Annotated in this window: 218 protein-coding genes and 3 pseudogenes (2 of these 221 running past the window's edge); 95 read left to right on the top strand and 126 right to left on the bottom strand. The window is 60.3% G+C overall.

Annotation, left to right across the window (positions count from 1 at the left end; genetic code table 11):
- The 3 genes from FHT84_RS02625 to cydD form a co-directional block, all read right to left on the bottom strand.
- Positions 1–1104, bottom strand: partial view of a cytochrome ubiquinol oxidase subunit I gene (locus FHT84_RS02625; RefSeq protein WP_112344930.1) — the 5' portion only. The gene continues 492 nt to the left of window position 1, outside the view; the window shows 1104 of its 1596 coding nt (coding positions 1–1104); it begins with the start codon at positions 1102–1104; its stop codon lies beyond the left edge, outside the window.
- A 79-nt stretch (positions 1105–1183) separates the two neighbouring features.
- Positions 1184–2872, bottom strand: coding sequence for a thiol reductant ABC exporter subunit CydC (cydC, locus tag FHT84_RS02620; protein ID WP_112344929.1), 1689 nt, complete (start codon positions 2870–2872; stop codon positions 1184–1186).
- Positions 2869–4557 carry a thiol reductant ABC exporter subunit CydD gene (gene cydD, locus FHT84_RS02615; RefSeq protein ID WP_113250407.1) on the bottom strand — a complete coding sequence of 563 codons (1689 nt, stop codon included), beginning with the start codon at positions 4555–4557 and terminating at the stop codon, positions 2869–2871. Before cydD ends, cydC begins: the two co-directional genes overlap by 4 nt.
- Before the next feature lie 662 nt (positions 4558–5219).
- Between cydD and FHT84_RS02610 the strand changes: the two genes are divergently transcribed.
- The 5 genes from FHT84_RS02610 (at position 5220) to FHT84_RS02590 (ending at position 11249) form a co-directional block, all read left to right on the top strand.
- The gene (locus tag FHT84_RS02610; RefSeq protein ID WP_112344927.1) at positions 5220–5675 is read left to right on the top strand and encodes a universal stress protein; all 456 of its coding nucleotides are present in this window, start codon (positions 5220–5222) and stop codon (positions 5673–5675) included.
- A gap of 116 nt (positions 5676–5791) precedes the next feature.
- Entirely contained in the window at positions 5792–7048 is a 1257-nt protein-coding gene (locus FHT84_RS02605; protein WP_112344926.1) for an arsenic transporter, read from the top strand.
- 57 nt (positions 7049–7105) lie between these two features.
- Complete coding sequence (locus FHT84_RS02600) at positions 7106–7708, top strand: TetR/AcrR family transcriptional regulator (protein WP_112344925.1); 603 nt, start codon at positions 7106–7108, stop codon at positions 7706–7708.
- Positions 7709–7749: 41 nt separating this feature from the next.
- The gene (locus FHT84_RS02595; protein WP_112344924.1) at positions 7750–8727 is read left to right on the top strand and encodes a zinc-binding dehydrogenase; all 978 of its coding nucleotides are present in this window, start codon (positions 7750–7752) and stop codon (positions 8725–8727) included.
- 179 nt (positions 8728–8906) lie between these two features.
- Positions 8907–11249, top strand: a complete 2343-nt coding sequence (locus tag FHT84_RS02590) for a heavy metal translocating P-type ATPase (RefSeq protein ID WP_113250408.1) — start codon at positions 8907–8909, stop codon at positions 11247–11249.
- Between the two features lie 71 nt (positions 11250–11320).
- On the opposite strand, the gene FHT84_RS02585 is transcribed toward FHT84_RS02590, so the two are convergent.
- Entirely contained in the window at positions 11321–12115 is a 795-nt protein-coding gene (locus FHT84_RS02585) for a helix-turn-helix transcriptional regulator (RefSeq protein ID WP_112344922.1), read from the bottom strand.
- A 118-nt stretch (positions 12116–12233) separates the two neighbouring features.
- Between FHT84_RS02585 and FHT84_RS02580 the strand changes: the two genes are divergently transcribed.
- Positions 12234–13421 carry an NAD(P)/FAD-dependent oxidoreductase gene (locus FHT84_RS02580; RefSeq protein ID WP_183760867.1) on the top strand — a complete coding sequence of 396 codons (1188 nt, stop codon included), beginning with the start codon at positions 12234–12236 and terminating at the stop codon, positions 13419–13421.
- 10 nt (positions 13422–13431) lie between these two features.
- The gene (locus FHT84_RS02575; protein WP_183760870.1) at positions 13432–13869 is read left to right on the top strand and encodes a hypothetical protein; all 438 of its coding nucleotides are present in this window, start codon (positions 13432–13434) and stop codon (positions 13867–13869) included.
- A 77-nt stretch (positions 13870–13946) separates the two neighbouring features.
- On the opposite strand, the gene FHT84_RS02570 is transcribed toward FHT84_RS02575, so the two are convergent.
- From FHT84_RS02570 to FHT84_RS02530, 9 genes are all read right to left on the bottom strand, one after another.
- Complete coding sequence (locus tag FHT84_RS02570) at positions 13947–14987, bottom strand: LLM class flavin-dependent oxidoreductase (RefSeq protein WP_183760873.1); 1041 nt, start codon at positions 14985–14987, stop codon at positions 13947–13949.
- Positions 14988–14999: 12 nt separating this feature from the next.
- Positions 15000–15896, bottom strand: coding sequence for an ABC transporter substrate-binding protein (locus tag FHT84_RS02565; protein ID WP_245430490.1), 897 nt, complete (start codon positions 15894–15896; stop codon positions 15000–15002).
- 119 nt (positions 15897–16015) lie between these two features.
- On the bottom strand, positions 16016–16960 hold the full coding sequence (locus FHT84_RS02560) for an ABC transporter substrate-binding protein (RefSeq protein WP_112344917.1): 945 nt from the start codon (positions 16958–16960) through the stop codon (positions 16016–16018).
- 89 nt (positions 16961–17049) lie between these two features.
- Positions 17050–18834 carry an amino acid ABC transporter permease/ATP-binding protein gene (locus tag FHT84_RS31655; protein WP_183760876.1) on the bottom strand — a complete coding sequence of 595 codons (1785 nt, stop codon included), beginning with the start codon at positions 18832–18834 and terminating at the stop codon, positions 17050–17052.
- A gap of 40 nt (positions 18835–18874) precedes the next feature.
- A complete protein-coding gene (locus FHT84_RS02550; RefSeq protein WP_112344916.1) occupies positions 18875–19435 on the bottom strand; it encodes a GNAT family N-acetyltransferase in 561 nt (186 codons plus the stop codon).
- On the bottom strand, positions 19432–20628 hold the full coding sequence (locus FHT84_RS02545) for a M20 aminoacylase family protein (RefSeq protein WP_112344915.1): 1197 nt from the start codon (positions 20626–20628) through the stop codon (positions 19432–19434). Before FHT84_RS02545 ends, FHT84_RS02550 begins: the two co-directional genes overlap by 4 nt.
- A gap of 15 nt (positions 20629–20643) precedes the next feature.
- Positions 20644–21993 (bottom strand): LLM class flavin-dependent oxidoreductase, encoded by a 1350-nt coding sequence (locus FHT84_RS02540; RefSeq protein ID WP_112344914.1) that lies wholly within the window; start codon positions 21991–21993, stop codon positions 20644–20646.
- A gap of 23 nt (positions 21994–22016) precedes the next feature.
- Positions 22017–23009, bottom strand: coding sequence for an LLM class flavin-dependent oxidoreductase (locus tag FHT84_RS02535; RefSeq protein ID WP_112344913.1), 993 nt, complete (start codon positions 23007–23009; stop codon positions 22017–22019).
- A gap of 322 nt (positions 23010–23331) precedes the next feature.
- The gene (locus FHT84_RS02530) at positions 23332–24066 is read right to left on the bottom strand and encodes a phosphotransferase (protein ID WP_112344912.1); all 735 of its coding nucleotides are present in this window, start codon (positions 24064–24066) and stop codon (positions 23332–23334) included.
- Positions 24067–24303: 237 nt separating this feature from the next.
- Between FHT84_RS02530 and FHT84_RS02525 the strand changes: the two genes are divergently transcribed.
- The 10 genes from FHT84_RS02525 (at position 24304) to FHT84_RS02480 (ending at position 34208) form a co-directional block, all read left to right on the top strand.
- Positions 24304–24942, top strand: a complete 639-nt coding sequence (locus tag FHT84_RS02525) for an alpha/beta family hydrolase (RefSeq protein ID WP_112344911.1) — start codon at positions 24304–24306, stop codon at positions 24940–24942.
- A 311-nt stretch (positions 24943–25253) separates the two neighbouring features.
- A complete protein-coding gene (tauA, locus tag FHT84_RS02520; protein WP_183760878.1) occupies positions 25254–26267 on the top strand; it encodes a taurine ABC transporter substrate-binding protein in 1014 nt (337 codons plus the stop codon).
- A 54-nt stretch (positions 26268–26321) separates the two neighbouring features.
- The gene (locus FHT84_RS02515) at positions 26322–27110 is read left to right on the top strand and encodes an ABC transporter ATP-binding protein (RefSeq protein WP_112344909.1); all 789 of its coding nucleotides are present in this window, start codon (positions 26322–26324) and stop codon (positions 27108–27110) included.
- A complete protein-coding gene (locus FHT84_RS02510) occupies positions 27107–27961 on the top strand; it encodes an ABC transporter permease subunit (protein ID WP_112344908.1) in 855 nt (284 codons plus the stop codon). The genes FHT84_RS02515 and FHT84_RS02510 overlap by 4 nt, the downstream gene beginning before the upstream one ends.
- A gap of 87 nt (positions 27962–28048) precedes the next feature.
- Entirely contained in the window at positions 28049–29131 is a 1083-nt protein-coding gene (locus tag FHT84_RS02505; RefSeq protein ID WP_112344907.1) for an LLM class flavin-dependent oxidoreductase, read from the top strand.
- Positions 29132–29296: 165 nt separating this feature from the next.
- Complete coding sequence (locus tag FHT84_RS02500; RefSeq protein WP_113250421.1) at positions 29297–29938, top strand: DUF47 family protein; 642 nt, start codon at positions 29297–29299, stop codon at positions 29936–29938.
- Complete coding sequence (locus tag FHT84_RS02495) at positions 29938–30942, top strand: inorganic phosphate transporter (protein ID WP_183760881.1); 1005 nt, start codon at positions 29938–29940, stop codon at positions 30940–30942. The genes FHT84_RS02500 and FHT84_RS02495 overlap by 1 nt, the downstream gene beginning before the upstream one ends.
- Before the next feature lie 169 nt (positions 30943–31111).
- Positions 31112–31558, top strand: a complete 447-nt coding sequence (gene mntR / locus FHT84_RS02490) for a manganese-binding transcriptional regulator MntR (RefSeq protein ID WP_112344904.1) — start codon at positions 31112–31114, stop codon at positions 31556–31558.
- A 223-nt stretch (positions 31559–31781) separates the two neighbouring features.
- On the top strand, positions 31782–33248 hold the full coding sequence (locus FHT84_RS02485; RefSeq protein WP_183761275.1) for a sensor domain-containing diguanylate cyclase: 1467 nt from the start codon (positions 31782–31784) through the stop codon (positions 33246–33248).
- A 120-nt stretch (positions 33249–33368) separates the two neighbouring features.
- On the top strand, positions 33369–34208 hold the full coding sequence (locus tag FHT84_RS02480; RefSeq protein WP_112344902.1) for a mechanosensitive ion channel domain-containing protein: 840 nt from the start codon (positions 33369–33371) through the stop codon (positions 34206–34208).
- Between the two features lie 158 nt (positions 34209–34366).
- On the opposite strand, the gene FHT84_RS02475 is transcribed toward FHT84_RS02480, so the two are convergent.
- A complete protein-coding gene (locus tag FHT84_RS02475) occupies positions 34367–35029 on the bottom strand; it encodes a hypothetical protein (RefSeq protein WP_112345209.1) in 663 nt (220 codons plus the stop codon).
- A gap of 496 nt (positions 35030–35525) precedes the next feature.
- Between FHT84_RS02475 and FHT84_RS02470 the strand changes: the two genes are divergently transcribed.
- Positions 35526–36050, top strand: coding sequence for a 2'-5' RNA ligase family protein (locus tag FHT84_RS02470; RefSeq protein WP_112344901.1), 525 nt, complete (start codon positions 35526–35528; stop codon positions 36048–36050).
- Positions 36051–36071: 21 nt separating this feature from the next.
- Here the strand turns inward: FHT84_RS02470 and FHT84_RS02465 are convergent, their stop codons facing one another.
- Positions 36072–36980 carry a LysR family transcriptional regulator gene (locus tag FHT84_RS02465; RefSeq protein WP_112344900.1) on the bottom strand — a complete coding sequence of 303 codons (909 nt, stop codon included), beginning with the start codon at positions 36978–36980 and terminating at the stop codon, positions 36072–36074.
- A gap of 104 nt (positions 36981–37084) precedes the next feature.
- On the opposite strand from FHT84_RS02465, the gene FHT84_RS02460 reads away from it, so the two are divergent.
- From FHT84_RS02460 to FHT84_RS02445, 4 genes are all read left to right on the top strand, one after another.
- Entirely contained in the window at positions 37085–38476 is a 1392-nt protein-coding gene (locus tag FHT84_RS02460) for a VOC family protein (RefSeq protein ID WP_183760884.1), read from the top strand.
- Positions 38477–38535: 59 nt separating this feature from the next.
- Positions 38536–40068: an aldehyde dehydrogenase family protein gene (locus FHT84_RS02455; RefSeq protein WP_112344898.1), complete on the top strand. Its 1533-nt coding sequence runs from the start codon at positions 38536–38538 to the stop codon at positions 40066–40068.
- Between the two features lie 5 nt (positions 40069–40073).
- Positions 40074–41309, top strand: coding sequence for a pyridoxal phosphate-dependent aminotransferase (locus FHT84_RS02450; protein WP_112344897.1), 1236 nt, complete (start codon positions 40074–40076; stop codon positions 41307–41309).
- Positions 41310–41444: 135 nt separating this feature from the next.
- Entirely contained in the window at positions 41445–44480 is a 3036-nt protein-coding gene (locus FHT84_RS02445) for an FAD-binding and (Fe-S)-binding domain-containing protein (RefSeq protein ID WP_183760887.1), read from the top strand.
- An 82-nt stretch (positions 44481–44562) separates the two neighbouring features.
- On the opposite strand, the gene FHT84_RS02440 is transcribed toward FHT84_RS02445, so the two are convergent.
- Entirely contained in the window at positions 44563–45666 is a 1104-nt protein-coding gene (locus FHT84_RS02440; protein ID WP_112344895.1) for a saccharopine dehydrogenase family protein, read from the bottom strand.
- Between the two features lie 138 nt (positions 45667–45804).
- Here FHT84_RS02440 and FHT84_RS02435 point away from each other — a divergent pair, with 138 nt between their 5' ends.
- Positions 45805–46236, top strand: a complete 432-nt coding sequence (locus FHT84_RS02435) for an Lrp/AsnC family transcriptional regulator (protein ID WP_041678395.1) — start codon at positions 45805–45807, stop codon at positions 46234–46236.
- 10 nt (positions 46237–46246) lie between these two features.
- Here the strand turns inward: FHT84_RS02435 and FHT84_RS02430 are convergent, their stop codons facing one another.
- The 8 genes from FHT84_RS02430 to FHT84_RS02395 all read right to left on the bottom strand — a co-directional run bounded on the left by FHT84_RS02430 (position 46247) and on the right by FHT84_RS02395 (position 55463).
- Positions 46247–47071 carry an ABC transporter ATP-binding protein gene (locus FHT84_RS02430; RefSeq protein ID WP_183760890.1) on the bottom strand — a complete coding sequence of 275 codons (825 nt, stop codon included), beginning with the start codon at positions 47069–47071 and terminating at the stop codon, positions 46247–46249.
- On the bottom strand, positions 47068–48057 hold the full coding sequence (locus tag FHT84_RS02425; protein WP_112344893.1) for an ABC transporter ATP-binding protein: 990 nt from the start codon (positions 48055–48057) through the stop codon (positions 47068–47070). Before FHT84_RS02425 ends, FHT84_RS02430 begins: the two co-directional genes overlap by 4 nt.
- Positions 48058–48059: 2 nt before the next feature.
- Positions 48060–48917: an ABC transporter permease gene (locus FHT84_RS02420; protein WP_112344892.1), complete on the bottom strand. Its 858-nt coding sequence runs from the start codon at positions 48915–48917 to the stop codon at positions 48060–48062.
- 3 nt (positions 48918–48920) lie between these two features.
- Positions 48921–49925 carry an ABC transporter permease gene (locus FHT84_RS02415; RefSeq protein ID WP_112344891.1) on the bottom strand — a complete coding sequence of 335 codons (1005 nt, stop codon included), beginning with the start codon at positions 49923–49925 and terminating at the stop codon, positions 48921–48923.
- A gap of 117 nt (positions 49926–50042) precedes the next feature.
- Positions 50043–51944, bottom strand: coding sequence for an ABC transporter substrate-binding protein (locus FHT84_RS02410; protein ID WP_112344890.1), 1902 nt, complete (start codon positions 51942–51944; stop codon positions 50043–50045).
- A gap of 190 nt (positions 51945–52134) precedes the next feature.
- Positions 52135–53643 carry an alpha-N-arabinofuranosidase gene (locus FHT84_RS02405; protein WP_112344889.1) on the bottom strand — a complete coding sequence of 503 codons (1509 nt, stop codon included), beginning with the start codon at positions 53641–53643 and terminating at the stop codon, positions 52135–52137.
- 221 nt (positions 53644–53864) lie between these two features.
- Complete coding sequence (locus FHT84_RS02400; RefSeq protein ID WP_112345208.1) at positions 53865–54791, bottom strand: ArsR family transcriptional regulator; 927 nt, start codon at positions 54789–54791, stop codon at positions 53865–53867.
- Between the two features lie 171 nt (positions 54792–54962).
- Positions 54963–55463: an invasion associated locus B family protein gene (locus FHT84_RS02395; protein WP_112344888.1), complete on the bottom strand. Its 501-nt coding sequence runs from the start codon at positions 55461–55463 to the stop codon at positions 54963–54965.
- 365 nt (positions 55464–55828) lie between these two features.
- On the opposite strand from FHT84_RS02395, the gene FHT84_RS02390 reads away from it, so the two are divergent.
- Entirely contained in the window at positions 55829–56851 is a 1023-nt protein-coding gene (locus FHT84_RS02390) for an LLM class flavin-dependent oxidoreductase (protein WP_112344887.1), read from the top strand.
- A 102-nt stretch (positions 56852–56953) separates the two neighbouring features.
- Here FHT84_RS02390 and cml read toward each other — a convergent pair whose 3' ends face one another.
- Positions 56954–58150, bottom strand: a complete 1197-nt coding sequence (gene cml, locus FHT84_RS02385) for a CmlA/FloR family chloramphenicol efflux MFS transporter (RefSeq protein ID WP_112344886.1) — start codon at positions 58148–58150, stop codon at positions 56954–56956.
- A gap of 339 nt (positions 58151–58489) precedes the next feature.
- Here cml and FHT84_RS02380 point away from each other — a divergent pair, with 339 nt between their 5' ends.
- Complete coding sequence (locus FHT84_RS02380) at positions 58490–59992, top strand: globin-coupled sensor protein (protein ID WP_112344885.1); 1503 nt, start codon at positions 58490–58492, stop codon at positions 59990–59992.
- Between the two features lie 72 nt (positions 59993–60064).
- Here FHT84_RS02380 and FHT84_RS02375 read toward each other — a convergent pair whose 3' ends face one another.
- Entirely contained in the window at positions 60065–60943 is an 879-nt protein-coding gene (locus FHT84_RS02375; RefSeq protein ID WP_112344884.1) for a LysR family transcriptional regulator, read from the bottom strand.
- A 170-nt stretch (positions 60944–61113) separates the two neighbouring features.
- On the opposite strand from FHT84_RS02375, the gene bla reads away from it, so the two are divergent.
- The 3 genes from bla to FHT84_RS02360 all read left to right on the top strand — a co-directional run bounded on the left by bla (position 61114) and on the right by FHT84_RS02360 (position 64154).
- The gene (gene bla / locus FHT84_RS02370; RefSeq protein ID WP_112344883.1) at positions 61114–62004 is read left to right on the top strand and encodes a class A beta-lactamase; all 891 of its coding nucleotides are present in this window, start codon (positions 61114–61116) and stop codon (positions 62002–62004) included.
- A gap of 35 nt (positions 62005–62039) precedes the next feature.
- Complete coding sequence (gene ampC / locus FHT84_RS02365) at positions 62040–63227, top strand: class C beta-lactamase (RefSeq protein WP_112344882.1); 1188 nt, start codon at positions 62040–62042, stop codon at positions 63225–63227.
- A 528-nt stretch (positions 63228–63755) separates the two neighbouring features.
- Complete coding sequence (locus tag FHT84_RS02360; RefSeq protein WP_112344880.1) at positions 63756–64154, top strand: hypothetical protein; 399 nt, start codon at positions 63756–63758, stop codon at positions 64152–64154.
- A 120-nt stretch (positions 64155–64274) separates the two neighbouring features.
- Here the strand turns inward: FHT84_RS02360 and FHT84_RS02355 are convergent, their stop codons facing one another.
- The 4 genes from FHT84_RS02355 to FHT84_RS02340 are packed head-to-tail and all read right to left on the bottom strand — an operon-like array spanning position 64275 to position 67706.
- Positions 64275–65261 (bottom strand): branched-chain amino acid ABC transporter permease, encoded by a 987-nt coding sequence (locus FHT84_RS02355; RefSeq protein WP_112344879.1) that lies wholly within the window; start codon positions 65259–65261, stop codon positions 64275–64277.
- On the bottom strand, positions 65258–66166 hold the full coding sequence (locus FHT84_RS02350) for a branched-chain amino acid ABC transporter permease (protein WP_112344878.1): 909 nt from the start codon (positions 66164–66166) through the stop codon (positions 65258–65260). Before FHT84_RS02350 ends, FHT84_RS02355 begins: the two co-directional genes overlap by 4 nt.
- Positions 66163–66912 (bottom strand): ABC transporter ATP-binding protein, encoded by a 750-nt coding sequence (locus FHT84_RS02345; RefSeq protein ID WP_112344877.1) that lies wholly within the window; start codon positions 66910–66912, stop codon positions 66163–66165. Before FHT84_RS02345 ends, FHT84_RS02350 begins: the two co-directional genes overlap by 4 nt.
- Positions 66909–67706, bottom strand: a complete 798-nt coding sequence (locus FHT84_RS02340; protein ID WP_112345207.1) for an ABC transporter ATP-binding protein — start codon at positions 67704–67706, stop codon at positions 66909–66911. The genes FHT84_RS02345 and FHT84_RS02340 overlap by 4 nt, the downstream gene beginning before the upstream one ends.
- Positions 67707–67828: 122 nt before the next feature.
- Between FHT84_RS02340 and FHT84_RS02335 the strand changes: the two genes are divergently transcribed.
- The 8 genes from FHT84_RS02335 (at position 67829) to FHT84_RS02300 (ending at position 75025) form a co-directional block, all read left to right on the top strand.
- The gene (locus FHT84_RS02335) at positions 67829–68563 is read left to right on the top strand and encodes a GntR family transcriptional regulator (RefSeq protein ID WP_112345206.1); all 735 of its coding nucleotides are present in this window, start codon (positions 67829–67831) and stop codon (positions 68561–68563) included.
- Positions 68560–69048: a DUF3830 family protein gene (locus tag FHT84_RS02330; protein ID WP_145644286.1), complete on the top strand. Its 489-nt coding sequence runs from the start codon at positions 68560–68562 to the stop codon at positions 69046–69048. Before FHT84_RS02335 ends, FHT84_RS02330 begins: the two co-directional genes overlap by 4 nt.
- Position 69049: 1 nt before the next feature.
- A complete protein-coding gene (locus FHT84_RS02325) occupies positions 69050–69403 on the top strand; it encodes a TIGR04076 family protein (protein ID WP_112344875.1) in 354 nt (117 codons plus the stop codon).
- Between the two features lie 5 nt (positions 69404–69408).
- Entirely contained in the window at positions 69409–70464 is a 1056-nt protein-coding gene (locus FHT84_RS02320; RefSeq protein WP_112345205.1) for an aldo/keto reductase, read from the top strand.
- Positions 70461–70889: a hypothetical protein gene (locus tag FHT84_RS02315; RefSeq protein ID WP_112344874.1), complete on the top strand. Its 429-nt coding sequence runs from the start codon at positions 70461–70463 to the stop codon at positions 70887–70889. Before FHT84_RS02320 ends, FHT84_RS02315 begins: the two co-directional genes overlap by 4 nt.
- Positions 70890–70941: 52 nt before the next feature.
- Positions 70942–72198 (top strand): ABC transporter substrate-binding protein, encoded by a 1257-nt coding sequence (locus FHT84_RS02310; RefSeq protein WP_112344873.1) that lies wholly within the window; start codon positions 70942–70944, stop codon positions 72196–72198.
- Positions 72199–72333: 135 nt separating this feature from the next.
- The gene (locus FHT84_RS02305; protein ID WP_112344872.1) at positions 72334–73632 is read left to right on the top strand and encodes an FAD-dependent oxidoreductase; all 1299 of its coding nucleotides are present in this window, start codon (positions 72334–72336) and stop codon (positions 73630–73632) included.
- 175 nt (positions 73633–73807) lie between these two features.
- Complete coding sequence (locus FHT84_RS02300) at positions 73808–75025, top strand: SfnB family sulfur acquisition oxidoreductase (RefSeq protein WP_112344871.1); 1218 nt, start codon at positions 73808–73810, stop codon at positions 75023–75025.
- Between the two features lie 68 nt (positions 75026–75093).
- Here the strand turns inward: FHT84_RS02300 and FHT84_RS02295 are convergent, their stop codons facing one another.
- On the bottom strand, positions 75094–76299 hold the full coding sequence (locus FHT84_RS02295) for an acyl-CoA dehydrogenase family protein (RefSeq protein WP_112344870.1): 1206 nt from the start codon (positions 76297–76299) through the stop codon (positions 75094–75096).
- Between the two features lie 72 nt (positions 76300–76371).
- Positions 76372–77415 carry a substrate-binding domain-containing protein gene (locus tag FHT84_RS02290; protein WP_112344869.1) on the bottom strand — a complete coding sequence of 348 codons (1044 nt, stop codon included), beginning with the start codon at positions 77413–77415 and terminating at the stop codon, positions 76372–76374.
- 420 nt (positions 77416–77835) lie between these two features.
- Between FHT84_RS02290 and FHT84_RS02285 the strand changes: the two genes are divergently transcribed.
- The 5 genes from FHT84_RS02285 (at position 77836) to FHT84_RS02265 (ending at position 83879) form a co-directional block, all read left to right on the top strand.
- A complete protein-coding gene (locus tag FHT84_RS02285) occupies positions 77836–78843 on the top strand; it encodes a sugar ABC transporter substrate-binding protein (protein WP_112344868.1) in 1008 nt (335 codons plus the stop codon).
- A 61-nt stretch (positions 78844–78904) separates the two neighbouring features.
- Positions 78905–80455 carry a sugar ABC transporter ATP-binding protein gene (locus FHT84_RS02280; protein ID WP_113250449.1) on the top strand — a complete coding sequence of 517 codons (1551 nt, stop codon included), beginning with the start codon at positions 78905–78907 and terminating at the stop codon, positions 80453–80455.
- Complete coding sequence (locus FHT84_RS02275) at positions 80445–81464, top strand: ABC transporter permease (RefSeq protein WP_112344866.1); 1020 nt, start codon at positions 80445–80447, stop codon at positions 81462–81464. The genes FHT84_RS02280 and FHT84_RS02275 overlap by 11 nt, the downstream gene beginning before the upstream one ends.
- 3 nt (positions 81465–81467) lie before the next feature.
- Positions 81468–82445 (top strand): ABC transporter permease, encoded by a 978-nt coding sequence (locus tag FHT84_RS02270; protein ID WP_112344865.1) that lies wholly within the window; start codon positions 81468–81470, stop codon positions 82443–82445.
- A 36-nt stretch (positions 82446–82481) separates the two neighbouring features.
- Positions 82482–83879 carry an LLM class flavin-dependent oxidoreductase gene (locus tag FHT84_RS02265; protein WP_183760893.1) on the top strand — a complete coding sequence of 466 codons (1398 nt, stop codon included), beginning with the start codon at positions 82482–82484 and terminating at the stop codon, positions 83877–83879.
- A gap of 64 nt (positions 83880–83943) precedes the next feature.
- Here FHT84_RS02265 and FHT84_RS02260 read toward each other — a convergent pair whose 3' ends face one another.
- On the bottom strand, positions 83944–84981 hold the full coding sequence (locus FHT84_RS02260; protein ID WP_112344863.1) for a dipeptidase: 1038 nt from the start codon (positions 84979–84981) through the stop codon (positions 83944–83946).
- A 647-nt stretch (positions 84982–85628) separates the two neighbouring features.
- Here FHT84_RS02260 and FHT84_RS02255 point away from each other — a divergent pair.
- From FHT84_RS02255 to FHT84_RS02245, 3 genes are all read left to right on the top strand, one after another.
- Complete coding sequence (locus FHT84_RS02255) at positions 85629–86771, top strand: AraC family transcriptional regulator (RefSeq protein WP_112345204.1); 1143 nt, start codon at positions 85629–85631, stop codon at positions 86769–86771.
- Between the two features lie 276 nt (positions 86772–87047).
- The gene (locus FHT84_RS02250) at positions 87048–87269 is read left to right on the top strand and encodes a hypothetical protein (RefSeq protein ID WP_112344862.1); all 222 of its coding nucleotides are present in this window, start codon (positions 87048–87050) and stop codon (positions 87267–87269) included.
- 191 nt (positions 87270–87460) lie between these two features.
- The gene (locus FHT84_RS02245; RefSeq protein WP_112344861.1) at positions 87461–87901 is read left to right on the top strand and encodes a VOC family protein; all 441 of its coding nucleotides are present in this window, start codon (positions 87461–87463) and stop codon (positions 87899–87901) included.
- A gap of 135 nt (positions 87902–88036) precedes the next feature.
- Here the strand turns inward: FHT84_RS02245 and FHT84_RS02240 are convergent, their stop codons facing one another.
- From FHT84_RS02240 to FHT84_RS02230, 3 genes are all read right to left on the bottom strand, one after another.
- Positions 88037–88408 (bottom strand): hypothetical protein, encoded by a 372-nt coding sequence (locus tag FHT84_RS02240; protein ID WP_112344860.1) that lies wholly within the window; start codon positions 88406–88408, stop codon positions 88037–88039.
- A gap of 265 nt (positions 88409–88673) precedes the next feature.
- The gene (locus tag FHT84_RS02235) at positions 88674–89030 is read right to left on the bottom strand and encodes a hypothetical protein (RefSeq protein ID WP_112344859.1); all 357 of its coding nucleotides are present in this window, start codon (positions 89028–89030) and stop codon (positions 88674–88676) included.
- 311 nt (positions 89031–89341) lie between these two features.
- Positions 89342–90340: a LacI family DNA-binding transcriptional regulator gene (locus FHT84_RS02230; protein ID WP_112345203.1), complete on the bottom strand. Its 999-nt coding sequence runs from the start codon at positions 90338–90340 to the stop codon at positions 89342–89344.
- A 168-nt stretch (positions 90341–90508) separates the two neighbouring features.
- Between FHT84_RS02230 and ltnD the strand changes: the two genes are divergently transcribed.
- The 6 genes from ltnD to FHT84_RS02200 all read left to right on the top strand — a co-directional run bounded on the left by ltnD (position 90509) and on the right by FHT84_RS02200 (position 95963).
- Entirely contained in the window at positions 90509–91417 is a 909-nt protein-coding gene (ltnD, locus tag FHT84_RS02225) for an L-threonate dehydrogenase (protein ID WP_113250451.1), read from the top strand.
- 3 nt (positions 91418–91420) lie between these two features.
- A complete protein-coding gene (gene otnK, locus FHT84_RS02220; protein ID WP_112344857.1) occupies positions 91421–92695 on the top strand; it encodes a 3-oxo-tetronate kinase in 1275 nt (424 codons plus the stop codon).
- Positions 92692–93342: a 3-oxo-tetronate 4-phosphate decarboxylase gene (gene otnC / locus FHT84_RS02215; RefSeq protein ID WP_112344856.1), complete on the top strand. Its 651-nt coding sequence runs from the start codon at positions 92692–92694 to the stop codon at positions 93340–93342. The genes otnK and otnC overlap by 4 nt, the downstream gene beginning before the upstream one ends.
- A 2-nt stretch (positions 93343–93344) precedes the next feature.
- Complete coding sequence (locus FHT84_RS02210; RefSeq protein WP_169643233.1) at positions 93345–94109, top strand: TIM barrel protein; 765 nt, start codon at positions 93345–93347, stop codon at positions 94107–94109.
- Between the two features lie 94 nt (positions 94110–94203).
- The gene (denD, locus tag FHT84_RS02205; RefSeq protein WP_112344854.1) at positions 94204–95190 is read left to right on the top strand and encodes a D-erythronate dehydrogenase; all 987 of its coding nucleotides are present in this window, start codon (positions 94204–94206) and stop codon (positions 95188–95190) included.
- Positions 95187–95963, top strand: coding sequence for an SDR family oxidoreductase (locus FHT84_RS02200; protein WP_113250452.1), 777 nt, complete (start codon positions 95187–95189; stop codon positions 95961–95963). Before denD ends, FHT84_RS02200 begins: the two co-directional genes overlap by 4 nt.
- A gap of 57 nt (positions 95964–96020) precedes the next feature.
- On the opposite strand, the gene FHT84_RS02195 is transcribed toward FHT84_RS02200, so the two are convergent.
- From FHT84_RS02195 to FHT84_RS02185, 3 genes are all read right to left on the bottom strand, one after another.
- On the bottom strand, positions 96021–96983 hold the full coding sequence (locus FHT84_RS02195) for a trypsin-like peptidase domain-containing protein (protein ID WP_112344852.1): 963 nt from the start codon (positions 96981–96983) through the stop codon (positions 96021–96023).
- 160 nt (positions 96984–97143) lie between these two features.
- On the bottom strand, positions 97144–98748 hold the full coding sequence (locus FHT84_RS02190; protein ID WP_245430472.1) for a diguanylate cyclase: 1605 nt from the start codon (positions 98746–98748) through the stop codon (positions 97144–97146).
- Between the two features lie 107 nt (positions 98749–98855).
- The gene (locus FHT84_RS02185) at positions 98856–99338 is read right to left on the bottom strand and encodes a MarR family transcriptional regulator (RefSeq protein WP_245430471.1); all 483 of its coding nucleotides are present in this window, start codon (positions 99336–99338) and stop codon (positions 98856–98858) included.
- A 39-nt stretch (positions 99339–99377) separates the two neighbouring features.
- On the opposite strand from FHT84_RS02185, the gene FHT84_RS02180 reads away from it, so the two are divergent.
- A complete protein-coding gene (locus FHT84_RS02180) occupies positions 99378–100640 on the top strand; it encodes an FAD-dependent monooxygenase (protein ID WP_112344849.1) in 1263 nt (420 codons plus the stop codon).
- Between the two features lie 11 nt (positions 100641–100651).
- Here the strand turns inward: FHT84_RS02180 and FHT84_RS02175 are convergent, their stop codons facing one another.
- Positions 100652–101158: a hypothetical protein gene (locus FHT84_RS02175; protein WP_112344848.1), complete on the bottom strand. Its 507-nt coding sequence runs from the start codon at positions 101156–101158 to the stop codon at positions 100652–100654.
- Positions 101159–101324: 166 nt separating this feature from the next.
- Here FHT84_RS02175 and FHT84_RS02170 point away from each other — a divergent pair, with 166 nt between their 5' ends.
- Complete coding sequence (locus FHT84_RS02170; protein ID WP_113250453.1) at positions 101325–101957, top strand: hypothetical protein; 633 nt, start codon at positions 101325–101327, stop codon at positions 101955–101957.
- A gap of 290 nt (positions 101958–102247) precedes the next feature.
- Complete coding sequence (locus FHT84_RS02165) at positions 102248–103468, top strand: ROK family transcriptional regulator (protein ID WP_112344846.1); 1221 nt, start codon at positions 102248–102250, stop codon at positions 103466–103468.
- An 82-nt stretch (positions 103469–103550) separates the two neighbouring features.
- Here the strand turns inward: FHT84_RS02165 and FHT84_RS02160 are convergent, their stop codons facing one another.
- From FHT84_RS02160 to FHT84_RS02125, 8 genes are all read right to left on the bottom strand, one after another.
- Positions 103551–105572, bottom strand: a complete 2022-nt coding sequence (locus FHT84_RS02160) for a beta-N-acetylhexosaminidase (protein ID WP_112344845.1) — start codon at positions 105570–105572, stop codon at positions 103551–103553.
- Positions 105573–105599: 27 nt separating this feature from the next.
- Positions 105600–106070 carry a GNAT family N-acetyltransferase gene (locus FHT84_RS02155; protein ID WP_112344844.1) on the bottom strand — a complete coding sequence of 157 codons (471 nt, stop codon included), beginning with the start codon at positions 106068–106070 and terminating at the stop codon, positions 105600–105602.
- Between the two features lie 12 nt (positions 106071–106082).
- Positions 106083–107009 carry an ABC transporter ATP-binding protein gene (locus FHT84_RS02150; RefSeq protein WP_112344843.1) on the bottom strand — a complete coding sequence of 309 codons (927 nt, stop codon included), beginning with the start codon at positions 107007–107009 and terminating at the stop codon, positions 106083–106085.
- Complete coding sequence (locus FHT84_RS02145; RefSeq protein WP_112344842.1) at positions 107006–107821, bottom strand: ABC transporter ATP-binding protein; 816 nt, start codon at positions 107819–107821, stop codon at positions 107006–107008. The genes FHT84_RS02150 and FHT84_RS02145 overlap by 4 nt, the downstream gene beginning before the upstream one ends.
- Positions 107818–108720: an ABC transporter permease gene (locus tag FHT84_RS02140; RefSeq protein WP_112344841.1), complete on the bottom strand. Its 903-nt coding sequence runs from the start codon at positions 108718–108720 to the stop codon at positions 107818–107820. The genes FHT84_RS02145 and FHT84_RS02140 overlap by 4 nt, the downstream gene beginning before the upstream one ends.
- Positions 108717–109700, bottom strand: a complete 984-nt coding sequence (locus FHT84_RS02135) for an ABC transporter permease (RefSeq protein ID WP_112344840.1) — start codon at positions 109698–109700, stop codon at positions 108717–108719. The genes FHT84_RS02140 and FHT84_RS02135 overlap by 4 nt, the downstream gene beginning before the upstream one ends.
- A 22-nt stretch (positions 109701–109722) precedes the next feature.
- Complete coding sequence (locus FHT84_RS02130; protein ID WP_112344839.1) at positions 109723–111417, bottom strand: ABC transporter substrate-binding protein; 1695 nt, start codon at positions 111415–111417, stop codon at positions 109723–109725.
- Positions 111418–111801: 384 nt separating this feature from the next.
- Complete coding sequence (locus FHT84_RS02125; protein WP_112344838.1) at positions 111802–112197, bottom strand: RidA family protein; 396 nt, start codon at positions 112195–112197, stop codon at positions 111802–111804.
- Between the two features lie 385 nt (positions 112198–112582).
- On the opposite strand from FHT84_RS02125, the gene FHT84_RS02120 reads away from it, so the two are divergent.
- Together FHT84_RS02120 and ligD are read left to right on the top strand one after the other, a co-directional pair.
- Positions 112583–113377 carry an SDR family oxidoreductase gene (locus FHT84_RS02120; protein WP_112344837.1) on the top strand — a complete coding sequence of 265 codons (795 nt, stop codon included), beginning with the start codon at positions 112583–112585 and terminating at the stop codon, positions 113375–113377.
- 85 nt (positions 113378–113462) lie between these two features.
- Positions 113463–114350: a non-homologous end-joining DNA ligase gene (ligD, locus tag FHT84_RS02115; RefSeq protein ID WP_112344836.1), complete on the top strand. Its 888-nt coding sequence runs from the start codon at positions 113463–113465 to the stop codon at positions 114348–114350.
- Positions 114351–114352: 2 nt separating this feature from the next.
- Here the strand turns inward: ligD and FHT84_RS02110 are convergent, their stop codons facing one another.
- From FHT84_RS02110 to FHT84_RS02090, 5 genes are all read right to left on the bottom strand, one after another.
- Positions 114353–114919 (bottom strand): isoprenylcysteine carboxylmethyltransferase family protein, encoded by a 567-nt coding sequence (locus tag FHT84_RS02110; RefSeq protein WP_112344835.1) that lies wholly within the window; start codon positions 114917–114919, stop codon positions 114353–114355.
- 3 nt (positions 114920–114922) lie between these two features.
- The gene (locus tag FHT84_RS02105) at positions 114923–115660 is read right to left on the bottom strand and encodes a glutathione S-transferase (protein ID WP_112344834.1); all 738 of its coding nucleotides are present in this window, start codon (positions 115658–115660) and stop codon (positions 114923–114925) included.
- A gap of 180 nt (positions 115661–115840) precedes the next feature.
- Positions 115841–116155, bottom strand: a complete 315-nt coding sequence (locus FHT84_RS02100) for a plasmid stabilization protein (protein ID WP_112344833.1) — start codon at positions 116153–116155, stop codon at positions 115841–115843.
- 39 nt (positions 116156–116194) lie between these two features.
- Complete coding sequence (locus FHT84_RS02095; RefSeq protein ID WP_112345202.1) at positions 116195–116389, bottom strand: hypothetical protein; 195 nt, start codon at positions 116387–116389, stop codon at positions 116195–116197.
- Positions 116390–116666: 277 nt separating this feature from the next.
- Positions 116667–116927, bottom strand: coding sequence for a DUF2934 domain-containing protein (locus tag FHT84_RS02090; RefSeq protein WP_112345201.1), 261 nt, complete (start codon positions 116925–116927; stop codon positions 116667–116669).
- Positions 116928–117275: 348 nt separating this feature from the next.
- Here FHT84_RS02090 and FHT84_RS02085 point away from each other — a divergent pair, with 348 nt between their 5' ends.
- The 3 genes from FHT84_RS02085 (at position 117276) to FHT84_RS02075 (ending at position 120603) form a co-directional block, all read left to right on the top strand.
- The gene (locus FHT84_RS02085; RefSeq protein ID WP_112344832.1) at positions 117276–118739 is read left to right on the top strand and encodes a phospholipase D-like domain-containing protein; all 1464 of its coding nucleotides are present in this window, start codon (positions 117276–117278) and stop codon (positions 118737–118739) included.
- A gap of 123 nt (positions 118740–118862) precedes the next feature.
- Complete coding sequence (locus FHT84_RS02080; RefSeq protein ID WP_112344831.1) at positions 118863–119702, top strand: endonuclease/exonuclease/phosphatase family protein; 840 nt, start codon at positions 118863–118865, stop codon at positions 119700–119702.
- 103 nt (positions 119703–119805) lie between these two features.
- Entirely contained in the window at positions 119806–120603 is a 798-nt protein-coding gene (locus tag FHT84_RS02075; protein ID WP_112344830.1) for an NAD(P)-dependent oxidoreductase, read from the top strand.
- A gap of 101 nt (positions 120604–120704) precedes the next feature.
- On the opposite strand, the gene FHT84_RS02070 is transcribed toward FHT84_RS02075, so the two are convergent.
- The 12 genes from FHT84_RS02070 to kdpF all read right to left on the bottom strand — a co-directional run bounded on the left by FHT84_RS02070 (position 120705) and on the right by kdpF (position 133442).
- On the bottom strand, positions 120705–121751 hold the full coding sequence (locus FHT84_RS02070) for a sulfate/molybdate ABC transporter ATP-binding protein (RefSeq protein WP_112344829.1): 1047 nt from the start codon (positions 121749–121751) through the stop codon (positions 120705–120707).
- An 11-nt stretch (positions 121752–121762) separates the two neighbouring features.
- Positions 121763–122635, bottom strand: coding sequence for a sulfate ABC transporter permease subunit CysW (cysW, locus tag FHT84_RS02065; RefSeq protein ID WP_162737012.1), 873 nt, complete (start codon positions 122633–122635; stop codon positions 121763–121765).
- Positions 122625–123482, bottom strand: a complete 858-nt coding sequence (cysT, locus tag FHT84_RS02060) for a sulfate ABC transporter permease subunit CysT (protein ID WP_112344827.1) — start codon at positions 123480–123482, stop codon at positions 122625–122627. The genes cysW and cysT overlap by 11 nt, the downstream gene beginning before the upstream one ends.
- 6 nt (positions 123483–123488) lie before the next feature.
- A complete protein-coding gene (locus tag FHT84_RS02055) occupies positions 123489–124517 on the bottom strand; it encodes a sulfate ABC transporter substrate-binding protein (protein WP_183760896.1) in 1029 nt (342 codons plus the stop codon).
- Positions 124518–124676: 159 nt separating this feature from the next.
- Entirely contained in the window at positions 124677–125132 is a 456-nt protein-coding gene (locus FHT84_RS02050) for a PTS sugar transporter subunit IIA (protein WP_112344825.1), read from the bottom strand.
- Between the two features lie 102 nt (positions 125133–125234).
- A complete protein-coding gene (locus FHT84_RS02045; protein WP_112344824.1) occupies positions 125235–125927 on the bottom strand; it encodes a response regulator transcription factor in 693 nt (230 codons plus the stop codon).
- A complete protein-coding gene (locus tag FHT84_RS02040) occupies positions 125924–128635 on the bottom strand; it encodes a sensor histidine kinase KdpD (protein ID WP_112344823.1) in 2712 nt (903 codons plus the stop codon). The genes FHT84_RS02045 and FHT84_RS02040 overlap by 4 nt, the downstream gene beginning before the upstream one ends.
- A gap of 58 nt (positions 128636–128693) precedes the next feature.
- Entirely contained in the window at positions 128694–129299 is a 606-nt protein-coding gene (locus FHT84_RS02035) for a K(+)-transporting ATPase subunit C (protein WP_112344822.1), read from the bottom strand.
- A gap of 12 nt (positions 129300–129311) precedes the next feature.
- Positions 129312–131399 carry a potassium-transporting ATPase subunit KdpB gene (gene kdpB / locus FHT84_RS02030; RefSeq protein ID WP_112344821.1) on the bottom strand — a complete coding sequence of 696 codons (2088 nt, stop codon included), beginning with the start codon at positions 131397–131399 and terminating at the stop codon, positions 129312–129314.
- 48 nt (positions 131400–131447) lie between these two features.
- Positions 131448–131609 carry a hypothetical protein gene (locus FHT84_RS02025; RefSeq protein ID WP_162737013.1) on the bottom strand — a complete coding sequence of 54 codons (162 nt, stop codon included), beginning with the start codon at positions 131607–131609 and terminating at the stop codon, positions 131448–131450.
- 12 nt (positions 131610–131621) lie between these two features.
- Positions 131622–133325, bottom strand: coding sequence for a potassium-transporting ATPase subunit KdpA (gene kdpA / locus FHT84_RS02020; protein WP_112344820.1), 1704 nt, complete (start codon positions 133323–133325; stop codon positions 131622–131624).
- A 27-nt stretch (positions 133326–133352) separates the two neighbouring features.
- On the bottom strand, positions 133353–133442 hold the full coding sequence (kdpF, locus tag FHT84_RS02015) for a K(+)-transporting ATPase subunit F (protein WP_041678183.1): 90 nt from the start codon (positions 133440–133442) through the stop codon (positions 133353–133355).
- Positions 133443–133944: 502 nt separating this feature from the next.
- On the opposite strand from kdpF, the gene FHT84_RS02010 reads away from it, so the two are divergent.
- On the top strand, positions 133945–134964 hold the full coding sequence (locus FHT84_RS02010) for a LacI family DNA-binding transcriptional regulator (RefSeq protein ID WP_112344819.1): 1020 nt from the start codon (positions 133945–133947) through the stop codon (positions 134962–134964).
- Between the two features lie 24 nt (positions 134965–134988).
- On the opposite strand, the gene FHT84_RS02005 is transcribed toward FHT84_RS02010, so the two are convergent.
- From FHT84_RS02005 to FHT84_RS01975, 7 genes are all read right to left on the bottom strand, one after another.
- Positions 134989–135999 carry a zinc-dependent alcohol dehydrogenase family protein gene (locus FHT84_RS02005; RefSeq protein WP_112344818.1) on the bottom strand — a complete coding sequence of 337 codons (1011 nt, stop codon included), beginning with the start codon at positions 135997–135999 and terminating at the stop codon, positions 134989–134991.
- 103 nt (positions 136000–136102) lie between these two features.
- On the bottom strand, positions 136103–137161 hold the full coding sequence (locus FHT84_RS02000) for a carbohydrate kinase family protein (protein ID WP_112344817.1): 1059 nt from the start codon (positions 137159–137161) through the stop codon (positions 136103–136105).
- Entirely contained in the window at positions 137161–137832 is a 672-nt protein-coding gene (locus FHT84_RS01995) for a D-lyxose/D-mannose family sugar isomerase (RefSeq protein ID WP_112344816.1), read from the bottom strand. Before FHT84_RS01995 ends, FHT84_RS02000 begins: the two co-directional genes overlap by 1 nt.
- Positions 137829–138986, bottom strand: coding sequence for a Gfo/Idh/MocA family oxidoreductase (locus FHT84_RS01990; protein ID WP_112344815.1), 1158 nt, complete (start codon positions 138984–138986; stop codon positions 137829–137831). Before FHT84_RS01990 ends, FHT84_RS01995 begins: the two co-directional genes overlap by 4 nt.
- A gap of 21 nt (positions 138987–139007) precedes the next feature.
- Entirely contained in the window at positions 139008–139832 is an 825-nt protein-coding gene (locus FHT84_RS01985) for an aldolase (RefSeq protein WP_112344814.1), read from the bottom strand.
- A 194-nt stretch (positions 139833–140026) separates the two neighbouring features.
- Complete coding sequence (locus tag FHT84_RS01980; protein ID WP_112344813.1) at positions 140027–141025, bottom strand: Tim44 domain-containing protein; 999 nt, start codon at positions 141023–141025, stop codon at positions 140027–140029.
- A 166-nt stretch (positions 141026–141191) separates the two neighbouring features.
- Positions 141192–141413: a hypothetical protein gene (locus FHT84_RS01975; RefSeq protein ID WP_112344812.1), complete on the bottom strand. Its 222-nt coding sequence runs from the start codon at positions 141411–141413 to the stop codon at positions 141192–141194.
- 355 nt (positions 141414–141768) lie between these two features.
- Between FHT84_RS01975 and FHT84_RS01970 the strand changes: the two genes are divergently transcribed.
- On the top strand, positions 141769–142047 hold the full coding sequence (locus FHT84_RS01970; RefSeq protein ID WP_112344811.1) for an HU family DNA-binding protein: 279 nt from the start codon (positions 141769–141771) through the stop codon (positions 142045–142047).
- A gap of 171 nt (positions 142048–142218) precedes the next feature.
- On the opposite strand, the gene FHT84_RS01965 is transcribed toward FHT84_RS01970, so the two are convergent.
- The 3 genes from FHT84_RS01965 to FHT84_RS01955 form a co-directional block, all read right to left on the bottom strand.
- A complete protein-coding gene (locus FHT84_RS01965; protein ID WP_113250456.1) occupies positions 142219–143316 on the bottom strand; it encodes an FUSC family protein in 1098 nt (365 codons plus the stop codon).
- Between the two features lie 233 nt (positions 143317–143549).
- Positions 143550–144092 carry a DUF1269 domain-containing protein gene (locus tag FHT84_RS01960; protein WP_112344809.1) on the bottom strand — a complete coding sequence of 181 codons (543 nt, stop codon included), beginning with the start codon at positions 144090–144092 and terminating at the stop codon, positions 143550–143552.
- A gap of 52 nt (positions 144093–144144) precedes the next feature.
- Positions 144145–144435 (bottom strand): hypothetical protein, encoded by a 291-nt coding sequence (locus tag FHT84_RS01955; protein WP_112344808.1) that lies wholly within the window; start codon positions 144433–144435, stop codon positions 144145–144147.
- A 315-nt stretch (positions 144436–144750) separates the two neighbouring features.
- On the opposite strand from FHT84_RS01955, the gene FHT84_RS01950 reads away from it, so the two are divergent.
- Both FHT84_RS01950 and FHT84_RS01945 read left to right on the top strand, forming a co-directional pair.
- Positions 144751–145017 (top strand): hypothetical protein, encoded by a 267-nt coding sequence (locus tag FHT84_RS01950; RefSeq protein WP_145644288.1) that lies wholly within the window; start codon positions 144751–144753, stop codon positions 145015–145017.
- Positions 145018–145075: 58 nt separating this feature from the next.
- Positions 145076–145555, top strand: a complete 480-nt coding sequence (locus FHT84_RS01945) for a pyridoxamine 5'-phosphate oxidase family protein (protein WP_112345200.1) — start codon at positions 145076–145078, stop codon at positions 145553–145555.
- A gap of 83 nt (positions 145556–145638) precedes the next feature.
- Here FHT84_RS01945 and FHT84_RS01940 read toward each other — a convergent pair whose 3' ends face one another.
- Positions 145639–145863 (bottom strand): hypothetical protein, encoded by a 225-nt coding sequence (locus FHT84_RS01940; protein WP_112344806.1) that lies wholly within the window; start codon positions 145861–145863, stop codon positions 145639–145641.
- 599 nt (positions 145864–146462) lie between these two features.
- Between FHT84_RS01940 and FHT84_RS01930 the strand changes: the two genes are divergently transcribed.
- Positions 146463–147227, top strand: coding sequence for a putative nucleotide-diphospho-sugar transferase (locus FHT84_RS01930; protein WP_246698444.1), 765 nt, complete (start codon positions 146463–146465; stop codon positions 147225–147227).
- A gap of 61 nt (positions 147228–147288) precedes the next feature.
- Here FHT84_RS01930 and FHT84_RS01925 read toward each other — a convergent pair whose 3' ends face one another.
- Positions 147289–148218: a phytanoyl-CoA dioxygenase family protein gene (locus tag FHT84_RS01925; protein WP_112344805.1), complete on the bottom strand. Its 930-nt coding sequence runs from the start codon at positions 148216–148218 to the stop codon at positions 147289–147291.
- A gap of 97 nt (positions 148219–148315) precedes the next feature.
- Here FHT84_RS01925 and FHT84_RS01920 point away from each other — a divergent pair, with 97 nt between their 5' ends.
- Complete coding sequence (locus FHT84_RS01920) at positions 148316–149140, top strand: AraC family transcriptional regulator (protein ID WP_112344804.1); 825 nt, start codon at positions 148316–148318, stop codon at positions 149138–149140.
- A gap of 265 nt (positions 149141–149405) precedes the next feature.
- Positions 149406–150860 carry an NADP-dependent succinate-semialdehyde dehydrogenase gene (gene gabD / locus FHT84_RS01915; RefSeq protein ID WP_112344803.1) on the top strand — a complete coding sequence of 485 codons (1455 nt, stop codon included), beginning with the start codon at positions 149406–149408 and terminating at the stop codon, positions 150858–150860.
- 27 nt (positions 150861–150887) lie between these two features.
- Here the strand turns inward: gabD and FHT84_RS01910 are convergent, their stop codons facing one another.
- Genes FHT84_RS01910 through FHT84_RS01900 form a run of 3 tightly spaced genes read right to left on the bottom strand, consistent with a single transcriptional unit; the run spans position 150888 to position 152525 of the window.
- The gene (locus FHT84_RS01910) at positions 150888–151595 is read right to left on the bottom strand and encodes a DUF2807 domain-containing protein (RefSeq protein WP_112344802.1); all 708 of its coding nucleotides are present in this window, start codon (positions 151593–151595) and stop codon (positions 150888–150890) included.
- Positions 151596–151629: 34 nt separating this feature from the next.
- On the bottom strand, positions 151630–152202 hold the full coding sequence (locus FHT84_RS01905) for a DUF1700 domain-containing protein (RefSeq protein ID WP_112344801.1): 573 nt from the start codon (positions 152200–152202) through the stop codon (positions 151630–151632).
- Positions 152199–152525, bottom strand: coding sequence for a PadR family transcriptional regulator (locus tag FHT84_RS01900; protein ID WP_112344800.1), 327 nt, complete (start codon positions 152523–152525; stop codon positions 152199–152201). Before FHT84_RS01900 ends, FHT84_RS01905 begins: the two co-directional genes overlap by 4 nt.
- Before the next feature lie 652 nt (positions 152526–153177).
- Here FHT84_RS01900 and FHT84_RS31750 point away from each other — a divergent pair.
- Positions 153178–153390, top strand: coding sequence for an NUDIX domain-containing protein (locus FHT84_RS31750; RefSeq protein WP_348628029.1), 213 nt, complete (start codon positions 153178–153180; stop codon positions 153388–153390).
- 544 nt (positions 153391–153934) lie between these two features.
- Positions 153935–154402 carry a MucR family transcriptional regulator gene (locus tag FHT84_RS01890; protein WP_112344798.1) on the top strand — a complete coding sequence of 156 codons (468 nt, stop codon included), beginning with the start codon at positions 153935–153937 and terminating at the stop codon, positions 154400–154402.
- 182 nt (positions 154403–154584) lie between these two features.
- Here the strand turns inward: FHT84_RS01890 and FHT84_RS01885 are convergent, their stop codons facing one another.
- The 4 genes from FHT84_RS01885 to FHT84_RS01870 all read right to left on the bottom strand — a co-directional run bounded on the left by FHT84_RS01885 (position 154585) and on the right by FHT84_RS01870 (position 158664).
- Complete coding sequence (locus FHT84_RS01885; protein WP_112344797.1) at positions 154585–155856, bottom strand: MFS transporter; 1272 nt, start codon at positions 155854–155856, stop codon at positions 154585–154587.
- Complete coding sequence (locus FHT84_RS01880; RefSeq protein ID WP_112344796.1) at positions 155853–156530, bottom strand: FadR/GntR family transcriptional regulator; 678 nt, start codon at positions 156528–156530, stop codon at positions 155853–155855. The genes FHT84_RS01885 and FHT84_RS01880 overlap by 4 nt, the downstream gene beginning before the upstream one ends.
- 87 nt (positions 156531–156617) lie before the next feature.
- Positions 156618–157820 carry an MFS transporter gene (locus FHT84_RS01875; protein ID WP_112345198.1) on the bottom strand — a complete coding sequence of 401 codons (1203 nt, stop codon included), beginning with the start codon at positions 157818–157820 and terminating at the stop codon, positions 156618–156620.
- Between the two features lie 151 nt (positions 157821–157971).
- Complete coding sequence (locus tag FHT84_RS01870; RefSeq protein WP_181592425.1) at positions 157972–158664, bottom strand: GntR family transcriptional regulator; 693 nt, start codon at positions 158662–158664, stop codon at positions 157972–157974.
- Positions 158665–159090: 426 nt separating this feature from the next.
- Between FHT84_RS01870 and FHT84_RS01865 the strand changes: the two genes are divergently transcribed.
- From FHT84_RS01865 to FHT84_RS01845, 5 genes are all read left to right on the top strand, one after another.
- Positions 159091–160917, top strand: coding sequence for an ABC transporter ATP-binding protein (locus FHT84_RS01865; RefSeq protein WP_112344795.1), 1827 nt, complete (start codon positions 159091–159093; stop codon positions 160915–160917).
- A gap of 44 nt (positions 160918–160961) precedes the next feature.
- On the top strand, positions 160962–162497 hold the full coding sequence (locus FHT84_RS01860; RefSeq protein ID WP_112344794.1) for an ABC transporter substrate-binding protein: 1536 nt from the start codon (positions 160962–160964) through the stop codon (positions 162495–162497).
- Positions 162498–162560: 63 nt separating this feature from the next.
- Positions 162561–163484, top strand: a complete 924-nt coding sequence (locus tag FHT84_RS01855; RefSeq protein ID WP_112344793.1) for an ABC transporter permease — start codon at positions 162561–162563, stop codon at positions 163482–163484.
- A gap of 5 nt (positions 163485–163489) precedes the next feature.
- The gene (locus tag FHT84_RS01850; RefSeq protein ID WP_112344792.1) at positions 163490–164338 is read left to right on the top strand and encodes an ABC transporter permease; all 849 of its coding nucleotides are present in this window, start codon (positions 163490–163492) and stop codon (positions 164336–164338) included.
- 5 nt (positions 164339–164343) lie between these two features.
- On the top strand, positions 164344–166074 hold the full coding sequence (locus tag FHT84_RS01845; protein WP_112344791.1) for a M14 family metallopeptidase: 1731 nt from the start codon (positions 164344–164346) through the stop codon (positions 166072–166074).
- Here the strand turns inward: FHT84_RS01845 and FHT84_RS01840 are convergent.
- Complete coding sequence (locus tag FHT84_RS01840) at positions 166058–166942, bottom strand: LysR family transcriptional regulator (RefSeq protein WP_112344790.1); 885 nt, start codon at positions 166940–166942, stop codon at positions 166058–166060. The two genes, FHT84_RS01845 and FHT84_RS01840, sit on opposite strands and share 17 nt — an antisense overlap.
- A 100-nt stretch (positions 166943–167042) precedes the next feature.
- Between FHT84_RS01840 and FHT84_RS01835 the strand changes: the two genes are divergently transcribed.
- The 3 genes from FHT84_RS01835 (at position 167043) to FHT84_RS01825 (ending at position 170124) form a co-directional block, all read left to right on the top strand.
- The gene (locus FHT84_RS01835) at positions 167043–168281 is read left to right on the top strand and encodes a YbfB/YjiJ family MFS transporter (protein WP_112344789.1); all 1239 of its coding nucleotides are present in this window, start codon (positions 167043–167045) and stop codon (positions 168279–168281) included.
- A gap of 17 nt (positions 168282–168298) precedes the next feature.
- A complete protein-coding gene (locus tag FHT84_RS01830; RefSeq protein ID WP_113250459.1) occupies positions 168299–168781 on the top strand; it encodes a nuclear transport factor 2 family protein in 483 nt (160 codons plus the stop codon).
- A gap of 77 nt (positions 168782–168858) precedes the next feature.
- Positions 168859–170124 carry a glycoside hydrolase family 5 protein gene (locus FHT84_RS01825; RefSeq protein WP_112344787.1) on the top strand — a complete coding sequence of 422 codons (1266 nt, stop codon included), beginning with the start codon at positions 168859–168861 and terminating at the stop codon, positions 170122–170124.
- 33 nt (positions 170125–170157) lie between these two features.
- Here FHT84_RS01825 and FHT84_RS01820 read toward each other — a convergent pair whose 3' ends face one another.
- Together FHT84_RS01820 and FHT84_RS01815 are read right to left on the bottom strand one after the other, a co-directional pair.
- Positions 170158–171222 (bottom strand): glycosyltransferase, encoded by a 1065-nt coding sequence (locus tag FHT84_RS01820; protein ID WP_112344786.1) that lies wholly within the window; start codon positions 171220–171222, stop codon positions 170158–170160.
- A gap of 239 nt (positions 171223–171461) precedes the next feature.
- A complete protein-coding gene (locus tag FHT84_RS01815) occupies positions 171462–172259 on the bottom strand; it encodes an SDR family oxidoreductase (protein ID WP_169643245.1) in 798 nt (265 codons plus the stop codon).
- Between the two features lie 208 nt (positions 172260–172467).
- On the opposite strand from FHT84_RS01815, the gene FHT84_RS01810 reads away from it, so the two are divergent.
- Positions 172468–173406: a GlxA family transcriptional regulator gene (locus FHT84_RS01810; protein WP_112344784.1), complete on the top strand. Its 939-nt coding sequence runs from the start codon at positions 172468–172470 to the stop codon at positions 173404–173406.
- Between the two features lie 313 nt (positions 173407–173719).
- Here FHT84_RS01810 and FHT84_RS01805 read toward each other — a convergent pair whose 3' ends face one another.
- Both FHT84_RS01805 and FHT84_RS01800 read right to left on the bottom strand, forming a co-directional pair.
- A complete protein-coding gene (locus FHT84_RS01805) occupies positions 173720–174298 on the bottom strand; it encodes a hypothetical protein (RefSeq protein WP_112344783.1) in 579 nt (192 codons plus the stop codon).
- Positions 174299–175046: 748 nt separating this feature from the next.
- The gene (locus tag FHT84_RS01800; RefSeq protein ID WP_112345196.1) at positions 175047–176381 is read right to left on the bottom strand and encodes an aspartate aminotransferase family protein; all 1335 of its coding nucleotides are present in this window, start codon (positions 176379–176381) and stop codon (positions 175047–175049) included.
- A 144-nt stretch (positions 176382–176525) separates the two neighbouring features.
- Here FHT84_RS01800 and FHT84_RS01795 point away from each other — a divergent pair, with 144 nt between their 5' ends.
- Both FHT84_RS01795 and FHT84_RS01790 read left to right on the top strand, forming a co-directional pair.
- Positions 176526–177074 (top strand): cupin domain-containing protein, encoded by a 549-nt coding sequence (locus tag FHT84_RS01795; RefSeq protein ID WP_112344781.1) that lies wholly within the window; start codon positions 176526–176528, stop codon positions 177072–177074.
- Between the two features lie 170 nt (positions 177075–177244).
- Positions 177245–177865, top strand: coding sequence for a GNAT family N-acetyltransferase (locus FHT84_RS01790; protein ID WP_348647334.1), 621 nt, complete (start codon positions 177245–177247; stop codon positions 177863–177865).
- A 66-nt stretch (positions 177866–177931) separates the two neighbouring features.
- On the opposite strand, the gene mnhG is transcribed toward FHT84_RS01790, so the two are convergent.
- From mnhG to FHT84_RS01760, 6 genes are read right to left on the bottom strand one after another with little or no spacing between them, the layout of a single operon-like run.
- The gene (mnhG, locus tag FHT84_RS01785; protein WP_112344779.1) at positions 177932–178315 is read right to left on the bottom strand and encodes a monovalent cation/H(+) antiporter subunit G; all 384 of its coding nucleotides are present in this window, start codon (positions 178313–178315) and stop codon (positions 177932–177934) included.
- Positions 178312–178593, bottom strand: a complete 282-nt coding sequence (locus FHT84_RS01780) for a K+/H+ antiporter subunit F (RefSeq protein ID WP_112344778.1) — start codon at positions 178591–178593, stop codon at positions 178312–178314. The genes mnhG and FHT84_RS01780 overlap by 4 nt, the downstream gene beginning before the upstream one ends.
- Positions 178590–179066 (bottom strand): Na+/H+ antiporter subunit E, encoded by a 477-nt coding sequence (locus FHT84_RS01775; protein WP_112344777.1) that lies wholly within the window; start codon positions 179064–179066, stop codon positions 178590–178592. Before FHT84_RS01775 ends, FHT84_RS01780 begins: the two co-directional genes overlap by 4 nt.
- Positions 179066–180697, bottom strand: coding sequence for a monovalent cation/H+ antiporter subunit D (locus tag FHT84_RS01770; RefSeq protein ID WP_112344776.1), 1632 nt, complete (start codon positions 180695–180697; stop codon positions 179066–179068). Before FHT84_RS01770 ends, FHT84_RS01775 begins: the two co-directional genes overlap by 1 nt.
- The gene (locus tag FHT84_RS01765) at positions 180694–181032 is read right to left on the bottom strand and encodes a Na+/H+ antiporter subunit C (RefSeq protein WP_112344775.1); all 339 of its coding nucleotides are present in this window, start codon (positions 181030–181032) and stop codon (positions 180694–180696) included. The genes FHT84_RS01770 and FHT84_RS01765 overlap by 4 nt, the downstream gene beginning before the upstream one ends.
- Entirely contained in the window at positions 181032–183953 is a 2922-nt protein-coding gene (locus FHT84_RS01760) for a monovalent cation/H+ antiporter subunit A (protein WP_348628031.1), read from the bottom strand. The genes FHT84_RS01765 and FHT84_RS01760 overlap by 1 nt, the downstream gene beginning before the upstream one ends.
- A gap of 122 nt (positions 183954–184075) precedes the next feature.
- On the opposite strand from FHT84_RS01760, the pseudogene FHT84_RS01755 reads away from it, so the two are divergent.
- The 4 genes and pseudogenes from FHT84_RS01755 to FHT84_RS01740 all read left to right on the top strand — a co-directional run.
- Positions 184076–184325, top strand: a pseudogene (locus FHT84_RS01755) (helix-turn-helix domain-containing protein); the annotation flags it as partial.
- A gap of 369 nt (positions 184326–184694) precedes the next feature.
- A complete protein-coding gene (locus FHT84_RS01750) occupies positions 184695–185021 on the top strand; it encodes a DUF2568 domain-containing protein (protein WP_162737014.1) in 327 nt (108 codons plus the stop codon).
- Positions 185022–185387: 366 nt separating this feature from the next.
- Entirely contained in the window at positions 185388–186500 is a 1113-nt protein-coding gene (locus FHT84_RS01745; protein WP_246698442.1) for an alpha/beta hydrolase, read from the top strand.
- 184 nt (positions 186501–186684) lie between these two features.
- Complete coding sequence (locus FHT84_RS01740) at positions 186685–187242, top strand: hypothetical protein (RefSeq protein WP_145644292.1); 558 nt, start codon at positions 186685–186687, stop codon at positions 187240–187242.
- Between the two features lie 33 nt (positions 187243–187275).
- Here FHT84_RS01740 and FHT84_RS01735 read toward each other — a convergent pair whose 3' ends face one another.
- A complete protein-coding gene (locus FHT84_RS01735) occupies positions 187276–187515 on the bottom strand; it encodes a hypothetical protein (RefSeq protein ID WP_183761311.1) in 240 nt (79 codons plus the stop codon).
- On the opposite strand from FHT84_RS01735, the gene FHT84_RS01730 reads away from it, so the two are divergent.
- Positions 187415–188335 (top strand): ornithine cyclodeaminase family protein, encoded by a 921-nt coding sequence (locus FHT84_RS01730; RefSeq protein WP_112344770.1) that lies wholly within the window; start codon positions 187415–187417, stop codon positions 188333–188335. The two genes, FHT84_RS01735 and FHT84_RS01730, sit on opposite strands and share 101 nt — an antisense overlap.
- Before the next feature lie 55 nt (positions 188336–188390).
- Here FHT84_RS01730 and FHT84_RS01725 read toward each other — a convergent pair whose 3' ends face one another.
- The gene (locus FHT84_RS01725) at positions 188391–188786 is read right to left on the bottom strand and encodes a VOC family protein (protein WP_112345194.1); all 396 of its coding nucleotides are present in this window, start codon (positions 188784–188786) and stop codon (positions 188391–188393) included.
- Positions 188787–188917: 131 nt separating this feature from the next.
- Between FHT84_RS01725 and FHT84_RS01720 the strand changes: the two genes are divergently transcribed.
- From FHT84_RS01720 to FHT84_RS01705, 4 genes are all read left to right on the top strand, one after another.
- Complete coding sequence (locus FHT84_RS01720; RefSeq protein ID WP_112344769.1) at positions 188918–189421, top strand: NUDIX domain-containing protein; 504 nt, start codon at positions 188918–188920, stop codon at positions 189419–189421.
- A 104-nt stretch (positions 189422–189525) separates the two neighbouring features.
- Positions 189526–190041 carry an adenylate kinase gene (locus tag FHT84_RS01715; RefSeq protein ID WP_113250463.1) on the top strand — a complete coding sequence of 172 codons (516 nt, stop codon included), beginning with the start codon at positions 189526–189528 and terminating at the stop codon, positions 190039–190041.
- A gap of 272 nt (positions 190042–190313) precedes the next feature.
- Positions 190314–191144: a DUF1236 domain-containing protein gene (locus tag FHT84_RS01710; protein ID WP_112344767.1), complete on the top strand. Its 831-nt coding sequence runs from the start codon at positions 190314–190316 to the stop codon at positions 191142–191144.
- Positions 191145–191548: 404 nt separating this feature from the next.
- Positions 191549–192595 carry a 2-oxoglutarate and iron-dependent oxygenase domain-containing protein gene (locus FHT84_RS01705; protein ID WP_112344766.1) on the top strand — a complete coding sequence of 349 codons (1047 nt, stop codon included), beginning with the start codon at positions 191549–191551 and terminating at the stop codon, positions 192593–192595.
- 62 nt (positions 192596–192657) lie between these two features.
- On the opposite strand, the gene FHT84_RS01700 is transcribed toward FHT84_RS01705, so the two are convergent.
- Both FHT84_RS01700 and FHT84_RS01695 read right to left on the bottom strand, forming a co-directional pair.
- Positions 192658–192978, bottom strand: a complete 321-nt coding sequence (locus FHT84_RS01700; RefSeq protein ID WP_112345193.1) for a 2Fe-2S iron-sulfur cluster-binding protein — start codon at positions 192976–192978, stop codon at positions 192658–192660.
- Positions 192979–193007: 29 nt separating this feature from the next.
- Positions 193008–194240, bottom strand: coding sequence for a cytochrome P450 (locus FHT84_RS01695; protein WP_112345192.1), 1233 nt, complete (start codon positions 194238–194240; stop codon positions 193008–193010).
- Between the two features lie 122 nt (positions 194241–194362).
- On the opposite strand from FHT84_RS01695, the gene FHT84_RS01690 reads away from it, so the two are divergent.
- Together FHT84_RS01690 and FHT84_RS01685 are read left to right on the top strand one after the other, a co-directional pair.
- Entirely contained in the window at positions 194363–195244 is an 882-nt protein-coding gene (locus FHT84_RS01690; protein ID WP_246698441.1) for an AraC family transcriptional regulator, read from the top strand.
- A 143-nt stretch (positions 195245–195387) separates the two neighbouring features.
- Entirely contained in the window at positions 195388–196314 is a 927-nt protein-coding gene (locus FHT84_RS01685; protein ID WP_112344765.1) for a cation transporter, read from the top strand.
- Between the two features lie 92 nt (positions 196315–196406).
- On the opposite strand, the gene FHT84_RS01680 is transcribed toward FHT84_RS01685, so the two are convergent.
- The 3 genes from FHT84_RS01680 to phnF all read right to left on the bottom strand — a co-directional run bounded on the left by FHT84_RS01680 (position 196407) and on the right by phnF (position 199381).
- The gene (locus FHT84_RS01680) at positions 196407–197570 is read right to left on the bottom strand and encodes an acyltransferase (RefSeq protein ID WP_285165804.1); all 1164 of its coding nucleotides are present in this window, start codon (positions 197568–197570) and stop codon (positions 196407–196409) included.
- Positions 197571–197707: 137 nt separating this feature from the next.
- Positions 197708–198520, bottom strand: a complete 813-nt coding sequence (locus tag FHT84_RS01675) for a class I SAM-dependent methyltransferase (RefSeq protein WP_112344764.1) — start codon at positions 198518–198520, stop codon at positions 197708–197710.
- Between the two features lie 102 nt (positions 198521–198622).
- Positions 198623–199381, bottom strand: coding sequence for a phosphonate metabolism transcriptional regulator PhnF (gene phnF / locus FHT84_RS01670; protein WP_112344763.1), 759 nt, complete (start codon positions 199379–199381; stop codon positions 198623–198625).
- Between the two features lie 342 nt (positions 199382–199723).
- On the opposite strand from phnF, the gene FHT84_RS01665 reads away from it, so the two are divergent.
- The 3 genes from FHT84_RS01665 (at position 199724) to FHT84_RS01655 (ending at position 202195) form a co-directional block, all read left to right on the top strand.
- Positions 199724–200524, top strand: a complete 801-nt coding sequence (locus tag FHT84_RS01665) for a PfkB family carbohydrate kinase (protein ID WP_169643246.1) — start codon at positions 199724–199726, stop codon at positions 200522–200524.
- A 194-nt stretch (positions 200525–200718) separates the two neighbouring features.
- Positions 200719–201054 (top strand): ATP-binding cassette domain-containing protein, encoded by a 336-nt coding sequence (locus FHT84_RS01660; protein ID WP_245430487.1) that lies wholly within the window; start codon positions 200719–200721, stop codon positions 201052–201054.
- A complete protein-coding gene (locus FHT84_RS01655) occupies positions 201041–202195 on the top strand; it encodes an alpha-D-ribose 1-methylphosphonate 5-triphosphate diphosphatase (protein WP_112344762.1) in 1155 nt (384 codons plus the stop codon). Before FHT84_RS01660 ends, FHT84_RS01655 begins: the two co-directional genes overlap by 14 nt.
- Positions 202196–202298: 103 nt before the next feature.
- Here FHT84_RS01655 and FHT84_RS01650 read toward each other — a convergent pair whose 3' ends face one another.
- A complete protein-coding gene (locus FHT84_RS01650) occupies positions 202299–203099 on the bottom strand; it encodes an SDR family oxidoreductase (RefSeq protein ID WP_183761281.1) in 801 nt (266 codons plus the stop codon).
- Positions 203100–203115: 16 nt separating this feature from the next.
- On the bottom strand, positions 203116–204309 hold the full coding sequence (locus FHT84_RS01645) for a phytanoyl-CoA dioxygenase family protein (protein WP_112344760.1): 1194 nt from the start codon (positions 204307–204309) through the stop codon (positions 203116–203118).
- Between the two features lie 105 nt (positions 204310–204414).
- Between FHT84_RS01645 and FHT84_RS01640 the strand changes: the two genes are divergently transcribed.
- Complete coding sequence (locus FHT84_RS01640) at positions 204415–205434, top strand: LacI family DNA-binding transcriptional regulator (RefSeq protein ID WP_183760899.1); 1020 nt, start codon at positions 204415–204417, stop codon at positions 205432–205434.
- Positions 205435–205489: 55 nt separating this feature from the next.
- On the opposite strand, the gene greA is transcribed toward FHT84_RS01640, so the two are convergent.
- The gene (gene greA / locus FHT84_RS01635) at positions 205490–205972 is read right to left on the bottom strand and encodes a transcription elongation factor GreA (RefSeq protein WP_183760902.1); all 483 of its coding nucleotides are present in this window, start codon (positions 205970–205972) and stop codon (positions 205490–205492) included.
- Positions 205973–206265: 293 nt separating this feature from the next.
- On the opposite strand from greA, the gene FHT84_RS01630 reads away from it, so the two are divergent.
- Complete coding sequence (locus FHT84_RS01630) at positions 206266–206892, top strand: LysE family translocator (protein ID WP_183760905.1); 627 nt, start codon at positions 206266–206268, stop codon at positions 206890–206892.
- Between the two features lie 232 nt (positions 206893–207124).
- Here FHT84_RS01630 and FHT84_RS01625 read toward each other — a convergent pair whose 3' ends face one another.
- The 13 genes and pseudogenes from FHT84_RS01625 to FHT84_RS01565 form a co-directional block, all read right to left on the bottom strand.
- The gene (locus tag FHT84_RS01625; protein WP_112344757.1) at positions 207125–207961 is read right to left on the bottom strand and encodes a bifunctional allantoicase/(S)-ureidoglycine aminohydrolase; all 837 of its coding nucleotides are present in this window, start codon (positions 207959–207961) and stop codon (positions 207125–207127) included.
- A 90-nt stretch (positions 207962–208051) separates the two neighbouring features.
- A complete protein-coding gene (locus FHT84_RS01620) occupies positions 208052–208642 on the bottom strand; it encodes an ankyrin repeat domain-containing protein (protein ID WP_210278792.1) in 591 nt (196 codons plus the stop codon).
- 208 nt (positions 208643–208850) lie between these two features.
- Positions 208851–209117: pseudogene (locus FHT84_RS01615) on the bottom strand (HAMP domain-containing sensor histidine kinase); the annotation flags it as partial.
- Positions 209117–209431: pseudogene (locus FHT84_RS01610) on the bottom strand (response regulator); the annotation flags it as partial. The pseudogenes FHT84_RS01615 and FHT84_RS01610, both read right to left, overlap by 1 nt.
- A 149-nt stretch (positions 209432–209580) precedes the next feature.
- Positions 209581–209925 carry a type II toxin-antitoxin system RelE/ParE family toxin gene (locus tag FHT84_RS01605; protein WP_183760911.1) on the bottom strand — a complete coding sequence of 115 codons (345 nt, stop codon included), beginning with the start codon at positions 209923–209925 and terminating at the stop codon, positions 209581–209583.
- On the bottom strand, positions 209912–210187 hold the full coding sequence (locus FHT84_RS01600) for a type II toxin-antitoxin system ParD family antitoxin (protein WP_183760914.1): 276 nt from the start codon (positions 210185–210187) through the stop codon (positions 209912–209914). The genes FHT84_RS01605 and FHT84_RS01600 overlap by 14 nt, the downstream gene beginning before the upstream one ends.
- 83 nt (positions 210188–210270) lie before the next feature.
- A complete protein-coding gene (locus FHT84_RS01595; RefSeq protein WP_183761284.1) occupies positions 210271–210927 on the bottom strand; it encodes a class II aldolase/adducin family protein in 657 nt (218 codons plus the stop codon).
- A 32-nt stretch (positions 210928–210959) separates the two neighbouring features.
- Positions 210960–212348, bottom strand: a complete 1389-nt coding sequence (locus FHT84_RS01590; protein WP_183760916.1) for an FGGY family carbohydrate kinase — start codon at positions 212346–212348, stop codon at positions 210960–210962.
- On the bottom strand, positions 212345–213403 hold the full coding sequence (locus FHT84_RS01585; RefSeq protein ID WP_183760919.1) for an ABC transporter permease: 1059 nt from the start codon (positions 213401–213403) through the stop codon (positions 212345–212347). The genes FHT84_RS01590 and FHT84_RS01585 overlap by 4 nt, the downstream gene beginning before the upstream one ends.
- Positions 213396–214430 (bottom strand): ABC transporter permease, encoded by a 1035-nt coding sequence (locus FHT84_RS01580; protein ID WP_183760922.1) that lies wholly within the window; start codon positions 214428–214430, stop codon positions 213396–213398. The genes FHT84_RS01585 and FHT84_RS01580 overlap by 8 nt, the downstream gene beginning before the upstream one ends.
- Positions 214423–215916: a sugar ABC transporter ATP-binding protein gene (locus tag FHT84_RS01575; RefSeq protein ID WP_183760925.1), complete on the bottom strand. Its 1494-nt coding sequence runs from the start codon at positions 215914–215916 to the stop codon at positions 214423–214425. Before FHT84_RS01575 ends, FHT84_RS01580 begins: the two co-directional genes overlap by 8 nt.
- Before the next feature lie 175 nt (positions 215917–216091).
- Positions 216092–217099 carry a substrate-binding domain-containing protein gene (locus FHT84_RS01570; protein ID WP_112344747.1) on the bottom strand — a complete coding sequence of 336 codons (1008 nt, stop codon included), beginning with the start codon at positions 217097–217099 and terminating at the stop codon, positions 216092–216094.
- Positions 217063–218133, bottom strand: coding sequence for a LacI family DNA-binding transcriptional regulator (locus FHT84_RS01565; protein WP_285165799.1), 1071 nt, complete (start codon positions 218131–218133; stop codon positions 217063–217065). The genes FHT84_RS01570 and FHT84_RS01565 overlap by 37 nt, the downstream gene beginning before the upstream one ends.
- A 178-nt stretch (positions 218134–218311) precedes the next feature.
- Between FHT84_RS01565 and FHT84_RS01560 the strand changes: the two genes are divergently transcribed.
- Positions 218312–219208: a sugar phosphate isomerase/epimerase family protein gene (locus FHT84_RS01560; protein WP_183760928.1), complete on the top strand. Its 897-nt coding sequence runs from the start codon at positions 218312–218314 to the stop codon at positions 219206–219208.
- Positions 219209–219297: 89 nt separating this feature from the next.
- Here FHT84_RS01560 and FHT84_RS01555 read toward each other — a convergent pair whose 3' ends face one another.
- From FHT84_RS01555 to FHT84_RS01520, 8 genes are all read right to left on the bottom strand, one after another.
- A complete protein-coding gene (locus FHT84_RS01555; RefSeq protein ID WP_183760931.1) occupies positions 219298–220065 on the bottom strand; it encodes a L,D-transpeptidase in 768 nt (255 codons plus the stop codon).
- 270 nt (positions 220066–220335) lie between these two features.
- Positions 220336–221565: a cyclopropane-fatty-acyl-phospholipid synthase family protein gene (locus FHT84_RS01550; RefSeq protein ID WP_348647333.1), complete on the bottom strand. Its 1230-nt coding sequence runs from the start codon at positions 221563–221565 to the stop codon at positions 220336–220338.
- 570 nt (positions 221566–222135) lie between these two features.
- Positions 222136–222909, bottom strand: coding sequence for an SDR family oxidoreductase (locus FHT84_RS01545; protein WP_112344741.1), 774 nt, complete (start codon positions 222907–222909; stop codon positions 222136–222138).
- Between the two features lie 11 nt (positions 222910–222920).
- Positions 222921–223646 (bottom strand): SDR family oxidoreductase, encoded by a 726-nt coding sequence (locus tag FHT84_RS01540; protein ID WP_183760937.1) that lies wholly within the window; start codon positions 223644–223646, stop codon positions 222921–222923.
- A gap of 23 nt (positions 223647–223669) precedes the next feature.
- Complete coding sequence (locus FHT84_RS01535) at positions 223670–224947, bottom strand: D-tagatose-bisphosphate aldolase, class II, non-catalytic subunit (RefSeq protein WP_183760940.1); 1278 nt, start codon at positions 224945–224947, stop codon at positions 223670–223672.
- Entirely contained in the window at positions 224947–225924 is a 978-nt protein-coding gene (locus FHT84_RS01530) for a sugar kinase (RefSeq protein WP_183761290.1), read from the bottom strand. Before FHT84_RS01530 ends, FHT84_RS01535 begins: the two co-directional genes overlap by 1 nt.
- 29 nt (positions 225925–225953) lie before the next feature.
- Complete coding sequence (locus FHT84_RS01525) at positions 225954–227162, bottom strand: ROK family transcriptional regulator (RefSeq protein WP_183760944.1); 1209 nt, start codon at positions 227160–227162, stop codon at positions 225954–225956.
- A gap of 65 nt (positions 227163–227227) precedes the next feature.
- On the bottom strand, positions 227228–227973 hold the 3' portion of the coding sequence (locus FHT84_RS01520; RefSeq protein WP_183760947.1) for a sugar phosphate isomerase/epimerase. It continues 139 nt past the right edge of the window; 746 of the gene's 885 nt are visible here — the last part of the coding sequence; the start codon falls outside the window, past its right edge; the stop codon is at positions 227228–227230.

Here is a 227973-nt window from a genome sequence, read left to right as displayed (position 1 = left end):
CTTCAAAAGCAGCGCGTAGCCGAGTTCATGGCCGATATCCTCGAAGGAAGTGCGCGCAGTGGCGACGTCCTGCGAAGGCTCGCCCGGCGCTGCCGGCTTGGCCGCGCGGATCTTCATCAGTGCATCATAAGCCTTGATGCCCTGACGAATATGGTCCTTGGCCTGTGCTTCGAGCTTGTCGATGCCGGCGATTTCCGTCGTCAGCGATCGTGTGCCGATCAGACCCATGGCCCAGGGGATATGGATGGCATAGTGGGTTTCGCGGGCATCCTGGTCCGGAAAGCCGAAGGCGGTGAAGGCGGCCGGCGCCGGCTCGGTCTTCCACATGGCCTCGATCGCCGCGAGCTTCATCTTCTGATGCTCGGTCGTGAGATAACCGCTCTCGTCGCCCAGCACGACCACAGAAAGTGCCGAGGCAAGGCCGAAAGATGCGGCCACCGTCATCGAGCGCTTCGCAAGCTCGATGTTGCGGCCATTGACGAGATACCAGGCCGAAACGCCGAGCACGAAGACCGAGGCACAGACGTAGCCGGCCGAGACGGTATGAACGAACTTCGCCTGCGCTACGGGGTTGAACAGGACATCGAGGAAGCTGACGATCTCCATGCGCATGGTCTGCGGGTTGAGCGCCGAGCCTGCCGGATTCTGCATCCAGCCATTGGCGATCAGGATCCACAGCGCCGAGAAGTTCGATCCCAGCGCCACCGCCCAGGTGGCGATCAGGTGGCCGACCTTGGACAGCTTGTCCCAGCCGAAGAAGAACAGGCCGACAAAGGTCGCCTCGAGGAAGAAGGCCATCAGCCCTTCGATCGCCAGAGGGGCGCCGAAGATGTCGCCGACATAATAGCTGTAATAGCTCCAGTTCATGCCGAACTGAAATTCCATCACGATGCCGGTTGCAACGCCGAGCACGAAGTTGATGCCGAAGAGCGTCCCCCAGAACTTCGTCATCTGTCGCCAGATTTGGCGGCCGGTCATGACATAGGTCGTCTCCATGATGGCAAGCAGCACGGAAAGACCGAGCGTCAATGGTACAAATAAGAAGTGATACAGCGCCGTCATGGCAAACTGCAGGCGCGACAGCGCCACGATATCGAGTTCCATAGTCTTTCTCCCACCCCCTACGGTGTGTCTGACAGGAATGCGACGCCATTCGACGCGTCGCGGGCATGTTGGGTACCCCTCAATCCGGCCGCAGCCGGTCGAGGAGCATTTCGAATTCCGGTGTGTCGCGCTGCGCGCTGGCGGTTATGCGTCCGCCCTCGAGAAGCACAATGCGGTCTGCCAAGGCGGCCTCTCGACGAATATGCGTGGCGATGACGAGGCTGCGTCCGTCGGCAACCGAGGCCAGTCGCTCAAGCACAGTCCGGGCCGTCGTGGCATCGAGGCCTTCCGTCGGCTCGTCGAGCAGCCAGAGCGGGGCATCGCGCAGCAGAAGTCTTGCGAGCGCCAGCCGGCGAAGCTGGCCGCCGGACAAGCCGCCACCGCCTTCGCCGAGACGGGTCGAAAGGCCGTGCGGCAGTGCTTCGATGTCCTCAAGCAGGCCAGCCGCAGCGAGCGCGCCGCGTAACCGGTTGTCGTCGGCATGAGGGTCCGCGAGTTTTAGATTGTCCCGTACAGTATCCTGAAACAGCTCTGTACGCTGGGTCAGCGTTGCCGCACGCAGGCTCGCCACCGAACCGCCGGCAGCAATGATCTCGCCAGCGAGCAGGGCCAGCAATGTCGATTTGCCAACACCGCTCTGCCCAACGATCGCCAGCCGCTCGCCGACGGAAAGCGACAGAGAGACGTCCTTCAAGACAGGATGAGCTTCATCATGACCGGCTACCACGCCGGCAAGCTGGAATGCATGGCCTGCCTGCTGTTCGGTGGGTTCCAGCCGAACTGCGGCCGGATTCAGCGGCGGCGCGATGCGTCTTGCGGCAAGCAAGGTTCGCCCGAACTCGAGAGCTCCTCGCCTCATTGCCGCAAACGGTTCGGTTGCGGCAAAGGCAATGAGCAACGCAAAGGCTGCCGCGGGCGCACCGATCGTCCCCTGTTTGGCAAGAAGGGCGACAGTCAAAAGCGTGGCGGTTAACAACAGGGTCGCGCCAAGCGAGAAACCGGTTGCGACGGCGCTATCGATGCGGTTCAGATCATTATCGGCCCTGGCCAACCGCGCGTCGGCATCCGCAATCGCGGCTCGCTGCGACTGCAATTGCCCGGCCATTGCGAGATCGGTCTGGCCGGCGACAAGATCGATGGCGCGTGCGCGCAGTGCTTCCATCGCATGGGCGCGACGGCGGCCCGGCTTCAGCGCCAGACGTCCGGCTGCGAGCGATAGACCGAGACAGAGCGTAATGAGCCATGTTCCGGCTATCAGCCCAAGCCACGGATCGATGAAGCTAAGGGCGATCGTGACGGCGATGGCGGCAAGGACGGCGACGACGGCTGGCACCAGTACGCGCAGATATAGGGAATCGAGCGCATCGACATCATTCGTCAACCGGAACAGCAGCTTCGCCGGTCGGCGGATCATCGCCGCTGCGGCAGCCGGCTCGGCCCAGCCGCGGAACAGCCGCTCGCGAAGGGCCGCGAGAACCCTCAGCGTCGCATCATGGGTGACGAGCCGTTCGCCATAGCGGGCGGCCGTGCGGCCGATCGCAAGCATGCGTATGCCGGCCGAAGGCGCAAAGACATCGAAGACCGCGGCAGTTGCAACGGTCAAGCCGGCAAAGGCCGAAGCGGTGATGAACCAGCCGGACAATCCCAGCAATCCGCCGCCGGCAAGCATCGCCAGCACGGAGAGTGCAGCGCCAAGGGCCAGGCTTGCACCACGCTCGCGCCAGAACAGAGCAATAAGCGGAAGCAGAATTTTGAGTGAGCGCATCATGCCGCCACCTTCCCTCCCCGCTCGCCAAGTCGGACGACGCGGTGCATCCGCGCCACCAGCACCGGATCATGCGTCGCCACGATCAGGACCCGCCCCTCAGCGAGTGCGAGCAGCGCATCCGTCACGGCAGCGGCGGTTTGTGCGTCCAGATGCGCGGTCGGTTCGTCGGCGAGAATAATGTCTGCGCCGTCGTCGACCATCATGCGGGCCAATGCCAGTCGCAGCGCCTCGCCGCCGGAAAGGCCAAGCCCTCCCTCGCCGACCGCCGACACCCGTTCCGGCGTAAAGACGCGATCGAGAGCAACGCCTTCCAGAGCCTCGGCGATGGCGGCAGCATCGATGCCCGAGCGTCCGAGGGCGATATTGCGCTTCACGCTGCCGGCAAAAACGTGTGGCTGCTGGCCGATCCAGGCCATGCGGCGACGCAGTGCATCCGCGGTCTCGTCACGCAGCGGAATGCCCCCGATCCGGATGACACCGGCATCCTGCCGGGCGAGACCGGCAATCAGCGACAGGAGCGTGGTCTTGCCTGAGCCGCTTGCGCCCCACAGCGCCACGTGTTCTCCCGGCGCGACCTTCAGATCGAAATGATCGATCGCCACATCGCGTTCCAGTCCATGCCGGAAGACCAGCCCCTCGATCTCGACCGACATATTGCTAATGAAAGCCGACGTCTGCCGATCGCTGCCACCGACGATCGTTTGCTGCGGCGAGGTCAACTCCTTGAGAGCCGAAAGTGCCGCCTCGCCGCCGGCGCGGTCATGCCAGACGGCAGACAATTCGCGCAGCGGCTCGAAAAAGGCCGGCGCAAGCAGCAGAATGAACAGCCCTTGTGTCAGAGTAAGACGGCCGTCCCAAGTGCCGATTCCGATCGAGCCCAGCAGGCTGAAACCGACATAAACGGCCGTTGCGGCAACGCCGAGAGCGGCGAAGAATTCGAGCACCGCCGAAGACAGGAAGGCGATCCTCAACACCGCCATGGTCCGGACCCGCAACGACTCCGCGTCAGCACGCAGGCGCTGCGCCGTCACATCGACGGCGTCGAGCGCACGGATGGTCGCGAGGCCGCGCAGGCGGTCAAGCAGAAAGGCATTGATGCCGCCGGTTTCGGCAAGCTGCTTTTCGCTGGCAGCCTTGGCGCGCCAGCCGATCAGCGCCATGAAAATCGGGATGAGTGGCGCGCAGAGCGTCAGGATCAAGGCGGCGAGCCATGAGATCGGCAAGATGCAGGCGAGCATGACCAGCGGCACGACACTCGCCTTCACCCGGACCGGGCGAAACCGCGCGAGATAGGGAACGATCGCCTCCGCCTGCTCGCCCAGGATGCTCGCCGCCAGGCCTGATGCCGGCCGGCCGCTGTCGAGCGGCGAGCGCAGTGCAAGCGCCTTGGTCGCGGCGGCGCGCCGGAGACTCAACTCGCGGCGCGCGGCCCCAAATGCCAGCCGACCACCGGCCGCATCCAATCCAGCGCGCAGAACGCCAATACCGACAACGACCGCTGCAGGGGCCGCGACATCGGCAGCACCGCCGCCTTGGCCGATCGCACCCACGCCGACGGCGAGCATCGCCGCCTGCCCGATCCAACCGAGCGACGACAGACATTGCAGTGCCGAAGCCAGACCGAGACCGCGACAGTTTTCGGTCGTCCGACCAGCTACGCCGCCTGCAGCGGCTGGGCTCCCCATCGAAGCGGGATTTGCGGCCTTGCCTCTTTCCAATATTCCATCGGTGGCGGAGGAAGCTGTCACGTGAGCCCGTCCTTTCCCATACTGTGCCATCAAGGAGGGTCCGCCGACATGTGATGACCGACGTGTCTGCATCGCAGACACCTTGGTCTTCGTCGAACCCAGAACGCACTTGCCGCAATCGACGATATCGGAGCCCCAATATGACTGGCTTTCTGCCTCTTGTCAGCGACAAGAATAGCAGGAGCCGTCTCGCCGAAGGGTTGAGCCCACAGCAAGTTATTCGCGAAATGGTTCTAAAACGAATTGTGCAGTGCGCAAAAGCGTGCAGGATGTCGCAGGGCACCTATCCGACCATGGCAGATTGACGCAGAAGCCAATGATATTCCTGAGGTCAAGTTACGACAGCATCCAGGTGACAGGCGCCCTGCCATTTTGCAATGCAGCAATCCGAACATGTGCTCCGTTCTGGGAAGAGATGAGATTAAATCTGTGCAAATGCCGAAGCACGCGGCCATTGAACGCACGGACAGCGGCCAAAAGGCTCCACTCGGCTAACGATATCGCCGAATCAACGAGCAAGCGTCATACTGTCGGTGACGGCCGCCGCGATCGCAGACAGAGTTACCGATGGCTTCTGCGTGGACTATAGGGAGAGTGGAATGTACGAGAAAATCATCTGCGCGATAGGGCTGGGATCCCGCGAGCGCGCTGAACGTCTATTGCGCACCTCCCACGCTCTTCTGTCACCGGGCGGGGAACTGATCGTGGTTCATGTGATCGAGCGTTTTCCCTCGGGCAGCGAGAGCCCGGACAGTTGGGCCGTGTCCGTCATCAAGGAAGCGGAAGACAAGCTCGATGCGCTGTGCAAGCGCCTCGGCATTACCGCGTCGATAGAAGTCCGCACCGGCACGGCATCGAGAACCTTGCTGACGGTCGCGCAGGAGCAGAAGGCCGATCTCATCGTGCTTGCAACCCATGCGTCCGATATTCTCGACCGCATCTTCGGCTCGACTGTCGAACATGTCATCCGGCATGCGGAATGCTCGGTCCTCGTCGAGCGCGCCGACAAATCACATGATACTGCTGCGAAAGGGACCGGAACGAAAAAGGCGTAGCCTCGGGCGAAGTCGTCCGTCTCACGGTTTCCCTGAAGGCCGCGCCGAAATTACCGTTTGCGCCCCAGCGCTGCAATGCTACATATCCGCTCCCTTTCGATATCAAGACGAGCTGAATGACTGAATCCGCCATCACCTGGAGTATTGCCGGCCTGACGGCCTTAGGTGTCGTTGCACGCCCGTTCCGCTGGCCCGAAGCGATCTGGGCGGTTCTCGGCGCGGCGGTTCTCCTCGCCTTCCGGCTGATCGGCCCGGCGGACGTTTGGGCGGGCATTTCCAAAGGTTTCGATGTCTATCTGTTTCTGATCGGCATGATGCTTCTGTCGGAGCTGGCACGGCGCGAAGGGCTTTTCGACTGGGTCGCCGCCATCGCCACCTCACATGCCAAGGGTTCACCGCGCAGACTGTTCGTACTTGTCTATGGCGTTGGCATCGTCGTCACGGTCTTTTTGTCGAACGACGCCACCGCCGTGGTGCTCACGCCGGCTGTTTATGCCGCATGCCGCGCGGCGCGGGTGAAGGACCCGATGCCTTACCTGCTGATCTGCGCCTTCATCGCCAATGCCGCCAGCTTCGTGCTGCCGATCTCCAACCCGGCCAATCTCGTTATCTTTGCCGGCGGCGAAATGCCGCCTCTGTCCCGATGGATGCAGACCTTCCTTCTGCCTTCGATCGTCTCGATCATCGCGACCTTCGCCTGCCTCTATTGGACACAAAGACGCGCGCTTGCCGAAGACACGATCGCACGAGATGTCGGGCAGCCTTCGCTTTCACAGACGGCCCGGCTGGCCGGATGGGGACTTGTGGTCACTGCCCTCGTGCTGATCGCTGCATCGGCCATGAATTTCGACCTCGGAATGCCGACATTTGCCGCAGGCGTCATCACGACGGTGATCATTCTCGCACTCACGCGGCAAAGCCCGATGGAGACGGTACGCGGCATAAGCTGGAGCGTATTGCCCCTGGTGGCAGGCCTCTTCGTGATCGTTGAAGCGGTCAATCATACCGGCCTGACCACGCTTCTGTCCGAAAGGCTCGCATCCATTGCCGCACAATCCCAGACGCAGGCGATCGGGGCCGCCGGTTTTTCGGTCGCGATCGTCTCCAACCTCGTCAACAATTTGCCAGCCGGCCTTTTCGCAGGCAGCGCGGTGCAGGCGGCCCATGTTCCCGATTCCATCGCCGGCGCGGTGTTGATCGGCGTCGATCTCGGCCCGAACCTTTCGGTAACCGGCTCGCTTGCCACCATCCTCTGGCTCGCCGCCCTTCGTCGCGAGGGGCTCCATATCGGCGCACTGGCCTTCTTAAGGATCGGTGCCATCGTCATGCTCCCTGCCCTGATCCTCTCGCTTGCAACGCTCGCAGTGATCTGACGGCAAACAGCATCGAGTTTATAGACGACCGGTCGATTATTTGTTATCGGACCGCTCATGGTGACAAAGAAGAAATCAGAGCTCACTCGGAGCCATATTCTCGCGATCGGGCGGGAATTGGTGCTGCGCAAAGGTTTCGGTGGCGTCGGCCTGAAAGAGCTGCTCGAACAGAGCGCCGTGCCGAAAGGGTCGTTCTATTATTATTTCGCATCGAAGGAAGCCTTCGGCTGCGCGCTATTGAAGCAATATTGCTCCGACTATGCGGATCGCCTCGATGCGCTTTTCGGCTGGAAGGGCAACGGGCGCCAGCGTGTGATGCACTATTGGAATGCCTGGCTCTCGGATGGCGGCAACGCAAGCCTTGCCGACCGGTGCCTGGTGGTGAAACTTGCCGCCGAGATCTCCGATCTTTCGGACAATATGCGCGTGATCCTGCTCGGCGGCGTCGAGGATCTCATTCGCCGCCTCACCAAGACGATTACCGAGGGACGTGAGGACGGTTCCATTTCACCATCCTGCATCCCGGAAAAAACAGCCCGTTCACTCTATAGTCTCTGGCTCGGGGCGGCGATCCTGGCGAAGCTCGGCAAGGACAGGACACCGCTCGACCAGGCCATGCTTGCCACTGAACAAGCCCTTACCGCACCCGGCAGCCTTTGATCCACGACAGGACCAGCATGTCAACACGCAAGGAATACAAAATGCGCAGTGCCATCCACGATGTCTTCGGCGACCCTGCAGACGTCCTTTACCTGGCCGACATGCCGCTGCCGGAGCCCGGCGCGGGAGACGTGCGCATTCGCACCATTCTTTCGCCGATCCATAATCATGACCTTTGGACGGTGCGCGGCGCCTACGGCTACAAACCCATACTGCCGGCGATCGGCGGCAGCGAGGCGGTCGGCTTCGTCGATGCCGTCGGAGCGGGCGTCGACAAGACGTTGATCGGCAGGCGCGTCGTTGCCGCCGGTGTGCATGGCACCTGGGCCGAGCAATTCACGGCGCCGGCTGCCAGCCTCGTCCCCGTGCCTGATGTCATTACCGACGAGGCCGCAGCACAGCTGATCGCCATGCCGTTCAGCGCCATCTCGCTTCTGGAATCCCTTAATGTCGAACGCGGCGACTGGATCATCCAGAATGCCGCGAATGGCGCGGTCGGCAAGACGCTCGCCATGCTGGCCCGCAGCCGCGGCATTCACATGATCAATCTTGTGCGGCGCGACGGCGGCATCGACGAGCTGTCGGCATTCGGCATCGGGAACGCCGTTTCGACCGCCGCATCCGAATGGAAGGCGAAAGTGCGCGCCATGATCGGCGATGCGCCGATCCGCGCCGCGGTGGACTCCGTCGGCGGCGTTGCGAGCAACGACCTTGCCGATCTGCTGGGTGAAAACGGCCTGCTGGTGTCCTTTGGCACCGCGGCCGGCAAGCCGATGCAGATCGCCTCGAGGGCCGTCATCTTCAAGCAGCTGACGATCAAGGGTTTCTGGGGCATCAAGGTCAGCGCCGCCATGTCGGCCGACGAGCGCCGGAGGCTCATCAGCGAACTGATCACCCGGGTCGCGTCCGGTGAGGTCAAGCTGCCGGTGGAGGCCTCCTACGATATTACGGAAATCGCCCAGGCGGTGAAATCCTCATTGGCCCCCGGCAAGGCCGGCAAGGTTCTGCTGAAGCTGTAATTTCCTGGGGCAGCGCGCGCCGCCAGTGGGCTTTCGGGCGGCGTGAGCCACGGCGTCGCCCCGTGAGGGCGAGAGCCGGCGGAGTATTCCGATCCCGCGAGAATATGCAAAATGGCTCTTGTTCCTCTAGTAGCTAGAGGATGTAGCAATGGTTCCGACAGCAAAATCGGAACCGGAAGATGACGTCGACAACACAACAGAGCCGCTATCGCGTGGAGGGCATGGACTGCGCCTCCTGCGCTGCAAAAATCGATACAGCCGTTCGCCGCCTGCAGGGCGTGGAGGACGTCTCCGTCTCCGTCACGGCGGGTACGATGACCGTCAGGCATCAAGGTGATCCCGACCTGCTGCCGACTATTGCAAAGCGGGTCTCAGGCCTGGGCTACAAGGTTTTCCCGCTTCCGCAAGGCAACCTTCCCGCGCCGAAGGTGGCAGCGGATGCTCACACCTGCGGCTGCGGCCATGACCATCATGATCGCAAGCCGAACGCTCACGACCACGACCATACGGGGCACGACCATGACCACGGCGATCACGGGCATGGTGCAGCTGACCATCAACACGATCACGCAGGACATAACCACGCCTCGGAGGAGGCGGATGCGCCGACGGCCGGCCTTCACGGTCATGACCACGGCCCAACCTCGGGACCCTGGTGGAAATCTGCCAAGGGCCGGTTGACCATCGCGACCGGCGTGGCCGTGGCCGCTGCCTGGGGTATCGGCAAGCTCGTTCCCGCACTCGACGCCTGGATCTTTACTGCCGCCATGCTTGTGGGCTTGTTGCCGATCGCCAGGCGCGCCTTCGTGGCCGCAAGGATGGGAACGCCGTTCTCGATCGAAATGCTGATGACGATCGCGGCCATCGGCGCCGTCATCATCGGCGCCAGTGAGGAAGCGGCAGCCGTGGTCTTCCTGTTTCTGATCGGCGAGCTGCTGGAAGGCGTTGCAGCCGGCAAGGCGCGCGCCAGCATTCAATCCTTGACGGATCTGGTGCCTACGACCGCTCTCCTTGAAGAGAATGGCATGACCCGCGAAGTGCAGGCCGAAAGCCTCGCCGTCGGCGTCATCATCCTGGTTCGTCCCGGCGACCGCATACCGGCCGACGGCGTGATACTCTCCGGCGAAAGCGCTATCGACGAGGCGCCGGTCACAGGCGAAAGCACGCCGGTGCGCAAGGGGGTGGATGCAACCGTCTTTGCGGGCACAGTCAACGGCGATGCCGCCCTGCGCGTCCGCGTAATTGCGGCAGCATCCGACAACACCATCGCCCGCGTCGTCAAGCTGGTCGAGGAGGCGCAGGAATCGAAGGCTCCGACGGAGCGTTTCATCGATCGCTTCTCTCGCTACTACACGCCTGGGGTCGCCGTTGTCGGTGCGCTCGTCGCGGTGATTCCACCTTTATTCCTGGGCGGCAGCTGGAGCGAGTGGGTCTATAAGGGCTTGGCGATCCTGCTGATCGGTTGCCCCTGCGCCCTCGTCATCTCGACGCCGGCGGCAATCGCAGCGTCACTGTCTTCAGGCGCTCGCCGTGGCCTGTTGCTGAAAGGTGGCGCCGTGCTTGAGAACATCGGCAAGGTCACCGCTATTGCCTTCGACAAGACCGGCACGCTGACCGAAGGCAAACCCAAGGTCACCGATATCGTCGGCCTCGGCATGAGCGATACGGACGTACTGCGGCTGGCAGCCGCGCTCGAAACCGGCTCCAGCCACCCACTCGCCCGCGCCATCCTGGGCCACGCGGCTGAAACCGGAACGGATATTCCGCCGGTCATGGATGCTAAAGCGATCGGCGGCAAGGGCGTCAGCGGCACGGTCGATGGTTTGGAGGTGTTCCTCGGATCGCCGCGGGCAGCCGCCGACCACGTATCGTTAACCTCGGAGCAGTCTGCCCGGATCGCCGCACTCAACGATGAAGGAAAGACGGTTTCCGTCATCGTTGCCAAGGGTGCGGCAGCCGGCTTGCTCGCCATGCGCGACGAGCCGCGCACCGATACCGCCGCCGGTCTCAAAGCGCTTGCCGATGCGGGTATCAAGACGATCATGCTGACGGGCGACAACCAGCGCACGGCTGAGGCGATCGGCAAGACGCTCGGCATCGAGGTTCGCGCGCAATTGCTGCCCGAAGACAAGCAGCGGATCGTCGGCGATCTGCAGCGGCAAGGTTTTCGCGTTGCCAAGGTCGGTGACGGCATCAACGACGCGCCAGCGCTCGCAGCCGCCGATGTCGGGATTGCCATGGGCGGAGGAACGGACGTTGCGCTGGAGACGGCGGATGCCGCCGTGCTGCATGGCCGCGTCGGCGATGTCATCGAGATGATCGATCTTTCCAAACGGACGATGAGCAATATCGGCCAGAACATCACCATCGCGCTCGGCCTGAAGGGTATCTTCCTGGTCACCACCATCGTCGGCATCACCGGACTTTGGCCGGCGATCCTCGCCGATACCGGCGCAACCGTGCTGGTGACCATGAATGCCCTGCGCCTGCTCGCCCTCCGGCCTCGTCGGGTCGCCGCCTAGGCTAGCTATGGGCGCCGATCGACAAGTCGGCGCCCTACTGCTGCGATCGCAACCCTCCGCAACATTTCGCCTCAGGTCTTCCGAACAGAGAGATAGCGGCGCGGCGATAGGCCGAATGCCTTCCTGAACATGGCGATAAAGCTGCTGGCACTGGCATATCCCAGGCTATCCGCCACTTCAGCGATCGGCTTGCCCGTACTCAGATATTCAAGCGCAAGCAGCAAACGCGCCTGTTGCCGCCAATTGGCAAAGGACATGCCCGTTTCGGCGTTGAAAAGACGCCTGGCGGATCGCTCGGATATGCCTGCCTGCTGCGCCAACGCATGAAAAGTTTCCTCGCTGGCCGGATTCTGCAGCACGGCATCCGCGATGCGGAGCACGCGGCGATCTGTCGGCATCGGCAGATGCAGGCTTTCGCGCGGGGCTGCTCGTACCTCATCCAAGAGAACAGCGGCGAGGCGACGCTGTTGTGGAGTAAGTCTTTCCTCCCAGCGCCATGTGGTCGCGCGCCGCACCAGTGCTCGCAACACATCGCTGACGCTGAGAACGCAGGGGGTCGTCGGCAATCCGGCGCTGGCGTCCGGTGTCAGCAGGATACCCCAGCCGCTCGGCACGCCGTTGATCCCTGCCTTGTGCATCACACCTGGCGGAATCCAGCCTGCACGCTGCGGCGGCAGCAGCCATGAGCCCCCAGGCGTATCGACGCGTACCAGGCCGCTCTCGATGCAGAAGAGTTGCCCGCGGCCATGCGCGTGCCAATCATACTCCTGAGTGCCGAGGCGGAAGGCGCTACCCGGTTCATCCGATCCCCAGAAGGCGATGAGCGGTGGCCCGTCGAGACGCTCGCCAATATCTTCGATGCCCATGTTCCGTTTGGCCGTTTCGCAACATTTATAGTCCGAATGTCGTTACCACGTCCCGGTCGTGGCACGCTATTCTTCCCTGACAAAATCGAAGTCGAATAGTGAATGGAATAGAAGGCCCATGCAGGACTTTCATGTCGTCATCATCGGCGCAGGCCTTGGAGGCCTGTGCCTCACCCAGGGATTGAAGCGCGCCAACATCCGTTTTGATGTCTATGAGCGCGATCCTGCAGCCGATAGCCGCTTACAAGGTTATCGCATCCGTATCGATCCGAGCGGGCAGCGGGCGCTGGAAGCTTGCTTGCCACTCGAGCTGTTCGCGCTTTTTCGAGCCACGACCTCCATCAGCCCGAAAGCGGGACGCTTCCTGACACCGCAACTTCTGCCGATCGCACGGCGCGTACCGGCAAGCTGGGATACCGGCGAGGACGAAGACGACGGAGATCTGAGCGTCAATCGCCTCACTCTTCGCGAAATTCTGCTATCGGGAATCGAGGACCATGTTCATTTCGGGCACGCATTCACGCAGTATCGCTGCTTGGAGGATGGGCGCGTGGAGGTGCAGTTCGAAGGTGCCTCCCCGGTCTCCTGCAATCTGCTCATCGGTGCCGATGGCGTGAGCTCGCGGGTACGCCGCCAGCTGGCGCCCTATGCCGAGCCGGCGGATACCGGCTCGATATGCGTCTACGGAAAAAGCGAGCTCCCATTGACCGGCGGCGGCCTGCTTGAGGACGGGACGACTGTGATCTTTGCCGATGGCTGCACGGCGATCTTGGATCTCATGCGATTTGGCGACGATTTTCAAAGTCTTGCCGCCGATTGCGCACCCGATTGCAAGCTGACGCCGGTGACAGACTATCTCTATTGGGCGTTGATCGGGCCACGTAAAAGGCTGGGCCTGGAGACATATGACCACACGCGGGACCTGCCCGTATTGCTCCGGACAGCCATGCGCGGCTGGCATCCGGAACTGAGGCAAATCATCGGCCGGAGCAAGGCCGAAGCGGTGGCAGCGCTTCCGGTCAGAAGCGGGCGTCCCGACGCCCTTTGGCCGTTCGGTGCCATCACGCTCCTGGGCGATGCCATCCACGCGATGAGCCCTGCCGGCGGCCTCGGCGCCAATACGGCCCTCGAAGACGCACGCATGCTTTCACAAATCCTCGCGAAGGCCGGCAAGGAAACAAAGACGATCTGCACCGCCTTGCTGGATTACGAGGCCGACATGCGCGAACGGGCAATCCGCGCCATCGACGCGTCGGAACGCGGGGCCGCAATGCTGTTCGCAGCAATGACCGACAAAATCGCTTGAGGACAATAGCATGACTATCGACGTCTCCACGTTCACCTTTCACGATGTCTCCCTATGGCCGATCGTCCGCCAATCGGCAGGGTCCGTACGGTCGGGCTATGCCGCACAATGGGAGCGGGAGATGGACGCCATGCTCGCCATCTCCATGCCCTTCGTCGTCATCATGGATGGCGACCAGGCAGCCGAAGATCACGAGGACCGCAAAGTTCGCGGCATATGGCTGAAGAAGAATAAGACGGCGCTTGCGGCCATTTGCAGGGCGGTGATCGGGATCGAGGCCAATCCCACCAAGCGCGTCGCCATCCAAGTGCAGATGGCTCTTGCCACAAAGGCGTTCGGCACCAGAATGGAGCTCGTCGCGTCGCAAGAGGAAGCGCTGCGGCTTGCGAAGCGAATCCTCGAAGGCAGCGAAACCACGACATCGCCTATGGGCCGGCAAATTCCCTAGCGCATCGCGGATAGCGCGCCGCCATGCAGACCGGGCGGCCTTTATCCCGCGGGCCCGGTCTTGCCGTTATGCTACCCTCAGGATGCGGTCCGCCGCAGAAGCGTGGTCTCCTTCCAGCCAAGCTCCGGAGCGATCAGCGTCACGAAATCATGGATGATCTGCCGGTATTCCTCATCGTGGAACTCATAGGGCAGCTCCAGTCGGAATTCGCTCACATGGGTAAGGATCGGGTCCTTGCGCAGGCGCTCCAGTATCTCATCCGATGAGCCGAAGACATCGCGGGCGAAGAGGGTTCGCCGCTCGCCCTGCGGCGAAAGCGTGCGCTCGTAGCGGCCGGCGGCATAGTCCGTATAGCGTTTGCGGGTGATCGCGTCGGCGCTGTCGAAAGGCACGATGACCCGGCCGAGCGCCACCCGCCGCGTATCGCCTCCGGACGCGCGATAGGTTTCCAGCTGACGCGATTGCGCAACGAAGAAATCGTCGGTCTGTTCGCCCGTCGTGACGTTGCCGATAAGGAGATTGAAGCCGTTGCGGCCGGCCCATGCGGCGGACCGCAACGAGCCGCCGCCATACCAGATGCGATTGATCAGCCCCTTCGCATAGGGCTGGAGGCGCGGACGCTGCGGGCCGAACGGCGTCTTGATGACCGTATCCTGATTGCCGAGATAAGTGCCCCTCAGATTGTCGGCAAAGCGCAGCACCCTCTGATGGGAGAAATCGTGGCTCTCCCAATCGCCGTCGAAGGCAAGCGGCCCGATCAGATCCGCATGCAGCGGCCGCCCGGCGCTCAAGCCGATATTCAATCGTCCACGTGACAGCACATCCACGGTCGCCAGATCCTCGGCAAGGCGATACGGGCTTTCGTAGCCGATGGGAATGACGGCGGTGCCAAGCTCGATGTGGCGCGTGCGCTGCGTCGCGGCAGCGAGGAAGGCGCTGGCCGAGGAGATGCCGGGCTCCAGATGGCGCTGGCGAACCCAGGCGCTGTTGAAACCCCTCTGCTCTCCGTATTCGAGCAATTGCAGGGTCTGCTCCAGGCCGGCGAGCGGATCCTCATCCGGATAATTTCCCGGCGTCAGAAAGCCGATATGGCTGATCGATGGGGCTTGGCGGCTCATGCGGCTGTCTCCTCAAAATTTCGGCAGGCCCGGCGGATTGGTTTCCGACTTCGGCAAGGCTTCTTCGGCAAGATGCCAATGGTCAAGGATCTTGGAGTAGGTGCCATCTTTGATCAGCCCATTCGTTGCGATGGTGAGCGCTGCCGCGAGACCGTTGCCCTTGCGCGTGGTGATCGCGACGTCCGAGTGATCCGGCCAACCGGCGCTTAGCGTACCCACGCGCTTGATGTTCTTGTCGCGAGCCGCGATGTAGACCAGCTGGGCGTGCGGCTGCACGATGACATCGGCACGGCCCGAGCGGAGGGCCAGAAGGCTCGCGGCCTCGTCATCGTAATATTGCAGCTCGATCGGCTTCAGGCCGGCTTTGACATCCTCATCGCTCCATTTCAGCAGGATGCGCTCCTGATTGGTGCCGGCGCCGACAATGATGCGCAGGCCGGCTGCGTCCTTCGGCTCCTTGATCGAGCCGATCTTGCTGTCGTTCTTGACGAAGAAACCGTGCAGGCCCTGTCGATAGGTGGAGAAATCGAACTTCTCCTTGCGCTGCTCGGTGACGCCGACATTGGAGATCACGGCATCGTATTTGCCCGATGTCAGCCCCAGCGGCCAGTCGATCCAGGCGACTGGCACGAGCTCAAGTTTGAGGCCGAGCGCATCGGCAACGGCATAGGCATAATCGGGATCGGCGCCAACGACCGTCTTGGCATCCGTCGCATAGGTCGCGAGCGGCGGGCCGCCTGGTGCGACCGCCACGGTAAATGTGCCTGGTGTGACGAACTTGAAATCCTTTGGGATAGCGGCAATCGCCGCTTCATTTTTCGCCGCGTGAAGGCGTCCGGGCTGTTCCGGGCTCAGATCGAAATCTTCGGCTGCCATTGCCGGCGCGAGACCGGTGAAGGCAAGTGCCACTGCGGCAGCAAACGCAGTTCTGAAAATAGTGCGGATAGTCACGGAACCTGTATCTCCATTTGAGATGGATGGGAGCAAACCGGCGTGAGCCCCACTGACGCCGGTCCGCCCGACCAACGTTACGAACCGCTCTTCGGCAGGCCCGCAGGGTTGGTCTTGGATTGATCGATCGCTTCGGCAGTGAGGCTCCAGCGCTTCAGCACTTCGCCATACTTGCCGTCCTTGATCAGATCGTTGAGTGCGAGGGTGATGGCATCAGCAAGGCCGGCGCCCTTTTTCGTCGTCACGGCGATTTCGGCCGTTAGCGGCCAGCCGCCGGAGACGGTGCCGACAAGCTTCCTCGTCCCGTTGATGGCGGCCTTATAGGCCTGCGTCGCATTCGGATTGAACTCGACATCGGCACGACCGGACTGCAAGGCAAGATCGGCGGCGGCGCGGTCATCGTAATATTGCACCTCGATAGGCTTCAGGCCGGCTGCCACATTCTGCCGGTCCCATTCGAGAATGATCTTCTCCTGATTGGTGCCGGCGCCGGTGATCACCTTGAGACCTGCGACATCCTTGGGCTCCTTGATCGAGGTGATCTTGCTGTCGGCCTTCACATAGAAGCCGAGCACGTCCCTGCGATAGGTCGAGAAATCGAACTTCAGCTTGCGCTCTTCCGTGACCGTCACGTTGGAGATGACGGCATCATATTTCCCGGAGGAGACGCCGAGCGGCCAGTCCTCCCAGGCGACCGGCACCAGCTCGAGCTGCAGGCCGAGGGAGTCGGCAAGCAGTTGTGCGATATCGGGATCGGTGCCGACGACCGTCTTGGCATCGGTCGCGTAGGTGGCGATCGGCGGATCCCACGGGTTGATCGCGACCGTGAACTTGCCGGGATTGACGAACTTGAAGCCCGGCGCAATCGCCTTGATCGCCGCCTCGTCCTTCTCGGCGCGGACGCGATTGGACGTGTCCGGGCTGAGGTTGAACTTCTCGGCCGCACCCGCTGCCGTGCAGCTCATCGCTACCGCCGTCAGGACGCCGGCAGCGACATATTTCACTCTCTCAATGAATGTCATTTCCCTACTCCTTTTCAATTATAGGTTGTTTATATTGTTGTGGTTACTCGGGCGCCTCTTGCGTCAGAGTGTCCAATACCTGCTTGCTGCTAGAGAACCTTGGCGAGGAAGGCGCGGGTGCGCGGATGTCTCGCATCGTTGAAGATCTGGCTTGGCGAACCCGTTTCGAGGATATGCCCGCCTTCCATGAAGACGACGGTATCCGCCACCTCGCGGGCGAAGCCGATCTCATGGGTGACGATCACAAGGGTCGTGCCGGTACGCGGCAGCTCCTTGATCACATCGAGGACCTCGCCGACGAGTTCCGGATCAAGTGCCGAAGTCGGCTCGTCGAACAGCAGCACCTTCGGCCGCAGCGCCAAGGCACGGGCGATAGCGACGCGCTGCTGCTGGCCGCCGGAGAGCTGGCGGGGATAGGCATCGATCTTGTCGCTGAGCCCGACGCGGGCGAGAAGCTCCTGCGCAAAGACGGTTGCTTCGTCGCGGCTCACCCCACGCACCTGAACCGGCGCCTCGATAATGTTTTCCAAAACAGTAAGATGCGGGAACAAGTTAAAGTTTTGAAAGACCATACCGATGTCGGTCCGGCGCTTCAGAATATCCTTCTCCTTGAGCTCATAGAGCACCTCGCCCTTCTGCGTGTAGCCGACAAGCTCGCCGTCCACTGAGATAAAGCCGCTGTCGACGCGCTCGAGATGATTGATCGCACGCAGCAGCGTCGATTTTCCCGAGCCCGACGGGCCGATAATGGCTGTGACGCTGCCGGCCGGCAGGTTGAGCTCGACATCTTCCAGGACCTTCAGCGTGCCGAAGCTCTTCGAAATGCCATGGATGCGTACGGCACCACCCTTGGCACGAAGATCCGTCGCGCTCCGAAAAGCGGCGAGTGCCTCGGTGTCCGATCTGGTGCCTGCCGCGGCGGCAGGCAGCGGCCGCTCGAAGCGTTTGAAGAATGCCTGGAACGGCAAGGGCGTCGGATTGCGTACCGCACCCTTGGAGAAATAACGCTCGATATAGTGCTGCGCGATCGACAGCACCGTCATGATGACGAGATACCAGACGGTTGCCACCATCAGCAGCGGAATGACTTCCAGATTGCGGCGATAGATGACCTGTACCGTGTAGAACAGTTCCGGCAGAGCGAGCACATAGACCATGGACGTGCTCTTGGCGAGGCCGATGATCTCGTTGAAGCCCGTCGGCAGGATGGAGCGCATCGCCTGCGGCAGGACGATGCGGAACGCCTGGCGGCGGCGAGGCAAGCCGAGGGATGCAGCCGCTTCCAACTGACCTTGATCGACCGACAGAATGCCGCCACGCACGATTTCAGCAAGGAAAGCGGATTGGTTCAGCGTCAGGCCGAGAAAGGCCGCGGCAAACGGCGTCAGCAGCTGCGTGGTCGGATAATTAAACAGCACCTTGTCGCTGAACGGAACACCGACGCTAATAGTTTCATAGAGATAGCCGAGATTGTTGAGAACCAGCAGCAGCACGATCATCGGGATCGAACGCAGCAGCCAGATATAGCCCCAGGAGAGGCTTGCAAGCAGCGGCGACTTCGATACGCGCGCCAGCGCCAAGGCCGTTCCGAGGATGGAGCCTGATACCGCCGCAAGCGCCGTCAGAAGCAGCGTCCTGCCAAGGCCTACCAGCACCGGCTCCGCAAAGAACCATTGGGCAAAGACACCCCAGCCCCAGCGCGGATTGGTGAAAGTGGAATAGAGGACGACCGCTATGACGAGCGCGGCAAAGATCGTGCCGGCCGCGCGTCCGGGGTGCCTTGCGGGCACGATGCGATAACGCGAATAGTCAGTCTTCGTCTCGGCGGCTCCAGTGCCTCGATCGACACCTGCAAAATCCGTCGTCAGCGCCATGATGCTTACCCCTTTATGATTGTGATTGATCCTGTTTCCGCTATCGGCCGGCAGCGGCCAGTCGCCGTGGGGAGCCGGAAGCTTCGGCGACATAGGACAAGGCCAGATGGCTGATATCCTTCTCGAAAGGCAGGCTCTTGTAGATCTCCGGATCCACCGACGTGTCGAAGAGCGCGGTGTAGCCATTGGTGAGATAAAGGCCGACCGCCTCGGGCTGACGGAAGCCTGTGGTCAAATAGATACGGCGATAACCCTGTCGCCCGGCCTGTGCTTCCAATTCCACCAGCAACTTCCGCGCCAATCCCTGCCGCCGCAGATCGTGCCGGGTCCAGATCCGTTTGAATTCGGCGGTCTGGTCGTCATAGTGCTTGAAGGCTCCGCCGCCGATCGTTTCGCCATCGCGCAAGAGGAGCAGGAAATTGCCATCCGGGGGCGCGAAGGCTTCCGGCGGATAGCGATTGAGTTCCGCCGCCGCCCCTTCGGCATTGAAATAGTTGCCGTAGCGGCTGTCATATTCATGGATCAGTTCGTCGATCAGCGGCTTGGCGCGTGGATCGAGCGGGGTCGTATAGAGAAACGTATCGCTCATGTCGGTCGTCACCTGTTGTCCGCGAGGAAAGTCTCGGCGAGCCGCACCCAGTAACGGGCTGCGGGCGCTATGATGGCGTCGTTGAAATCGTATTGGGCGCTGTGCAGAGGCGCGCTGTCGCCATTGCCGACAAAGAGATAGCTCCCTGGCTTCGCCTCCAGCATGAAGGCGAAATCCTCGCTTGCCGTCCGCGGCCGGAAGTCCGTTTCCACGGCGGCGGTCCCAAGCGTCTGCAAAGCAACATTGCGGGCAAAGGCGGTTTCATCGGCATGATTGATCAGTGCCGGGAAACCGAGGCGGTAATTGACCTCGGCAACCGCGCCGAAGCTTTCCGCCTGCGCACGCGCGAGCGCGGGAATCCGCTCCTGCAGCCTTGTGCGCACCTGCTCGCTGAAGGCGCGCATGGTCAGCTTCATCTCGACGCTTTCGGGAATGACGTTCGAAGCCGAGCCCGCGTGAATGGAGCCCACGGTCGCAACCGCCATATCCTGCGGATCGATATTGCGGGAGACCACGCTTTGCAGCGCCGTGATGAAGGAGGCCGAAGCCAGCACGGGATCGACGGCGCGATGCGGCTCGGCGCCATGACCGCCCTTTCCGACGATCCTGATCACAGCCTGATCGACGGAAGCCATTGCCGGGCCGGCAACGAAGCCGAACTGTCCCGTCGGGACGCCGGGCCAATTGTGCAGCCCGAAGATCGCATCGACCGGAAACCGATCGAAAAGTCCTTCCGACAGCATTTTGCGCGCACCTGCGCCGATTTCCTCGGCCGGCTGGAATATCAGCCGCAGCGTGCCGCTGAAATTGCCGCTTTCGGCGAGATAGCGGGCGGCTGCCAACAGGATCGAAGTATGCCCATCGTGGCCGCAGGCATGCATGACCGCTGGATTGCTGCTGGCATAGTCGAGCCCGGTCGCCTCCTCGATGGGCAGCGCGTCCATATCGGCACGGATACCGATGCTACGCTTGCCATCGCCGCGCTTGAGGGTCGCGACGACACCGGTACCGGCGATACCCGTGGCAACGTCGTAGCCCCAGTCCGACAAGAGCGATGCAACCTTCTTGGCGGTTCGGTGCTCCTGGAAGGCGAGCTCGGGATATTGGTGCAGATCATGTCTCAGCGCGACAATCTCATCGAGATAGGCGGCGATCCTCGTCTCGATTTGATCGGTGACTGAAGCGGGCTTGATGATGGCGTTCATGGCGATCGTCCAGGCTCAGGCGCCCATGGCCTTTGCGGGTTCGATGCCATCCTGCCCTGCCGCATAGCGGCTCTCGCGGAATGGCAGGCCAAGGTGGTCGCGCAGCGTCTCGCCTTTGAGCGCGGGATCAAAATAGCCGCGCTCCGTCAGGATCGGCAGGACATGTTTCGAGAAATCATCGAAGCCTTCGCCGATCACCGGGAAGCCGAGGATAAAGCCGTCCGCACCTTCTTTGTCCATCCAGCGGATGATCTCATTGGCAATGTGCTCGGCGGTGCCGATGAAGGAGGTCCGCGGCGTGGCGGCATCGAGCGCCACCTCGCGCAAGGTGAGCCCCTTCTCGCGCGCGGTCTTCTTGATGCGATCGGTCGTGGCACGGAAGTTGTTGCGGCCGATGTCGCCGAGATCGGGGAACGGCTCGTCCAGCGGATAGGCGCTGAAATCGTGATGATCGAAGAAGCGGCCGAGATAGGCGAGTGCCTCCTCGATGGTGACGAGATTGCGGATCGCCTGGTATTTGGCGTCCGCCTCCTCTTGCGTCGCGCCGACGATCGGTCCGATGCCTGGGAAGATGCCGACATCGGCGGCACTGCGGCCATGCGCGATCGCGCTCTGCTTCACCTGTTTGTAGAAGATCTTGGCATCGTCGAGCGGCCCACCATTGGTGAAGACGGCATCGGCATGCTTGCCGGCGAGCCGGATACCGGAATCCGATGCACCGGCCTGGAACACCACCGGCTGCCCCTGCTTTGAGCGGCCGATATTGAGGGGGCCTTCGATGCGGAAGAACCGGCCCTTGTGGTTCAGGCGATGCAGCTTGGACTTGTCGGCGTAGACGCCGCTCTCGCGATCACGAACGAAGGCATCGTCGTCCCAGGAGTCCCACAGGCCCTTGATCGCATCGAGATATTCATCAGCGATCTCGTAGCGCAACTCGTGCTCGGGATGTTCGCGGCTATAGTTGCGGCCGGAGCCTTCGAGCGGCGACGTCACGGCATTCCAGCCGGCACGGCCGCCGCTGATGAGATCCAGCGAGGCGAACTGCCGGGCGATGGTGAAGGGATCGCTATAGGAGGTCGAAACCGTGCCGACCAAGCCAAGCTTCGTCGTAAAGGCGGCGAGCGCGGACAGGATGGTCAGCGGCTCGAAGCGGTTGAGGAAATGCGGGATCGATTGTTCGTTGATATAGAGTCCGTCGGCAACGAAGGCGAAGGCAATCCCCGCCTCCTCCGCCTTTCGGGCCGTCTTGACGAAGAAGTTGAGATTGGTGCTGGCGTCGGCCGGTACGCTCGGATGCTTCCAGGCATTCATGTGGCCGCCCGGGCCTTGCAGCATGATACCGAAGGTGACGTGTTTTTGAGTCATGATGATCCTCCTGGGATAGGCGCTCAGGCAACGAGAGAAAGGCGCTCTTTGGCGAGCAATTCTATGGAGTTCAGCCGTTCGGCAGCGGGCAGCGCCGGCGTGTCGAGCACGAATTCTTCGACGCCGTAGCGGCTGTGGAGCGCGTCGAGTTCGCCGCGGATCTGCGCCGCCGTGCCATGCAGCACGCTTGGCACCTTTTCCTCAGTCCGGAACTCCGAAAAGCCCGCCTGGCGCGCAAATTCCGCCGCTTGTTCCTGGGTGCCGACATTGACGCTCTGGCCGTTGGGCAGGAAAAGCTTGACGATGCGCAGCTGGCCGACGCGCTCACGGGCATGGGCCTCATTTTCGGCGGCGAAGGCGGCGAGCGCCAGGATCGGCACCTTGCCGCCGCTGGCATGGTCATAGGCTTCGAAGGTCTTCCTCAGATTTTCCGGATCGCCATTCAGATGGCCGGCAAACACCAGCCTCCAGCCCTTCTCTGCCGCGAGCTTCGCGCTTTCGACACTCGCGCCTAGCAGGAAACGCTCAGGCGAGCGCGGCGGGAAAGGCGTCGCCAGCGCGCCATCGGAATGAGGATCGGCCGCGAGGTAGGTGTTGATGTCGGAGAGCTGCTCGGCGAAGTCCGGCTTCTTCTCAGGATCGAAGGCGCGCTGCAATGCGCGGGTCGAGAGCGGAAAACCGCCCGGCGCCTTGCCGACGCCGAGATCGATACGGCCGGGCGCCAGCGAAGCCAGGAGATTGAAGGCCTCCGCGACCTTGTAGGCGCTGTAGTGCTGCAGCATCACGCCGCCCGAGCCGATGCGGATCTTCGAGGTTCGGGCGAGAAGATAGGCGATCAGAACCTCCGGCGCTGAACTGGCGAGGTTCGCCATATTGTGGTGCTCGGCGACCCAGAAGCGATGATAGCCAAGCTCTTCGGCCCTGATGGCCAATCGCGTCGTGGCGCCAAGCGCATCGGTGGCGCTGAGCCCCTGTTCTATCGGGCTTTTGTCGAGAAGGCTAAGGAGATAAGACATGCCGTTTCATCCATGTTTGCGTCCAATGCCGACCATCGAGCGCTATAGTCTATAAAAATCATAGATTTTAAGTTATTTAAGAAACAGCTTTCTTTTTCTTTCGCCGGATGCGGAAAAAATCGGCAGTGGCCGACTGGGATGGGCATGGAGGCATAGCAAATGCCACCTGAGCCGGGGTTGGTGGCAGCTTGTGCCTTTCAAAAGGTCACAGACGCGAAATAGCTGCAGGATGGGGGAGTTAGGGATGCGGCGTGATTAAGGCTTGCAGTTTGACCTATTCAGTCGCCGGATGTTCCGGCGCGTATCGATCTGCCGAAACCGCTCAGACCGCTCGAACTTCGGCGAGCCGCCTGACTGCGTACTCGTCCTTCCAGCAGACAGTGGCTTCCCATGCGGCAGACGCTTGCGCGGCGATATCATAAGCGTCGTTGTCGAGATCGGCAGCGTTGTCGGGCAGCACCAGATCAAGATCGGGGACGTCGACGTGAGACTCATCCCAGTCGATCAATGCGACGTGATCCGCAGCCATGCGGATGTTGACAGGATTGCCTGGGTTGCCGTGGACAACGCATGTCTGGCGCCCGACGAGCCGTGCCCACGCCGTTCGACATCGAGCAACGCCCTCGGGCGGCATCGCGGCAAGGTTGACCCTCGTTCCGGTTTCGGCATGCAGGAGGTCGGTCGAGGATTTCCAACCGGGGCGCTGCTGCCATCCCTGCGTCAACCGATGCAGCTTGCGCAGCGTATCGGCGACGCGACGCCAGTCGGATCTCGTCTCCGGCGGTCCGCCTTCGATGTATTTCATCACCACCAGACCGTCCACGAACAGACGGCCGTCGGTCGTCGGGATCGGTACTGGAACGGTCATACCCGCACGATCGAGGTATTGGAGCAGCTCCGTTTCCCATGCGAGATCAGCGTCGGACCTGAAGCCGAGACGACCGACCGCAATCCGCCCATGGACGCGAACGCTCCAGACGTCGTTCGCAATGCCGCCGGTGAGCGGTTCGATGCGAACTGCGTCGTCACCCCATTGTCCAAGTGCTTCCCATCCCATCGGCAACACCCTTGCGTAGTTGGATTTCACTTAATTGGCTGCAAGAGCGGACAACGTCAACTAACGTGAACCTAGCAAGCTCCGCAAGTCAACGTAGTCATTCCGCTTCGGGGATCTCCAGCAGCCTGCCATGCCCCTTCAAAGCTGTGGTCTCTCGCCATCGAATCCGAGCTTTGCTAACAAGGCGCCAGCAGCGCAGCGCTTGACCTGCGACGCTACGAACCGGGAGAATGCTGAATGCCTTACCAACTGCTCGTCACAGGTCCCGAAGACGCCAAGATCACTATCCTTCTCGCGCATGGGGCGGGTGGCGCAATGGACACGAAATGGATGGAAGCCATGTCTGCAGCGCTTTCCGACAAAGGCTTGCGAATTATCCGGTTCGAGTTCGATTACATGTCGGCACGACGCTCTTCGGGGAAGCGGTCTCCGCCGCCTCGGGCAGAGCTCCTGAATCAGGAATTCAAAGCCGTGATCGATGAAGTCGGTTCGCGGGGGACACTCGTCATCGCGGGAAAATCCATGGGCGGACGTGTGGCGAGTATGATCGCGGACGATCTAAGCAATGCGGGACAGATTTCCGGACTGCTTTGTCTTGGCTATCCCTTCCATCCGATAGGAAAACCGGAGAAGCTGCGAACCGCCCATCTCGCAGACATGAAGACGCCTACTCTCATCTGTCAGGGAACTCGCGACCTATTCGGATCACGGGAAGAAGTCTCCACGTACGAACTCTCCCAAATGATCGAGATTCTCTGGCTGGAGGATGGAGACCATGACTTCGCGCCACGAAAGGCCGTATCCGGTCTCACCTCCGCGGAACATATCGCAACCGTTGCCGATCACGTAGCCCGATGGGCCGCCGCGCTGCATTGATCGGTAGAAGGAATAGGCAACCTCAAGCCGAGATGGCAAGCGTTTCAGCGGCGAGATCGCACGCATGATGTAGGGCCGCCTCTTCGATTCAGCCTGATCCGTCCTGGATGCCGGCTCCAGCGTGGCTCTTCGCTTTTCCTCGGCGGAAATATGCCGCCGCTGTGCGTATGATGGATTCAGACAAACAAATCCCATTATAGTCTATAAAAATAGTTTGTTATTCCTGTCGATCCTCCCCCCTTTTTCGCTAGGCTTTACTCATCGCACTCAGGGAACCGCCGGAGAATCCCGATCCGGCCAGGGGGATACACATGAAGTTCAAGAGATTGATTGCTGCCGCTGCCATAAGCCTCACCAGCATCTCCGCGGCAACCATTGCTGCTGCGGCCGACAAGAAGGTCGTCGTCGGTTACCAAACCGATGCCCTGCCCTCCTCGGTCGCGATCGCCAATGGCGATTTCGCGAAGGAGACGGGTTACGAGATCGACTTCCGCAAATTCAACTCGGGAGCCGAGATCTTTGCCGCCATCGCATCCGGCGACGTCCAGATCGGCTACGTCGGCTCGAGCCCATTTGCGGCAGCCGCTTCGCGCGGGCTGGAGGTGAAAGCCTTCTACCTGTCGTCCATCTCGGGCGTCGATGAAGCCCTTGTGGTGCGCAACGGCTCCGGCATCAACACGCTGGCCGATCTAAAGGGCAAGAAGCTCGCGGCAGCACCGGTTTCGACCGATCACTACCAGCTGCTCGCCCTTATCAAGTCCCTCGGTCTGACTGAGAAGGACGTGCAGGTCTTTGCCGTTCCGCAGCCGGAAATCGTCGCAAGTTTCAATCGCGGCGATATCGACGGCGGCTTCGTCTGGGATCCGGCACTGACCGAGCTGAAGAAGAACGGCAAGGTGCTGGTGACGTCCAAAGACGTCGCCGATAAGGGCGCTCCGACATTCTCCGCCTGGGTCGCAACCTCGAAATTTGCGGCCGACAACCCGCAGTTCCTGAAGGCCTATGCGTCGGTGATCAACAAGTACTACGCCTCCTTCGCCGCCGATAAGGCCGCATGGGGACCGGAGAGCGAGAACGCAAAAGCGCTCGCCAAGCTTCTGGGCGGCACGGCTGATCAGCAGGCTGCAGCACTGAAAAACCTCACCCTCTTGACGCCTGACGTGCAGGCATCGGCCGACTGGCTCGGCGGCGGCGACAAGTCCGGGGCAGCCAAGATCCTCAAGGACACGGCGACCTTCCTGAAGAGCCAGGGGAAAGTCTCCGAGGTTCTGCCGAGCTACAGCGCCTTCGTCACCGCTGACGCGCTTATCAGCGCAAGCAACTGATCCTCCCTGACACCGGCGCGCTCGTCGCGTCGGTGTCGAACCTTTGAGGGCCCCATGCTTCAAGTTGACCATGCCAGCGTTTTCTTCGCGGCGCGTGACGGTAGAACCGTTCACGCGCTCGACCGCGTTTCCTTCAACATTCCCGAGCGCGGTATCGTTGTGGCGCTCGGTGCCTCCGGTTGTGGCAAATCCACCTTGCTCAATGCGATCGCCGGCTTCCTGCCGCTTTCGGAGGGAAAGATCACGCTCGACGGCAGGCCCGTCACCGGCCCCGGCGCCGATCGTGGCGTCGTCTTCCAGAAGGATGCGTTGCTGCCATGGAAAACGGTGATCGATAATGTCGCCCTCGGCTTGCAATTTGCCGGATTGGGAAAGCGGGAACGACGGGATCGCGCAGCCGAGCTGCTACGGCTCGTGGGCCTGACCGATTTTGCCAATGCTCTGCCCTATGAATTGTCGGGCGGCATGCGGCAGCGCGTCGGCATTGCCCGCGCCCTCGCCACCGCCCCGGATATCCTGCTGATGGACGAACCCTTCGGCGCGCTCGATAGCCTGACGCGCGAGCAGATGCAGGAACTGCTGGTGTCGATCTGGGCGAGAACCGACAAGCGCATTTTCTTCATCACCCATTCGATCGAGGAAGCGCTGTTTCTCGGCACGGAAGTATTGGTCATGTCTCCGCGGCCTGGACGCGTGGTTGCCCGCTTCGAGCTCGATTTCGTGCATCGCTTCGCCGCCAGCGGCGACACGAGGGCGATCGTCACATCGCCCGAGTTCGGCAATCTCCGCGAGGAAATTCGCAGCATTCTTCACGACGCTGACAACATCAGGAGCGCGGCATGAGCGATATCATCGAGACGCGCACGATCGCGGCGTCCGGGAAGGAAGAGCGGCCAAAGCTGGTTCGCATCCCAGGTTTCGGGGTCGGCGAGAAGCCTACCGTTACCATCAGCATCGCAACGGCAATCGTTTGTCTTGCGCTATGGTGGCTGGTCGCAAAGCTCGGCCTGGTGTCGCATCTCTTCCTGCCCCGCCCGGATGAGGTATTGACGCAGATCGGCGTCGTCTATCGTGACGGCTATGCCGGCGCTTCGCTTTCCGAGCATATATTGGCAAGCCTGTTTCGTATCGTCGCCGCGGCGGTCATCGCGATCATCGTCGGCATTCCCGTCGGCCTGCTGATGGGGCTCAGCCGCTGGGCAAAGGGAATTCTGGATACGCCGATCGAATTCTACTGGCCCTTGCCTCCCCTCTCCTATCTGCCGCTGATGATCATATGGCTCGGCATCGGCGAGACCTCGAAGATCACGCTCCTCGTGCTCGCCATGTTTGCCCCGATCTGCCTGTCCGCGCAGGCTGGCGTCCGTTCGCTGCCGCTCGAACGCGTCAATGCCGCCCGGTCGCTGGGCGCAAGCCGGCTGCAGCTCTTCCTCGCCGTGGTGCTGCCTTCGGCCCTGCCGGAAATCCTGACCGGCGTCCGTATCGCCTTCGGCATCGGCTGGGGAACGCTGGTGGCGGCAGAGCTCATCGCTTCGACCCGCGGCATCGGCTTTATGATCATGTCGGCGTCGCAATTCCTTGCCACCGACGTCGTCTTCGTCGGTATCGGCATCATCGCGGCCTGCGCATTCGCCTTTTCGGCCGCAGTCCGCATCCTTGAAGCCGTACTCGTTCCCTGGAAGGGCAAGCTTTAACCATGGACAGCCGTGAGCCGATGTCGCTCACGGCTTTCCTCATCATCAAGTCCCATCGGCGGATTCAGAAGACTGACAGGCACAGGCATGAGCAGCAATTGCGAATTTCTCTGGTACATCCCCAACGACGTCAAACCGGGTCATCGCGGCGACTCCACCGTCGCAAACCACAATAGCCTGGAGACGCTCACCAGTCATGCCAGGGCGCTCGAAGATCACGGCTGGAAAGGAGCGCTGATCGGCACCGGATGGGGCCGTCCAGACACCTTCACTGTGGCGACCGCACTTGCCGCCCGCACCACCACTTTCGAGCCGCTGATCGCGATCCGGCCCGGCTACTGGCGGCCGGCGCATTTCGCCTCCGCTGCCGCCACGCTGGATCACCTGAGCGGCGGCCGCGTGCGCGTCAATATCGTGTCGGGCAAGGACAATCTTGCCGCCTATGGCGATAGCGAAGGCGACCAGGCGCATCGCTATGGCCGCACCAAGGAGTTCATGCGGCTCATCCGCAAACTCTGGACGGAAGAGAATGTCTCCTATGAGGGCGAACATTTTCGCGTGAACGACTCCACTGCCGCGCCACGCATCCAGCCTCGCGGTGACCGCCTGCATCCCAAGCTCTATTTCGGCGGTGCATCGGATGCAGCGGAGCGCGTCTCCGCCACGGAGGCCGATGTTCAGCTTTTCTGGGGCGAGCCGCTCGCCGACATCGGTGAAAGGATCGGCCGGCTCAAGGCCTTGAGCAGAGAACTCGATCGAGATCTCCCGCCACTGCAGTTCGGGCTGCGCATCACGACGCTGGTTCGCGACACGACGGAGCAGGCCTGGGCGGATGCCGAAGCGAAAGTTGCCGACATGGCCAAAGGCAACGGTGTTCGCTGGAACGATCATCGGCAATCGGTCGCCGTCGGCCAGAAGCGGCTGTTCGATCTCGCCGCGCGCGGCGAGGTGCTCGATGACAATCTTTACACCGCACCGGGCAAGTTCGGCGGCGGAGGGGCAGGCACCACCTGGCTGGTCGGTTCGGCCGAGGATGTTGCTCGTTCGCTGCGCAAATATCGCGATCTGGGCATCACGCATTTTGTCCTCTCGGACACGCCCTATCTTTCGGAAATCGAACGGCAGGGCACCCAATTACTGCCGCTCCTGCGCGAGCACGTTTCGGCGTAATCCGGCGGCGAAAAAACTGTCCACCTTGAATGGAGGCTCGACGCCGGGCATCTCAGCGTCCACAATAAACATCAGCAAGGTCTGAAAACATAATGCTTCCCAGCCTTTCCAAGCCGCACTTTGTCAATTATGACGATTTCGTGACAATAGACGCATGGAGCTTTGATGCTAGGCTGGTTTCGCAAACTCATGCCACGCGAGGATCGATTCTTCGATCTCTTTGCGCAGCATTCGCGCACGATCGTGGGTGCCGCCGAGGCGCTGAACGCCCTGCTTTCCGGCAATGACATCGAGGGAAAGTGCCGGCGGATCGTCGAGCTCGAAAATGAAGCCGACGATATCACGCGCGACGTGCTGCTTGCGGTGCGCAAGAGCTTCATCACCCCCTTTGATCGCGGCGACATCAAGGATCTGATCATGTCGATGGACGACGCCATCGACATGATGCACAAAACGGTCAAGACCATACGCCTGTTCGAGCAGAAGAGCTTCGATCCCCTCATGCAGCAGATGGGCGAAGTGATCGTCAAGGCAGCACATCTCGTTGCCGAAGCGGTGCCGTTGCTGGATCGCATGGGCACCAATGCCACGCGGCTTGCGACCATCACGGAAGAGATCGTCAAGGCCGAAGGTTATGCCGATGAGCTGCACGAACAGGGCCTGAAGGATCTCTTCCGCACACACGGCGCTTCCAACGCCATGGCCTACATCATCGGCAGCGAGATATATGGCGAGCTGGAAAAGGTCGTCGACCGCTTCGAAGACGTCGCCAATGAGATCAACGGCATCGTGATCGAGAGTGTCTGATGGAGGCCTCGCTCGCCTTTCCGCTGCTGGTGGCAATCATCGCCACAGCGCTGTTCTTCGACTTCCTGAATGGCCTTCATGATGCAGCAAATTCCATCGCGACCATCGTCTCGACCCGAGTTCTGAGGCCGCAATATGCGGTTCTCTGGGCCGCATTTTTCAATTTCATCGCCTTCCTGTTCTTCGGCTTGCACGTCGCTGAGACGCTTGGAACGGGCATCATCGACCCGAAAATCGTCGACGCATCGGTCATCTTCTCCGCTCTTATGGGCGCAATCGTCTGGAACATCGTCACCTGGATATTCGGCATTCCGTCAAGCTCGTCGCATGCGCTGGTCGGCGGACTGATCGGCGCTGGCCTTGCCAAGGTCGGCATCAGTTCGATCGTCTGGCTCGGCGTCCTCAAGACGGCGGGCGCGATCGTCATGTCGCCGCTCATCGGCTTCATGCTCGCGTTGTTTCTGGTGCTTGCCGTGACATGGCTCTTCGTCCGGCAGACGCCGTTTGCCGTCGACAGCACCTTCCGCGTCATGCAGTTCTTCTCAGCCTCGCTCTATTCCCTCGGACACGGCGGCAATGATGCCCAGAAGACCATGGGAATCATCGCGATACTCCTTTACTCCCAAGGATATGGCGGCGGCGCTTTCCACGTCCCCTTGTGGGTGGTTCTCTCATGCCAGTCGGCCATGGCTTTGGGCACGCTGCTCGGAGGATGGCGGATCGTGCACACGATGGGTTCAAAAATTACCCGCCTCAACCCGATGCAGGGCTTTTGCGCGGAGACCGGCGGCGCATTGACGCTCTTTGCCGCGACCTGGTTCGGAATACCGGTTTCCACGACCCACACGATCACGGGCGCCATCATCGGTGTCGGAGCCGCCCGTCGAGTCTCCGCCGTACGGTGGGGCATTGCCGGCAACATCGTGATCGCCTGGGTCATCACGCTGCCGGCTGCGGCCCTGATCTCGGCGCTGTCCTATTGGATCATTCAACTCTTCCATTGATCGGCGCAAAATAGAAACAGCGCTTAACACCCGGAACCGGAGAGCGAAGTCTGACCTCATTTGTCGGTGATTATACCGCCGTGAGGGTTTTATTGCGCTTGCGATTTATTTATAGGCGAGGCTAAGTATCTTCACCACTTTCTTAGCCTTGCGAAGGTGAGCCATCTTGATGAAACAGCCTGCAGCCCCGGAAAGCCGTCTTTCTTCCACCGAAGTGGAGACACATGCCGAGGCGTTTCAGAAAAGCCGCGACGATCGACGTACGGAATTGATGGAAGATTACGTCGAGCTCATCGCCGACCTGATAGAGCATGCCGGCGAGGCACGTCAGACCGATATTGCGCAGAGACTGGGGGTAACGCAGCCGACGGTCGCAAAGATGCTCAAGCGCCTGGCCGAGGAAAACCTGATCACCCAGCGCCCCTATCGTGGCGTCTTTCTGACCGAGGAAGGTCAGCGCCTCGCGGTTGCGACCCGGCGACGGCATGTGGTTGTGGAAGCCGTCCTCTGCCGCCTCGGCGTCGATCCCGACACCGCGCGAAACGATGCCGAGGGTATCGAGCATCATGTCAGCGAAAAGACGCTCGAAGCGTTTGAACGCTTTTTAAAGACCTAGCGGTTGCAAATATTACGCAGATTTGACGGTTCATGGCGCCCAAGCGCCTTTTTGGGCACAGTTTTAACAAGAATGAATTGAAAATAAGCCGCGATCGATGGTCCGGCTTGACCCAATATCCGATATCAACGCAAGCTTCACAAATGCTCGTTAAGCAGAACTTAGCGAACTGCCGGCCTTTCTATTTGACATATTGGTTTTATTGCCGGCGCAGGAAATCATGATGAACGCCCAGGATCTTAGCAGTACTATTTTCGACCTTTCCCCCATCGCCATGTGGCTGGAGGATTTCAGTGGCGTCAAGGAACAGTTCGAACTCTGGCGCGCGGAAGGTGTCACGGACCTGCGCTCATATTTGCTTGCAGATGAACAGCGCGTCGCAGCCTGCTCGCAACGGATCAAGCTCCTTGCCGTCAATGCCAAGACGCTGGAACTCTTCGAAGCGCCCTCCTTCGAGGTGCTGGCTGCCGGCGTTTCCAGAGTGTTTCGGGACGAAATGCTGCAAAGCCATGTGAACGAACTGGTCGCCCTCTGGGAGGGCAGGACCGAGTTTTCCGGTACGGCCGTCAATTACACGCTTGGTGGCAGAAGGCTCGATATCCAGCTTCGCGGCGTCATCTTGCCGGGCCACGAGACATCCTGGAGCAGATTGCTGCTGACCACGGAGGACGTGACGGCACGCGAGGAAGCAAGGCGTCTGGAGGAGCGGCAGCGCCGCTATGCAGAAGGCCTGTTCGAGCATTCGCCGGTATCGCTTTGGGTCGAGGACTTCAGTCGTATCAAGATCTTGCTCGACGGCATCCGCAATCGCGGCATCGTCGACTTTCAGGTATTTCTCGACGTGCATCCGGAATTCGTACAGCAATGCATGAGCGAGATCAGCGTGCTCGATGTCAATCAGGCGACGCTTGACCTCTTCTGTGCAGCCGATCGTCAGACCCTGCATCACCGGATCGGCGAAGTGTTCCGAGATGACATGGAAAAGCACTTTCGCGGCCAGTTGGTGGAATTGTGGAATGGTCGCCTTTTCCATCAGCGTGAGGTGCTGAACTATGCACTCGACGGATCGGAGCGCCACGTTCTCCTGCAGTTTTCCGTCTTTCCCGGTTATGAGGACGACTGGTCTCTGGTGCAGGTGGCGCTCACCGACATCACCGCGCGCAAGAAGGCGGAGGCCTATCTCGAATATCTCGGCAAGCACGATGTGCTGACCAGGCTCTTCAACCGCGCCTTCTATATGGAGGAACTTAACAGGCTCGAGCGCAAGTCGCTTCGGCCGGTTTCGGCCATCATCATCGATCTCAACGGCCTCAAGGAGGCCAATGACGAAAGTGGGCACGACGCCGGCGACGCGCTGCTGCGCCGGATGGGCGAGGTGCTGAACAGCGTCGTATCCCTGCCGAACCACGCCGCCCGCATCGGTGGCGACGAATTTGCCATTCTCATGCCCGGCGCGGATGACGTCACGGCTGCCGCGATGGTCGAGACGATCAACGAACTGCTGAAGATCAACAACCAGTTCTATTCGAGCGCGCCGCTCAGCATCTCCATCGGCGTTGCGACGAGTCAACCCGGCGAGATGATGGAATCCATGATCAAGCGCGCGGATCTCGGCATGTACGAACAGAAGAAAGCTCACTACGCCGCGGCCGCCACCACGGGCGCACATCAGGCAAAGCACGGCGCTTGACGCGTCGGGCCTGGAGCTGATGCCGCAATCAGTTGAAATGGCCGATTTTCATGCATCCCATGGCCGGGAACAAAAACCGCGACGTCTCATTTGGCCTTCGGGAAAAGAGGGAGCCATCATATGGAAGATCAAACGACCAATGTCGTCGTCGCCACCCGGACCGCGCTCGATCAGGCCGCTGCACTTGCCGTCCACTATGGTTTTTCGATCCTCGGCGCCATCATTCTTCTGATCGGCGGCTGGATTCTCGCCGGCATTATCAGCCGCTCGGCCTATCGCGTCATTTCCCGCATTCGCGGTATTGACGAGACCCTGGCGAGTTTCTTCCAGAATGTCCTGCACTACAGCCTGCTGATACTGGTCTTCATCACCGTTTTGGGACAATTCGGCGTTCAGACCGCCTCCATCATTGCCGCTCTAGGCGCGGCCGGCCTGGCGATCGGCCTGGCGCTGCAAGGCACGCTGCAAAATATCGCGGCTGGCATCATGCTGCTGATCCTGCGGCCATTCCGGGTCGGCGAATATATCGAGACGGCCAACGTCAAAGGCTACATCAGGGATATCGGGCTCTTTGCAACGGAGATGAAGACAGCGGACGGCCTCTATCTCATGGCGCCGAATTCCACGCTCTGGAATACCCCCATCATCAACTATAGCCGCGAGCCGGACCGCCGCCAGGAATTGTCCGTTGCCTTGGGTGAAAATGTCGACATCGACCTTGCCCGCAAGACCATTCTCGACGTCTTGAAGGCGGATCAGCGCATCAGGAATGCCCCCGCGCCGAAGGTCTATCTCGACGATCTGGCCGTCGATCAGACCGTCTTGAACATCGAATATTGGACGATCACGGCATCATGGACAGATGTTCGGCATGATGTCGTATCAAGGCTGAAGGCCCGGATTACCGGGCCCGACATCACCATCAAATCACCCACCGAACCTAGTGGGCCGGCCGATTGACCCTCTTCACGCCAAGCCTGCCGCCGGCAGGGAGCTGAACCAGCGGCAGGCTTCGCGAGGCTATAACACCTCGAGCAAGATCGGTCTCTTGCCTGCCTTAAACTTCCATGAGTGGCGTTTGTTCCGCACATAACAGGCAGAGGCTTTACCGGCCCGCCCTACCATTTGACCCGATAATCGACGCGCAGATTGCCGGCCGGCGTCAAAGTCTCCAGATCGGCGAAGGATGCCGAAAACTTGAGATTCGGCGCCAATGGCTGCTGAAATGAGAGCGTGCTGGAAAAGCTGTTGCCCACATCCCTCAGATTGCCGACTGCGGAAAACGAGGTTCCCGTCCCTGGAATAGCGAGGGTGACGGCCTGCGTCGCAGTGATGGAATTCGCCGCGTTTCGCGATCCTGCGTAATTCAGGTTCAGGGAGCGGGATGTGCTCATATCCAGGTTTTCGGATACCGTCCAGCTCCGCGAGCGTTCGAGACAAAGAGTTCCCGTGCTGTTGAGAGTATCGACCCTCAGGGCGACTTCGCGACGCCATACGGTCGAAAATCGCCTGTGATCGTCGATCGCCGTACCCCATAGCGTCGCCAGGCTGCTGCTGCGCAGGATCGCGCCGCTCGTGGCGCTACCCAACCCGAGATCCATGCCCGCGCTGACGTCCCATGCCATCGGCAGCCGAAAACCAAGCGTCGTCTTGTACGTTCGCGGCGCGACCTTGACCGGCGACCAGATCATCAGATCGCTGGCTTTGGACACCTGCGGCAGGCTGACACTCGCGAAAAGACCAAGAACGCCACGCAGGACGCGTTTTGACTTGAAGCCCATGCTAAAGCCCGAATTTACCTTGCCCGGACGCGACAATGTCCAGGGCGCACTGAGACAACAGCCAGATACGGAACAATGCCGCATTCTGGCTTCGGATTGATTTTGTTCGCTTAAGCGCCAGCAGATTGCAGCGCATCGGAGCCACAAGATGACGGCATCCGATCGAAGGGAATGACGCCGCTCCAAATCAAGCAGCTCCCTTCGTGCAAAAGATTCCCATCCGCGACGGCGCTTGTAAACCCCTTGGACCGATGTTTTTTGCTGCGTTGCACACATGTCGCGCCTGCGACGTCGCCGCATGAAAGCGACATCATCGCAATGGCCTGAAAAACCGGCCCTCTTCGACCAGTCATGCTTTCGATGGCGGACGATCACATTCCCGCGATCGAATGCCGGCGCGCGACCGAGCGTCAGCAAGGTGGCAGCCATCCATATTCTATCCTGCGCTGACAATATGATGGATATCGGATAGTTTTCCGCTCGAAAGGAAACATCGTTGCGCATTCCGCCCATCATCGTCACGGCACGCGTCCACCCTGAAGATCTGGTTCCCTTCAATCGCCTTCGTCAGGAGAATTTTCCTTCCGAGGGGAACTTTCTAGAGGCCCATGTGACGATCTTCCACCATCTTCCGGGGCAGCATCTTGCACGCGTGCAGGAACTGGTCGCAGAGTTCGTCGAGGATCGGACGGCGCCGGCGGCCATCGTGAGTGGCGTTCGCCACCTCGGCGCCGGCGTCGCATTTGCAATCGACAGTCCCGGCCTCCTCGATCTGCGCGCCGAAATGATGGGGCTGTTCGGCTCGTGGCCTGGGCCTAAGGATCTGCAGAGGTGGCAACCGCACATCACTATCCAGAACAAGGTGCCGAGAGCAAAAGCGGATGCGCTTTTCTTTCGACTGCGAGGGGAGTTTGAACAGCGCCCGATCAGAATTATCGGAATTGATCTTTCCAGCTATCTGGGCGGTCCGTGGCGGCATGAAGCCACAGTGCCATTCAAATCCTCTGCGGCAGGCAACTAAACACCCAAATTTCAATTCACATCAAACCTGTCTCTGTGGCGTGACCTCGCTCAGGAGCCAGTCCCGAAACGATGTCGCAGTCTCGTTCGTCTGCTTCTTTTCCGGCATCACGACGTAATAGCTGTTCTCGGTCGGCATCGGCAGATTAAACAGCGGCAGAAGCGTGCCGACCCTCAGTTCTTCCTCGATGAGATAGGTCGGCAGAAGCGCCACGCCGAGCCCGGCAATGGCTGCGGCGATGATCATGGAAAACTGGTCGAAGCGCGCGCCGGGATAGGCATTCTCCGTCGGCAACTCCTGCAGATCGAACCATTGGGCCCAAAGCTTCGGGCGCGTCGTCAGATGCAGCAGCGGCGCTCCCGATAGTTCCTGCGGCAAGACAAGAGCCAGCCGTCCGGCAAGTTCCCGGCTGGCAACGGGCAGCACGGTCTCGTTGCAAAGAAAAGTAGCAACCGCGCCGGCCCATGCCGGCAGGCCGTAGTGAATGGCAAGATCGAAATTATCCTCCTCAAAATTGAAGGGCTTGGACCGGGATTCCAGCGTGACCGCGACATCGCGATGTTCGTCTAGAAACCGGCCGAGGCGGGGCACCAGCCAGCGCGTGCCGAAGGTCGGCAAGGTCGCGACCTTCAGAGACAATTTCATCTGGCCGGCGGCAACGGCGCCGATCATCAGCCGCTCCGAGCGCAAGAGCAGGTCCTTGACCTCCGGCAATAACCGAAGTCCGGCCTCGGACAGCACGACGCGTTGGCGAACGCGCTCGAACAGCTTCAGGCCCGTCTGCTGCTCGAGATCGCTGATTTGCCGGCTGACCGCGCTTTGGGTTAGATTGAGTTCTTCGGCGGCACGCGAAAAATTCTGATGGCGCGCCGCGCATTCGAATGCTTGAAGATTGACGATGTCAGGGATGAGGCGTCGACGCATGGTCATTCCATTTTCGCATCAAGTTAGAATTCTCTCTCACAACACCAGCCGCCCTACAAGAGATATTCTGCTAGATAGGAATGACATAGTCTTTCAGGAAGAGATCGCACATGAAGCCTGATCACGTCTCGACCAGCGATATTCGCAGCGCTTTTTCAGCCGCCATGTCGGCGATGTATCGCGAAGAAGTTCCCGCCTACGGCACGTTGATGGAACTGGTCGCTCGCGTCAACGACGAAACGCTGGTGGCCCAGTCAGGGCTTAAGGAGCGGCTGGAGGCGACGGATTATCTCGATCGCATCTCCGAGGAGCGTCACGGCGCCATCCGGCTCGGCACCGCGGCAGAGCTTGCGATGATGGCGCGCGTCTTCGCCGTCATGGGCATGTATCCGGTCGGCTATTACGATCTTTCGACCGCCGGCGTGCCGGTTCATTCGACCGCATTCCGGCCGATCGGCGATGCGGAGCTGAAGCGCAATCCCTTCCGCGTTTTCACCTCGCTGCTGCGGCTCGATCTCGTCGCCGACGAAGATCTTCGCAAGGCAGCCGCAGAGATTCTGGCCAAGCGCCGGATTTTCACCGATGGCGCCGTCGCACTCACCGAAAAGGCAGAGCGCGAAGGCGGCCTGAACAAGGGCGACGCCCAGCGCTTCGTCGGCGAGGTTTTGGAGACCTTCCGCTGGCATGACGAAGCCAATGTTGATGCTGGCATGTACCATCGGCTCCACGATGCCCATCGCCTGATTGCCGATGTCGTGTCCTTCAAGGGACCGCACATCAATCATCTGACTCCGCGCACGCTGGATATCGACCAGGTACAGGCGCTGATGCCGGATTACGATATCGCACCGAAGGCCGTGGTCGAAGGACCGCCGACGCGCTCCTGCCCGATCCTGTTGCGCCAGACCTCGTTCAAGGCGCTGGAAGAACCCGTTTCCTTCCGCAATGCCGATGGCGTCTGGGAAGAAGGCTCGCACACCGCCCGCTTCGGCGAGATCGAACAGCGCGGCATTGCGCTCACGCCGAAGGGCCGCGCGCTTTATGACAAGCTGCTCGATCAGTCGCGCAAGATCGTACGGCCGGCTGCCGATGGATCGAACGCGCGGGATTATGAGGCCGCACTTGCCGAGAGCTTTGCTGAATTCCCGGATGACTGGGCGGCGATCCGCGCTGAAGGCCTCGGCTACTTCACCTATTCGCTGACGGCCAAGGGCAAGACCGCCGCAACGGGCGGGGATATCGATGAACTGATTAACCAGGGCCTCGTCCAGTTCGACCCCATCGTCTACGAGGATTTCCTTCCCGTCAGCGCTGCCGGTATCTTCCAGTCCAATCTCGGCGATGGCGCGCAGCAGGACTTCGTCGCCAGCCCGAACCAGCAGCGCTTCGAGGCCGATCTCGGCATGAAGGTGCTGAACGAATTTGACCATTACGCCGGCATTGAACAGGCATCGATCGATGCTTGCCTACGAGCCCTTTCCAAACAAGACGCCGCCGAGTGAGGTGATGCGGCGATGACAGCCGCGCGCCATCCGGATCAAGACAAGTGGAGTTTCACAAGATGAACATCGCAGCCAAGACCCCTTCCGTTGCAGCCGAAGCTGCCGCCATTCTCGAAAAGCTCGGCGTCGACAAGGCGCTCTACACGCAAGGCGACATGCCCTCCTACTCCCCGGTCACCGGCGAGAAGATCGGCAGCCTCAAGACCGTTTCGGCCGATGATGCGGCGAAGAAAATCGAGAAGGCGCATGCCGCATTCCGCGCCTGGCGCCTTGTTCCGGCACCGAAGCGCGGCGAACTGGTGCGCCTGCTCGGCGAAGAACTGCGCGCCGCCAAGGACGATCTCGGCCGTCTGGTTTCGATCGAAGCCGGCAAGATCCGCTCCGAGGGGCTCGGCGAAGTGCAGGAAATGATCGACATCTGCGATTTCGCCGTCGGCCTTTCCCGCCAGCTGTACGGCCTGACGATCGCCACCGAACGTCCGGGCCATCGCATGATGGAAACCTGGCATCCGCTCGGCGTCGTCGGCATCATCTCCGCCTTCAACTTCCCGGTCGCGGTCTGGTCGTGGAACGCGGCGCTGGCGCTGATCTGTGGCGACGCCGTCGTCTGGAAACCCTCGGAAAAGACGCCGCTGACCGCACTTGCCTCGCAGGCGATCCTCGATCGTGCGCTTGCCCGCTTCGGCGACGCGCCGGAGGGCCTGTCGCAGGTTCTGATCGGCGATCGCGCCATCGGCGAAGTCCTCGTCGACCATCCGAAGGTGCCGCTCGTTTCGGCAACCGGCTCGACCCGCATGGGCCGTGAAGTCGGGCCGCGGCTTGCCAAGCGTTTTGCCCGCGCCATTCTCGAACTCGGCGGCAACAATGCCGGCATCGTCTGCCCCTCGGCCGATCTCGATATGGCGCTGCGCGCCATCGCCTTCGGCGCCATGGGTACCGCCGGCCAGCGCTGCACGACGCTGCGCCGTCTCTTCGTCCACAAAAGCGTCTACGATCAGCTCGTACCGCGGCTGAAGAAGGCCTATCAGAGCGTATCGGTCGGCGATCCCCTGCACTCTTCCGCGCTCGTAGGCCCGCTGATCGACAAGGCAGCGTTCGACGGCATGCAGAAGGCCATTGCCGAGGCGAAGGCCCATGGCGGCTCCGTCACCGGCGGCGAGCGCGTCGATATCGGCCATGCCGACGGCTATTACGCAAAGCCGGCGCTTGTGGAAATGCCGAAGCAGGCAGGCCCGGTCATGGAAGAAACCTTCGCGCCCATCCTCTACGTCATGCACTATGACGATTTTGACGCTGTCATCGATGAGCACAATGCCGTTGCCGCCGGCCTGTCGTCCTCGATCTTCACGCGTGATATGCAGGAATCCGAGCGCTTCCTGGCAGCCGACGGCTCCGATTGCGGCATTGCCAACGTCAACATCGGCACCTCGGGCGCTGAAATCGGTGGCGCATTCGGCGGCGAGAAGGAAACCGGCGGCGGCCGCGAATCCGGCTCCGACGCTTGGAAGGCCTATATGCGCCGGGCGACCAACACGGTGAACTACTCCAAGGCCCTGCCGTTGGCGCAGGGTGTCTCCTTCGACATCGAGTAAGTTCCATGACGGTTGCGACCAAAATCGAAGAGGCGGGCTTCAAGCCCGCTTCGCGGATCGCCTCCATCGGCGTTTCCACCATTCTTCAGATCGGCGCGCGCGCCAATGCGATGAAGCGGGAGGGCCTTCCGGTCATCATTCTCGGCGCCGGCGAACCGGATTTCGACACGCCCGACAATGTCAAGGAAGCCGCCAAGGCCGCCATCGATCGTGGCGAAACGAAATATACCGCGCTCGACGGCACGCCGGAGCTGAAGAACGCGATTGCCGGAAAATTCAAACGTGAGAACGGCATCGACTACGCACTCGACGAAATCACTGTGGCGACAGGTGCCAAGCAGATCCTGTTCAATGCCTTCATGGCGTCGATCAATCCGGGCGATGAAGTCATCATCCCGACGCCCTATTGGACCTCCTATTCCGATATCGTCGAGATTTGCGGCGGCGTGCCCGTTCTGATCCCCTGCGATGCTGCCGCGGGCTTCCGCCTGAAGGCTGACCAGCTTGAACAGGCGATCACGCCGAGGACGCGCTGGCTGCTTCTCAATTCGCCGTCGAATCCATCGGGTGCCGCCTATTCCGAGGCTGATTATCGGCCGCTGATCGAGGTGCTGCTGCGCCATCCGCATGTCTGGCTGATGGTCGACGATATGTATGAGCACATCGTCTATGAGGGCTTTCAGTTCGTCACCCCCGTCGCGATCACGCCGAGCCTCAAGAGCCGGACGCTGACGGTCAACGGCGTTTCCAAGTCCTATGCTATGACTGGCTGGCGCATCGGCTATGCTGGCGGTCCCAAGGCTCTCATCAAGGCCATGGCCGTTATCCAGAGCCAGGCGACCTCCTGCCCTTCCTCCGTCAGCCAGGCTGCGGCCGTCGCTGCGCTGAATGGCCCGCAGGATTTTCTCGAGGGTCGCAAGGCAAGCTTCCAGCGTCGGCGCGATCTCGTCGTCAACAGGCTGAACGCCATTGAAGGCCTGGATTGCCTTGTGCCGGAAGGCGCCTTCTACACATTCTCGGATTGCGCCGGCGTGCTTGGAACGACGACACCGTCCGGAAAGATGATCGAGACGGATGCGGATTTCTGCGCCTATCTGCTCGATGAGGCCCATGTCGCCGTCGTGCCCGGCTCCGCCTTCGGATTGTCGGCCTATTTCCGCATTTCCTATGCGACATCGGAAGCCGATCTCGTCGAAGCGCTTGATCGCATCGAAAGGGCCTGCGCGGCGCTCCGGCGCTAGAGCAGCTGCGACCGACGCACAAAACGGCTGTCCATCCGGAACTGCGTGAAAACAAAGAGATAGAGCATTCCCGTAATTCTGTTTAAAAGCGGGAATGCTCCAATCACCGCGTAAAACGCCGGAAGTCTTCGCATCATGATACCACGCCTCGTTTCGGCGAAAGACAGTTCGCTACATCAGACCGGCGCCTTCGCCCGTCGTCTGTCAGCACTTGGTTTTCAAGGAGATGTTGAGACGGAGGACGGCGCGCGGACAGTCGCCTCGACCGACAATTCCATCTATCAGGTCAAGCCTGCCGCCCTTCTCTATCCACGCGGCGCCGATGATCTGAAAATCATCGCCAAAGCCTTATCTGAACCTGCCTTTTCCGATCTTGTCATCACTCCCCGCGGCGGTGGCACCGGAACGAACGGGCAATCCCTGACCTCGGGCGTCGTCGTCGACTGCTCCCGACATATGAACCGCATCCTGGAGATCGATCCGGTTCGAAAGATCGCCCGTGTCGAGGCCGGTGTCGTCAAGGATCAATTGAACAAGGCGTTGAAACCGTACGGCCTATTCTTTGCGCCAGAGCTTTCCACCTCCGACCGCGCCACCATCGGCGGCATGATCTCCACTGATGCCTGCGGCCAGGGCTCCTGTCTCTACGGCAAGACCAGCAACCACGTTCTCGGCCTTCGTGTGGTGCTTTGCGATGGCAGCGACTGGTGGTCGCGCCCGCTTGGCAATCCCGAGCTGGACGAGATCAAGGCGCGTGACGATCGGATCGGCGAAATTCACCGGGTGGTGGATGCAATCGCTAGGGACAAAAGCGAGCTGATCGCGGCGACCTTCCCCAAGCTCAACCGATACATGACCGGCTATGATCTTGCCCATATCAGGTGCGAGGACGGCCGCTTCGATCTGAATGCAGTGCTGTGCGGCTCCGAAGGCACGCTTGCGATGATCGCCGAGGCCGAACTCAACGTGCTGCCGATCCCGGCGCAATCTGCCCTCATCAATATCCGCTATGATGATTTCAACACGGCGCTCGAAGATGCCAGACGGTTAGTGGCGCTGAAGGTCGCCTCGGTCGAGACAGTCGACGAGAAGGTGCTGGGTCTCGCCAAGGGCGACATCGTCTGGAGCGGCATCGCCCACTTCTTTCCGGAGGATGCGTCCGGCTCGGCCAATGGCATCAATATCGTCGAGGTGCTGGCTGACGATCGCGACGAGCTGGAACGCAAGCTCGCGGATGTCACCGCGGCCCTTGATGACCGTTCTTCCGCGCGTCACAAGGGTTATACGGTCGCCCGCGAAAAGAGCGAGATCGAGGCGATATGGTCGATGCGCAAACGCGCCGTCGGTCTGCTCGGCAATGTCGAAGGGCCGGTGCGGCCGGTGCCCTTTGTCGAGGACACCGCCGTTCCGCCCGAGCATCTGGCCGCTTATATAAGAGAATTTCGCGCCCTACTCGATGCCGAGGGGCTGGATTACGGCATGTTCGGCCATGTCGATGCCGGCGTGCTGCATGTCCGCCCGGCGCTCGATCTCACCCGCGCGGACCATCAGCCGCTCGTCCGGAGGATCAGCGACGGCGTCGTTGCCCTCACCCGCAAATATGGCGGCGTGCTCTGGGGTGAACATGGCAAGGGCGTTCGCTCGGAATATGTCCCTGAATATTTTGGCGAGCTTTATCCGAGCCTGCAGGACATCAAGCGCGCATTCGACCCCGGCGATCGCCTCAATCCCGGCAAGATCGCATCCGGCTCATCCCGCCCGTTGCTGAAGATCGACGAAGTGTCACTGCGTGGCGACTTGGACCGCATCATCGGCAACGACATCCGTGCCGCCTTCGACAATGCAGCCTATTGCAACGGTAACGGCGCCTGTTTCGATTTCGACGCGACAAGCCCGATGTGCCCCTCTTTCAAGGCGACGGGCGACCGGCGCTATTCGCCGAAGGGTCGCGCGGCATTGATGCGCGAATGGCTGCGCCTGCTGGCGGAGCGGAAGATCGATCCGCGGCGAGAGGCGGAAGCTTTGCGCCGCGCCAATCCTTTCGGCAATCTCTTGCGGCGAACCGTGAACTCGCTCAATCCGGCCAATCGCGACGACTTTTCCCATGAGGTGCGAGCAGCGATGGATACCTGCCTCGCCTGCAAGGCCTGCGCCGGCCAATGTCCCGTCAAAGTCAGCGTCCCAGCCTTCAGATCGAAGTTTCTGGAGCTCTATTACGGCCGCTATGTCAGGCCGTTGAAGGACCCGATCGTCGCCGCCATCGAGACTACCCTGCCGCTGATGGCGCGTTTCAAGCTTGGCTACAACCTGCTGACGGGCTCCAGTATCGGCCAGGCCTTGATGCGGCTTGCCGGTCTCACCGCGCTTCCGGCCATGCCTGCCGCATCGCTCGAACGGGAAGCGGCTCGTCTCCGCGTGCAGCTTGCTACTCCTGAACTGTTGGGAAAGCTCTCCGCGGAGGAGCGCACCCAAGCTGTCGTCATCGTTGCCGACGTCTTCTCCACCTATTTTGATCCAGCCGTTGTCATCGCTGCGCTCAAGCTCGCGCTGAAAATGGGCTTCAAGCCGTGGCTCGCTATGTCACCGAGCAACGGCAAGGCCCTGCATGTCCATGGCTATCTCGGCCGCTTCGAGAAGGCGGCGGTGAAATCTCGCGACTATCTCGATCGCATCTCGCAACTGGGCATATCGCTTGTCGGCATCGATCCATCGATGACGCTGACCTATCGCGGCGAATATGCAGCCCTGCCATCCGCCAAGCTGCAGGCGCCGGTGCTGCTGCTTCAGGAATGGCTCGGCGCCAATCTCGACCGATTGCCGCCGCCACAGGCCCTGTCGCAAGAGCGCTTCACGCTGCTTGCCCATTGCACGGAGAAAACGAACGCTCCGGCTGCCCTCAAGCAATGGTCCGTGCTCTTCGGGAAATTGGGAATCAGGCTAGATATGCCCGATGTCGGCTGCTGCGGCATGGCCGGCACCTTCGGGCACGAAGTGCGCAATCGTGCCATCTCGGAAAAGCTTTACGCGATGAGCTGGCAGGACAGGATCGCCGAGAACGGCAATCGGGCCGTCGTCATGGCGACTGGATTTTCTTGTCGTTCGCAGGTCGCCAAGATTGATCATCAAGCCATCCCGCATCCCGTCGAGATCCTCGAACGACTGATCAGTTAGTCTCTGCAGCGCCGTTTCCAAGGGCCAAACACATGTGGCGCCCGAAGGCGCCACATTTCAAAACAGCAATAGGAATAGCCGCTTAGACGGCTTCTTTCATCCTGATCTTCTCGAGGCTGTAAACCTGTCCGAAGCGATTGGCGAGGAAATCGCCGAGATCGATTTCTTCCTGGCAAACGAAGCCCTTGGAGGGCAGCTTGCCCTGAGCGAGAAGATCAAGCACGGTCGTAATGCCGGCTGCGGTGGTGATCTGGATGGCGCTCATCTTCTTGCCGGCAACGATGCCTGCATAGACCTTGTTGGCATAGGTTTCTTGCATGTAGCGGCCCTCGCGCCAACCGCACACGGTGACGAAAACGACGACCACGTCCTGCATGGTGGCCGGCAGCGCGTTCTCGAAGAGATCCTTCAGCACATCGCGGCGGTTCTTGAGGTTGAGGTCGTTCAGCAGCGCCTTGATGATGGCCTGATGGCCGGGATAGCGGATGGTGCGGTAGTTCATCGTCCGCACGCGGCCAGCCAGCGTCTTGGCGAGCGTGCCGAGGCCGCCAGACGTGTTGAAGGCTTCGTAGGTGACGCCGTCGAGCGAGAACTCCTCGCGCTCTTCCATGGCCGGCACGGTCACGAGCTTGCCTTCGACGATCGCTTCGCAGGGCTCGATATATTCGTTGATGAGGCCGTCCGTGCTCCAGGTCAGATTGTAGTTCAGAGCGTTGGAGGGATACTGCGGCAGCGCGCCGACGCGCATGCGCACGCTGTCGAGGCTGTCGAAATGCTTGGTAAGATCATTGGCGACGATCGAGATGAAGCCCGGCGCAAGTCCGCATTGCGGGATAAAGGCGGTATTTGCTCCCTGAGCCAGTTCCTCGACCTTCTTGGTCGTGGCCACGTCTTCGGTGAGGTCGAGATAATGAACGCCGGCTTCAAGTGCCGCTTCCGCGACGAAACCTGTGAGATGGAACGGGGCGGCCGACAGAACGGCGAACTTGCCCTTCAGAACGCCTACGAGCCCGGCGCGGTCGGCAATATCGACGGCGGCGGTGGAAATCGCGGGGTGACGGTCGATCTTGTCGAGCTGTTCCTGGCTGCGGTCGGCGACAACGACCGTGTAATCGCCTGTTTCCGCCAGCATCAGAGCGATCGCCCCACCGATCTTGCCCGCACCGATGACCACTATGTCTTTCATATGACTCCCCTGCATTTCATTGATAAGGTTTTTATAAGTGTAGGTAGGAGTTGAACGATTCATAGCGACGAAAAATGCATTTCGCTGTATAAATCTATACAAATTGACGAATAGAATTTGCAAAATGCAGGAGTCGCCATGCAGGTCACCGATAAGGACCGCGAACTGATCGCCTTGCTCGGCCAGAATGCCCGAATGCCTGTCGCGACTCTCGCCAAAAAGCTGTCGCTGTCGCGCACCACCGTTCAGGCGAGGCTAGAGCGGCTGGAGCGAGAAGGCGTGATTGCGGGCTATGGCGTGCGGCTGTCGGAAACCTATCTATCGGGCCTCATTCGGGCGCATGTACTGATCACGATCGCGCCGAAGGCATTATCAGCCGTGACCGCATCGCTGAATGCTATCCCCGAGGTAACGACGCTTCATTCCGTCAGCGGCACGTTCGATCTGATCGCTATCATCGCAGCACCGTCGATCTCCGAGCTGGATCAGCTGATCGACGGCATCGGCACGATCGACGGCGTCGAACGCACCCTGTCATCCATCATCCTTTCGACGCGGATCTCGCGTTGAAAGTGACCGATCATGCGATCGAGACCGGCTCGACTTCGGGCGTGGTGGAGAGGACAGCCTCCTTCAAAGCCCGCGAATAGGGATGCTGCGGATTATCCAGAACCGCACGCGCACCGCCCTGCTCGACGATCTCGCCCTTCTTCATGATGATGATGCGATCGCTGATGTAATAGGCAGTCGCCAGATCATGGGTGATGTAGATGATCGATAGCCCCAGCTCCTTCTTCAGCTGGCCGAAGAGATTGACGATCGCCATTCTCAGGGAAGCATCCACCATCGAAACCGGCTCGTCGGCTACCAGCAGACGGGGCTGCGGTATGAGCGCGCGGGCGATTGCGGTTCGCTGCAGCTGGCCGCCCGAAAGCTCATGCGGAAACCGCCCCTTCACCTCGGCAAGCGTCAAGCCGATATGGGCAAGCGCCTCGTCGGCCATGCGCTCGACATCCGCCCGACTTGGCCTCACGCCGGTCGGCGCGAAATTCCTTGCCGTTTCAAAAAGATATCGATCAACCCTCTTGAGGGGGTTGAACGCTTCGAACGGATTCTGAAGGACCGGCTGTACCTCCCGCATGAAGGCGCGCCGCTCGGACCGGCCATGAATGGCCACCGGTCTGCCGCGAAAATTCAGGCTGCCCGATGTCGGCGCCGTCTGGCCGAGGATCATCGACGCAATGGTGGATTTGCCGGAGCCTGACTCGCCGACGATCGAAAGGATTTCCGGCTCCTCTCCGAGGCTCAGATTGACATTGCGAACCGCCACGATCTGGCGCCGGCTGAGCATGCCGCCCTGACGATAGACCTTGCTGACATGCGAGAGTGAAAGAAGATCGCTCATCGCCCTCCTCCCGTCACCGCGAAGCAGGCTACGCGTCGATCCGGCTCTACCGCCACCATGGGCGGCACTTCGCGGCTGCAGATGTCCATGCGCTTCGGACAGCGTGGATGAAAACGGCATCCTTCCGGCGGCATGGCAAGATTGGGTGGTCGTCCTTCCAGGGAAGGCCGCGTCGAGGCATCGCCGATCCGCGGCAGGCTTGCGACCAGATGCTGCGTATAGGGATGGAGCGGCAGGTGGAAAAGCTTGCGCGTCGGTGCCTCCTCCACCAACCGGCCGGCATAGACGATACCGATGCGATCGGAGACTGCGGCGTGAACGCCCATGTCGTGGGTGACGAACAGGAAGGAGGACCCCATCTCGCGCTGTATTTCGCGGATCATCTGCAGCACGTCGCGCTGGACGATAACATCGAGCGCCGTCGTCGGCTCGTCGGCAATGATGAATTCCGGCGTCAGGATGGTCGCAAGCGCGATCGTCATGCGCTGGCGCATGCCGCCCGACAATTCATGCGGATAGGCATCGAGAAGATTCGCATCGAGCTTCAGCCGCTGGAGATGGGCGCCGACGCGGTCGAAGAAGGTGGCGCGATCGGCCTTCATATGACGGAAGGCAAAATCGATGAACGAGTGCCGGATGCGTCGCACCGGATTGAGCACGTTCATCGATCCCTGCATGATATAGGAGAGATGCCGCCAGCGAAGCGCCGCCCGCTGCTCAGGCGTCATCGCATAAATATCCTGCGTTGCGCCATTGAAGTGAAATTTGACCGCACCGGAGACGACACGAAGCGGCGGTCGGATCGCGCCCGCAATCGTCTTGATCAACGTCGTCTTGCCGCTGCTCGATTCACCCGCAACGCCGTAGATCTCACCGCGGCCGATCGACAGGCTGATATCATCCACCGCACGCACTTCGCGATCGACGCCGTAGAGGAAGGCCCGATAATAGGCCTTGAGGTTATTGACCTCGACGACAGCCTCCATGCCTAGCCTCCCATCCGGTTCAAACGACTGCGCGGATCGTTGTATTCATTCATCGACATCGACAGCAGGAAGAGCGCCATGAACAGCACCACGATGGCGGCGACGGGTGCCGCAACCCACCACCAGGTGCCGGCGATCAATGCCGAATGCGCATTGGCCCAATAGATCATCATTCCCATGGTCGGCGTTTCGATGTCAGTGAAACCCAGCACCGCAAGCGTGATCTCCATGCCGATCGACCAGATCATGTTGTTCATCGTCGTGGCGAAGACGATCGGCAGCACATAGGGCAGATGCTCCTCCACGAGGATCTTGCGCATGCTCATGCCGGAATAGACGCTTTGCGTAGTGAAGGGTCGCGTTTTCAGGCTGATCGCCACCGAACGGATCAGGCGCGCGTCATAAGACCAGCCGAGCGACGCCATGACCAGGATCAGCACCGTCCAGGTCATTTCGTCCTTGAGCACGAAATAGAAGAGGACCAGCAGCGGAAACTGAGGAACGACCATGATGCTGTCATTGATCGCCATCAGCACGCGATCGACGGTGCCGCCGGCGTAGCCGGCCACCAGCCCTACGACCAACGAGATGATGCGGGACAGAAAGGCAACGCCGATGCCGAAATAAAGCGTGTTGCGAAGTGCGACAGCGAGCTGCCAGAAGACATCCTGGCCGCGCGATGTCGTGCCCAGCCAGTATTGTCCATCCGGCGGCATGTCGGGCGGCAGCAGATAAAGATCGGAAGAGCCGTAAGGCGAAAAATAAGACAGGATCACCATTCCGACAATCACGGCAAACAGCAGCAGACCGCAAAGGAATTCCGCATTCTGGCGAGCAAGGTCGCGAACGATCGTCAGCATGGCCTACTCCACCTTGATGCGCGGGTCGATCAGCGGACCCAATATGTCGATGATGAAGACCGCGGCGGCGACGCCGACAATCGACAAAGCGCTAAGCCCCAGGACAAGGCTGTAATCGCCGGCATGGACGGCCGAAATCAGAAGATTGCCGATACCGGGATAACCGAAGACGATCTCGGTGATGACGGTGCCGTTGAAGACGGCGCCGAGCGACATGGCAAGGCCGGTAAACTGCGGCACCATGGCGTTGCGGGCGATGTAGGAGCGCAAAATCCTACGCTTCGGCACGCCGCCGAGCTCGGCGAACACGACATAATCCTCGGTGATGATATTGGAGACCAGCGCCCGCATGCCGATAAGCCAGCTGCCTGTCCCGACAAGGATCAGGGATAACGCCGGCAGGATGGAGTGGCGCAGAATATCGAGCACCAAAGCAAAGGACAGCTGCAGATTGGTGTTCATCTCGTAACCGCCGTTGATCGGCAGGATCGGCCAGATATAGCCGAAGAGAATGATCAGGACGAAGGCCAGGATGTAATAGGGTATCGGCTGCATGGCGATGAAAACGAGACTGACCGCCTTCAGCAGCGTATTCTTGCGATAATAGCCCGCCAGCGCGCCGATCATATTGCCGATCAGAAATGTGATGATTGTCGAAACCGTCATCAAACCGATTGTCCAGGGCAGCGCCCTTGCAATGATGGCGGAAACCGGCGTGGGAAATGCCGAGAGCGACGGTCCGAGATCGCCTGTCGCAAGGCGTGCCCAGAAATGCAGATATTGCTGCCAGATCGAGCCCCCGATGCCGTAGAGTTCCCGCAGGGACTCGCGCATCAGTTCGACGGCGCGGGGATCCGATTGCCCCATCTGCTGAATGGCGCCGATGCTTTCCTCGACCGGATCGATCGGTGTCAGATGCGTGATGAAGAACGTCGCAGATATGCCGAGGAAGACGACGAGCAGAAACTGGCCAAATCGTTTCAATACGAAAACTGGATAAGACGTCATTCCGTCGTTTTCCTTACTGCTCGCATTTCATCTCTTATCGAAAAGATCGCCGGACCCGTTTCGCGCCCGGCGACAGGTGCCTGGCGCGGCGCATCAGCCGCGTCAGGGTTGGGAGAATTAAGGCTGCGCCGGCTTGAGCTTCACCATCATCAACCGCGAGTTCGCCCAATTCGGAACGGGGTCGGTGTAGGGATCCGCTATCGTCGGATAACCCTTCCAGTAGGTCGTATCCATCGACGTGAAGACGTTGTAGGACATCAGGGGAATGGTCGGCATTTCACGGGCGACCAGTTTCAGATAGTCCTTGCCGAGTTCGATACCCTTCGGATCGTCTGCGCTGATGCGGCGGATGTTTTCGATGATCTTGTCGAGCTCGGGATTGGACCAGCGCTGCCAGTTGCGCGGCGCCTGGTTTTCGCCCTTCTTGGCAACGAACTGCGAATGCCAGCTGTCGAGGAAGAAGGATAGATCCGGATCACCGCCCCAGGTCTCGACGCTCCAGGCGATGGCAACCTGATAGCTGCCGGGCTGCAGTGCCACTTGCCAGAGGTTTGTGGTGGGTGCAGCCTTGGAGTCGATGCCGAAGGCCGCCCATTGCTGGGCAATCAGGGTCCCGGCGCGGGTGAAGACCGAGCGGGTGTCGCCTTCGACCGTCAGACGGATCTTGAAGGGCTGCCCATCGGGCGTCATCCATTTGCCACCCACCTTCTTGAAGCCTGCCTTTTCCAAAAGCTCCGCAGCGGCCTGCGGATCGGGCTTCCACCAGCCATAGCCGAAGGCAGCACTGATGGCGGCCGGATCGGTCGGAATCTGATCTTTGAACTTCGGCTGCTTGCGCAGCAGATCGGCAATCTGCTGACCGACCGTCGGATCGTAGGGCTTGATCTTGCGCTTGCCGGTATCGATCTCGAAATTCTTCAGCCAATCCTGCATCGGTGCCTGATAGTCCGTCATGGCAATCGCCGTCGGCGGAACGCCGAGCGCCGAAAGCGTGGCGGCGCCACGATAGCTCGCCATGTCGACGGCCTTGATATCGATGAGCAATGCCAAGGCCCAGCGCACATCGGCATTCTGGAACAGCGGATCCTGATTGTTGAAGATCACAGCCGGCAGCGTCGGATCCGGATGCGCGAAGGGGAAGCCGGGGAACCAACTTTCGACGGTCTTCGACTTTTCCTTCAGCGTGAACATGCCTTCCGGCGTGTTGTCGTGAATGATATCCAGATTGTGCTCGATCTGCGCGATGGTGCGCTTATCCGGCGGACCGGGATCGACATAGCTCACATATTTCGGAGCCGGCTCGCCAAAGCGGGCAAGCGAAGTGCGCTGCCAATCGTCACGCTTCTCCCAGGTGTACCATTTGCCCTGCGGATCGTAGGCCTTCAGCTTATAGGCGCCGAGCGAGACGGGATTGGCATTATCATAACGAACGGGATCGGCGACCTTCTCGAAGACATGCTTAGGCATGATCCACGCGCCGTTCCAGCGAACGGTGAAGATGGCGTGAAAGCGTGAATTCGGCTTCTTCAGCTTGAAGACGACGGTATAGGGATCCGTTGCCTCGACGCTGGCGACCTGAACCGAAAAGGCAGCACTCCAGACCATGCCGGGATGGTCCATCTGCGTCTTGACGGTGTAAACCACGTCATCGGCGGTGAACTCGACGCCGTCGCTCCAGTAGATACCCTTGCGCAGCTTCACCGTCATTTGGGTGAAATCATCATTATACTGCGGCTTGTCGGCAGCGAGCGAATTGTCCCAGGCGGAGCCGCCCAGGCCCTTTTCCGGATCGATATACCAGAGCGTATCCATGGTCAGCTGCTGCAAGCCGGTCGAAACGCCGCCGCCGCCATTGACCCAGATATTGAACCAGCCCGGATTCTTAATCGTTCCCTCGGGGTTTTCGACGATCAAGGTCTCCTTGCGAGGCAAAGAGGTATAGTCCTGAGCCTTGGCTGCCGCGACGAGGCCGAACGTGGCCAGTGCGACACCGAAGGCAAGCTTCTTCCACTGTTGCATCATCTCCTCCCATTCTTATCGACTGTGCGGCCTACCCAAACAATGGGAAACGGGCCGCGACGTTCACGCCTTTTCCCGGTGGGCCGCGCACGCTGCGCGGCAACCAGGCCTGCAACAGGCTGTCGGCCGCCTCCTCGCGACCGTTCGGCCATTTTCTCCGCCGGAGCAGATCGGCTCCGGCTACCGGCTGTCACACGGCCAGCCGGATCACCGTGTAAGACAAAGGCTTCAACGTGGCACGAAGCCGGCCATCCTCGATTTTGGCGTCCCCCGTGTTGGTCGGGACGACGGCATTCGGCTGCGCTGCCGTATTGGTTGCCTGCAGATCGCTGTGGACCATTTCGTGCTGCTCGACGACACGGGCTCCGGCAAAGCCTTCAAGACGTGTGTCCAGATCGAGCGCGCTGTCGGGATGACGGTTGACCGCGAACAGCGTCACCATCTTACCGAGATCGTCATGCACGGCTGATACGTCGAGATAAGGCACGTCGTCGGCCTCGTCGCTGTCATAGGTCGGGCCGTCAGTGATGAGACGCAGCGCATAACCGCGACCGTATTTCGAGGCGAAATAGAGCGGATAATAGATAGTTTGCCGCCACGCGGGACCGCCATCTTCCGTCATGATTGGCGCGATGACGTTGACGAGCTGCGCTATGCAGGCAATGCGCACGCGGTCGGAGCGGCGAATGAAGGTGTTGAGAATGCCGCCGACCTGCAGCACGTCTTCGAAATTATAGACATCTTCCAGCAGGTGCGGCGCATCCGGCCATTCATCGCGGGCGAGGATGTCCTTGTCCTGCTGGTTGGAATGATACCAGACGTTCCATTCGTCGAAGGAAATGCCGATCGTCTTCTTCGACCGCTTCTTCGCTTTGATATAGTCGATGACGCCGCCGATGGTGACGATATAGCGATCCAGCTTCTCGGCCTTGGCGAGATAGTTCAGCGTATTCTTTTCGCGATTGGCGAAATACATATGCAGCGAGATATGATCGGCGCTGTCATAGCACTCGTCCAGAACCTGCGCTTCCCAATCGGGATAGGTCTTCATATCGGAATTCGACGAGCCGCAGACCACCAGTTCGAGAGATTTGTCGAAACCGCGCATGGCCTTGGCGGTCTCGTCGGCCAGGCGGCCATATTCATAGGCAGACTTGTGACCGACCTGCCAGGGACCATCCATTTCATTGCCCAGGCACCAGAGCTTCACGCCGTGCGGATCGGACCAGCCGTGCTTGCGCCGCAGATCCGACCAGTATGTGCCGCCCGGATGATTGCAATATTCGAGGAAGTTTCTCGCCGCATCCAGACCGCGCGAGCCGAGATTGACTGCCAGCATCGGCTTGGTATTGGCCTTTTTGCACCAATCGACGAATTCATTGACGCCGATCTGGTTGCTCTCACGCGTCCGCCAGGCAAGATCGAGACGCACGGGGCGCTCGGATCGCGGCCCGACGCCATCTTCCCAATTATAGGCTGAAACGAAATTACCGCCCGGATAGCGGCAATAGGGCGAGTTGAGCTCGCGCACGAGCTCAATCACATCCTTGCGAAAACCGTGCTCGTCGGCGGTTGGATGGCCCGGCTCATAGATGCCGCCATAGATCGCCCGGCCCAGATGCTCCAGAAAAGAGCTGTAGAGCCGATCATCGATGTCGGCAATTCGGAAATCACGGTGGACGATCACATGCGCCTTCACGGCCTTCCTCCCATATATATCAGATATTTCGTTCTTATACCTTGATCTTGATACACTTTTGGAAGGCCGTCAACGCTTCCACAGCGGAAAAAGCCTGAGGATCGCAATGATAACGATTTCCAGGTGGAAAATACGCTGAAAAAACAGATGGTTATTAAAAATACGACTTATTGGAAATTTATCTCGATCATATGCTATATATCAAAAAATATGATATAAATCTATGCCAGATCGACCCGCATCAAAATGTCTCGGCCGTAATTGCCGAAGCCGCGACCGAAAATGTTGACGCCGCCCGTATTGCGTGCGTCGTCGGCAATGCCGATGCGCAGCCGGATCGAAGAATGCTGGCTGATGGCGAGATCGTCGATGGTCACATCGGATACGGCAACCCCGTCGATGAACGTGCCCTTCTTGGAGATCCGCCAGGTCTTAAGCTTGCCGTACTGAGAGCCTTCCAGCTTCCACCAACCCGGTGTGAAGGCTCCGCGCTTGTCGCCGTAGTCACCAGGGGATGTCCATGTGCCGACAGCGACGCCGTTGACCCAGATGGTGATGTCCGACGGCCAGTCCGGATTGGTGCCCGGCACTTCGGACGACAGCTCCATCGAGAATTCGATGGCATTGACATTCCGGTTCAAGATCTTGGCATTGTTCGGAAATTTATATTCGACATGGCCGCGGCCGAACCAGAGAAGACCGGCCTGCATGCGCTGCGGATCGAGGAAATAATCCGGAACGTCGAGGAGGCCGATCACACCTTCGGTCGAGCAAAGGCCGCAAGGTGCATGCGTTTCGCAGCTCGTGTAGAGACCGATCGGCATGGCGACCTCGATCACGTCCTCATCGTGCTTGAAGGCCTGATCCTCGAAGCTCAGCAGGATTTCGTCGTAAAGCGCGGTGCAGATCTTCTGGTAGCCCTTGCGCGCTTTCGCAGCCTTGGTCTCGACGAGACCAGCCTCCTCCAGGATCATGATCGCCGTCGCGACGGTGGATTGCGGCAGATCGAGTTCCCGAGCAATCTCATTGACGTTCATCGAACCTTTGGTGCAGAGCAGCTTCAGCATTTCGACGCGGGCCGGCGCTGAAAGTGCCCTGAAGACCGCGGCGTTCTCGCCCGCATAAATTGTCAGAAAGCCGCGCTGCATCGAATCCCAAATACCCCGATCAATGGATATCATTTATATCAGGATTTTTGATTTCACAAGAGATATCGGCCTTTGGCGTCTTCCATGCGCACAGGAAGACGCCATCGGGTCATTTCCGCCATACAACTTCCAGGGATGGGAGCGCCGCCCGCACCTCGGATGCCCGCAGTATCATCTGCATGTTTCTATGCGTTTCAACGCGGCCGTAATGCCCGATAATGAGTAGGAATAGCTCGTGGCGGTGCCACGTTTGGACGTTGCCTGCAGTTCCAATTGCGCGCCGCCTTTCATGGCGCTGATCATCGAAGGTTCCTGGGTTTCATCCCTCACCCAGCCGTGCCGGTCTTTCGTGAACATCGGAAAGGTCTTGTCGCCAACCGCAGCCGTCATTTGCGCGCCGTCCTTCAGATCATAGCCCATCGCGGCTTCGGGGACCAATTTGTCGCCCGGAGACAGGCGCGAGACGATGAAGAAGTTGTCGCCATGGTCGACAGTGGCGGGTTGCTGTGAGACCGGCCTCGACAACACATAGCAGCTGACACTATCGCCCGATTTATAAGAATATGCGCCCCAATGATCGAATTGATCGATACGGACGGGCACTTCCGCATGCGCAATACCGGCGCCGAATGCGACGAAGACCAGAGCGGGGGCGAATTTTCTAGCAAACATAGTTTCCTGCCATTTCTTGTTTCAAGGACGTTGAAAGCGAGAGAAGCACTCACACGCGCGGCAGTCTCGGTGCGGTGCGTTATTCGATTGTTAATGTCTTCGTTAAAATTTGTTCATGTTAGGCGACGCGCAGGAAATGATGGCGGAGAAGAACGCAACCTCTATCGGCGTTGACGATCAGTTCACAGATTGTGCTGTTTCCCCCGCTGCATCCATGCACATATAGCCCCTGAACCTACGGCTTTTGCGAGCCATGACATGAAGACCCAAGCAAGCAGCGCCTCGGACGGGCGCCATCTGTGTCTGGCATGGACATGGATGATGCAAAATCAAGCCGGGCAAACCGGATATAGCAGGATGACATCATGAAGAAGATCGGTTTCCTTTCATTCGGCCACTGGACGCCGTCGCCCCAATCGCAGACACGATCGGCAGGCGACACGCTCCTGCAATCGATCGATCTCGCCGTGGCGGCTGAACAATTGGGTGCTGACGGCGCCTATTTTCGCGTGCACCACTTCGCGCGTCAGCTAGCTTCGCCGTTCCCCCTATTGGCGGCCGTCGGCGCCAGGACCAGCCGTATCGAAATCGGCACGGCTGTTATCGACATGCGCTATGAGAACCCGTTCTATATGGCCGAGGATGCGGGCGCTGCCGATCTCATCGCCGGCGGCCGGCTGCAGCTCGGCATCAGCCGCGGCTCGCCGGAACAGGTGATCGATGGCTGGCGCCACTTCGGCTATACGCCGATGGAAGGCGAAAGCGACGCCGACATGGGCCGCAGACATACGGAAGTGCTGCTCGACCTCCTGCGCGGCGAAGGCTTCGCACAGCCCAGTCCTCGGCCGATGTTCCCGAACCCGCCCGGCCTGCTGCGCCTCGAACCTTACTCCGAGGGCTTGCGCGAGCGGATCTGGTGGGGTGCCGGCTCCAATGCTACGGCCGTATGGGCAGCAAAGCTCGGCATGAACCTGCAGAGCTCGACACTGAAGGACGACGAAAGCGGCCTGCCCTTCCACGTTCAGCAGGCCGACCAGATCAAGCTCTACCGCGAGGCTTGGAAAGAGGCAGGACACAAGCGTGAACCGCGGGTGTCGGTGAGCCGCAGTATCTTCGCTTTGGTGAACGATCTCGACCGTGCCTATTTCGGCAGCAGCGGCAAGGACGCCGACAAGATCGGCTTCATCGACGAGAAGACGCGCGCCATCTTCGGACGCAGCTATGCGGCCGAGCCCGACGTGCTCATCGAGGAATTGGCGAAAGATGAGGCGATCGCGGCAGCCGATACCCTGCTCCTGACCATACCGAACCAACTTGGCGTCGAATACAACGCCCATGTCATTGAATCCATTCTGACCCATGTCGCTCCGGCATTGGGGTGGCGATAAGGCGGCATGCAGATCACATAAACCGGCCTCGGCCGCCCGCGAAATTCGACTTTCGCGGGCGGTACTTTCAAACGCGCCCGCCGAAAGGCGGGCGCTTGCAGATCAGGCTATAGCATCCTGGCGCCGCAAGACGTGCAGTGCTGCCAGCACCAGCAATGCCGTGAGCGTGGAGAAGCCCGCCAAAGGCCATGCACTGTCGCCACCCAGTGCTGTCACCGCCAGCGTACCACCGATGCTGACGATCAGGCTCTGGATGCAGAAGTAGAACGCCACGGCCGATCCGGCGATATCGCCGAATTCCGCAAGCGCTCCGTTCGCCGTCACCGATGACGTGAAGACGATCCCAAGGGCCATGATCCACATCGGCAGCACGAAACTCGCGAAAGACGGCGAGCCGTAGACCTGACCAAGCGCGAGACCAGCCGCGCCGATAAGAAGCAGTGCCATGCCCCGTGCGACACAGCCCGCGACACCCCACCGCTCGACAAATGATCCGGCGAAGCGCGCCGCAGCGATCATCATGACTGCGACGGTTGCGAATGCCATGCTGAAGCCGAGTTCCGAATAGCCGGCCCGGCCGATCAGTACGCGCGGCGCAGTCGAGAAGAACACGAAGAATGTGCCCATGCCCGCGCTGAAGGCCAGCGTGTAGGTCCAGAACGGAAAGCTTATGAAGATCGGCCGGATGGAACGGCGTGGTCCTCTCGAACCTGCTGGCCGCGTCTCACGCCACCTTGCCGTGGCGTTGATCGTCGCGGCCAGGGCCAGAAGCGCCAGCACCATAAAGATCACACGCCATCCGAACCGATCGGCGATCATCGCGCCTGCTATTGGGCCAAGTGCCGGCACGAAGGACAGTATCGCGCCGAACGCGGCATAGATGACCGCCTGTTCCGGCCGGTTGCCGTAGACGTCCCGGACGGTTGCAAAGGTCGTAACCAGTGCCGCCGAGGCACCCATGGCCTGCAGCAGCCGGCAAAGGACGAAGGCGGTCGCCGTCGATGAGCCAGCCGCTCCGAGAGAGGCACCGGCGAACAGGATCGCCCCGGCAAGCAGCACGGGACGGCGACCGATGCGATCCGAAAGCGGACCGAACAGGACCTGCCCAAGACCAAGCATGATCATATAGAGGCTCAGTGTGAGCTGAATGACCGATGGCGTCGTGTTCAGAATGCCGGGCATCGCTGGAACGACGGGAAGGTAGATATCCATCGCCAGCGAGGCGAGAATGTCGAAAGGCGCCATCAGCAGCAATGCCGCCGGCAGCGAGTAGGCCCATGACGGGCGTATGTCAGACATGAGAAAATTCCGCTCGAAAGAGAAATCGGGCGGCGTCTGCCACTAGGGATCCGGTTGGAATGAGTTCGACAGCACGCCGCAACAACAGGAAGCTGTTGCGGCTTATCTATCTGCTGACTTTAAGGTCCCCATGCCAATAGCTCCGTGGTGAGATAGGTAGTGATGATCAGCCTTTAGCAGATGCCATCAAGTCGGACAATGATGTTGCGAGCCCTGCGCGGACTGCAACCTGCCCATATAGAGTGCGACAATCACGCAGCGAAAATGGACGGGAAATCTAATGATTTGTTAACCATGACCATGCCCTAACTGTTTGTAATTTCATTACTGGAGCAGGTTATGGTACGCGCATCGAAAATGGACGAGTTGAACGATCGGCTCGACTTTATTGGACTAGGGCAGGATGCCAGGCAGGCTTTGGCAGAGCTGCAGCCCACCATCGAATCTGCCGTCAAGGGCTCTCTCGATATCTTCTACGGGAAGATCACCAAACACCCCGAGATGTCGAAATTCTTCTCGTCGCAGCAGCACGTGGCGCATGCGAAATCTAAGCAGCAGGAACACTGGAAGACCATCGCATCGGGCAAGTATGGTCCCGATTATGTCGAAGCAGTCTCGGCCGTCGGCAGAACCCATGCGCGCCTGGGACTGGAACCGCGCTGGTATATCGGCGGCTACGCACTGATCCTTGAAGGCATGGTGCGCTCGATCGTCGCGCAGCAGCTCAAGGGCATCATGCAACGCAAGCACGAGCAGGCCCTGTCACGGCGGCTGTCGGCGATCGTCAAGGCGGCACTCCTCGACATGGACTACGGCATTTCTGTCTATCTGCAGGTGCTCGCCGATGAGCGCGACCGCGCAGAATCCGAACGGGCCGTCGCGCAACGGGAGCAGGAGCGAGCGCTTGATGCCCTTGGCCTCGCGCTGAACGGACTTGCGAGTGGCGACCTGACGGCTGAGATCACCGAAGCCCTTTCTGCCGAGTTCGAAGCTCTGAAAAGCAACTATAATGAATCTCTTTCATCTCTCGGAAGCGCGATGCAGCGCATCGAGGATTCGGTAACCCGCGTTCGCGAAGAAGCCGGGTCGATCTCATCGGCCGCCGACAACATGGTGCGACGCACGGAGCAGCAGGCTTCCGCACTGGAGGAAAGTGCTGCTGCAATCGACCAGATCACCACGATTTCCGAACAGACCGCCGAGCGGACGCGCGAGGTACAGGCGATCGTCAAGGAATCCGCCTCCGAAGCCGAACGCTCTCGCGAGGTCGTGCAGCAGGCCGTGTCCGCCATGGACGATATCGAGACCTCGTCGCGCAAGATGACCGACATCATCTCCGTCATCGACGATATTGCCTTCCAGACCAATCTTCTCGCGCTGAATGCCGGCGTCGAGGCGGCGAGAGCGGGCGAACAGGGCAAGGGCTTTGCCGTCGTGGCGCAGGAAGTCCGCGAGCTGGCACAGCGCTCGGCATCCGCGGCCAAGCAAATCAAGGATCTGATCGACAGGTCGTCGGATGACGTGCGCCGCGGCGTCGAGCTGGTCAACCGGACCGGCGAGGCACTGGCCTTGATCGGCAACCAGGTCGCTTCCATCGACCGGAATGTCGGTGCCATCGCCCGCTCGGCGCAGGAACAGGCCGCCGGCATCGGCGAAATCAACTCCGCCGTCCGCAACATGGATCAGATGACCCAGCAGAATGTCGCGCTGATGGAAGAGACGAATGCCTCGACGCGCCACCTCGCCGATATCAGCAATGAACTTGCCGGCCTGGTCGGCCGGTTCAAGACGGTGCGCTCGGGCACGAGAACCGGCGCGGTGAGATTGAAGCTCGCCAGCTAGCGCCGCCCCCGGCCTGACACAATGGTTCAACCGGCTCCAGGTATCTACCTGGGGTCGATTGAATTACGCGGCCTATGCCGGCATCTCCTCGATTTCGCCAATCAGCCACTGGCGAAACACCTTCATCGATGCCGTTTCCGCCCGCGATTTCAGCCGCGTCAGCCAATAGCTGCCGGTCGTCGCCGTAATCTGGAACGGCTGCATGATACGCCCAGCCTCGATGTCATGAGAGAACATCGCGACGGGCACAAGCGCGACGCCGACGCCGCGCGCAGCCGCCTCCACCAGCGTCAACGACGAATCGAACATCCAGCCGCGAAGATGCGGCGGCGGCAGGCCCGCCGCCCTGAACCAGAGCGACCATTCATCGATCCGGTAGGATCGGAGCAGCTCGACCTCGGCAAGATCGGTCGGTGTGCGCAAGCGCTCGCCAATATTCGGCGTACAGACCGGGGAGAGCGGCGCATCCATGAGATGGATCGCCTCGGTCCCATGCCATGCTCCGTCGCCGAAGCGCAGGAAGAAATCGAGCCCATCGAGCACCATGTCAGCACGATTGTTGTTGGTCTTCAGGCGCAGATCGACATGCGGATGCTGCGCTCTGAAGCGGCCGAGACGCGGCAACAGCCAGCCGATCGCGAAAGTGCCGACGACGCCGACCGTCAGGATCTCGGCAAAATTCCCCTCCTCCAGCTGGCTGAGCGTGGCGCTCATGCGCCGAAAGGCATCCGTCAATACCGGCAACAACGCATGGCCTTCATCGGTCAGGGCAAGCCCGCGCGGCAGGCGCTTGAAAAGGGGCACCCCAAGCACATCCTCCAGCGCCTTGACCTGATGGCTGATGGCCGTCTGCGTCACCCGAAGCTCGAGGCCCGCCCGCGTGAAGCTGCAATGCCGCGCCGAAGCTTCGAAAACACGGAGCGCGTTCAACGGCAGCTGTGAAATATCCATTTGTGTCCAAAGACCAAGTTTTTCTCATGTCTAAGCTCAGAATTGATCGTTTGTCTAGGGCAGGGAGCGGCGCCATAGTCCGGCTCGCAAGGTGATTTGCAAGGCGCCAATGACGTCCACGGAGCCTGAGACGCACCTCTTTGCTCAACATCAATCGAAGTGGAAACAAGATGACGATCTTATTGTCGCGCCGGCAAAGCCTTGCCGGCGGGTTGCTCGCTCTGCCCGTTCTGGCGGGGATAAGCGGTGTTGGACGCACCGCGGAGGATCATTCCGGCGAAGAGCGGCTTGCAGCGCTCGAGAGCAAGCATCCGGGCCGTATTTGTGTGAGTATTCTCGACATGGCGAGCGGCAGGCGCATCGAACACCGCGCCGGCGAACATATCTTGATGTGCAGCACCTTCAAGGCACTGGCGGCTGCCCTGGTGCTCGCCCGCGTTGACAAAGGCGAAGAGAAGCTCGACCGGCGCATTCGCTACTCGGAAGGCGATATCATCGGCGGCTCGCCAGCAACCAAATTGCGCGTTGGCGACGGCATGACGGTGGCAGAACTCTGTGCTGCGGCGGTCACGCTCAGCGACAATGCGGCTGCAAATCTCCTGCTTGCGAGCTTCGGCGGCCCCAAGGCGCTGACCGCGTTCTGCCGGAGCCTTGGCGACGATCTCACGCGCCTTGACCGCACAGAACCCACATTGAACTACCACGACACGCCGGACGACCAGCGCGACACGACGACGGCGGCCGCGATGCTGGAGAACCTTCGGCGGCTTCTGTTTACCGACGTGCTCACGGCCTCCTCGCGATCGCAGCTTGCCGCATGGCTGATCACCAACAAGACGGGGGACGCCCGCTTGCGCGCCGGCGTCCCGAAGGATTGGCTGGTCGGTGACAAAACCGGTACGAACGGTGACAAAGCCGGCAATGCCAACGACATTGCGGTGCTGTGGACGTCGAAGCGCGCGCCGATCATCGTGACGGCCTATTGCGAGATCCCCTCGATTTCAGCGGACGAACGCAACGCCGTAATTGCCGAGATAGGCCGGATCGCCGCGACGATCTGAGATCGCCCTTCATCCATCAGCATGAGGATATCATCTTGAATATACCTAACAATTCTCTGCAGAAGCTCGGCATCGTCGCAGGCTGCCTTTTCTATGGGATCGGCGCCCACGCCGAAGGCATCGATCAGAACCGCCTGGAGCGGGCCGTCAACGAGACCATTCGTCCGCTCATGAAGGATAACGACGTGCCGGGCATGGCAATCGCCGTCACCCTCAAGGGTAAGCGCTACATCTTCAACTACGGCGTCGCCTCGAAGGAGAGCGGCCAGAAGGTGACGAACGATACGATCTTCGAGCTCGGTTCCATCAGCAAGACGTTTGCGGCAACGCTTACCTCCTACGTCGAAGTCAGCGGGAAGCTGTCTTTCTCCGACAAGGCGACGAAATACATGCCGGAGCTGGCTGGTACGGCCTTCGACAGGATCAGCCTTCTCGATCTCGGCACATACACGACCGGCGGCCTGCCTCTGCAATTCCCGGAGAGCGTCAGCAATGATGGAATGATCGCCTATTATCGCAGCTGGCATCCGTCCTTTGCGCCCGGCACGTACCGGCAATATTCCAATCCCAGCATCGGGCTGTTCGGCTATCTGGCCGCACGGGCCATGGGCCAGCCGTTCGATACGCTGATGCAGGACAAGATCATCGCCGGCTTCGGGCTCAAGCATACCTATGTCCATGTTCCCGCCGCCGAGATGGGCAGCTATGCCTATGGCTACTCGAAAATGGGCAAGCCGGTTCGCGTCGGCCCCGGCGTTCTCGACACGCCCGCCTATGGCATCAAGACCACGGCATCCGATATGCTTGCCGTTCTCGAAGCCAATATGGATGGTTCGAAGCTCGACGAAACGTTTCAGCGGGCAGTCGAGGCGACGCATGCCGGCTATTACACCGTCGGCAACATGACGCAGGGGCTTGGCTGGGAAATCTATGCCTATCCGACAACGCTTGCCCGGTTGCTCGCCGGCAACTCATCCGACATGACGCGCCAACCGCACAAGGTCACCCGGCTCGACCCGCCGCAGCCGCTACGCAAGGACGTGCTGATCAACAAGACCGGCTCGACGAACGGCTTTGGCGCCTATGCGGCCTTCATTCCCGCCCGTCAGGTCGGCATTGTGCTCCTGGCAAACAGGAACTTTCCGATCCCGGCCCGCGTCTCCGCGGCCTACAAGATCCTGGCGGCAGTCGAGAGCCTGTCCGGATCGAACGCTGCACGATAGAGAGTGGCTTGAGGATTAGTCAGCTTCGACAAACGGCCGGCCTTCGGAAAAGATATCGAGGCCGGCCTCGCATTTTATGGATTGCCAGACGACCGTCGCGCGGCAACATCGGCTTGGGAGGCCTCTGCCCCGTTGAAGAATTCCTGCAGGAGGCGGGTAATGCGCTCTGGCGATGTACCCTTGGCATATTCTTCCTGCATCCGGCGTCTGACCAACATTTCTAAGACTGACATGTCTTTCACCTCATCTATCCGGCGCAAGGAAAATGTCGCTCTCAAAGGCATGGGAGGCAAGTTACAGTTTTTTCATGATTTTAGCGGCGCGGCGAGAACATCTTCGGCTTTGCCGTCATCGCATTCGGTCCGAAGCGGAGTTGACCGAAGCGTGACCAATCTGCCACTTGCCAAATCCCGGCGCATCGTAGAATTGAAAGCGGCCAATCGGTCGGTTGTTTGCGCTTCCTTAACTTCCGTGCTTTAGCGGGCCACACCCCGACCATTGGATGATGTCGCCTGCAAGGAATGAATAATGCCCATAAAGAAAAGCTCTGCCTCTGACGTTTTCCAGCGCAAGATTTCGGATTTTTGCGATATGCGGCTCAAGCCGCTGCTTCAGCCGCGTAGCTTCGAGAATATCAAAGGCTTCATGATCGGTCTGATCGTTTTCCAGTCGCGCCCTCCTCTTCGGGCAGGCCGCGTCGACTGGCAGGAGATCGCTTCCCTCTGCGGCATGGACGAGGAAATGAGCCCGGAACTGAAGCGCGCGGCCCAGCCCGGCTTCGATGCTATTCTTCGCTGGCTTGGGGCAGCGAAAACCAGCACGGCGCGTAAGCCGCCCGTCGCCTCTCCTGCCGCCCGGAAAACGCCGTTGCGGGTTCCCGCCAAGCCTATTTCCGCTCAGCCCGTGCGCCGCGCTTTGGCGTCTTGAACCGAACTGCGTACCGGCCGCCTATGGCCGGTACGCCACCAATCCGCGTCGCCCGATCTTAAAACCCCAAACAGCACAGACTATCAATCCAGTCGGCAAAGGGCCTGCTTCCAGCTCCCGCTAGGATGGTGCGTTACTTTCATCCGCGATCGGTTTCTGCTGCGGCGCGATCGCAGATCGACGCTTCGGGATATCGCCGAAAAGGCCGCCCGGCCGCACAAGCAGGATGATGCAGAGCATGACGCCGATCGCGACGATCTGAAGCGAGGCCGCACGGGCCTGCTGCTCCGGCGAAAAAAGCACGCTCGTTAGCGCTCCCGATCCAGCCCATATCCCCCAGACGAGAATGCTGCCGACAACGGCGCCCTTGTTGCTGCCTGAACCACCGACGATCAGCATGACCCATACCTGGAAGGTCAGGGTCGGGATATAATTGTCGGGTGCGATGAAGCCGATGAAATGCGTCTGCATGGCACCGGCAAGCCCCATGATCGCGCCTCCGACGGCAAAGGCCTGCACACGGTAGAAGCGCGCGCTCTTGCCGAGAGAAATGGCGGCACGCTCGTCCTCACGCAGCGCCTTGAGAACACGTCCCCAGGGGCTTTTTGCAAGATGCTCCAGCGCAAAATAAACGATCAGCAATGCGACGACCACGATGCCTAGATTGGCAAGATTGAAAAGAAGTGGCGTTTCGGCAAGGCTGGAAAATGGGCGCGGGATGAAGCCGATGCCAAAGGGGCCACCGGTGAGCTTCTGCGCATTCAGCGCCACGAGCTGGACGACAACCGCGACGCCGAAAGTGGTGATCGCCAGATAATCGGATTTCAGCCGGAGCGTCGCCACGCCGATGAGGGCGGCGGCAAGACCGGCGATAATCATTGCGCCGAGCCAGCCGACGAGGATCGGCAGATCGAACCCACCAAACCGCCCGGCCGTATCGGGCGTCGTCAGCAGGGCCGAGGTATAGGCGCCAATCGCTACGAAGCCGGCGAGCCCGACATTGAAGAGGCCGGTCAGGCCCCATTGCAGGTTCAGGCCGAGGGTGATGAAGGAGAAGATCAGCGCGGTGGTCAGGAAGAAAGCGCCATAGCCAATAATGTCCATCATCGCTCCCTCACTCCGAAAAGGCCGATCGGCCGGATGAACAGCACCGCCATCAGGATGATGAACGAGATGGCGGCACGCCACTCGGCACCGACAAGCTGAACCGCGGCCGCTTCGGCAAGGCCGATGATCAGGCCGCCGAGAACCGCGCCCGGCACGCTGCCGATACCGCCGAGAATGGCGGCGGCAAACATCGGCAGCAGCATGTCGAAGCCCATCAGCGGGCGAATCTGCACGAGAATGCCGATCATGACACCGGCGACGCAAGCCAGCCCGCCACCGATCAGCCATGTGACGCGCACGACTTTGGCGACATCGATGCCGACGACGCGGGCAAGCGCCGGATTTTGGCTCAGCGCCTGCATGGAGCGGCCCGTCTGCGTCCTCGTCATCAGCATATGCACGCCGAAGACCAAAAGTGCCGTGACGATCAAAAGGGCGATCTGATCGGGCGTGATGCGGATGCCGAAACCGACGGGCATGGCGATCTGGATGGCGCGGCTGAAATAGGTCGGGCGCGACGTGAAGAGAAATTCGAGCAGGCTGCGCAGCGCCATGGAAGCACCGAAGCTTGCCATGACGACGATGATCGACTGGCCCTTGGCCCTGAGCCTGGCAAACAGCACCTTGTCGAGCGCGAGGGCAAGGACGCCGGTAAAGCCCATCGCCAGGATCACTGCCACGATCAGCGGCCAGCCGAAGGAAAGCGGGCCGATGGGGGCGACCTTGCCGAAGATTGCCCCGATGGCACTGACGACGGCAAGCGTCGCATAAGTGCCCCAAGCCATGAAATCGCCATGGGCGAAGTTCGAGAACCGCAGGATCGAATAGGTGAGCGTGACACCAATGGCGCCTAGGCCGATCATCGAGCCCGTCAGCAAGCCGTCGACGATGAATTGCAGGTTCATGCCGCACCTCCCTTTGTCGACGGTGCTGGTCGCTGCCCGAGATAGAGTTCGGCTACGACAGGATCGTTCCAAAGCTCAGAAGCCACGCCTTCATGCCTGTCCTTGCCCTCGACGAGGACATAGGCGCGATCGCCGATGGCCAGCGCCGCCCTGGCATTCTGCTCGACCAGCAGAATGGTGACGCCGGATTTGCGGATTTCGCTCAGCATGTCGAAGACCATCGAGACGAATTTCGGCGAGAGGCCCGCCGAGGGCTCATCGAGCACGAGAAGCTTCGGGTGAACGATAAGAGCACGCGCAACGGCCAGCATCTGCCGCTGCCCTCCGGAGAGATTGCCGGCCGCGATGCGGCGATGGCGGGCAAGATCCGGAAAGGTCGCGTACATTTCGTCGATACGAGCAGGCACGTCCTTCGGCTTCAGGATGCCGCCGGCGACCTTCAGATTGTCTTCGACGGACATCAGCGGAAAGACATTCTCCGTCTGCGGCACGAAGGCAAGACCGAGCCGCACCATCGTGTGCGCGGGCATACTCGTTATATCCCTGCCAACCAGTTCCACCGTGCCGCTTTCGACCGGAACGAGACCGGCAATCGCCTTGATGAAGCTCGATTTGCCGGCGCCATTGGGGCCGAGCACAACGACGATTTCCTTCTCCGCTACCGTAATCGAGGCGCCGCGCACGATCGGAACACCCGGCTCGTAACCGGCAACGAGATTGCGAACGCTCAAGACCGGTTCGCTCATGCCGCACCTCCCAGATAGGCCTCGATGACGCGCGGATCGCGGGCGACCTCTTCCGGCGTGCCCTCGCAAAGAAGCTGGCCGCTCGCCATCACAAGCACGCGGTGACACAGGCGGGTGACCATATCGATATTGTGTTCAATCAGAAGAAAGGTGACGCCGCGTTGATTGATATCGCGGATGCGGTTGATGATCGTTTCCAGAAGCGTCGCGTTGACGCCGGCCGCCGGTTCATCGAGCAGGATGAGGGCAGGATCGGCCATCATGACGCGAGCAAGCTCCAGAAGCTTGCGTTGACCGCCGGACAGAACGCGCGCCGGTTCATGCGCCAGACGCGTCAGGTGGACGAGGTCGAGCAGCTCCATCGCCTTGGCACGGGCAGCCTTCTCCTCAGCGGCAACCTTCCATGGCCGTAGGAAATTCGATAGCAGCCGCTCGCCCGCCTGATCCTGGGCGGCCAGCATCACGTTGTCGAGAAGCGTCAGATTGGGAAACGGTCGCGGGATCTGGAAGGTGCGTCCAAGACCACGTGCGATCCGCCGATGGGCCGCCTCGCCCGCGACTGCGGTGCCATCCAAGACGATTTCCCCGCTACTCGGCGCGACGCTGCCAGCCAGAAGGTCGAACATCGTCGTCTTGCCGGCGCCGTTCGGGCCGATCAGGCCGAGGATCTCGCCCTGGCGCACGTGAAAGGAAACGTCGTTGACGGCCACGAGACCGCCGAAACGCCGCACCACGTTTCTGGCTGTCAGAACGGGCCGGGCTTCCTCCCCATGCCGTTCAGTTGTCGTACTCATGAGATCCCTCTGGCCGGAAAACAATCGTTGCCGCTTCCCTGATTATTTGATTTGTGATCACACTTGCATTGATCACGCTAATCAGCTTTAATCCTCTTCGCAAGCCGAAAAAGGGATTTCGAATGCAAAAGGCCACCGCCGACAAGAGCGATCCGATTGCCGCACAGCTTGCGCCAGTGGGGCGAGAAACCGTTCAGGACCGGGTCTATCTGGAGCTGCGCCGCGCGCTGATCGGCGGGCTGTTCGAGCCGAGCCAGGTGCTGACGATCCGCGGCTTGGCCGACGCGCTGATGACCAGCACCATGCCTGTGCGCGAGGCGCTCGGTCGGCTCATTACCGAAAAGGCGTTAGAAGCCCTTCCCAATCGATCCGTTCGCGTGCCGCCGATCACGCTGGAGCGCATGGACGATCTTCTGCGCGCTCGCATCCTGATCGAAGGCGAGGCGATCGCGCTTGCCGCGACCCGCATGACGCCGCGGCAGATTACGACCATCGAGAGCATGCTCGGCGAATGGGATGAGATGCGCGCGCTGAAACACAAGAAGGACGTCGACCGCGAGGTGACGTTGAACCAGGCCTTTCACTTCGAGATCTATCGCGCCTGCGGTTCCGCCGTGCTGATCCCGATGATCGAAAGCCTTTGGTTGCAATCCGGCCCCTGTATCCGCGTCGCGATTTATGCCTTCTCGGATGCCGGTGAGGTCGATACCGCCCATTATCACCGCACAATCGTCAAGGCGATCGCCGCGCAAGACGCCAAGGGAGCCCGCGATGCACTGATCGCAGACATCAGCCGGCCGTTCACCTTCCTGCGCAGCAAACTGGAAGCCGAAGCCAAGAAGGGCCAATCCGTATGAGCCAACGCGCCATCAAGATCACCGAACCACGTTCCGGCCTCAGTGTATTGGCGCCTCTGCTGGAAGCCAAGGCGCCCGACAATGCCGCCTTTCTGTGGACCTATCTGAATGAGTCGCGCGTCGTCAGCGGTATTCATGCCATGTGGACCGGCCCGGAAATCTCCTGCCCGATCCCGCCGGCGCATCTGAAAGGTGCTTCCTATGCGAACGCCCTGCCCGCCGAGAACGCGACACTGACGCCGCAGCCAGGCGATATCGTGCTCAGCTACGTGCCGCCGCGTATGTGGGGCGGCAATCCAGATGCGATCTTCGATATCGGTCTGTTCTATGGTCAGGGCGCTCGCCTGCTCTTCCCGATCGGCTGGCTTGCCGGCAGCGTCGTCGCGCAAGTGCGCCCTGAAGAACGCGAACACTTCGCGGCGGCCTGCGGCGTCATCCGCCGCAACGGCGCCTGTGACGTCACCTTCGAACGCGCGGAGATCTGAGATGGCGGCTGAAAGCGACGACAGTTTCGAGCTCTTCGATCTTAGAGTGGAAGCGGTCATTCCCGAGGGCAAACCGATCTATTGCGGCGCCAAGCCGGGCGACTATTTCGAACTCAAGGGCGAAATGCTGTCCCTCCCTGCGGGCCAGGGCTTTTCGATCTACTCCATTTCAGCCGTCCTGCCGCTGCTGGCGGCCAAGCAACGGCCAACTCACAAGAACGACTGGATGACCTCGGACGCAGAAATCGCCTGCCCCGACCCCAATTGCGCGAGCCGGCTGCGGATCGTCAGAACGGGCAAACGGCGGTTCAGCCATGCCGACACAACGGCCGTGCCGTTGCCCGAAGGAGAATGAATTGCATGACCGCCAAGACTTTTGAGCTCAGCCCCGGATACGAGATCTCCCGCGTCATCCGCGGCGGCTGGCAGCTTGCCGGCGGGCACGGCGCCATCGATCGCACCCAGGCGGTGACCGACCTGATCGCCGCCTTCGACGTCGGCATCCGCACCTATGACTGCGCCGACATCTATACGGGCGTCGAGGAGCTGATCGGCGAGGCGCGCGAACGGCTCCGCAACGAGCGCGGCACGGAAGCCTCAAGCGCGATGAAGGTCCACACGAAGCTGGTTCCTGATCTGGAAAAGCTCGCAACCATCAGCCGCGACTATATTCGCGGCATCGTCGACAAATCGCTTCGCAAACTGAAGACCGAACAGCTTGACCTGGTACAGTTTCACTGGTGGGACTACTCCCTGCCCGGCTATCTCGAAGCCCTGAGCTGGCTGGACGAGATGCGCCGTGAAGGCAAGGTGCGTAATGTCGGCACGACCAATTTCGATACACCTCATATTGCCGAGATTCTGAAAGCCGGCATTCCACTCGTCAGCCAGCAATTGCAATATTCCGTTCTCGACCAGCGGCCGTCGCTTAGCCTCGCCAAGCTGGCGGCGGAGAACGAGGTGAAGTTCCTCTGCTACGGCTCGGTGGCCGGCGGCTTCCTGAGCGATAAATGGCTGGGGCAGCCGGAACCGGACATGCCGCTCGAGAACCGCTCTCTCGTCAAATACAAGCTGATCATCGATGACTTTGGCGGCTGGGAGCTGTTTCAATCGCTGCTCGGCACGCTGAAAGCCATCGGTGATCGTCATGGCGTCGATATTGCCACGATCGCCAGCGTCTGGGTGCTGGAGCAGCCCCAGGTGGCCGCTGTCATCATCGGCGCCCGCAACCAGGCGCACGCGCTCGCCAACGCTAAGATCATGGATATTGCACTCTCGGACGAAGACCGCCGCCAGATCACCGACATCATCGCCCAAAGCCCCGGACTTGAAGGCGACGTCTATACGCTGGAGCGCGACCGCACCGGCAGGCACGGCTCTATCATGCATTACAACCTCAATGCGGGGAAGGTATGAGCCAGCAATCGCCTCTCTTCCGCAAAGCCAGCGCCGAAGTCATCGATTTCCATCGCTTCTTCGAAGCCTGGTACGATGCCGCGACTGCCGATCATACGGATTTCGGCCGCTGCGAACGCACCTTCGGCCAGGCCTTCCATATGATCCCGCCGACCGGCCGCATCTTCGACCGCGCTGAAACCATCGAGCTCATCCGGGCAAACCGGGCGACGTTTCAGGGCAATTTCACCATCGAGATTTCGGATATCCGCGCGAGCTACGAAACTACGGATACGATCGTCCTGACTTATGTCGAAGCGCAGACGCGGGCGGGCAAATATAGCCGGCGTCAGGCGAGCGCCCTTTTCACTGCAAGTTCATCGGCACCCAACGGCGTCGAATGGCAGCATCTGCATGAAACCTGGCTGCAGATGCCGGAGACCTGACAGGTTCTAAAAAACGGAAATGAAAATCGTTGACCGAACAAGGGGAACAAAGATGAAGAAGACGATATTTCAAATCACCACGGCTCTGGCCCTTCTCGCTGCCGCCGGCGCCGCCAATGCCGCGGACTGCAAAGTCACGGTCGGCCTCGTGATGGAACTGACCGGCCCGGCCGGCGAATATGGCCAGGCAGGCGCGAAGTCCGTCGAGATGGCCTTTCGCGACATCAATGCCGCTGGCGGCGCCCATGGCTGCGATCTGGTGACGGATACACGCGACAGCCAGAGCCAGGGCAATGTGGCAGTGGATGCTGCGACCCAGCTGGTGCAGGTCAAGAAGGTACCGGCGATTATCGGCGGCATTATTTCTTCGGTGACGATCCCGATCCTGACCTCGGTCACCGCGCCGGCCAAGATCGTGCAGGTATCGCCGGCAGCTTCCTCGCCGACGCTGACGGCGCTCGGCCGCGACGGCAAGACCAACGGTATATTCTTCCGCACCATCACCTCAGATTCGCTGCAGGGCATTGCCGCTGCCAAATATGCGATCGACAAGGGCTTCAAGAAGCTCGCGATCATCCACGTCAACAATGATTTCGGCGTGAACATGGTCGCCGAATTCTCGAAGGCCTATAAGGCGCTCGGCGGCACGATCGTCTCGACGACGCCCTACAATGAAAAGCAGTCGAGCTATGCTTCGGAAGTCACCGCCGGCATGGGCGGCGATCCGGACGGCCTCTACCTCGTCAGCACGCCGGTCGACGGCGCGACAATCGCCCGCACATGGATCTCGCAAGGCGGCCCGCAGAAGTTCCTGCTCAATGACGGCATGAACAGCCCGGACTTTATCGATTCCGTGGGCGCCGACTATCTGAAGGACGCCTTTGGCACCTCCTCCGGCACGACGCCGACGCCCTCGACCGACTATTTTAACAAGAACTACAAGGATTTCTCAGGGATCGAGCCGACTAATCCAGCCGCTGACCGAGCCTATGATGCGGGCGCGATCGTCGGTCTCGCGCTTGCTATCGCCGGCGACGACACCTCGAAGCTGAAGGATGCAATCTTCAAGGTCGTCGACTCCAAGGGCACGCCGATCTATGCCGGCAAGGAAGAGTTCGCCAAGGCGCTCGGCCTCATCAAGGAAGGCAAGCCGATCCGTTACGAAGGCATCATCGGCCCGGTCTCCTTCGATCAATATGGCGACATCACCGGCCCATTCCGTCTCTGGAAGATCGCCGACGGCAAGATCGTCACCGACGGCGAGCTGAAGATGGAAGACGTTTCGACCCTGAAGGATAAGATCAAGTAGGCGACACTCTACTTTGCAAAAAGGCGAGGTGCTCCCCATCGGCGCGCCTCGCTTGAAATCATCCTAGCGCAATCCTTTCAGCGGTTGATCTATGGTGACAGCTATCTGGCGTAGTTATTGAGAGATCCTCCGCTGATGCCCGGCAGTGCCCCTCGCCCCACCAATCCGACCCTGTGGACGCTGACAGCCGGCCCTGCCCCTGAACTTTCCCACGACCTGCCTTCCCGCTCAGACGTCGTCGTGATCGGCGGCGGCTTCACCGGCCTGACCGCAGCACTTCATCTTGCCCGCGCCGGCCGCTCCGTGACCGTTCTTGAGGCCGGGCGGCTGGGTGCGGGAGCCAGCGGCATGAATGCCGGCTTCGTCGTTCCCAATTTCGCCAAGGCCGATCCGGCGACCGTCCGTCAGAAGCTGCCGCGCGACAAGGCGGATGCGCTGTTGTCGCTCGTCGGTGCGGGCGCCGACGAGGTGTTTGCGACCATCGCGGAGGAGCAGATTTCATGCGATGCGGCGCAGACCGGTTGGCTGCAGCCCGCTTATGGCGACGACATGGCTGCGATCCTGCGCCAAAGGGCGAAGGACTGGACAGAGCTTGGTCGTCCAGTCGAATTTCTCAATGCCGGCGCCGTCCGGAACGAGACCGGTATGACTATCTATTCCGGAGGATTGATCGATCACTCCGGCGGCACCATCCACCCGCTAAATTATCTCTATGGGCTCGCAAGGGCGGCCATGCGGCGCGGCGCTATGATCCGCGAAAACAGCGTGGTCGAGCACGTCGAGCGACATGCCGGCACCTGGCACGTTAGCCTCGTGGACCATGAAATCGAAACGGAGGTCGTCATCCTCGCCACCAACGCCTTCACGAGCGGCATAGCTTCCCGCATGGGCCGAACGGGCGTGCCGTTAAAGGTGTATCAAGTGGCCACGAAGCCGATCGATGCCGAAACCGTTGCGCGGATCGCTCCCAATCGCCGGCCCGTCGGCGATACACGCTCCAACCTCTTCACCTACCGGCTCGATCGCGACAACAGGCTGATCAGCGGCGGCATGGCGATCAATCCGGTCGGTGCCTTCGAGCGCGTCGGTCGCGCCGTCGTCGACCGGCTCACATCCGAACTCCGCCTGCCGCATCATCCGGGTGTGGAGATCGTCTGGACCGGAACGGCGATCATGACGCCGGATTTCCTGCCGCGCCTCTATCGTTTCGGCGGCGGCTTCTTCGGAGGGATTGGCTGCAATGGTCGCGGCATCGCCATGACGGCGCAGCTTGGCCGGACACTGGCGAGACTGGCGCTCGGCGAAACGGCGGAATCCCTGCCGATTCCGCTGCAATCCAGCCACCCGCTGCCGTTCCACCGATTCACGCCCGCCGTCGCTTCGCTTGCTCTGGCGCATGCGCGCTTTGAAGACTGGCGCACCGGGCGTCGATAGCTTGGTGAGAACATCGCTGCTTATCAATGCCTAGACAGCTTCAGGCAGCAATTGACCATAAATTCTATAGAGAAAGGAATGAAGACGCGACCGCATCCGTAAAAACGAAATGGCTTTTCTCGAACGCCTGCTTTTAATGCGGCATCGTGGCGCCGGATGAAATCGGAGCCTGCCCATGAACGCGCAATTGCACCATATCAACGCCAAGCATCCCGAGGCGACCTTGCTGGAGACCGAGCAACAGGCGCTGGCCGTCGCGCAGGAGCTTGCCGCACGCTTTGCCGCCACCGCTTCGGAGCGCGATAGCGAAAGGCTGCTCCCGTTTGCGGAAATGGATGAGCTGGCTCTGTCCGGGCTGCTGGCGATCACCGTTCCCGAAGAATATGGCGGCCTGGATGTCTCGAATGCCACCCTGGCGGAGATCACCGCGATCCTGGCTGAGGCCGACGGCTCAATCGGGCAGATACCGCAGAATCATTTCTACATCCTCGAAGCCCTGCGCATCGACGGCTCGGAAGATCAGAAGCGCTATTTCTTCGGCCGCGCATTGGCCGGCGATCGTTTCGGCAACGCCCTTTCCGAACGCGGCACGAAGACGGTCGGGCACTATGATACCCGTATCACCCGCGACGGTCCCGGCTATCGTATCAATGGCCGCAAGTTCTATTCGACCGGCGTTCTCTTTGCCGATTGGGTCACCGTCTTCGCGCTGGATGAAGCCGACAAGCTGGTCATGGCCTTCGTTCCCAAGGGCACGGAAGGCATCGAGATCATCGATGACTGGGATGGCTTCGGGCAGCGCACGACCGGCAGCGGCACCACGGTCCTCAACAATGTCTATGTGAATGCCGATCACGTCGTCCCCCATCACAAGGGCTTCGAACGGCCGACGACGATCGGCTCGGTCGGTCAGATCATCCACGCCGGCGTCGATCTCGGCATTGCCCGAGCCGCATTTGCCGCAACGCTGGACTTCGTAAAAACCCGATCCCGCCCCTGGATGGATAGCGGCGTCGAGCGCGCGAGCGACGATCCGCTGACGATCGCCAAGGTCGGCCAGATCGCCATCCGGCTGGAAGCAGCGGCTGCGACTATCGAACGCGCCGGCCGCAAGGTCGATGCCGCACAGGTCGAGACGACCGAAAAAAGAGTAATTGAGGCAACGCTCGCCGTCGCTGCCGCCAAGGTGCTGACGACGGAAATCGCCATCGAAGCGACGAATACGCTGTTCGAGCTTGCCGGGACGGCATCGGTCAAGCTCGACCTCAATCTCGACCGGCACTGGCGCAATGCCCGTACGCATACGCTTCACGATCCGGTTCGCTGGAAATATCATGTCGTTGGCAACTACCATCTGAACGACGTCATTCCGCCGAAGAACGGCGCACTTTGATAAGAGCGCAAACAAAAGCCCCGTTGCCGACATTGGGCAACGGGGCTTTTCTGTCCGATGAGGTCTGATCAGCTGTAGAGGCTGACTTCGGGAATCCGGTCGTTCAGCACGAACTCGCCGACTTCCTTGGCCTTGTAGAAGACCGGATCGTGCAGCGTATGCGTCCGCACATTGCGCCAGAAGCGATCGAAGCGATATTTCTCTGCGGTCGAGCGCGCGCCGGTGAGTTCGAAGACGCGTGAGGTGATATCCAGCGAAACGTGCGTCGCATGCACCTTCGCCGCATAGGCCTCGGCTGCCGCCTCGCCGCGCTCGCGCGCCGTTGCCCTGCTTCCTCTCGCAAGAGCCTCCTGCACCGCTGCCGCGGCGCTATCGGCCAGCGCAACGGAAGCCTTCAAGGCCGCAGTGAACTCGCCGACACGCTCGAGAATATAGGGGTCGTCCGATGCACGCTCGACGCCGGAAGTAACCCAGGGCCGTGTCGTGGTGCGGACGTAGTCGATGGCCTCGCGCAACGCGCCCTCGGCCGTGCCAAGATAGAAGTTCACGAAAACAAGCTGAATGAACGGCGTGTTGAACGTCGCGAGCACCGGCGCCTCACCGCCAGTCGCCGCCGCCCTGTCCAGATCCTCCTCATAGACGGGGAAATCATGGAATTCGACGCTGCCGCTGTCGGAGAGGCGTTGGCCGAAATTGTCCCAGTCGTCATTGGCCTTGTAGCCCGGCCGGTTCGTCGGAACAGCAAAGCCGACGATCCTGTCGTCGAGCGCGGCATTGGCATTGATATAGTCGGACACGCGAGCGGCCGTCGAGAAGGATTTGCGGCCATTCAGGACATAACCGTTGCCGCGACGCGTCAGCACGAGGCCTGGATCGCGCGGATTGACGGCGGCGCCCCAATAGAGGCTGTTGGCAACCGTCTTGCTGCCGAATTCCTGCGCTCGTGTCTCGTCGAAGGCCCAATAGACATATTGGCTGTTGACATAGTGATAGCCGAGAAGCTGGCCGATGGAGCTTTCGCCGCGCGCAAGGATGCGCACCAGCCGCAATCCGTCCACCCAGTCGAGACCACCGCCGCCGATCTGCTGTGGGTGCAGGGCGTTCAGCAGCCCGGCATTCTTCAGTCTGACGATTTCGCCGTGAGGAGGCCGTCCCTCCCGGTCAAGTTCTGCAGCTCGCTTCGAAAGATCCGCGGCAATCTCTTCCGCTCTGGCAAAAAGGTCCTCTCGCGTGGCATTTCGATTGCCCGCAAAGACGACGTTGGACTGGCTCATGATATGAACTCCGGTTCAGTGACGTAATCCGGCGGGATCAAGGGACCCCGCCGAAAGATCGAAGTCGGCAGCTTAGAAAAGCTTGTCCGGTATCCAGCTTGCGGTCACTGCGTCGCTAGCGCTGAAGGCGGGAACTTTCTGTGCCAGTTCCTCGATCGTCTTGACGCTGGCCGCCCGCAGCCCTTCCTGCGTCAGCAGGGTCGGCTTGACGGTGATCTGATGCGGAACCTCCTGGCCTGCGACCTGCAAAGCCGCGGCACGGATGGAGACGGCGCCGACCACGGCCGGATTGGTTGCAACCGTCGCGACCCAGGGGCTGCCCGGCTCGGTGATCTCCTGAATGTCGGCTGTCGATACGTCGGCCGAGTAGATCTTCAGCTTGTCGGCAATCCCGAGATCGGTGGCGGCAAGCTTCACACCGCGCGCGAATTCGTCATAGGGAGCGAAGACGACCGATATATCGGGATTGGCCGTCAGCGCCGCCTTTGCCTGGTCCGCGGTCGACGTCGCCGTCGTATCGCTGACATTGCCGAAACGGGTCTTCTCGACGACCCCTGCATTCTGCTTCTTGAACGTGTCCCAGACCTCGTTGCGACGGTCGAGCGGCGCAAAGCCGGCTACATAGACATAACCTGCCTTGAAACTGTTCCCGTTGTCTTTGACGGCCTGCTTCAAAGCGAGATCGGCAAGCTCATGATCGCTCTGCTCGACCTGGGGGATCTTCGGATTGTTGAGATTGACGTCGAAAGCGACGACCTTGATGCCCTTGTCGAGCGCCTGCTGGACGACATCGCCAAGCGATTCCGGCAGGCCGTGATCGATGACGATGGCAGAGACGCCAAGATTGATTGCCTGGAGGATCTGTTCGCGCTGAGCTGCGGCATCCTGACGGCCGGGGAAGACGCGTAGATCGATATCGAGCGCCTTCGCCTGCGCTTCCGCACCGGCCTGATAAGCCTGAAAGAAATCGCCGGCGGATATGTAGCTGACCAAGGCGATCTTTACGCCCCCTTTATCAAAGGGCGCGGGAGCGCCATTCACACCGCCAGCCAGCGCAGTCTGCGCAAGAAGAAGAGGAGCAACGGCCGACAGGACAAGCCGTGTGAGAAATTTCATTGTCGCGACCCTCACGATCAATCGGAAGCGTCGTCTGACGGAATGATGACCCTGCGACGCGTGCAATTATTTAGCTATAAACTCTATGTTTTTAGTAGATTAAATTATCCGATTTTGCCCGCCTTCGGAGATTCTTTGTTCGCGACGGGAAGGCTTGGCGGCAAGGGCTTGCCCACGAGATCGCGCAATCTCGCAGATAGCCAGTTCGGGTGATGGCGATAGAGCAGCGTCCGAAAAGGCAGACCTTGACCTGTCAATCACTGCACGAGCCACGGAAACCCGATCTGTACATTAGAAGGCTGGATGACGGAAATTTCCCAGGCCGCTCCAGTTTTGGAAAAACGTTCCTCCCGCAAATCATTTAAATCTACCAATTTTATATTCTATTGGCATTTATGGATTGCTGGAGAGGATGCTTTCATGACCAAGGAACAGACGATCGGCCTCGGACGCCGGGATATTCTTAAACTGACGGCGGTTGCCGGAACGGCGCTCGCGGCCTCGAGCATTCTGTCCAAAACCGCGGCAGCTGCCGATGATGCATTGTCGTTGAAAGGCAAGCGGATCGCCATAAGCGCGACGGGAACCGACCACTATTTCGACCTGCAGGCCTACAACGCACAAATCGACGAAGTGAAGCGCCTGGGCGGCACGCCGATTGCCGTCGATGCCGGCCGCAATGACGGCAAGCTTGTCTCGCAGCTGCAGACGCTGATCGCCCAGAAGCCGGACGCGATCGTCCAGATCCTCGGCACGCTGAGCGTCATCGACCCCTGGCTGAAGAAGGCCCGCGACGCCGGCATTCCCGTTTTGACCGTCGATGTCGGCTCGACCAACTCGATCAACAACACCACCTCGGACAATTGGGGCATCGGCAAGGACCTGGCGCTGCAGCTCGTCTCCGACATTGGCGGCGAAGGCAATATCGTCGCCTTCAACGGCTTCTACGGCGTGACGCCCTGCGCGATCCGCTACGACCAGCTCGTCAACGTCGTCAAATACTTCCCGAAGGTGAAGATTATCCAGCCGGAGCTGCGTGACGTCATTCCGAATACGGTTCAGGACGCATTCACCCAGATCACAGCGATCCTCAATAAATATCCGGAAAAGGGGTCGATCAAAGCGATCTGGTCGGCTTGGGACATTCCGCAGCTTGGTGCCACGCAGGCTCTCGCCGCCGCCGGCCGCACGGAGATCCGCACCTACGGCGTCGACGGCAGCCCGGAAGTGCTGCAGCTCGTCGCCGATCCCAATTCACCGGCGGGCGCCGATGCTGCCCAGCAGCCGGCGGAGATCGGTCGTACGGCTATCCGCAATGTCGCCAAGCTGCTCTCGGGGCAGACGCTGCCGCGCGAAACCTACGTCCCTGCCCTGCTGGCAAACAAAAGCAATGTCGCCGACGTGATCAAGAAGCTCGGCATCGGCTGACCTGCAAACCGGCGATGCGGATCTCCCCGCATCGCTCCTCCAAAGGCGAAAGGCCTCTTTCATGACCGCAGCCGAGCATGCGACCACAGCAGACAACGAGTCGCACATCCTGCGCTTCGATGGCATCGTCAAACGCTTCGGCGGCGCGCAGGCACTGGCCGGAGCGTCACTTGCCATCAGGCGCGGCACCGTCCACGGACTTGTCGGTCAGAACGGAGCGGGCAAATCCACTTTGATCAAGCTCCTTGCCGGTCTGCATACCCCGGACGAGGGACGGATCGAGATCGAGGGCCGGGCCTATGATCGCCTGACGCCGCATCTGTGCGAAGAGCTCGGCATTCATTTCATCCACCAGGATCGGCTGCTGGTCCCGACCTTCACCGTCGGAGAATCGCTTTTTCTCGGGCGAGAGACCCGCCTCGGCAAGACGCCTTTCCTCGACCGCAGCGCCATGCAGCGGCGGGCAGCAGAGCTCCTTGCCAATTATTTCGGCGTCGATCTGCCGAAGAACGCGCTCATCAGCGAGCTCTCGACGGCCGAACGCCAGATCGTGCAGATCACCCGCGCGCTGCTGCATAAACCGAAGATCCTTGTCTTCGACGAGCCGACCGCGGCGCTGGTGCGCCAGGAAGCGGAGATCCTGTTCCGCCTCATCCGTCGCCTGCGCGGTGAGGGCGTGACCATTGTCTATGTCTCGCATTATCTCAATGAAATCGAGGCCTTGTGCGACGATGTTACGGTTCTGCGCAATGGTATCGATGTAGCTTCTCTGAGGGCAAGCGAAATCTCGGCAGGTAAGATTGCCAACCTGATGGTCGAACGCGATATCGCCGACATGTTTCCCAAGCGGCAGGTCGAACTCGGCAAGGAAATCCTCAAGGTCAGGAATCTCTCGGCAGCCAGCCGTTTTCACGATGTCAGCTTCTCACTGCATCGCGGCGAGATCCTCGGTATTACGGGCCTTCTCGGCTCGGGGGCAAAGGATCTCGTTCGCACCCTGTTTGGCTTGCAGGCCGCAACAGATGGGACGATCGATGTCGATGCGCGTGGCCTGAAGCCGCGCAACCCGGTCGAAGCCGTCGATCACCAGATCGCCTTGGTACCGGAGGATAGGCGCGGCCACGGTGTAGGTCTGGAGCTCAGCGTCCGTGAAAACATCACCCTGTCGAGCCTGGGCCGCTATACGCGCTTCGGCTTTCTCAACAAAAAGCGAGAAAGCGCCGACACCGACGAGCTGATCAAGCGGCTGCAGATCAAGACGGCTGGACGCGAGGCATTGGTGCGGACGCTCTCGGGCGGCAATCAGCAGAAGGTGGCGATTGCCAAATGGCTGAGCCGCCGGTCGGATATCTACCTGCTCGACGAGCCGACCGCCGGCGTCGACATCGGCTCGAAGGTCGAAATCTATTCGCTGATCGGCGAACTTGCCGCCCGCGGTGCCGGTGTGATCGTGCTGTCTTCGGATCTTCAGGAGCTTGTCGGCATCACGGACAGGATCCTTGTGCTATTCCGCGGTCGCGTGACGCGTGAACTGATTTCCTCTCAGACCACAACGGACGAAGTTCTGTCGGCATCCACCGGTGCCTTGGAAGGATTGCGCCATGTCGGCTGATGTTCAATTTGCCTCGCTGCCTGAAACTTCGACGGCAAAAGCCTTACCGACCGGCGGCAGGCTTGCCGCTGCTGCCCTGCGGTTCGGTTCGCTGCTTGCCTTTGCAGCCATTCTGGTGATTTTCGCGCTGACGGCGCCCTATTTTCTGACGGTCGGCAATATCGGCAACGTGCTCGGACAATCGGCCATTTCGGGTGTTCTTGCCATCGGCCTCACGATCGTGTTGATTGCAGGCGGCTCCAATGTCGTCACCGGTGGCATAGACCTCTCGCTTGCCGCCAATATGGGGCTGAGCGCCGCGGTTTACGCAAGCCTCATCCAGCTCGGCTTCAGTGACCTGGTCGCCGCGGCGGGCGCGCTGGCGACCGGTCTGGCGATCGGCGCCGTCAATGCGCTGGCGATCGTCTTTGCCGGCATCGTACCATTGCTGGCGACCCTCGCCGTAATGAACGTGGTCGCCGGGCTGGAGCTGGTGCTGACGCAGAATACCGTGCTTCCCGCCTCGACTGACCTCCTTGCCCTTCTGTCATCGTCTGACGGCTTCGGCATTCCGATCCTCGCCTATGTGCTGATCGGCTTCACCATCATCGCCACGGCGATCGTTCAATTCACCCCACTCGGCCTCAGGCTCTATGCCGTCGGCGAGTTTCCGGAGGCCGCACGCGCCGCCGGATTGCCGTTGAGGAGCCTGGTCGCGGGCGCTTTCGTCGCCAGCGGGTTCTGCGGCGGCATCGCCGGCATCCTGTCGGTCGCCTATCTCAGCGGCAGCACCACCGGTTCGGGCGAAATGCTGCTTCCCGTCGTCGTAACGGCCTTGCTCGGCTCTGTCTTCTCGCGCCGGCTCGTACCGACCATCGGCGGCACGCTCATATCGACGCTGTTCGTCGGCTTTCTCATCAATGGCTTTCAGTTGCTCAACCTGCCAAGCACGCTGGTCAGCGGCGTTCAAGGTCTTCTGATCCTCATCGTGGTTTCTGCCACCACCCTGCTGCGCAAACGGGAGATCTGAGCCATGACCGCTGCCATCGCTCCGACACGATCATTCGCCGGCCTCGCCCGCTATGGACTCATTGTCGCCCTTGTCGTCGTCTTTTCCCTGTTTTCGATCGTGGCACCGACATTTCTCAGCATCGGCAATCTGCAGAGCATTCTCGTCAATAACTTCACGCTGCTGGCCATCGTCTCGATCGCCATGACCTTCGCCGTTGCCGCCGGCGGCATCGATCTCTCCGTCGGAACGGCGGTCGATTTCGCAAGCTTCGCCTTCGTCTCCGGTATTCTTGCAGGCCTGCCCGTGCCGCTGGCCGCCTTGGCGGGCCTTGGCGCCGGAGCCGTGGTCGGCAGCGTCAATGCGGCGCTGATCTCGGCGATCGGCGTCTCGCCATTCCTGGCAACACTCGGAACGCTGTTCATCGGCCGCAGCATTCAGCAATTGCTCACGGACGGTGGCAATCCGGTCTATCTGCCGCCTTCCGGCGTCCCCGCAGCGTTCCGCTTTATCGGTCATGGAACGATTGCCGGCCTGCCGGTCCCGCTTCTGATCGCCGCGGTCATCATCGCGGGCGCAGCACTGTTGTTCGGGCGCATGCGCTTCGGCCGAGTCGTGCTTGCGATCGGCATCCAACCGCGGACGGTGCGCTATTCCGGGATTGGACTGGCAAAGCATGTCGCCGTGACCTTCATTCTTGCAAGCACGATTGCCGCCTTTGCCGGGCTGATCCTGACGGCGACGGTCACCGTCTATATCCCCTCCTCCGGCAACGGCTTCATGCTGAACGCCATCGGCGCCACCTTCATCGGCACGACCTTTTCGCCACTCGGTCGGCCGAATGTCGCCGGCACCGTTCTTGGCGTTCTGCTGTTGAGCATCGTTGCCAACGGCCTGCTGCTGACGGGCCTGAACTTCTATTGGCAGCAGGTCGGCACCGGCCTTTTGATCTTCGCCGTGCTCGCCTTCAGCTTCGTCAACAAGAAAGCCGTCGGCGTCTGATCGCCGGCCCAACGATACAATCGCAGGAATAGCAAGATGACACGCGAAATCAGGCTCAATGCCTTCGACATGAACTGCGTCGGACACCAGTCACCGGGCCTATGGCGCCATCCGCGCGACAAATCCTGGACCTACAAGGACCTCGATTATTGGGTCCATCTGGCAAAGACGCTGGAGCGCGGCAAGTTCGACGGCCTGTTCATCGCCGACGTGCTTGGGGTCTATGACGTTCTGAACGGCAATGTCGATGCGGCCTTGCGCCATTCGGCACAGGTGCCGGTCAACGATCCGCTGCAGCTCATCCCGACCATGGCCTATGAAACGGAGCATCTCGGCTTCGGTCTGACGGCTTCGCTCTCTTTCGAGCATCCCTATACCTTCGCACGGCGCATCTCGACGCTCGATCATCTGACGAAAGGGCGCGTCGGCTGGAACATCGTCACCTCCTATTTAAACAGCGGCGCGCTCAACATCGGTCAATCGGCCCAGACACAACATGACGATCGTTATGCGTTGGCCGAGGAATATCTCGAAGTCTGCTACAAGCTTTGGGAGGGCAGCTGGGAAGACGACGCCGTCATCCGCGATCGCGAGAGCGGCATCTTTACGAGACCGGAAAAGGTGCATCCGATCCGCCATTCCGGCAAGCATTTCAGCGTACCCGGCATTCATCTCTGCGAACCGTCGCCGCAGCGCACGCCTGTGCTCTACCAGGCGGGCGCCTCCAGCCGCGGCAAGGATTTCGCCGGCGCGCATGCCGAATGCATTTTCGTCGCCGCACCGTCAAAAGCGGTCCTGAAACGCTATGTCGCCAATGTTCGCGAAGCCGCCGAGCGCATCGGCCGCAATCCCCGAGAAATCCTCTCCTTCAATCTTCAGACTGTGATTCTCGGTGAGACGGATGCCGAGGCGCAGCGCAAGTTCAACGAATACCGTCAATATGTTTCGCTCGAAGGCGCGCAGGCGCTGATCTCCGGCTGGACGGGCATCGATTTCGGCCAGTTCTCGCCCGACGAGGTGCTGCGCCATCGCCATACCAATGCGGTGCAATCTGCTGTCGAGACCTTCACCACCATCGACCCAGGCAAGGAATGGACGGTGCGCGAAATGGCGGATTGGGTCGGCATTGGCGGCTTCGGCCCGGTCTTTGTCGGCTCGCCACAGACGGTCGCGGACCTCATGCAGGAATGGATCGAGGATACCGACGTCGACGGCTTCAATCTTGCCTATGCCGTCACGCCCGAAAGCTTCGAAGATGCCGTCGATCTTCTGGTGCCGGAGCTGCAGAAGCGCGGCGTCTACAAGACCGAATATCGCGCGGGCACCCTGCGCGAGAAGCTCGGCGGCAGCGGCCCAAGACTCACGGCACCGCATCCGGCGGCCGGCTATCGCAATCTTGGGGAAGTTGCGGCCCTATCCAGACGCGCCGGATAGGCTTCAGGCAAGGGGCCGCCGCGATCTTCCGCAGCTGCCCCGGCTTGGACGGAGACGGCTCTTCTCAGCCGCCCCAGGTCTGATCGAGGACGCGAATCCAGTTCTGATGCGCGATCTTGGCGAGCGCCTGGTCGTCAAAGCCATGCGCGCGCAGGGCGTCGATCAGCTTCGGCAGCCCGCTCGCATCGCCTAGTGCTGCCGGTATGGTCGTACCATCGAAATCGGAACCGAGCGCGACGTGCTCTATGCCAATGCGCTCGGCAATGTAGGCGACGTGGCGAACGAGGATGTCGAGCGGCGTATCCATGTTCCTCGCGCCGTCATCGCGCAGGAAGAGCACGCCGAAATTGATGCCGACCAGGCCGCCCGTATCGCGGATCGCGTCGAGCTGCCTGTCGGTCAGATTGCGGCTGTGCGGGCTGATGGCATGCGCGTTGGAATGCGAGGCGACCAGCGGCGCATTCGACAATTTCGCGATATCCCAAAAACCCTGCTCGTTCATGTGCGATAGATCGATCATGATCCTGAGCTCGTTGCAGGCGCGGATCAGATCCTTGCCGGCATCGGTGAGGCCAGGGCCGATATCCGGCGTCGAGGGAAAGCGGAACGGCACGCCATGAGCAAAGACGTTCGAGCGGCTCCATACAGGCCCGAGCGTGCGTAGCCCGGCCTGATGCAGGACGTAAAGAGCATCGAGATCGGCCGCGACAGCCTCCGCGCCCTCGATGTGGAAAATCGCAGCGAATTGGCCCTCGGCAATGGAGCGCTTGATATCGGCGGCCGAACGGCAAACCTTTACCGCTCCCTTGGAGCGGGCCTCGATCGCTAGCAAAAGCCGCGCCATGGCCAGGGTCTCGTTCAGCGCGTCGGGCTGGGCAGGCGTGACAAAATCGGCGTTTTCGGGCTTCGGCTGATCCGGCGACGGAATGAATATGGCGCATAGCCCGCCGGCGAGGCCACCGCGGCGCGCACGAGGCAGGTCGATATGCCCGGCAGCTTCGCCATTCAGGAAAGCGTCGACGGAATTCAAGCCGCCGCGGCGCAGCCGGAGCAGCACGTCGTTGTGGCCATCAAAGACGGGGATTATCGAGGATTCGGTCATGTCTCATTCCAAAACTGTGGTTGATATCTGCGTAGGAAAAATTGGCTGGATGGGCAAATGCAAACTACGCATGAAAAACGGAAGGGTTGCTCGCAAAGCGCGCCGGTGGGGAGTTCCGCAAAGATATGATGGAGACCGGACCATGCCAAGCCTCGTTATGTGCGGCATAAAGCTATTGCCGGAAGTCGGCAACGCCTTCAATCAAATACCGGGGCGACATTGGTCTGCAGCGCAGCCCAAAGTCCGTCCACTCTTGCAGATATCCGATCGGCCCGCCGTCCCGAAATCGCTCGGTATGTGCCAATACGACACGAATCCACACCACCTGGCGCCATAGTTCAGGGCAATTGCCACGCGAATATGAGGTTGATGACCCGCGGGACTTGCCTTTTCGAAATCGCGCTGCAAATGAAAGGGTTTGGCATCATCAGGTAGCTAAGGATACGGCAGGTGCAACATGTCGTTTCGCTGGAGAAAAGACAGCCCGAAGCAGGCTTTGAACCTTATTCCTGTTGAAACAGGCGACCATCTATCAGCCGGCATCGTGAGTGGCCGTTTGAAGGCGGTGCTCATGTTTTATCCCGACGGTATTCGAGGAGACCGGATTGTCTGATTTGCGGCGCGAAGAACAATCCGCATCTGCGTCCATCGAGGCGAAGGATCGATCGTGGCGCGAGGACAGAAGGCCCCAGCCGTCAGATCGGCGGCGCTTTCCGCGGCCGGAAAAGCCGGCGAGCGAGGAAGTGTTGCCACTGCCGGCTTTGCAGCCGCTGCGGTTTTCGACGCGCGAGCTCGAACCGGCGGCACAATTTGCCGCCTGGCAGACCTATATCGCACCCCTGGTTGACATCCGCCTGCCGGATAATGTCTCGCCGGAAACCGGTTTTCCCGCAGATCATGTGGCCTGGAATCTCGGTGGCATGCTCATCGTTCAGCAGGATACGCCTCCTCACAGCTACATGCGCTCGCAGGCGAAGGTAAAAGCCAACCTCATCGATCATTGGCATATTTCCGTCCTGAGCGATGGCCGGACATGGACGGAGGTCGACGGGCGTGTGCTGGAAGGCGAGCCGGGCAAGATAGAATTGCGCTCTCTCGGGCATCCTTTTCGGGGACGATCGACCGAAGCGAAAACCCTCTCGCTCTTTCTGCCGCGAGCATTGCTGTTCGAAGTTCCCGCCCCCGTCGAGATCGAAAACAACATCGCCCTTTCCGGGATCTTCACGGGCATGCTGATCGAATATCTCGACAGCGTCACGGACAATCTTCCTCGCTTTGCGGCGACCGACCTGCCGCATATCGTTCAGACGGTGCGCAACATGATCGTGGCGTCCGTTTCGACATCGGCGGCCCAATCGACAGGCGTCGAGCAACATAGCACTCTGGCAGTAACGGAGCGCGTGCGGCGGTTCGTCGAAAGCAATCTTGCTGCGGGCGACCTGACGGTGGAGCAGATATGCCGGCAGCTCGGCATATCCCGCACCAGGCTCTACCAAATCTTCGAGCAATATGGCGGCGTGCATCATTATATTCAGCGACGCCGTCTTCTGTCGGCCCATGCCGCGCTCAGCGATCCGGCGAACCGGGAGCAGATCCTCGATATTGCCTTTAGCGTCGGTTTTTCATCGGCAGCACATTTCAGCCGGGCATTCAGCAAGGAATTTGGCTACAGTCCTCGTGAAGCAAGAAATCTCACCATTCCACGCTATCTTGGACAAGTCGCTTCGCCGGCATCGCCTGACACCCATTCCTTCGAAGAATGGCTGAGGACCCTCGGCTACTATCACTAAAGACGATGGATTTTGACATCCCTTGAACGCGCGCAAAGCGGATTGCTTCGCGCGCCGGGCGATACGTTCGCCTCCGCGATCTCGGCGCTCGGCCGCCGGATCGCACTTCAGCAATTGCGAAAATGGACGCTGCTGCAAGTTTCAGGATGCACGGCTAACGACATGTCGCACGTAACCTATTAGAAAAGAAGCATAATAATCGTTTGGACACCAAGGCCCTGGTGAGTGGCGAATGTACCCTCCGTCCACCACGGCAAAGCTTTAGGGAACATAGCAATGGTATCGACCCGCCAGACAATGACCATCAGCAAGCCTCAACATCCTTCCACCGACGCCTATCGCGCCGTCGAACGTGAAGAGGTTCTGGAAGTAGCGTTTCGCGATTTCGTACAAATGGTGCTTGCTGCCGGCTGGAATGAACCGGAAGTCGCTTTGACCCTCGCCGACATCGCCGACGACTACGTCATGGCTCTCGCTGGTAGAGTTGCCGAAAAATAGTGTTGCGTACCCGTCCGTGCCCCGCAGGGGTGGGCACGGACGGCCAGCAGCAACTCTTCAGCATGCCGCCGGCGACACCGCTCACCAAGAAGGCGGCTCGCCGGCGGCACGAGTTCTACCCATCAATACGGCAGACATGCCTCCTTCATGCGGCGCCCTATCCAGGCGGGACTTGAAGAAAGCGAATAGTGATGAAAGTCAGGCAACATCTCTGGTTTCGGCGTGATATGGAATCGGCGATCGAGTTCTACGCGACGCTTATTCCGAATTCGGCAACCGGGTGGATCTCGAATATCCTGACCGATAATCCGAATGGTCCGGCCGGCAGCGTGAAATTCGCAGGCTTCACACTCGGCAACCGTTCCTTCATGGGCTTTGAGGCCGGGCCGCTCGATCGCTCGGAGCATTGCTCTTCCATCATCTTCGAATGCGAAACGAAGGCCGAAGCGGATCGTTTGCGCGCTGCTCTGGAAAAGGGCAGTTCGAAGGATAGTCACAGCCCGGTGGTAGATCCCTGGGGTGTATCCTGGCAGTTCATCGTGACGTCGCAAAGCGATGGCGTCGAAGCGGCAGTCATATCCGACAAGACCAGCGGCACTGTTCCCGCGAAAAAGAAATTCGCCGCCGCCTAAGGCTGCGCGACAAACGGCAACAAAGCTCTAAAGCGGCAACGGCGCATCCTTTTTTAGCCAGTCGAAAGGATGCGCGGCCGCGAAGGTAAGCGGAAGCCGATCCACACTCGGCTTCCGCTTGCGCTATATCGGCTATCAGTTGAGAGCCGGGCAGCCGCTCCGATTGGCGAAGACCATACGGTCCGGGCCGCCATCATTCCAGCCACGAACGACGATACGCCGGCCATTGCTGTCAATTGAATCGATGCGCCGGAAGCCTTCGGCACGGGCGGCTCGCATGAGCTCGCGCCGGCTGCAGCCGCGATCACGGTCCCAATCGCGATCCCGGTCGCGGTCCCATCCGCGCGGCGGGCGGTTCCAATCACGACCCTGGTCACGCTGCCAGGGCGGCGGCGCGTAGCCGTCATCGCCACCATAGTACTGCGCCGAGGCGGCAGAGGTCATCAGTTGCAACGCGGCCAGCCCGATCAGGGCGACGCGCGATACTCGTACGAAACGTTCCAACATTTCCCTTACCCCATTTTCTCTTATGGACGAGGCAGAGATACACCAGCTCGCCTGAACTCTGCCTGAACGCCGCCGGAGCGTGATCATAGCACAGGGTCGAACGTCAAGGGACTATCGACGGACCAGCCATTGACGGCCGCGCAGAGGCGCTCGCAATTTCCTCGACAGCCAGCAAAATTCCATGTCCTCGAGATTCATGCCAGCAGTCTGCAGCCAAACCGCGCCAATCTCGCGAAAACCGCTACCTATTTTCGCGTACCACGCGTCAGGACGTATGATCTCCATCCCGCCAATCGGTGATGGCAGAATGAACCGACTGGGACAGAAGCATTGCGGCGGCGAGACAATAAAGCAACACGATAATGGCCGTTTCTATGATCAGCGGCAGGAAAGCAAAATGGGCGCCTGGGCTGTCTTCCTCTTCAGGAAAAAGATCCGGCAGCCCAAGGCTCATGGCCACCAGCGGCGAGGCCAGGATCGCGACAAAGGCGGCTGCATGAAACCAGAGGCGTAGTCGAGGTAATTTTCCCGCCGCCCAGAAAGCCAAAAGCGGCGCGCCGATATTGCAGACCAAACCAAGCAAAACGGCAATCTCTGTTGGCAGGATCGAATCGTCGTACATGAATCCCCAATCCCCTGATGCTACCCAAATTAGTATCAAGCCTACGAAATGACAACTTGCTCACATGATGATGCGATCGCCAGAATTCGGGCTTTCAGCGCATCGCCGCGAATTTATGGAAAGCATCGGCACTCGGAAACCTCGCTGGATAGCAAACCCGATATCTGTCTAGCTGACGAGCTCGCTCCGCCCCTGTCCGAATGTTTCTGCACGATGGAATTTATGGGAAATCTTGTTGCTGAACGTAAGAGGCCATGCTGCCCTCAATACCCGGCCTGATATCCCCGCTTCGTCATCCAGACGGAGATATCCTAGCGCTCGATGCCAGTGATCGTCGGTTTGAACGCGATGGTTTTCTCGCCGATATCGCCCTCGCCGGCGACAGCGTGGCGAACCAGCTGTGCGGCCATCTCGCCCATGGCGCGCCTTGGCGAGCGGGAGGTCGCGATCGGCGCCGGCAGGGAGCCGACCAGATCCAGCCCATTGAATCCGGCAATCAACACTTGGCCAGGAACCTCAATGCCGAGCTGCATACAGGCGAACAATCCGCCGCTCGCCATGTCGTCGTTCGAATAATAAATGCAATCGATATCGGGCGCAGCCGCGAGCATTGCCATCGTCAGCCGCTTTCCCAGTGCGATTGAGGAAAAGGCATCGTCAATCCGCTGCTCGATGAAATCGAGACCATGCGTACGCAATATGCGCTCGAAGCCGGCCTTGCGTTTGCCGGCACGCAGGTCCTTTTCCAGCGCGCTGCCGACATAGCCGAACCGCCAACGGCCGGCGGCAATGAGCGCTTCGGCCATGTCTTCGCCCGCCGCGCCATGCGACAGCCCGACATTGAAATCGATGGGCGCACCATCGAGATCCATGAGCTGGATGACCGGAATATTGGCGTGGCGGAGCAAGTCCACCGTTTCCTCGGGTTGATCCAGGCCGGTGACGATGATGGCACAGGGTTGCCAGGAGAGCATATCGCGGATGATGTCGCGCTCCTTTGCCATGTCATAATCGGATATGCCGAACACGGCCTGCATGCCGGAACCATCAAGCCCGGCGGAAATGCCGGCAAGAATCTCCGGGAAAACAATGTTCGACATGCTGGGAACGACAACAGCGACCAGATTGGTGCGCTGAGAAGATAGTGAGAGTGCCAGCCTGTTGCCCACATAGTTCATCCGCGTTGCCGCCTCGATCACCCTGTCGCGCGTCTCGCTGGAGACGTCGGCAACGCCGCGCAAAGCGCGCGACGCCGTCATCTTGCTGACGCCCGCTTCGGTCGCGACTTCTTCCAGAGTGGGTTTGCGCATCCCCAAGCAACCCTCGATGAACCATGCGGCTGGCACAATGCCGCTCTCCTTCATAGAATGTTTCGCCGAAAAGGCAAACATGAGCCTATTGACAATTCCTCGAGAAATGAGCCTATGTTACCGATACCGGTATCGGTAACATAGGCTGAAAATCGCAGAGGTAGCGCCGTGCAGAATACGAAGAAGGCCGCCGTTATCGGTCTGGGGTCCATGGGCTGGGGCGCCGCTTTGTCGCTTCTGAGAGCTGGCTTTAACGTGCGCGGCTGCGATCTTCGCAGCGAGGCTCTCGCCTGTTTTGCCGAGAACGGCGGCACACCCTGCACGACGCCGGCGTCGGCGGCGGAAGATGCCGACGTGATCCTCGTCTATGTCGTCAACAACAAGCAGACCGAGGACGTGCTTTTCGGGCAGAACGGTGCGCTGGAAACAGCGCGGCCGTCGACGGTGTTCCTGCTCTGCGCCACTATGGCCCCGAGCGCCACAATAGCCATTGCGGAAAGGCTGGAAGCGGCAGGCATGCTCGTCATCGACGCGCCCGTCTCCGGCGGTCACGTGCGCGCCCTTGCAGGCGAGATCACCGTCATGGCGTCCGGCATGCCCGAGGCCTTCGATCGCGCATCCGCGGTGCTCGATGCCATTTCGGCCAAGGTGTTCCGGCTCGGCGATCGCCCAGGCGCCGGTTCGCAGGTCAAGATGATCAACCAGCTGCTGGCCGGCGTGCATATCGCCGCGACAGCCGAGGCCATGACGCTTGCCGCCAAGGCAGGTATCGATCTGAAAACGCTCTACGAGGTGATTCGTGTTTCCGCCGGCTCGTCCTGGATGTTCGAGAACCGCGGCGAGCACATCGTTTCAGGCGATTACACGCCGCGCTCGGCGGTCAATATCTTCGTCAAGGACCTCGGCATCGTCACTTCGGAGGCCGGCAAGGCCGGTGCCGTCACCCCGCTTGCAACAACGGCGCTCGATCTCTTCGTTGAAGCATCGCAAGCGGGTCTCGGTCTTGAAGATGACGCAGCCGTCGCAAAAATCCTGGCCGCCAAGAGCGGAGCCAGCCTGCCGGGCGTGAAAGGTTAGACCATGGCGCTCCTGCTTGGTTGCATCGCGGATGACTTTACCGGGGCGACCGACCTTGCCGCGCTGCTGGCGCGCAGCGGATTGCCCGTTTCGCTGCGGATCGGCATACCGCCGGAGAAGCGCGACCGGAACGAGACGGCTGCCTTCGAGGTCATCGCCCTGAAATGCCGGACATCGCCGGTCGCGATCGCCGTGAAGCAGGCTCGGCAAGCATTGGATTGGCTGAAGGAAGCGGGAGCAAACCGTTTCTTCTGGAAATATTGCTCGACATTCGACAGCACGGCCGAAGGCAATATCGGTCCGGTCGCTGAGATGCTGCTGGCGGAGACGAGTGCGACCCAGACAATCTATTGTCCTGCCTTTCCGGAAAATGGGCGTAGCGTCTTCATGGGCCATCTCTTCGTCGGCGAGCAGCCTCTGTCGGAAAGTCCGATGAAGGACCATCCGCTGACGCCGATGCGCGATTCAAGCCTCTTGCGGCTTCTGACGCCGCAGGTGAATGGCGCTGTCGGCCTTGCCAGCCGTAATATCGTCTCGAAGGGTGCAGCGGCGCTGAGAGCAAAGTTGGCGCAACTCGGCAGCGGCGGCATTCAACATGTGATCGTCGATGCCGTATCCGACGACGATCTCCGCACGATCGCGGCGGCATCCTTCGACATGCCGCTGCTGACGGGCGGCAGCGCAATTGCCGGCCAGCTTCCGCGATTCTACATGGAGCAGGGTCTCGTTGGCCTCTCCGAACATAGACAGGCGCCGCCGAAGGTCGCCGGCGGCTCGATCGTCCTATCCGGCAGCTGCTCCGCCATGACGCGGAAGCAGGTTGTCAATTACGCCGGCAAGGTCGCCAGCCTGCAGCTCGATCCGGTCGTGCTTGCAGAGGAAGGCGCCGGTACTGCGCTGGAATGGCTGCGTCAACAGTCCCCCGATGCGCCGAAACTCATTTACGCGACCGCCGAACCCGATGAGGTACGGCAGGCGCAGGAGCGGTTGGGGCGGGACAAGGCGGGCCAGGTCGTCGAGAACGCGCTTTCCGAGATCGCCCGCGCGGCGTTCGATGGCGGCACCCGCCGCTTCGTCGTTGCCGGCGGCGAGACCTCCGGCGCGATCACGCAGGCGCTCGGGGCGGCGCATTTGACTATCGGGCCGGAAATAGCACCCGGCGTGCCTTGGACTTTCACGACCCTTGGGGGCGAAACAGTCGCTCTAGCTCTAAAGTCCGGCAATTTCGGCGGGGAAACCTTCTTTACAGACGCTTTCGATGGATTGAGGGCGGCATGAGCGAGGAAGCCGCGCTGCGCGAACAGATCTGCATGATGGCCAAATCGCTTTACGATCGCGGCCTGACCGCCGGCTCCTCCGGCAATATTTCGGCGCGGCTCAGCGACGGACGGCTTTTGGTGACGCCGACGGGCAGCTCCTTCGGACGCCTCGATCCCGCCCGCCTCTCGCTCTTCGACGATGAAGGGCGCCTGATCGGCGGGGACAAGCCAACGAAGGAGATGCCGCTGCATGCCGCCTTCTATGAGACACGACCGAAAAAGACAGGCGCCGTCGTCCATCTTCATTCCAGCCACTCGGTGGCGCTTTCGATCCTGCCCGGCGTCGATGCCGACAACATGCTGCCGCCGTTGACCGCCTATTCGATCATGAAGCTCGGCAAGGTGAAGTTGTTGCCCTATTTCATGCCGGGCGATCCGGCGATGGGCGATGCCATTCGCGGCCTTGCCGGCAAGCGCAGCGCCGTGATGCTGGCAGCACACGGCCCTGTCGTTTCGGCCAAGGATCTGGAAGCCGCTATCTATGCGATCGAAGAACTGGAAGAGACGGCTAAGCTTGCCATCTTGACCCGTGGGGCTAATCCTTCGCTGCTGACGGATGCGCAAATCGCCGATCTCGTCCGCACTTATGATGTGGAATGGGACTGAACATGACACGCTTTTCCGCCAATCTGGGTTTCCTGTGGCAGGAGCTTTCCCTTCCCGACGGCATCCGCGCCGCCAAGGCCGCCGGCTTCGACGCCGTGGAATGCCACTACCCCTACGACACGCCCGCTGAAGCCGTGCGTCGGGCGTTGGAGGAAACCGGCCTCGCCATGCTCGGCCTCAATACTGCCCGCGGCAATGTCGCGGCCGGCGACAACGGACTTGCCGCCATCCCGGGACGCGAGGAAGAAGCCCGCCTGCTCATCGATCAGGCTATCGACTATGCAGACGCCATCGGGGCGCGAAATGTGCATGTGATGGCAGGCAAGACCGCCGGCGATGACGCACGGGCCACCTTCATTTCCAATCTGCGCTATGCCTGCGAACGCGCCAGCAAGATGGGAGCGACCATCCTGATCGAGCCGCTCAACTATCGCGATGCACCAGGCTACTTCCTCCAGACTGCCGATCAGGCGCTGGACATCATCGTTGAAGTGGGCGCTGATAATCTCAAACTGATGTTCGACTGCTATCACCTCCAGATCATGCAGGGCGATCTGACACATAGGCTGCAAGCGCATATGGGAGCAATCGGCCATATCCAGATCGCTGCTGTTCCGGACAGGCGCGAACCGGATCACGGAGAGATCGATTATCGTCACATTCTGCAGGTCCTGGAAATGCTTGGTTATGACAGGCCGATCGGCGCGGAATATCGGCCGGCAACCACGACGAATGCGGGGCTCACCTGGCTGCAGACTTACAGATGAAACGGCGGTTGGCGTCCCGGATGCGGCCGTCAAACTTATTCACTCGGGACTGATCCCGAAGACTGACACTCGTCTACTGGGAGGAAAATCCGATATGCATGTTTTGATCCTGGGTGCCGCGGGCATGGTCGGCCGCAAGCTTGTCAACCGCATCGCCGCCGAACCGACGATTCTCGGCAAGGCTATCGATCGCCTGACGCTGGTCGACGCTTTCCAGCCGCCGGTGCCGGAAGCGCTTCAATCCGTGTCCAAGGCTTTGACGATCGACCTTGCGACACCGGGTGTTACGGAAAAACTCATCGAAGACCGTCCGGATATGGTCTTCCATCTCGCCGCCATCGTCTCCGGCGAGGCCGAGGCCGACTTCGACAAGGGGTACTCCGTCAATCTCGATGGCACGCGAGCTCTCTTCGAAGCCATCCGCCAGCAAGGCCTGAAATCCGCCTATACGCCGCGCGTCATCTTCGCCTCTTCCATTGCGGTGTTCGGCACCCCCTTCCCCGAGGTTATCGGTGACGAATTCCTGACCGCACCGCTGACGAGCTACGGCACGCAGAAGGCGATCGCGGAACTCCTGCTTGCCGATTATTCGCGTCGCGGCATTTTCGATGGCATCGGCATCCGACTACCGACCATCTGCGTTCGCCCCGGCACTCCGAACAAGGCGGCCTCCGGCTTCTTTTCCAACATCCTGCGCGAGCCGCTGGTCGGCAAAGAGGCTGTTCTGCCCGTCAGCGATACGGTGCGCCACTGGTTCGCAAGCCCGCGGGCGGCGGTCGGTTTCTTTGTGCATGCGGCAACGCTCGATACGGCGAAGGTCGGGCCGCGGCGCAATCTTACCATGCCCGGGCTTTCTGCACTCGTTTCCGATGAGATCGATGCGCTGCGCCGTGTCGGCGGCGACAAGGCGGTTGCGCTGATCCGCCGTCAGCCTGATCCGGTGATCGAGCGCATCGTTTCCGGCTGGGCGACGCAGTTCGACGCCAAGCGCGCGAGCGACCTCGGCTTCAAGGCCGAACAGAGCTTCGACGAGATCCTGCAGGCACATATCGAAGACGAATTGGACGGGAGGGTCGCATGACGGAGGCGTCATCGAACGCACAAAGCGCAATCGCACTGGTGACCGGCGGCGGCACCGGCATTGGTCGCGCCATCGCCAAGGCACTCGGCTCGGCCGGCTTCAAGATCGTCATCTCGGGGCGTCGTGCGGACGTTCTCGAAAAATCCGCCCGCGAGCTCTCCAAGGAGACAGGGGCAGAATTTCTTGCGGTGGCGGCCGATGTCAGCGACCCCAATTCGGTCCGCAGCCTTTTCGACACCATTGCAGGTCGCTATGGCCGCCTCGACCTTCTGGTCAACAATGCGGGCATGGGCCTGCCGGCCGTGCCGATGGAGGAACTGAGTTTCGAGCAATGGAATGCTATTGTCGGCGCAAACCTGACCGGCGCGTTCCTCTGCACGCAGCAGGCTTTCCGTCTGATGAAAGCCCAGACGCCGCAAGGCGGTCGTATCATCAATAACGGCTCGATCTCGGCAACGACGCCACGGCCGCATTCCGCACCCTATACGGCCACGAAACACGCCATTACAGGCCTTACAAAATCGACGGCGCTCGACGGCCGTCCCTTCGATATCGCCTGCGGCCAGATCGATATCGGCAATGCCGCCACCGACATGACCGCACGGATGAGCGCCGGCGTCTTGCAGGCAAATGGGGAGACCGCGGCAGAGCCGACGATTTCGGCAGAGCATGTCGCCCGCGCCGTCGTCTACATGGCCACGCTGCCGCTCGATGCCAACGTTCTTTCCATGACCGTCATGGCAACGAAGATGCCGCTCGTCGGCAGGGGATAAAAGCAATCGGCAGCGTCGTGAGCACGGCGCTGCCGACATTACCAATTCGCGTATTGGCTAGATTGCCGGCCGTGCCGAAGGCTTGACCTGCCTTCGCTCGATCAGGCCGCCGACGCTGAAGATCAAAACTTCGATCTCGGTGTCGATCTTGTCGCCATCGAGCAGCCGCACGACATCGTCGATCCCGGAGACGGCTTGGCCGTCGATGGCAAGCAGGTAGTCACCCTCCTGCAAGCCGCCCTTTGCGGCCGGGCTATCCTTCTCGACACGACGCAGGCGCACGGCGGTCGAATGCGTGACGCCGGCTTCCAGCGCGATCCGCCGATGCAGTTCCACCGTGTCGGCGGCAATGCCGATATAGGCGCGCCGGACATGGCCGAAACGCAGGATCTCGGATACGACGTGCTTAGCCGTGTTTGAGGCGACCGAAAACGCGATGCTCTGCGCGCCCTGGATGACGGCGGTATTGACGCCGATAACCTCACCCGCCGACGAGACCAGCGGACCGCCGGAATTACCTGGGTTGAGGGCGGCATCGGTCTGGATGATGTCTTCCATCAGCCGACCGCTCGCCGCGCGCATGGAGCGGCCAAGCGCCGAGACGATGCCGGCCGTGACGGTCCATTCGAAACCGAGGGGATTGCCGATGGCGATCGCGATGTGACCGCGCTTCAGCGATTTGGAATCGCCAAGTCTCGCCCAGTTGCCTGGCCAGTCATTGGCGCGAATGAGCGCGAGGTCTGTATCCGGATCGCGCCCCAGCACCCTTCCCTCGACGGTTGCCCCTTCCGGGGTCTTGATACGTACGGCTTTGGCATCGTCGACGACATGATTATTGGTCACCACAAGGCCGTCAGGCGAAATGGCAAAACCGGAACCATGCCCGGCACGGCCGCCCAATCGCTCGATACGGCTGACGGCCGGACCGACGAGATCGACGGCGCTCGATACCGATTGAGAATAGGCATCCAGCAGCCCGGCATCGGATGACGGCTGAATGTCGCGATCAATAAAGCCCATGAAAACTCCCCCGACGCGGACGCGTCGCATAGAGGAACGGCAGCAACTGTTGGAAAGCAGGAGGCTGTCGGTTCGACAGATTGAAACAGTAGATACTGAAATGAGGAGAGATCACGCCAAGTTCAAGAGCCACATATGGACGTGTGTACTGAACCGCCTCTTATCTCATACGCCCTGAAACGGTCTGTTGGCGATGGTCGCTACTCGCCGTCCGCCATGTGTTCCGGCCGTTGGCTTTGGCTCGGTAGAGGGCACGGTCTGCTTCCTGAATGAGAACCTCTCCGTTCTCGCCGTTCTCCGGCGCTGCCGAAACGCCGATGCTGATACCGATATCGACGATGGCACCCTCGATGCGAAACGAGGATTTGAAGGCTGCAATGCAACCCTTCGCAACATCGGCGATATCACCCACATCCCCGGTCATCAGGATGGCAAACTCATCGCCGCCCAAGCGCGCGACCATGTGGCCTCTGGCTGCACCGCGCAGCCGCTCGGCCACCATCTTGAGAACCTCGTCGCCGGCCGCATGCCCGAAAGTGTCGTTGACCGGCTTGAACCCATCGAGATCAAGACAGAAAACGGCGACGCCCATTCCATTGTTCATCTTCAAGGCGTCATCGAGGGCCTTGTAGAAGCACATCCGGTTCGGCAATCCGGTGAGCATGTCGTGCCGTGCCAGGCGATTGGCTTCGGCCTCAGCGAGAATGCGATCGCTGACATCGGCAATGGTCAGGAGGAGGCGACGGTCCAGGCCTTCATGGAGCAGCCGAACGTAAACAAGCACGTGGCGTTCCGTCCCATCGGCCACTCTCTGGCGCCAGACGGTTCTCGCCTCGCAATCGCCTTCGAGTTCCAGAAGCCCATCTGCAAAGCGATCCGCCTCGCTCTCGACATGCATGTCGCACGCCCTCCGCGAGAGCAGCGTCGCTTTTGCGAAGCCATAGAAGTCGATCGCCGCCCGGTTGACCTGCAGGATCTGCAGACTGCTGCCATCGCACAGGAGCATCGGCATCGGATTGGCATCGAAAAGCTGGCGCAACCGCTCCTCACGTTGCTTCAACTCGCTGATGTCTATCCGCATGCCGATGGCCCCGCCGTCGGGCGTGCGCCGATCATCATGCCGAAGCCATCGCCCATCCTTGAGCTGCTGCTCCTCCTGCGAAACCGGCTGGCGAAATTTTCGCATGCGCTGCTTCAGCCACATATCCCTGTCTTCGACGACTTCGGGCATGCGGCCGCTGGCAAGGCTGATCTTCAGAATATCTTCGAAAGCGATGCCCGGCTTGAGGTGATCGGCGATATCCGGATAAAGCTCGGCATATTTCTCGTTCCAGAGAACGTAGCGATCATTCGCATCGAAGACGCACACGGCTTCCGGCAGCATCTCGATCACATATCGAAGGCGCAGATTGGCCTCTCTCGCCGCCACCGCGGCATGGCGGTCTTCACTCTCCGGTTCGATCAGAACCGCCGTCAATCTTCCTGACGCCGAGGACCACGTCATGACGCCGACCCGGCAGTCCCGTCGATGACCGGCGCCTGTCACGAGCAGTGGCTGCGAGGCAGTGGCAGGCAGCGGCCAGTCCGGTATCAAATTCGAGACCGATAGCTCGTGGGACGCATCTGAAAGGACAAAGAGTTCCCGGGCTCCCGCATTGGCGAAGACGATCGTGCCGACGGCGTCGAGCACAAGTGCCGCCATCGGACACGCTTCCAGGAATGCAACGATTTCCGCGTCCAGCATCTTCTCCCAGAGGGTCTTCAAATTTATCCCCAGGCCCGATTATAACGCCGGATGGTAAAGGAATGCCGTAGACCATGGCAAGACGCACAGCGCGTCTAGAATCGGAGCGCCATCCGCGGCGATCGAGATCAGTCCTTGTCGTCCATCAACAGCCGAGCAAGTTCGCGCTCCTGCATCTCGATGGCCTGCGTGATGAACCGCAGGACCACCTGCTTTTCCGCGGCGGAAAACTGCTTCAGCATCCGCATGCCGGCCTCCTGGATCGGGCCATAGCCCTCCTTCCCCAGCCTGATTGCTTTCTCGGAAGGGGCGACCAGCACACGACGTCGATCGTTCGGATCGGGAATGCGATGGACAAGGTCGCGTGCCGAAAGGCGGTCGATCAGCGCCGTCACCGATGGCGGCGCAAGGCCGATGGCCTTGGCGACGGCGTTTGCGGGTTGCGGTGCGCGCATGATCGCGCTGAGACAGCGTCGCTCGGCGCTGTTGAGCCCATGCAACTTGCCGAAGGCCTCGTCAAAGCTTTCAGTCGCCTCCTGCCAGCGCATGCAGGCAAACCCGATGGCTTCGGCGAGATGCTGCTCGTCTTCATTTGATTTTTGTTCTATCATCAAATAATTCATTTATCAAACTATTAGAAGCGAGAACCAATGTGCCCCATCGGCGAGCATGCCGCAACTGGCAATCAGGCAATGCATCCGGAAACGTTGATTGGCATATGCGGCGCCGGCGTTGGCGGGCTGGTGCTTGCACTCCGGCTGGCAAAGCTAGGCTTTCGTCCGATATTGTTCGAAGCCCGCTCAAAGGAAGCCGCCTTGTCGGAAGGAGAATTTCTGACGCTCGCCCCGAACGGACTGAACGGGCTTCGGGCGGTGGGCTGCTACGAGGAGGTATTGCGCCACGGATTGGAGACCTGCGCCATCGAGCTTTGCAATGCGCGAGGCAAACGGCTCGCGCTCGTGGATCAAAACGATCACCTTGCAACCTTCGGCGCGCCCGCCGTGACGATCAGGCGCGGCGCTCTGGCGAATATTCTGATCGAGAAGTGCCTGGCGGATGGCATCATCGTGCAGTTTGGCCGTCGCGTGACCAGGGTCAACAATCACGCGCATGCCGTGACTCTCGCCTTCTCCGAAAGTAACGCTATCGCCGTCGATCTGCTGGTGGCCTGCGACGGATTGCGATCCTCCGTCCGCGCGCAAATATTCCCAGATTACCCCCTGCCGCAGTTTACGGGGCTGATCGGCACCGGAGGGATCGTCGACGCGGATGTACCGGATACGGATGGCATAATGCGTATGACCTTCGGAGAGAAGGCCTTCTTCGGCTATATCAAGACGGCGTCCCATCCGGTTTACTGGTTCGATTCCTTCCCCGCCGACGCGTCCGATGCACTACGCACATTGGAGCCAGAGGCGCTGGCTGCCCATGTTCGCCAGATGCATGCGGACGATCCGGAACCCACCATGTCGATCCTGCGTGCGGTCGGCGGGATCGGGCGCAGCTATCCCATCTTCGATATGCCGCAGCTTCCTGTCTGGTCCAACGGGCGCGTGGCGCTGCTCGGCGATGCTGCCCATGCGATCGGCCCGCATGCCGGCCAAGGCGCATCGATGGCTATAGAAGATGCCCTTGTCCTGTCCGCCTGCCTCGCCGATACACTCGACTACGGCGCTGCCTTCGCCCGCTATGAAGACCTGCGGCGCCCACGCATTGCCCGCGTGGTGAAACTTACTCGGCGAAATGCCTCGCGGAAGCGAAAAACCAACCGGTTTAGCCTGTTTCTGAGGGATCTGCTTCTGCCTCTCTTTATTCCGATCAGCGTCAGGGCTGGCCGCAAATTGTTTGCGTATCGAGCCGATCTCGCCCCGCTGGGCGTAAGTCATTCCATAGATCGAAAGAACGCCGCCTGAAGCCTCCAAACTTATTTTCGCGGCCAGGCCAGCCTGCTCCAATTCGCGATGTAGAACACCACGGCGATGAACATTCCGGATCCGATCAGATCGAGCCGGTGGCGGCCGAAGAGGAACAGGCCGAGAAGAGCCAGTCCAAGCGAAGATGCGATGAGGAAAAGAGACGGGATCACGCTTATGATGCGCGTTCCCGCCTCGCCTTCGGCCTCGATGCCATCACCGATAATGTGGCCGCTGGAAGCGGGCGATCTGCTGCCAAGCATGACGGTGACCTGCCCTCTCCTGGTGCCGATCCTGCCTCTGGTTTTCCGCCCCGACGTCAGAAGCACGAGCATCATCGACATGACCATGCTGCCGAATGCCCAGGAAAAAACCGTACATGCCGCCATAGCGGTCGGGTTCGCATAGGTCCGGTAGAGGTGGACCGCCAAGGCTCCCATCCCGATAGTGACGGCAAGAAACACGGAGCCGACGATCAGGAATGTGATCCTGCCGGATAGTTGCGTTTCGCCCGCCATATGACCTCCCTGTCGATCTCATGCCCAGAGGGTTGAAACTAGAAGGATGCCTGCGATCGTCAAACGCCGGCGCAGTATCTGTTGAATTTGCCTGAGGCGCAGGCAGAGCCTTTACGAAGCCGCTCCCGGGCATAATTAGCTGAAATATCGAAGAATGGAGGTGCCCATGAGGACTTCGATATCCGCATCAGCGATGGTCGTCGTCATGCTGTTTGCAGTGCCCGTCGAAGCGGCCGGCATCGATTGCGCCAAGCCTGCCTCGACGAGCGATCATATGATTTGCCAGGATAAATCGCTGCTTTCACGGGATAACATGATGGGCGCGCTGTATGCTTCCGCCCTGAAGCAGGACGATAGAGGTAAGATCCGGGAACGGCAGCGGCGCTGGATTACGAAAGTGCAGTCCTGCGGCGATGCGGCTTGCATCCGGCAGGCCTATGATGACCAGATCGGCTCCCTCCTGATGACCAAGGGCGGGCGAAGCGCATCGATGGATTTCCAGTCGAACAACACTGACGGCAATGAGAGCCATCTTTCGATTTTCGGACCGGTCGACGGCCTTATCGCAATTTCGATCTCATCGACCTCTGTCGGCCCGGGTGGTGCCGAAGCGGGCGATGTCAATGCCGATGGCATGGACGGCGTTGTTCCGCTGGTAAAGGAACATACCCAGCTTTCCAGAGACGCCTGCAAGGTCGATTTTGAGCGCCTCAACGCAAAGACCTGGCGCGTGTCACAGACAGGTGTCTGCAATCTTGCCGAGGGCGTGACCTTGCAGGGAACCTATCGCAAACAATGAGATGATCTGGTTCGCAGGCAGGCATTGCAATCCCCGCCTGCGGTGATGTGCGACGCCACAGAGCGGCGTTTCCAACGCTTTTCCGCCGACCAAGGGCTGCCGCCCCGCTTTGACAGGCGCACAGTCGCCAGGCAGAAACGCGCGGCCACTTGAAGAGCTCGACAAAAGAATGGAAAATACCTGCTGGGGCAGACACCGGCAAAATCGGCCATTTCCCCGTCACGCCAACGGCGGCTCGTGACAAGCAACAACGCCAACCGAACGCCGATACAGAAAATCCCCATCCACTCATGAAGATAATTTCAGGCACGAATCTCGAACAGGCCAAATCGCATAACCGGCGTGTCGTGATCGAGGCCATTCGCACCAACGGACCGATGTCGCGCGCTGCGATTGCGCGCATGACAGCACTGACCACGCAGACGGTTTCGAATATTGTGGAGGAACTCGCGCGCTCGCACCTGCTGATCCCCATGGAGGCACAGAGGATCGCCCGCGGCCAGCCGATCATTCCCTACACCATCAATCCCATGGGAGCCTATTCCATTGGCCTCGAGCTCGGCCGCCAGCGCGCGGCCGGCGTGCTCACGGATCTTTCCGGCACGGTTTGTGCCCGTATTGACCGCCACGTCGACAGGCCAGGACCGAAGGAGGCAATGCCGATCTTTGCCGAGATCGTCAGAGAATTGCAGGAGGCCTTTTCCTTCGATCGTGCGCGGCTGCTTGGCGCCGGCATCGCCCTGCCGGGGCGCTATGCCGATGGCGGCGTCACATCGCTGAGCCCGCTCAACCTGCCCGGCTGGCAGGATTTCCCGGTTGCCCGCGAGCTGGAACGGCTCATCGAGCTGCCCGTCCTCGTCGAAAACGACGCGACGGCGGCGGCGATCGGCGAGCGGCTCTATGGCGTCGCCCGCGGCCTTGGGAGTTTCGTCTATCTTTTTCTGGCGGGTGACGGGGGTATCGGCGCCGGCATGTTCCTCGATGGCCACCTCTACAAAGGCAGCCGCGCCAACGCCGGCGAAATCGGCCATATCATCGTCGAGCCGCATGGCAGGCTTTGCACCTGCGGCAAGCGCGGCTGTCTCGATCGCTATGTCTCGCCATCTGTCGCTTACGAGTGTCTGGGCATCCAGAATGCACAGGAGTTGGACCCCGACGATCTAGATGCGCTGATCGCGGCAAACGGCCATGGCCTAAAGGCATGGCTGGAACAGGCGGTACAGCCGCTGCGCCAGACGATCGACTTTCTTGAGTTGGCCTTCGATCCGCAGACGATTGTGCTTGGCGGCAGTGCACCAACATCCCTGATGACGGGGCTGGCCGAAAGCGTCGAACCTCTCCACACCCCGGTCAACCCAACCGAAGAGCGCAGCATTCCGCGGTTGATGATCGGCGCCACCGGCAAGGATACCGCCATTCTCGGTGCAGCGGCCCTGCCGATCTTCTCCGAGACCAATCCGCAGTTCGATGTCCTTCAGAAGCCACTGACGCACCGCGCCGTCATAGGTTAGGCAAACGATTCGACTTATATCCAGTCAACCTTGCTCAGGCGCGACCCGCCGGGGCCGCGCCTGAGGGCCATGCATCAAGCTGTCAAAATTGATGCAGGCCGTAAAGCAGGGGCATGGTGCCGGCCAGCGCCTTGAACCGCTCCCAGGATTTGGCCGAGGGCTTCGTCCAGCCGGTTTCCGCCAGCGCCGACAGGCGCGGAAAGACGAGCCGGTCGAAGACAGCGCGGTCGGTCATCGGTTCCGACCAGATGCAGGCCTGGATGCCGCGAAGCTTCTCCTTCTGCGCATCCGTCCAACCACCAACGGGATCAAAGGTGTAGATCTTCTCCGCATCGGAATATCCGGCCCAGCTGCCGCCCGGCTCGTCCCAATCGGGACGCATCGCCATGTCGAGATAGTAGACCTGGCCCGGGCAGACGACGATCTCATAACCGCGCCCCGCAAGCTCGGCCGCCACCTCGACGTTACGCCAGCTGCAGAGATAGCTCTTGTCCTTGTCGATCCTATCGCCATGCGCCGCCTCCTCCCAGCCGCCGGTCACGCAGCCTTTCGAGGCAAGGAATGCCTGGACGCGCTCCAGGAACTCCGCCTGCAGGATGGCAGCACCGGAGCCGTGAATATCGTCGGCGCCATGGGTGTTGGTGATGACGTTCAGACGCTTGGCATGGGCGTCCGCAACGTCGGCGCCGGCAAGTTCGCGCAGACGGGCAAGCGCCTCCGGCGACCCGGACCAGGCCCCGAGCGGCACTTCATCGGCGCCGATATGGATCGTCTTGAACGGGAAGAGCTCGATCAGTTCGGAAAGGATGGTCTCGATGACCTCGTAGGTCTTCTCGCGCGCCGGATTGATGCAATTATCCGGGAAGCCCTGCACCGAATAATAGCTGCCGGCCTCGTTCGGATCGCGAAGCTCGGGGATCGCCTGCTGCATCGCATAGCAATGACCGGGCATGTCGATCTCGGGCAGGATCTCGATACCGAAACCCTTGGCGTAAGCGACGATCTCGCGCACCGCCGCCTTGGTATAATAGCCGCCGGTGCGGGCCGGGCTGGAGCCGAGCAGCGGCGGCAACGGCAATCCGTGGCCCCGCCATGCACCGATCTCCGTCAATGCCGGATAGGCATCGATCTCGACGCGCCAGGATTCGTCGTCCGACAGGTGCCAGTGGAAACGATTGAGCTTGTTCCAGGCAAGAACCGCCATCAGCTTCTTGATTTCGGCGGTCGCGTAGAACTGGCGGGAGACGTCAAGATGCAGGCCACGCCAGCTCATGGATGGCTCGTCGACGATCTCGCCAGCCGCCGGGAAGTGGAAAGCCTGCGGATGCAGGCGCGCGCCGCGCCAGATCTGGCCGATGGTCACGAGGCCATAGACGAAGCCGGTCTGGGTGCTCGCCGCGACAGTGACGGTCTCAGGCGAAAACTCCAGCCTATAGGCCTCAGGCCCAAGATCTTCCGTTTGACGCAGCACCACCGTGGTGCCGCCTTCCGCCTCGGGGCGGATGAGGCCTTCAGCTGCGAAGAGATGCTCGACCAGAGCCGTGAAGCTTGCAGCCGCCGCCTGCGCTGCCGACGTATCGGCTTTGAGCGCAAAGCCTGCCGGCAGCGGACGGCGGGAGGAAACGGCTACACGGTTCGGCCAGGGAATGATCGCCAGCGGAACGGGAGGATTGGCTGGAACGGGATAGATTTCGGCACCGCGCTTCAGCGGCGCATTGCTCGACGATGTGCGCGTCGGCTCGGCGGCGAGCGATACCGCCGTGCCATCCGGCAGTGCAAGATAGGCGCTGGTCGCACCGTCAGTCCAATGGCGGAACGGCCAGCTGAGCGCGTGCACCATGATGGTCCATGTCTCGCCACCGGCCAGCACAAAGCCTTCCGGCGGCTGGAATTCGGTGAAATTGGACAGCCGTTTCGTGACCGTCGCACCTTCGACGACGCCGGCCGGATCGACGCGGCCAGGGCCGCTGACGCAGAGCGAAAAGCCGGAAAGCGGCTCTAACGACAGGTTCTTCAGCCGCAGGACATAGGAGAATTCCTTGTCGTCTGTCGGCGGGTTCCAGGTTGTTTCAAGCCGCAGAGCCAGGGATCGCGGTGTGGACATGAGTATTCTCTCTTCCTGAAGGATCGTTCAAAGCTTGAGCATGCCGGCATAAATGCCGGGTGCGGAATTGGGGATCTGGATGGCGCCGACCGTCTTCTCATAGAATTCCGATGGGCCGACATCGCCGATGACCGTATAGGCATAGCCCATCGCCTTCTGGTCGTTGAGGCAGGCAAACAGCAGCGCCCGACCAATGCCGAGGCCGCGCACGCTTTCGTCGACGCCGGTCGGACCGAAGAAGCCGCGCGCCGTCGCTTCGTGGCAGGCAAAGCCGACAAGCTCGCGATTACGGGTGGCGATGAAGCATGTCGGCGGTTGGCGGCTCATCGCGACCGTCGTCTCGCTCGCCCAGCCCTCACTGAAATGTTCAGCCACCCAAGCGGTGATAACACGCAGTTCCGGCGGCAGAGCGCGCCGGATGGTGACATCAGCCTTCGCCATGCGCCCGGGCGATTGCGTGTCGATCGGCAGGGTCGATAGATTGACCAGATAGTCCAACGGGAATTCCTCCTAATTCGATGCGACCAGCGCACGCATGAAATGATTGGGGCCGACCTCCTCGACCACCGTCGAGACCGGTCGGCTGAGCGCGCGGATCTTTTCCGCCTGTTCGAGGAAGCGAGCGCTGCCGCCGGTCACAAACCTGCGGCCGCCATCCGGCACGGCCGAAAGCAGAAGCTGCGTATAGGGGTGCTTCGGATTGGCAAGCACGGCATTGGTTTCGCCCCACTCGACCATCTGGCCGGCAAACATTACCACGATCTCCTCCGCAACATGGGCTGCCGTCGCGATATCATGGGTGATGTAGAGCATGGCGAGATCGTTTTCGCGCTTTACCCGCGCCAGCAGATCGAGAATGTCCTTGCGGATCGAGACATCGAGCATCGAGGTCGGCTCATCCGCCACCAGCACGCTCGGGGAAACCGCCAGCGCACGGGCGATATTGACGCGCTGACGCTGGCCGCCGGAGAGTTCGTGCGGGAACTTCTGACGCGTCACCGAAGGATCGAGCCCAACGCTTTCGAGCAGCTTCGCTATATCCTCGTCCCGCTCGGCCTTCGGCTTGTCCTGGCCGTGCAATTGCAGCGGCCTTGCGATGTGATGATTGATGGTAAAGGCCGGGTTGAGCGATGAGAACGGATCCTGGAAGACCATCTGGACATCCTTGCGGTACATCCGCTCTTCCCTGCCCGACCCTCGTGCCGTGCGATCCTGCCCACGAAACAGCAGCCTGCCGGCCGTCGGCTTGTCGAGCCGGGCGATAATGCGGGCGCACGTGGTCTTGCCGCAGCCGGATTCGCCGACCAATGCCAGCGCCTTTCCCGCGAATAGCGAAAAGGAAACGCTCTTCAATGCGTGCACGGGGCCAAAGTGGCGCTGGATATCATCAAGCCGGATGATGGGTTCTGCAGTTACGGCCTGTATCTGCGGGTTCATGCGAAAACTCCGGGAGAATGGGCGCTGGCCGGAAGCTGCGGGATGGCATTCCAGAGCTTGCGCGTGTACTCGTGAACGGGCGACTGGCTGACCTGGGCGACATCGCCGACCTCGACCAATTCGCCTTTCAGCATGACACCGATGCGATGGCAAAGCTGGGCCATCAGATGCAGGTCATGGGTGATGAAGAGCACCGAGAAACCATAGGTCTGCTGCAGGTCGAGAACCTGTTCCAGGATTTCTCGCTGCACGACGACATCGAGCGCCGTTGTCGGTTCGTCCATGATGATGAGTTCAGGACGCAGCGCCAGGCAGATGGCGATGACGATGCGCTGGCGCATGCCGCCGGAAAACTGGTGCGGATAATCGCTGACGCGATGCGGAGGAATACCCACCAGCTTGAACATCTCTTCAGCACGGGCGCGCGATTCCTGGCGTGAGCAGCCGGTATGGCGATGCAGGACGTCGTGGAACTGCGCCTCCACCCGCATCAGCGGATTGAGCGAATTCATGGCGCTCTGGAATACCATGCCGATGCGCTTCCAGCGGATCTTCTGCAGCTCGCCTTCCGGCATCTTCAGCAGATCCTGCCCGTCGAGCCGGATGCTTCCGCCGCTGACCCAGGCCGGCGCCTTCGATAGCCGCGTGATCGCATAGGCGATCGTGCTCTTGCCGCAGCCGGATTCGCCGGCAAGACCGAAGATCTCACCCCGGCCAATACTGAGGGATACATCCTTCACCGCGCGGAAATCGCCCTTGTCGAGCAGATAGTCGATATTGAGGTGTTCGATCTCAAGCAGATTGTCGCTCATTGCTCGGCCCTCATCATGCGGTTGCGGGCACGCGTCAGGCGGAACCAGCGGGTCAAGGCCGGGCCGGAACGCAATTGCGGATTGGCGATTTCATCGAAAGTGAAGTTGATCAGCGCGAGACCAAGCCCCGTCAGCGCAATGCCGATCGCCGGCACGCCGATATCCCACCAGGCGCCGACCATGATGGCCGAGGCATTCTGGGCATTATAGAGCATGGTACCCCAGGTGACCTTCAGCGGATCGCCGAAGCCGAGATATTCGAGCGTGGTCTGGGCGACGATCGCATAGATGATGCTGCCGACCAGATTGATGCCGATGAGCGGCGTCAGGTTTGGCAAGATCTCGACGAAGATGATGCGCCAGGCCGGCTCGCCGATCATCTTGGCAGCGGTGACGAAATCGCGGTTGCGTAAGGCCATCGTCTGCGAGCGTGTCATGCGCGCGCCCCACGGCCAGGACGTTAGCGCAATGATGGTCATGATCGTTATCGGGCCGACAGTACCCGCAAAGGAAGCGAGGAGGATGAGGAGCGGCATGTTCGGGATAACAAGCACGGCGTTTGTAGCGAGATCGAGCGCCGCATCCGTCTTGCCGCCGGTATAGCCGGCGATGAGGCCGATGGCGGTGCCGAGCACGGTGATCGCGATGCCCGTGGCAAAGCCGACGGAAAGCGAGCTTCTGGCGCCCCAGACAAATTGCTTGTAGACATCGCGGCCCATCTTTGTCGTGCCGAAGACATGCTCGACAGATGGCGGCTGATGCGAGCGGCCGACACGGGCTCCTGCTTCGCCTGGCGCGATGATCGGCGCGCAGATCGCCATCAGGCATAGCGCGGCGACGATGACGAAGCCGACAAGCGCCTTTTTCTGGCTGAAAATGGATCGGAAGGAGAAGCTCATCGGCCTGCCTCCCTCAATCGCGGATCGACGAGACCGTAGATGATGTCGACGAGGAAATTGGCGCCCAGGGTTGCGAGCGTCATCAGCAGCAATTGCCCCTGGATGACGGGATAGTCGCGCGCCACGCTGGCGGTAAACAGCGTCAGGCCGAGACCTGGATAGTTGAAGACGATCTCCGTGACGATCGAGCCGCCGAAAACGGCACCAAGCATCAGAGCAAGATTGGTGAGGACCGGCAGAAGCGCATTGCGCGCGCCATAGCCGAACATGACGGCGAGATTGCTCAGCCCCTTGGCCCGCCCCATCGTCACGTAATCCTCGCCGAGCACGACGATCATGGATGAGCGCATGGTGGTCTGGAACTCGCCGATCAGGAAAGGCGACAGCGTCAGCACCGGCAGGATCGAGTGCATGAACACGCTGCCGAAGAAGGTGAAATTGAAGCCTGGATCGAGATTGGGATCATAGGCATATCCCACAGGAAACCAGCGCAACGATACGGCGAAGACGAACAGGGTCGTGAGCGCCACAATGACGGGCGGGATCGAAAACAGGATGACGGCAAAAGGCGATACGATCGTATCGAACCGCCCGCCACGCCTCCAGGCCGCGATGGCGCCGAGCACGACGCCGACACACAGCGAAAAGATGATCGCCGTTACCACCAGGAAGATGGTCCACAGAGTGGCCCGGCTCAGCACCTGGACCACCGTCTGCGGGTAATACTTGACCGAAACGCCAAGGTCGAAGGTGGCAAGGCCTTTAAGGTAGTCGAAGAACTGCATCATGATCGGCTGATCGATCTCGCCGAAACGGGCCTTGATCGCCTCCACGGCCGCGGGCGTGGCCCGCGGCCCGAGTTGCGCGACCATGGCGTCGACGGGACTCCCCGGCATAAGCCGGGGAAGAATGAAGTTCACGACGATCGCGAAGGCCAGGGCCACCGCGTAGACGCCGAGGCGCCGGCTTGAAACACGCATCTCTGCTTCCTTCGCTGTGGTCTTATTGGACCGGCTTCAGACGCAGCAGATGCATGAGACGCATGCGGTTGTTGTCGTGGTTTTCCGGGTTCATCACGGGATCCTTGTCCGTGACCCAACCGGTGAAACGCTTGCTCGAATATTGGTACCAGGTCGGGCCGTTGAAGACGGGAACGACCGGGAAATCGTCGGCGATCAGCACCTGAATATCGTTGAAGATCTTCTTATGATCATCATCGGAAGACGACTTCAGATATTGATCGAAGAGCGCATCGAGCTTCGGGTTGGAATAGCGTGCCGCGGCGACGGTGAGCTTGCCGGCATAGGCCGTCGACAGGCTCTGATAATAGCCCTGGAACGGGGTTGCGCTATCCGCACGCGAGTTCATGACGACATCGAAGCTGCCATCGAGAAGCTGCTTGCGCCACTGCTCGTATTCGGGCGTGGTGACCGAGGCGTTGATGCCAGCGGCGCGCAACCCTTCGACGGCGATCTGCACTGCGTCAATCCAGTCGGTCCAGCCGTTCGGTACGATGATCGGGAAGGTAATCGGCTTGCCGCTCGGCGTGGTGCGGAAACCATCCGCACCCTTCTTGTAGCCGGCATCGTCGAGGATCTTGTTTGCCTTGTCGGTGTCGAAGCCCATGAAGGCGTCCTTGTCGCCTTCGGCTGCCTTGTTTCGCCAGCTTTCGAAGCGCGGCGGCAGGCCGCTGGCATGCAGGTTGACGACGGGGTAGCCGAAGCCGGCAATGTCGACCATCGACTTGCGATCCATCGCCAGGCTGAAGGCATGACGGAAGTTCAGGTCCTTGAAAGCCTCGAGATTACCGGCATTCGTGGATTTGAAGTTCATCTCGAAAGCAACGGTTTCCGCCGGCGGCTGCCAGTAACCATTGTGCTGCGGGTCGAGCGCGACGAAGGTCTTGTCAATCTGCGGCAGGAACGAACCGATCCAATCGACGGTGCCTTCCGGCAGCAGCGCCAGCATCTGGTCATTACCCGAAATCTGCGGCAGACGCAGGCAATCGACATGCAGCGATGTGGCATCCCAGTAGTTCGGGTTGCGGCACTGCTCATAGACTTGCGGCGTAAAGCGGCGAACCTCGGTCATCGGGCCGGAACCGACGGGCTTCTCGTTCTTGAAGGCGACCGGATCGGGAACGTCTTTCCAGATATGCTCGGGTACGACGGCGAGATCGGCCAGCGATTCGGGGAATTCGGAATTCACAGCCTTGAGGTTGATCTTCACCTGCGTTGGCGACGGCGCTTCGACGGAGGCGACCGTCTGGCCGACACCGACGGTATCGACGGCCGGGTTCTTCAGCATCAGATCGATCGTGTATTTCACGTCGGCCGAGGTCAGCGGCTGACCGTCCGACCATTTCACGCCCGGACGCAGCTCATAGGTGATCGACATCAGATCGTCGGAAAACTTGTAGCTGGTCGCAAGCCGCCAGACCGGCTTGCCGCCATCATTGGCGTTGAAGATGACCAGCGGTTCGTAGATGAAATCCATCGTGCTCTGGCGACGACCGGCCAGATCGAAGGGATTGAAGTTGCTGACCCAGCTGGTCTGCTCCTCGATATGCATCGTCAGCACGGATTCCGCCGCCGAGGCGATGCCGGAACCGAATACCAGCGAGGCGCTCAGTGCCGCCGCGGCCGCCCAAGGCGTCCGGTTTAAAAGATTGCGCAGTGTCCTTTTCCTCATTCCCATTTGTCGTTCCCTCTCGTTTTCGAGTAGTCAATCAAATTGATTTAATCGTGAGTTTTGAGACTCGTCAATCGCTGATTGGAAATCAACAGGGATGGATTGGACCTAATGGGCGCAGTCGCCGATGAGGCGGCGATATCGGGCGATTGGGATTGGGGAAATCGTTGCGGTTCGCCGCTGTCTGCAACGGCGGAGCGAACAGGGCATTGATGCCGCATACCGATGATATGGAAACGCCACCTTGATGCCGACATACAGAGAGCCGGCATCGAAAGCGCGGGAGTTAGGCGCGGCAGAAATTTATCGAACGGCCGTCACCGCGGCATTCGCGGATATGACGATGCAGTCGCCGCACCTTTGCGATCGTAATCGCAAAGCAATCTCTACTCAGTCGAGCGGATTGTAAGCCACGACATCCATCTCGACCTTGACATCGACCATCATCGGCGACTGGACAGTGGAACGCGCTGGCGGGTGATCGATGAAATGTTTCTCGAACACCGCGTTGAAGCTCGAGAAATCGCGGGCATCGTCCAGCCAGACATTGACCTTCACAACGTGCTCGAGCGTGCAATCGGCGAGGGCAAGAACATCCTTGATATTGGCAATGACCTGCTCGGTCTGGGTCACGATATTGCCGACGACGATTTCACCGTTGATGGTCGGCACCTGGCCCGAGACATAGACGAAATCGCCGGCGCGGACTGCCTTGGCGAAGGGACGGCGCTGGCCACCGGCCTGATTGTCGGCAACATCGAAACGGATCAGTTTGTTCCTGCTCATGATTGTTCGGTCTCTCCTTGTTGTCGAAGCCGCGGCCGCCAGCGCCTCACCACTGTAAGGAGCGGCCGACTCCCGGAGCACCCTCATTATCTGCCGCGGCACTGTCAGACCAGATCGTTTCGTGTCAATCTCCGCGGATTGCACCTTGTTAAAGTAGAGAATGAAGTTTTTCATTTATGGAAATGATCATAATTTCAAAAATTTACGGTAAAATCCTGGAGTGCCATTTTGATGCAAAAGCGAGAGTTTGCAGAGCGGAAATGCGATCCCAAGAGCATATCGCGTCCTTTTGTCTGGCCCTGCCCCGATTGCCTTTCCTCCCTTCCGCCTGATAAGACAGGGCATATTTCGTCATATGATTGATTGACATTGAGGAGGAGTTGTCATGGCAGAACTCGCGCAATTGCTTGCGTCCATCCGCATCCCAGATCTAGCCGGAAAACGGGTGTTGATAACAGGGGCTTCGACCGGCATCGGCGCTGCCGTCGCACGGGCCTTTGCCGCGCAGGGGATGAAGGTCGGCCTTCATTTCAATGCCAGCCGCGAACCGGCGGAAAAGCTGGCGGCAGACATCGAGGCCAGCGGCGGCGTGGTTCATCTGATCCAGGGTGACGTCTCGCAAGGCGGCGAGACCGAACGCGTCGTCACGGACGCGGCCGAAGCGCTGGGCGGCCTCGATGGGCTGGTCAACAATGCCGGCGGCATGCTGGGGCGGCTTCCCACCGTCGACATGACCGATGAACATTACGACCGGGTGATGAACCTCAACGCCCGCTCCGTGCTCGCGGCGACCCGCGCGGCCCACCCATACCTCAAGCAACAGGGCGGCTTCGTGATCAACACGACCTCGATTGCCGCGCGCAACGGCGGCGGCAACGGCGCGATCCTCTATGCAGCCTCCAAGGGGTTTGTCTCGACGATCACCCACGGCCATGCCAAGGAATTCGTCAACGACAAGATCCGGGTCAATGCGGTCGCACCTGGCGTGATCGCGACGCCCTTCCACGAGCGCTACACCAACGACGAACAGATGGAAATTCAACGCAAGACGATCCCCATGGGTTTCGTCGGTACGCCGGAGGATTGTGTCGGCGCCTATCTCTTCCTCGCCTCGGCAACGCTGTCCGGCTATATCACCGGCCAGGTCGTCGAGGTCAATGGCGGCCAACTCATGCCGTAACAGCCAATCGACTTCATGCGCCGGACAATGCTAGTCTTATCCGGCGCTACGGCCCATCCGTCGCAGAAAATGGAGCGCGCGCGAGATGGCAAAGACGCCCATTCAGAACAACATCAAGACCTCGGTGGAACTGACGCATCCGGAGCGGGTTTACTGGCCCGATGACGGTGTCAGCAAGCAGGATCTCCTCGATTACTACGCGCTTGCCTGGCAGCGGATGCAACCCTTCGTCACCAATCGCCCCCTCGCCCTCCTGCGCTGCCCCGACGGCATCGATGGGCCGAAGTTTTTCCAGAAACATGCCTGGAAGGGCATCAATCCGCATATCGAGGAGATTGCCGATCCTGAAGACAAGGATGCGGCAAAGCTTTTGAAGATCGAAGACTTCGACGGACTGGCTGCCCTCGTTCAGTCGGCGGCGCTGGAAATACATCCCTGGGGCACGACCATCCGTCACTGGGAAAAGCCCGACATGATCATCATGGATCTCGACCCGGGCGAAGACGTCACCTGGGGCAAGGTCACCGCTGCGGCGAAGGAAATAAGGGAACGCTTTTCCGCCCAGGGATTGACCTCATTCATCAAGACCTCGGGCGGCAAAGGCCTACACGTCGTCGCATCCCTTACACCACAAGCAAACTGGCAGCAGGTCAAGGAGGCAGCCGAGACGATGGCGCATTCCATGAGCGCCGATAGCCCGCAGACATATTTGTCGGTCGCCAGCAAGGCGAAGCGGACCGGCCACATCTTCGTGGACTACCTGCGCAACGGCCGCGGCAATACCGCGGTCGCCCCTTATTCGACGCGCGCAAGAAAGGGTGCCGCGGTTTCGATGCCGATCGGCTGGGAGGAGTTGGACGGCAAGATCGGCCCGGCTTCTTTCACCATTGGCAACGCAGCCTCGCGTTTGAGCCGATCGAGCGCCGATCCCTGGGCCGATTTTTTCGCGGCGGCATCGCCGCTCAAAGTCTGACGCTATAGAAGAAACGGGACTAGTGCCGGCGTGCTCGCTTTATAGTCGGCATAAGCCGAACCGAAAGTCTCACTCATCCAGCTTTCCTCGATGGATACGCGTCGCAAAACGGCATAAAGCACCGCGACGATCGCAAGGACGGCTGCGATATCGCCGCGTGCGATGGCCGAACCGACGATGGCGAGCATCAGCCCGGAATAGATTGGATGGCGGACAAGAGCGTAGGGTCCGGAACGGATCAGTGCGTGATCTTCCTTGAGGGTAATCACCCCGCTCCAATTGCGACCGATGTGGTAGCGGGCCCATATCGCGAAGAGGAGCCCGACGAAGGTCAAAGCCGCACCGATCATATAGAACGTCAGATCCTGCGGGATTAGGCGAAACCGCAGAGGCCCCAGCCAGGAAGGATTGACCGCCAGAAAAAACGCGCCGATCCAGATCGGCGCGGTATTGCCAAGCCGCGACAACGGATCTTCCTGCCGCACGGTTTTCTTGCCGCCGAAGGACGCAAAAAACCAGATCAGCAGCCAGATGATCCAGCACGCGGGAATGAATTGATAGAGGAGCATCGCTCACGCCATATCTTTATCCAGCTCCGGATAGTGCCGGAAAATGCCGTCCTCGTTGAAGGGGATGCGGCGATCGGATTGAAGATAGCGAGCAATATTGGGCAGTTTCATGACAGCGGCATGCAGTGCCGCCAAGTGCGGATAGCGACGGTCCAGATGTGCGGTCGCGCGCGGAAAGGCATAACGCAACCCCTCATAGATCTGGAACAGCGAGAGATCGACATAGGTCAGGCTCTTGCCGAAAATATGGTTCGGTCCGTCCGGATTTTGCTGCAGTACCCGCTCGAAATATCCGAGGAACTTCGGAATACGATTGTCGATGAATTCGGCGGCGCGAGCCTTGGCTTCTCGCTTCTGGTCCTCATAATATTTCGAAATGGCTATAGGATGATGCGTATCATGCACCTCGGCAACGAGATCGGTGATCGTCAATTGCAGGCCATTCAACACATGACGCTGTGCTTCGTCCTTTGGTGCAAGGCCGAATTTCAAGCCGAGATACATCAGAATATTTGCCACATGCGGAATGATGACGTCACCGTCCTTTAAAAACGGCGGAGCAAACGGGATATTGGACCCTTCGCCATTTTCCATGATCGCCAGCATAGCCGGCATTCCCTGCCCTGCGCTCGCCTTGCCACGGCAGATATCGATATAGTCGGCGCCGGCCTGCTCCAATGCCAGCCGGACGAATTCGCCACGTCCCTGGATGCCGTCCCAATAGTAGAGTTCATAAGGCATTCGGCTTTCCCTCCCGAGAATTGAATAGGCTACCAGCGACGATCGGCGTGAATCACCGGTTGGCCTCGCGCAGAAATCCATATTCCGGAACGGAAGGGTGTCGACGATCGCGAGCCGACGAAATGACATCACCTCACCGGTCAATGCGCGCCAACCCAGAATTCGGCATTCAAGCGCAGCCTATGAATGCGCTCGGTGTTCATGACGTTTACGTGTCGCGGCCGCCTTCTTTGCGGAAGCGGAGCGTTCCGACGCCGGGCGTTTTGCGGCGGCGCGTCCGCCGATCTTGCCGCCCTTCTCGGAAGATTCATGACTTTCCGCATGGCCGCGGCCCGAGCCGGACTTTTTGCCGCCGCCGCTTTCTTTGTTTACGGTCGCCCACGCGCGTCGTTCCGCCTCTCCATGCGAGACACCGCGGTCTTCATAGCCTTCCTCGATATGCTCGGCCTTGCGTTTCTGCTTGTCGGTATAGGCCGATTTGTCTCCTCGTGGCATGATCTTTCTCCTTACTATGGAAGAAAGAGCAACACGTCGTCACGGAAAAGGTTCCGATACCTGGCCGGGAGAATTGCGATTGGCCGAAAACGGCCACAGGCGCCGATCGTGCTGCCGCGTCGCCCGGCGTTTGGCTGATGCCGGGAAAAACATGCCGACGGAACGGTCGATGATCAGGATGAGGATCAGCGCCGCCACAAGATAGATCGCCGCAAGTACGAGAAGGGACGTCACCTCAATCACCCCCCGGCACTGCCGCCAAAACGCAAAAGGCAGTATGCTGTGACGATCGTAGTACCAGTCATTTCCAGATCATCGATATGGCTGCAGCTCATTGCGTGGCTCCCTTTTCACTTGGTAGCATCGCTGTGTGACAGCTATTTCGCGATCAGGCCCCAAATGACCGAAATTATTGCGAATATTTCTCCTGCAACAGCCCAAAAAGAGAGGCGGCTCGATGTCTGCCATCGAACCGCCCCGGTCTTTGCCGTACCTCTAAAACCAGCGCGCCCTACGCCTTTGCAACTGCGGCTTTCTTCGATGCCTTCTTTGCCGTCGGCTTGGCGACCACCTTGGCAGCGGCGGCGGTCGGCTTGCGTTTGGCTTTGGGCTTTGCTTCGCCTCCGATAGCGATCGCGGCACTTTCGTCGAGCGCGATGCGTTCACCGCTCGCCCGTTCCCAGTGTTCGACATCGCGCCCGAAGGGATGGCCCTCCTCCTCCCAGATGGCATATGCGCGCTTCTTGATCCATTCGTCCCGAGATTCCAACATCTGCTGTTCTCCGTTCGCATCATTGAACATGGTTTCGATGAACAATGCCCGTTCTTGAAACGCGGGCTTTCACGCCTCCCCCGAGCATCCGAGACGCCATGGCCTAAAAAATGCCAGGCTTGTTTTCTTCGGTCTCGGCTCCCGAACGCAGTGGCGCTTCAAACAAGAAACAAAGTTACCGTGGGGGACGGTAGCGAAGCAGCCGAAGCACCCTAAGTATGAAGGCGCCAACAACTGTCTTCAATTAAAAATATCTAATAGGATGAGTTTTAGCACCATAATCGGCCAAAGATCTGCAATCGCAAGCCAGCTCGTTGCAGCTTTTGCGGGCAGAGATATACTCGCGCCATGATCGACCTGGTGGATGCCCATTGGGGCCAAGTTCTCGCTGTCCTGTCCATTGGGTTGGGGGCAGCCGCCGCGATCCATGCGGCAATGACCAAAGAGGATGTTCGCGCGGCGATCGGCTGGGTCGGTGTCGTGATCCTGTCGCCCATCATTGGCGCCGCGCTCTATGCTTTTGCGGGCATCAACCGCATCCGCAGGGCCTCGCTCAGTTCACAGCGAGATGCGCTTTTTCGCAAGGATGCGAACGGAGAACTCTCCAGCTTCGATGCCGAGGACGACCGGGTGCGGCGGCTTTTCGGCGAGCGTTTCGGCTCGATGAAAACGCTCGGCGACCGCGTCGTCCGCTATACGATGAGCACCGGCAACACGATCGAAATGCTGACCAGCGGCGACGCCGCTTACGGGGCAATGAAAGCTGCGATAGATGGCGCCGAACGCAGCATCCTGATGGAGACCTATATTTTCGATCGCGACCCGATCGGCCTGCGCATCGCCGACGCCCTGATCGCCGCCGCCAAACGCGGCGTCAGCGTGCGCGTGCTGATCGATGCCGTCGGCGCCCGCTATTCGGTGCCAAGCATCATGGGCTATCTCAGTCAGGGCGGCGTCGAGGTCGACGTCTTCAACGGCAATGTCATCATGGGCCTCAGACTGCCCTACGCCAATCTGCGCACCCACCGCAAGATTCTGAGCATCGACGGACGGATCGCCTTTACCGGCGGCATGAATATCCGCCAGGGATTCACGCGGGAATTTGCCCATGACCATTGCGCCCGCGACATGCATTTCTGCGTGACAGGCCCGGCGGTTGCCGATCTTTTCAATACAGCCGCCGAGGACTGGCGCTTTACCACCGGCGAGGTCCTCAGCGGAAACGAATGGCGGATTGCAGCGCCCTCCAATGAGCCGGGAGCGGCTGTCTTCATGCGGGTGGTCGCTTCCGGCCCGGACCGCAGCGTCGAGACCAACCACAAGATGCTCATCGGTGCCCTGTCGGTTGCACATAAATCGATCCGCATCATGTCGCCGTATTTCCTGCCGGATCGGGAGCTGATCAGCGCGCTGGTCACGGCAGCCCGGCGCGGCGTCGAGGTCGACATTGTCGTGCCGACCGCCAACAATCTCGTGCTTGTCGACCGTGCCATGACGGCGCAGTTCGACCAGATGCTGAAGAACTATTGCCGCATCTGGCGCGCCGAAGGCCCGTTCAATCATTCCAAGCTGCTGGCGATCGATGGAATCTGGGCCTATGTCGGCTCCTCCAATCTCGATCCCCGCTCCCTGCGACTCAATTTCGAAGTGGATCTGGAGGTGCTCGATCGCGGTTTCGCCGGCACGATCGATGCTCATATCGGCGCAATCCTGGAAACGGCGCGTCCGGTCGATCTCGAAAAGCTCCGGGCACGTCCCTTCGTCGTCAGGCTCATCGAGAAGGTTCTCTGGCTCGGTTCGCCCTATCTCTGACGGTCGAGCCCATAGACAATCTATCCCTGTCGCAGCCTTTTTACATGACAAGGCCGATTATCGCTTCTTATACTCCCATGCATGTGTCCGACATGATCTGATCAAAGAACGGTCGACGGATAGATGAAGAAAAAGAAAGAAAGTCTCCGTGCGAGCATTCTGGAAAGCCTGAAGAGCCGGAACAAATCGCGCGCCAAGCCGGTCGGCAAGCCTGATCGCCCTCAGGGCACGCTGATCGCCTCCTATAATGTCCATAAATGCGTCGGCGCCGACCGGCGCTTCGATCCGGAAAGGACCAGCCGGGTCATTCATGAAATCGATGCCGACGTCATCGGCCTGCAGGAGGCCGATACGCGTTTCGGCGAACGCACGGGCATCCTCGATCTGCGCCGGCTCGAACGCGAGACCGGGCTTACCCCGGTGCCTGTCGCCGGCGTTACCAAGGCACATGGCTGGCATGGCAATGTCGTTCTTTTCAAACAGGGCACGGTGCGCGACGTGCATCAGATAAGCCTGCCGGGGCTGGAGCCGCGCGGTGCCCTGATCGCCGAATTGGAACTGGCGCGTGGCGGAAGCATCAGGATCATTGCCGCGCATCTTGGCCTGCTGCACCGGTCGCGGGCGCAGCAGGCCCGCCTGATCGTCGACCTGATGAGCGATGGCGGCGAGGTCCCGACCATCTTGCTCGGCGACCTCAACGAGTGGCGGCTGGGCGATCGCTCATCGCTCAACACCTTTCAGGCCGCCTTCGGCCCGCTTCCTCCCGCTGTTCCGAGCTTTCCCTCGACGCTGCCGCTTCTGGCGCTCGATCGCATCATGGCAAACCGCCGCGGCATGATCTCGGCGGTCGAGGTGCATGACTCGCCGCTGGCGCGCGTGGCTTCCGATCACCTGCCCATCAAGGCCGTGGTCAGTCTGGAAGCGCTCGACTTCGACGCCCGGGCGCATTCACAGACTGCCTAAACGCTATCGACATGCTTCATGTTGATCCCACCGATATATGTGATGACGGGCGACGGACCATCTTATAGGCTCCCCGCCGAAATGACCGATCCGGGAGACAATCATGCTGAAAACTCTGTTGCTGACCGGCGCCGCCGGCGGTGTTGGCCAGGCAATCCGGCCGCTTCTGCCGCAGATTGCCGAGAGCGTTGTATTGTCCGATCTGACGCCGATAAACGATCTCCGTCCGAACGAGCGTTTCGTCGCCTGCGACCTTTCCGATCGCGGCGGCGTCGATGCCATGGTCAAGGGTGTCGACGGCATCATCCATCTTGGCGGCATCTCGGTGGAGAAGCCTTTCGACATGATCCTGCAGGGGAATATCGTCGGCCTCTATAATCTCTACGAGGCGGCGCGCGCCGCCGGCAGGCCGCGTATCGTCTTTGCGAGCTCCAACCACACGATTGGCTTCTATCGCCGCGACGAGCGGATCGACAACAAGGTGCCGACCCGACCGGATTCGCTCTATGGTGTTTCCAAGGTGTTCGGCGAAGCGGTCGCGAGCCTCTACTTCGACAAGTTCGGCCAGGAGACGCTTTCGGTGCGCATTGGCTCCTGCTTCCCCGAGCCGCGCAATACGCGCATGCTGGCCACCTGGTTCAGCGTCAGGGACTTTCTTTCCCTTTGCGGCTGTGCTTTCGATGCACCAAGGCTCGGGCACACGATCGTCTACGGCGCCTCCGACAATGACGAACAATGGTGGGACAATAGCAACGCTGCCTTCCTCGGCTGGAAGCCGCGCGATAGCGCAGCGCCGTGGCGGGCCGAAATCCTATCGAAAGCACCGCCGGAGGATCCCAATGATCCGACCGTCATCTACCAGGGCGGCGGCTTCGCCTCGGCCGGCCATCCGGAAGACTGACCCTCAGGCAATTCCAGGAAAATTACACTGCGGCTTTCCTGGAATTGCTGGAAAACGACGAGACGGAGCGGTTCAGAGATTCCGTGAAAAACTGAACCGCTTCAGCTGCCGTCGCGAAACAGCTTCCAGCGTGTCGGCCTGAAGGCGATACGGTTGCGATCCAAGGCATCCGCCTTGTTCGGCGGCAGCTCGATCTCGATAGGATCGTGCTCGGCACCGATGTTGATCTCAAGATGGCGGGTGCCTGCCACGCGCCTGCTGGCAACGAGCAAACCTGCAATCGCGCCGCCATCGCCGTCGCGGATCTCGATATCGTGGGGTCGGAAATAGAGATAGGCTTCGCCATCAGGCTCATGCGGCGTGCTGAGCCCCAGCGGCTTGTCATCGAACCAGATCTCGCCGCTGGTGATGCGCACCTTGAGACGGTTGGACTGGCCGATGAAGCCGTAGACGAAAGGAGAATTCGGCGAGTCGTAGATCTCGTCCGGCGTTCCGACCTGCTCGATAGCCCCCTTGTTGAGCACGACGACGCGGTCGGCGAGTTCCAGCGCCTCCTCCTGGTCATGGGTCACGAAGACGGTAGTATGGCCGGTCCGGTCATGGATTTCCCGCAGCCACTTGCGCAGGTCCTTGCGGACCTGAGCATCGAGAGCGCCGAAGGGCTCGTCCAGAAGCAGCACGTTTGGCTCGACGGCCATGGCGCGCGCCAGTGCAACGCGCTGGCGCTGACCGCCGGAAAGCTGGGCCGGATAACGCTTCTCTAGGCCGTTCAGTTGCACCAGCTCCAACAGCTCCAGGGCACGCCGGCGAATTTCATCGCGTGGCGGACGACGCGATGCCGAGCGGACTTTCAGGCCGAAAGAGACGTTGTCGAGCACGGTCATGTGCCGAAACAGCGCGTAGTGCTGAAACACGAAGCCGATATTGCGCTGCTGCACCGTCTTTCGCGACGCATCCTCTTCGCCGAAGAAGATCTGCCCCTCCGTCGGGGTCTCCAATCCGGCAATCAGGCGCAGTAGCGTCGTCTTGCCGGAGCCCGATGGACCAAGAAGCGCAATCAATTCGCTCGAGCGGATATCCAGCGACACGTCATGCAATGCGGGAAAGCGACCGAATTCCTTACGCAGGTTTTGAACGCGAACTTCCATCAAGAATTCCTTCAGTGACGCCGGCTGGCTGCGATCTCTTCGCTATAGCGCATTTCCAGCAGCGTCTTCAGTATCAATGTGACAAGGGCGAGCAGGGCCAGGAGCGTGGCAACCGCGAATGCCCCCGAAAAATTATATTCGTTATAAAGAATTTCGACCTGCAGGGGCATGGTGTTGGTTTCGCCGCGGATATGACCCGAAACGACCGAAACGGCTCCGAACTCACCCATGGCGCGGGCGTTGCAGAGCAGCACGCCGTAAAGCAGGCCCCATTTGATGTTCGGCAGCGTGACATGCCAGAAGGTCTGCCAGCCATTGGCCCCGAGCGACAGCGCCGCCTCTTCGTCCGCGCTGCCCTGCTCCTGCATTAGCGGGATCAATTCGCGCGCGACGAAGGGAAAGGTGACGAACATCGTCGCCAGCACCAGCCCGGGAACCGCAAACAGGATCTGAATGCCGTGGCCCTGCAGCCAAGGGCCGAGTGTGCTGTTCGAATTGAACAACAGCACGAAGACAAGGCCCGATATGACCGGCGACACCGAGAATGGCAGATCGATCAGCGTCGTCAGTAAGGCCTTGCCCTTGAATTCGAACTTGGCGATCGCCCAGGCGGCCGCAATGCCGCAGACGAGGTTCAACGGCACACTGATGCCAGCAACGATCAATGTCAGCCGGATCGCTGCGAAGGTCTCCTCGTCGACCAGAGCTCCAAAAAAGGTCTCGATCCCCTTGCGGAAAGCCTCGACAAAGACGGCGGCCAGGGGCAGGAGCACCATCAACGTCAAAAAGGCGAGCGAAATCAATATGAAGGTGATGCGCGCGAGCCGGCTTTCGGTGATGACGGAATGACCCGTTTCGGCAGCTGCAGAAAGATCATGCGCCATAGCCGTATCTCCTTCTGCTCCACGACTGGATGAGATTGATGATCAAAAGCATGGTGAAGGAAATGAACAGCATCAGCGTCGCAATCGCCGTCGCTGCGGAATAATTATATTCCTCCAGGCGAATGACGATGAGCAGCGGTGCGATTTCCGAAACATAGGGCTTGTTGCCGGCGATGAAGATCACCGATCCGTACTCGCCGGCCGCGCGCGCAAATGCCAACGCGAAACCTGTCAGCGCTGCAGGCGCCAATCCCGGCAGAAGTACGCGCGTGATCGTCTGAAAGCGGTTCGCCCCAAGGGTTGCCGCCGCCTCTTCGACTTCGCGGTCGATCTCCTCCATGACGGGCTGCGCGGTGCGCACCACGAAAGGCAGACCGACGAAAATCAGCGCGATGACGATCCCGACCGGAGTAAAGGCGATCTTGATGCCGAGCGGTGTCAGGAACTGACCGATCCAGCCATTCGGCGCATAGAGCGTCGTCAGTGCAATGCCGGCAACTGCCGTCGGCAGGGCGAATGGCAGGTCGACCATCGCATCTAGGATGCGCTTGCCCGGAAAGCGATAGCGCACCAGCACCCAGGCAAGGATAAGCCCGAGCACCGCATTGACGAGCGCGGCGATGAAGGCGCCGCCGAAGCTCATGCGCAGCGCATAGAGCGTGCGAACATCAAGAGCCAAAGCCCAGAATTTTTCCCAGCCGAGAGCGCTGCTCTTCCACAGCAAGCCCGACAGCGGAATAAGAACGATAAAGATGAGCCAAGCCAAGGTAACACCGAGCGCCAATCCGAAGCCCGGAATGACGCTCGGCTGCCGTAACCGCCACCGTTTGCGGGTTATAGAATGCATTCAGTCTTACTGTCCCGGCTTGTAGATCTGATCGAAGATGCCTCCGTCAGCGAAGAATTTCGGCTGAGCTTGAGACCATCCGCCGAAATCGTCAATGGTTGCCAGCTTCAAGGCCGGGAAACGGGCAACATCCTTGGGGTCTGCAGCTTCCGGCTTGATCGGCCGATAATAGTGCTTGGCGGCGATCTTCTGACCCTCATCCGAGTACAGATAGTTGAGGTAGGCTTCCGCGACCTTGCGTGTACCCTTCGTGTCGACATTGCCGTCGACAACGGCAACCGGAGGATCGGCTCGGATCGAGACGGACGGAGTCACGATCTCGAATTGATCGGGGCCGAGCTCGTCGAGCGAGAGATAGGCCTCGTTTTCCCAGGCGAGCAGAACATCGCCGAGGCCACGCTGCACGAAGGTCGTCGTCGCGCCGCGCGCGCCGGTATCGAGAACCGGGACATGCTTCAGGAGCTTTGCGACGTAGTCCTGCGCTTTGGCATCGTCGCCGCCATTGGCCTGCTTGGCCCAGGCCCATGCTGCCAGAATGTTCCAGCGGGCACCACCCGACGTCTTCGGGTTCGGCGTAATGACTTCAACGCCGTCCTTGACCAGATCCCCCCAGTCCTTGATGCCTTTAGGATTGCCCTTGCGCACCAGGAAGACGATGGTTGAAGTATAGGGAACGGAATTGTTCGGGAACTTGGTCTTCCAGTCGGCGGGAATCTTGTGCGTCGCCTTGGCGATCGCATCGATATCGCCTTCGAGCGCCAGCGTCACGACATCGGCGTCGAGACCATCGATGACCGAACGGGCCTGCGCGCCGGAACCGCCATGCGAAGCCTTGATATTGATGGTTTCGCCCCTGTCCTTCTTCCACTTGGCGGCAAAAGCCGCGTTGAAATCCTTATACAATTCACGCGTCGGATCGTAGGAAACATTGAGAAACGTCTTGTCCGCCGCCCAGGTCGGCGCGACGGCCGCGACCGAAAAACTACCGATCAGAACTGCGGTGGCGAGAAGCCGGGAAAGCTTTATCGTCTGCATGGATGCACCCCCTTCGTTGTCCTTAAACCCTATCAACTTGGTCGTATAAAGTAACGAAGACCGTTCCCGTTTTAAGGAACTCCGGAGAACAGCATCCCATAGAATCTTGAAAAGTGAAATCACATTCCCGAACAGCGACGAGGGTGCGATCCAAGCACCTCAGGCGATGGAGTCGGACATGAAGACCGAATAGAGTTCGTCGGCGCTCCTGGCCTGCCGCATCGCCGTCAGAACGCCCTCGGTCCGCAGCCGTCTGGCAATCGCGGCAAGCACATTCAGATAGTCGCTCCGTCCGCCTTCCCCGAAAAGCAGCACGAACGCCCATTCCGTCGGAATATCGTCTATAGCCTCGAAATCGACGGCATGGGCAAAGTGCACCATCAATCCGCGCGGCCTCGTCATGCCGGCAATGGCGGCATGCGGAACGGCAACGCCGTTGCCGATGCCTGTGGTGCCGAGCTTCTCGCGAGCCTCCAGTACGCGCAGAACCATTGCCTCATCCAAGCCGAAGCAACTCGCCGCCTTCGACGACAGCATCTGCAGCGCCCGCCACTTGGTCGGAGCCGCCAATCCGACAAAGACGTGTTCGGGAAGAATGATCGTGGAAAGGTCCATGGTCGCACTCAGAGTCGGGCAATCGGTCGTTCTGGAATGATTTTCATCGCCGGAAGATCGAGGCTAAGCCACCTCGATAACGGATCCGAAGTCTTGATGGCTTCAATCCGGCTCGCGCAGGCGATAGCCGACGCCCGTCTCGGTGGTGATATAGTGCGGCTGATCGGGAATCTCCTCGATCTTCTGTCGGAGCTGGCGGACATAGACGCGCAGATACTGCACATCGGCCGCCGGTCCCCAAATCTGCTTCAGCAGGAATTGGTGCGTCAGCACCTTGCCGGCGTGCTGGGCGAGCACGCGCAGGATGTCGTATTCCTTCGGCGACAGCTTGATCTCCTTGCCGTCGACCTTGACGATGCGCTTGACGAGATCGATGGAAAGACCGCCGGTCTGGAAAATCGCCTTCTCGCCCTGCTGTTGCAGCCGATGGCGCAGCGCCACACGGATGCGGGCGGCAAGCTCGTTGACGCCGAAAGGCTTGGTCACATAATCGTCGGCGCCACTCTCGAGCGCCTTGACGATGCCCGCCTCATCCGTGCGGCTTGACAGAATGACGACCGGGATCTGCACCCCATCCTCGCGCCAACCGAGCAACAGATCATGGCCTGATTTATCCGGCAGGCCGAGATCGAGCACGATCAGATCAGGCTGGTCTTCATCGATCGACGCCTGGGCTGACGCGGCGCTCTGCGCCTCATTGACGACATAGCCCTGGGCACCGAGGCCCACGCGCAGCAATTTGCGGATCGGCGGCTCATCATCGACAACGAGAATCTTGACGGCAGTGGTGTTCATTTCAGTTCATCCAGCTTCGGGACATCTGTTGGTTTCGGCAGGCGAATAGTGAAGACAGCCCCTTGCCGATCAGTTCTATTGCCGGCGGCGATCGTGCCGCCCATCGCCTCGATGAAGCCGCGGCAGATGGATAAGCCAAGGCCGGTGCCGGCGCGCACCTGATCGCCCTTGCGCACGCGGTAGAACGTATCGAAGACGCGTTCGAGGTCGGCGGGCGGAATGCCGGGTCCCTCGTCCATCACGCGGAAGACGATATTGTCGACATCCGCCCAGGCCTCCAGGCGGATGGCCGATCCCTCAGGCGCGTATTTGGCGGCGTTGTCGAGCAGGTTGAACAGCACCTGTTCGAACAGCACCGGATCGACCTTCACCATCGGCAGATCGACGGGCATCTGCACATCGACGCGATGATGAGCCAGGATTTTTTCCGCCCGCCGCAGCGCGCTGCCGACGATATCGCCGCCATAATGCAGGGCGTAATTCGGCTCCATCGCACCGGACTCGATCTTGGTCATGTCGAGAAGATTGGCGATGAAGCGGTTGAGGCGTTCCGATTCGTCGATGACCGTCGACAGGAGATCGACGCGATCCTCAGGCGGTAGCGAATGAAGGTAGTCGCGCAGCGTTCCCGCTGCGCCGAGGATGGCAGCGAGCGGCGTCTTCAGATCATGCGAAATCGAGGTCAGCAGTGCGGAGCGCAGCCGGTCGGCCTCAACGGCGAGTTTCGCGCGGTCGACATCGGCCACCAGCTGCACGCGCTCGATGGCAAGTGCGGCCTGATCGGCGAGCGCATCGAGCAGCCGCTGCTGTTCCGGCGTCAGAAGCGGACCGTCGCGGCGATCGCTGTCGAGGCCGATGACGCCGACAGCGGTTCGACCGGTGCGGAGCGGAACATAAAGGCGCTTCGCGCCAGGCAGGGTATCCGCGCCACGGCCTGCCGCATGATTGTGCTCCCAGGCCCAGCGGGCCGCGGCAATATCGGCATCATCGAGCGTATCGTCGGGCGGATAGCCGGCCTTGACGGCGATCGTGCCATGTTCGGGAAGAAGCAGCACCACCCGCAGCTTCAGCATCGAGGCCAGCTGAAAGGCGGTGGCCCAGAGAACATCATCGAGCGTACCTGTGCCGGCGAGCTTCTTGGAGAAGAGATAGAGGTCTTCCGTCGTTCGTGCCCGTTGTCGCGCTGCAGCCGCTTGCCGTTGCACCGTCGCCGTCAGATTACTCGCAATGACCGCGACACCAAGGAAGAAGAAAAAGGCAAGCACGCTTTCCGGATCGCTGATCGTCAGCGTATAGCGCGGCGGCAGGAAGAAGAAGTTGAAGGCAAGCGCGCCGAGAAAACAGGAGTAAAGTGCCGGACGCAGACCCTGGGTCACGGCGCTTACCAGCACCGCCATCAGGAAAACGAGCGCCAGATTGCGGACATCCAGCACCTGATCGAGGATGACGCAAAAGCCCAGCGCGATGGCGACATAGAGCGTCGCCAGAACATAGCCGCGAAGCTGGAAGGGAGGCGGTGAAGGCGCGACCTTGACGCCGCGGCTCGCTGCCTGACCATCCGCTTCGCTACCGGAAATGACATGGACGCTGATATCCCCGGCCTTGCGAATGAGATCATAAGAAACTGAGCGGCGAGACCAATCACGCCATGAGCCGATTTTCGGCGAACCGATAACGATGTGTGTGACGTTGTTGCTGGCAGAATGACGAAGCAGCTCCTCCGCCACCTCCCGACCTGGAAGTGTGATGGCTTCACCACCAAGCTGTTCGGCGAGCCTGAGCGTTGCGGCAATCGTGTCGCGCTGCGCCTCGCTCAAACTGATCGAGCGGTTGGTCTCCACATAGACGGCTGCCCAGGGGGCACGCAAGCGCGCGGCCATGCGTGCGGCGTAGCGGACCAGCGCGGCAGAGCGCGGGTGATGATCGATAGAGACGAGCACGCGCTCGCCGGCAGCCCAAGGGCCCTGGATCGCGTGCGCCTGCATATGGGTCAGCAGCTGGTCGTCGACGCGCTGGGCGGTGCGTCGCAGCGCCAGCTCGCGCAAGGCCGTCAGGTTGCCGGGCGTGAAATAATTGGTCAGCGCCCGCTCGGCCGTCTTCGAGACATAGACCTTGCCGTCATGTAGCCGCTTGATGAGATCATCCGGCGTCAGATCGATGATCTCGACATCATCGGCCATGTCGATGATCGAATCCGGTACCGTCTCGCGCACCCGGATGCGGGTAATCTGCGAGACGACGTCATTCAAGCTTTCGACATGCTGGATATTCAGCGTCGTGTAGACATCGATCCCACGGTCAAGAAGTTCCTTGACATCGAGGTAGCGTTTGGGATGCCGGCTGCCATGGGCATTGGTATGAGCAAGTTCGTCGACCAGCACCAGGTCGGGGCGGCGTTTCAGGATGGCATCGAGATCCATCTCCTCGAGCGCCCTGCCCTTATAGTCGACATTGACTCGCGGAACGATCTCAAACCCTTCCAGCAGCGCCTGCGTCTCGCGGCGGCCGTGGGTCTCGACAACGCCGATCACGACATCGACACCGTCGGCGATCTTCGCCCTGCCTGACATCAGCATCTCATAGGTTTTGCCGACGCCGGGTGCCGCTCCCAGGAATATCTTCAGCCGTCCGCGTGTCTCGGCCCGCGCCTTTTCGAGAAGCGCATCGGGGGAAGGCCTGCTCAACATGTCGCGGCTGTCGTCTGCCATTCGAGAGTCGTCTTTCCTGATAGGTTGAGACGGCGCTAACCGTCTCAATCCCTTCAACTTATTGAGTCATAGAAGCATCGAGCGCCTGGTTCAATGCCAGCACATTGACCACAGGCTCGCCGAGAACGCCGAGCTCGCGGGGCTCGATGGCAGCATCGACGAGCGACTTGACCTTAGCCTCATCCATGTTGCGGGCCTTGGCGACGCGCGGAACCTGGAAATAGGCATCTTCAGGCGAGATATCCGGGTCGAGACCGCTGCCCGAAGTGGTGAGCAGATCGACCGGAACCGGCGTATTCGGGTTCTGCGCCTGCAATGTCGCAGCATCCCCCTTGATACGGGTGATCAGGCTCGAATTGGTCGGACCGAGATTGGAGGCCCCGGAGTTGGCGGCGTTGTAAGGTACGGAAACCGATTTGGTCGGATCATTCGGATCGGCGCCGGTCGTGGCCGAAGGGCGGCCGTGGAAATACTTATCCGCCGTGAAATTCTGGCCGATGAGGCTGGAGCCGATCACCTTGCCGTCCTTCTCCACCAGGCTGCCATTGGCCTGGTGGGGAAAGAGCGTCTGGGCGACACCCGTCATGGCAAGCGGATAGGCAAGGCCGGTCAGGACGGTCGTGGCGACGATCATGACGATGGCGGGTCTGATTTGTTTCAACATGAGAGAAACTCCTTAGGCGAGGCCGATGGCGGTGATCGCCATATCGATGGCCTTGATGCCGATGAAGGGGACGATGATGCCGCCGAGGCCATAGATCAGCAGGTTGCGGCTGAGCAGCGCGCCGGCGCCGATCGGCCGGTAGCGGACCCCCTTCAGCGATAGCGGGATCAGTCCGACGATGATGAGCGCATTGAAGATGATGGCCGAAAGAATGGCGCTTTGCGGCGTTGCCAGCCCCATGACATTCAGCATTTTCAGCTGCGGATAGAAGGCGATGAACATGGCCGGAATGATGGCGAAATACTTGGCGATGTCGTTGGCGATGGAGAAGGTGGTCAACGCACCGCGCGTCATCAGCAGTTGCTTGCCGATCTCGACGATCTCGATCAGCTTCGTCGGGTCGCTGTCGAGATCGACCATGTTGCCGGCTTCGCGGGCGGCGACCGTACCGGTATTCATGGCGACGCCGACATCGGCCTGGGCGAGCGCTGGCGCATCGTTCGTGCCGTCGCCGCACATGGCGACCAGCTTGCCCTGTGCCTGCTCCTGACGCATCAGCGCCAGCTTCATTTCGGGCGTTGCCTGGGCGAGAAAGTCGTCGACGCCGGCTTCGGCGGCAATGGCGGCGGCCGTCAGCGGATTGTCGCCCGTGATCATCACGGTGCGGATACCCATGCGGCGCAGTTCCGCAAAACGCTCACGGATGCCGCCCTTGACGATATCCTTAAGATGGATGACGCCGAGAAGACGACCGTCTCGCGCCACGGCAAGCGGCGTGCCGCCGGCCTTGGCGATCTCGTCGGCGATCACCTGCAGCTCGCGCAACGTTTCACTCGTCGTGCGCGACATCACGGCCGTGCCTTCCGTCGTGTCATTGGCCGCACCTTCGACATAGGCGACCACGGCATCGACAGCGCCCTTGCGGATCGAGGAGCCATCGAGATCGACGCCACTCATGCGGGTCTGGGCCGTGAAGGGAACGAAGGTCGCCTTCAGGCTCGTCATGTCGCGGCCACGGATCGCATATTTCTCTTTGGCAAGCACGACGATCGAGCGGCCCTCGGGCGTCTCGTCGGCAAGGGAGGCAAGCTGCGCGGCATCGGCAAGGTCCTGCTCGCTGATCCCCCGGACCGGGCGGAAGGCGGTCGCCTGGCGGTTGCCGAGCGTGATCGTACCAGTCTTGTCGAGAAGCAGCGTGTCGACGTCCCCGGCGGCTTCGACGGCGCGGCCGGACATAGCGAGCACGTTGAAGCGCACCAGACGGTCCATGCCGGCAATGCCGATCGCCGAAAGCAAAGCGCCGATGGTGGTCGGGATCAGCGTGACGAAGAGCGCAACAAGCACGACAGTCTGGATCGAGCCGCCGGCATAAGCGGCGAAGCTCGGGATGGTGACGGTCGCGAGCACGAAGATCAGCGTCATACCGGCCAACAGGATGTTGAGCGCGATTTCGTTCGGCGTCTTCTGCCGTTCTGCACCTTCGACCAGCGCGATCATGCGATCGATGAAGGTCGAACCAGCGGCAGCGGTGATCCGCACACGTATCTCGTCCGACAGGACCTGCGTGCCGCCAGTCACAGCAGAGCGGTCGCCGCCCGATTCACGGATGACAGGCGCAGATTCGCCGGTGATCGCGGCTTCGTTGACGGAAGCGACGCCTTCGATGACCTCACCATCCGAGGGGATGATATCGCCGGCTTCGACCAGGACGACATCGCCGACCTTAAGGCTGGTGCCGGGCACCATCTTGTAATCGGTGCGGCTGTTGCCGACGAGCAGCTTCGCCTGCGTTTCGGTGCGCGACTTGCGCAGCGAATCCGCCTGCGCCTTGCCGCGACCTTCCGCTACCGCTTCGGCAAAATTGGCAAACAGCACCGTGAACCACAGCCAGATATTGATCTGCAGCGAGAAGGCGAGATTGCCGCCGCCGGTCACGAGATCGCGCAGGAAGAGGACGGTCGTCAGCATCGAAACGACGGCGACCACGAACATGACGGGGTTCTTGGCAAGCGTGCGCGGGTTCAGTTTCTTGAACGAAGCGCCGATCGCCGGAACGAGGATGCGAGAATCCAGAATACTCGCTGATTTTAACTGGCTCATAAGAGGCTCCAGCGTGAAGAGGAAAACGTCAGATCGGAACGCCGCCGATCAGCCGATCAAAAATCCGAAGACGACAATGCCGAGGAACAGTGCGGCCATTGCCAGCAAGATGGCATCGGACGCGCAGGTCGTTCCGGCCGGGCCACGCCCCCTGTCGAAGGGGCGTGGATCGATGACTTTTCTAAGCTTGCCCAGAAGCGGTTGGCTCATGGCCGTCATTCCTTAGAAGGTCTGGCCTACGATCATCGACAGATGTTCGACGATCGGTCCGAGTGCCAGCGCCGGGAAGAAGGTCAGACCGCCGACGATCAGGATCGTGCCGACCAGGAGGCCGACGAAGAGCGGGCCATCCGTCGGGAAGGTACCGGCCGAGGCAGGAACCGTCTTCTTGCTGATCAGAGAACCGGCAATCGCAAGGGCCGGAACGATGACCAGGAAGCGGCCGATCAGCATGACGATACCGAGCGTGATGTTGTACCAGGAGGTATTGCCGGTCAGACCGCCGAAGGCCGAGCCGTTGTTTGCCGCGGCCGAGCTGTAGGCATAGAGGATTTCCGAGAAGCCGTGCGGACCGGCATTCGCGATCGAGGCAACGGCGGAGGGCAATACAACGGAGATCGCCGTGAAGATCAGCATGCCGAAGGGCAGGCAAAGCACGGCAAGCATTGCCATCTTCACGTCCTTGGCCTCGATCTTCTTGCCGAGATATTCCGGCGTGCGCCCAACCATCAGACCCGCAACGAAGATGGCGATGACGACGAACATCAGGATGCCATAGAAACCGGCGCCGACGCCGCCGACGATGACTTCGCCAAGCTGCAGGTTGATGAGCGGGATCAGGCCGCCGATCGCGGTGAAGCTGTCGAGCATGCCGTTGACCGCGCCGCAGGATGCGGCCGTGGTGATGACGGCGAAGAGCGAAGAGGCGGCAATGCCGAAGCGGACTTCCTTGCCTTCCATATTGCCGCCCTGGATACCGAGCGCATGAACAAGCGGATTGCCTGCCGCTTCAGCCCAATAGGTGACGATCACGCCGGCGATGAACAGCGTGCCCATCGCAGCCAGGATCGCCCAGCCCTGGCGCTGACTGCCGACCATGCGGCCGAAGACGTTGGTCAGCGCTGCGCCGATGGCGAAGATCGCCAGCATCTGCAGGAGGTTGGAGATGGCATCGGGGTTTTCGAACGGATGCGCCGAGTTGGCATTGAAGAAGCCGCCGCCATTCGTGCCGAGCATCTTGATGGCAAGCTGCGAGGCGACGGGACCGACGGCGATCGTCTGCCGCGCGCCTTCGAGCGTCGTAGCATCGACATAGGGACCGAGCGTCTGCGGCACGCCGAGATAGACGAAAACAATCGTCAGCACGATGCAGATCGGCAAGAGGACGTAGAGCGTCGCGCGGACCATATCGACCCAGAAGTTGCCGATCGCCTTACCCGAAGCACGTGCGAAAGCACGGATCAGCGCAATGGCGATCGCAATGCCGGTTGCTGCAGACACGAAGTTCTGCACCGTCAGGCCGGCCATCTGCACGAGGTAGGACATCGTGCTTTCGCCGCCGTAGTTCTGCCAATTGGTATTGGTGACGAAGCTCGTTGCCGTGTTGAAGGACAGTTCCGGGCCGACTGCGGTCATGCCGGCCGGATTATACGGCAGACTGCCTTGCAGTCGCTGCAGCGCGTAAAGAACGAGGAAGCCCGCGAGGCTGAACAGCAGCATGGAAACCGAGTAGGTCGTCCAGTGCTGCTCTTCGCGCTCATCCGTGCCGGCCAAACGATAAAGCCCCCGTTCCACAGGACGGAGGACGAAGGAGAGGAAGGTGCGCTCGCCGGTAAAGACACGCGTCATGTAACCGCCGAGCGGTTTGACGAGCAGGAGAAGGATCCCAATATAAAGGAGGATCTGAAGCCATCCGTTGAAGGTCATGGAGGTAACTTTCCCTATCCAGCGCTGTCAGAAGCGCTCGGGGCGAATAAGAGCATAGACCAGGTAGACGGTGAGAAAGATCGTCACGCCGCCACCGAGAATGTAATCGAGAAGCATTGCCGTCTCTCCGACTATAGGCTGTCGCAAGCCTTGGTATAGGCGACGCAAAGGAGGAAGAATAAAACGCCGATCCCGACAAGAATAATGTCCATCATCGATCGCGAGTCCTTGATTGTTATTGTTGATGACAGAAAATAGTAGGGAGCGCCTTGCATGAAGGCGCCTCTTTTCATTCTGCCTGGGGGAAGAGCACTTCAGGTGTATCTTCGCCATACAATATGCGACCGAACCGCATTAAGGTTCGAGACGGGCCGACAGGGGAAGATATAAAAATCTTATAAATGCCCATGGGATTGCCGAGACGAGCGGAGATGTTTCCATTCCGCACCTGGACCGCAAACCTGAGACGGTCGAAAAGGAGTGTGGCGAGATATGAATGCTGAGCGCCGCATCACGCTTGATGCCGTTTCCCGCCAGTGATTTAGTCCACGGCATACGGATCGAGTTTTGATAACTTGTCCTACGACTATTCGACCGCCAGACAAAGAAATGCGAGCCCGTGACCACCAGCATCAGACATATCGCCAAGCTCGCAGGAACATCGGTCTCGTCAGTCTCGCGCGTGCTGAATAATAGCGGCTATGCCTCTCCGGAGCTGCGGGAGCGTGTGGAGGCCGCCATCCGCACGCTCAACTATACGCCGAGCAAGGGAGCACGCATGCTGCGCGGCGCACCGAGCCGGATGATCGGGCTGATGCTGCCATCGATCGACGTGCCTTTCTTCGGCATTCTGGCCCATGCCATCGAGCAGGAACTGTTCCGACGCGGTTATCAGACCCTGATCTGCAGCACGGCCGAAAATATGGATCACGAGGCGCGCTACATCTCCATGCTCCTATCCCAGCGCGTCGACGGCGTCATCGTCGCGAGCGCCTTCGGGAGCACCGAACATTTCGAAGCGCTGCGCGACGCGCAGATCCCGATCGTCGCCATAGACCGTGAACTGACTGGAATTGCCGGCGATGCCGTCATGGCCGATCATGAGGAGGGCGGGCGCCTGATGGCCCGCCATCTGATCAGCCTCGGCCATCGCGTAATCGGCATTGTTGGCGCCCCTGCCCATAGCCAGCCGGTCCAGCTTCGCCTTCGCGGCATCGGGGCGGAAATGGCCGAGATTGGCATAGCACCGGCGGTGGTGGCCATGGCCGAGGAACAAAGCTTCGCGGCGACCTATCCGCTCGCAAGGAAATTGGTGGCCTCCAGGCCCGAAGTAACAGCCGTCATCGGCACAACAGATATTTCGGCGATCGCCGCAATCCATGCCGTTCAGGATCACGGCTTTTCCGTACCACGCGACTATTCCGTCATCGGCTTCGACGATCTGCCGGAGGCCGCCTATGTCTTTCCACGCCTGACGACCGTCGCGCAGCCGATCCGCGGTGTTGGCGAGCAGGCAGTCCGGCGATTGGAGGCCCTGATCGAAGAGCAAGAGGCAGACGGCGAATCGCGAGAAGACGCGATCGTCAAAATACCTGTCAGATTGATCACGCGCGACTCCACCGGCCCTGTCCGCAAATGAATGCGCACCGCCGTCAATCGGCTTTTACGGTCGGACAATGACCTTGATCTCACCGGCCAATGGTGCGCTGCCGACCACGCTCGCCACCTCTTCAAGACCTATGGTCTTCGTGACAAGCGAATCCAGTTCCAGAATACCGCTCGCCACCATGGCGGCCGCGCGGGAATGGGTGAAGGGATTGAGATAGGCCGGCCTGATCTCGACCTCGTTGACGAGCAGATCGAACGGCAGAACGGGCACTTCGAGACCCGCCGGCGTTACCCCGAAGAGGACGAAGACTCCGCCGCGCCGCGCCATCCGTACGCCGGTCTGCAGCGTTTCGGGAACGCCGGCGCATTCTATGACGACATCCACGCCACCGCCGGTCGCATCCCGGACGGCGGCAACGGCATCGGTCGCCGTCGGATCGAGGGCCAGCGTCGCCCCCAGCCGCAGCGCCGCCTCGCGCCGCGACAGCTGTCTCGTGATCAGGATGATCCGGTCCGCGCCGGCCAGGCGGGCCAGCTGCACCATGAGCAGGCCGATCACGCCGCCGCCCAATATAGCGACGCTATCGCCCCGGCGGATCTTCGCCTTGTCGATGGCATGAATGCAGCAGGCAAGCGGCTCGCAAAAAGCGCCGTGGACGGGATTGAGATCGGGAGGCAGGGTGAACGCCTGGCCGCAGGGAACCGCGACATAGTCTGCAAAGCCGCCATCCCGCGTCACCCCGATGGCCTTCAGATTGGCACAGAGATTCGGCCGCCCGTGCCGGCAGGCGTGGCAAGTACCGCAGGCAATGTTCGGGTCCACCGTCACGAGCTCACCGCCCATGAAGGATGAAACACCCTCGCCCACTTCCTCGACGAGACCACAGAATTCATGGCCCAACGCGACAGGCATGGAAGTCGGATATTCGCCCTTGTACATATGCCGGTCGGATCCGCAGACGCCGGCGGCCAGCACCCGGACGATGATGTCTCCAGGTCCGGCGCTCGGCTTTTCCACATTGCGCATGGCCATGGATCCGATCGCTTCCAAACGGACTGCCCTCATTCTCCTCCTCCGAGCATAAGGTTCAATTTCCTGATCCTATCGCGCCGCTCCCGTCGGCACCATAGCATCCAATGATACGCGTTACCGCTTCGCAACCGACACGTCATACGCAGGCATGCTGCATCGCCGTCACATCCTCCAGAAGCGTTGCCATGTCGGGGATGCCGTCGGTCGCGGTCGCGCCTCCCAGGCAACGGGCAGCGGCGGCATGGGCGGCGGCGCAGATGCGCTCGACGGGCCAATCTTCATGCAGGCCGTAAAGTACGGCGGCGCAGAAGGCATCGCCGGCGCCGACCGTACTGACGATTTCAGCCGGATCGACCGGCCGCGATCTGCAAACAATAGGCGAGTGCCCAGGCGCAAACCAGAAGCAGATTTCCGGAGCATGAATGATCGCACCCCTGGCGACGCCTGCCGCCAGCAGCCGCTCGCCGGCCGTCAGAAGTGCGGCTTCGATCAACTCTCCCTTCCCGTCGCGTACGGTTACGCCGGTTGCCCGCCCCGCCTCGATTTCATTGATGACAAGGAAATCGCAATATGGCAGCGCCGCGCCAACCTTGACCGCAAACTCCGGATCTTCGCTGGAGACGAAATCGACGCAGGTGGTCAGGCCCGCATTGCGCGCGGCCTCCAAAAGGCGCGATGCCCCGGATCGGCCGTCCGCATCGAGCGTGTCGAGACCGGGCAGCAGCATGAGATAGCCGAGATAGAACAAGCGATAGCCGGCATCCGCAAAGACGCCGGCTGAGACGAGCGCATCCGTCACCGCGTCGTTGGCGCCGCCATGATAGAAGAAGGTGCGGTTCTGCCCCGGCACGTTCATGACATGCGTGTGCGCCGTCGCGTGGTCCGGAAGCTGCCGCAGACCGCTCGCATCGATGCCGGCGCTCTGAAGCCGTGTCTTGACGATCTCTCCGTCGATATCCGCGCCGATACAGCCGGCGGCGGCGAGCTTTCCGGGAAAGCCGAGCGAGGCCAGGTCGGTGACGACATTGGCAGCCCCTCCCCCGACCCCCACATCCTGATGCAGGATATGGGCGAGATCACCCTGCTCGGGCCAATAGGACAGCGTGTGCACGCGGTCGACGATGAAGTTTCCCGCGCAAACGATACCTCCCTTGTCTTTCTTTTCGCCGCCTTGAACCTCCTCCCCGGTCCGCATCAGCCACCTGCCTCATTCCATAGGGGTCTGAGCGGCGGCTCGTCCTCCTCGATCGCGGCGAAGCGCCCGATCGGTTCCAGAAAGTAATTATCGGTATTGTCGTCGTTGACTTGACTGACCTCGCCGACGAACACAGGCCCGCCGCCCTTGCGGCCGTAGAACCGATGATAGAGCCCAGTTCGAATCGTGACACTTTGGCCGGGCGAGAGAACCAGCGGCTCCCATACGGCAAGCTTCCTCGGCAAGCCGTCAACCGGAACGGTGACATCATCCTGCAGCACATTGCCTTCCGCGTCGGTCGCGGCGAATTCGATGACGAGATCACCGCCGGCCCTGTTGATGATGTCTTCCATCTTGGCTTGATGACGATGCGTCGGTGTCATCTGCCCTTCCTCGACGAAAAGCAGCTTCTCGGCATAGGTCCGCTCGCCTTCGACACCGACGATACCGTTGCGCAGGCAGAAGAGCACGAGGCCGCATTCGGCAAAACGGCCGGAGCCGAAATCGGTGACGTCCCACCCCAATTGATGGGCACGCAAATAGCGCGCCGCCTCCTGATTGGTGGCGAAATCCGCCGCAGTCCAATAACCCCATTCCGGCAGCGACCAGCGCCAATGGTCTAGGGTTTTGCTTGCGCGCCGCAGCGCTTCGTTGATTTCGGAGCGCTTCATCGGGCGGCCGCTCCTTCGTAATCGACGGGTACGACGATATTCTCACGGCCGGATTTCAGCGCCGCCGTCAGCACTGCGTGATGCGCCTGCGCTTCTTCGGGCGTCGCACAGGCAAAGCCATTGGCGTTTCCGCCTGCCAATTCGTCGACGAAGGCGGCCCACATTTGCTGGATGGCATCGGCGAAGCCGAACTCGAAGATCTTGCCTGTTATCGCCGGGAAAAGCGAACCGTATCCCAAATCTTCGGTGCTCCATGCCTGCGCGCCACCGGTATAGTCCATCCACTGCCATTGCCGCGGCGACTTGGTGGTGAAGAACGCGCTCTTCTTCATACCGAGGATCCGAATATACCAGTTATTGGCTTCGCCCGGCGCGATGCGCCACGTCTTCAGCACCATCGGAAAATCCTGGCCACCTGCACTGACGCGTGTGCTGATCGTTGCATTGTCCCAGGTCGTGCACGGCACCATGCCGCCCTTGCCGTCCGGGCGCTCGGTGATCTTCTTGACCAGCTGCGCATGGAGGGTTTGCGGGCGCCAGCCGAGCCGCAGGGGCACATGCAGCACATGCATGCCAAGATCACCCATGCAGCCATAGTCGCCATTAATATCGGCCATGCGCTTCCAATTGATCGGCTTTTGCCTGTCGATGTCGGAAGAATGCAGGAAACCGGCCTCGACTTCGAGGATATCGCCCATCTCGCCGCTTTCAGCGAGCGCAATGACCTTCTGCGCTCCAGGGAAGAAGGGCATTTCCGACGAGCAACGAACCAGAAGCTTCGGATTCTCGGCAAGCACCGCCATGATCTCGCGGTTCTGTGCCGCATCCATGCCGAACGGTTTTTCGCCGAGCAGATGCTTGCCGGCCTTCAGGATATCGACGTAAAACTGTTGATGAAGCACATGCGGCACGGCGCAATAGACCGCGTCGACATCCGGATTGGCGAGCAGTTCCTTATAGTCGTTGGTGAATTGCCGGACCGACGGCACATTGTCCTTGAACCAGTCCAGCAGTGCCGCATTGGTATCGCAGACGGCAACGATTTCCGGCCGTGCCCTGGTGTCGGCAAGATGCAGCCAGCGTGCCGCAGCGCTTGCGAATTCACGCCCCATCAGGCCGCAGCCGATGACGCCGAAGCGAAATACCTTCTTCATGTTTCCTCCTCCCAGGATGCGTCAGACGAGATGCCGCGAGGCGTCTTCGACGGAAGCCTCCTCGTGGACGATCGCCATCAGGGCGCGCGTCATGCCAGCGGGGTTACTGTGCTGGATGACGTTGCGGCCATAGACGATGCCGCGGGCGCCCTGCTCCATCAACTGTTTCGTGCGGGAAAGAATTTCCTGATCCGAGACGCGGCCGCCGCCTCGCACCAGTACGGGCAAGCCCTGAGCGATCTCGATAACGCGGTGATATTCCTGCACGTCGTCACAGGGGTCCGCCTTGATGATGTCGGCGCCGAGTTCGGCAGCCTGGCGTACCAGCGGCAGGATCTTGTCGATCGCGCCATCGACCATATAGGCGCCCTTGGAATTGTCCTGCATGACCAGCGGCTCGACCATCAGCGGCATGCCGTAAATCTCACATTCGCGCTTCAGGCTGTTCACGTTGCGCACGCAGGCGCGATAAACCTCCGGCTGGTCAGGCAGCATCAGAAGATTGACGACGACGCAGGCTGCATCCAATACCAATGCCTGCTCGACACCCCGGTCGATCATCTCGGAAAACAGCGCCGAGGGCAGCGGATTGCCGTAGATGTTGGCGATATCGGTCCGCAGCACCAGAGCCGGCCGATGTTTGCCGGGAATTGCCTGGAGGATCGGCGCAGTGCCCGGCGGAAGCTGGATGGCATCGGGCGCGGCATCGGCAATGACCTTGATCGCTGTCCGCATATCCTCGATGCCGGAAAGAAAGGTCCGTTCATTGAACATGCCATGATCGATGGCAACATCGAAGCAATTTCCGGACACGCCGAAGAGGCGGTTGAGCCGCGCCGATTTCATCTGTTTCCTCCCGATGTGGTAACGTTTCCACACATGCACATTAGAGGACGGATTTGGCGAGTCAAGGCGGATGCCGATCGTCCTCGACATCTGCTCGACCTCTCCAGGGTCAAACGGGGAGCACAGTCAGTTTTCGGATAAGGCTGGCCGCCCCCGATCCTCGTGGGGCGGCCCTTTGCGGAAGCTGCGTAGGATTAGTGCTGTTCCGTTCCCTGGATTGCTGAAAGCGTCCAGTCCGAACCCGGCTTGCGCACGAAGGTCCACAGTTCGGTCGTTTCCGAAGGATTGCGATCGTCGCCATCAACGAGCTTTCCCGTCGTGCGATCGACCAGAGCATCGATGCTCGAATAGCGCATCGCAAGCGTTGCATATTCGGCGTTATCCTCGCGCCAGGCCTCGGCAATATCGCCCTGCAGCAGGCGGACATCGGAAACGCTGTTGCGCACGCCATTCGTCGCGTTTTCCCCAAGCTCTTCGGCCAGGTAGGACATCGCCTCCGGCGTGGTCAGCCGGCGCAGCGTGGCGTAGTCTTCCTTGCCATAGGCCGACTGGATTTCGGTCAGGAGATGCTCGAAGCGATCGAGATCGGCCTGGTGCAACCCGATCTCGTCATTGGCTTGACGTGCTTTCTGCGCAGCCGCCGCTCCGCCACCGAGAGACGGGATGGAGAAGGAGGGACGCTGCGAGGCGCTCGCATTGTTCATCGGATTCACATTGTAGGGCGTGCCTGATCCCGGTGCTGCATATTGCGTGCGCTGGCGGTTTGCGAAGAACCGCATGGCAAAGCTGATGAGCAGCACGATCAAGCCGATCTGCAGCAGCATACCGAGGAAGCCGATTCCGCCACCGAAACCATGGCCGAGCAGCATGCCGAGAAGGCCACCGGCGATCAGTCCGCCGATCATCGACCCACCGAAGCCGCCGAAAAGGCCTGGACGCTGTGGCGCGCCAAGCGGCGGCTGGCTCGTCGTCTGCTGCGGCGGCCGCTGCGTCATCGTCCGGTCAATGGGTGCTGCCTGCGTGGGCGCTGTCCTCGTAATGGCCGGCGTATCGAAGGTACGCATCCCGCGGCTTCCGAATCCGCTGGATCCAGCCCGACGCGCATCGGCGGCGTCAAAGGTCGCTACGGACGAAGCGGCGGCAAGGACGACGATAGCTGCGATCTTGGCAAAACGCGGTACTGCACTGAACATTGGCTCTCCTGTCATAGGGCAGAAAGACGAATTTGCCCTCTATATGGGGATGCCGGCTCATGATTGTAAGGTGCGATTTTAAGTTGGTGCAGCTTGAAAAGCTCAATCCTGAGCATGCCGATCGCGCGAGCATGCGGATGACAGGCCGCAGCCTCCGGAGACGATGCTAGTCTTCATCCGCACCTTCGGTCAGACCGTCATAAACTTCCATCAGCGCATTGGTGATCGCCTGCCCGAGCGCATTGCCGGCGGCGCGGACATCATCGTCCGTGCCGTCACGCGCGGCTCTTGCCAGCTCAAAGCCCTCATCGCTGATGATCTGCTTTGCGACCTCGATCGCCCAAAGCCCGAAATCGCCACGATTGTCTATCTTGATCTCGTGTTCCATTGCCTGTCCCATTCCTTCATCGTGAGCAAGCCTCTATAGGCCCTCCCTGCGAAAGACCAGCCTCGATTACGCCGCCACAGGCCGGATCCGCATGGCGAAAAGGCGCGCTGGAGCCGCCGATTCCGGACTTTTCAGCAGATTCGCAGGCGCCCCCGGATGCCGCCGACCGCTCACCTGCTGGCTGCTGGCCTGTTCTTCAACTGGAAAATCACCCGCGGAAAGCGTCCGAAATGGCTTCAATACGTCGGAAATTGTGGAAATGCAGGCATTCTCGGCCTTTCCGGGCAGGACCCCACGTGACAATAGGCACCGGCAATGGAAATGATTCCGGCGTCATCAATGCGGGGGAAGCCTCATGACCACTACCAATGAAATCGCAGATAAGATTGCCGCAGAGCATAAGCTCACCAAAGTCCAGAGCAAGGCAATCGTAGAAGCCGTCTTTGCAGCCATCACCGGAGCCGCCACCTCCGGCGCCGAAACCTCGATTCCGGGCTTCGGCAAATTCAAGGTCAAGGACACTCCGGAGCGCGAAGCGCGCAACCCGGGAACGGGCGCAACCATCAAGGTTGCCGCATCGAAGAAGCTTGCCTTCACGCCCGCCAAGGCGCTGAAGGATGCGCTCAACAAGTAATCCCGATCCCGGATCGTTAAGATCCGATGATTCAATGGCCGGCTCTATCGTTGGGGCCGGCTGTTTGCTTTTTCAAGCGAAGGCGAACGCCGCTGCGTGATCGGTTCCGGATGATTACATCGCAAGACCAGCTAACGCGTCCCGAAATAGGTCGGTACACGGTTCGCCGCTTCAACTGATCTTGCTCTCGCGAATGCGATCGGCAAGATCCAGAAAATTCTGACGTATGCGGCGCAAGGTGAAATCGAGACCGAATAGGCGGCCCGTTTCGCTAAAATCCATCGATTGAGCCGCCTCGGAACGCTGAAGTGCGCTGAATGCGGCCTCGAAAGCCGCGTCACCGGCCGAAAGCATCTCTGGATCGATCTCGCCACCGTCACGCAGTGCCCGGCCGCACGCTTCCGCGAAGCGGGCCTGTGCCTCGAGCACTTGCCCTGCCTGCGGCCCGATTGCTTCGACGATCGCCGGCGGGAAAGGCGTTTCCACGATGTGGCTGACATAGGTCATGTCGTTGCGAATTCGCCAGAGCGAGCGCGGGATGGCTTCTGAAATTCCCTGCCTCGTCAGCCAGAAGGCGCGTTCGCGCTGCGCGTCGGTCAAAAGCGCCTCCGTCGCCATCAGGGATTGGCGCAGCGCGATATTGGCTTGCGAGGCGGAGACCGGCTCGCCCTTTTCGACCGCCGATGCAAGCGTGCGCAATATCTGCGCCATGAGGTCGAGGGCGGATCCGAAGCGATCGAGCACCACGGTCCGCGAACGCGTCGGCAGGATGAAGAGGCTGGCGAGCACGCCGACGACACCGCCGAGCGTAATCTCGGCAATGCGGTCGATCACGAAAATCTCGACGGGAACGGCGGCGGAATGAGTGAGCATGACGATCGCCGCCGTCAGCCCGGCATTGCGCAGGCGAGGCAGGCGCGCTGCCACGAAGCTCGAAAAGCCGACGACACAGATCAGCGCGATCCCGATGGCGAGCGGATCCTGCGGTGTCACGAATACCGCCATGCCTCCAAGTATCGCCCCGGCGACCGTCGCCACCAAGCGATCGACAGCCATGCCGGCCGTCGCGCCCACCGAAGCCTGCATGACGATCAGCACGGTGAAGACAGCCCAATAACCTTGCTGAAGGTGGAGAAGCTGGGAGATGGCATAGGTGATCGTGCAGGCGATCATGACCCGCAGCGCCTGCACCGCTGCGCGCTGGGTTTGAACGAGGGATGTTTTTGGTTTTGACGGAGGCTGGCTTTGGCGAGATGCGGGCTCGGTCATCGCGCAACTTTTCGTCTGGAAACGTATGCTGACAATGGCCGTTTGGGTCTTGCCCCTCCCCTTTGATGCAATGCCGCCGATCGCCCGGCGAACCGGCGCTCACGATGGCGGCATTCGACATAATATGGAAGGTGCCTGCCCAACGGCAACCACCGGCCCATTCCGCGTCTTCTGCCGTGCTTCCTACCCGGAAGCACGGTCCTTGGACGATAGTCACAGACCAGATTTTGAGCTCAAACCGTGGCGGAGGCCGCAGATGTCGGAGTCGTCTCGCTGACGAGAACCTGCCGCAGGCGTTCTTCCTGCTCGGGCGAAAGCGAGGTGCGCAGCAGCCTTGCATGCTCGCCCTTGAACTCGGCAAGCACCTTCTCAGGCTGAACCTTGCGGATCAGCAGGAACAGCGCGGAGCTTTGCGCCGGAATGGTCTCGGCAAGCTTCTCGATGAGCCCGTCGTCGATGCCGTAATCGGCCATCGATCCGGCGAGAGCACCGGAACCGGCACCGATTGCACCGCCGACCACAAGGCCGGCAAGGGGATTGAGAAACAGCAGGCCAACGAGCGATCCCCACAGGGCGCCCGAAAGGCCGCCGCTTGCAGCGCCTGCCGCGGTCAGATTGACGCTCTGCTTCAGACGAACCTTGCCGGACTCGTCGCGGACGGCAATGACCGCATCTTCGAGGTCGATCAGATATTCCTTCTCGAGCTGGACGAGGCGGTTGAGAACCGCGTCCGCTTTGTCGGCATTATCGAAACCGAGCACTATGAGTTCTGACATCGAAATTCTCCGGGTCGGGGTGTCGAGACGGGAACTGGAGTCTTCAAGCCGATCAGTGAACAGCCGTGCTGATCAACCGGTAAGGATGAGTAGCATTGAACTGCGAGATCATTGCGACAGCCTGCTGCAGCAATTCCTCGGCTTGTTCGGGATCGTCGCGGGCCAGTTCGTCAGCATTGACGCGGATTGCTTCCGCCATGTTGGTGGAAAGCGCCGCAAACTGCTTGTTGCCCTCGACAAGGGCCTCAAGCGCCGTGCCTTCCAGCGTTCGGGCGACATTGATGAGAATTTCCTCGCGCTCTTCGATGCTGAGGTCTTCGATGGTTTTGGTTTTATCTTCCATTTTGATTACTCACTCTTCATAGACGTGATGGCAACCGAGCTCATGAAGCCTCGATTACTCCTCACGTAGGAAGACGCAAATTCGGGTTCAAGGTTCCCTCGTTCGACCCGATATCGGCCAAATCGTGATCTCGCCGATAGGAGATGGGACCTTCATCAGCCGCGAAGAAAGGCATCGCCCTCGCCAATGCGGAACATTGTGGCCGTCGCACGGTTCGATTGGTGTGGCCGGACACCTTTCATCCGGGAAGATTTCGGCCGCGCTGCATTTGAAATGACGCGAGCTCTTGCAAATCAGACGAATAAGGTAATCGACATGACGGATTCGCGACGAGAAAACAGCCAAACAACGGCTGAGCGCAATACAGGCTCTCGCAGCCACCGGCCTGCGGCAGCCAATCAGACCAAAGGTGAACTCGACGCCGCGTCGGAGCACGCCAAAGAGCGCGGTCCCGACGACCTGCCCAATATCGAGGCCACGAAGGAGGCGGTGCGTCAGCACGACGATGCCTTCATCGTGAAAAGCGATCTTGAAGACGCAGACGAGCGCGAGGCGTCACCGGGCACCCGCGAGCAGCCCTGAGATTGCGCCGGGGCGCCTATCCTCCACCCACGCTAAAAGTAAACTCAAGGAGATCGCCATTATGGATATCGATGAGAACGCCCGCGTTTGGGAACTGGTCGAGAAGATCGGCGTCTGCATGCTGACCACTCAAACCTCCGGCAGCCTGCGCGCCCGACCGATGGCCGCACATCCCGAACCGATCGAGAATGCGATTTATTTTCTGACGGATGTCGCCGGCCACAAGGATGAGGAGATCGCCCGCTGGCCGAACGTCTGCCTGGCCTTCGCCGACACGAAAGGCCAGAAATATGTCTCGATATCCGGTACGGCGGAAGTCAGCAACGACCGCGAACGAGTGGAGGATCTCTGGACGACGGGTGCGAAGGCCCGCTGGCACAGCGTCGACGATCCCTCCATCCGCGTCTTGAAGGTGACCCCTTCTTTCGCCGAATACTGGGACAGTCCCGGGACGATCATCAGCTACATCAAGATGGCCGCTGCCGCCGTTTCAAATTCAAAGCCCGACATGGGCGAGAACGTGAAAGTCGAGCTTTAGAGGCGATGGATCACTGCGAGCCATGCCGCGCCAACCGGGGCGGCATGGCTCGCACCAGAGCCCGGGCCGGATGGCATGAACTCCTATTCTTCCCATTCCTCTTCATCGGCCGAAAGCAGATCCACCAAGACTGCCACATTACCGGCAGGCAGATGGCGGCCTTCGCCGATCAAAGCCTCATCGCTGTTTACCCAGGCCCAAGCCTCGGATAGTTCCGTCGGCGTTGCGCCTGTTGCAACAATTTCGGCGATAAGGGTCTCGTCCACAGGGCCGAGTACGGAGGTGACGTCTTGCGAGGTCAATGTCATGTCCTGCTCCTCTTCCTGTTTGCCAGACCATGAACATCCCTGAAATATAGCAACTCGAGGATAAACTTCCACCCGCGGCCGGGCTATGCAGGCACGAGATACTCTCGCCAACGCCCTGAAATAGCGGAATAAACTTCCCTTCGTCGGCAACGAAAAATCTTGCAGGCCGCTACGCAGCGCTTGCTCTGCAATCAAGCGACGGCTCCCACGACGATCAAGAAATCGGCTCGAGATCGCATAGATCGTAAGATGATCAAAAAGTCGGCCCGGACGCGCCGCTCTTCAGCGTGAAATAAGCAAAGGCTGCTACGAAAAATGCGATGACGGCCAGGATCGCCAGCAAACGCTTGAGCCAAGGGGGCGTTTGCCTCGGCGGCTTTGGCTTAGGACGACGTTCAAACTTGATGACATTATCGGACATGACAATCGATTAGCGAAGATCAAACAGTTTGCCAATCCGGTATGGATGCCGGAGGCGATGTTTCCAAAAATGGTCGGGCAAAGCGCTCAATTCATCTCAACTTCAATCTTGTCTGCAACGCCCCGGGGGCTGTGGTGGCGGATATCCGATTGAAATCCACCAACTCTGAAGGTGCCTCTTGAATATCCTCAGTAAAATCCGCCCCTGGACGGCGCAGCAGCGTGCATTGATTGTGCCATTTCCAGCAGAACAAGATCTGGCCGAACGCAGATCCACGTCAACCATCGCCGATGGCCCGATCGTCGCTTTCTTCACGGAAGGCAGTTTTTACGAACATGAGAAGGATCGCATGGTCCACTCCGCCAAGCGTATCGGACTGAGCGTTCAGGCGACGCCAGTGCCCAGCGCTGGTAGCTGGGTATTGAATGCCGGCCTGAAACCCGGTTTCCTGCTGCAGGAGAGGGCAAGGCTGCGCGGACCCATACTGTACGTCGACGTCGACGCGGTCTTCCATCGCAATCCCTGGCCGGAACTTCGTAAGCTCGAATGCGACCTTGCGGTCTATTACGAAGGCAATGCGCGCCTCATCAGCGCGACGATCCTCATCAACGATACGCCCGGGGCGGCGCGGCTCATCGAGCTCTGGCAGGAAGGATGTCTTGCCAAGCCCGACATGTGGGACCAGCTCGTTCTCCAGCAGATCATTGCCGAAGATGCCGCAACTCCGAACCCGCAATTCAAAATCGTGAAATTGCCCGTGTCCTTCTGCTGGATATTCGATCGGCTCGAAAATGAGCCTGCGAGCGAAATCTTCATCGAGCAGCTGCAGGCAAGCCGCGAGGCGACGAAGCGTAAACGCTGGTTCGGCCGTATCGGCAAACGCCTGAAGCGTCGCCGCGACCGGATCGAGGAAATCGAGCGCATCCTCGGCCGTCACGAGTGAGGCACGCTACCCGGTCTGCACTTTGACTTTGGCAGTGAACGGCAAGCCGCCGGTGACATGATCACAGCATGTCGCCGAGCGTCCAATGGTTGTTCCATCTGATATCAATCTCGTCCTCGACATTCTGATACCGGATGTCGGTGGAGAGACGCAGCCGTTGCCGTCTGTCCTGGTTGGTGGTCGAGGCGTGAATCATGAAGGGCGAATGGAGCATGACGTCGCCGGCCTCATAGTCGGCGACCAGCCAGCGCGTATCGAAACGTTTCGCCATCTCGGGCAGATCCTTCGAAACCCAGCCGCCCTCCGTCATGTTGCGGTTATAGGCGCTCACGCGCTCCTCGGGACCGAGATCCTTGTTCCGCTCGCTGAACTCACGCTCCATCTTGACGCCGATGGCATGCGATCCCTCCAGATAGGCAAGGCCGCCCATTTCCATCGGGATATCGCCGATCGGTATCCATGCCGTCACGATCCGGCTCGTTCCGCCACGCAGATAGACGAGATCATAATGGGCAGGCGTTGCCGTCGTCGTTCCCGGCCGGACATGGCGCATGATCTTGCGCTTGTGCAGATAGGAAATGCCCGACAGGAATTCGTCCATGAAACGCGACATGCGAGGCTGCGCGCAGAAGCCCTCATAAGCGACCGAACGGACCAGCGACATCAGGCAGCGATCGACATCACCGCCTTCGGGCGCCACAGCGGACGCGATGCCATCCCTCGGATCCGTTCCCTTCTCGATCAGCCCCGTCGCCGCCAGATGACCGAAAACCCAGCCGCGAAAGTCGATGACGTCTTTGCGCGGCAGGAAACCCTTGAGCCACACATAGCCATTCTCTTCATAAAGGCTGCGGATTGCCTGAACGCCGATGCCCGGATCAGTCGGCGTCAGATAGCCGAGCCGATCGGGTGCGGTGGAAAGAACCTTTCCGTTGGCGACAAGATTGAGCTCGCGCTCGCCGGATTGCACGGCCTGCATGGAAATAGACATTTCATTCGCCTATCGCTCGATGTGATTGCCCATTGAATCTAGCAGTCAGTGATGTTCCATTACATGGACGGAAATCATACTGGACTTTTCGCTCATCATGAGACCGACGGAAGCCGTCTACCGATCATCACTCGCGGCCGCCAGCGGGCTAGCTATCACCGGCAGTGGAAGACAGCATGCAATGCACGCCGTCAAAGGACGGAAGCTGCCGTGCTATGCGGTCGTCCTCGTAGAGAATGGCCAGGGCTTTCTCGAGACCGAGGCTTGCGGTCGCCGGAGCGTGAAAGGCCCGGCCCTCTTCTGGCTCTTTCCAAACCGCCAGCACTCATACGGCCCGGATGCTGATGGCTGGAACGAGCGATGGGCGCTTTTCGAGGGCTCTCTGGTGCGGGACTTTCTGAGGCTGCGCCTCATCAGCGAGCAGGATCCGCTCATCAATCTGCGCAATCTCGATCGCATCCAGCGCCTTTTCGGCGGCATTCACGGCGATCTGCTCGCGGATTCGAACCTTGCGAGAGCCTCGGCGGCCGCTTCGCTCCACCAGATCGTTGTCCTGGCGGCGCGAAAGGCCTGCCAGACCACGCCTTCCCTTCAGGAAGGAGCGGATATGGCCGAAATCGTCGAGGCGCTTCGGCGCAGGGCGATGCAACCGCTCGATATCGCCGCCTTCGCCGCCGAATATGGAATGTTGCCCGCGACACTCCGCAGAAAGATCGCAAGGGAGGTCGGGCTGCCGCCGAAAGGCTTTCAGCTTAGGGTGCGCATGGATCATGCCAAGGAACTCCTGGCAACGACGGACGACAAGATCGAGGTCATCGCCGCCAAGGTCGGCATTGACGATGCGTTCTACTTCTCCCGGCTGTTTCACGAGCGGGAAAACTGCACGCCGCGCGAATTTCGCTCGCGGTTCAGGAGGAGCTGAACGCTCAAGACCGGCCGCCTCGTCGCAACCATCCGTTCATCGGACGGCCGCCGCTGGATGGAATTCCGTTTCAGGCTTGGCCGTCGGCAGGCGGCCGGAGTATCCGCTCCCAAATCCTGGTTCGAACATGATAGCCTGTTGCCGGTGCGGAAGTGGCAGAGCCTGACCTGAAGGCACAGCCGATTATCGCGCCTTAAGCGTTACCCCTGGGAGCGGATGAAAAACACCCGCTCCTCATCAACGTTCGAAGCGCGAGGAGGCAATCATGAATTTGAAAGACGCAACATTGTTCCGGCAGGCCGCGTTGGTCGGCGGTGATTGGATCGAAGCCGATCCATCCAACGCGATCAAGGTCGACAACCCCGCAACGGGCGAGATCATCGGCCTCGTTCCCAATCTGGGTGCTGCGGAGACCAGGAAGGCGATTGCTGCAGCCGAAGCCGCGCAGAAGGAATGGGCCGCCCGCACCGCCAAGGAACGCTCCGGTATCTTGCGCCGCTGGTTCGAGCTGATGATGGAAAACCAGGATGATCTCGGACGTATCCTGACAGCCGAACAGGGCAAGCCGCTGCCTGAAGCCAAAGGCGAAATCGCCTATGGCGCGAGCTTCATCGAATGGTTTGCCGAAGAAGCCCGCCGTGTCTATGGCGACATCATTCCCGGTCACCAGAAGGACAAGCGCATTCTGGTCATGAAGCAGCCGGTCGGCGTTGTCGCGGCGATCACGCCCTGGAATTTCCCGAACGCCATGATCACTCGCAAGGCCGGTCCTGCCTTTGCCGCTGGCTGTGCCATGGTCTTGAAGCCGGCCTCGCAAACGCCGTTTTCGGCGATCGCCATTGCGGTCCTTGCCGAACGCGCCGGTCTGCCCAAGGGGCTTTTCAGCGTACTGACGGGTTCGGCTCGCGCCATCGGCGCCGAGATGACCGCAAGTCCGGTCGTGCGCAAGCTCACCTTCACCGGCTCGACCGAAGTGGGCGCAGAACTCTACAAGCAGAGCGCGCCGACCATCAAGAAACTCGGGCTGGAGCTCGGCGGCAACGCACCTTTCATCGTGTTTGACGATGCCGATCTCGATGCTGCCGTCGAAGGCGCGCTGATCGCCAAGTTCCGCAACAATGGCCAGACATGCGTCTGCGCCAATCGTCTCTATGTTCAGGACGGCGTCTATGATGCCTTTGCCGAGAAGCTCTCTAAGGCTGTGGGCTCGCTGAAGACCGGCAACGGCTTCGACGAAGGCATCAATCTCGGCCCGCTGATCGACGAGGCGGCCCTTGCCAAGGTCGAGGAGCATGTTGCCGACGCCCTTTCGAAGGGAGGCCGCATCGTTGCCGGCGGCCATCGCCACCATCTCGGTGGACGCTTTTATGAGGCGACCGTCCTTGCCGACATCACGCCCGCCATGGCCGTCGCCAAGGAAGAGACATTCGGGCCGGTCGCTCCCCTCTTCCGCTTCAAGGACGAGGCCGATGTCATTACCCAGGCCAACGACACCGAGTTCGGCCTTGCCTCCTATTTCTATGCCAAGGATCTCGCCCGCGTCTTCAGGGTCGCCGAAGCGCTGGAATACGGCATGGTCGGCGTCAATACCGGCCTGATCTCGACGGCCGAAGCGCCGTTCGGCGGCGTCAAGCTTTCCGGCCTCGGCCGCGAGGGATCGCGCTACGGCATCGAGGAATTCACCGAAATCAAATATGTCTGCCTCGGCGGCGTCGCCTGAGGCCAAGGGGAGGCCGTCGGGAGAGGTTTATGGCACCTGCACGAGGCGGCCGCTGCCTCTGATCTCCGAGCGTCGCAGGACTGGATGCCCATATAGCTCGATGTTGCCGCTTCCGCTGATCGATATATCCGCATCGGCAGCAGCGGCAACCTCAGCATCGCCGCTGCCCCGAACCCTGATCTTCACCGATTGGGCGGCCAGGTCTTTCAACCGTGCGGTACCTGAGCCGGAAATCTCCAGATCGACCGTATGCGCGCTGCCCGTGGCGGAGACGCTGCCACTTCCGGATATGCTCAAACGCAAATCGGACTGATCGAGCTGCGACAGGGCAAGATCGCCGCTGCCGCGCACCTTCCAATCGGTGACGAGCGGTCCCGACAGGCTGACTTCGAATTTGGAGCTGGACCAACCCGGATCGCAATCCAGGCTCAGCCTGCCACCCTGCAGGCGTACATGATCCAGAAGTGCCGGATCACCGCTGATGACGGCCTCCGCCTTTCCGCCCGGCCGGTACTGAACGGAGGCCGGAATATCGACCGCCAGGCTGCCATTGGAGCTGAAAGGCAGGATGACCTGCTGCTTGCCGGATGCCGCAGATTCGCAACCGGATCGCATGCCACCCCACCAACGCCCCGCATTGGCCCAATCCGGCCCGGAAAGCCCGGTGCCGAGCGTAAGAAAGACGAATGCACAAATCAGTCCGGTCGTCGCGACAGTCGCCAATTTCCCGTTCATTGTCCATTTCCTCCAACGATGCGCAGTCCGGTGCTCAAGCTCGACTTTCGTCCACTTGAGCCAGGCGGAAATGCAGGCGAGCATATTGCCCAAGCATGCGGATGCCCAAACTCAGACCCATCAGCAGCAAAGCACCGCCACCCACGAAGCAGCTCACCAGGCCGGCACCGATCAGCAGGCGGGCCAGCATGCCGACGGAAGGCAGGCCGATGTGGAACAGCACGGTGGTGACGATGATCTTCAGACCCACGGCGCCGACAGCCACCAATGCAATCGCAAGGCCAAGCGTGACGAAGATCGCAGCAAAGAGCAGCGGCAGCAGGAAAAAAATATCGACAATGGCAAGGCCGGCCAGGGCCATCATAGCGGCCAGGAGATTCGGTACGCTCCAGTGGGCCTCCAAACGGCGCAGCCCCGCATCCGCCCGCAGCTCCCGAGCGATCCTGCCCGGATCGCCAAGCGCTGCGGCAACCTCCTCCTCGCTTCGGCCGGAAGCCTCGGATTCGGCAAAATGGGCTGCGTAATCAGCCAGGATATCGTCAATCTCATGCGGCGGCAGGCTCGCAAGCCCAAGCCTCAACGTGCGTAAGAAAGCGTCCCTGGTCATGGTGAATCCTCAAGAAGTTTATCGACAGCGTCGGCTAGCGAGCGCCAGTCGCGGCGATGGGCTTCGAAAATCGAGCGGCCGAGCGGCGTGAGCCGATAATATTTACGCGGCGGCCCGCTGCTCGACTCGACGATGCGGGTCGCAACCAGTCCGTCATTCTGCATCCTGCGCATCAGCGGGTAGATCGTTCCTTCGCCCATGCCCACCGCCGCAACCAGCGTACTCGCAATCTCATAGCCGTAGCTTTCGCCCCGCGAGAGCACGGCCAGGACGCAAAGATCGAGCACGCCCTTCCGCAATTGAACTTGGATCGAGTCAGTCATGAACGCCTCAGCTTTACAGAACGAATATAACAAGCTATCTGTTTATGCAAGGTAGCTAGGACGGCTTTCGCAACCGGCACATGCCTCTTCGTGTCATCGTCTGGACTACGGACCGACATGCCTTGCCATCACAGCCATCGCGCAGCCTGTATCTCTGGTTAAATGGAGTAGTCCCCGGCGACAACCGCCACCACAGTTGCTAACTCACGATCCCCGCATCAAAGCAGTCGTTGTAGCCGACCCGCTGAGCATCGTCTTCCCGACCGTGGACAGCGTGGAAGATGTCAAAGTTCCGCTTCAGCTTTGGGGCTCAGAGCTTGGAGGGGGTGGTGGAGCATCTCCTGAAAATGTCGCAACGCTTGCACGGCTATTGCCGGAAAAACCTGATTTTCGAGTCGTCCCCAATGCCGTTCATTTGTCGTTTCTGACACCTTGCCCGGAAATGAGGCCGTCGTCGGATGCCTGCACCGATGCGCCGGGCTTCGATCGCGTCGCGTTTCATAGACAATTCAACGCCGCTGTCGTCGCATTTTTCCGCCGGCATCTGACGCAGCGGTAACGGCAAGCATATCGGAGCGTGAAGCAGCATGTGACGTGGAACAATGCGCAGGCATTATGAGCGTTGAAACTCGTCCGCGAATCCGATCAGATCATGACAAAAACGATACGCATAGCGGCGGCTCTGGTGCTGCGCCCGGACGGGAAGACATTGCTTGTGCGCAAGCGCGGCACTATTGCCTTCATGCAACCCGGTGGCAAGGTGGAGCAGCAGGAGACGCCAGAGACGGCGCTGATCAGGGAACTCCTCGAAGAACTGGGCCTTGCGGCAGAGATGAAGGATCTGACTTTCCTCGGTCGTTTCTAGGCGCCGGCAGCCAACGAACCGCACCATACTGTCGTCGCGGATATATTCCGGCTGCATGTGGGCGATCCGGCAATCACAGCAGCGGCAGAGATCGAGGAGATCCGCTGGGTATCGCCCCACAATCCGGGACATATAGCTATGGCTCCCCTGACCGAGCATCATATCCTTCCTCATTATCGGCAGCAGACTGTGTCCGCGGGCCAATGAGGTCGAATTTCATCGGCTCCAGACAATGAGGGCAACTTCGGCGATTTCCTGGAAATTCCTGGCCTGGAATACAACTTCGTTCGCCTATTCGCCTATGGGCGGCAGACGCGTTGCTCACGGCGGACGAGCCGTCCAATTGCACGTCGCTTTACATGGGGCGAGAGTAAAATTTAAATATTGTAACAAAATGAAAAATTAATAGATTTCAACTTTAGCGGTGAGCTTATTTACTACGAATATGATAACATGCGCAGAATACATGAGGCCCTCGTTATTTTAATTGAAAGTAAAAACAACTTTGGATACATGAGTAAAAAAACACGACGTGAGGCCGAAAATGAAAAGAGAAAATACTGCCAGCCACGAGAGGTTTATTGAGCTGACAAGCAAGATCGTCTCGGCCTACGTTCTTCGCAACGCGACCGCGCCGGAAGATTTGCCGAGGCTCATCATAGACACATATGCCGCGCTTACCGGTTCTCGGCAACCTGAGCCGTTGTCATCGGAAAAGTCGCTGAAGCCGGCGGTGCCGATCAAGAAATCCATTACCGATGAATATCTGATCTGCCTGGAAGACGGCGGTAAGTACAAATCGCTGAAGCGGCACCTCAACACCAAATACGGCCTGACACCCGAAGAATATCGAAAGAAATGGGGCTTGCCGGCCGACTACCCGATGGTCTCGGCCACCTATGCAGCCACACGATCGACGCTGGCGAAGAAAGCCCTCCTCGGCCATACAAAGAACGCGACCGATATTGCGCCGGCTGCCGAGCCGGCTCGACGGCAGCGGAAAACCGGCTGATTTGGAGTAGTTCTGCGTTTCTTCGAAAAGCGTACGCGCCTATCTTTTTATTTCCCAGCGCGTTGCGAACGGAAAATCGCTGCGCGCACGCTTGTAGATGCTCCAGGAACGTTTTGAGCCACTTCGCGTGATCCGCCCTGTCCGCACTTCGACGATAATTGCGCGATCAAGTCGCTGCAGGATCACGGAATTTCGATTGTCTTGGCATTGACGGTAATCGCGCGGCCGGCAAACCAGCCGTTGATACCGGCGCCGAGGCCGAGCAGGACGAACAATACGGAGCTCCAGGCAAAACTCCCGGTCCAGCCATGGATCGTGCCGACGACGAGCGGGCCGATCGCGGCAAGCAGATAACCGACGAATTGCGCCATCCCGGAGAGATGGGCCGCCACATGCGCGTCGGGCGATCGCAACACGATGACGGTCAGTGCCACCGCGATCAATCCGCCCTGCCCGATGCCTTGCAGCACGGCCCAGAACCAGACCGTCCAAAGCGGCGCAAAGAGCAGGCCCAGCAATGCTGCGACCGCGACCAGGCAGAGAATGACATTGATGGCGCGCTGGTCCCTTCCCTTGACGGCGATATGGGGTGCGACGAGGCAGGCAACGGCCTGCACCATAACCGAGGCGGAGACAATGGCTCCGGCGGTCACGCCGTCAAGGCCGCGTTCGCGCAGAATAGGCACGAGCCAGCCGAAGACGCAGTAGGCAAGTGCCGATTGCAGCCCCATGAAAAGCGTTACCTGCCAGGCGATGCGATCCGACCAGAGGCCGGTGACACGAAAACCAGCGCGGCGGACCTGGCTGCGCGTTCGAACCACCTGCGGCAGCCAGAGAAGTCCGACCACGAAGGCCGGCACGGCCCACGCCGCAAGCGCACCACCCAGCGATCCACCGAGGGCATGCTCGATCGGAAGCGTGAACCCGGCAGCACTTGCCGCGCCGGCGCATAGCGCCATCGTATAGCAGCCCGTCATCAGGGCGGCCTTGTCCGGGAAATCACGCTTGACGAGCCCAGGCAGCAGCACGTTGCCGATGGCAATACATGCGCCGGTCAGTGCCGTTCCGAGGAAGAGCAGGGAAATGGAGGAAACTCCGCGCAGCGCCGTGCCGAGCGCAAGCAGGAAGATGACCGCAAGCAGGACACGCTCGGTTCCCATGCGCTGCGCAAGCCTTGGCGCAAATGGCGAAAACAGCCCCATGCAGACCACGGGCAAGGTCGTGAGGATGCTGGTACCGAAGGCCGAAACGCCAAGCGCGGACCTGATTTCCGGCAGAAGCGCCGATGCGCTCGAGAAAACCGGTCTGAGATTGAACGCAATGAGCACGAGGCTTGCACCCAGCAGAAACCTGCCGATCGGCGATTTGCCTCCACGTGGCCGCGGTACGGGAATTTCATCGGCCTCGGCATCGATCAATTCGAGCGAGGCGGCATTTTGTGAAGTTATGGTCATGACATCAGCAATCGATCAAGAGTAGCGACGACGGGCGCCATGAAGCGGCGTACGGCGGCATCGGCCGCTTCAGGATTGCCGGTTTCGATCGCGTCGACGATCGCGATATGCGCCTGCATATCCGGCTCGGGAATATCCGCGCCGAGCGTCGCCTCGATGGTCTCGGCAATGGAAAGGGAGAAGAATTCGTAGAGCTCGATCATCGCCCTGTTCTGTGAGGCCGCGACGACCGCCTTATGGAAGGCAAGGTCGCGCTCGATGAACGCGGCCTTGTCACCGCCGGTATAGTTTCCGCGCGCAATCAGCAAGGCGCGCAGTTGCGAAACAATTTCCGGCGAATGACGCAAGGCAGCGAGCCGTGCGGCCTCGACCTCCAGCGCAAGCCGGGCCTCGAACTGATCGCGCAAGCCGGCGCGACGCGCCATATCCAAAGGACGGCTGACATCCGTCACCGAGCGAACATAGGTGCCGGACCCCTGCCGCGTCTCGAGAAAGCCTTGGGAGACCAGCACCCTCACTGCCTCGCGGATCGTGCCGCGGCTGACCGACAGCATGGATGAGAGCGAGGCTTCATTCGGGAGCTTTTCGCCGACAAGCCAGCGTCGGGCGATGATTTCGCCGCGAATGGCCTCGACGGCATTGTCCGCAAGAGTGGTTTTGGTCAGGGCACGCATGATCTACTATCATCAAGTCATCGGATGACTTTATGATTTAGGCGGCGAAAAGCTCTTCGTCAATCCAATTGCAGGAATGATCAGCGGCTAGTTATGACGTCTGCTCTTTTCGAAGAAAAGCAGTAAGGCAAGTCCCAGCAGACCGGCGGCAGCACCGATAAGGGCCGTTCCGGAATAGCTGCTGATCGCCGTGCCGATCGCGAAGAGAAGAGCGCTCAAACCTGCACTGAGGAAGATATTGACCGATATGAGCGCGCTGCCGAGACCGGGGCGCTCGGCAATCAGATCCTGCAGATAGGTAATGGGAATACTGATGAGCGCTGCCGCGCCGATCCCGCTGACGAGGGTCAGCGCATAGACGTGCCAGGGTGCGTAAGCCAAGCCGAGCAGGACCAGATAGACGACGTAGATGACCGTGCCGATCCCCAGCGCCATGAGATGGGTCATGATCCGCTGCGCCCGCCCCCACGCGACAATGAAAACGACTTCAAGAAGGGCGACGATCCCGACAAGGATACCGATATCGGCCACCGTTCCGTGCGCCGCGCCGGTGACGATGAGTGGCAGAATGGCGCCATTGACATGCAGCGTGCTGGTGATCAGTGCCACCGCGATGAGGCGCACGAAGACCGGCGGTGACATAACTTCGCCCAGCGCGGCAAGATAGGAAAGATGGCGTGCCGATGCCTTGTCGGTGCCATCCTGGCGCGGAAGGAAAAAGGCGATCAATCCGAAGCAGACCGCACAGGCGAGACCGGCAAACAAATAGGCCGGCAGCATGCTTGCTGAATTTGCAAGCAGGACGCCAGTTATACCAGGCACCAGAACCCAGGAGAGCGAGATCATCGCACGTACGCCGGAATTGACCGTGGCGACATGGTTGCGCTCCATTCCGCTTGTCGCCACCCTGACATTGGCAAAGAGCAGCGAGTTGAGCGAACCGTAGACCGGCAGGAAGAACAAGGCGCTGAGAACGAAGGTTGCCTGCGCAGGCACGGCATAGACGGCGCCATAACCCAGGACCCCGAAAATGGCGACGCTCAGCATCATCACGCGATACTGGCCGATCCGGTCCGCCAGATTTCCAAGCAGGATGCTGACGACGACGTTCACCGCGGCCGCGCAGAAGATCAGCGTCGAATAGAGCCCATTGCTGAGTCCGAGTTCGTGGATGCCGACGACCGATTGATAGGGCGATGTGGCGGCGCCGGCAAAGCCAAAGGCAAAAATGGCAAGCATGCTCACCCGAATGGTCGGGTCGCGGAAAACATCAGGAAGAAGGTGGGTCATCGGCGGGTCGAGGATGTTGTAAATCACGCCTTCGGGGCGCTGGATATCCTTCCGTCAAAGTGGATCGAGACGCAAATGGTTGCTTTGTGCTTGACCCCTTCGGACATGGATTGTCCACATCATTCATCACATCAATGACGGCAGGTGGGCTTCAGCCGGGCATCGCGCGCGAATAGGCGGCCAGGATGAAGCGCTCTGACTGAAACAAGTATTTCTCCAGTGCGTCGGCTGCGCTCACGGACGCCCCTTGCTCCAGATGCGCCAGGATGGCCGCGTTCTGGCCGACATAGGGAGCATGCAGATATTCGGGATCGCGGATCAGGCCGAAGACGAGGCGCAGTTCCAGGGAAATCTGGGCATAGAAGGCTGAAAGCCTTGGACTGTCGGCAAGCGCGACGATGGCGGCATGAAAGGCGATATCCGCGCTGCCGACCTCCAGCCACTCGCCACGATCACGATGCTGGACGGCGGCATCGATGGCGGCGCGCATCTTGTCGACGCTCGGGTGGCGGTGATGCGCATTGGCGAGCGCCGAGCATTCGATCAGGCGGCGAATATGAAAGATATCCATGATTGTCGAGATGCTCGGCGTAGTGACGAAGACGCCCCGATTGGCCTCATGACGCAGCACACCCTCTTTCGTCAGCAGCCGGAAGACTTCGCGCAGCGTGTTGCGCGAGACCTGCAATTCCTCGCAAAGAGCCGCTTCGGACAGATGGCTGCCAGGCGAGAGCGTGCCGCTGATCACGCGCTCGCGGATGCGGGCGGCGGTCAGTTCCGCAACCGTCTGCCCCGTCTCCGCGACAACCGTCGGCTCGATGCTGGCAAGATTTGTCTGCTTCATTTGCTCTCCCGGCACCTGCATTCAATCGCTCCGACGGCCACTAATCAGCCACTTGTTGGAAAGCGAGTGGCTATTCGTACTTGTCTGCGGTTGGCGGCCCGTTGACAGCAAGGTCCGGCGGGCGATTTTGCGCAGATTTGTCCCCGTTTTCGATTGGCAATATGAAAATTGTTGAACAATATAGACCACATTGTGGTTTGATGCTATCTCACGTTCTCACAAACATAACGGGAACGCAGATACAGATGTTCATGAGACGCCTGTTTTGTAGAAAAACCTCGCCTGCTTTTGTCAGGCTGCAGCGGGTGTCGGCATGAGGATGCTGCGGTTCGATTTCGGCGAGTGCACCTGCATCATGAATGCACAGAGCAACATCGTCATCATCTCGGATGCCATGAGCGACCAGCCCAATACCGAGGTAAGCGCATGACGAATGCTGCGGGCGACAACAAACCGCTTCTGTCTGTAGCGGATCTGACTGTGCGGTTCGGTGAAAACCGCGTGCTCGAAGGGCTTTCCTTTTCGATCGAGCCGGGCCGGACGCTCGCAATCGTAGGCGAATCCGGCTCCGGCAAATCGGTGACCTCGCTTTCCATCATGCGCCTTGCCGATATGATGGGCGCACGCTTCGAGACAGGCACCATCCTCTTCGACGGCAAGGATCTGCTGAAGCTCCCGCAGAAGGAGATGCGCGCTGTTCGCGGCAAGGAGATCGCCATGATCTTCCAGGAGCCGATGACCTCGCTCAACCCTGTCTTCACCATTGGTGATCAGATCTGCGAAGTCCTCCTTCTACATGAGAGGATCGGCAAATCCGCTGCCATGGCGGAGGCGCAGCGCCTGCTGGAAATGGTGCGTCTGCCGGATGCGCAGGCACTCTTGAAGCGCTATCCGCATCAGCTTTCCGGCGGCATGCGCCAGCGTGTGATGATCGCCATGGCGCTCGCCTGCCGCCCGAAGCTGCTGATCGCCGACGAGCCGACGACTGCCCTCGACGTGACGATCCAGGCACAGATTCTCAACATCATGCGGGACCTGCAAAAGGATCTCGGCATGGGCATGATCTTCATCACCCATGACATGGGTGTGGTGGCCGAAATGGCTGATGATGTCGTGGTCATGTGGAAGGGCAAGAAGGTCGAGGAAGGCCCGGTTCGCGAGATCTTCGCCAATCCCGGGCACCCTTATACGAAGGCGCTTCTCGCCGCAGTGCCGAAGCTTGGCAGCATGACCGGCCAGGACTTTCCGAAGCGCATGCCCTTGACGGTGCTCGATGGTGGCGAGCCGAAGATCGTCGGTGAAGAACGAGTCCAGAATACCGCCCGCTACGACCAGCAGCCGCTGCTATCGGTACGCGACCTCTTTGTGCGCTTCGACATAAGAAAGAACATATTCGGCCAGGTCACGCATCGCTGCAGCGCCGTCCAGAAGGTCGCTTTCGATATTCATCCCGGTGAAACCCTGGCCCTCGTCGGCGAATCCGGCTCCGGCAAATCGACGATCGGCCGCACCATCCAGCAATTGCAGAAAGCGCGTTCCGGTGAAATCACCTTCAACGGCAAGAGTTTCGCCGCCATGTCGCAGCTCGAACGTTTCCGCCTGCGGCGCGACGTGCAATACATTTTCCAGGATCCCTTCGCCTCGCTCGATCCGCGCAAGATGGTCGGCTTCTCGATTGCGGAGCCGATCAACACCCATGGCATCATCTCCGGATCGAAGGAAGTTCGCTGCCGGGTGGACGAACTTCTGGAGCGCGTCGGCCTGACGTCGGCTCATGCCGATCGCTATCCGCACGAATTCTCAGGCGGCCAACGCCAGCGCGTCTGCATCGCCCGTGCCCTGGCCTCCGATCCGAAGCTCATCATCGCCGACGAAGCGCTATCGGCTCTCGACGTGTCGATCCAGGCCCAGATCATCAATCTCTTGATGGATCTCCAGGCCGAACGCGGGCTCGCCTATCTGTTTATCAGCCATGACATGGCCGTCGTCGAGAAGATCAGCCATCGCGTCGCCGTTCTCTATCTCGGCCAGATCATGGAGATCGGCAGCCGCCGCCAGGTCTTCGAAACACCAATGCACGCCTATACGCAGCGCCTTCTCTCGGCCGTACCGATCGCCGATCCGACGCAGGAGCGCAGAACCACCCTGCTGGAGGGCGAGATCCCCAATCCCGTCCGCCGCGTTGGCGACGAGCCGCCGATCCTGGCTCACGAGGAAATCACCTCAGGCCACTTCATCGCCAAGAGCGCCTGAGCGACTACCAAACATCGCATCGATCTGAAGAGGAAACAGGTTCAATGAAAAGAATGAAATGGGGACTGAAGACCGCTCTGACCGCACTCATGATATCGAGCGTCGCCATCAGTGCCGCTCCCGCCTTCGCGGCCGGCAAGCTGACGGTTTCGTCGTCACAGGATCCCGGTAGCTGGGACCCGATCGACACGTTCCTGGTGGCATGGGCTGCCGTTTCGACCAACATCTTCGACGGCCTCACCTATCGCGGCCCCGATCTCAAGCTGGTGCCGGGCCTTGCCGAATCCTGGGAAGAACTGGATCTGGGCAAGCGCATCCGCTTCAAGCTGCGTCACAACGTGAAATTCCATGATGGCGAGCCCTTCAATGCCGAAGCGGTGAAGTTCACCTTCGACCGCCTGCTCGGCGAGCAGGGCGCCAAGGGACCGCAGCGCTCGAACTACACCGCGATCGAAAGCATCGACATCATCGACGACTACACGGTCGATATGAAGCTGAAGACGCCCGATCCGGTACTTTTGACGAAACTTGCCGGCTATGGTGCGATGATCGTGCCGCCGAAATACATCAAGGAAAAGGGAGAGGATTATTTCAATCTCAATCCGGTCGGCACCGGCGCCTTCAAATTCGTTTCCTATACGCCGAAAGTGAACATCAAGCTCGAAGCCAACCCGGATTACTGGGGTGGCGCACCGAAGCTCTCCGAGCTTGAATATCGCTTCATCAGCGAGCCGGCGACCGCCGTTGCCGAGCTTCAGGCGGGCCGCGTCGATATCGTCATCCCGCCGACCATCCCGATCGGCATGCTGCCGGTCATCCAGGGCGATTCCAAGCTCGAAATCGCCAGCGTTCCCGGCCCGACGGTCGATGCGCTGCGCTTCAACACCCGCGACGGAATTACCGCCGATCCGCGGGTGCGCAAGGCGATCATCATGGCCGTCGATCGCGACACGATCGTCAAGTCGATCCTTGCAGGCCAGGGGACCGAAATCGTCAGCTTCCAGAATTCGCTTTCCTTCGGCTACGATGCCGACCTGAAGCCGCTTCCTTACGACCCGGCAGGCGCCAAGAAGCTGCTTGCAGAAGCCGGAGTGAAGCCCGGCGCGGCATTGCAGATCGACATTCGCGGCAATGACGCGACGATGAACGAGGTGGCGCAGGTCGTGGCAAGCTATCTGCAGATGGTCGGCCTCACCGCCACCATCAAGCCCTATGAAACCAACGTTCTGCTGAACGACATCATTCCGCAGGGCAAGACCGGCGCGATGTTCCAGCAGAAATGGGGCGGCTGGACCTTCGACTACGACAACACGGCCTATTCGATGTATCACTCCGGCGAAAAGTGGAATCCTTATGAAAAGGATGCCGCTCTGGACAAGCTCTTGGAATCGCAGCGCCCGCTCACCGATCGCGCCGAGCGCGAAAAGGTGCTGAAGGACATCGGCAAATATGTCGCCGACAAGGCGCTCGAACTGCCGCTCTACAACAGCAATGCGATCTACGGCGTCAGCAAGCGCGTCAAGGGCTTCGTGCCCGCTCCGGATACCCGCATCAAGCTGAACGAAGTCACCGTCGACTAATCATCAAGCAGGACGCCGTCGGCCCGGCCGGCGGCGTCATCCGAAAGCTCTCGGGGTAAGAACGTGGCCGGTTTTCTCATCAAGCGATTGCTGCAGGCGATTTTCGTCGTGATCGCCATCACTCTTCTCGTCTCCTTCGCCATCCGCCTCACCGGCGACCCTGCCGTGATGATGTTTCAGGGCGGCGGCAGCATGACCGAAGACGACCTGGCCCGTATCCGCACAGCCCTCGGCACGGATCAACCTTTCCTCGTGCAGTATTTCAGCTTCCTGAAGGGGCTGCTGACGCTCGATTTCGGTCGCAGCTTCACCGGCGGCACGCCTGTTTCCCAGCTAATTGCCAATGCCCTGCCCGCGACGCTGCTACTCGCCTTCATCTCCATGGTGGTCTCGATCGCGCTCTCCATCCCGCTCGGCATCAAGGCCGCGACGGCGCGGGGCAAGACAGCAGACCAGATCATCCGCGTTCTCTCGCTCCTCGGCCTCTCCTTCCCGAACTTCTGGCTGGCGCTGATGATGGTGCTGTTGTTTTCCATCACGCTCGGCTGGCTGCCGCCGAGCGGCATGGTCGGAATTTCGAGCTACATCATGCCGGCTGTGACCATGGGCGTCATCCTGACGGCAACGAATGTGCGCCTGGTGCGTACCGCCATGCTGGAAACGCTGCAATCTCAATACATTATGGTCGCGCGCGCCAAGGGCCTTAGCGAAAGCAAAGTGCTCTACAAGCATGCATTGCGCAATTGCGCGATACCGCTCATCACCTATTTCGGCATCCAGTTCGGTGGGCTGCTCGGCGGCATCGTCGTCATCGAGCGCGTCTTCAACTGGCCCGGTCTCGGCACGCTGGCATTCGATGCCGTTGGCGCCCGCGACTACCCGGTATTGCAGGGCGTGATCACCGTGCTGGCGCTGTTCATCGTCGGCGTGAACCTTCTCGTCGACATCGCCTACGGCCTTGTCGATCCCCGTATCCGCACGGAGTAACGCCGATGGCTGCCACGATCTCGCGCCGTTCGCGCTTTCTAAACTTCGAATTCATATTCGGCGCTTTGCTCACCATCGTCATTTGCCTTGCCGTTCTTCTCTCCGACGTCCTTTTTCCCGGCGGCGCCGAAAAGATCGACCTGATGGCAAGACTTGCCAGGCCCTTCGCCAGCCTCGCCCATCCCTTCGGCACTGATCCTCTGGGACGCGATGTGCTGGCCCGTGTCGTTGCAGGTGGCAAGATATCGCTGACCGTCGGCCTGACGTCGGTCATCGGCGGCGTTGTGCTTGGCGTGCTGGTAGGGCTTGCCGCGGGTTACTACCGCGGCATCTGGGACATGCTGCTGATGCGCTTTGCGGATATCCAACTCGCGATGCCTTTCATTCTGCTGGCAATCACCTTCATCGCCATCGTCGGCGGCAGCCTCACCAACACGATCATCCTCTTGATCGTCTCGCAATGGGTGCAATATGCGCGCCTCGTGCGCGGCTCGGTGCTGAGCTTGCGCGAGCGCGAGTTTATCCTGTCGGCTCGGGCGATCGGCGTCAAAGACTGGCGCATCATCTTCCAGCATCTGCTGCCGAACCTTATCGGTCCAGTTATTGTGCTGATGACGCTGAACATCGCCAACAACATCCTTCTGGAAAGCAGCCTCACCTTCCTCGGACTGGGCGTCGACCCGACCATTCCCAGCTGGGGCGGCATGCTCGCCGACGGACGCACCTATTTGCAGACGGCATGGTGGGTCAGCCTCTTCCCCGGCCTTGCAATCCTTTTGACTGTGCTTGGCCTTAATCTCCTCGGCGACTGGCTGCGCGACAGCCTCGACCCGACCGGCAGAACGACAAGGTAGATATCATGACCGTGATTTTCGAGAGACGTTTTGAGCGCACGCTGTCGCGCCTTGTCGCCGATGCCAAGCCTGGCCAGAACTTCGAGGCATGGACTTTCGATGACAGAGACAGCCGCCAGCAAGCTGAACGCAAGCTCGCGGAAAAAGGCATCAAGGCCCGCATTCGCAGCACCTACAAGCCGCTGGTAAATGCCTTTATCGAGGAAATCGACCTGCATGATGTGGATGCGATCGAGATCCGCTACCCGGTTCATCCCAGTGCACCGGGAAACCGCTTCCGTCTGGAAGCCTATCCGCTCGCGGCAATGGTGGAAAATCGCGAGATCACCTTTGTCGCAAGAGCTGACAGTGACTTTCACTATGGCGTTCTGCTGAAAAGCAAAGCCGGTGAAGAGCGCCAATTGAAGGTGCTGGTGCCTAATCGCGTCCATATAGACGCCGCCGGCGAAACGAGCGTTTCCCCGACCGGCTGGCTCGTGCGGGATGGCAATGCGACGGGCGATCGGCTCGCCACCGATTATGAACAACTCTTCGAGGAGACCATTGCCGCGGTCACACACTTCGACTGGGGCGCAAGCGAACCCTATTTCGAGGAACTGAACATTCGCGTTGCCCTGCCGGCGCTGGACGAGGCCTTGCCCGTCGGCGACGAAGTCATGAGCCTTCGCGAGGCGCTACATGAGGATTTCTATTTTTCGCTGCTCGAATTCTTCCAGAAGAAATCCGGCCGCCCGCTCGGCGACCGCGGCTTGAAGCCGGGGCAGATCGTTCCGCAGATCCTGCAGTCCTCTGGTGAGATTTCCGTCCGAGTGGAAACGCAGCCACTGACGTCTCGCTACTGGGATAGAGCCGAACAGCAGATCGAGACGGCGACGGAACCTCTGGCTATGCAGCAGATCGAGGCCGAGCTTAGCAAGATCGGCGGCGAAGCATTTGAGGCTGCCGCACGCTCTGGTCGCACAGTTCGAGCGCGCTACATCAAGGGCAGCGACGCGGCCGTGATGATCAGCGGTGGACAGCACGCCAACGAGACGACCGGGGGTGCGGGTGCCTTGCGTGCGGCCCGTCGGCTTGCCAAGGTTGAAGGCGCGCATTTCACGATCTCGCCGCTCGAAAATCCCGATGGCTACGCGCTGCATCAGCGCCTGCGCCAGGATAGTCCGCGCCATATGTATCATGCCGCCCGCTACACCGCGCTTGGCGACGATCTCGAATATCGGACCGAAGAGACTGCCGGCCCCTATCTCTTCGAAAAGAAAATCCGCTTCCAGGCGGAGAGGCTGAGCGGAGCGCAGCTGCACGTCAACCTGCATGGCTATCCGGCGCACGAGTGGACACGGCCGCTCTCCGGTTATGTCCCACGCAACTTCGCCATGTGGACGCTGCCGAAGGGCTTTTTCCTGATTGCCCGTTATCATTCCGGCTGGGCGGCTCAGGCCGAGCAGCTTCTGGATAAAGTGACCAAACACCTCGACGCCATCCCCGGTCTACGGGATTATAACGATCGTCAGATCGCACTCTATGAAACCCATGCCGGCGAAACAGGCTTCCGCATCATCAACGGCTTCCCCTGTCTCGCCAATATCGACGATCGCCATACGGTGCCATTGACCTTGATCACCGAATATCCGGACGAGACCATTTACGGCGACGCCTTCATCGCCGGCCATACCGCGCAAATGGAAACAGTGCTTTCCGCCTACCGCTCGTGGCAGGAAATCATGGCGTTGAGCTAATCGGGCTCGCCGATCTGAGCATATCGAGCAGAGCGGTCATGGCGCTCGTCGTATAGGCATCCGATCGGCGCACGAAAAGCGTATCCACCAGAGACCGTTCCGGAGGAAGCGTGTGGATTGCAACCCTGCCCTCTTGGGCGGCGGCAGCGACGACACCTCTTGGCAAGAGAGTGATGCCGACGCCGGCCGACACGCAGCTTATGATCGTATCCAGAGAGCCGAATTCCAGCGGCTTCGAGGTGACGATACCCATATCGGCAAGAAGCGACTCCAGCCGCTGCCGGTAGGAGCAGCCGATCTGGAAGACGATGGTCTTGAGATCGATAATGCCGGCCAAATCTTCCATTCCGCGAATGGCAGGCGATGTCACGAGAACGAGCTCTTCCTGAAAGATCACCTCCTGCTCGAGATCGGGATGGCTGACAGGACCCGCCACGAAGGCGCCCTCGACCCGGCATGAAACGACATCGTCGATCAGCCGGCGGGTCGTGCCTGTTGTCACGACAAGACGTACCTGCGGATAGGTCTTGGCGAATTGGCCGAGGAGCGGCGACAATCGCAGCGCTGTCGTCGTTTCCAGGCTGCCGAGGGAAAGCGTCCCGCCCGGCTCGCCATCATCCTTGGCGGCGGTGCGGGCATCGGCCAGAAGCTTGGTGATGCGGCCGACAAATGGGAGAATTCGTTGTCCCGCCGGTGTGGTCGACACGCCCCTTGCATGCCGCTGGAATAGGCTGACACCCAGCTCTTCTTCCAGTGCCCGGATTCGCGCGGTCACATTCGATTGAACAGTGTGCAGCTCCTGCGCCGCCCGGTTCATGCTGCCGTGCCGTGATACCGCTTCGAAAACTCTGAGATCCGATACGTCCATTTCATATCTCCCAAAGAGATAACTGCTCTCATAATAATTCAGTTTTTATGATAATATGTGTGCCGTATTCTCTCAAGCACTGATCACTGAGAGAGTTCCCATGATCGACGCTGCCACGCACGAAACCGACCGGAACCATTATGATGCCCGGATGGCATGGCGTGCCATCCTGTCGGCATTCTGTGCCTGCCTGATCGGCATCGGCCTTGCCCGCTTCGCCTATACGCCGCTTCTGCCTGCCATCGTCGATAACAATTGGTTCGAAGCCCCGGCAGCCGCCTATCTCGGTGCCGCAAATCTTTCCGGTTATCTGGTCGGCGCATTGCTCGGGCGGACAATCGCCGCACGCGCCTCCACTGTCCTGACGCTCAGGATCATGATGCTTGCCGCAACGGCGGCCTTCTTTGCCTGCGCCTTCCCTGTCAGCTTTCCATGGTTCTTCGCATGGCGTTTCGCAGCCGGCCTTGCCGGTGGCGCCCTGATGGTACTCGCGGCGCCAACCGTCCTGCCGCTGATCGTACCGTCTCGCCGAGGGCTTGCCAGCGGCGTGATCTTCATGGGCATCGGCGCCGGCGTTGCACTATCGGGCACATTGGTTCCCCTGCTGCTGCAACAGGGCTTGCGCGAAACCTGGCTCGGCATCGGCGCCCTGTCGCTGCTTTTGACGATCATTGCCTGGGCCGGATGGCCGCGCGAAATCGCCGGTCACACCACCGCAAGCCACCATGCCACGCATGTCCCGAAACGCTGGACGCTACGCGCGCTCTACATCGAATATGCGCTGAATGCCGCCGGCTGGGTTCCGCATATGATCTTCCTCGTGGATTTCGTTGCCCGCGGATTGGGAGAGGGCTTGCAGGTTGGCGCGGAATACTGGGTGCTGTTTGGCCTTGGCGCCACCATCGGCCCGATCCTTGCCGGCCATCTGGCCGATCGCACCGGTTTCGCCGCAGCACTGCGATTTGCCTTTCTGCTTGAAGCCTTCGCAGTCGTCATTCCCGCCCTTGGTCTCGGACAGGCATGGCTCATCGCATCGAGCCTGATCGTCGGGGCATTCGTGACCGGCACGGTTCCCTTGATGCTCGGGAGGATCGCGGAATTGCTGCCGCACCATCCGGCGCAGCAGAAGGTCGCATGGAGCCTGGCAACCGTATTCTTTGCCCTATTCCAAGCGGCGGCGGCTTATGGACTTTCCTTCGTCTTCGCCCAAACCGGCGGAAACTATTACCTGCTCTTCTTCATCGGAACCGGCGCCATGGTCCTCGCCTTGACGATCGACCTCGCCGTCGCGGTGTTGGTTCGAGTTCCTCAGGGAAGTGCCCGGGATCACGACGCATAACAATAGGAGAACATGACATGGCAAAGCTTTTGACTGAAATTACCGGCAGCGAAGACATGGTGAACAATGGCGGCGCCCTCGACGCACTTATCGGCTTCTACCGCGCTTTCAATGCCGGCGACCTGACTGCCTTGGCCGCCAATTGGGCCGATGGCGACAAGCCAAGCATGGACAATCCGATCGGAGGCATCCGGCGCGGATGGCCGTCGATCCGCGACGGTTATCAGAAGCTGTTTACCGGGAAGGCGAAGGTCCGGGTCACATTCCACGATTTCACCAGTCAGGGCGGCGATGATTGGCACCTGTTCGTCGGCCGGGAGAAAGGAACCTGCGTCACGGCCGGCGAGAGCATTGAACTTCGCATTCGCACAACCCGCTGGTTCGTCAGGATCGACGGCGTCTGGCGGCAGCTTCATCATCACGGCTCCATCGAGGAACCTGCCCTGCTTGCAGCCTATCAGCAGATCATCTTCGGTGCGCCGCTGGATCGTCCGGCATAGGCTCCGTCGCAAGATTTTAATCGCCTGCGCGGTATCGTGCCCACATGGCGCCAAAGTTTTCGGGCGAGTTGAGGTTCATGAGGCATTTTCTGCTGCTGCTCTCCAGCCTGTTCATTATCTGCCTGGGCTCATATGCGCCGCCGGCGCATGCGGAGGGATTCGTCCGCGCCGATCATCAGCAAATCGTTGATGGCAAAGGCCATCGGCTCATCCTGCGTGGCCTCGGCCTTGGAGGATGGATGGTGCAGGAAGGCTACATGATGGGCCCTTCCAATCTGAAGGCGCAGCACATCATTCGCCGCCGCATTTCCGAAATCATCGGCGAGAAAAGGACTGAACAATTCTATCGGTCCTGGCTCGATAATGCCGTGACGAAAGCCGATATCGACGCAATGGCCAAATGGGGCTTCAACAGCGTGCGCCTGCCGATGCATTGGAACCTGTTCATCAAGGATAGGCACGGCAAGAAAACGTCCAAGAACATTGTCTGGAACGAGGAGGGCTTTCGCCGGGTTGATGCGCTGATCGGCTGGCTGAAAGCCCATGACATGTACTTGATACTCGACCTGCATGCGGCACCTGGCGGCCAGGGTCACGACATCGCCATTTCCGATCGCAATCCGAACAAGCCGTCGCTCTGGCACAGCGATGAGAACCAGGCAATGATGATCGCGCTCTGGAGCGAGATCGCCCGTCGCTACAAGGACGAATCGACGATCGCGGGTTATGACCTGCTTAACGAACCGAATTGGGGCTTTCAGGACAAGAAAGACAAGGGCGGCTGCCGCGAAACCGAAAACCGGCCGCTGCGCGACATCTACATACGCACCATTCGTGCGATCCGCGCGATCGATACCAACCATATGCTTGTGATCGAGGGCAATTGCTGGGGCAATAATTATGCCGGCGTGCTGCCGATCGAGGATCGCAACACGGCGCTCAGCTTTCACAAATACTGGACGCCGACGACGCGGGAATCGATCGAACCGTTCCTGAAACTGCGCGAGCAATATGACATGCCGCTCTGGAACGGCGAATCCGGCGAAAACAACAATGACTGGTATGCCCGCGCCGTGGCGCTGCAGGAGAAAAACGGCATCGGCTGGTCATGGTGGCCCCTGAAGAAAATCGGTGCGGGCAACCCGCTCGAAATCAAGGCGAATGCAGACTACCGCCGCCTGGTCGCCCATCTTCGCGGAGAGGGCAAAAAACCTTCGGCCAAGCATGCCTTCGCGGGATTGATGCAACTGGCAAACGACAGCCGTTTCGACCGGAACATCCACCATCAGGGCGTGATCGACGCATTGATGGGAGCTTCGCGCAAACCAGACATGCCCGACTAGGGCCGTCCGGTCATTCGCACTGGTGAATTCGCCCTACCCCACCGCGTGCCGGATCGTTTTCGACAGGCGCAAGAGGAACCGAGGCCTCGATGAGGCAACGAGTTTCCATGAAAGAATTGCTTTTGCCATATGGCGAGGAAGGATGCCGACCGACAGAAACCAGGCGGCCAGCATCGCACGGCGCCGTCTGGACGCATTCATCTTCAGGCTGGCGACCGCTCCGGCGGCGCCGAGAGAGAGCCGGGAATCCTCGGCGACAGGATGTCGTTCCCTGTCGATACAAAGCGATGCAAGACGCTCCTCCAAATGCACAGGATCGCGCAGACCGGCATCTTGAGGTACTTCCAGGCCGATCTCCGCCGCCTGATCCGACAAAGCCTCCAGCCGGCGAAAATCATGCTGTATGCGCCAGCGCGCACGCCGGCCGAGCCTTTCTGCAAAGACGGAATGATTGGCGCCGTGGATACGATAGGCACCCAGACAATCATCGATGGATGTCACCTCGCCATGCAGGGGAGCAACCGTCGCCAGATATCCGTCGGCGCCCTGTCGAAATTCCCGTTCCGGAACGGGCATCACCCTGTCGAGAACCGAGCGGCTGAACGCCAGGCCGCTCGTGACGGTCGTCTGATAGCGCCCCTTTCGCAAAAGCTCCGGAGTGACGTCACCGGAATCGAAAGGTAGTTCCGCAGGTGGAAACACGTCCTTCACCTGCATGTACTCATCAACGATATGCAGCCTGAACTGCATCTGGGCAGTCTTCTCTTCCCAGGCTTCGACCACCTCCGACACCGCATTCGGATAAAGATAATCATCCGCATCGAGAAACAGCACGATCTTGCCGCGACTGGATGCGAAGCCTGTGTTGAATGCTGCGGCATGTCCGCCATTCACCTCTCTGAGGCAGGTCTTAATCCGTGAGTCATAAGAGGCGATGACATCGGTTGTCGCATCCGTCGATGCGTCATCGACGACGATGACTTCGGCATTGTCGTAGTCCTGTTCCAATGCGCTATCGATGGCGCGCCTCAAATAATGAGCGTAATTATAGTTGGCGATAACGATGGAAACGGGAATGCGGTCGTGGATGGAATACATCGCATTGAACCTCGCAGATCTGCTTTGGTCGTGGCGAACCTTCTCATCAGGTCCTGTGATTGAACCCGCTGGCAGCGGGATGGGCATGGCGCACGAGTGGCGTCAACGAATAGCTCAAGCAGAGGCTGTCAGGATCGCGTCGATCCGCCCTGCATTCCTGAGCCTCTTTAGTTTTGTGGCTTTTGAATGACCGGCACCCGCGATTTGATGCCGGCCATGGCATCATTTCGATAATCTTACTATTTCACCTTGTAGCGCGGTGCGGCGCTGGAGCGTGACAAATTGGGTTTCAGAGCCTGCCGCGCATCCTCATAGGCGTTCTGCAGTTCGACGCTTTCGAGAGCGGGAATCGTCGCCAGCTCTCCCTGATCAAAACCGGCCAGCGCGGCGTCGACCATGTCCTCGGTCGACATTACGATCTCGGACGGCAGATGCTCGACGGGAACACCGGCGACAGCCCAGAATTCCGTAGCGGTCGCACCGGGCAGAACCGCCTGGATGCGAACATTCTTATCCGCCAGCTCATGCTTCAGCGATTGGCTGAACGCCAGAACGAAAGCCTTCGTACCGCCATAGACGCCGTTCAGCAGCTCCGGCGCGATCGCAACGATTGACGCGATGTTGATGATGGCGCCACCACCACGCTGAACGAACCCCGGCGCGGCGGCATAGGTGAGCCGCATCAGCGCCGTGACGTTGAGATCGATCATCTGCTGCATTCTTTCGACGTCCGACTCCAGCAAGGATCCTGCCCCGCCGAAACCGGCATTGTTGACGAGAAGCGTGATCGCATCATCCGTCTTCAACACATGCTCGACACGGCTGAGATCCTTCTGCGAGCCCAGGTCCGCGGCAATGACCTCGACCTTGCGGCCCGTCTCCTCGCGAAGCTGAGCGGCGATTGCCGAAAGCCGTTCTTCATTGCGCGCGACCAGAATGAGGTCGAAGCCGCGTCTGGCAAGACGATGCGCATAAACCGCGCCGATGCCCGACGATGCACCTGTTACCAATGCTTTTCCTAGGGATGAATTTGTCATCGTTTCTGTCCTTTTCCTGCGGTGGGAGGTTCAATCCGCATGAAGGAACAATAGTCTTGAAAGCTTGCGTCCCAAATGTCATATTCACTACGTTTTCGGACATGCGAGCGCGCATATGCGATCAAGTTCCGAGAGCAGATCGAGGCATCCGGCACGGCGTGCCGTCCGAGAAGCGCCTCAGGTACCGTTTCCAGCTGCGAGCGCCGCCATGCATTCCATTGGATTTCTCCTCTTTCCTGGCTTCCAGGTCATGGGTTTCACCGCAGTGACCGCCTTCGAGGTCGCAAATCTGGCGAGGGAAAGAGAGCTCTATCGCGTGACGCTGCTTTCAGAGGGCGGAGGGCTTGTGCGCTCATCCGCGGGGTTCAGCGTCGAAACGGAAGCCTTTGGCGACACGTCGTTCGATTCTCTTTTCATCGGCGCCGCCACGCAGGTCTCGGCCATGTCTCCGGCTATCCTCGATTATATCCGTCGGTCGGCAAAGTCCTGCCGACGCGTCGCCGCTCCTTGCACAGGCGCCTTTGCCTTGGCCGAGAGCGGTCTGCTCGATGGCCGCCGTGCGACGACGCATTGGGTTTTTGCTCGGGAGCTGCGAGATCGGTTCCCTGCCCTGAAGGTCGATGAAGACAAGATCTTCATCATCGATGGGTCGATCTGGACCTCTGCTGGCATGACGGCCACCATCGATCTCGCCCTTGCGATGATCGAAAAGGATCACGGCGAGGAACTGGCCCGGGAGGTTGCCCGGAAGCTCGTGGTCTATCACCGCCGCGCCGGCGGACAGTCGCAATTTTCGGCCCTCCTGGAACTCGAGCCGAAATCGGATCGTGTTCAACGCGCGCTCGACTTCGCAGGACGAAATCTGCGCAAGATCGTGTCCGTCGAGGAGCTGGCGGAGGCGGCAAGGCTCAGTCCCCGCCAATTCAACCGCGTTTTTCGCAGCGAAACCGGCCAGTCACCCGCCAAGGCGATCGAGAACATGCGGGTAGAGGCGGCGCGGTTGATGATCGAAGAAGGCGGTCATTCGATGGACGAAATCGCCATAGAAGTGGGCTTTGCGGATCGCGAGCGCATGCGCCGCGCCTTCTTGCGCGTACTCGGCCAGCCGCCGCAAACGATCCGCCGTAATGTCCGCGCAATCGGGTGAGCAAAGACAAAGCTCTTATAGAGCGGTTGAACAACATCGAAAGCACTGGCAATGCGCCGCGATTGCACCTTCGATTATGCAGCCACAGTCGTTGTTCGGCGATATCGCTAGGTTTTGGACATCAAGACATATCACGGCGGTCACATCGGCCGCTTTGAATTCGTCTTGCTGCTCCTTGCATACGGAATGATGCGAGGTTCCGCGGTGGTCTCAACACTTCGAAGCTTCCTGTTTGACCGTGGATCGAACAGGAAGCTTCAAAGCCAATCGATAGCTGCAGGATCAAAGCCCGCTCGAAGCGGGCTTCGTCATCTTATTCAGCGGCGCTCGCGGCCTTTGCCTTGCGAGCGCGCTTCGGCTTTGCCGTTTCCGCAACGGCCGGCGCGGCAGCTGCGGGAGCAGCCTTTGCCCGAGTGGTCTTCGGTGCGGACTTGCTTGTGGCTGGCTTGGCAGCCGGCTTAGCCGCTGCAGGCTTGGCCTTTGCCTTGCCCTTGGAAGCAACTGCCTTGTCGCCCGTCTTTGCAGCATTCAGAAGTGCAACGCGGCGCTGGCGGTTCTTTTCAAGTGCCTGCTGAAAGCCGACATCATTTTCCGCATGATAAGCAAGATCGTCGAGGAACTCGGAGACGTCCTTGACCGATTCAACGACGACATAGCTTAGTCCGTGACCGGCATTGATGGAGTCACGACCGACCGTCACGCCGAAACCGCCGGGCACGCGCTGGAACCAAGTGGAGCGCCACTTCTTGAAGCCGGAGCTATCGCGCTCATACTCCTCCAGATATGCTTTCTGTTCCGCTACTCGTGCACGAAATGTATCGACAACATTCCGTGCGCCAGCCTTCGGCTTGTCAGCCTTCTTCGAAGACCATTTATCGAGAAAGTTTGCCATTAGTCTGCTCTCTTCTAGTTAGCGTTCCTTGCCAAGCCGCCGTTGCTTGTGAAGCGATGACGGAGCTCCTCCACATGGATGCCCGCACAAATGTAAAGGATAGATGTATAATGGCAACATCATCCGTTATTATTATCGATAATTGGACCCCGCGGTTGCGTTATTTGCCGCTCTTTGGACACCAGGAATCACAAACCTTGTGGCTTTACCCATCGTGAGAGCAGCCGCATCATCTGTGGAGCGGCATGATCCAGCCATTCGAGACGATGATTTTAAGCTCAACGAGCCGGTACTGCGATCGCATACCCGTTGGAAATACTCTATGGCGTTGCCGGAAATCGGCGCAAGTATCTGTGGGCAAGTGATACAGGCTTTCGGCTTTCATCACTGCTTTGTTGTCCGGCAAACTGATATCGCTTCGCCAAAACGACACCGGAAGCGCGGATAGGTACGCTCGCTCCTCACCCATATTCCTCCCCGGCCCGGCGCCTTATACAACCCGCTTCCATTCCTCTTTGTATCGCCCTCGGCATTTGATCGCTGGGTTCGAAAACAAACGTTATTGCACCGCGGTGATCGAGGTTTCCATAGCCTTGTGCCCACATCCTCGAACAGGATGGCCGTGGCGCTGACGACGCCGGCAGCCGGTAACCTGTCATGCGGCATCCCCGTGCCACACCGACGCTTGCACGAACGGCCCGATGATCCCTGGCCGGTGCAGATGGTACCGGCCAGGGATCGTGAATTATCAGGCCACCCGCTTCAGCGCGTCACCAAGCATGGAGACGATCGTCTCGATCTGTTCGCGTTCGATGATCAGTGGCGGAGAGAGCGCGATGATATCGCCTGTTACACGGATCAGCAGGCCCTTCTGGAAGCAATCGACGAAGACGTCATAGGCGCGCGTGCCGGGAGCACCATCGCGCGGCGCAAGTTCGATGGCGCCGACGAGGCCGAGATTGCGGATATCGACGACATGCGGAAGGCCTTTCAGCGAATGCAGCGCACTCTGCCATTCGCCCGCGAGCTCGCTCGCGCGCGTCAGCAGACCTTCCTCCTCGTAGATTTCCATGGCCGCAAGACCGGCGGCACAGGCAACCGGATGCCCCGAATAAGTATAGCCGTGGAAGAGCTCGATCTGGTTTTCCGGACCGGTCATGAGGCCATCATAGATCTTGCGGCTGGCAAAGACGGCACCCATCGGAATCGTGCCGTTGGTGATGCCTTTCGCAGTCGTGACGAGATCGGGAACGACACCGAAATATTCCGTCGCAAACGGCGTGCCCAAGCGGCCGAAGCCGGTGATCACTTCATCAAAGATCAACAGGATACCATATTTGTCGGCGATGGCGCGTAGGCGCTCCAGATAGCCTTTCGGCGGCAAGACGACGCCGGCGGAGCCGGACATCGGCTCGACGATGACGGCCGCGATTGTTTCAGCGCCATGCAGCGCGACCAGCCGCTCCAGATCCTCGGCAAGCTCGATACCATGGGCCGGAAGACCCTTGCTGAAGGCGTTGCGTTCGATGTCCAGCGTGTGGCGCATGTGATCGGCGGGGATCTGCGGGAAGACACGGCGGTTATTGACAAGGCCGCCGACAGAGATGCCGCCGAAGCCCACGCCGTGATAACCCTTTTCCCGACCGATGATGCGCGTGCGCGTGCCCTGCCCAATCGCGCGCTGATAGGCGATGGCGATCTTGAGCGCAGTGTCGACGGATTCAGAACCCGAGCCGGTGAAGAACACGCGATCAAGGCCGGCCTCAGGGCCGCCCGGTGCGTGCGCGGCGAGCTTCGCGGCGAAATCGAAGGCGATCGGATGGCCCATCTGGAAAGTCGGCGCGTAGTCCATGGTGGAAAGCTGGCGCTCGACCGCCTGCGCGATCTTTCTGCGGCCGTGGCCGGCGTTGACGCACCAGAGGCCTGCCGTCCCATCAAGCACCTTGTTGCCATCGACATCGGTGTAATACATGCCATCAGCGGCTGCGAGCAGCCGGGGCGCTGCCTTGAACTGCCGGTTTGCCGTAAACGGCATCCAGAAATTGTCGAGAACAGGGGTATTGGGATGAGTGATCTTGTCCATTTTCGCCTCCATTGCGCTGTCCTTGACATCAGCGATTTTCCAGCTCCGAACAAGTCCTTTTCTATCCGCCTTTAAATTATTGATTTTGTTTCATCGACATGGAATGTTTTCGATATTTCGAACATCCGAAACCCCGGAGCCACGATGTCTGTCGATATCGGCAATCGCCTGCGTCATCTGCGCCTGGCGCGCAACCTCTCCCAGCGCGAGCTCGCCAAGCGCGCCGGCGTGACCAATTCGACAATCTCTTTGATCGAATCCAATTCGGCCAATCCATCCGTCGGGGCCCTGAAGCGCATTCTCGACGGCATCCCGATCGGGCTTGCGGAATTCTTCGCCTTCGAACCCGAAGCGCCGAAGAAGGCCTTTTATGCAGCCGAGGAATTGGTGGAGATCGGCAAAGGCCCGATTTCCTACCGCCAGGTCGGTGAAAACCTCTTCGGGCGCAGCCTTCAGATCCTGAAGGAGCGCTATCAACCGGGCGCCGATACCGGCAAGGTGCCGCTGGTTCATGAAGGAGAGGAAGGCGGCATCGTGCTCACCGGCCGCCTGGAGGTAACCGTTGATGATGAACGACGTATTCTAGGCCCGGGCGACGCCTATTACTTCGAAAGCCGCCGGCCGCATCGCTTCCGCTGCGTTGGCCCGGTTCCCTGCGAGGTCATCAGCGCCTGCACTCCTCCGAGTTTTTAGATGCAGCGGCTGACAATCACCTGGAAGATAGGACCGGACCGCAAAAGGGGGTTCGCCCCTCGTAAACGGAACGCTTTCACGGCCGGTCCCGCTGTCCTGCAGGCCGTGCCTGCAAGAGGCGGCGCTTTTGCGCACGCATTGCGGCAATATATGGGCTGTCACTCAAGAATATGCAGCTAAATGGAATCGCGCGATATAGATGCATCGATAGTCTCCCAGACAGCAAGGCATGTATGATGACCGCAAGATCGATCCCCCGCTCATTCATTCAAACTGCCCGTCTCCTGCTTCGCCCCACATCTGCGGGTGACGCCGAACGCGCGTGCGAAATTCAGAGCGACTGGAATGTGACGCGCATGCTGAGCAACGCCACCTATCCGCCAGGCCGGCAAGATATCCAAAGCTGGTTTTCCAGCCACGAGCAGGAATGGGCCGATGGCACGGCTTACCGCTTCGCCATCGAGCAGGCGGGAAGAATGATCGGTGTCGTCGATGTCGATGGCATCAGCGGCGCCGAGGGCAGCCTGGGCTACTGGTTGGAGAAAGCCGCCTGGGGCAAGGGCTACGCCTTCGAGGCCGCACAAGCGCTGTTCGGTTTCGTCTTCCACGAAGTCGGCCTGACCGGGCTCGAATCCGGTCATGCATCCGACAATCCCGCATCGGGACGCGTGCTGACCAAACTCGGCTTCACACAGATCGGCAGCAGAGAGCTTTTCTCGCGCTCGCGCCGCGAAACCATCATCCAATGCTGCTATATGCTTGAAAAGGGAGACTTGCCTCTCGGACCTTAACGCTGATTGTCCTAGGCGCAACGAAGCCAACCTTTGCCCCAATACATGGCGAAAAGAGTCAGATGACTACGAAGAGCGTCCTTCGGACGACGTTCCTGCAGGCGATTGCTTGGGCGGAGCATTGCTGTTTTGCTCGGCACGATCGCGATGCAAGGCCGCGCGCGCAAGCAGCATAAAGGTGACGGGCGTCGTCACCGTTACGAAAATGCCGATCAGCAGCTCATGGATGACCAGCGACCATGTCGAAATCGAAAAGAAGATCATCGAGGCGATCATGATTGCGCCAATGCCGCCGCTCGTTCCCAATGTCGGCGCATGAATGCGCTCGTAGAAGGTGCCAAGCCTCAGGAAGCCGATCGCACCAACCAGGGTGAGGAAGGCGCCGATGAGAAGCAGTCCACCGACAGGGATCGCAGCCCATAGGGGCAAGTTTTCAAACTGCGGACTCATTCGATCACCTCCCCGCGCATCAGGAATTTCGCTAGAGCAACGGTTGCGACAAAGCCGAGCATGCCGATGACGAGTGCCGCTTCGAAATAGACGACACGCCCCGTGCCGATGCCGAAGGTCAGAAGCAGCAGCATGGCGTTCACATAAAGCGTATCGAGCGCGATGATGCGATCCTGCGCGCGCGGTCCACGAAACATGCGAATGGAAGCAATCGCCATTGCCACCACGATCATCAGCTGTGCAGCCGCGACGGATATCTGGATGATCATGGCGCTCATGCGAATATCTCCATCAGCAAGGCTTCGTATCGATTGGCGACCATGTCGCGCCATTGCGCTTCATTTTCGAGATCAAGAACATGCAGCAGCACGGTATTGTCATTGGAGTCATATTCGAGCCACGCCGAGCCCGGCGTGCTCGTGAGGATAACCGCCAGCAGCGCAAGCGCGATCTGATCGCGCACCCGAAGTTCCAGGACAACGAAACCCGGATTTGTCTTGCGCGATCGACCTTTCAAAATGATCCAGGCGACTTGCAGGTTCGATTTTGCGACGTCGAAGACAACCCGGAAAAAGAGCTTGGGCAGCAGATACCACTTGCGCAAGCGCGGCTTTTCGGGCCTGAGCGATGCCATGCCCCAGGAGGCGAAAACGGCAACGATGATGCCGAGTATGAGTTGACCAAGCGTGAAACCGTTCAGCAGCAGCCACATCAGGATCAAGCTCAGCGCCAACAGCGGATAAGGCAGCATTACAGGCCCCCCGCTTTGCTTGCTTGAGCTGCGATAGTTGCCGGCGCAACCACCGCATTACGGACAGCATCGACATAGATATTGGGATCGCTAAGGGTGCGGATGGTCGCATCCATGTACTGCATGACGGGGCCGGCCCAGATGGTCAAGGCCAGCGTCAATGCGAGCAGGCCCATGACCGGGAATATCTCGATGACAAGCACGCGTGGAACCGTTCCCTCGAGCGAGCTCCAGAATGTGCGTATGCCGGCACGCGTCATCGCGATTAGCGCGGCAATGCCTGAAAGGATGACGAGCAGGATCAAGGTCCAGACGGCGGCGCTCGGCGGAATGCCGATCGCGCCGGTTCCCATCATGGCGGAGAGCATGGCAAACTTGGCGACGAAACCGGAAAGCGGCGGCAGACCGGCAAGCAGGATACCGCAGGCGGCGAAGCAGATGCCGAGCATCGCCATGGTGCCTGGCATGGTGACGCCTTCGCCTTCCGTCGGCTCCGTTTCCTCGGCATCGCCATAAGCTTCCATCGTGACGGCAAGAACGCTGGCGCCCGCATCCTGCCCGCGCTCCACGAGCTCGATCAGCATGAAGAAGGCGCTGATCGTCAGCGTCGAACTGACAAGATACATCAGCGCGCCGGACGAAATGGAACCATCATTGATGCCGATCACCATCAGCAGCGTGCCGGACGAGACGAGCACGGAAAAACCGGCGAGCCGGCCGAGCGCCTGAGACGCCAGCACGCCGACGGTTCCGAAGATCAACGTTGCCATGCCGCCGTAGAGAAGCACGGTCGCGCCGAAGCCGGCGGACGGGCCGGCGCTGAACAGAAGCATGGTCAGCCGCAGGATGACGTAGATGCCAAGCTTGCTGAGAATGGCGAAGATGCCGGCGACCGGCGCCGAAGCCGCGCTATAGGCCGTCGGCAGCCAGAAGCAGAGCGGCCACATGCCGGCCTTGATCAGGAATGCGATGCCGAGCACGCCGGCGCCGGCCTGCATCAGCATGCGGCGATCGGCGGACATCTCCGGGATGCGCACCGCGAGATCCGCCATGTTCAGCGTTCCCGCCGTGCCATAGATCAGGCTGACGCCGATGAGGAAGAGCAGCGCGGCCGCGAGATTGACGGCAATATAGTGCATGCCGGCCTTGACGCGGAGCGGCCCGGAACCGTGCAGCAGCAGGCCGTAGGATGCCGCCAGCATGATCTCGAAGAAGACGAAGAGATTGAAGAGATCGCCGGTCAGGAATGCGCCGTTGACGCCCATCAGCAGCAGCTGGAACATGGTGTGAAAATGCGCACCGACCGCGTGCCAGCGCGCCAGCGAGAATATCAGCGCCGCAACGGCGACGATGGATGTCAGCAGCAGCATCAGCGCCGACAGCCCATCGAGCACGAGCACGATGCCGAAGGGCACGCTCCAGTTTCCAAGCAGATAGGCGCGTTCCTGGCCGGGCGACCCGCCTTCTGCAAGGAAGAGCGTAAGCGCAATGCCGACCAGCAGGACGGTGGCGGCCAAGCTGATGAGCGCCTTCAGTGTCCGCGAGCGCTCGTCGATGAATACGAGCAGCGCTCCCGCGATAAGCGGAACGAGGATCGGCGCGATGATGAGATGGTGCGACCAGCCTGTCATTTCCGATCGCTCCTTCCATCGACATGGTCTGTACCGGTCAGGCCGCGCGAGGCGAGCAGCACGACGAGGAACAGCGCCGTGGTTGCAAAGCCGATGACGATCGCCGTCAGCACCAGAGCCTGCGGCACCGGGTCCGCCAGAGCACCCGTCGCCATGCCATCGCCGAGCAGCGGCGGCACATTCGTCTTCACACCGCCGACGCCGAAGATGAAGAGATTGACCGCATAGGACAGCAGCGACAGTCCGATGATGATTTGATAGGTGCGCGGACGCAGGATCAGCCAGACGCCGCAGGCCGTCATCACACCGATCGCAATGGACAAGATGAGTTCCATCAATCCCCCTTTGCCTTATCGGCATCTAGCACGCGCAGGCGGTTGATGCGCAGTGACTGGTGCGCAAGGGCCACCAGGATCAAAACCGTGGAGCCGACGACCAGCAGGAAGACGCCGAGATCGAAGAGAAGCGCGCTCGCAGCCGGCACCTTGCCGATCAACGGCACATCCAGGTACTGGAAATGCGATGTAAGGAAGGGATAGCCGAAGAACCAGGCGCCGATGCCCGTGGCAGTTGCGACCAGAAGCCCCGCCCCCATCCATCGCAGCGGCAGGATGCGGATGCGATCCTCGGCCCAACGCGTACCGCCGGCCAGATATTGCAGCAGGAAGGCGATCGAGAGCGTCAGGCCAGCCGAGAAGCCGCCGCCCGGCGCATCATGTCCGCGCATGAAAATATAAACGGACAGGGCGATGACGAAGGGGAACATCCACTGCATGATCACGGAGGGCACAAGCAGGTAATCGCGCACCGTATCGCCGGCCGAACGCTCCGGCCTTTCCTCGTCGAAACGGTTCTGGATCTGCTGCTGCTCCGGCATCTGCATGCTGTCGGGCGCCGGGCGGAAACGACGCAGCAGCGCGTAGACCGTCAAGGCGACGACACCGAGGACGGCGATCTCGCCCAAAGTATCGAAGCCGCGGAAATCGACCAGGATCACATTGACCACATTGCGGCCGCCACCCTTCGAATAGGCATTTTCGAGGAAATAATTCGCGATGGCGTCGGGCACCGGCATGGTCATGACGGCGTAGGAGACGAACGTCATGCCGACGCCGCAGATGACGGCCAGCGCAAGATCGCGGAACCGGCGGAAACGAGCGCGCAGGTCGACCGTATCGTCGATCCCTTCCGTCCGCTTCGGCAGCCAGCGCAAGCCGAGCAGGATGAGAACCGTCGTGACGATCTCGACAAGAAGCTGGGTAATGGCGAGATCCGGCGCGGAAAGCCAGATGAAGGTCATGCAGACGATCAGCCCGACGCCGCCCAGCATCACGAGCGCGACAAGACGGTGGTATTTGGCAAAGAAGGCGGTGCCGATTGCAAGGCAGATGCCGATCGCCCAAATGAAGGCAAAGACCGGATCGGCGCCTGAAAAGGCAAAATGCTTCGCCTCGAAACCCGACAAATAGAGCGGCAGCAGGCCGGCCGTAAAGCCGGTCACAACGACCCAGCGAAGCTGCGGCTGCAGCTTGCGCGTGCCGATCCGCTTTTCGGCCGTTCTCGCCCAGTGCCAGGAAACCTCCACCAGCACGCGCTCGAAAATGCGCTGCCCCTTCAGGCGACGGAAAAGGGGCGGACCGTCGTCGCATCGCGACAGATAATCCTTGAAGGCGAAGTAGAAAGCGGTTCCGCCGACCAAGGCGAGGATGCTCATGACCAGCGGCAGATTGAAGCCGTGCCAAAGCGAGAGGCTGTATTGCGGCGTATCGGCATTCAGAACGCTGACGACGGCCGCGTGCAGGAAGGGCGCGACCGAAAGCGCCGGAACGATGCCGACGACAAGGCAAACGACGACCAGAAGCTCGATCGGCAAGCGCATTGAGCGCGGCGGCTCATGCGGCTTGGCGATCGGCAGGTCGGCCGGCGCCGGACCGAAGAAGACGGTCTGAATGAAGCGCAGTGAATAGGCGACACTGAAGGCGCTTGCAAGCGTCGCCACATAGGGAAGCATGCGATCGAGCATGGAATCGGCATGAGTTTCGATCGCTTCGGCGAAAAACATTTCCTTCGACAGAAAACCGTTGAGCAGCGGCACGCCGGCCATCGCGGCACTCGCGACGATCGCGAGCGATCCTGTAAACGGCAGATAGCGGAACAGGCCGCTCAGACGGCGCATATCGCGCGTACCCGTTTCGTGATCGATGATACCGGCCGCCATGAACAACGATGCCTTGAAGGTCGCGTGGTTCAGCATGTGGAAGATGGCGGCAACCGTGGCAAGCGGGCTGCCGAGACTGAGCAAGGTGGTGATGAGGCCGAGATGGCTGATCGTTGAATAGGCGAGCAGTCCCTTGAGGTCCTGCTGGAACATCGCAAAATACGCGCCCAGCAGCAGCGTGATGATGCCGGCAGCGCCGACGATATAGAACCATTCATTCGTACCGGCCAGAACAGGCCAGAAGCGCGCCAGCAGAAAGACGCCGGCCTTTACCAGCGTAGCGGAATGCAGATAGGCAGAGACCGGCGTCGGCGCCGCCATGGCATTCGGAAGCCAGAAATGGAACGGGAATTGCGCGCTCTTCGTCAGCGCTCCCAGCAGGATCAGCACCAGCGCCGGCAAATAAAGCGGGTGATTGCGGATGGCATCACCCGAGGCCAGAATCTTATCCACATCATAGCTGCCGACGATATGGCCGATCAGGATCAGGCCGATCAGCAGGCAGAACCCACCGATCCCGGTGATGGTCAATGCCATGCGGGCGCCATCACGGGCGGCGGCGCTATTGTGCCAATAGCTGATCAGCAGGAAGGAAAAGATGCTGGTCAGCTCCCAGAATATCGAGAGCAGAATGACATTGCCCGACAGCACGATGCCGAGCATCGCCCCCATGAAGGCGAGCAGGAAGGAGAAGAAGCGAGGAACCGGATCCTCTTCCGACATGTAGTAGCGAGCATAGACGATGACGAGAAAGCCGATCGCCGTAATGACGACCGAGAAGAGCCAGGCGAAACCATCCAGTCTGAGACTGAAATCCAGCCCCAGCTGCGGCAGCCACGCGATGCTGTATCGCACCACGCCGCCATCCTTGACGGCGGGAAAGAAGCTCGCGGAAATCAGCAGCGCCAGAAATGTGACCGCTCCGGCGACCGCAGCCGGACCGCGCCGCGACTGAGTGCGCAACAGGCAGACGGAAAGGAGACTTCCGATAAACGGCAGGGCCAAAAGTGCCAGAATGAAAACAGGCTCGCCAGTTATCCCAAAACGTCATTCCCTCGCTTGGCCGGATAACTCAGACTGCTACGGCAGCAAAACCCCTGGAAATCCGGTGGATTATGTCCTATATGATAGATATTGCCCAATATGGGCAGCTTTGAACCCTGCGTCAAGGTTAAGATGGCGATGATTTTGACACCAGCGCTCTGCCGGGCGGCCCGAGGCTTTCTCGATTGGACGCAGATGGACCTTGCGGACCGCTCTGGCGTGTCGCGCAGCACAATCCGCGATTATGAAGGCAATCGTCACAGCCTGCATCGGGCGACGGAAGCACAGCTGCGATTGGCACTGGAGACGGGAGGCATCGCCTTCTTTCGGATTGAAGGACACGAGATCGGCATCTGTCCCAGGGCCCTTGCGGCGGCTGTACCCGCGCCGACACATGCCGAAAGGTGCGAGATCCTTTCGGCCGCCGGCGAGCGGAACCAGGCAGCCGCCCCAAAGACGGCGCGATAGTGCCCATTACAGGGGCCTGAAGGAGGACTGGTAAGCCACACCGTCCATGCCGAGACTCCGCCGTGTGTCGAATATCGCGCCACGAAGGAAGGGTGAGCCTGCGCCCATTGATCGAGTTTGCCGAAGCTTGGGGCAGAGAACGAATGGGAAGTCGGTTGCCCCGGACTTAGGTGCCGCTATAAAGTGACCTGCGGGATCGAGCATGCGACGATACCCTCTGCCATCCGGCAGACCACAAACAATCGTTTGACCGGCATGGGGGGAAGAATGAGAGCGATCGCGCTTGGCATAAGGTTTGCCCTGGAACTTTGCATCCTTGCGTCACTTGCCGCATTAGCAGCGCATCTGGCAGTGCCATTGGTGGTAAAAGCACTGTTGGGTATAGTGTTCTGCGCGGCGGGCGCTATCGGCTGGGGCACATTCCTCTCCCCGAAGCGGAAATACGAAATCGGACCCGCCGGACGGCTGGTGCTTGAGGCCGGGTTCTTTGTCGGCGCGGCCTTGATCCTGCATTATGTCAGTTTGCCGGTGCTGGCGATCGCGCTGATCGTCGTGGCCGCCGCCGATCGGTTCGCTCTGGCGCTGCTTCCATAAGCCCGAAGTCGTGGGTTTCTCGCTCACCTCCCGCATCGGCCGCCTATGAGAAAGCTGAACGATGTCGGTAGAGTGCCGAGATCTTGAACCAATGTTCGTCGTATCACGATACAGAACTTTCGTCGGCCCGTGATTGTCTCATAGCCGCGCCAAAAGCAATTCCGCGCGTCACCCAGTGACTCCATGCTCGGCGACAGGCCGCTGCTTCACTGTGAAGTTCTGCTTCATAGCCCATCGACGTTATCGCCAATAGTCGACCGCAGCAAGCGGCCATACACTCGGTGTGCAATCTGGAATTAGGTCCGCATTTCGGTGCCTTCAAAGCCACCGAGGTTCCGGATGCGACGATCGGAAGAGAGCGACACAATGCGAGATGCGATATTTTCCCGACGTGAAGTCCTCTTGGCAGGGCGCGCGCTTACCATAGGCGCCGCTTTCGGAGAGCCGTTAAAAACCGCCGCCGCTGAACTCGGCGGAGCTGACTCTGAACCGACATCCTGGGTAGATTCGGCAATGCCCGAGATCAGGCATCGCATGGTCAAAGCGAACGGTATCCGGTTGCATGTGGCCGAACAGGGTGAGGGTCCACTCGTCATTCTCTGCCACGGCTTTCCCGAATGCTGGTATTCCTGGCGCCATCAGCTCGGCGCGCTGGCGGAGGCGGGGTTCCATGCAGTGGCGCCCGACTTGCGCGGCTATGGGTGGAGCGATCGTCCGGAAGCGATGGAGAAATATACGATTCTCCATGACATCGGTGACATGCTGGGGCTTGTCGATGCCTTAGATGCCAAACAAGCCGTGATCGCCGGCCACGACATCGGCGCTGCGATAGCATGGCAAACGGCGCTTTTGCGCCCCGATCGCTTCCGCGCAGTCATCGCGCTCAGCCCGCCGTTCCGCTCACGGGGCTTTGGCGACGCAGGACCGCCGACGACGCTCATGCCGCAGACCAAGGATGCGGTGTTTTACCAGCTCTACTTCCAGACCCCCGAGGCGGAGGCGGCGCTCGGGCGCGATCTGCGCCACACGTTCCGATCCATGTTCTACTCCCTCTCGGGCGATAGCCCGCCGCCGGCGGGCGCTGGAGGGTTTACCGCCGGGATGGTGCCGCGGAGTGGGGATCTCTTCACCAATCCGGTTTCGCTGCCTTCCTGGCTCGCGGAGTCCGACATCGATCTCTATGTCGAGGCCTTCTCGCGAAGCGGATTCCGCGGCGCTTTGAACTGGTGGCGCAACATCGATCGCAGCTGGGAACTCATGGCCGCCTTTGGCCGAGCAACGATAACCGTTCCAGCGCTCTATATCGCGGGCGACCGCGACATCATTGTCGAGGTGTTTCAGCCGATCATTGCCAAGCAATCGGCAATGGTTCCCAAGCTCCGGCCGGCGGTCATGCTACCGGGCTGCGGCCACTGGACCCAGCAGGAACGCGCGCCGGAGGTGAATACAGCCATGATTGACTTCCTTCGAAGTCTTTAGACGACGGAACGGGACCGGAAGGAGCATGGTATCTATATCGATCAAAGCAGCCACACTCGCAGTCCTTCTGATTGCGACGACAGCCGCCGGCCTCTTGGCCGCATATCCGGCGATAGCTGCTGTGGTGTGCCCGAACTGCATGGGCTTCAAGAGGGCTCGGGGTCAGGTCTATGTCGAGGATGGGATGGCTTCTCAGCAGCAGGCAGCCGTGCTCAAGACGATTGCCATGGCTCGCGACCAGCTCCGCCAGTTCTACGGGACAATCGATAGTGATCCCAGAATCTTCGTCTGCGGCGACGACAATTGCTACCGCAAGATCGGCGGCGGAGGGTCGCGGGGTATGGCGCTTCTCGATTTCGCATTGTTCCTCTCGCTCCAAGGAACGACCGTCACCATTGCATCACACGAGATGTCACATATCGAACTTCATACCCGGATCGGACTGATCAAGACCTTCCGACGTGATGTGCCGCAATGGTTCGACGAGGGCATTGCGGTACTCGTTTCGAATGACGGCCGCTACCTGAGGCCGGCATCGTCGCCTGATCGTTGCTTGGTGGAACCAGATGATACGCTCCCGACGTCGAGGAGAGCGTGGATTGAAAGCGCAGCGTCGGTCAATCTGTATGCGAAAGCTGCCTGTCGGGTGAGCCGGTGGATCGCGACCCATGGCGGTCCACCCGCCGTAACGCGGCTACTGGCAGATATTGCTGCGGGCCAATCATTCGACATGGTGTATTGACGGTATCCTTCACTTACGATGGGAGAGGCGATTTTAAAGCGGAATACCGACCGATTCATCCAGGCCGATACCTGCCCAGCCAACATGTGCCCGGACCAGCGCCGAGCTGAAAATAGAGCTTGACCTCAACTTGCGTTGAGGTTGCAGCATGTCGTCACGCCGGAGGTTCGTGATGTTGAAAATACTGAGAGATGAGGATTTGGACAGTTTCGCGCTCATGCCGATCGCTCTCGACGCATTGGAAACGGCCTTCCTCGCCAAAGCATCCGCCAATATCGTTTGCCCTCCTCGGCATCACGTCTCATTTCCCGGCAGTGGCGACCTGGTGTTTACGGTCGGGGGTATACTCGGGGAAAAGCCGCTCGCCGGCTTCCGCGTGTATGAAACCTTCAATGGACCGGAACATTCGCAGATCGTTGCCGTCTGGTCCGTGCATGACGCAAAACTTAAAGGGATCATCCTGGGCGAACGGCTTGGCCAGATCAGAACGGGAGCGATCGGGGGCGTGGCCATACGCCATCTCAGCGATCCAAACGCCAAAACCGTTGGGGTTATCGGCAGCAGTGCTCAGGCCCGGATGCAATTGATTGCCGCTGCGGCCGTTCGAAACATAAAAAGTGTCCGCGTCTTCAGCCGCGATGAGAAAAACTGCAGGGCTTTCGCCGAGGAAATGCAACGCGAATTGGACATAGCGATAGAACCCGCCGGCAGCATTGCCGAAACCGTGGCGGATGCCGATATCGTACTTTGTGCAACGGACAGCAATGTGCCTGTGCTTCACGCGGCGGATTTGAAGGCCGGAGCGCACGTCAATACGGTCGGTCCGAAAACATTGCGGGGACACGAGCTCGGACTGGACGTAGCCGATGCCGCGCATGTGATCGTCACGGACTCCATCGAACAGACACGAACCTACGCCTCGCCCTTTTTCCTTGCGGGATCGGCGCACGAAACCCGCATGCGGGACCTTGCCGACATCGTTGCGAACAAGGTGCCAGGCCGAACACTGCCCTCCGATACGACACTTTTTTGCTCGGTTGGCCTGGCGGGAACGGAGGTAGCGGTCGCGTCAGCCATATTCGACGTGCTGTGAGAATGCATGCCGCTGCACGGCATGTCCCAAGGCCTACCCGAACGCGAGGATCTTATCAGCCTGCCGCGGGGACCTGTTCGACCGATTGCGGCTCACCGATCTCCACCGCATGACCATCGGGATCATAAAAGCGGAATACCCGCTGTCCCCATTCCTGCTGCTCGACCGGATGGATGAGATCGACATGCAGGGCTATTTTGGTAAAGGCCGCATCCACATCGTCGTGTTCGAAATAGAGAAGCATGTTTCGGCGCCCATATGGCTCCGATGTTTCCGTGACTTTCTTCCAGACCGTTTGCTCCAGCGCTTTTCCGTCATGAATGGCAAAGCCGCTTTCAAAGAGCACGAAACTCCCGAAATCGTTCAGGATCTTGAGGCCCAGCAGATCGCTGTAGAACGTCTTCGAGCGAGCAATATCGCCGACGAAAGGAATTGGATTTACGAAACGCATCGTCCAGGCCGATTTGATGAACAGGATCGATAGAGAAGGAAACAATCTTCAAACGATTTCAATACACTTCGGAGCAAATGTCGATAATTCTGACCACTGATCCCATCCCACCCGGAACCGGAGGCCGATCCATGACAGAAACCCAGCGAACCATGATCGTCATGGATTCGGGGGAATCCCGCTTCCAACTGCGCGCAGGCGCCTTGATCCGCTCGAACGATCATATCCTCATTCACCGCGCACTCGCAGATAAGTTCTGGTCCTTACCCGGCGGCCGGGTGGAATTTCACGAGGCGGGCGCCGAGACGCTTGCCCGCGAAATCGAAGAGGAAATCGGCTGTACGGCCACCGTCGGCCCCTTGCGCTTCATCATCGAGAACTTCTTCGAATTGTCAGGCCGGCGCGTTCACGAAGTCGGCTTTTACTACGAGGCAGAGCTCTCGCAACCGCTTCCGTTTCATGAAACGGACGTCGTGCACCGGGTGAAAGACGGCAGTGCCGAGCTTGAATTTCGCTGGGCACCATCCACACGAGCCGGTCTCGATCAATTCGAGCTGGTGCCACCGACCTTGCGCGATCTGATCGAAACTACTCCGACCGGCATCCGACATTTCGTGCGCCGGGACGCTGTTTGACCGGTAGCAATAGGCAAAGATTGCAACGGCGGCGGAATGGCAGCATAAACATGCAGACATCTCTGTCAGGCTTCCGATAGGTTCAAATCTTCAGGTCTATTCGAATGCTGCGCGTCGCCATTCTCGGAAATGCTGGCGGTGGAAAATCCACCCTCGCCCGTAGATTGGGCGAGAAACACGCAATTCCCCATTTCGAGATCGACACGTTCCTTTGGCGAGAAGGCTGGGTCCCGGCGCCACTTGAAATTTATACAGCAAAGCATGAGCGGATCATAGCCGGCGAGAGCTGGGTTATCGATGGACTGGGGCACCGGAACTCAATCCAAGCGCGAATAGATCGCGCAACCGAGATCATTCTCGTCGACATGCCACTCTGGATGCATTTCTGGCTCGCTGCGGAGAGGCAGATCGCCTGGCAATCAGGCAAGCTCGAGCATGCACCTGGCGGGCTTTCGGCGATGCCGCCAACACGGGATCTGTTCCGAACCATATGGGAAATCGAGCAGGACTGGATGCCTGACATCCGCCGCCTGTGCACTGAGGCCTTTGATGCCGGCAAAAGGCTCACGCTGATCCATAACGTCGATGAGTTGAATACGCTGGCGGAAGATTTGACCTAAGCTCAGCTATCGAGGCGTCCGTGTAAGCAGTTCTCGCAGAAGCAGCCTCGATCGTTTCCCTTTGCGCCGCCGCCATAACGTCTTAGCGGAAAGCAAACAAGCGCGCCCACTCCATCAATAATCGCTATTGCGCCAAGGAACTCCTGTTTGGACTTTAGTCGCGCCCTATTCCGACTGAAGCCGCAGCTCTGGAACACGGCAGCTGCAGCTGTGTTCGTTCCATAGCGGCGGAAAGGCGTCGCCATCGATCACCAGCAGGAAATGAGGAAATCATGAAGACCAAGGCACTTGCCGCTCTGATAGCGGCTCTATCCATGAGCGTTTCGTTTGCAGGCACCATGCCCGCAAACGCACAGGATAACCCGATCGTCCCCAAAAGTGGGAAAACGCACGACAGCAAACAGCCCGCCACGGAATCCCAGCCAAACTCGGGAACCACTACCGGTGGCTCCACAACAGGTTCAAAGTCGGGAACCGGCAGTTCCGCCGATCAACCCTCCGGTCAGTCCGCGCCGGATAATCAGGGTTCGATGTCGAACGGCACCCAAAAAGGTACCTCGACGAACAATGGATCAACCGATCAATCTGGAACTCCTAAGCAGCAAGACAATGGCACCAAAAGCGGAAAGGATACTAAGAGCGGATCGACGAACAACACTACCGCTCCCCAATCCAACGATGCAAATCAGTCCGGCGAGAGCCAGAATGGCGCCAATACAAAAAGCGGAACTGCAGGGAATTCGGGAAATAATATGAAATCTCCCGATAATCCGGCTAGCAACAGCCAGCAGGGTACAACCGGAAGCGAAACTACGACGACAGGCAAATCTCAGACGAACACGCAAGTGCAGGTATCTGTCGAACAACAGACGCAGATCCGCCAGGTCATCAAGGAAGTTCACGTTACGCCCGTCCGCGAGACCGATTTCACGGTATCGGTCGGCACGAGAATCCCCCGGAAGATCAAGCTGCAGCCGCTACCGCCGCGAATCGTCGAAATCGTACCTCAGTACAAGACTTACCGCTTCTTCGTTCTGGCTGACGGCCGAATTGTGATCGTAGATCCCTCCACCTTCGAGATCGTCTACATCATCGATGCTTAGCCGCCACTCGATGCCGGTATCGCGAAGTCGCGATACTGGCATCTTGAGGCTATGACCTTAGGGCTAGACTGATTGGCCCGCAGTTGAGCTCATTGTCTGCGGGGCGGCAAACGTTGGCTTGCCGACAAAATCCGGGATTGCCTCCTCCTACTGTCGCAACAGCAATCCTTTCTTCTAGCTCGATAGTATTCGTAACTGGGCCGCCGCCAGCCTTTTAAAAGGGATTCTCCCGACATAAGTCCTCAGCCGGGCGCCGCAGTGGCTGCAAAAACCATTCCAACGGATCTGCGATCTCTAGGATTATCTTCTTTGCCTTCGCTCCCGATGAATTCTAGCTTCGGCCTGGATGACACGTTGCCATCTGAAACGACAGCAACAAGTTCACCTTGAAAGAGGAGCAATCGTTGACCCCTAACACCGCGCAATCAGCCGTCGAAACATCATTGCCGACGCTCGATCTCCAGCGCTTCTACGCATCGCCATCGGAACGCCAGGCATTCGTCGCGGAGCTTCGCACGGTGCTCCATGATCACGGCTTCTTCTATCTGACGGGCCATGGCGTCGATCCGGAACTGATCGAAAACGTCGTTGCCACCGCGAAGCGCTTCTTCGCGCTGCCGCTCGAAGAGAAGCTCAAGATCGAGATGGTGAAATCGCCGCATTTCCGAGGCTACAATCGGGCCGGACAGGAGCGCACCCGCGGCGAACAGGACTGGCGCGAACAGCTCGACATCAACACCGAAAGCACACCCTTCGAGATCGGCCCGAATACCCCGGCCTGGCGGCGACTGCAGGGACCAAACCAATGGCCCGAGGCACTGCCGGAGCTCAAACCACTCCTGCTTGCCTATCAGGCAGAAGTGACGCGCATCGGCATCGATGTGCTGAAGGCGATCGCTGCAGCTCTCGATCAGCCGGAAAACGTCTTTGCCGACATCTATGAGCCGCAGCCCTCGCAGCTTCTGAAGATCATCCGCTATCCCGGCCGCGATGTCGCCGAAACGGATCAGGGCGTCGGCGCCCATAAGGACGGCGGCTTCGTCACCGTGCTGCTGCAGGATACGACACCCGGCCTGCGTGTGCGCACGGAAGACGGACAATGGATCGATGCGCCGCCGGTGCCCGGCACCTTCGTCATCAATACCGGCGAGTTGCTAGAATTGGCGACCAATGGTTTCGTACGCGCCGACGTGCATGATGTCATCGCGCCGCCTGCGGGCGTCGAACGCTTCTCCGTCGCTTTCTTCCTGGGCTCCCGGCCGGATGCCGCGATCCCCGTCATCGAATTGCCTGACGAATTGAAGCGCGCCGAACGCGGCATCTCGGTCGATCCGCTCAACCCGATCTTCCGCGAGGTCGGCCAAAACCAGCTGAAGAGCCGGTTGCGGTCACACCCGGATGTCGCCCGTGCTCACTATGCCGATCTCCTGGCATCGGAACAGTCGGTCTAGGCCGGAATCGTGAAAGTTCGGGCGAGGTCGCTGCGTCGGACATCTCGTCTGAAGGCTAGTCCCTAGTGCTGGTTATCCGGCACAATGACGCGCATGCCGTCGACGACGCTGCGTGCCACGATCTGACAGCTCAGGCGGCTGTTCGGCGCCGGCTCCATGACGAACTCGATCATCGCCGCCTCTTCTTCGGAAGGCGGGGGCAGGAGATCGAGATAAGGCTGCTCGACATAGCAATGACAGGTGCCGCAGGCCAGTGCGCCGCCGCATTGCGCCACGATGCCATCGATACCGCTCCTGACGGCAGCGGCCATCACCGTCTCGCCATCCTGGGCTACCACATGGGTCTCGCGACCGGCGGAATCGATGAACACGATTTCACACATTGTATTCTCCATGCTTTCGGCAAAACCGATCATGCGGCAACAAGCCTGATGTCCAGGCGTTTCGGGCCGCGCACCGACAGCCCGCGCTTATAGGCGGGATGTTCATCCAGCAGTTCGATGGAACGTGTCCGCTGCAGGAGCGTCGAGAAGATGATCTCCATATCCAGCCGTGCAAGGTGATTGCCAAGACAGAAATGCGCGCCGCCGCCGAATGCCAGATGGCGATTGGGAGTACGCTCGACATTGAACCGATCGGGCGCCTCGAACTGCTCGGGGTCGCGATTGGCCGCGCCATAGAGCAGGCCGACCTTCGTGCCCTTCGGCAGCCGCTCGCCGGCAATCGTCTTTTCTTCCGTCAGGTAGCGATGAAAGAACGGTAGCGGCGACTCGAAACGGAACATCTCCTGGATGGCGGTCGATATGATATCAGGCGTTTCCCGAAGCTTGGTCAAAGCGTCCGGATATTGCAGCAGCGCATGCATGCCGCTGCCAAGCACGTCGATCGTCGAGCCGTGGCCGGCCATCAGGATCAGCATGCAGGTGGAGACGAGCTCGTCTTCGGTCAGTTCACCGGCGACATGCGCCTCTGTCAGCCGACAGAGAAGATCGTCGCGCGGGTTGCGCGTGCGGTCGGCGATGAGCTCCTTGAGCAGTTCGTAGAACTCCGTCGTCGCTCGTTCGGCGATCGCCTTGCGCTCCGCGCTGCGATCGACGTCGAAATATTGCACCACCTCTTCCGACCACTTGCGCAGCTGCCCGGCATATTCCTCCGGCACGCCGAGAACCGAACCGATGATATGCCCCGGGACCTGCGAGGCGAGATCCTCGACAAAGTCGATCGTGCCGGTTTGCAGAAGGCGATCGAGCAGCCGGTCGACGAAATCCTGTATCATCCCGCGCTGGCGGGCGACGAGGGCCGGCGTGAATTCACGAAATACCTTGCGGCGCAATCGGTCATGTGTCTCGCCATCGGAATCCAAAAGGCTGAATTGTACGAAGCGCGAATGGTTCGGCATGTCGTGCCAGTTCTGCCTAACCTTCTGTTCCTGTATTTCCTCCGGGGAGAGAAAGAACTCGAGCGAGCGCACGAGCGTCTTGTCGCCGGCGGCAGCGGCGACGTCCTGATAGCGCGACAACAGCCATATGTCGAAATGCTCGTAATAGACCGGGCCCGGGCTGGCGCGCAGCTCGCGATAGGCGGCGTAAGGGTCGTCTGTAAACGCTTGCGAGAGCGGATCAAACACCGGGCTTGCCATCGACATGATCAGGACCTCGTCCATTCTGGTTCATCGGCCACAGATTACAGCGTCGAACGGCGAAAAGACATGGATGCCAGCCGCAGCTATATGGATAAAACTCTCATCTCCGGATAAGACCTGACGACATGACAGATGAAGCAATCCCAGATGATATTTACCCTCTGGATGACGTCTTCTTTCAGACGCCGGGCAGGCTGTCCCGCGCCCTTCCCTATGCGCTTCTCGCCGCGGGGCGCCGCATCTGCACGCCCGAGGAAATGCCGATCGCCCATCGTTTCAACCAGCACACTCTCATCCTGACCCTCAGCGGAAAAGGCCTGCTGCAGGTCAACGGTCTCTCAAGCGCTCTCTGTGAAGGAACGATCGCATGGCTGGATTCCTCGATGCTGTATTCACATCGTTGCGAGCCGCATCATTCGCACTGGTCTTATCTCTGGCTGGGGTTCGCAGGGCACGGGCTCGACACACTGTTCGACAGCCTCGGCGTGATCGCCAATCCGGTCTTCGCCATTTCTAACCCACGCGATCCGCAGGCGCTGTTCGAAGGCATCCTCCGAAACGTGGAAACTGGCAGTTTCCTCTCCGACAGTCACTGTTTTGCCCTGCTCACACAATTGATCTCGCTTCTGGTTTCCGCGCGCGCGGAACATGGCGAGCTGAGCGGCGCCGTCCAGCGATTGCAGCGGGTCATGGAATTGGTCCGCGCCGACCTCAGCCGCCCCTGGTCGGTGGATGAACTCGCCATCGCCGCCCATCTAAGCCAAGCGCAGCTTTTTCGCCGCTTCCGTCAGAGAATGGGGACAACACCTGTCGATTGGCTCCGCCACGAGCGCGTGAACGCCGCGAAGCGTTTGCTTGTCGTAACCGACGAGCAGATCGGCAGGATCGCCGCCCAATGCGGCTATCCAGATCCCTTCCACTTCGCCCGGGATTTCAAAAAACTGGTTGGCGTCACGCCGAGCGAATTCAGGCGGCAGGGTCAGAGCGCTCGGCCGCGCGAGCCCTGATCGAACAACGCATTCTGTCACCATATAGGGAGAGTCCCTCGCTATCATGGCTCGGATTGGCTCGGGCCACATGACACGATAGAAGTCTGGCGTGTATGCAAGTTTATCTGAACCGCTGACCAGCCTCTCTCCGGAGATTGAAAGTGACAACCGAACAAAGCGTCCTGCGCATCTCCATTATCGTGACGTTCGTTCTGGCGGTCGCCGGCATTGTCTTCGGTCTTCTCTCCGGCTCCTATGCGATCGTCTTCGACGGCGTCTACGCACTCACGGATGCGAGCATGACGATCGTTGCACTGATCGTCTCCAACCTGATCGTGTCCTCCGCAACGAACACGGCGGCGGGCGGCAGGTTCGCCAAGCATTTCACCATGGGCTTCTGGCATCTCGAACCCATGGTGCTCGGACTCAATGGCGTCCTGCTGACCGGGGCTGCGGTCTATGCCCTGATCAACGCGATCGGCAGCATCATGGCCGGCGGCCGGCACCTCTCCTTCGATCATGCCATCATCTATGCGGTGCTGACCATGATCATCGCCTTCCTGATGGCCGCCTATGGCAGGCGTGCGAACGAAACGCTGAGGTCCAGTTTCATTGCGCTCGATGCCAAGGCCTGGGTAATGACAGGCTGCCTCAGCGGGGCGCTGCTGCTCGCCTTCATCTTCGGCTTTTTCATTCAGGGGACGAGCCTGGAATGGATGTCACCCTATGTCGATCCCATTGCGCTCTCTCTCGTCTGCCTCATCGTCATCCCCATGCCGATCGGAACGATCAAGCAGGCCTTTGCCGATATCCTGCTCGTGACGCCTTCCGATCTGCGGGAACATGTCGATCGCGTCGCCACCGACATCGTCCAACGCTATAATTTTAAATCCTATCGCTCCTATGTCGCCCGCGTCGGCCGCGGCAAGCAGATCGAGCTCTACTTCATCGTGCCACCGGACGGACCGGCGAAGAAGCTGGAGGAGTGGGACCATATCCGCGACGAGATCGGCGAGGCGATCGGCGACGAAGGCCCGGACCGCTGGCTGACGATCGCTTTTACGACCGATCCCGAATGGGCCGATTGAACGGCAGGATAGCTGCCGCAAGAATATAGATCGGCGGGACGGGCGAACCGTTGTCGCATTTCGAACCCGATTTATGAATCGCTTTAGCTTGTTTAGAGGCTTTCAGTGTCGGCTGCCGAAAGGGTTGCCGATATGCGCTTTCGCGGTGCTGCGCGCAGCACCAAGCTCTGGACGTAGCTCGTGAGCGGCTTTTCGACGCCTCTGAAGAGTGCCAGTGCAGACATGGCGGCGACGCTCGTCGCAGCGACAACGAACAAACCAAGAGGAAGAGCCCCGCCAAGCGCTTTTGCCCAGATGGCTCGCATTGGCCGCAGAATAAAGGGGTGCGCAAGATAGAGGCTATAGGAGGCATCGCCTAGGGCGACACCCCAAAGAACGAGACTCCTCTGAGGCAGGACGGGGCCGATTGCGGCTGCAAGAACGAATAGTGCCGCGGGTAGGCCGCTTCGCAGGAATTGCGGCAAAGCCGCATCATCCCAAGGGGTGGAGATGCGTACAAAGCCGAGAAGACCGATGGCCATGAGCCCGACCGCCGCTGCACCGCCGATCCTGATGCCGCTGCGAAAGATCAGGGCGACATAGACACCGAAGAGGAACTCCAGAATGATCGGGCTCGTCCAGAAGGCTATCTGGACATGGCTGAGATCGACGAGCCTTCCGATAAGCGCCATGCCTGACATCAGCACCGACAGCCAGACGATACCCAGCCTTATCGGCAGCAGGAGTGCGGCCGCAAAGAACACATAGAACAGCATCTCGTAGTTCAGCGTCCAGGCGAGCGCGAGCACCGGCCTGATCTCATCCGCACCACGCCCGGACGGAATGAAGACATAGGATGCCAGGACATGAGACACGGAACCGATAGGAACAGCCAGCAGCGAGGGTGCTACGAGCGCGCCGATAAGCATAAGGCTCGTCAGCAGCCAATAGAGCGGGATCACGCGGGCGCAGCGCCGCAGGAAGAAACGCAATGGAGCGCCGCTCTTGCCGAATTCCGAAGCAGCGGTATGGGTCATGATGAAGCCGGAGAGGACGAAGAATATATCCACCCCGAAACCGAGATTCCATGCAGAGCCGTCGACCGCTGCCCGCCCTGTCGCCCCGGCCAGTATCTCGGTCTCGTGCAAGGCGTGAGCAACGACGACGGACAAGGCGGCGAGCGCACGCAACACCTGAAGATTCGACAGCAGGCGCGATGACTTGCCGGCATTACTGCCGACGGCCGGCCCCTCAAGTATTTCCCTATAAAATCCCACAAGAAATCTCAGTAAATATCGTCTTCGATCTCTATTTATGACCCGGAGGATATAACAACTCGTCGCCGCGCGCTAAATTCGGCAGACTTGCTTTAAATCATAGTTATTCTTCAGTTAAGCTTGCAGCACGAGACGGATTAGGCGGTGGCCAGGATGATATGTGCCTGAATTTTCGCAGCAACTTCGCCATTGCCATGTCTGTCGGCGATCGCAGATGCCGCGCAGGCGGTTGCAGCCTCCAGGCTTCCCGCTTCTCTGGCCTCGATTTCGTTGCGAAGAAGCGTTCCCTGACAATAGGCTACGGCCGGAAGGCGCGGTGAGGATGCACGGCTCTGTTCGGCTCTCGTTTCGATCACCACATCGGTGAAGCTGGCATTCTCGAGATCGCTGCGAATCCGGTCCACATCGTGATAGCCATGCGGGGTGCGTGCCAGAAAGCGCGGCGGATCGTTCGGGAAAATGCGGGCCAGCGCGTTCGTCACATCATCGGCGAAGATATTCTCCTCGATGCGATCCCAGACGTTGAAGAGGAAATGTCCTCCCGGCTTCAAAACGCGCTTTGCTTCGCGATAAGCCGCGATACGATCTGGAAAGAACATCGCGCCGAATTGGCAAAGGACGAGATCGAAGGCCGCATTTTCAAACGGCAGCGTCATGGCATCCGCCTGCCGCCAAGTGATGCGGCTGTCGGGAGCCTGTCGCGAGGCGGCATAGTCCAGCATCGGCTGATTGAGGTCGGTGACGACATAGCTTGCACTGTCGGATAGTTTAGGCGTCAATGCGCGGGTGACCGCACCGGTTCCCGCGGCAATTTCCAAGACGGCGATCGGCGCCAGCGACGCGGCCCGTCGTGCAAGATCCGCGGCGTAAGGCTCGAAAATCAGCGGCACCATATGGCGGTCGTAATTTTCCGGAATCGAGCCGGCAAATACCTTGTCCGTCTCCAACATTGCCATGATCCCCTGCGCACCTCACAGGCCATTATATTAGCATATCGCAGCGGGGGCGTCATTCGGCGTCGGACGGGTGCAAGCCGCGCGAAACTGATCCACTCAGTCCGCATCGCCGCGCGCAAGTACGTCCAGAAGCTGGCTGGTATTATCGATCGAGAATTGGATGCGCTCACCCGGCCATACAGACTCGGAATAGGAGATCGGCGTGCCCTTGAGATCGACGTCCACCTTTCTCGACACGGCCACCGGCTGAGACATGGGCTGGCAGAGCTGCTTGGCCTCCTCGCTCGTCGGCAGACGGACGATGATGTCGGTGCGCAGGCGGATATAGTCGGGAATGCCGTATTCGGCCAGAATGACGGTCACGCTTCGCCCGCTGCGGCGCGCCTCGTCGAAGCCCGGAAAGCGACGCACCGGATAATAGGCATGCGAATAGTTGATCGGCTCCTCGTCGGCAAAGCAGCGCCGGACGATATGGTAGACGGGTTCGCCACGGGGAAGCCGCAAGGCCTCCGCGATCATCTCGGAGGCAGGAACCACCTCTTCGTGAATGGCCTGTCCAAGCGGCTCCCTGCCCTGATCGAGCAGGTTCTGGGAAAAGCGCGTGCGTTCCGACAGGCGGTAATCGAGGCGACTATCCCTGACAAAGGTTCCGCGCCCCTGCTCGACCAGCACGAGCCCCCGGCTTTCGAGACGGGAAATGGCGCGCCTTATGCTGTGGCGGCCGACGCCGAAACGTTCCATCAGGTCTGATTCCGTCGGAAGCTGCGCCTTGGGTAACAGGCGTCCGGTCAGAATATCCTCGGCAATATCGCTCTCGACCTGTTGCCATTGCCCGTGCGGCGACTTTTTCTCCATGCCTGCTTTCCGAATTCAATCATATCATTCGAATGATATATATCGGCTACAACATCGTTTTCAATCTCCGTCCAGTAGCCGAAATCCTACGAACAACTACTGAGGCCGATTCAGCGAGTATATTTGGCATTTAACCATATCTCCTTTCACAGGTGCGTCATTCCTCACGATTAGGTAAATATCCGAATGTTTTTCTAGTCATTCGGATATCGAGGATAAATGGCACTGCTTAATCGTCGGCAACTCATCGCGGGCACGACCCGTTCTCTTGATCTTCCTGCTGGCGCAGCGTTTCATCGAAGACGCGCTGGCACCAGACATTGACGACAGATAGGCAGACGCATGCCCCGGATAATCGTAATCGGATCGGTAAATCACGATCGCATATGGCAGCTGGATGCCCCGCTGGCTCGGGGAGGACGCATACAATTTTCATCCCAGATAACCCGTCTCGGCGGCGGCGCCTTCTATACCGGCCGACAATTGCTGGAATTGGGAGCCGATGTCGCCATCGTCTCGCGATTGATGCAGGATGAGCAAGGGCAAGCAGCGCTCAAGTCGCTCGCAGCGCACGGCTTCGATATCGGCCACATAATGATGGTGGCCGGCGAAACCACACCGCTGGAAATTCTTCTCGAACCGAGTGGAGAGCGGACGATCATCGCGCCGACAGGGCGATCACAGCCGCTCGCGGCCACCGGGACACTGTCAGGCGCCGGCATCTATATCAACGCTATCGCCCTCGACGAAAGCCTTGTCGCACAGATCGACGCCCAGCCCCTTGTAGTCTCACAATTTCCACTGCGGCCGGCGACACCCCGCCCGGCCGATTATGTCATCTCCTCGCGTGACGATGTTCCGGATGATCTTATGCTTGCCTGGCAGCGCGCCGGCCAGATCGCCGGTCCGCGTCTGAAAATGCTCGTGCTCACCGACGGCGCGCGTCCGATCACCCTGTTTGACGGCTTAAAGCCTGTTGAGATTGAACCCACCGAGCGTGTCGACACGGCGAACACGATCGGCGCCGGCGACCGGTTCGCGGGATCTTTTCTCTTTGCCTTGTTGGAAGGGCGGGCGCCAGCGGCAGCCGCACGAGAGGCAAGCCGCATCACGGCGGAATGGCTGCGCCGGCGCGATGACTAAAAGTTCGCGCCGCCTTAGAAAATGCTCCTACATCTGAAAACATCGTGGACAATTCATTCGAATGAATGTAGTCATCATTCGAATATTTAAAGACTCGCCCCGCGAATGCCAAATGCCCGAGGAAAAGATGATGACCGAGGAGAAGGCCGGCACTCCGGTCAGCGCATCCCATAGCCATGCGCAGGCGCTGAGCCCTGACCCAGGCTCGGCACTGGCTCGACGCTTTCGGCGTCAAGAAACGGCTTTGGTCGACTTATCCCTCCACCTTCTCGGGTGGCGAGCAGCAGAAGGTCAATCTGGCCCCCGCGCTCATCCTGCCGCAGCGCCTGCTGCTGCTCGGCGAGCCCACCGCATCGCCCGATCGTGCTGCCCGCAAGGCGCTGGTCGAAAGATTGGCGCAACTTAAAGTGTCCGGCATTGCAATGATCGGTGTCTTTCACCATCCGAGTGATGTAAAGGCATTGATCGACCGGAAATTGCATCTGGAAGCCATCAAGATCGAGGACGAGCAAGACGATGTGGCTGAGTAATTTCGAAATTATATTGCAGGACCGCGTGATCGAACGCGGCGCTATCAGGATCGAGAATGGGTTGATCGCCGAGATCAGCGAACGGCCTGTCCAAGGGGCGGAGATAGATGGCGGCGGCCGGTTTCTCCTGCCCGGTTTCGTCGACATGCATGGCGACATGATCGAGAAATGCGTGGAACCGCGCGTCAATGTCCGCATGCCGCTCGAACTCGGCGTCTACGATCTCGATAAAATGCTCGCCGCCAATGGTGTGACGACAGCCTATGCCGCCGTCGCCTTCACACCCGCAACTTACGGCCATGTCCGCTCCATCGAGCACACCCATGCAATGATCCAGACCCTCGTATCGATGCGGGAAGAGCTTTTGATCGATCATCGCATCCATGGCCGCTTCGAAGTCACCTTCCTGCCCGCCTTGACGGAGGCAAAGACGCTGATCGACGCCGGTGCGCTCCACTTGATCTCGCTCATGGACCACACGCCGGGACAAGGGCAATACCGCGATATCGAACTGCACATCGCCAACACGGCGAAGGCAAGGAAGATCAGCGAGGCCCAAGCGGCCGAGCTCGTGAAGCAGCGCATGGCTGCCCGCTCCGAACATGGCGACGGCACGGACATCATCAACGGCCTGTCGGAATTGGCGCGCGAGCATGGCGTCGTGCTGGCATCCCATGACGACGATACTGTCGAAAAGGTGGCGCTTCTGCACAGCCTCGGCGCTGCGATCAGCGAATTTCCGATCAATATCGCAACGGCAAGAGAGGCGAGGCAGCTCGGGCTGGCAACGGCCATGGGCGCGCCGAATGCGCTGCGCGGACTTTCCTATTCGGGCAATCTATCCGCGCGGGAAGCCCATGAAGCCGGCATGCTCGATATTCTTGCCAGCGACTATCACCCATCGGCCATTCTGCCGGCCGTGATCGCGCTTGCGGAAATCGGCAAGGGCGGCCTTCCCGCCTCCGCTACGCTCGCAAGCGCCAACCCAGCAAAGGCGCTCGGCTTACACGACCGCGGTCGCATCGCCGAAGGATTACGCGCCGATCTGGTCATCGCCGAGCGCGGCCGAATACCGCGGGTGCGCGGCACGATCCGCGGCGGCAAAATGGTCTGGTCTGACGGTTCCATCAAGAGCTTTTGAGCCCCTCATCCGACCCTTCGGGCCACCTTCTCCCCGAGGGGAGAAGGGGAGTTCCGCCCTTGCCGCCAGCGAGAGGGTCGCCGCTCCCGCCAATCTCCATGGCTTACATCGCCTTCTGCGGATGCGGCGAGCCTTCATAGGCGCCCCAGATCGACTGATCGAAATTGATCGTGGCGCCGGTCATCAGGCCGGATTCCTCCGATGACAGGAAGGCGACGGCGCGCGCGACCTCGGCCGGATCGACCAGCCGGCCGAAGGGTTGCTCGGCGGCGGCTTTTGCCAGCCAATCCTCCGCGGCGCCGTGATATTCGCGTTGAATGCGATCCTCGCCATCGCTCGACATCCAGCCGATGTTGAGGGCATTGACCCTGATGCGGTTTCTGAGCAGCGCGAAGGCCGTATTCCGCGTCAGCGTATCGAGCGCGCCCTTGGAGGAGCAATAGGCGCTGATGAAAGGCTGGCCGGCCATCGACGACATCGAGGAGATGTTGACGATCGTGCCTTCGATGCCATTGGCGATCATATTCTTGATCGCGTCCTGCATCAGGAAGAAGGGTGCGCGCACATTGACCGCGAACATCCGGTCGAACAGGCCTGGATCGGTATCGAGAATGGTGCCGCGGTCCGTGATGGCGGCGACATTGACGAGGGCATCGGTGCGGCCGAATTTTTCGACCGCCGTCGCGATGACTTTACGGCAATCCTCGACTTGACCCAGATCGGCGGCAACGAAAGCGACCGGTATTTTATAGCGGTCACTTATCTCACGCGCCTTGGCCTCGCCCTTGGCGGTGCTGCGGCCGCAGATCGTCAGGCCGGCGGCGCCCCGTTCGGCAAAGAGGCGCGCAACTTCCGCGCCCAGGCCTTGCGTGCCGCCGGTCACGACGGCGAATTTTCCATCCAGTCAGCTCATCGGATCCTCAAGCCTCCCTGCGTACTGCATGGGCAGCGATCAATTCGGCAAACTGCCGGGAATCCATTCCGGCATCGATCGCCTCGGCCATGATGGTCGCTTGCGTTTTCGGCGCCAAACCGCCAACGGGCGGATCGCTGTCGAGATTGGTCGGGAAGGCATAGCCCTCGGCCGTTGACGCGATCACGTTCGCAGCTTCTGTGCGGCTCAGCGTGCCGGCGTTGAGCGCGGCAAGAAGTGCGGGATAGACCGTCACCGACATGCGGCTGCGGTTGACGCTCTCCATCGCTCGTCCGAAGGCCGAGGAGATCTGCAGGAGATTGGCCATACGATAGATGTCTTTCGAGACATTGTTACCGGCCCCATGCATGACGGCCGGATTGAAGAAGACGGCATCGCCCTTCTTCAGCGGCAATTGGACGTGATGCTCGGCGAAATAGGCTTGGAACTCGGGTCGGCCGAGGGCGATATAGCCTTCGAAGAAGGTCTGCGAATAGGGCAGGAACAGCGTCGGCCCGCTTTCAAGCGGCATGTCGCAATGCGCGATCGCGCCTTGCAGCGTCAGCAGCGGCGAGACGGCATGGATATGGCCGGGATAGGCCTGCATCTGCTGCGGCGACATGAAGCCGAGATGATAGTCGCGATGCGGCTTCTGCGCGGTGCCGCCCGGATTGACCCGGTTCATCTGCGCCGTCATCTGATAGCCGACGCCGAGCCAGGCTTCCGACACCATGGCGACGGCAGCCGACGCATAGTAGCGGGCAAAATTCTCCGGGTCCGCCAGGCAATGTTTCTCCAGTGCATTCCAGATACGATCATTGGCGCCGGGTTTGGCAAAATGATCGCCGGCGCCCCTGCCCTTCTCTTTTTCCTCGCGAACGATGGCTTCGAATACGGCAGTCGCGCGATCGACAACTCCCGCATCCGGCATGGCGTTCTTGATCACGACGATGCCTGGGCCTGAGGTGAAGGCCTCGACCCACTCGGCCATCAGGGTGCGGCGTTCGTCTTCATCCTCGGCAGCGCTGCGAACCTTGTCGCCATCATAGATCAGGATGTTTTTCTCGATTCCCGCGGCCAAAGGCCAGTCCGCCGGATTGGCAGTCTTTTCCACTAGGCCTTTGAAAGTATCGAAATTGCCGCAATCGGCCGACAGCCAAACCTTTTGACGGCGCCGGCTGGCGAGCGTCTGAGCGTCCATGGTGATCTCCTCCCAAAGTGACGTTGGACTTATGGGATTGATTCTAGCCTCGGGCCGGCCTATGAAAAAGATAGGACACCTCAAAAACACCTCAGAAGAGCCGCCTTGAAGCCGCCTTTCCCATTGAAAGACATCGCGCTGCAGGCCGGTCTCAGCCTCGCGACAGTCGACCGCGTGATGCATGAACGCGATGGCGTGCGCACCGTTACCCGTGCACGCGTCGCAGCGGCAATTGCCGAGCTGGAGCGGCAATATGTGCAATCGGGCTTGGCCGGCCGGCGCCTTGTCATCGATGTCGTCATGGATACGCCGCAACGCTTCTCATCCGCCGTCCGTGGAGCCTTCGAAGCGGAATTGCCCGGCATGCGGCCCGCTTCCTTTTCCGCGCGGTTTCATGTGGCCGAAACGATGAGCGAGCACGAGCTTCTTTCGATCCTGCGCGCCATACGCCGGCGCGGCAGCCACGGTGTCGTCCTGAAGGCAGCCTCCACACCTGCCATTGCCGATCTTGCCGGCCAGCTCATCGCGGCAAAGATCCCAGTGGTTACGCTCGTGACCGATCTGCCCGAAAATGCCCGCATCGGTTATGTCGGAATGGACAACCGCGTGGCGGGGGCGACCGCCGCCTATCTTCTCGGCCGCATGGCTGGAGAACGGGCGGGCAAGGTGTTGGTGACGCTATCAAGCAGGCTCTTTGCCGGCGAGGACGAGCGCGAACAGGGATTTCGCGATGTACTGGCGGCGCGCTTTCCGCACCTTTCGGTCGTGCGGATTTCAGAAGGATTCGGTGTCGATCGTGCAACGGAACTGCTTGTCCGCGACGCGCTGGAACGAGACCCGGATATTCGTGCAGTCTACTCGGCCGGCGGCGGCAATCGCGCCATCTTGAAAGCCTTTGCCGAAGCCCGGCGTGAATGCACGGTCTTTGCCGCCCACGATCTCGATCAGGATAATATCGGGCTGCTTGCGGCCGGCGAGATCAGCTTCGTCATCCATCACGATCTGCGTCATGACGCCCGCAGCGCCTGCCAGCTCATGCTCGCCTATCACCGCATGTTGCCGGCCGATTTTCAGGTGGCGCCGTCACGGGTCGCGATCGCCACGCCCTTCGAGCCCGCGCGCTGAAACACGTCGCGATTTTTCAGCTTTGGCGGCGGCAATATCCGGAACGAAATGGAGGCTATTCGATCGCGGTGATCTCCAGCTCTTCCTTGCCAAGGCTGACGATATCGCCAACCTTCTTTCCCATCAGCAACCTTGCAACGGGTGAAACATATGAAATCGATCCAGCCCTGGGATCGGCTTCATCCTCTCCGACGATACGATATTTCTGCACGCGGCCATCTTCCCGGCTGTAAGTCACCGTACTTCCGAAGGCGACAACGTCAGACGAGCCGGGAGCCGTGACGACCTCGGCCGTGCGAACCCTTTCCGCGAAATAGCGCGCATCGCGCAATGGGATGGCAGTCTGCCGCCGGCGCTCATTGATGTCTTCAATGGCATTTGCCGTGTCATACGCTTTTCGCGCGTCCTGAAGCTGCAGTTCCAGTGCTTTCAATCCCGCTTCCGTAACAAGGTTCGGATGCGGTGAAATGGGCCGGTCGGGCAGCACGGTTTCCGCTGCCGCTTCGGCGCTTTCTTCCTTCATGAACGCTGTGCTCAATTCTAAGCTCCATTTCGACGCTTTGTACTCTTACGATATCTCCGACAGTCTCCCGCCGGCCCTTGCACGGCTCGGCTTGGACGAAGACGATTGGAAAATCAGCCTTATACCATAGACCAGACAGCAGCCTCGGAGAAATGCAATTGCCGATAGATAGGTCTCCACCGATCTCGGGTGCGGCGATACTATTGAAACAATCCGCGGATCGACTACTGTTCGACCAGACAACAGTGACGGATGCAGATCACCGTTTTCACGGCCTCCACCCGCAAATGTCAGCTTGAGAGAGATCGATGATCAGCCTTGGTGTTTTGACGACATATATATTGGTGGTACTCGGCCTGATGGTCATTCCCGGACCTGCGACGCTGCTCACCCTTACCAGAGCCGTCAGCGGCGGCAAACGTGCCGGGCTGGCAACCGGCCTCGGCATTGCCGTCGGCGATCTCTTCCATACGATGATGGCAACCTTCGGGTTGTCGGCGCTTCTCGCCACATCCGCGCTGGCCTTCGAGATTGTCAAATATGCCGGCGTCATCTACCTGATCTATCTAGGCTTCAAGGCCTTTATCGAAAAGAGCGGCAGCATCGACGTACCGACAGCGCAGGCTATCACCCCCATGCGCGCGTTCCGGCAAGGTTTCTTCACCGAGATCCTAAACCCGAAGACCGCTCTTTTCTTCCTGGCGTTCCTGCCGCAGTTCATCCATCCCGAAAGCGGCTCCGTCATCGCGCAATTCGCGCTGCTCGGCGCCATCTTCGTCGCCCTCAGCATCGCCGTCACGTCGCTTCTGGCGATCGGCGCCGGATCGATCGGCGGCTGGCTGCGGCGCAACCGCACCATCGGACGCTGGCAGGGAAAGGTCATCGGCACGATCTATATGGCCCTGGGCGTGAGGCTTGCCCTGCAGCAGCAGTGATGCGATCTCGTGAAAACTGTAGAAGCGTCCGTAAAAGCAGCGTCTGATACGTCCACCTCGCCGGCATGCGCATATTCTTCGTAGAGCTGCCCGCGGGCTATGACATGCCAAAACCGGGTGACAAAACTGACAGCCGATAATATTCGCGTCGAGCGAGGCAGCACGCGGGCAATAGCCGCCGAGCGGGCAAAGCCCGGCGCCCAAAGCGCCGGGGTTCCCGATACGCTCGGGCTTAACGGCGCGAGCCGAAGGGACGAAGCGCCATGTGGCGGTTGACATCCTTGTAGAGCAGGTAGCGGAAGGGGCCGGGACCGCCGGCATAGCAGGCCTGCGGGCAGAAGGCACGCAGCCACATGAAGTCGCCAGCCTCCACCTCGACCCAATCCTGGTTCAGGCGATAGACGGCCTTGCCCTCCAGCACATAGAGACCATGCTCCATGACATGGGTTTCCGCAAAGGGAATGACGGCGCCGGGCTGCAGGGTGACGATCGTCACATGCATGTCGTGACGCAGGTCGGAGGGATCGACGAAGCGGGTGGTCGCCCAACCTCCCTCGGTGCCTGGCATGGCCGACGGCGTGATGTCCTTCTCGTTGAGGATAAGCGGCTGCGGGTAATCCAATCCCTCGACGGCCTCATAGGCCTTGCGAATCCAATGAAAGCGGGCATGCGCGCCTGCACGGTTGTGCAGCGACCACGTCAGGCCCGGAGGCAGGAAGGCGTAGCCGCCCGGCTGGAGGACATGCTTGCCGGAAGGCAGGGTCAGTTCGATCTCGCCATCGACGACGAAAAGCACGCCTTCGGCCTCTGCATCCTGTTCCGGCCTGTCGCTGCCGCCACCCGGCGCCACCTCCATGACATATTGCGAAAAGGTCTCGGCGAAACCCGAGAGCGGCCGGGCGATCACCCAACAGCGGGTGTCGTTCCAGAAGGGCAGATAGCTGGTGACGATGTCCTGCATTACCCCCTTGGGGATGACGGCATAGGCCTCCGTGAATACCGCCCTCCCCGTCAGGAGATCGCTCTGCGGCGGATGGCCGCCGAGGGAGGAATAGTAGTTTCTTTGCATCGTCTGGACCCTTCATTCTCATGGTTTCGCGGAGGCTGCGGCATGCGCCTTCGCCATATAGCGGATTGCGCTACAGCCGGAAATGCCACGTCACGTGGCCCCCGCCTTCTCAAGCAGTTTCACGATCTTGCCGTAGCCGCGGTTGCGGGCATGCTGGAGCGGCGTCACGCCATCATTGTCCGCGAGATCGACGTTTGCGCCGGCACCGATCAGCAGTTCGACGATCCGAACGTGAGATGCACCGCCGTCACTGAGGATGATCGCCTCCAGCAGGGCCGTCCAACCGAGCCAGTTGACGTGATCGACATCGACGCCGGCCTTGATCAAGGTATCGACCGTTTTGACATGGCCGCGCTCGGACGCGGGAATGAGCGCCGTGCCGCCATAGCGATTGATGCTTTTGAGATCCGCACCATGGGCAAGGGTGAGCTTTAGAATGTCGAGATGGCCGCGGGCGCCGGCATAGAGATAGGGACTATCCTCAATCTCGTCCTTGGCATTGACGTCGGCGCCAGCCTCGATCAGCGCCCGTGCGGCCTCCACCTGGTTGCCATGTGTCGCGACAAGCAGTGCCGTCGCGCCGCTTGCGTCCCGCGCCTCGATGGCAGCACCGCTGACGAGCAGTTCCCGGATGGCGGCGACATCGCCCGCCGCGGCCGCCATATGTAGTCGAAGATCCATTGTATCGCCGAAGGCAAGGAAAGGAGTGCAGACAGCCATCAGGAAAAGCCAGGCCGACAGCAAAAATTTCAACATGCCTCATCCCGTTGGTGGTTCTGTCTGAATCTAGCAGGGAACTCCGCTTCGGAAAATCGAATATCAAAGCCGGGACCACTGAGAAAATGAAAACACTTTCAGGATTTTCCGTTGCTATGGCCTTGCCATAGCCTCACCGTTTTCCGCGCCAGCCCTTGTCCGCCACCACGACCGTGGGAGGGATGGAGCCGATCTCAAGCCGCACGCAGAAGCCTTGGCCGGTATCGAGGAATAAAACGCGTCCGCCGTGAATCTCGTCCGCCTTCTTGACCAGATTCAACCCCAGGCCTGCTCCGGAGGAGCTGGCATTGATGCGGCGAAACGGTTCGAAAACGCGATCGCGCTCCGCCTGCGGTATGCCTGGACCTTCATCGCAGACATCGATCGTGCCGGCAGCACCATCGCGAAAGGCTTGGCAAGATAATCGTCGGCTCCGCTGTCAAGTCCGTTCACACGATGATCGACGGTGCCGAGAGCGGTCAGAACGAGGATCGGCACGGGATGCCTGTGCTGACGAAGCGCGGCAACAAGATCGAGACCCTCACCATCCGGCAGGCGACGATCCAGGACCAGGACATCATAGGTCCCGAGACGGGCCATCGCCTCGGCATCCGCAATCGTCCGGACATGATCGGCAAGCACGTCGCGGCGTCTCAGCGCCTCGAGAAGCGCGAGAGCCATCTCGGGCTCATCCTCAAGAAGCAAGATTCGCAACGATGTTTCCCCAAAGAATGGCGCTTGCCGTCCTTTGCCCCACTGACAGCCAAAGATTGCAGCTACATTACACGCAGATTTGCGAAGGGATACTGCGTTGCGTTGACTCTTGCCGGCTGCGCGCGGTGGGGACGCGATCGAGCCGGTCGCTAATTTTCCAGCAAACGCGCCAGCATCCGCCTGATGTGACCCTGGCCGCCAAAGAAAATCGCGGCGACGACAAACGCCCGACGTTCCTCGATCGGCAGAAACCAGACTGCAGCCCCGTCACGCCGCAGGAAGCGAATGCCGGGATGGATATCCGATCGCAACGTTCCGATGTGCGGCGTCTCGACCAGCCGATCGATCGCCAGACGAAGCGCATGGATACGCTCGGCGGCGCGCTCGAGAGCTTCCTCGGGCGTATCCCCCAAGTCGATATAGGCCACGAACAGATGATCGAAGATCAGCTCGAAGTCGCGGTCCGCGTCTTTTGAATATTCAAGATTCCACACGAAGAGCGCGCCGTTTCCGCTCGATCATGCTTGCGATCCGCTCTTCCATGTCCATTGCCGAGATTTTCGGCTCGTCGACCCTGTGCTGGATGAGCATGCGGAGCGCCTCCGTCTCTGCCGCCTCCGCCTCGGTTTTCTGCCGAAGCAGCTCCAGACCCTGCTGGAGGACAGAGCTCAAGCTGGAATAGCGACCCGTTTCGACGAGCGAGCGGGCAAACGCATCTTGCTGCTCGGTCAACGATATCGACGACTTGACGCTCACTGTCTATCTCCTTCAAGCGTTAAAGTGCGACCCAGTCGCATATATGTTAAGGCGTCGTGTCCGGAAGATCTGGAGCGTTGGCCCTATTGCCGGTGTTTGGCCGTATCGTTGACGCCGCCCAGATCAGGCGCCATCCCATAGCTCATATTCTTCATCTGCTGGATGACGCGCGCCATCTCCTCGTCATCGAGAATGGGAGGCTCGCCGAGCGTCAATGCCTGAACATAAAGGCGCGACAGGGTTTCGACCTCGATAGCAAGGGCAAGCGCTGCCGCGGGCGTCGTGCCGAGCGAGATCTGGCCATGCTGACCGAGCAGGCAGGCGAGCCTGTCCTGCAGCGCCTCGATGGCCGCATCCGAAAGCGCCTGGGTGCCGAAGGTAGCATAGCGCGCGCAGCGGATCGTCGTACCTCCGGCGACACCGGTCATGTAGTGGAAGCTGGGGATGGTCTTGTGGTGCACGGCGAGCGTGGTCGCATAGACCGAGTGGCAGTGGAGAACGCATTCGATATCCTGGCGGGAGGCAAGGATATCGCGATGAAAGCGCCATTCCGACGACGGCCGGCGTTCGCCCTCGTAGCTGCCGTCAAAATACATCTGCACCAGGTCCTTCGGCTGCATCACGTCGTAGGGGAGAGATGTTGGCGTGATCAGGAAACCCTTGGGATTGCGCACGGACATGTTGCCCGCCGTTCCCTGGTTGATGCCGGACGCGTTCATCCGGCGGCAGATCGCTACCATTTCCTCGCGCAGGGCATTGTCGTCATAAGTCGTCACGATATTTGCTCCATGGTCTTGATCAGCGCCTGCCAGCGGCGCTGATAGGATGAAAGTTCGGGAAAGTCGGAAATATCCGGCGCTTCGGCGGCGAGTGGCGCCGGCGAAGTGCGCTTCTCATGGGCGGCGAGCATGGCAGCGCCCGTCGCCGTGCCGGTCGTGCTGCGGCTCACAAGCACCCGCCGTTCGGGCAAAAGGGCCGCAACGGCGGCGCCATAGAGAGGATCGACGACAAAGTTGCCGTCAAGTACCACCGTTCCCGCGGGAGGCAGATCCCGGATGCAGGCTGCCGTCAGCAGCGCCGAATAGACCATGGCGAGCGTGAAACGCACATCCTCATCCTCCGCAAGCGGACCTTGCAGACGGCCGCGATGCGCCGTGCCGGGAAAGAGCCCGTCGTCCGAGCCGAAGGTCGGCAGCGCAAAAGTGCCTGAGGCGACGATCCTCCGCACCGCCTGCAGCGACGCTGGGCCTGAGGCCTTTGCGGCGACGGCGGAAAATTCGCGCCCGCCCATGGTGAGCATGCCGGGCATCGGATTGCCGAACACATCGGCATTGCAGGAGTGACCGGGTAACTCGACATCGAAATCGACGCCGAGGCGATCCGTGAGCGCGACGATCCATGTGCCCGTCGAAATGACCATGAAATCGGAGAGATCGGCGGCCTGGTAACGGTAGAAGTTCGCCGAGGAGTCATGCACGCCGCATAGGATGCGCGTCGTTGCCTGCAGGCCGCAGCGTCTGGCCAACTCCGGCTTCAAAGGCCCAAGCGTTTCCCAGGCGCGCCGCATCGGCGGCATGAGGCGCTGCCAGCCACGGCTTTCGACGAGCGTAGCCGGCCGCCCATCGGCCGAGGCCCAAAGATGCGACTGCGCCGCCAGGCTCGTAACCTCGCTTGACAAGACCCCGGACAGGCGAAAGGCCCAATATTGCGGGGTGGCGAGATAGGCGCTGGCGGCTGCGAATGTCTCTGGCCAGTGCATTTCCTGCCAGAGCATTTGTCGCGCGAGATGCGCCGCACCCAACATGATGGCGCTCGCCCTTTCGCGATAGGGGCCGACGATCGTCCTGTAGCAGGCGTCGACATCGGCGGGTATGGGCTGCTCGTAGTCGATCATCGGCATTGCCGCACCCTGCCCGCCGACCAGCACGCCGCCGGAACCATGCGCGCAGGTGACGATCGCGCCTATGTCATGCCGTTTGGCCAATGCAGCCAGGCTATCGATGAGCCAAGCTTCGAGTTCATCAAGGTCGTGATGGCGATAAGGCGGTCCGTCCTTGACCTTGTTCGGCGTCGACAACGTGTCCAGCACGCGACCATCATCGGTTGCCGCCGACAACTTCACATTCGTCTTGCCGATGTCAAAAACCGCGACGATGCTCATTTCGGACCGAGAAAACGTGCTGGCAGCAGCCCCATGAGATAGGGCCGTACCGTCTGAACCATGGCGACCAAGATGAGAATGCCGCCCCATATCGCGACCGTCAGATAGTTGCTGAGGCCGAACTGGTTGAAGCCCGAGGAGATGACCTGCAGGATCGCCAGCGCCAGCATCAACCCGCCGGCCGTGCCGAAGCCGCCGAATGGATCGACGCCGCCAAGCACGGCCGCAAGGATCGTCACGAGCAGATAGGATTGCGCATAATCCGCGCTTGCCGAATTGAAGGTCGCCAGCATGACCAAGGCGGCGAAGAAGCAGATGAGGCTCGACATGACATAGACGCCGACCAGCACCCGACGCGTATCGATCGCCGAATAGCGCGCGGCTTCGATATTGGAACCGATCATGGCGCAGGAGACGCCGAAGGCGGTACGCCGCAATATGAGGCTGACGATGACCGCCACGACGATCAGCAGCAGGAAGATCATCGGCACGCCGATAATTGTGGCCGTGCCGATACGGCTGAAACCGTCCGGTATGCCTGAAAGTGCCATGCCACGCGTGAGATAGATGCTGATCCCGTCGATCAGCGATTTCGTGCCAAGCGTGATCAGGATCGGATGGACACCGGTATAGGCGATGAGCAGACCGGTGACGAAGCCGATAAGCAGGCACAATGCGAGACCGGCAACAAGTGCCAGGGCGATCACGGCAATTGCCGTCCCGGTGCCGCTGTCTGGCGTGATCAGGCTCTGCATGGTGAAGGCCATCAGCAGCGCGCATTGGTTCGTCGTGGCGATGATCGCCAGATTGAGCCCGCCCGTTATCAGCGGCGCCATCATCGCCAGAGACAATAGTCCGAGCAGCGGCAGCTGGTACATGAAGGACTGCAACGTGCCGATCGAAGCAAAATTCGGAATGAACAGCGAGAAGCCGGCGACGAGAAGGATCAGCAGGACGACCAGCCCGGTATGCGCACCGGGAATGCCCGTCCGCACGCGCGCCATCAGATCCGCAAGGCCGCTGTTGATGTTATAGAGAAGCGGGTGCTCAGCCATTGGACGACGCTCCGGCGATGATGCGATGGCGGCGGCCCGGACGCGAGCTGATCACGGTGATCGACGTCGAAACCAGGATGGTGATGCCGATGACGATCTGGAAGAAATAAGAGGAGACGCCGAGCAGGTTGAGCCCGTTCTGCAGGACGGCCAGCAGAACGATGCCGAGCAGCACGCCGGGCACGGTACCGACGCCGCCCGTCAGGCTGGCGCCGCCGAGCACCGCGGCGGACAATACCGCAAGTTCCGTATTGTACATGGCATTGGGCACGCTTTCGCCGACCCGGTGCGCCTGCAGGAGGCCCGCGATCGCCGCCATCAATCCGAGATAGCCGTAGGCGACGAATTGCAGGCGGCCGATATTCATGCCGATCCGTCGTGCCGCCTCGCCATTGCCGCCCATGGCATAGAGCTGACGGCCGACCGAAGACCGCGTCATCCATGCCCAGGTGAACAGCGTCACCACCACCATGGCGACGATCGGCAGCGTCAGGCGGACGATATCGCCCGATGCCGTCTCCATGCGCCAGAACACGATGCGGTTCGTCCACCAATCCGGCAACGTGTAGATCGATTTGCCGCCGGAGAAATACATCAGCAATGAAAAGCTGACGCTCATCATGGCGATCGTGGCGATGATCGACGTGATGCGCACGTAGTGGACCAGCAGCGCATTCAGGCAGCCGAGGCCGACACCGATCGCCAGGCCGCAGACAATGACGGCGGGTGCGGAATAGCCGAACTGCGTTGCCAGCAATGCCGCGCAATATTGCGCCACTGAGGCGGTTGCGGCGAAGGAGATGTCGATGCCGCCCGAAACCAGCACGACGAAAAGCCCCATCGCCATGATCGCCTGCACGGAATAGGTTTCAAGGAGGTCGATGAGATTGGCGAGCGTCAGAAAATCTCGCGCCGTCAACGAGAAGACGAGCATCATCAGAACAATGACGGCCAGCAGCCATGTTTCGGGGCGGCGCTTCAATTGCGCGACGAAGGATGATCCGACCGTCTTGCTGTGCTCATGCATAGATGCGCTCCTTCATATCGGCCTCGCTGACGTTTCCGGGCACCGCTTCGCCGACGATGCGGCCGGCGCGCATGTGCAGGATGCGGTCGCAGGTCGCAAACAGCTCGGACACTTCATCGGAGATGAGGATGATGGCGACGCCCTGGCGGGCGAGATCGGCCACCACATCGTAGATGCCCTGCTTGTTCTTGATATCGACGCCGACGGTCGGGGAATCGAGGATCAGAACCTTCGGCCGCGTGGCGAGCCATTTTGCCAAAACGACCCGCTGCTGATTGCCGCCTGAAAGCGTCTGTACGGCGCGATCGGTGGAAGGGACCTTGATGGCGAGCCGCTTCACCCAATCTTCGGCAAGCTGCCTGCGTGTCCTGTCGGGAATAAGCCCCAGCTGGTTTGCCATGCCCCTCATGACTGCAAGCATGATGTTGTCGCCGATCGACTGCTGCAGGATGACGCCGAGGCTCAGACGATCCTCGGAGACATAAGCAATGCCGGCACGCACCGCGTCACGATTGGAGCGAAGCGTAAGCTGTGCGCCCTCGAGACGGATGCTGCCGCTTTCGGCACGATGCATTCCGAACAGCGTCAATGCCAGTTCGGTGCGCCCCGATCCCAGCAATCCGGAGATGCCGAGCACCTCGCCGCGGTGAAGAGTGAAATCGATATCGGCGAACTCACCGCGGCGCGACAAGCCGCTGACCTCGAGGACAGGCTGCGCTTCGCCCATGTCGCGGGCGACGATCGAATGATCGATATCGAGCCCTGTCATCAGATGCGCGATCTTCTTCTCGTTCATCTGATCGGCAGGCCAGGTGCCGACCTTGCGGGCGTCACGCATCACGGTGACGCGCTCGGCGATCTCGACCACCTCGTCGAGCCGGTGGGAGACGAAGACGACAGCTATGCCATCGGCCTTGAGCCGTCCGACAATATCAAGCAGACGGTCGACCTCCGCGCGCGTCAGCGACGCCGTCGGCTCGTCCATGAAGATCAGCCGCGCCTCGGCGGCAAGGCCGCGCGCGATGGCAACGATCTGGCGCTCGGCCACCGAGAGATCGGACACCACCAGATCGAGGTCGAGCGCAAAGCCGAGCCTTGCCAGCACGGTGCCGGCCTTCTCGCGCATCTGCCTCCAGTTGACCGGCTTTACAAGTCGATCGAGATGGCTCTCGATGGCAATGTTTTCGACAACGGACAGGTTGGGAAACAGCGACAGATCCTGAAAGATCACCTGGATTCCCAAAGCCTTGGCGCCGGCCGGGTCCAGCGGCAGAACCGGCTTGCCTTCGATCTCGATCATGCCTGCTGTGGGCGGGTGCACGCCGGCCACCGTTTTGATGAGTGTCGACTTGCCGCAACCGTTTTCACCGACAAGGCAATGGATTTCGCCGGGCCGCACGTCCCAGTCGACCTCTTCCAATGCGCGCACGCCCCCGAACCGCTTGGACAGCCCGGTCAATCGCAGAAACGGAATATCATCGCTCATCGATCCACTCCGATTGGGATGGGTTGGCCGGCGGCGGCATCCACGCCAACCGCCGGCCCTCGGGAGGAACAGCCAGAACTTTTCCGCTTTTCTTCGAATTGCGGAAAAGCTCTATCCTCTTGGTTTCTTACGCATTCCGAACGGAAAACCGCTGCGCACTTTTCCTGGAAATGCTTTAGAGACCAAGCGCTACGAGCCGGTCGATATTCTCCTTATCGAGCGACTCCAGCTTCTGGGCCTGGATGAGCTTCTTGTCCGGATAGACGCGGACCTTGCCGACGCCGGTCAGCTCCATATTGTCGGTCGGCTCCTTGCCGGCGGCGAGCAGAGAGGCAAGCTGGACGAAGATTTCGCCTGCCGTCATCGGATTCCAGATGAAGCCGCCGCGGATCGTGCCGGACTTGACATATTTGACGCCCTGCCCCGGCGAGAAGCCGCCGACCAGCACGATCGACTTCGCCTTTTCGCGATCGTCGAGAACGCGCGCCGCACCGATCGGCCCCTGCGAGCCGAATGTCAGGATACCCTTGAGGTCCGGATGCGCACGCAGCTGATCCTGCGTGGTCTTGATGCTTTCATCCAGGCTCTCGGCCACGCCGAAGCGGTCGCCGAGCATCTGCATCTTTGGATATTTCTGCTTCTGATAGGCGATCGCCGCATCCGCCCAGGCATTATGCAGCGGAACCGTCAGCGAACCGACATAGACGATGTATTTACCTTCCTCGCCCATCTGCTTCGCCAGCAGGTCCATATGCGCCTGGCCGTAGCCCTCGATGGTCGTCAGTTCAAAGTCCCAATCCGCTTCCTTCTGGCTCGGACCTTCGTGGGCCAGTACCTTGATGCCGGCTGCCCTCGCCCTGCCGAGAACGGGATCGAGTGCGGCGGAATCATTCGGAACGATGCCGATGACGGCGACCTTGCGGGCAATCAGATCCTCGATCGCGCGGACCTGCTGGGCGGCATCCGCCTGCGTCGGTCCGACCATCCAGGCATTCGCCTTGAATTCCGGTGCAGCCTTCTTGATGCCGACTTCCATGGCATTGAACCAGGGAATACCGCCGATCTTGACGACGACGCCGACCTGCGGCTCGGCCGCCTGGGCAACCCCGATCGTAGCGCCGAGCGTCCCGGCGACGACGGCGCCGCCTATTCCGGTGAGTATGGTTCGTCTTGTAACTTCCATTTTTCTCCTCCCAGTTTCGTGTTACCCGCCTCCTCAAGCGGGCTCCGCAGCGTCGAGCCGCGGATCTCGATGGCGCAGCGCAGGCGCCGTGTAACCGGTTTTCCGGCAGAGCCGGTCATGCGCCGCAAGAGCAGCGCCCAGGCCTGTTCGGCCATTTCCTCGATAGGCTGGCGCACGGCCGTGATGCCGGGTGCGACCAGCTGCATCCATTCCATATCGTCAAAGCTCGCAAAAGCGAGATCCCCGGGCACGGAAAGTCCGATCTCCGACATGGCGCGATAAGTCAGGAGCGTCGTGCCGTGGTCGAGCGAAAACAGCGCGCCGGGCAGCGGACGACGGCGAAGCCGCTCTTCGAGACGCTGCGCACCGTTGGCATCATCGATGCCGATCTCCAGCATTTCGACATGCATGCGCCTGGCTGCCGCCTGCACGCCCTCCCAGCGTTCGCGCACATTGCTGATTGAAAGGCTGCTGCCGACAATCAGACAATCGCGATAACCCCGTCCATCGAGATGGGCGGCGATCGCGCCGGCGGCCGGACCGTTATCGACCGCAATGAGATCGAACCCAGCCGCATCCGGTATGCGGTCGGCAAGGACGACCGGCGCGAAAAAGCCGGTCGGCAACCGCTCGGCAAAGGCGCCGTCGCAGGGAATGACGATCAGACCGGCCGGGCGCCAGGCACGGATCTTGCGCAGGCGATCGGCCTCCTCCTCGGTGTCGTTGCGTGCCGACACGACGACCAGATCGTAATCGTCCAGGCGCGCCAGATGTTCCAGCGTGGAGACGAAGGAGGCAAACATCGGATTGGTCAGATCCGGCACGACGACGCCGACAAGCTGGGTCTTACGCGAACGCAGCCGCGACGCGCCAAGATCGACGACATAGCCGAGCTCGCGCACCGCATCGTTCACGCGCCGGGCAAAGTCCGGAGAGACCGTGGGCTTGCCATTGAGGACATTCGAGACGGTTGCTACCGAAACGCCGGCCCTGTCGGCCACCATCTTGATGGAAGGGGTTCGCGATTTCGACACTTTCCCCTCCTCCACGACCAATCTCCGATTGATATTGCAAAAATTCTGGTGAAACGTTTTATTGTAGGCTATGCCTGTATAGGTGCGGTGTCAATGTGGACGTTTTCAAGTATAAAACGATTCATTTCCTTTGCATTGCAGCAATTTCTTTTGCATCCACGAAACCGGGAGGACGATCATGAACAAGCTGGGAGTTCACGCGCTGGTCTGGGAGGCTGGCTGGAGCCGCGACGAATGCGCCCGCGCGATCGCAAAGAGCGCCGAGGTAGGCTATGATTTCATCGAGGCGCCGGCGCTCGATCCCAGCCTGATCGATCCTGAATTCACACGCCGCCAGCTGGAAAAAAGCGGCATCGGCATCAATTTCTCGCTCGGCCTCGATTTCGACAGCGACATTTCAAGCGGCGACAAGGAGAAGGGTCGGCGCGGCAAGGAAAAGCTGGAACAGGCGATCGCTGTCTGCCGTGATTGCGGCGGCGAATATATCGGCGGCATCCTGCACTCGGCCTTCGGTAAATATACCGAGCCGACGACGGCTGCCGGCGTCGCACAATCGGTCGACATTCTGCGTCAGGTGGCCGAAACGGCGGCAAAAAGCAACATCACGCTCGTTCTGGAAGTGGTCAACCGTTACGAATCCAATGTGCTCAACACGGCCGCCCAAGGCGTGGAAATGTGCAAGCGCATCGCCATGCCGAATGTGAAAGTGCATCTGGACGTCTACCACATGAACATCGAGGAATCCGATATTCAGGCCGCCATCCTCGAAACCGGCGATCATCTCGGCTACTTCCACACCGGCGATTCCCATCGCGGCTATATGGGCTCTGGCACGATCGATCTTGCCGGCGTCTTCAGGGCTTTGGTACGCTCTGGCTACAAGGGGCCCATCACCTTCGAATCCTTCTCCTCCCGCGTCGTCGGCCAGCCGCTCGAAGGCATTCTCGGCATCTGGCGCAACCTTTGGGACGACGGACGCGACCTTGCCGAACATGCGCTGATGTATACGAAGGCACAGCTCAAGGCCGCGCAGGAAGCCCAGCGTCAAAGCCAGCAGCGCAGTCTACTGCCCTAATCGCTGAAGGCACTCGCTATCTCCTTCTCTCCTCGGGGAGAAGGCGTTTATAGCTTTACAATCCCCCGTCTCGAAGGCGCGCCGCTCTCTCAGGCAGAAATCGCCTTGCTTTGAAGCGGCGTCTGATGAACGACGATGCGCGCGTGGTATGGAATACGCTCGTAAAGGTCGATGACATCCTGATTGATCAGGCGAACGCAGCCGGACGATGCTGCCTTGCCGATCGAGCGCCATTCCGGCGAACCATGCAGACGGTAAAGCGTATCCTTGCCGTTCTGGAAGATATAGAGGGCGCGAGCACCCAGAGGGTTCTTGATGCCCGGATCCATGCCGCCATTGGCAACCGAATATTTCGCGAGTTCCGGTTTGCGGGCGATCATGTCGCCCGGCGGCTTCCAGCGCGGCCAATGCTGCCGCCAATGAATGATCCCCTCGCCTTCCCATGCAAAGCCGTCGCGGCCGATGCCGACGCCATATCGCATGGCAGTGCCGCCACGTTCCACGACGTAGAGCAATCTCGACGCGGTATCCACGACGACCGTGCCGGCCGGCTCTCCGGTCGGATCAGGAACGCGCTGCCGGTAAAATTTCGGATCCAGTTTTCGATAAGGTATCGCCGGAATGACATGGCCGCCATCAACCACAGAGGTATAGCGGGCCTCGAGTTCCGGATCCGGCGCGATCGTGCTCTCAGCTTGCGAAGCGACGGGAACGACGGGCGGCATGTGAGCCGGAGCGGCGATCGGCGTCGGAACCGGAGCCGTCGTGGCACACCCCGCAAGCGTTGCGGTGGCGGAAATGGATCCGAGTATGAAAGCCCGTCGTGAGAGAGTCTTTTCGTTCTTGGCTGAGTGCATTTCGGTCCTGATAATCCCCGCGAATTGGTGCCGCCCTTTCAGGCAATGAAGCTGAAAGGCAAACGTGTCTAATCATCCTATGGCGATAACCCCATAGCCAATTGCGATCTGTGATGGCAAGTCCGCCAAGACAATGACCACACGTCGCACATTTTCGCGAACAGCCAACTCACACCGAACCATCGCCGGAGCCGGCCTCGTGTTTGCCGATGCCGGCTGGCGTCGGTCCGCACGATAAGGGGACGCCAGCTGCCACATCGAAGGCTGCTTTTAGAGGTTCCGGGAAGACTCCGTACCGGATTGATTTTGCTGACGGGGCTTGCGTTCGTCATGCACGGTCAGATCCCGTCTTGCCCGCGCGCTCGCGGCTTCGATCGGCTGCGCCTTCCCCTGCTCTGCGATGACAGCCCTCGCCCGTTCGATATCGACCATGTAGTCACGTGCCAATGGCAGTGCAGAGACATTCTTGGTCAGCTGTAATTGCCAGTTCATATGACCCATGCGGAGGAAGGCAAGTTCGGATCCGATCAGATAGAATTCGAACATCCGACAGAACCGTTCGTCATGGAGCTTTGCCAGGGTGTCCCTGTTCTTCATGAAGCGATGCCGCCATTGCTCAAGGGTCTTGGCATAGTGGAGACGAAGGATTTCGATGTCGGTCGTCCAGAGCCCGGTCTTTTCGACCACGGACAGGACTTCGGAGACCGCCGGCGAATAACCGCCTGGGAAAATATATTTTGCGATCCAGGGATTCGTGCTGCCCGGCCCGTCAGCCCGGCCGATCGCGTGGATCAGGGCAACGCCATCCTCCTTGAGCACGGCGCGAATCTTGTCGAAGAAGGTCCGGTAGTGATTGATACCGACATGCTCGAACATGCCGACGGAGACGATGCGGTCGACGGGCCGCGTCCATGACCGGTAATCCAGCAGCTCGAACGTCACCATATGCTCGAGACCGGCGTCCTTCGCACGCGCCTTCGCCGCCAGCAATTGCTCTTCCGAAAGCGTGAGGCCCGTTACCCGCGCTCCGAATTCTCGAGCCAGATAAAGCGCCATGCCGCCCCAACCGCAGCCGATATCCAGAACCTCGAGGCCTGGACGATCCAGCATAAGCTTCGATGCGATATGCCGCTTCTTCTTGAGTTGCGCCTCCTCGAGCGTCTCATCGCCGACAGGAAAATAGGCGCAGGAATATTGCCGGTCGTCGTCCAGCATCAGCGAATAGAGTCGCGCATCGAGATCGTAGTGATGGGCAACATTGCGCTTCGAACGTCCGGCGAAATTCAACTGATCGAGATGCCGGCGCAGCCAGCGAACCTTGTCCATGATCTTGCTGAAGGGGTGGGTGCCGCCTTCCATCATGTTCAGGACGAGCAAATCCATCATTTGAAAGAGATCGCCGGAGCCGGGCTCGACATCGCCATCCATATAGGCCTCGCCGAGCGCCAAGGCAGGATTGAAGAAGAGGCGGCGCTTTGCGCGAGCGGTTTTTATTTTCATCGTTGCGCGCGGTTCCGATCCCGTACCGAAATCGCGCGTGGAACCATCGGGAAAAATGACCGTGAGCGTTCCGATTTTGATCAAGCTGGAAAGAGCTGCTTCTAGGAACATGAAAACTACCTGCTTATCGTTTCCTTGCGGGTGGCTCCGCGGCCCGAGGGCGGCCGAGAAACCCGAGACGGTATTTCAATGCGGAAAGCGTACTACCTGATTAGGCAGAATAGCCAGATCATTTGCGACATCAAGGTTGCGTAAACTTGATTGTGATAATGCCCATGCGGTTGTATTGCCATCGTCGCCAGATCGACACGATGACGAATTCAGAACCTTCATTCACATCTGTAAAGCATCGTCTCTGCACGGGACGGAGACTATGCCCGAAAAAGCACTCAGCGGCTTTCCTGCCGAAGCTGCGTAAAGGCAATATGAGAGATCGGTCCTCGGAGCCAATGAAACAATCCAGCCTCGTCCGCGGACGAGGCTGGGGCATGACGAAACCAGCCGCTGTAATGGCCATTCCCATCTGAATGGACGCAAGCAGGCCCGCACCTCTTCCATCGAACGGAACGTCTACCAGCAGGTAAAGCCGGCATCGACATTGACGATGGCGCCCGTCATCAGGCTTGCTGCGCTCGATGCGAGGAAGAGGACCGCGCTGGCGACCTCCTCAGGCGTGCCCATTCGCCCCATCGGCGTGTCGGCAAGCCAGATCGGAATGCGATCGCGATTGGCCTCCACCGCCATGACCATCGGCGTCTCGATATAGGTCGGCGCGACGGCATTCACCCTGACGCCATCCCCAGCCCATTCGGCCGCCATCGAACGTGTGAGATGATGGACGGCCGCCTTGGACACATTATATGGCGTCTGCGGCTGCGGTCGGTTGCAGATGGTTCCGGACATCGAGCCGAGATTGACGATGGCGCCGCGCTTCATCGCAACCATGTGACGGCCGAAGGAACGCGAGCACCAGAACACGCCGTTGACGTTCACGTCCATCATGCGCAGCCAATCGGCATCCGTGACGTCCTGCGACGGGATGCCACTCTGGCCGATCCCGGCATTGTTCACCAGGATCGTCGCGGCGCGGCCGCCATCGGCAAGCTCCGTGGCGATCGCTTCCATGCGCGCGGAGTCGGTGACATCGCCGATCCGCAGGTCGATATCGTAGCCTTTCTGCCGCAAGGCGAGCGCCTCTCGGGCGTCGGCCTCGGCGCGCTCGATGACGACGACGGCCGCTCCGGCCTCGGCCAGCGCCTCCACGCAGCAAAGGCCGATCGCACGGCCACCGCCGGTAACCACCGCATGTTCGCCATCAAGGCGAAATTTTTTCTGGTAGCTCATGGCGTAGCTCCTCAGATGTCGAAAGCGCTTGGCAGGACAACGACGTCACGGATCGTGACGTTGCGCGGACGCGTCAGCATGAACATGATCGCATCCGCCACTTCCTTGGGTTCGATCAGGGCGCCGGCCTCCTTGGCCTTGCGCAGATTTTCTTCCGGCCAATCGGCGAGCAAGGCACTGATGACGGGGCCTGGAGAAACCGAACCGACACGGATTCCGCTCTTCAGAAGCTGGCGACGCATGGTTTGCACGAAGCATGTCATCGCCCATTTCGATGGCGAGTAGACTGGCTCCCATGGCACCGGCGAATGGCCCGCGACCGAGCTGGTGACGATGATGTCGCCCGTTCCCCGCTCGATCATATGCGGCGCCACGGTTCGGACATTCTTGATGACGACATTGACGTTCAAGTTGAGCATCCGGTCGATGGCATCGAGATTGGCTTCCACCAGATCGCCGCCGATATAGGTGCCGGCATTGGCATGCAGGATATCGAAGTGGCCGACCTTGGCGAGGATGCGATCCAGCAGCGAGGCGCATTGTTCGGTATCCAGCAGGTCGATGGCGAGCGGGATAGCCTTCTCTCCCAGGCGTTCGCAAACCGACCTCAATGCCTTCTCATCGCGATCAACGAGAACGACCGTCGCTCCGGCCGCGATCATGGCCTCCGTGGACGCCAATCCGATCCCGGATGCCGCACCGGTGACAGCAGCCACTTTTCCCTTCAATTCGTCCATTCTCTCCTCCTTGGGTTAAACTTCTATCGTTTCCCTGCACCGCAGGCGGCGTGGTAGTCCGCAAGGCTACGGGTGACCCGCCAGATCAGGACCTCCTCCGGGTCCAGCGGCGCATCGGCGAAATGTCGGGCGGCAGGCATATGTTGCCAGAACAGCGGCAGCGGTATGGTCTGTCCCCGCAGGGCATCGCATAGTTTCTGGACGGCGGATTGAGCGTCCGCCGAGGCCCAGTAGTAGCGGATACGGTCGGACAGCGAATAATGCCGCAGCCACCGCTGTTCACCCTCGGTCCCGTGATAATGCTGGCTCCAGCTCTTTGGATGAGCCAGCATCAACGCTTCCATGGCGGCGTAAAGCGGCCGATTGCCATAATCCGGCAAGAGATCGGAAGCGATCAGATCCAATCCGTAAAGGGCCTCGCGCAGCACGAAAGTCAGTTCGGGGCCGACCTTCAGGATGGGAAATCCATCCTCCACGAGAGCCGTGAGCGGCGCTGTACCCTGATAGTCGGTCGAATGGGCTTCGAAAACGAATTGCTGTTCGTCGGTCAGCACGGACTTCAGCTCGGCAATCTTGCTACGGTCGTAGACAATGACATTGTGATTGCCGAACTCGACGCCGGGCTGGACGACCAGTCCGATGGCGCGCTCGAACGCTTCGTGTAGGCCAGCGCCCTCAAACACGCGTCGATGGACGTCGATCGTCTTGCGCGCCGCCGGAGCGGCCGTCGGCTCGATGGCCGTTAGAGCATGATCGGCGCCGCCCGGCGGCGGGACCTCCGTGCCGATCACATAGATCGGCATGACGCCGCCGCTCCTCCTTGCCGACGCTTCGGCCACAGCCGCGAGCCTTGCCGCGCGATGGGCCGTCGCCTCGTCGTCGAGCGCTGTAGGCTCGCCCTTGCAGCCCATCGAGGCATCCAGGTGGATTTTTCGAAACCCGGCATCGACATAGGCGGCGACCATTTTCTCCGCCTCGGCCATGGCCTCCTCGGCAGGACGATCCCGCCACGGATTTGGGCCAAGATGATCGCCACCCAGAACGATGAGCTGTTCCGGGCAGTCCTCCTCCTTCGCGATCCGCTGGACAAGGGCGGCGAAGTCGCCCGGCGTCATGCCCGTATAACCGCCCAGGTGATTGACCTGATTGCAGGTCGCCTCGATCAGCACGGTGCTCGAATGCAGGCGTCCATGCCGGAGCGCGGCTCTGAGCACAAGCGGGTGCGCCGAGCAGACCGAGGTGATGCCCTTCGGCCGGCCTTCGGCTCGCAGCGTTGCCAATTGATCGAGATGGACCTGCATCAGGAGCGCCTCGCGGTAGCGGCTATGAACGCATCGAGTTCGTCGCGAGTACCGGCACCTTCCATCGGGCCGACGACGGTGACATTGCGGGCGCCGGCAGCCGCCGCATAGGTCAGGGCATCCTCCGCCGGCATGCCCAGGCGGCGGCAGGTGAGATAGGCGCCGCCGAAGCAATCGCCCGCGCCGGTCGGATCGATTTCCTTGACGGTAAAGGCCGGAGCATCGATGCGCTCGCCCTCGCTGTTGAAATAGGTCGCCCCATCCACTCCCCGCTTCAGCACAATTTCCCTGACCCCGATGCTGAACAGGCGGCGGATCGCATTCGCTTCACCCTCGACGCCAGCCGCCCGCTCCAACTCCTCTCCGGATGGCAGCAGCAGATCGGCGGCAGCAACCAGCTTGGCAAAACGTCGTTCGGTATCCGCGTCGAGCTTGAGCTCCTTGCGGATGTTCGGATCGACCGAGAGCGTGCCGCCGCGAGCCTTTACGATGTCGACGGCCTTGTCGATCACCTCGCATGCGCTCGGAACCGACAGCGCCGAGCCCATGACATGCAGGTGGCCGCTGCGACCGATGAGATCGCGGACACCGTCGCTCCAGCCGAAACGCGCGGCGGCGGACTTGGCGATGTTGTAGACGAAATCGCGGGAGCCATCCCTGCGGTAGCGAACGAAGGCGCTGCCCGTCGGGTAATGCGGATCAATGGATATCGCGGAGATATCGACGCCATCGCGCTTCAGCCTTTCGATGTTCACCCGGCCAAAATCGTCGGCTCCGACGGCGCCGATCATGGCCGCGCTGCCACCGAGCCGCCCGCATTGCGAAATGAAGATCGCCGGCGCACCGCTGGCGAAAGGCCCGATCAGCGGCTGGGCCTCGACGAACCCATCGCCGACGGTCGTGGCGACGATCTCCGCGAGAATTTCCCCGACGCATACCGTGGGGCCGAGCTGGTCAGGAGCCAGTGCTGAAGTCATCGCAGTCATGCTTTCGATACCTGTTGTTTTCAAACCGCCGCGCGCTGCTGCATGCCGTCGTCACTGCTGAACTCCTCGTTTTCCAGCGAAAGGAAGCGTTGATGAAGCATGCATGCCGCTCCGAATGCGGACCCGAATTCCGCGTCCTGGTCAACGACGATTTCGGGATTGGGAAAGGGAATATTCTGGCCCTCGGACATATGGACCGCCACGCGGGCGGCAACCATCGGATAGAGAGATGCCACCGAGCCGCCGAGCACGATCCTGCCGGGGTCGATCAACCGGCAGGCCTGCAACAGCGCATATGCCAGATGACGCGACCAGGTCTCCGCAATGTTGACGGCCGCCGGAACACGATCGCGAACGCCGACCAAGAAGTCCTGCAGATCGGCGTCATTTCGTCCGACGGCCTCGCGATACTGCCTGATCAGCACTTCGCGCCCGATCAGCTGTTCGAATTTCTGCCCGCCGCTTCCGGACACGAGAGTATGGCCGATCTCGCCGGCCAGGCCATGGCCGCCACGAAACAGCTTGCCGTCGATGACGATCCCGCCGCCGACGCCGGTCTCCATGAGCAGGAAGAGCGTCACACCTGCAATGCGGCTGCGATAACTGTCCCCTATCGCGAAGGCATTCGCATCATTCTCTATTGCGATCGGAACCTCGACCGGAAATGCGGACCGGCAGATTTCCTTCAACGGGACGTTTCGCCATCCGAGAATGGGCGCAAGCCTTACCGACCCATCGGGCCGGATATGAGCCGGCGTCGAAATGCCCAGCCCCCTGCACCGCGCCATCATCTCCTTGGTCATGTCGCCGACGATAAGTGCTATGCCATGTTCGACAGCCCTCTCGACCGTCGAATACAGCGTATCGAAGGCGACCTTGCGGCAAAGCCTGACTTCGGCGGCAAGATCGATAACGACAGCGGATATATGCTCCACGCCGATCTCGATACCGACGAAAAACGCGGCATCGGGAATGAGTTCCAGCATGATCCCCGGCCGTCCCGCGCGCGACTGCTCGCCACGCCTGCTGCCTGCCTCCAGCTCATGAACAAACCCGCCTTCCGTCAACTCGGCAACGATCTCACCCGAAGACGAGCGGTTCATACCGAGCTTTCGCGCCAGATCGGCGCGGCTCATGCCGCGGTGGCTGTAGATCGCCTGCAGAGCCGCGACGAGATTGCTCTGGCGAATTCTACGCGGCGAGCTTCCGATGGAGACGGTGTCGTTCATGTTCCAATCCCTTCAAATCGACCCGCGCCAGCTTACACGGCAGGAACGGGTCACACGAAGGATTATCAGGGACGAGCGCTTGTGGCACGCCGGCGCCTGGCCTCGTCATGTTTAAGCTCGATGTAACGCTTCGCATGGGCGGCCAGAGGGTCGTTGTCGGTCCATGTGTCGCGCCAGATCGCGCAGGCGAGCGACAACCCCTCGTCGACGACAGCGGTCGAAAAGCTCTCGAATACGATGTCGCGCCTGTAATCGATATCGAGCAGGGCGTCGAAAATGAGGTCGAAATCGATGACGCCGTCGCCGAGATAGCCTCGATTGCTTTCGCCGATGTGGAAATAGCCGATCTTGTCGCCGGCCAGGCGGATTGCCGCGGCGGGATTGGCCTCCTCGATGTTCATGTGGAACGTATCGAGATGCAGGCGAACATGATCGGAGCCCGTCTCGGAGATGAATTTCAGCCCTTGTGCGGTCGTATTCAACAGATTGGTCTCGAACCGGTTCACGATTTCGAGGACGAGATCGACTTTCGCCTCCCTAGCCACGTCGGCCGTCGCCGCAATGGCCGCGACGCTGTTGTCCCAGCCCTTCCTTGTCGGCTGGCGATTGTACTTGGTGTGCGCTGAATAAAGAATCCCGCCCAGCTTGTTGCCGCCGATGTCTCTGACTGCGCGCACCGCGTCAGCCAGCATCCGCTTACCATCCGCAACGGCCGAAGCATCCTCGCTCGATACGTCCTTGTCGAGCGGCAACCCCATCGTCACGCCGATCTCCACGTCAAGCGACTGCGCAAGCCTTGCGAGCCGATCCA

The sequence above is a fragment of the Rhizobium sp. BK289 genome (assembly GCF_014193575.1).
GTDB classification, from domain to species: Bacteria; Pseudomonadota; Alphaproteobacteria; order Rhizobiales; family Rhizobiaceae; genus Rhizobium; species Rhizobium tropici_C.
Note: the sequence above shows the minus strand (reverse complement) of the source record. Positions and strands in the feature narration are given on the sequence as shown.

What these genes read in the sequence shown, in the direction of transcription:
- FHT84_RS02575 (WP_183760870.1), top strand. Translation starts at nt 13,432, where the DNA reads ATGACTATCGACGTCTCCACGTTCACCTTTCACGATGTCTCCCTATGG.
- FHT84_RS01590 (WP_183760916.1), bottom strand. Translation starts at nt 212,348, where the DNA reads ATGAGCATCGTCGCGGTTTTTGACATCGGCAAGACGAATGTGAAGTTG.
- FHT84_RS02395 (WP_112344888.1), bottom strand. Translation starts at nt 55,463, where the DNA reads ATGTTTGCTAGAAAATTCGCCCCCGCTCTGGTCTTCGTCGCATTCGGC.
- FHT84_RS01905 (WP_112344801.1), bottom strand. Translation starts at nt 152,202, where the DNA reads ATGACCAGGGACGCTTTCTTACGCACGTTGAGGCTTGGGCTTGCGAGC.
- FHT84_RS01710 (WP_112344767.1), top strand. Translation starts at nt 190,314, where the DNA reads ATGAAGACCAAGGCACTTGCCGCTCTGATAGCGGCTCTATCCATGAGC.
- FHT84_RS01655 (WP_112344762.1), top strand. Translation starts at nt 201,041, where the DNA reads ATGTGGCTGAGTAATTTCGAAATTATATTGCAGGACCGCGTGATCGAA.
- FHT84_RS02390 (WP_112344887.1), top strand. Translation starts at nt 55,829, where the DNA reads ATGAAGAAGATCGGTTTCCTTTCATTCGGCCACTGGACGCCGTCGCCC.
- FHT84_RS02300 (WP_112344871.1), top strand. Translation starts at nt 73,808, where the DNA reads ATGAACGCGCAATTGCACCATATCAACGCCAAGCATCCCGAGGCGACC.
- FHT84_RS02080 (WP_112344831.1), top strand. Translation starts at nt 118,863, where the DNA reads ATGAAGAAAAAGAAAGAAAGTCTCCGTGCGAGCATTCTGGAAAGCCTG.
- FHT84_RS02455 (WP_112344898.1), top strand. Translation starts at nt 38,536, where the DNA reads ATGAACATCGCAGCCAAGACCCCTTCCGTTGCAGCCGAAGCTGCCGCC.
- FHT84_RS02085 (WP_112344832.1), top strand. Translation starts at nt 117,276, where the DNA reads ATGATCGACCTGGTGGATGCCCATTGGGGCCAAGTTCTCGCTGTCCTG.
- FHT84_RS02230 (WP_112345203.1), bottom strand. Translation starts at nt 90,340, where the DNA reads ATGCGCAAACCCACTCTGGAAGAAGTCGCGACCGAAGCGGGCGTCAGC.
- FHT84_RS02475 (WP_112345209.1), bottom strand. Translation starts at nt 35,029, where the DNA reads ATGGGCTTCAAGTCAAAACGCGTCCTGCGTGGCGTTCTTGGTCTTTTC.
- FHT84_RS01585 (WP_183760919.1), bottom strand. Translation starts at nt 213,403, where the DNA reads ATGGCTGAGCACCCGCTTCTCTATAACATCAACAGCGGCCTTGCGGAT.
- FHT84_RS02165 (WP_112344846.1), top strand. Translation starts at nt 102,248, where the DNA reads ATGAAGATAATTTCAGGCACGAATCTCGAACAGGCCAAATCGCATAAC.
- FHT84_RS02375 (WP_112344884.1), bottom strand. Translation starts at nt 60,943, where the DNA reads ATGGATATTTCACAGCTGCCGTTGAACGCGCTCCGTGTTTTCGAAGCT.
- FHT84_RS01750 (WP_162737014.1), top strand. Translation starts at nt 184,695, where the DNA reads ATGAGAGCGATCGCGCTTGGCATAAGGTTTGCCCTGGAACTTTGCATC.
- FHT84_RS02560 (WP_112344917.1), bottom strand. Translation starts at nt 16,960, where the DNA reads ATGACATTCATTGAGAGAGTGAAATATGTCGCTGCCGGCGTCCTGACG.
- FHT84_RS01560 (WP_183760928.1), top strand. Translation starts at nt 218,312, where the DNA reads ATGAACAAGCTGGGAGTTCACGCGCTGGTCTGGGAGGCTGGCTGGAGC.
- FHT84_RS02335 (WP_112345206.1), top strand. Translation starts at nt 67,829, where the DNA reads ATGCAAAAGGCCACCGCCGACAAGAGCGATCCGATTGCCGCACAGCTT.
- FHT84_RS02580 (WP_183760867.1), top strand. Translation starts at nt 12,234, where the DNA reads ATGCAGGACTTTCATGTCGTCATCATCGGCGCAGGCCTTGGAGGCCTG.
- FHT84_RS01630 (WP_183760905.1), top strand. Translation starts at nt 206,266, where the DNA reads ATGATCAGCCTTGGTGTTTTGACGACATATATATTGGTGGTACTCGGC.
- FHT84_RS01885 (WP_112344797.1), bottom strand. Translation starts at nt 155,856, where the DNA reads ATGACCATAACTTCACAAAATGCCGCCTCGCTCGAATTGATCGATGCC.
- kdpB (WP_112344821.1), bottom strand. Translation starts at nt 131,399, where the DNA reads ATGAGCCAGTTAAAATCAGCGAGTATTCTGGATTCTCGCATCCTCGTT.
- FHT84_RS01960 (WP_112344809.1), bottom strand. Translation starts at nt 144,092, where the DNA reads ATGTCAGAACTCATAGTGCTCGGTTTCGATAATGCCGACAAAGCGGAC.
- FHT84_RS01820 (WP_112344786.1), bottom strand. Translation starts at nt 171,222, where the DNA reads ATGTATTCCATCCACGACCGCATTCCCGTTTCCATCGTTATCGCCAAC.
- FHT84_RS01975 (WP_112344812.1), bottom strand. Translation starts at nt 141,413, where the DNA reads ATGGAACACGAGATCAAGATAGACAATCGTGGCGATTTCGGGCTTTGG.
- FHT84_RS01830 (WP_113250459.1), top strand. Translation starts at nt 168,299, where the DNA reads ATGGCAAAGCTTTTGACTGAAATTACCGGCAGCGAAGACATGGTGAAC.
- FHT84_RS01840 (WP_112344790.1), bottom strand. Translation starts at nt 166,942, where the DNA reads ATGGACGTATCGGATCTCAGAGTTTTCGAAGCGGTATCACGGCACGGC.
- FHT84_RS01995 (WP_112344816.1), bottom strand. Translation starts at nt 137,832, where the DNA reads ATGAAGCGCTCCGAAATCAACGAAGCGCTGCGGCGCGCAAGCAAAACC.
- FHT84_RS02050 (WP_112344825.1), bottom strand. Translation starts at nt 125,132, where the DNA reads ATGGACCTTTCCACGATCATTCTTCCCGAACACGTCTTTGTCGGATTG.
- FHT84_RS02105 (WP_112344834.1), bottom strand. Translation starts at nt 115,660, where the DNA reads ATGCCTTATGAACTCTACTATTGGGACGGCATCCAGGGACGTGGCGAA.
- FHT84_RS01800 (WP_112345196.1), bottom strand. Translation starts at nt 176,381, where the DNA reads ATGGACAAGATCACTCATCCCAATACCCCTGTTCTCGACAATTTCTGG.
- FHT84_RS01970 (WP_112344811.1), top strand. Translation starts at nt 141,769, where the DNA reads ATGACCACTACCAATGAAATCGCAGATAAGATTGCCGCAGAGCATAAG.
- FHT84_RS01900 (WP_112344800.1), bottom strand. Translation starts at nt 152,525, where the DNA reads ATGACTGACTCGATCCAAGTTCAATTGCGGAAGGGCGTGCTCGATCTT.
- FHT84_RS02270 (WP_112344865.1), top strand. Translation starts at nt 81,468, where the DNA reads ATGACCGCTGCCATCGCTCCGACACGATCATTCGCCGGCCTCGCCCGC.
- FHT84_RS02150 (WP_112344843.1), bottom strand. Translation starts at nt 107,009, where the DNA reads ATGAACCCGCAGATACAGGCCGTAACTGCAGAACCCATCATCCGGCTT.
- FHT84_RS31655 (WP_183760876.1), bottom strand. Translation starts at nt 18,834, where the DNA reads ATGGCGCTGACGACGGATTTTGCAGGTGTCGATCGAGGCACTGGAGCC.
- gabD (WP_112344803.1), top strand. Translation starts at nt 149,406, where the DNA reads ATGAATTTGAAAGACGCAACATTGTTCCGGCAGGCCGCGTTGGTCGGC.
- FHT84_RS02295 (WP_112344870.1), bottom strand. Translation starts at nt 76,299, where the DNA reads ATGAGCCAGTCCAACGTCGTCTTTGCGGGCAATCGAAATGCCACGCGA.
- FHT84_RS02265 (WP_183760893.1), top strand. Translation starts at nt 82,482, where the DNA reads ATGACACGCGAAATCAGGCTCAATGCCTTCGACATGAACTGCGTCGGA.
- FHT84_RS02325 (WP_112344875.1), top strand. Translation starts at nt 69,050, where the DNA reads ATGGCGGCTGAAAGCGACGACAGTTTCGAGCTCTTCGATCTTAGAGTG.
- FHT84_RS02510 (WP_112344908.1), top strand. Translation starts at nt 27,107, where the DNA reads ATGAGCGATATCATCGAGACGCGCACGATCGCGGCGTCCGGGAAGGAA.
- FHT84_RS01810 (WP_112344784.1), top strand. Translation starts at nt 172,468, where the DNA reads ATGCATTCCATTGGATTTCTCCTCTTTCCTGGCTTCCAGGTCATGGGT.
- FHT84_RS01795 (WP_112344781.1), top strand. Translation starts at nt 176,526, where the DNA reads ATGTCTGTCGATATCGGCAATCGCCTGCGTCATCTGCGCCTGGCGCGC.
- FHT84_RS02480 (WP_112344902.1), top strand. Translation starts at nt 33,369, where the DNA reads ATGGAAGATCAAACGACCAATGTCGTCGTCGCCACCCGGACCGCGCTC.
- FHT84_RS01700 (WP_112345193.1), bottom strand. Translation starts at nt 192,978, where the DNA reads ATGTGTGAAATCGTGTTCATCGATTCCGCCGGTCGCGAGACCCATGTG.
- FHT84_RS01880 (WP_112344796.1), bottom strand. Translation starts at nt 156,530, where the DNA reads ATGCGTGCCCTGACCAAAACCACTCTTGCGGACAATGCCGTCGAGGCC.
- FHT84_RS01860 (WP_112344794.1), top strand. Translation starts at nt 160,962, where the DNA reads ATGAAAAGAATGAAATGGGGACTGAAGACCGCTCTGACCGCACTCATG.
- FHT84_RS02090 (WP_112345201.1), bottom strand. Translation starts at nt 116,927, where the DNA reads ATGTTGGAATCTCGGGACGAATGGATCAAGAAGCGCGCATATGCCATC.
- FHT84_RS01720 (WP_112344769.1), top strand. Translation starts at nt 188,918, where the DNA reads ATGACAGAAACCCAGCGAACCATGATCGTCATGGATTCGGGGGAATCC.
- kdpA (WP_112344820.1), bottom strand. Translation starts at nt 133,325, where the DNA reads ATGACCTTCAACGGATGGCTTCAGATCCTCCTTTATATTGGGATCCTT.
- FHT84_RS01540 (WP_183760937.1), bottom strand. Translation starts at nt 223,646, where the DNA reads ATGGACGAATTGAAGGGAAAAGTGGCTGCTGTCACCGGTGCGGCATCC.
- FHT84_RS01835 (WP_112344789.1), top strand. Translation starts at nt 167,043, where the DNA reads ATGATCGACGCTGCCACGCACGAAACCGACCGGAACCATTATGATGCC.
- FHT84_RS02360 (WP_112344880.1), top strand. Translation starts at nt 63,756, where the DNA reads ATGCCCATAAAGAAAAGCTCTGCCTCTGACGTTTTCCAGCGCAAGATT.
- FHT84_RS02535 (WP_112344913.1), bottom strand. Translation starts at nt 23,009, where the DNA reads ATGTCTTATCTCCTTAGCCTTCTCGACAAAAGCCCGATAGAACAGGGG.
- FHT84_RS01990 (WP_112344815.1), bottom strand. Translation starts at nt 138,986, where the DNA reads ATGAAGAAGGTATTTCGCTTCGGCGTCATCGGCTGCGGCCTGATGGGG.
- FHT84_RS02355 (WP_112344879.1), bottom strand. Translation starts at nt 65,261, where the DNA reads ATGATGGACATTATTGGCTATGGCGCTTTCTTCCTGACCACCGCGCTG.
- FHT84_RS02035 (WP_112344822.1), bottom strand. Translation starts at nt 129,299, where the DNA reads ATGTTGAAACAAATCAGACCCGCCATCGTCATGATCGTCGCCACGACC.
- FHT84_RS01890 (WP_112344798.1), top strand. Translation starts at nt 153,935, where the DNA reads ATGAAAAGAGAAAATACTGCCAGCCACGAGAGGTTTATTGAGCTGACA.
- tauA (WP_183760878.1), top strand. Translation starts at nt 25,254, where the DNA reads ATGAAGTTCAAGAGATTGATTGCTGCCGCTGCCATAAGCCTCACCAGC.
- FHT84_RS02465 (WP_112344900.1), bottom strand. Translation starts at nt 36,980, where the DNA reads ATGACCATGCGTCGACGCCTCATCCCTGACATCGTCAATCTTCAAGCA.
- cml (WP_112344886.1), bottom strand. Translation starts at nt 58,150, where the DNA reads ATGTCTGACATACGCCCGTCATGGGCCTACTCGCTGCCGGCGGCATTG.
- FHT84_RS02195 (WP_112344852.1), bottom strand. Translation starts at nt 96,983, where the DNA reads ATGGGCTTTATTGATCGCGACATTCAGCCGTCATCCGATGCCGGGCTG.
- FHT84_RS02175 (WP_112344848.1), bottom strand. Translation starts at nt 101,158, where the DNA reads ATGGCGGGCGAAACGCAACTATCCGGCAGGATCACATTCCTGATCGTC.
- FHT84_RS02420 (WP_112344892.1), bottom strand. Translation starts at nt 48,917, where the DNA reads ATGCTGACGATCGTTCGCGACCTTGCTCGCCAGAATGCGGAATTCCTT.
- FHT84_RS02460 (WP_183760884.1), top strand. Translation starts at nt 37,085, where the DNA reads ATGAAGCCTGATCACGTCTCGACCAGCGATATTCGCAGCGCTTTTTCA.
- FHT84_RS02005 (WP_112344818.1), bottom strand. Translation starts at nt 135,999, where the DNA reads ATGAGGGCAGTCCGTTTGGAAGCGATCGGATCCATGGCCATGCGCAAT.
- FHT84_RS02180 (WP_112344849.1), top strand. Translation starts at nt 99,378, where the DNA reads ATGTGCCCCATCGGCGAGCATGCCGCAACTGGCAATCAGGCAATGCAT.
- FHT84_RS02000 (WP_112344817.1), bottom strand. Translation starts at nt 137,161, where the DNA reads ATGCGGACCGGGGAGGAGGTTCAAGGCGGCGAAAAGAAAGACAAGGGA.
- FHT84_RS02485 (WP_183761275.1), top strand. Translation starts at nt 31,782, where the DNA reads ATGAACGCCCAGGATCTTAGCAGTACTATTTTCGACCTTTCCCCCATC.
- cydD (WP_113250407.1), bottom strand. Translation starts at nt 4,557, where the DNA reads ATGGGGAGCCCAGCCGCTGCAGGCGGCGTAGCTGGTCGGACGACCGAA.
- FHT84_RS02340 (WP_112345207.1), bottom strand. Translation starts at nt 67,706, where the DNA reads ATGAGTACGACAACTGAACGGCATGGGGAGGAAGCCCGGCCCGTTCTG.
- FHT84_RS01690 (WP_246698441.1), top strand. Translation starts at nt 194,363, where the DNA reads ATGACAGATGAAGCAATCCCAGATGATATTTACCCTCTGGATGACGTC.
- FHT84_RS02245 (WP_112344861.1), top strand. Translation starts at nt 87,461, where the DNA reads ATGAAAGTCAGGCAACATCTCTGGTTTCGGCGTGATATGGAATCGGCG.
- FHT84_RS02430 (WP_183760890.1), bottom strand. Translation starts at nt 47,071, where the DNA reads ATGAGCGATCTTCTTTCACTCTCGCATGTCAGCAAGGTCTATCGTCAG.
- FHT84_RS01965 (WP_113250456.1), bottom strand. Translation starts at nt 143,316, where the DNA reads ATGACCGAGCCCGCATCTCGCCAAAGCCAGCCTCCGTCAAAACCAAAA.
- FHT84_RS01980 (WP_112344813.1), bottom strand. Translation starts at nt 141,025, where the DNA reads ATGTTCAGTGCAGTACCGCGTTTTGCCAAGATCGCAGCTATCGTCGTC.
- FHT84_RS02170 (WP_113250453.1), top strand. Translation starts at nt 101,325, where the DNA reads ATGAGGACTTCGATATCCGCATCAGCGATGGTCGTCGTCATGCTGTTT.
- FHT84_RS02130 (WP_112344839.1), bottom strand. Translation starts at nt 111,417, where the DNA reads ATGGGAATGAGGAAAAGGACACTGCGCAATCTTTTAAACCGGACGCCT.
- FHT84_RS01570 (WP_112344747.1), bottom strand. Translation starts at nt 217,099, where the DNA reads ATGGAAGTTACAAGACGAACCATACTCACCGGAATAGGCGGCGCCGTC.
- otnK (WP_112344857.1), top strand. Translation starts at nt 91,421, where the DNA reads ATGGCGCTCCTGCTTGGTTGCATCGCGGATGACTTTACCGGGGCGACC.
- FHT84_RS01770 (WP_112344776.1), bottom strand. Translation starts at nt 180,697, where the DNA reads ATGACAGGCTGGTCGCACCATCTCATCATCGCGCCGATCCTCGTTCCG.
- FHT84_RS02600 (WP_112344925.1), top strand. Translation starts at nt 7,106, where the DNA reads ATGGTGACAAAGAAGAAATCAGAGCTCACTCGGAGCCATATTCTCGCG.
- FHT84_RS02425 (WP_112344893.1), bottom strand. Translation starts at nt 48,057, where the DNA reads ATGGAGGCTGTCGTCGAGGTCAATAACCTCAAGGCCTATTATCGGGCC.
- FHT84_RS02515 (WP_112344909.1), top strand. Translation starts at nt 26,322, where the DNA reads ATGCTTCAAGTTGACCATGCCAGCGTTTTCTTCGCGGCGCGTGACGGT.
- FHT84_RS02135 (WP_112344840.1), bottom strand. Translation starts at nt 109,700, where the DNA reads ATGCGTGTTTCAAGCCGGCGCCTCGGCGTCTACGCGGTGGCCCTGGCC.
- FHT84_RS01940 (WP_112344806.1), bottom strand. Translation starts at nt 145,863, where the DNA reads ATGACATTGACCTCGCAAGACGTCACCTCCGTACTCGGCCCTGTGGAC.
- FHT84_RS01780 (WP_112344778.1), bottom strand. Translation starts at nt 178,593, where the DNA reads ATGAGCGCCATGATCATCCAGATATCCGTCGCGGCTGCACAGCTGATG.
- FHT84_RS02495 (WP_183760881.1), top strand. Translation starts at nt 29,938, where the DNA reads ATGGAGGCCTCGCTCGCCTTTCCGCTGCTGGTGGCAATCATCGCCACA.
- FHT84_RS01805 (WP_112344783.1), bottom strand. Translation starts at nt 174,298, where the DNA reads ATGGCAAACTTTCTCGATAAATGGTCTTCGAAGAAGGCTGACAAGCCG.
- FHT84_RS02250 (WP_112344862.1), top strand. Translation starts at nt 87,048, where the DNA reads ATGGTATCGACCCGCCAGACAATGACCATCAGCAAGCCTCAACATCCT.
- FHT84_RS01535 (WP_183760940.1), bottom strand. Translation starts at nt 224,947, where the DNA reads ATGCAGGTCCATCTCGATCAATTGGCAACGCTGCGAGCCGAAGGCCGG.
- FHT84_RS02330 (WP_145644286.1), top strand. Translation starts at nt 68,560, where the DNA reads ATGAGCCAACGCGCCATCAAGATCACCGAACCACGTTCCGGCCTCAGT.
- FHT84_RS02280 (WP_113250449.1), top strand. Translation starts at nt 78,905, where the DNA reads ATGACCGCAGCCGAGCATGCGACCACAGCAGACAACGAGTCGCACATC.
- FHT84_RS01845 (WP_112344791.1), top strand. Translation starts at nt 164,344, where the DNA reads ATGACCGTGATTTTCGAGAGACGTTTTGAGCGCACGCTGTCGCGCCTT.
- FHT84_RS01740 (WP_145644292.1), top strand. Translation starts at nt 186,685, where the DNA reads ATGGCTTCTCAGCAGCAGGCAGCCGTGCTCAAGACGATTGCCATGGCT.
- FHT84_RS02275 (WP_112344866.1), top strand. Translation starts at nt 80,445, where the DNA reads ATGTCGGCTGATGTTCAATTTGCCTCGCTGCCTGAAACTTCGACGGCA.
- FHT84_RS02450 (WP_112344897.1), top strand. Translation starts at nt 40,074, where the DNA reads ATGACGGTTGCGACCAAAATCGAAGAGGCGGGCTTCAAGCCCGCTTCG.
- FHT84_RS02310 (WP_112344873.1), top strand. Translation starts at nt 70,942, where the DNA reads ATGAAGAAGACGATATTTCAAATCACCACGGCTCTGGCCCTTCTCGCT.
- FHT84_RS02380 (WP_112344885.1), top strand. Translation starts at nt 58,490, where the DNA reads ATGGTACGCGCATCGAAAATGGACGAGTTGAACGATCGGCTCGACTTT.
- FHT84_RS02160 (WP_112344845.1), bottom strand. Translation starts at nt 105,572, where the DNA reads ATGTCCACACCGCGATCCCTGGCTCTGCGGCTTGAAACAACCTGGAAC.
- FHT84_RS02145 (WP_112344842.1), bottom strand. Translation starts at nt 107,821, where the DNA reads ATGAGCGACAATCTGCTTGAGATCGAACACCTCAATATCGACTATCTG.
- FHT84_RS02410 (WP_112344890.1), bottom strand. Translation starts at nt 51,944, where the DNA reads ATGCAACAGTGGAAGAAGCTTGCCTTCGGTGTCGCACTGGCCACGTTC.
- FHT84_RS02530 (WP_112344912.1), bottom strand. Translation starts at nt 24,066, where the DNA reads ATGGGATGGGAAGCACTTGGACAATGGGGTGACGACGCAGTTCGCATC.
- FHT84_RS02445 (WP_183760887.1), top strand. Translation starts at nt 41,445, where the DNA reads ATGATACCACGCCTCGTTTCGGCGAAAGACAGTTCGCTACATCAGACC.
- FHT84_RS02545 (WP_112344915.1), bottom strand. Translation starts at nt 20,628, where the DNA reads ATGAACGCCATCATCAAGCCCGCTTCAGTCACCGATCAAATCGAGACG.
- FHT84_RS02610 (WP_112344927.1), top strand. Translation starts at nt 5,220, where the DNA reads ATGTACGAGAAAATCATCTGCGCGATAGGGCTGGGATCCCGCGAGCGC.
- FHT84_RS02595 (WP_112344924.1), top strand. Translation starts at nt 7,750, where the DNA reads ATGCGCAGTGCCATCCACGATGTCTTCGGCGACCCTGCAGACGTCCTT.
- FHT84_RS01950 (WP_145644288.1), top strand. Translation starts at nt 144,751, where the DNA reads ATGACGGATTCGCGACGAGAAAACAGCCAAACAACGGCTGAGCGCAAT.
- otnC (WP_112344856.1), top strand. Translation starts at nt 92,692, where the DNA reads ATGAGCGAGGAAGCCGCGCTGCGCGAACAGATCTGCATGATGGCCAAA.
- FHT84_RS02125 (WP_112344838.1), bottom strand. Translation starts at nt 112,197, where the DNA reads ATGAGCAGGAACAAACTGATCCGTTTCGATGTTGCCGACAATCAGGCC.
- FHT84_RS01745 (WP_246698442.1), top strand. Translation starts at nt 185,388, where the DNA reads ATGCGAGATGCGATATTTTCCCGACGTGAAGTCCTCTTGGCAGGGCGC.
- FHT84_RS01910 (WP_112344802.1), bottom strand. Translation starts at nt 151,595, where the DNA reads ATGAACGGGAAATTGGCGACTGTCGCGACGACCGGACTGATTTGTGCA.
- FHT84_RS01925 (WP_112344805.1), bottom strand. Translation starts at nt 148,218, where the DNA reads ATGTCTATTTCCATGCAGGCCGTGCAATCCGGCGAGCGCGAGCTCAAT.
- FHT84_RS01695 (WP_112345192.1), bottom strand. Translation starts at nt 194,240, where the DNA reads ATGTCGATGGCAAGCCCGGTGTTTGATCCGCTCTCGCAAGCGTTTACA.
- FHT84_RS01715 (WP_113250463.1), top strand. Translation starts at nt 189,526, where the DNA reads ATGCTGCGCGTCGCCATTCTCGGAAATGCTGGCGGTGGAAAATCCACC.
- FHT84_RS01865 (WP_112344795.1), top strand. Translation starts at nt 159,091, where the DNA reads ATGACGAATGCTGCGGGCGACAACAAACCGCTTCTGTCTGTAGCGGAT.
- FHT84_RS02260 (WP_112344863.1), bottom strand. Translation starts at nt 84,981, where the DNA reads ATGACCGAATCCTCGATAATCCCCGTCTTTGATGGCCACAACGACGTG.
- FHT84_RS02315 (WP_112344874.1), top strand. Translation starts at nt 70,461, where the DNA reads ATGAGCCAGCAATCGCCTCTCTTCCGCAAAGCCAGCGCCGAAGTCATC.
- FHT84_RS31750 (WP_348628029.1), top strand. Translation starts at nt 153,178, where the DNA reads ATGACAAAAACGATACGCATAGCGGCGGCTCTGGTGCTGCGCCCGGAC.
- FHT84_RS01580 (WP_183760922.1), bottom strand. Translation starts at nt 214,430, where the DNA reads ATGCATGAGCACAGCAAGACGGTCGGATCATCCTTCGTCGCGCAATTG.
- FHT84_RS02140 (WP_112344841.1), bottom strand. Translation starts at nt 108,720, where the DNA reads ATGAGCTTCTCCTTCCGATCCATTTTCAGCCAGAAAAAGGCGCTTGTC.
- FHT84_RS02120 (WP_112344837.1), top strand. Translation starts at nt 112,583, where the DNA reads ATGGCAGAACTCGCGCAATTGCTTGCGTCCATCCGCATCCCAGATCTA.
- FHT84_RS01645 (WP_112344760.1), bottom strand. Translation starts at nt 204,309, where the DNA reads ATGGACGCTCAGACGCTCGCCAGCCGGCGCCGTCAAAAGGTTTGGCTG.
- cydC (WP_112344929.1), bottom strand. Translation starts at nt 2,872, where the DNA reads ATGATGCGCTCACTCAAAATTCTGCTTCCGCTTATTGCTCTGTTCTGG.
- FHT84_RS01550 (WP_348647333.1), bottom strand. Translation starts at nt 221,565, where the DNA reads ATGAAAATAAAAACCGCTCGCGCAAAGCGCCGCCTCTTCTTCAATCCT.
- FHT84_RS01985 (WP_112344814.1), bottom strand. Translation starts at nt 139,832, where the DNA reads ATGAAATCGGCGCGGCTCAACCGCCTCTTCGGCGTGTCCGGAAATTGC.
- FHT84_RS02045 (WP_112344824.1), bottom strand. Translation starts at nt 125,927, where the DNA reads ATGAACACCACTGCCGTCAAGATTCTCGTTGTCGATGATGAGCCGCCG.
- FHT84_RS02585 (WP_112344922.1), bottom strand. Translation starts at nt 12,115, where the DNA reads ATGGGCATCGAAGATATTGGCGAGCGTCTCGACGGGCCACCGCTCATC.
- FHT84_RS01870 (WP_181592425.1), bottom strand. Translation starts at nt 158,664, where the DNA reads ATGAAGCAGACAAATCTTGCCAGCATCGAGCCGACGGTTGTCGCGGAG.
- mntR (WP_112344904.1), top strand. Translation starts at nt 31,112, where the DNA reads ATGAAACAGCCTGCAGCCCCGGAAAGCCGTCTTTCTTCCACCGAAGTG.
- cysW (WP_162737012.1), bottom strand. Translation starts at nt 122,635, where the DNA reads ATGGCGCATGATCTTTCTGCAGCTGCCGAAACGGGTCATTCCGTCATC.
- mnhG (WP_112344779.1), bottom strand. Translation starts at nt 178,315, where the DNA reads ATGAGTCCGCAGTTTGAAAACTTGCCCCTATGGGCTGCGATCCCTGTC.
- FHT84_RS02320 (WP_112345205.1), top strand. Translation starts at nt 69,409, where the DNA reads ATGACCGCCAAGACTTTTGAGCTCAGCCCCGGATACGAGATCTCCCGC.
- denD (WP_112344854.1), top strand. Translation starts at nt 94,204, where the DNA reads ATGCATGTTTTGATCCTGGGTGCCGCGGGCATGGTCGGCCGCAAGCTT.
- FHT84_RS02590 (WP_113250408.1), top strand. Translation starts at nt 8,907, where the DNA reads ATGACGTCGACAACACAACAGAGCCGCTATCGCGTGGAGGGCATGGAC.
- FHT84_RS01545 (WP_112344741.1), bottom strand. Translation starts at nt 222,909, where the DNA reads ATGAGCTACCAGAAAAAATTTCGCCTTGATGGCGAACATGCGGTGGTT.
- FHT84_RS02075 (WP_112344830.1), top strand. Translation starts at nt 119,806, where the DNA reads ATGCTGAAAACTCTGTTGCTGACCGGCGCCGCCGGCGGTGTTGGCCAG.
- FHT84_RS01625 (WP_112344757.1), bottom strand. Translation starts at nt 207,961, where the DNA reads ATGCAAAGAAACTACTATTCCTCCCTCGGCGGCCATCCGCCGCAGAGC.
- FHT84_RS02440 (WP_112344895.1), bottom strand. Translation starts at nt 45,666, where the DNA reads ATGAAAGACATAGTGGTCATCGGTGCGGGCAAGATCGGTGGGGCGATC.
- FHT84_RS02350 (WP_112344878.1), bottom strand. Translation starts at nt 66,166, where the DNA reads ATGAACCTGCAATTCATCGTCGACGGCTTGCTGACGGGCTCGATGATC.
- FHT84_RS02285 (WP_112344868.1), top strand. Translation starts at nt 77,836, where the DNA reads ATGACCAAGGAACAGACGATCGGCCTCGGACGCCGGGATATTCTTAAA.
- FHT84_RS02605 (WP_112344926.1), top strand. Translation starts at nt 5,792, where the DNA reads ATGACTGAATCCGCCATCACCTGGAGTATTGCCGGCCTGACGGCCTTA.
- FHT84_RS02100 (WP_112344833.1), bottom strand. Translation starts at nt 116,155, where the DNA reads ATGCCACGAGGAGACAAATCGGCCTATACCGACAAGCAGAAACGCAAG.
- FHT84_RS01525 (WP_183760944.1), bottom strand. Translation starts at nt 227,162, where the DNA reads ATGAACGACACCGTCTCCATCGGAAGCTCGCCGCGTAGAATTCGCCAG.
- FHT84_RS02025 (WP_162737013.1), bottom strand. Translation starts at nt 131,609, where the DNA reads ATGAGCCAACCGCTTCTGGGCAAGCTTAGAAAAGTCATCGATCCACGC.
- FHT84_RS01675 (WP_112344764.1), bottom strand. Translation starts at nt 198,520, where the DNA reads ATGTTGGAGACGGACAAGGTATTTGCCGGCTCGATTCCGGAAAATTAC.
- FHT84_RS01555 (WP_183760931.1), bottom strand. Translation starts at nt 220,065, where the DNA reads ATGCACTCAGCCAAGAACGAAAAGACTCTCTCACGACGGGCTTTCATA.
- FHT84_RS01595 (WP_183761284.1), bottom strand. Translation starts at nt 210,927, where the DNA reads ATGGTAGCGATCTGCCGCCGGATGAACGCGTCCGGCATCAACCAGGGA.
- FHT84_RS01920 (WP_112344804.1), top strand. Translation starts at nt 148,316, where the DNA reads ATGAGACCGACGGAAGCCGTCTACCGATCATCACTCGCGGCCGCCAGC.
- FHT84_RS02110 (WP_112344835.1), bottom strand. Translation starts at nt 114,919, where the DNA reads ATGCTCCTCTATCAATTCATTCCCGCGTGCTGGATCATCTGGCTGCTG.
- FHT84_RS02210 (WP_169643233.1), top strand. Translation starts at nt 93,345, where the DNA reads ATGACACGCTTTTCCGCCAATCTGGGTTTCCTGTGGCAGGAGCTTTCC.
- phnF (WP_112344763.1), bottom strand. Translation starts at nt 199,381, where the DNA reads ATGGAGAAAAAGTCGCCGCACGGGCAATGGCAACAGGTCGAGAGCGAT.
- FHT84_RS01790 (WP_348647334.1), top strand. Translation starts at nt 177,245, where the DNA reads ATGCAGCTAAATGGAATCGCGCGATATAGATGCATCGATAGTCTCCCA.
- FHT84_RS02235 (WP_112344859.1), bottom strand. Translation starts at nt 89,030, where the DNA reads ATGTACGACGATTCGATCCTGCCAACAGAGATTGCCGTTTTGCTTGGT.
- FHT84_RS01665 (WP_169643246.1), top strand. Translation starts at nt 199,724, where the DNA reads ATGCCCCGGATAATCGTAATCGGATCGGTAAATCACGATCGCATATGG.
- kdpF (WP_041678183.1), bottom strand. Translation starts at nt 133,442, where the DNA reads ATGCTTCTCGATTACATTCTCGGTGGCGGCGTGACGATCTTTCTCACC.
- FHT84_RS02525 (WP_112344911.1), top strand. Translation starts at nt 24,304, where the DNA reads ATGCCTTACCAACTGCTCGTCACAGGTCCCGAAGACGCCAAGATCACT.
- FHT84_RS02540 (WP_112344914.1), bottom strand. Translation starts at nt 21,993, where the DNA reads ATGACTCAAAAACACGTCACCTTCGGTATCATGCTGCAAGGCCCGGGC.
- FHT84_RS02505 (WP_112344907.1), top strand. Translation starts at nt 28,049, where the DNA reads ATGAGCAGCAATTGCGAATTTCTCTGGTACATCCCCAACGACGTCAAA.
- FHT84_RS02185 (WP_245430471.1), bottom strand. Translation starts at nt 99,338, where the DNA reads ATGATAGAACAAAAATCAAATGAAGACGAGCAGCATCTCGCCGAAGCC.
- FHT84_RS02435 (WP_041678395.1), top strand. Translation starts at nt 45,805, where the DNA reads ATGCAGGTCACCGATAAGGACCGCGAACTGATCGCCTTGCTCGGCCAG.
- FHT84_RS02345 (WP_112344877.1), bottom strand. Translation starts at nt 66,912, where the DNA reads ATGAGCGAACCGGTCTTGAGCGTTCGCAATCTCGTTGCCGGTTACGAG.
- FHT84_RS01875 (WP_112345198.1), bottom strand. Translation starts at nt 157,820, where the DNA reads ATGACCCACCTTCTTCCTGATGTTTTCCGCGACCCGACCATTCGGGTG.
- FHT84_RS01725 (WP_112345194.1), bottom strand. Translation starts at nt 188,786, where the DNA reads ATGCGTTTCGTAAATCCAATTCCTTTCGTCGGCGATATTGCTCGCTCG.
- FHT84_RS01765 (WP_112344775.1), bottom strand. Translation starts at nt 181,032, where the DNA reads ATGGAACTCATCTTGTCCATTGCGATCGGTGTGATGACGGCCTGCGGC.
- FHT84_RS01530 (WP_183761290.1), bottom strand. Translation starts at nt 225,924, where the DNA reads ATGACTTCAGCACTGGCTCCTGACCAGCTCGGCCCCACGGTATGCGTC.
- FHT84_RS02200 (WP_113250452.1), top strand. Translation starts at nt 95,187, where the DNA reads ATGACGGAGGCGTCATCGAACGCACAAAGCGCAATCGCACTGGTGACC.
- bla (WP_112344883.1), top strand. Translation starts at nt 61,114, where the DNA reads ATGACGATCTTATTGTCGCGCCGGCAAAGCCTTGCCGGCGGGTTGCTC.
- FHT84_RS02290 (WP_112344869.1), bottom strand. Translation starts at nt 77,415, where the DNA reads ATGAAATTTCTCACACGGCTTGTCCTGTCGGCCGTTGCTCCTCTTCTT.
- FHT84_RS02400 (WP_112345208.1), bottom strand. Translation starts at nt 54,791, where the DNA reads ATGCAGCGCGGCTTTCTGACAATTTATGCGGGCGAGAACGCCGCGGTC.
- FHT84_RS01730 (WP_112344770.1), top strand. Translation starts at nt 187,415, where the DNA reads ATGTTGAAAATACTGAGAGATGAGGATTTGGACAGTTTCGCGCTCATG.
- FHT84_RS02570 (WP_183760873.1), bottom strand. Translation starts at nt 14,987, where the DNA reads ATGAGCCGCCAAGCCCCATCGATCAGCCATATCGGCTTTCTGACGCCG.
- FHT84_RS01620 (WP_210278792.1), bottom strand. Translation starts at nt 208,642, where the DNA reads ATGGATCTTCGACTACATATGGCGGCCGCGGCGGGCGATGTCGCCGCC.
- FHT84_RS02240 (WP_112344860.1), bottom strand. Translation starts at nt 88,408, where the DNA reads ATGTTGGAACGTTTCGTACGAGTATCGCGCGTCGCCCTGATCGGGCTG.
- FHT84_RS01815 (WP_169643245.1), bottom strand. Translation starts at nt 172,259, where the DNA reads ATGACAAATTCATCCCTAGGAAAAGCATTGGTAACAGGTGCATCGTCG.
- cysT (WP_112344827.1), bottom strand. Translation starts at nt 123,482, where the DNA reads ATGCATTCTATAACCCGCAAACGGTGGCGGTTACGGCAGCCGAGCGTC.
- FHT84_RS01575 (WP_183760925.1), bottom strand. Translation starts at nt 215,916, where the DNA reads ATGAGCGATGATATTCCGTTTCTGCGATTGACCGGGCTGTCCAAGCGG.
- FHT84_RS02415 (WP_112344891.1), bottom strand. Translation starts at nt 49,925, where the DNA reads ATGACGTCTTATCCAGTTTTCGTATTGAAACGATTTGGCCAGTTTCTG.
- FHT84_RS02070 (WP_112344829.1), bottom strand. Translation starts at nt 121,751, where the DNA reads ATGGAAGTTCGCGTTCAAAACCTGCGTAAGGAATTCGGTCGCTTTCCC.
- FHT84_RS01825 (WP_112344787.1), top strand. Translation starts at nt 168,859, where the DNA reads ATGAGGCATTTTCTGCTGCTGCTCTCCAGCCTGTTCATTATCTGCCTG.
- FHT84_RS02305 (WP_112344872.1), top strand. Translation starts at nt 72,334, where the DNA reads ATGCCCGGCAGTGCCCCTCGCCCCACCAATCCGACCCTGTGGACGCTG.
- FHT84_RS01850 (WP_112344792.1), top strand. Translation starts at nt 163,490, where the DNA reads ATGGCTGCCACGATCTCGCGCCGTTCGCGCTTTCTAAACTTCGAATTC.
- FHT84_RS02055 (WP_183760896.1), bottom strand. Translation starts at nt 124,517, where the DNA reads ATGCAGACGATAAAGCTTTCCCGGCTTCTCGCCACCGCAGTTCTGATC.
- FHT84_RS01775 (WP_112344777.1), bottom strand. Translation starts at nt 179,066, where the DNA reads ATGCTGCCTTATCCGCTGTTGGCGCTGAGCTTGATCCTGATGTGGCTG.
- ligD (WP_112344836.1), top strand. Translation starts at nt 113,463, where the DNA reads ATGGCAAAGACGCCCATTCAGAACAACATCAAGACCTCGGTGGAACTG.
- FHT84_RS02500 (WP_113250421.1), top strand. Translation starts at nt 29,297, where the DNA reads ATGCTAGGCTGGTTTCGCAAACTCATGCCACGCGAGGATCGATTCTTC.
- FHT84_RS01955 (WP_112344808.1), bottom strand. Translation starts at nt 144,435, where the DNA reads ATGGAAGATAAAACCAAAACCATCGAAGACCTCAGCATCGAAGAGCGC.
- FHT84_RS02040 (WP_112344823.1), bottom strand. Translation starts at nt 128,635, where the DNA reads ATGGCAGACGACAGCCGCGACATGTTGAGCAGGCCTTCCCCCGATGCG.